Raw genomic sequence first — 230,686 nt, 5'->3', positions numbered from 1 at the left:
GCCAGCTCGCGCTCGGCCTTGCGTACATCCGGACGACGCTGGATCAGCGCACCGGCATCATCCACCGGCACGCGTGCAGGCAGCGGCGGCAGCGGCTGGTCTGCGGCCAGCCGTGCGTCCAGTGCGCCCGGCTCGCGACCGACCATCAGCGCCAGTACGTCACGCGCCTCATCCGCCTGTGCCTGCAGCGGTGGCAGCGCGGCCTGCTGCTGTTGCAGCTGGGCCTGTGCGCGTTCGACCTGCAGGTCCGAATCGGCGCCGCGCTGGCGGCGCTGGCGGGTCAGCTGCAGGCTGTCCTCGGCCGCGCGAAGGTTGTGTCCGGCCAGTGCGATGCGTTCGCGGCTGCTGCGGAAACCCAGGTACACCTGCGTGAGCTCGGCCGCCAGCTGTACCTGCGCATCGGCCAGCGCTGCCGCATTGGCCTCCGCTTCGGCAGCGGCCTGTTCGGCCGCACGGCGGCGGCGGCCGAACAGATCCAGTTCCCAGCTGGCGTCGAAGCCGGCGACGTACAGTTCGGTGTCCAGGTCGATATCGGCAAACTGCTGGCGCAGCTGCGCGGCTTCCTGCGGCCGGCCGTTGGCCTCGGCAACGCCTGCGATGTTCTCGCCCAGACCACGCACGCTGTTTTCGATGGAATCCGGCGCCTTGACGTTGGCATAGCCCGCGGCCGCGCCGACGCTGGGCAACTGCTCGGCACGGCGCTGGCGCTGCAGCGCGCGCGATGCCAGCAGCTTGGCCTGCGCGGCACGCAGGTTGGGGCTGTTGCGCAGGGCCTCGTCCACCAGTTCGTCCAGCAACGGATCGTTGAGCGCGCGCCACCACTGGCTCGGCGGTGCAGCCTGCTGCACATCGGCCTGCGCGGAACGCGGCAGCTGCGCCTGCGCGGTGGCGCCTGCGGCGACGTCCGGCTTCACGTAGTCCGGCCCCAGCATGCAGCCCGCCAGCAGCAGCGGCAGCGCCGCGGGCCACAGGCGGCACAGGCGGCACAGGCGAAGGGAGTGGTCCACGGAAAGGGGCAAGGTCGTCGAAGTCATCAGTGCATCGCCAATGGAACGCCCTTGGGCAGGGGCTTGAGCAGGAAGACCAGCGGCAGGGTCGCCGCCACGATCAGGCCGAAGATCCAGAACAGGTCGTTGTAGGCCATCACCATGGCCTGCAGCTGCACCGTCTGCGCCAGCACCGCCACCGCCTGCGTTGCGTCGCCCAGCTGCTGGCCGTAGGCATGCAGCGCGTCCTGGGCAAGGGTGGAATTGGCGGTGACGCTGCTGCCGATGGCATCGATGTGCAGCGTGGCGCGGCGTTCCTGGAAGGTGGAGATGATAGCCAGGCCGATCGAGCCGCCGAGGTTGCGCGCGGCATTGAACAGGCCCGAGGCATCACTGGTGTACTCACGCGGCACCGAGGTGATGGCGGCCTGGTTCAGCGCCATCATCGCCAGCGCCAGGCCGCAGCCCTGCAGCAGCTGGCCGATGACGAAGTGCGGGCCGATGCTGTCCGGCGTCAGCCCGAGGTTGACGAAGCAGGCGGCGGCGAAGCACAGCATGCCGCCGAACACCATGATGCGCACGTCCACCGTTTCCAGCATCTTCGGCATCAACGGCATCAGCAGGATGGTGGGAAGGCCGGCCAGCAGCAGCACGTAGCCTGCCTGTTCGGTGTTGTAGCCGGCGATGATCGCCAGGAACTGCGGGATCATGTACATGACCCCGAACAGGATCATGCCGACCGCCATCACCATCACGAACACCGCGCCGAAACTGCGCTGGAACAGGATGTTGAGGCGGATGACCGGCGCCTTGCTGGTGAACTGGGAGAGCGCCAGCAAGGCAAAACCCAGCACCGAGACAATGCTCAGCACCACGATCATCGTCGATTCAAACCAGCGCTCGCGCTGCCCGTCTTCCAGCACTACGGTCAGTGCGGACAGGCCGGCCGTCATGCCGACGATGCCCAGCCAGTCCGCGCGCAGCAGCCCGCCCCAGTTCGATTTTTCATGCGGCAGGCCCAGCAGCAGCAAGGCGACCAGACCCGCGCAGATCGGCACATTGATGAAGAAGGCGTAGTGCCAGCTGACGTTCTCGGTCAGCCAGCCGCCCAGCAATGGGCCGATCACCGGGCCGAGGATGACGGTCATGCCGAACAGTGCGGTGCCCAGCGGCTGCTGCTTCGGTGGCAGGCGCGTGCCGACGATGGTCAGCGCCGTGGGAATCAGCGCGCCGCCGGCAAAGCCCTGCCCGACCCGTCCGGCAATCATCATGGGCAGCGAATCGGCCAGCCCGCACATCACCGAGAATGCAGTGAACAGCGTGGCGCAGATCAGCAGGAAGGTGCGCAGGCCCAGCGTGCGCACGAACCAGCCGGTCAGCGGAATCATCACGATTTCCGAGACCAGGAACGCGGTGGAGATCCAGGTGCCCTCGGTGCCGCTGGCGCCGACCTCGCCCTGGATGGTGGGCAGCGCCGCGTTGACGATGGAGATGTCCAGCGTGGCCATGAACGAGCCGATGGTGCCGGCCGCGACGGCCAGCCACGCGCCCGCATCGGCCTTGCCACCGGTAGCGGGTGCTGCGGGGGCGGTGGTGGCGTTCATCGCGCCGGCGCGGCCGTGGCCTCGGCCTCGTCCTGGGTGCGCGCACGTGCATCCTTGGCGTTGCGGGTATCGACCGTCACTTCCACCGACATGCCCGGCACCAGTACCTTGCGCGCTTCGGCACCGGCATCCACGCGGATGCGCACCGGCACGCGCTGCACGACCTTGGTGAAGTTGCCGGTGGCGTTCTGCGGCGGCAGCAGCGCGAACTGCGAACCGGTGCCCGGCGAAATGCTTTCCACCGTGCCATGCAGGGTGGTGCCCGGCAGCGCATCGACCTTGATCTCGGCCGGCTGCCCGGCGCGCATCAGGCCCACCTGGGTTTCCTTGAAATTGGCGCTGAGGTACAGCGATTCGACCGGCACGATGGTCATGGTGCGGGTGCCGGCGGCAACGAACTGGCCAACCTGCACGGTCTTGTTGCCGACGCGGCCATCGATGCGCGCGCGCAGTTCGGTGTCCTCGAAGGCCACCCGGGCCTGCGCGGCATCGGCCTGCGCCTGCTTCAGGCCGGCCTGCGCCTGTTCCAGCTGCGCCTGGCTGGCTTCGATCTGGCTCTGCGCGCCCTGGATCTGCGCCTTGGCCGCTTCGTACTGGGCCTGCGCGCGTTCGACGTCATGGCGCAGGCTTTCCACGTGTTCATGGGTATCAGCGCCACTGGCGGCCAACGGGGTGAAACGGGCCAGCTCGGACCTGCCGAAGCGCAGCGAGGCGGTGGCGGCGGTGAGCTGGGTGCGCGCCTGCAGCAGGCTGGACTGCTGGCCCTGCACGCCGGCCGCAGCGGCGGCGATGTCCGCCTGGCGCACGGCGATGACGGCCTCGGCCTGGTCCAGGGTGGCGCGGTAGGTGCGCGGGTCGATGCGCAGCAGCGGTTCGCCGGCCTTGACCCACTGGTTGTCCTGCACAAGCACTTCGGTGACGTAGCCGTTGATGCGCGGGGCGACGGCCACGGCGTCGGCCTGCAGGTAGGCGTTGTTGGTGTCCTGCAGGTAGCGGCCGACCAGCAGGTGGTAGACGAGCCAGACGACCAGGGCGACGACCACGACGACGCCGATGATGGCCAGCGTCCAGCGGACCTTGGGGTTCTTCAGTGGCGAGGGCTTGTCCTCGCTCGTCGATGTGTCTTCGCCAGTGGGGGCGTCGGTGCGCTGGGGTTGGTCGGTCATCGTCTCGTCGCGGCGGTGGTCAGTGCCATACGGGACGGTAGGGGACGACGTGCGGACGCGGAGTGAAAGTGCCGCTCGACCGTTCCGGCCGCGGAAACGCATGCGACCTGTGTCGCGATCGTCCCGGTCCGGCAAGGCGCGCTGCGTGCCGTCCTGGCCATGCAACCCTTGCCACTGAAGCCGTCTGCACATCTGCAACTGTTTTCGGAACCGTAATCGTTGACCGCTGCCCCGCAGGCCGGGCGGAATCGGGGCGACCTGCCCAAGGATCTGCCATCGCCATGCCTGCATCTGCTGCCCACACTGCTGCGTCACCCTCGCGCCCTCTGGATGTCGTCATCATCGGCGCCGGCCACGCTGGACTGTCCTTGAGCGCCGTCCTGCAGGAGGCTGGCGTCGATCACCTTGTGTTTGAATCGGCGTACGTGGGCGCCAGTTGGCAACGACGCTGGGACGCCTTCCAGGTCAACACCGCCAACATGACGATGGCGCTGCATGGCTACGCCTATGACGGTGACGACCCGGAGGGCTTCATGACCGCACCCGAGGTCATCGACCTGCTTGCCGGCTACGCGCAGGCGCGCGCGTTGCCGGTGCAGGAAGGCTGCACGGTCCTGCGGGTCGCCCGCGCCGCGGATGGCTATGCGATCACCACCGACCAGGGCCGCCTCCACGCGCGGTCCGTGGTGGTGGCCACCGGGGAGTATCGCCGGGCACGCATGCCGCGCGTTCCCTTCGCACCCAGCGCAGCCCTCGCCGTGCTGCATTCGGGCCAGTACCGCAATGCCGGGCAGCTGGCCGACGGTGCGGTACTGGTGATCGGCGGTGGACAATCGGGCGCGCAGATCGCCCAGGACCTGCATGCCAATGGACGCCAGGTCTACTGGTCACTGGCCGACCGGCCATCACATACGCGCCGCCTGCGTGGCAAGGATTCCATGATCTGGTGGGACATGGCCGGGCGCATCCATCAGCACGTGAGCGAATCGGCTGGCGTGCTGGCTGGCGAACCCGATGCGCTGCGAAAGGCCAGGACGGCGGAATTCCCGTTGATTTCCGGCAAGGGGAGCGCTGGCCGCGGCAGTTCGATCAGCCTGATGAGCCTGCACCGCGACGGCATCACCCTGCTCGGGCGCCTGCAGGAGCTGAGCGGTCATGCGTGCCGCTTTGCCGACGTACAGCCGCAGCTGCGCCGGGCGATCGAGGCCACGCGGGCCGAGTTCGCCTATCTGGATGGACTGGCCAGTGCGTACTACGCCACGCGACCGGAACCGCGCACGGATGACGCCCGCTACATTCCCGAGGAGGTCTACCTGGACTGGGAGCTGCCATCCTCGCCCTCCTCCCTGGACCTGCAGCGTGCGGGCATCCGGTCGGTGGTGCTGGCCACCGGCTTCGTCGCCGAATGGCCATGGCTGGCCGTGGACGGCGCGCTTGATGCGCATGGCTATCCGCGGGGCGAGTTCGGGGTGTCACCCGAGCCGGGGCTGTTCTTCATCGGCATGCACAATCTGCAGCGGATGAGTTCGTCGTTCCTGTGCAACGGGGGCCGCGATGCGCGCGACCTGTTGCCGGGCATCCTGCGGCACCTTGAGCGGTGCCGCAGCGCTGCCTGAGTCGGGTTGCCGGCCGCTGGCCGGCACTACCTGGTTGCCGGCCAGCGGCCGGCCCTACCATGATTGGCTGGCTTACCGGCCGGTCTTCACCTCGGTCCACAGGCGGGTGTACAGCTTGTCGGTTTCCGGGGTGTTGATCGAGTAGGTGAACATCTTTTCGGCCACGTCGGCCGGCGGGTAGATGGTCGGGTCGGTGCGGATGGCTTCATCCACCAGCGGCGTGGCCGCGGTCACCGGGTTGGCGTAATGGATGAAATTGGTATTGGCCGCGGCGACCTTCGGTTCCAGCAGGTAGTTGATGAACGCGTAGGCTGCTTCCGGGTGCTTGGCATCCTTCGGAATGGCCAGCATGTCGAACCACTGCGGTGCGCCTTCCTTCGGAATCGAGTACGCCACGTGCACGCCGTTGCTGGCTTCCTCGGCACGGTCGCGGGCCTGGATGATGTCACCCGACCAGCCGACCACCAGGCAGGTGCCACCGTTGGCCAGCGAGCCGACGTACTGCGAGGAATGGAAGTTCTGCACGTACGGACGGATCGACTTCAGCAGATCGGCCGCCTTCTGCAGCTCGGCCGGGTCGCCACTGTGCGGGTCCAGGCCGAGGTAATGCAGGGCGATCGGGATCATGTCTGCCGGCGTGTCCAGGATGGTCACGCCGCAGTCCTTCATCTTGGCGATGTTTTCCGGCTTGAACACCAGGTCCCAGCTGTTGGCGATGTCGGCGCTGCCGCCGAAACGCTCCTTCAGCATGTCCACGTTGTAGCCGATGCCGGTGGTGCCGATCATGTACGGCACGCCGTACTTGTTGTCCGGGTCCTGGGTGGCGATGCGCTTCATCACCGACGGGTCCAGGTTGGCCAGGTTCGGGATCTTGCTCTTGTCCAGCGGCAGGAACACGCCGGCCTGGATCTGGCGGCCGAAGAAGTTCAGCGTCGGCACCACCACGTCGTAGCCGCTGTTGCCGGCCAGCAGCTTGGTCTCGACCATCTCATCGCTGTCGAACACATCGTAGGTCACCTTGATCCCGCTCTCCTTCTCGAAGGTCGGGATGGTGTCTTCGGCGATGTAATCGCTGTAGTTGTAGACGTTCAGGACCTGGCTGTCCTGTGCGCCGCCGTTGCCACCGCCGCAGGCGGCGAGCAAGGCGGAGGCCAGGCCGAGCGTGAGGATACGCAGCTTCATCGGGTGCTCCAGAATGCGGAATTGGGGGGAGGCCGGCGCGGCCGGCGACGGGTGCCAGCCTACCCCCCGGCGGCTCATTCATCAATTCCGGGCCTTCACACGTTCAACAGCAGGAACTCGCGCTCCCAGGAGCTGATGACGCGGAAGAAGGTCTCGTATTCCTTGCGCTTCACCGAGATGTAGGCCCGGCAGAAGCGTTCGCCCAGCAGGGCCTGCAGTTCGGCGCACTGTTCCAGGCCATCCAGCGCCTCACCCAGCGAGCGCGGCAGGTTGTAGCCCAGCTCCTTGGCGCTGCCAGTCACCGGCGCATCCGGGGCCAGCCGTTCGCGGATACCCAGCAGGCCGCACGCCAGGGTCGCGGCCATGGCCAGGTACGGATTGGCATCGGAGCCGGCAAAGCGGCTTTCCACCCGCATGTTCTCCGGGGTGTCCAGCGGTACCCGCAGGCCGCAGGTGCGGTTGTCGTAGCCCCAATGCACGTTGCTCGGCGAGACCTCGCCGAACACCAGGCGCCGGTAGGAATTGACGTTCGGGGCGAAGAAGGCCATCGCCTGCGGCACGTACTTCTGCAGGCCGCCCAGATAGTGGCCGAACACCGGGCTGAACTCCCCCTCGGCATGGGTGTCGCCGGCGAACACATTGCTGCCGTCGCTCACCCGCACCAGGCTCTGGTGGATGTGCATGGCGCTGCCCGGCTCGTTCTCCATCGGCTTGGCCAGGAAGGTGGCGTACACGCCGTGGCGCATCGCTGCCTCGCGCATGGTGCGCTTGAACAGGAACACCTGGTCGGCCAGGTCCATCGCATCGGCATGGGTGAAGTTCACTTCCAGCTGCGCCGCGCCGGATTCGTGGATCAGCGTGTCCACGTCCAGTTTCATCGCATCGGCGTAGTCGTACATCAGGTCGAGGATGGGGTCGAATTCGTTGACCGCATCGATCGAGTACGACTGCCGCGCCGTTTCCGGGCGCCCGGAACGGCCGGCGGGGGGAAGCAGCGGGAAGTCAGGATCGGTGTTCTTCTGCACCAGGAAGAATTCCAGCTCCGGCGCCACCACCGGGCGCAGGCCCAGTTCCGCGTAGGCCGCCAGTACCCGGCGCAGCACATTGCGCGGCGCCAGCTCGTGCGGCTCGCCGTTCTTGGTGTAACAGTCATGGATGATCTGCGCGGTGGCATCGGCCGCCCACGGCACCATGCGCACCGTGTCCGGATCGGGCCGCAGCATCATGTCCGAGTCCGACGGCGAGGTCAGATCGTAGTAATCGTCGGGAAACTCACCGGTGACGGTGGTAGCGAAGATGCCTTCCGGCAGGCGCGTGCCATAGTCATGCGAGAACTTGTCGGCAGGAATGATCTTGCCGCGCGCATTGCCGGTGATGTCAGGCACCAGGCACTCGACCTCGGTGATGCGCCGCTCCTTCAACCAGCGCAGCAGACTGCTTTCCTGCGGTGCGGGGGGCGTGGCCGTCTTGCGCGGGCGAGGTCGGGAACTCATCGGGAATCCAGTCGGTTCTGTTGGTACTGCCGGCAAGCTTGGCCGAAAGCACGGAAAATAGCGTGATAGAACGGCGCCTGCATGACACGCCACTCCGGATGCCACTGTACGCCGAGCACGAAGGAATGCCCGCTGCTGCGCGCCGCTTCGACCAGGCCATCATCGGCCCACGCCTCCACCTGCAGGCCATCGGCCAGGCGGGCGATGCCCTGCCCATGCACGGAATTGACCCAGGCCTGGTCGCTGCCGTGCCACTGCGCGAGCCAGCCATTGCCGGCCAGGGTGACCGCATGCGCGGGGCCATACTGCTCCTCGACCGGCGCCTGCGGGTCCTCGCGATGGTCGCTCATGCCCGGAACCGCATGCACCTGCGGATGCAGGCTGCCGCCCAGGGCCACGTTCAATTCCTGGAAACCGCGGCAGATCGCCAGCACCGGCAGGTCCAGCGCCAACGCGGCGTGCAGCAGGGCAAAGGCATTCGCATCACGCGCGGGGTCATGCAGGTTGCCCGGCCAGCTGCGGCCCCCTTCATAGTGCTGCGGTTCGATATTGCTGACCGCACCGGTCAACAGCAGGCCGTCCAGGCCCTGCAGCCAGTCGTCCGCCGGCAACGCCGGCTGCAGGCTGGGCAGCACCAGCGGGGTGACCCCTGCGGCATCGACCAACGCGCGCACGTACTTTTCGCCAGCCACCGCGAACCGGTGATGGCCCAGCACGGTGCTGTCGGTGGGCAGGCCCACCCAGGGCAGGCGGCGCATCGGGAAACTCCTTGGCGTGGCGACACGTTACCTGCCCGTGCGCGCAGGCGGCAAGTCGGCGCCGTCACACCCAGGCGCGCGTGCATCAGCCAGACTAGGCCGGTGAACAGTGATCGCCCTCCCGCGCCGCGCCCTTCCCTCCCCCGCCTGCGAGGCCGGCAGTGAGTGCGGAGTTTCCGCCCAGCTGGTATGCCAGCAGCCTGCCCGAACCGGCCGCGCTGCCGCCGTTGCAGGGCGATGTGCAGGCCGACGTGGCCGTGCTCGGCGCGGGCTATACCGGCCTGACCGCTGCACTCGAGCTGGCCCAGCGCGGCTATCGCGTGGTGCTGCTGGAAGCGCAGCGCATCGGCTGGGGGGCCTCCGGTCGCAATGGCGGCCAGGCGCTGGTGGGCTACGGCTGCGAGGTGGATGAGCTGGAACGGCAGCTCGGCCGCGACGACGCCCGCCATCTGTTCGACTGGTCGCGCGAGGCGGTGCAGTCGATGCGCCAGCGCATCGCGCGGCACGGTATCGACTGCCACTGGGTGGACGGCCATGCCAGCGTGGCGATCCGCGCGCGCCACGAGCGCGATCTGCATGCCAACTGCGAGCACCTGCAGCACCACTACGATTATCCCATGCAGTGGTGGGATCGCGATGCGCTGCGCGCACAGCTGGACAGCCCGCGCTACCGCGCTGCAATGTTCGACCCGCTCAGCGCGCACCTGCATCCGCTGGCCTATGCGCGCGGCCTGGCCGATGCCGCCCGTGCGGCAGGCGTGATCATCCACGAGCATTCTGCGGTCACGCGCGTTCAGCGCGGTGCGCCAGCCACCCTGCAGACCGCGCAGGGCAGCGTGCGTGCGGATCACCTTGTGGTGGCCGGCAATGCGTGGCTGCGCAACCTGCTGCCGGAACTGGAGCGCCGCATCATGCCGGTCGGCACCTATGTCGGCGCCAGCGCTCCGCTGGGAGCCGCGCGGGCCCGGCAGCTCATCCGCAACGACATGGCGGTCTCGGACACCGCCTGGGCGCTGGATTACTTCCGCCTCAGCCATGACCACCGCCTGCTGTTCGGTGGGCGTGCCAGCTATTCGGCACTGCCGCCGCCGGGGCTGCGCGGGGTGATGCAGCGGCGCATGCACCAGGTGTTTCCGCAGCTGGCCGACGTGGCGGTGGAACAGGTCTGGGGCGGCTATGTGGACATCACCCGCAACCGTGCGCCGCATTGGGGCCGGCTGGATGGAAATCTGTACTTCGCACAGGGTTTTTCCGGGCACGGCGTGGCCGCTGCCGGCCTGGCCGGCGAGGTGATCGCCGCCGCCATTGATGGCCAGAGCACGCGGCTGGATGTGTTCCAGCGCCTGCAGCATGCGCCCTTCCCCGGCGGCCCGGTCCTGCGCATGCCGCTGCTGGTGGCGGCGATGTCCTGGTACAAGCTGCGTGATGCACTGTGGTAGCGGCGCAGCCGATCCTTCGCACAGCGTGCCTTCCGACACCATGATCGACCCTGGGGCTTTTTCTGCATAATCGATGCAGGAGCAGCGGGAGCATGCGGGATGCAGTGGTGGAAGGATGGACTGCTGGTGAGGGTTCGGATCAGCCCCGAGGGGCTGGCCGTGGCACTGGTCTATGCCGTTGCGTGCTGGGCCCTGCGCATGCTCTCGCTGGACCAGTTCTACCTGCCTGCCGGTGCGCGCGTGGCCGCCCTGCTGCTGTGCCCGCCGCGCTTGTGGCCCTACCTGCTGCTCGGTGAGTACGCGTACTTCGCCCACCTGCGCCTTCCGCTGATCGACCGCTACGGGCTGGCCTGGGTCATCACCGCCTCGGCGCTGCTCATGCCGGCGGTGATGCTGATCGTGCGCTTGCACCGCCGGCTGCTGGCCCGCACCACCCTGGCCGGTGTCATTTCCATTGCCGTGTGTGCGGCCGCGGTCGTCAGCCTGCTGAACCTGGGCATCTCCTGGCTGCTGCTGTCGCCGCCGGGTGGCTCCATGTTCCTGACCCGCCTGCTGCGCTACACGCTGGGCGACTTCGTCGGCATATTGATCCTGGCGCCGCTGGCGCTGCTGTGGATCCGCCGCAACGAAGAAGCGTGGACGCGGACCTCCCTGGCGATGACCGCAGCGGCACTGCTGGCCATGCTGCTGATCGGCCTGCAGGCTACACCGGTGCCTGCATCGGTCGCCGCCGCCGGCTCGCTGCAACTGCTGCTGATCCTGCCCATTCCGGCCATCGCCCTCACCTGCCTGCTGGGCTGGCGCGGCGCCGCCATCGGCGTGGCGGCGCTGAACCTGATCGTCGGCCTGAGCACACCCGGCGACCAGCCCGAGTCCTTCGATGCGACGACGTTCGCCACCCAGCAGGCCATCGCCATTGCCAGCATCGCGCTGTTGCTGCTGGGCGCGCGCATCACCCATTTCCAGCACCAGCACCGATTGCACGAGGAGGATGGGCGCAACCGCTTGAAACTGGCCCGGCGTTCGCACCTGGCCAGCGAGATGGACCTGCGTGAGCGCGCCGCCCACCTGCAGCGTCTTGGCGACGGCATGGATCTTTCCCTGAACGAAATGGTCGGTTGGCTGCATGCGCAGGGCCACCATGGCGTGGCTGACAGCCTGCGCCACACCACCGAAGTGCATTCCCGGCTGTTCCGCGCCCAGGCCAGCATGATCTATCCGGCCGCGCTGGAGCGCCTTGGGCTGTACGTGGCACTGCAGGCGGGCGGCGTCCGCCAGGCATGGGGCGATACGCATCGGGTCAACCCGCTCCGGTTGAGGGGCGACCCCTGCCAGCTCAGCCCGGGCCTGCAGCTGGCCGCCTACCGGTCCATCGTCGAGGCGGTCTCGATCCTGCTGGCCAGCGAGGACGGGCAGCTGGTGGTGCGCGCCCGCAGCGGCCGCGGCACCCGCCAGCGCGGCATCGTGCTGGTGGCCGCGCTGCTGGCACCGGGCCAGGGCTTGGCACGGCAGACCATCGAGCTGGCCAACGACCAGCTGGGTGGCCGGGTCATGGCCTACAACGGCGTCCTGCGCTGCCGCCGCAACCGGATCCGGATGCTGCTGCTGGAGGCGAGCGACTAGCCTGGCGCGGGCAGTGGCAGGCCGGGGGCTTCACCCGGCCATAGAAATGAGACGGCAATCACATCTAGTGTCTCGAGCCTCATGCAGGCAGGCATCCGAAGCCGGAACGATGCGGCGTACCGCGGTTGAACTGCAGGATTGCGTCGTTCCGGCACACCCGATACTGTCGGGCGCAGGGAGTGCCGCATGTATCGACAGGACGCACGATAGCGTTTCGAGCAGGGGAGGCTTGGGTTTGAACTGGTTGAAGAATGGCGTCGAGCTGAGTTTCCGCATCCGGCCTGCCGGGCTTGCGCTGGCCGCGCTGTACGCGCTTGCCTGCTGGTCGGCCTGGCGGCTGTCGGTCGACCAGTTCTTCCTGCCTTCCGGCATCCGCATTGCGGCCCTGCTGCTCGTGCCGAAGCGGATGTGGCCGTATCTCGTCCTCGGCGAGTACGCGTACTTCGCACAGATGCGCTACCCGCTCATCGATGAGTACGGAATCGCCTGGGTGTTGATCGCTTCTGCCTGCCTGATGCCGGCGATGGCCCTGGTCGTGCATGTGCACCAGAAGCTCATGACCTCCACCACCGAAGCCTGGCTGCTGTCCGTGGCCGCCTCGGCAGCGCTGGTCGCCACCGCGCTCAAGGTCGGCCTGAACCATGCACTCTGGCCCGTACCGCCGAGCATCCCGTTCTACAGCAATGCCATGCTGTACGTGCTCAGCGATTACATCGCCATCCTCACCGTTGCCCCGCTGGCGCTGCTGTGGATTCGCCGTCGCAGCGCCTACGACTGGAGCACGTGGCGCCTGCGACCGACCGTCGGCGCACTGTCTGCGCTGGCGGTGCTCGGGACATTGCTGCTCCTGATCGGCAGGCACGACCACTCGGCACGCGCGACGCTGCAGTTGCTGCTGGTGCTGCCGGTCATTGCCCTCACCTGCATGCACGGGTGGCGCGGGGCGGCAGTGGGTGTGCCGGTGATGAACATCATCCTCAGCCAGACCATGCCGACGACCGGACTCCCCGGTTCATTCGACCAGACCACGTTCTTCACCCAGCAGATCATCGCCATCACCAGCACTGCGCTCATCGCGCTCGGGCCACGCATCACCCACCACTACCACCAGCATGCCCAGCCTGCGCTGGCCGCCTCACGGGCAAGCTCGCTTTCGCGCTCGGCCCACCTGGCCAACGAACAGGACCTGCGCGAGCGGGCGTTGGGCCTTCGTCGCCTCGCCGACGACATCGAGCAGATGCTGGACCAGACCGTGCAGCAACTGAAGGCGCATGGCCATGAAGCCCCGGCCGGTGATCTGCTTCATACCTTCACCCAGCGCTCCCGGCAGTTCCGCGAACTGACCAGCATGGTGTACCCCACTGAACTGGAACATGCCGGCCTGTACGTCGCCCTGCAGGCCGGTGGTCTGCGCGAAGCGTGGGATGCCACCCATCGCATGGCCCGGCCCCTGTTGGGAGGCGACCCATGCCAGCTCAGCATGGGCCTGCAGCTGGCCGCCTATCGGGTGACTGCCGAAGCCGTATCCCTGCTGTTGAAGGGGGAACGGGGTCAGATCCAGATCAGCGCCCGCTGCGGCCACTACCGGGAGGTCCACGGCATCGTGTTCACTGTCGCCCTGCTGGACCGGCACCGGCAGCTGTCCCCACGCACCGTGGAAAGGGCGATCGAACGCCTGTCGGCGCGCGCGCACGCGTACGCCGGTCACGTGCGTTGCCGCGGCAACCGCATCACGGTCGTGATGCGGGACGTGCCCACAGCCAGTGCCAGCAACCCCGTGCCGGACGATGCCGGCAGGACCTGCGAGGTCCCTGCGGGCCGCTAGCCGGTTGCGCGTTCAAAGCCCCGCAGCGGCCATATCGCCACTGCGGGGCAATCAACCCGCAACCGCGCCTTGACGGCGGTTACTGGCCGCTGGCAGCGGCTTCCACCGCCCAGACAACATCGCTTCCCGCGGCGTACTCCACCAGCGAGAACCCTTCCCCGCGGTAGACGATGCTGCGACGTGCATTCTTCGGCAGCGCCAACACCTTGGAAGGCAACGACACGCGTGCTTCACGCTTGCCGGCCGGCAGGGTCCAGAAGGTGCCGTCAATGCGGGCGATGATCAGCTTGACCTCACCGGCCAGATCGTTGACCTGGTAGTACGACACGCCCTCGCGCTCGAAGGTATAGACCTGCACGGCCGGGTCGGCGCTGAGATCCAGGGTGGCAGGCTGGCTTTCTCCCAGCCCCGTCCGCGCGGCCGCCACACCCTGCCCGCCACTGGGGCAGCACGCGAACGCCGCCACCGGTGCAGCCAGCAGCAAGGCACCAAACGCAAGAGTCGGGAATCGGCTGAATTTCACAGGCATCTCCTTGGATAGGGTTGGACAGCTTCCAGGCAACACGGGCCTGACGTGGATCGGATGGTGGAATGCCCCCCGCAGGATCGGCCCTGGGCCAGGTCGCTGCGCAAACCACGAGGCGCGGCCAGCATAGCGGCGCGGTCCATGCATCGCCATTCAGAGGCCTTCACCCGCCGGCCAGGCGGACGCGACAGCATCCCGCGCTCACACGTCCTGCTGTTGCGCGTACGCCGCCACGCCATTACGTTCAACAGAAGCCACCTGCTGTCGCGAGGGACCGTGAGCGCTGTTCGTTTGCCAGGGAAGTCGGGATGGAACAGCCTTCGGGACGGAGTGTTCAGTGGCAGCGCCGGTTTCCCGGCCGGGCTGGTACTGGCCGTGGTGTATGCGCTGGCGGATACCGCCGCCCGCCACCTGTCGCTGGATCAGTTCTTCCTGCCCGCCGCACTGCGTGTGTCGGCCCTGCTGGTGACGCCGGCCCGGCTGTGGCCGTATCTGCTGCTGGGCGAGTATGCGTACTTCGCGCACCTGCGCATTCCCCTGCTCGACCAGTACGGCCTGCAATGGGTCGTGCTGGCATCAGCGCTGCCGATGCCGGTGGCGATGCTGGTGGTTTACCTGCATCGCCGCAGGTCCGTCACTGAAACAACGGTCGGGCCGTGGCTGCTCTCGTTGTCTGCTTCAGCGGCGGTAGCGGTCACGGCGGTGAGCGTGGGCGTTTCCTGCCTGTTGCGCCTGGATCCGGCACCTGGCGCAACGCTGGAAGCCGCCCAGCGGTTTGCCTTCGGCCATTTCGCTGCGATCATCACACTGGCTCCCCTGGCCCTGCTGCTGCACCAGCAGTACCTGCCGGGCCAGAGCCGTCGCCGTCGCCGTCCCGGACCGGTCTTCCCAGCAGGTGTTGCTGCAATGCTGGCCTTGGGCCTGTGCATGCAGTTGACCTCCCCTGCCTCCCACGGCGCCCGCGCCGGACTGATGCTGCTGGCCGCGCTGCCGGCCATCGCACTGACCTTCAAGTACGGCTGGCGAGGGGCGGCCATCGCCCTTCCCTTCCTGAACCTGCCGCTTCACGCGGCAACCCCCAGCACGGGCCTGCCGGCCTCGTTTGATCCGGGTACCTTCCTCACCCAGCAGAACATGATGATGATGAGCGTGGCCCTGCTCGCGCTCGGATCCAGCATCAGCTACCACCAGCAGCATGCACGCGCGCGCCTGCTGCGGGAAAGAATCGCCCTGCGCCTGGCCCGCAGCTCACACGAGAGCCGCGAGCGCGAGCTTCGCGAACGTGCCAGCGACCTCAGGCAACTGGGGGAAGACATGGACAGTTCACTGGATGAACTTGCCGTCTGGCTGCACAGCCGGGGCCACCATGCGATCGCCAGCAGCCTGCAGCACGTCACCTGGGTGCATTCCCGGCAGTTCCGCGCGCAGGCCAGCCAGGTCTATCCCTCCGCGCTGGAACAGGTCGGGCTGTATGCCGCGCTGCAGGCCAGCGGCGTGCGCGATGCCTGGCGCGAGACGTGCCGGGTCGGTCCGCTGCGGCTGGCCGGCAATCCCTGCCTGCTGAGCGTGGAACTGCAACTTGCCAGCTATCGCAGCCTGGTCGAGGCGGTGGCGCTGCTGCTGGAACGGGAATCCGGACAGATCTGCATCCACGCCCGCTGCGGCCATCTGCACGGCCTGCGCGGCATCGTGTTCACCATCGCCCTGCTGGATCGTGATCGCCCGTTGTCGTCGGCGACCTGTGCGCAGGCCAGCGAACGCCTCGCTGGCCGCGTGCTGGCATACGGCGGCAGCGTGCAGTGCCAGCACCACCGGTTGCGCCTGGCCCTGCACGAAACGGCAACACCTGCGCGGGCGGTGGCATGAGCGTACGGCTGCCGGTCACCGACGCGCCCTAAAGTTTCGTCCGCAACCGCCGCTACCACTCCCGAGCGCCCCTCCCTCACGTGAGCCTCCGCACCATGCCCGTCCTCCCGCAGGTCGTTGTCGATGGCGACCTGGCCGACCCACTTCCGCAGCGGATCCTGCTGGTGGAAAACTCACGTGCATTCACCGGCATGCTGCGCGAGGCCATTGAACAGCGCCTGGAACTGCCCGTGGTGGTGGCCTCCACCCTTGCCGAGGCGGGGCGCCTGCTCAGCGACGAGGGCGGCTGGTTCCTGGTCCTGACCGGACTGGTGCTGGCCGACGGTGACCGCGATGCGGTCGTCGAGTTTTTCCTGAAACGCGACCTGCCCACCGTGGTGGTCAGCAGCGTTTACGACGAAGACCTGCGCAAGCGCGTGTTGCAGCAGCAGATCATCGACTACGTACTGAAGAATACCCCCGGCAGCATCGACTACCTGGTGTGGCTGGTACAGCGCCTGGAGCGCAATCGCCGCATTGCCGCGCTGGTGGTGGATGATTCCCCGTCGGCCCGTGGCTATGCCGCCGCACTGCTGCGCATGTACGGGCATGAAGTGTTCGAGGCCGCCGACGGCGCCGAAGGCCTCGCCGCCATCGAGGCGCACCCGGCCATCCGACTGGCCGTGGTCGACCAGGAAATGCCGGGCATGCAGGGTGTGGAGTTCACCCGCCGCCTGCGGACCCTCCGTTCGCGCGACAAGGTGGCGGTGATCGGCATTTCCGGCAACACCGATGCCTCGCTGATTCCGCGCTTCCTGAAGAACGGCGCCAACGACTTCCTGCGCAAGCCTTTCTCACGCGAAGAGTTCTTCTGCCGTGTCTCGCAGAACGTCGACCAGCTGGAGCTGATCGGCACCCTGCAGGACCTGGCCACCCGCGACTTCCTCACCGGGCTGCCCAACCGCCGCTGCTTCCTGGAACAGAGCCAGCGCCAGTTGCCGCAGCTGCAGCTGCATGGCCAATGCGTGGCGGTGGCGATGATCGACATCGACCACTTCAAGCACATCAACGACACCCATGGCCACGAAGCCGGCGACGATGCGCTGCGTGCGGTGGCACGTGCCGTGGGCGACCACGCACGCAGCCAGGACCTGATCGCACGTTTCGGTGGCGAGGAATTCTGCCTGCTGGTGCCGGAAATGGAGCAGGACGACGCCATCGTCTACTTCGAGGAACTGCGCCAGCGCATTGCAGCACTCGAAGTGGACATCGGCACGGCCACGCTGCGCATGACGGTCAGCATCGGCCTGTGCTGCCTGCGCCCTCAGCGCGATGCGCTGCACCGCCTGATCTCCGAGGCCGACCGCCAGCTGTACCTGGCCAAGGCCGCCGGCCGCAACCGGGTCAGCTGCACCACCGTCGCCAGCCCGCTGCGCCCTCGCGAAGCGGCCGTGGCCGCCGCGCTTTGATCCAGATCAACGCCGCCTGAGCGCGTCGATCCTACAGTCGGCCCCGACATAGGTACGAAGGGGAGCCGAGGATGGCACTGTTGGTCTGGCAGGATGATCTGAACATCGGCATCGATGTGATCGATCAGCAACATCGACGCATCGTGGACATGCTCAATCACCTGCACGTGGCCCAGGCCGGGCTGCAGACGGCCGTCGTGGCCGAGGTGATCGACGAAGTGGTGGACTACACCATGTCGCACTTCGCGTTCGAGGAAGAGCTGATGGAAGAAGCGGGCTATCCGTTCTGTGCGGCACACAAGCGCGTGCATGAAATCTTCATCAAGCGCGTGGCCGAGTACCGCCTGCGCTTCCAGGCCGGCGAGGACATCACCGACGAACTGCGCACGATGCTCTCGCGCTGGCTGTTCAACCACATCCGCAGCGATGACCAGGCGTACGCCGAACAGGTCAAGGCCCACCTGAACCAGTTCGCCCGCGAGCACCAGAGCGGCGGCTGGCTGGGCCGCACGCTCAAGCGCTTCTTTGGCTGAGCGGTGTGCGCCGCTGCAGCGCCAGCAGCGCGCACAGCGTGGCCACTGCCGTCAGGCAGAGGTAGTAGCCGACCGCGACCAGGCCGAAGCGCTCTGCCAGCCAGGTGGCGAGGTACGGCGCCGGTGCCGCACCGAGGATGCCCGCCAGGTTGAACGACAATGAGGCACCGGTATAACGCACTTCCACCGGGTAGATTTCGGCCAGGAAGGTGCCGCACGGGCCGTAGGTCAGCCCCATCAGGAACAGGCCCAGGCACAGGAAGGTGAGCACCAGCCACGGGCTGTGTGCCTGGAACAGCGGGGCGAACAGCACGCCGAAGGCGAGGATCAGCAGGCTGGCGAAGATCATCGTGCGGCGCGTGCCCCAGCGATCGCCGTAGCGTGCCGACAGCGGAATGCCCGCAGCGAAGAACAGCATCGCGCCCATCTGCATCAGCAGGAACTGCTCGCGGCTGTAGCCGAGCACTGCGGTGCCGTGGCCCAGGCTGAACACCGTCATCAGGTAGAACAGCACGAAGGTGGCGAATGCGCCCAACGTTCCCAGCAGCATGGGCAGCCAATGGTCGCGCAGCACCGTCCACATCGGCAGCCGCACCGGCGCCTTGCGTTCCAACGCCTGCTGGAAATCGGGTGTCTCATGGATGTTCAGCCGCACCCACAGGCCAAGGCCGACCAGCAGCGCGCTGGCCACGAACGGAATGCGCCAGCCCCATTGCAGGAAATCCTGCTGGCCCAGGCAGCGGCCCAGCAGCAGGAAGATGCCGGCTGACAGCAGGAAGCCCAAGGGGGCGCCCAGCTGCGGGAACATGCCGTACCAGGCACGCTTGCCCGGCGGCGCGTTCTCGGTGGCCAGCAGCACCGCCCCGCCCCATTCCCCGCCCAGCCCCAGGCCCTGGCCGAAACGGCACAGGGCCAGCAGCGCCGGTGCCCACAGGCCGATCTGTGCATGCGTGGGCAGCAGGCCGATGGCCACCGTCGACAGGCCCATGGTCAGCAGCGCTGCCACCAGCGTGGCCTTGCGGCCGATGCGGTCGCCGAAATGGCCGAACACCGCCGAGCCCACCGGGCGCGCAATGAAGGCCACGGCGAAGGTCGCCAGCGACTGAAGCAGGGCCGCCTGGTCGCTGCTTTCCGGGAAGAACAGGTGCGGGAACACCAGCACCGCCGCCGTGGCATAGATGTAGAAATCGAAGAACTCGATGGTGGTACCGATCAGGCTGGCCAGCAGGACACGGCTGGGGGAATTCACGGGCGGTGCGGCAGCGGTGATCGTCGACATCGGCAAGGCGTGGAAGGTGGGCCGACCGATTCTGCCACGCGCGGGCAGCCGGACGGGACGATGGTTTCAGACGACACCGATGCCAACGGAATTTTTCTGCATGACGGTTAGGCTGCGCCACCGGTCCCTGCATGGATGCTTCGCCGATGGCCCCTGTGGTTGCGTTGCGCTGGTCCGATTCCCCCCCGTTGCCGCGCGCGGTCGCCTGCGTGGTGGTGGTACTGCTGCATACCCTGCTGGGTGCATGGCTGTGGCAGACCGGCCGCCTCGGCGTGGTGCACGGGGACGCGGTTCGCACCAGCCTGCGCTGGCTGCCACCCGAGCCGCAGGCCCCACCTGAGCGCACGGCCCCGGCGCCTGCGGATGCGGTGCGGGCCGCCGCGCGGCCGTCGAGGCAACCTGCGCGTACAGCCTCGGCGCCCCCGCCGGTGGAGAGCGACAGCGCGCCACCGCCATCGCCCCTGATTCTGGGCCTGCCGGCCGACAGTATCGAAGGCGGTGACGGCATCACTGCTACGGGTGTGGCGCCACGCCTGATCGGACGCCGCGAGGTGCATCCGGCATTCGCGTCGCAGCGCAACTATTTCCGTATCCGCAGAACGATGACGCCCGAGCAGATCGTGCACGGCGTGGCGCAACTGCTGGGTTTGTGGCCGCCGGGATACATCGTCGACCCATGCCAGTTGGGGAAGCAGGACATGGCCTACTTCCAGGGAGCAGTGGATGAAATGGATCGACAGGCGCTGCGGGACGCCGTGCAGGTGGTCAGCGCACGCTGCCGGTAGCGTCGAGCCATGCTCGACTTCGCTCCTGTAGAGTCGAGCTTGCTCGACTGCCTTTCTCAAACGCCAAAGAGCGGTCGAGCAAGCTCGACTCTACATGAAGCGAAAATCAGTCGAGCAAGCTCGATTCTACGAGAAGCGAAATGCAGCCGAGCATGGCTCGGCTCTACAGCTGGATCCAGGTCGCTTTTGTCTCGCTGTACTTGTCGAACGCATGCAGCGATTTGTCGCGCCCATTGCCCGACTGCTTGTAGCCTCCAAACGGTGCGGTCATGTCGCCGCCATCCCAGCCGTTCACCCACACACTGCCCGCGCGCAGCTGCCGCGACACGCGATGTGCGCGGCCCAGGTCGCGCGTCCACAGCCCGGCGGCCAGGCCATAGCGGCTGTCATTGGCCAGGCGCACCGCTTCGGCTTCACTGTCGAATCCCAGCACGGCCAGCACCGGCCCGAACACTTCCTCGCGCGCCAGCGACTGCTCTGGCCGCACCTGGTCGAACACCGTGGGCTGCACGTAACAGCCGCCCGCTTCCACCTCGGCGCGTTGTCCACCCAGCAGCAGCCGGGCCCCCTCGCCTTCAGCGCGCGCGATATCCGCAAGCACTTTGTCCACGTGGGCGGCATCGACCAGCGCGCCCATCGGTGCACCCGGGTCCAGCGGATGGCCCGGCTGCATGCGCCGGCCATAGGCCACCACCTGGTGCACGAAATCGTCACGGATCGAACGCTCCACCAGCAGCCGCGAACCTGCGGTGCAGACCTCGCCCTGGTTGAAGAAGATTCCCTGCGCCACGCCCTTGGCTGCCGCATCCAGATCCGGCGCGTCGGCAAACACCAGGTGCGGACTCTTGCCGCCGCACTCCAGCCACACCCGTTTCAGGTTGGAACGGCCGGCGTACTGCAGCAGCTTCGCGCCGGTGGCAGTGGAACCAGTGAACGCCACGACATCCACCTCCATGTGCAGGGCCAGCGGCTCGCCCACGTGCAACCCCTCGCCCGGCAGCACGTTCAGCACACCGTCGGGCAACCCGGCCTCGGCGGCCAGTGCAGCCAACCGCAATGCGCTCAGCGGCGAGCGCTCGGACGGTTTGAGCACCACCGAATTGCCCATCGCCAATGCCGGCGCGATCTTCCAGCAGGCCATCAGCAAGGGGAAATTCCACGGCACGATGGCTGCCACCACGCCGGCCGGTTCGCGGCTGACCAGGCCCAGTTCGTGCGGGCCGGTCGGTGCAATACCGCCATACAGTTTGTCCACAGCCTCGGCGGTCCATCGCAGGCAGCGCACCGCGCCGGGCAGGTCGATGCGGCGGGCGTCGCGCACCGGCTTGCCCATGTCCAGGGTTTCCAGCAGGGCCAGTTCGTCGGCATGCGTTTCCACCAGCGCGGCCAGGGCCTGCAGCACCCGCTTGCGGTGCGCCGGGCTGGCCTGGGACCAGTGGCCAGCGTCGAACGCGCGCCGGGCGCCGGCTACCGCGCGCTCCACGTCCTGCGCATCGCAGTCGGCCACCTGGCCCAGCACACGGCCGTCGATGGGGCTGATGCAGTCGAAGCGGGCACCACTGGCTGCGTTCACGTAGCGACCATCGATGAAAGCCTGCGCAGGGATGGCCAGCTGGCCTGCAAGCGCCTGCCAGTGGGTGCGGTCGGGGACGTCAGCCATGTCCGGCTCCCAAGGGGAATCACCCGGGTTATAGCGGTGCAGCCGCGACCCCCACGTGATTGGCGCCGCTGCCTGTCCGGCGGGCACGGGCCGGCACTACCACCGCGCTGACAGGGCTGCGCTACAGTCGCTGCATCGGAACCGATGGAGGCGGCATGAAGCACCCCGCGATCGACCCGCATGCGCTGGCCACCCAGCGTCCCGATTCACTGGACGCGTACTGGATGCCGTTCACCGCCAACCGCCAGTACAAGGGCGCACCGCGCATGCTGGTGCGCGCCGAGGGCATGCACTACGAGGATATCGACGGGCGCAGCATCCTCGACGGCGCTGCGGGCCTTTGGTGCTGCAACGCCGGCCATGCACGCCCGCGCATCGTCCAGGCCATCGCCGAACAGGCCGCCACCCTGGATTACGCGCCCGCGTTCCAGATGGGCTCACCGCCTGCATTCGCCCTCGCGCAGCGCTTGGCCGCACTGGCGCCAGCCGGGCTGAACCACGTGTTCTTCACCAGCTCCGGCTCGGAAGCGGTGGATACCGCCATGAAGATCGTACTGGCCCATCATCGCCTGCGTGGCGAGGGCCAGCGCACCCGCTTCATCAGCCGCGAGAAGGCGTACCACGGGGTCGGCTTCGGCGGCATGGCGCTGGGCGGGCTGCCCAACAACCGCAGGCAGTTCGGCCTGCAGCTGGGCGGCGTCGACTACCTGCGGCACACCCTCGACCTGGAGCGCAACGCGTTCAGCAAGGGCCTGCCGCGCCATGGCGCTGAACTGGCCGACGACCTGGAGCGGCTGATCGCCCTGCACGATGCGTCGACGATCGCAGCGGTGTTCGTCGAACCGGTGGCAGGTTCGGCAGGGGTGATCCTGCCCGCCCCCGGCTACCTGCAGCGGCTGCGCGAGATCTGCGACCAGCACGGCATTCTGCTGGTGTTCGACGAGGTCATCACCGGTTTCGGCCGGGTCGGCATGCCCTTTGCCGCGCAGCGCTTCGGCGTTACCCCGGACCTGCTGACCTTCGCCAAGGGTGTCAGCAACGGCGCGGTGCCGCTGGGCGGTGTGCTGGTGAGCGATGCGGTGCACGCTGGTTTCATGCAGGGCCCGGCGCAGGCCATCGAACTGTTCCATGGCTATACCTATTCCGGCCACCCGCTGGCCTGCGCGGCCGCCCTGGCCACGCTGGACATCCACGCGGAAGAGCGCCTGTCCGAGCGCGCCATCGAACTGGGCGAGTACTGGCAGGAGCGCCTGCATGCCCTGCAGGGGCTGCCCAACGTGGTGGACATCCGCAATTTCGGCCTGGTCGGTGCGGTCGAGCTGGCGCCGCGAAGGGAGGCACCCGGCGCCCGTGGCTACGAGGTCTACCGGCGCTGCTTCCACGATGGCCGCCTGCTGGTGCGCTGTACGGGCGACATCATTGCGCTGTCGCCGCCGCTGATCGTGGACAAGGCACAGATCGACCAGATCACCGGCATCCTCGGCGAGATGATCCGGGCCACGGCCTGACGCCGGGCCGGCAGCGGCGAGCGGGTACAATGGTCGGTTCCGCTCCTGACTGTTGCCGTGCCCATGGACATCGTCGTCAAAGAAGAACTGAAGGCCTACATCGACCCGCTGACCGCGGACGAACATGACGCGCTGGAGCGCAGCATCCTGGCCGAAGGCTGCCGCGACGCGCTGGTGCTGTGGGGCGATGTGCTGGTGGATGGCCACAACCGCTTCGGCATCTGCCAGAAGCACGGCCTGCCGTTCAACACCGTGCAGAACACCCGCTTCCAGAGCATGGAAGACGTCCACCTGTGGATGATCGAGCAGCACCTGGGCCGCCGCAGCGTGTCCGATTTCCAGCGCGGCGTGCTGGCGCTGCGCAAGCGCGACATCCTGTCCGCGCGCAAGCAGGTCGAGCAGGCGCAGCTGCAGCGCGAGAGCGACGGCACCGCCGCACCGGCCGACGAGGCGGGCGAAGACAGCCCGCCGTGGGAACCGGCACCGAAGGTCAGCCGCGCCGACCTGGCCCGCGAAGCCAAGCTGAGCACCAGCCAGGTGGGCATGATCGAGCGCATCCACGCCCAGGCGGCCGCTGAGGTGGTGGAAGCGGTGAAGGCCGGCGTGATTTCCATCAGCGCGGCCGCGGCCGTGGCCGACCTGCCGGAAGAGGAACAGCGTGCTGCGGCCGCCGGTGGCAAGGACGAGCTGAAGCAGGCCGCCAAGCGCGTGCGCGAAGCCAAGCGCAAACCGCGCGCGCCGAAGCCTGAACCGGCCGAGATGGATTTCGAGGAGCCCAGCGAGGACGAGGTGGCCAGCCGCGATGCTGAAGTGCTGTCCGCACTGGAACAGCTGGGCGAGGACGCCCCGGCCCTGCGCCGCCGCGTGGTGGCCCTGACCCGCGAGAACGACACGCTGCGCGCACAGCTTGCGGCACTGCGCAGGCAGCTCGAAACGCTGTAACCGGTAGTGCCGGCCGCTGGCCGGCAACGCCGATACGGCTTCACCGCCCATGGAATGCCGGCCCATGGAATGCCGGCCAGCGCCCGGCATTACCGGGTGCTCATGCCGCAACGGGTAGACTCACGCGATGACGTCTGCCATCGATCCGCGTCGCGCGCAGCTGCGGCGCCTGAAAGCCCTTGCCCTCGGCCTTCTGCTGTTGATGCTGGCCGGGTTCGCGGTCAGCCACTGGCAGGGTGAGCGCGGCGCCTGGGCCTGGGTTTCGGCGTTCTGCGAAGCCGCCGCGGTGGGCGCGCTGGCCGACTGGTTCGCGGTGGTCGCGCTGTTCCGGCGGCCGATGGGCCTGCCCATTCCGCATACGGCGATCATTCCGCGCAGCAAGGAACGCATCGGCGACAGCCTGGCCCTCTTCGTGCGCGACCAGTTCCTGGAACCCGGTGTGCTGCTGGCCAAGCTGCAGGTGTTCGATCCGGCCAGCCGCCTGGGCAGCTGGCTGGCCGACCCGGCGCGTTCGCGGATGCTGGCCGACATGGCCCGCGGCTGGGCGCTGCAGGCGCTGGATTTCTTCGACGAAGGCGCGGTCCGGCGGCAGTTGCATGCGTTCGTGGTGCAGCAGCTGCGGCAGTGGAATGCCGCCGCCACCGCAGGGGAACTGCTGGCCCTGCTGACCGCCGATGGCCGCCACCAGCGCGTGCTGGACGAAGGCCTGCAGCGGCTGGGCCGCTGGCTGGAACAGCCGGAGGTGAAGGAACGCGCCTCGCAGCTGATCGTGCGCTATATCCAGCGCGAATGGCCGACGCTGTCTAGCACGGTGAACTGGGTGAAACCGATCGACGAGATCGGCGACAGCCTGGCCGAGCGCCTGGCGCGGGCGGTGCTGGAGGAACTGCAGCAGGTGCTGGCCGAACCGCAGCACCCGTTGCGGCAGGACTACGAGCTCTGGCTGGGCAACTACGTGCAACGCCTGCGCGAGGATCCGGCGCTGGCGCAGCGCATCGAGCAGCTGAAGCAGGAGATGATCGACCACCCTGCCCTGCAGGACTACGTGCAGGGCCTGTGGGCGCGCATCCACGCCAGCCTGCGCGCGGACCTGCAGCGCGAGGATTCGGCACTGGTGGGCCACCTGCAGCGCAGCCTGGCATCGCTGGGCGCGACCCTGCAGGCCGATCCTGCGCTGCGCGATGCGCTCAACCAGCACCTGCTGGAGGGCGCGCAACGGCTGACCGAGCGCCTGCGCGAGGGCGTCACCACGCATATCGCACAGACGGTGAAGGGGTGGGACGAACGACACCTGGTGGAGCAGCTTGAACTGAGCGTCGGGCGCGACCTGCAGTTCATCCGGTTCAACGGCACGCTGGTGGGCGGGTTGATCGGGGTGCTGCTGCACGCGGCGACGGTGCTGTTCCGCTTCTGAAGCCTGGGCAGTGGGGTCAGAGCCCGTGACTGTGCCCCGGGATCCGACCCCATTCCACGGGCTGTGCCCCCCCTCCGGGGCAGGGATATTGCGCGACCGGGGTCACACTCCTTATGCTTCCGCGCCATGCGGGCCAGGGTGGCCCGTGGGGGGATCCATGCGAAGGATGTGGGTGTTGCTTCCACTGCTGGTGGTGGCCGGTGATGCGTGCGCGCAGCGCGTCTACAAGTGCAATGACGGCGGTCGCACCGTCTACCAGACCCTGCCCTGCCCCAGCGGGCAGGACACCGGCGTGACACGGCCCATCGTGCGTGATCCCAAGCTGAGCTGGCAGGAAACCGAACGGGTGGACCGCCAGCTGCGCGATGCCCGCCGGCAACTGCAGACCAATGCTGGCCGCAGCGCGCTGCAGGGCACGGGCACGGTGATCGAGGCCGCCAGCAATGCCGAGGCCTGCGAGAAGGCGCGCACACGGCGCGAGATGGCCGAGTGGTTCGGCACGCGCACGCCGCAACGGCAACTCAACGACGACGTCACCCGCGCCTGCGCGTCGCGCTGAAAGACGCCCCAGCGCCCAGCCCGGCGCTCACTTGATTAACAAAATGCGAATGCCTATCATTTACTGATCGGTTGTACGCTCAGCCACCTGGCGCCCCCACTGCGCTTCCGCCCGTGTACATCCCCGGCTCCCCTTGTGCCCCCGGACGACCGGTGGGCATCTGGCGATGGGAAGATGCCACGGGTTGCGCGACACCGCGCAGGCGCCCGCACGCATGGATTCCATCGCACCTTCTTTCACCTGCATGGAATCGCACCGCATGTCCCGATTGACCGTACCCGCCTGTTCTCCCCTGGCCCTGGCCGTGGCCGCCCTGCTGTTCGCCCCCCTGGCCCACGCCGACGCAGCGTCGGCGGCGGATGCGCGCACGCTGGATACGGTCAAGGTGACCGCCGAGGGCGAGATCAAGAACAGCTATACGGTCAAGAACGCCCGCAGCGCGACCAAGCTGGACCTGTCGCTGCGTGAGACACCGCAGTCGGTCACGGTCATCACCCGCCAGCGCCTGGATGACATGGGGCTGTTTTCCCTGTCCGATGTGATGGGCCAGGTGACCGGCGTCAGCGTGTCGGTCACCGACAGCGAGCGCATCAACTACGTTTCGCGCGGCTACAACATCACCAATTTCCAGATCGACGGCATGCTCAACACGTTTGGTGGGTCGATCAAGACCAACACCGACAACGTGATCTACGAGCGCATCGAGGTCATCCGAGGTGCCACCGGCCTGACCACCGGTGCAGGCGATCCGTCCGGCACCATCAGCATGGTGCGCAAGCGCCCGACCGATACCTTCCAGATGGGCGCCAACCTGACCCTCGGCCGCTGGGGCAACCAGCGCCTGGAAGCCGACCTGGGCGGTCCGGTGGCCTGGGACGGCCGCGTGCGTGCGCGCGTCGTCGCCGCCAAGCAGCAGAGCGATTCCTTCCGCGATGTCTACGCGCTCGACAAGGACGTGTTCTACGGCATCGTCCAGGCCGATCTGACCGACAGCACCCTGTTCGAGGTGGGTTACGAGTACCAGTCGCCGCACACCACGGGCGTGACCTGGGGCGTGGTGCCGTACTGGGGCCCGGATGGCACCCCGGCCAACCTGCCGCGCTCGACCAATCTGTCCGCGTCGTGGAGCAGCTGGCCGATCGTTGAAAAGACCACGTTTGCGCGCCTGGAACAGCAGCTGGGCAGCCACTGGTCGGTGAAGGCCGCCGTCAGCCGCGCCAAGCGCAGTACCGATGGCGCGGTCTGGTACGGCGCACAAGGCTACCCGCGTGCGGATGGCACCGGCGTGGTCGCCTACATCGGCAACTTCGTTGAAAACAGCACGATGGATGTCGTGGACGTGAACGCCACGGGCAACTTCGAGCTGTTCGGCCATACCCAGGAAGTGGTGTTCGGCGCGGGCCAGTCGCTGCGCAAGGGTGAGTATCCGGCCGCGTCCATCGACCCGTACCCGACCAGCTACGCGGTCGTGCCGGACTGGCGCAACTGGACCGGCGATGTCAGCCCGCTGTCGGTCACCCGTCCGGGCTACCTCGGTTCGCAGGATGAACTGCGCCAGCAGGCCGCCTATGTGGCCACGCGCCTGCGCCTGGCCGACCCGCTGCTGCTGGTGGCCGGCGTGCGCTATGGCAGCTGGGAAACCAAGACCTGGCGTTACACCCATGACACACTCGGCAACCGTACCGGCACGACGCGCACCGGCTACAAGCCCAAGGACCAGACCACGCCCTATGCCGGCGTGGTGTACGACTTCAACCGCGTGCTCAGCGCCTATGCCAGCTACACCGACATCTTCGCACCGCAGAACTATCGCGACAGGAACGGCAGCTACCTGGAGCCGGTGGTCGGCAAGATGTACGAAGGCGGCCTGAAGGCGGAATTCTTCGACGGCCTGCTGAATGCCTCGGCGGCGATCTTCGAGGGCGAAAAGGACAACGTGGCCGAGGTGGACGACGCGGTGCCGCCGAACTCCCTGCCCGATGGCAGCCAGGCCTACCGCTCCACCGGCAAGGGCAACAAGGTGCACGGCTGGGAAGTGGAAGCGCAGGGCAGCCTGGGCGAAAGCTGGAACCTGTCGGCCGGCTTTGCCCACACCGTCAGCCGCAGCCAGGCCGGTGTGGTGCAGAACACCACCACCCCGCAGGATACGTTCCGCCTCAATGCGAGCTGGCGCCCGGGTGGTGCCGATGGCCGCATCTGGCTGGGCGGTGGCGCCACCTGGCAGAGCGGCATCTGGCGCGCCAGCGCCAAGCCGGCCGCCGACTACCTGACCACCGGCCGTACCGAGAGCGCACGCATCAAGCAGGACGCGTTCTACCTGCTGAACCTCGCCGGTGGCTACCGCTTCAACGAGAACTTCAGCGCCCAGCTGAACATCAACAACCTGCTGGACAAGAAGTATTACAACAACGTCGGTTTCTACAACGGCGTGTACTGGGGCGAACCGCGCAATGTCACCATGACCCTGCGCTGGAAGCTCTGATGACCTGATGGATGGCGCCGGTTCTGCGACCGGCGCCCGGCCAGGGATGGCCAACCCCGGCGCGCTTCGGCGCGCCGGCTTTTCTTCCAACGAACCTGCAGGACCGCCGTGGACCGCTCGCCCGAACTTGCCAGCTCCCGCCTCAGCACCTTCTTTGCCAGCGACCGCTGGGGAGTGCTGTCCCGTTCATTGGCCGCGATCTTCGGTGGCTACGCGCTGGCTTCGATGACCAGTGTGTTCTGCGCCGTCGCCCTGCCTGCCGCGCGTGGGCAGGCCGTGCTGACCGGCATGCTTCTGGCCATCGTGGTGGCCGCCTGCGCTGCACTGTGGGCCTTCGCTACGCGCAGCGCACTGCGTGCGTGGGTGGGCATCCTCGCCCCCACCCTGCTGCTGGCTGCGGCATCGCGCCTGCTGGGGGCCTGGGCATGAAGAACGGATTCCGCCAGTCAATGGCCTGGCTGCACACCTGGACCGGCCTGCTGGTCGGCTGGCTGCTGCTGCTGATCTTCATGGCCGGCACCGCCAGCTACTACCGCGAAGAGATCAGCCGCTGGATGCGCCCGGAACTGCCCAGCGCAAAGGTCAGCACCGATGTGGCCGCGCAGCGCGCCATCGATTTCCTGCAGGACAAGGCCGGCAACGCGGAGATGTGGTACGTCACGCTGCCACAACCACGCAACCCGGCGATGAGTACGTTCTGGCGCGTCCCGCCTGACCAGGCTGATCCATCCAAGGGCCGCCGCGGTGCCTTCGGTGATGCCACCCTGGACCCGAACACGGGCGGCGAACTGAAGGCCCGCGAGACCCGTGGCGGCGACTTCTTCTACCGCCTGCACTTCGACCTGCACTACATCCCGGTGTACTGGGCGCGCTACCTGGTGGGCTTCTGCGCGATGTTCATGCTGGTAGCGATCATCACCGGGGTCATCACCCACAAAAAAATCTTCAAGGACTTCTTCACCTTCCGCAAGGACAAGGGCCTGCGGTCGTGGCTGGATTTCCACAACGTCAGCGCGGTGATGGCCCTGCCTTACCACGCCATGATCACCTACACCGGCATCGTCACGCTGATGATCATGTACCTGCCGTGGGGGGTGAAGGTGGCCTACCCGCAGGATGAGGACAAGTTCTTCGCCGAGGCATTCGGTGGCATGCCTGAAGTAACCGCACCGGCCGAGGGCCGCGCCGCGCCGCTGCCGATCGCGCAGCTGCTGGACAGCGCGCGCGCGCACTGGGACGGTGTGGAGGTGGCCGGTTTCACCGTGTCCAATCCGGGCGCGGGCAATGCGGTCATCGACATCCGCCAGCGCGACGGCAAGCGGCTGTCGATCGATACCCCGTCGCTGCGCTACGACATGGTCAAGGGCACCCTGCTGGAAGAAAGCCCGCCCTCCGGCGGCGCCACCGCCACCCGCGGCGTGATGTATGGCCTGCACCTGGCACGGTTTGCGGACTGGGGCCTGCGCGCGTTGTTCTTCCTGTCCGGCCTGACCGGCTGCCTGATGGTGGCCAGCGGCGTGGTGCTGTGGGCAGTGAAGGAACGCCCCAAGCATGCCAAGAGTGGGCGCATCGGCTTCGGCCTGCGCCTGGTGGATGCGTTGAACATCGGCGCCGTGGCTGGCCTGCCCATCGCTTTTGCCGCGTATTTCTGGGGCAACCGCCTGCTGCCGCTGGACATGGCCGAGCGCTCGAATGCCGAGGCGAACGTGTTCTTCTACGCCTGGGGCGCTGCCCTGCTGGCCGCCTTCATCTGGCCCAAGCGGATGATGTGGGCCTGGCAGCTGTACCTGGGTGCCGCCCTGTTCGCACTGGTGCCGGTGGTGAATGCCTTGACCACCCACGCGCATCTGGGCGTGACCCTGCGCAGCGGCGACTGGGTGCTGGCCGGTTTTGATCTGGCGATGCTTGCCTTTGGCGCGATGCTGGCCCTGTGCGGCTGGCGCATGCAGCGCTGGACGCCACCGCTGAGCGCGGCCGAGAAGAAGAAGCGTGCCGCCGCTGCTGCCAAGGCATCGGTTGCCGCGACCGGAGCGGAGGCCGGCGCATGATGCTGCTGGCGCTCACGTTGTCGTTCTCCGCATTCACCGCGCTGTCGCTGGCGATGGAAAAGCACCAGCAGGACCTGCATGGCAAGGCCGCAGCCGCGCCGGCACGGCGCACCCAGTGGCGCGTGCTGGGCTGGGCGCTGCTGGTCGCGGCGTTCGCGCTGTGCGTGGTCGACCACGGCTGGGCGATGGGCCCGGTGCTGTGGCTGGGTGCACTGACCCTGGCCGGCGTGCCGTTGGCATTCGGGTTGTACCCGTACCGGCCACAGTGGATCGCACCGCTGGCCATCGCCCTTCCGCTGCTGGGCCTGCTGGTGGCGTTGCTGTAACCCGGTGAACGGGGTCGGATCCCTGGCGCGCAGCGCGAAGGCTCTGACCCGTGATGGGTTCCGCCCATCCACGCATGGCGTGGATCTACCGGGGCGAGCCGGGGTCGGATCCCTGGCGCGCAGCGCGAGGGCTCTGACCCGTGATGGGTTCCGCCCATCCACGCATGGCGTGGATCTACCGGGGCGAGCCGGGGTCGGATCCCTGGCGCGCAGCGCGAGGGCTCTGACCCGTGGTCGGTTCCGCCCATCCACGCATGGCGTGGATCTACCGGGGCGAGCCGGGGTCGGATCCCTGGCGCGCAGCGCGAGGGCTCTGACCCGTGGTTCCCTGGCGCGCAGCGCGAGGGCTCTGACCCGTGGTCGGTTCCGCCCATCCACGCATGGCGTGGATCTACCGGGGCGAGCCGGGGTCGGATCCCTGGCGCGCAGCGCGAGGGCTCTGACCCGTGATGGGTTCCGCCCATCCACGCGTGGCGTGGATCTACCGGGGCGAGCCGGGGTCGGATCCCTGGCGCGCAGCGCGAGGGCTCTGACCCGTGGTCGGTTCCGCCCATCCACGCGTGGCGTGGATCTACCGGGGCGAGCCGGGGTCGGATCCCCTGCGCTGCGCGCAGGGGATCCGACCCCGAACCTCTGATCAACCCAGGCGCTTGAGTTCCCACGCGCGGTGGATGCGCGCGTTGCGCTCGAAGTCCGGGCCGATGGTGCGGGGGGTGATCTCGCGGCACTGGGCGAACTCGGCAATCGCGTTCTCTTCCAGCTTGAAACGGCGGAAGTTGTTGGAGAAGTACAGCACGCCGCCCGGTGCCAGCCGCGCAACCGCCGCACGCAGCAGCTTCAGCTGTTCGCGCTGCACGTCGAAGTCATCGGCGCGCGCCGAGTTCGAGAACGTCGGCGGGTCGCAGAAGATCACGTCGTACTGGCCGCGGTCGCCTTCCAGCCAGGCCATCGCATCGGCCTGCACCAGCAGGTGCTGGTTGCCGCCCTGACCGTTCAGGGCCAGGTTGTCGTAGCACCACTGCAGGTAGGTAGCCGACAGATCGACACTGGTGGTGCTGGCCGCACCGGCCACCGCCGCCTGCACGCTGGCCACGCCCGTATAGCAGAACAGGTTGAGGAAGCGCTTGCCACGCACCTGCTCGGCCATCATCCGGCGCAGCGGGCGATGGTCCAGGAACAGGCCGGTGTCGAGGTAATCGAACAGGTTCACCTGCAGCAGCGCGTTGTTCTCGCGCACCACGATGAACTCATCGCGCTGCTCGAAACGGCCGTACTTGCTGCCGCCCTTGCCGCGTTCGCGCGACTTCATCGACACCTGTTCCGGCGGCACGCCGAACACTTCGCGCGCGGCCGCCAGCAGTTCATTGCGGCGGCGACGCACGTCGTTTTCCGGAATCGCGGCCGGTGCGGCGTATTCCTGCACGTGCAGGAAGGTACGGCGCTGGCCACCGTCTTCTTCGTAGACGTCAATGGCGGCGGCGTATTCCGGCAGGTCGGCATCGTAGGCACGGAAGCAGGTGATGTCCTCGCGCGCGCGCCAGCTCTTGAACTTCTTCAGGTTCTTGCGCAGGCGGTTGGCCACCATCTGCGCGCCTTCGCTCAGCTCGCGCGGCTGCGCCGGGTCGCGGCCGGGGACGGCGATCGGGTCGCAGACGATCAACGCGCATTCCAGCGCGCCGTTGAACATCTGGTACTTCTTGCCGGCACGCAGCCCGGTGGCGAAGGCCAGTTCGTCGTTGCCGCACAGCAGGCTGGCGCGCCATTGCGGCACGGCCTTCTGCAGGGCATTGCCCAGCGCGCGGTACAGGACCGGATCGGCGGCCAGGCGCTCGTCATAAGGCGGGTTGCAGACCACGGCACCGATCTCCTGCTCCGGCGCAGCCAGATCGGCCACGTCGGCGCGGGTGAAGCGGATGGCGTGGGCCACGCCGGCGACTTCGGCATTCTCGCGCGCAGCCTGGATGGCCACCGGGTCGATGTCGCTGCCGTGGATGACCGGCTTCAGTGCGGCCAGGCCAGCCGCCTCACGGTCACGCGCTTCGCTCTGGATCGCCTTCCAGGCGACCTTGTCGAAGCCCAGCCAGCGGCTCGGCGGCAGGCTGCCATGGCGCATCAGGCCGGGGGCGACGTCGGCGGCCATCAGCGCGCCCTCGATCAGCAGCGTACCGCTGCCGCACATCGGGTCCAGCAGGCCACCACCGGCAGCGTGCAGGCGCGGCCACTGCGCGCGCAGCAGCAGCGCGGCGGCCAGGTTTTCCTTCAGCGGCGCTTCGTGGGCGGCACCGCGCCAGCCACGGCGATGCAGTGGTCCACCGCCCAGATCGATCGACAGCGAGGCACGGCCCTTGCGCAGCGACAGGTTCACGCGCACGTCCGGCAGGTCGGTGTTGACCGAGGGGCGTTCCAGGCCTTCGTCACGCATGCGGTCGACGATGGCGTCCTTGATCCGCTGCGCCGCGAAGCGCGCATGGGTGATCTTGTCGCCAGACACATGCGCATCCACCGCCAGGGTCATCTCCGGCTTGATGTGCTCGTGCCAGGGCAGCGCACGCACGCCGTCGTACAGGGCCTGCTCGTCCGGGCACTCGAACTCGTCGATCGGCCACAGCACACGGCTGGCCAGGCGCGACCACATCACGATCCGCAGCGCCTGCTCCAGTTCGCCATCGGCGTTGACGCCGGCAATGGTGGCGGTGGCCTTGCCAAGGCCCAAGGCCGACAGTTCATCGGCAAGCAGGTATTCCAGGCCCTTGGCGCAGGAGACGAAGAATTTCACGGGATCGGTTCGCAGGTGGTCGGGCACGGCACAGGGGCCGGGCCAGTCGGAAAGGAGGGCCGTGGACACGGCCGGCAGGCCCGCGCCGGGGGCGGCGGGGCTGCCATTGTAGTCAAAGCGGGCGGGCGCGCCGTGCGCCCGGGCTTCACAGCTGGCGCAGCAGGCGCTCGAAGGCCTGCGCGGAGGCTTCCACGTGGCGTTCCAGGCGATGGCCGTCGTCGACCAGCAGCAGCTGGGCCGAGCGCGCCTGCGCCCAGGCGATGACCCCGGCGGCGGGCACCACGTCGTCGTGCCAGGCCTGGACCACGGTGATCGGCACCGCGGCGGCGTCCAGCGCCGGCATCGGTCCCATGGTGGTGGGCGGGACCATCAGGAACAGGCCTGCCACCGGTACCTGCAGCGAGGCGATGGCGGAAATGTAGGCGCCCAGGCTGGACCCGGCCAGCACCACCGGCCCCTGCGCGGCGGCCGCAGTGGCACGCTCGACCAGACGCTGCAGGCGGGTACGCACGTCGCCCACGCGGCTGACCTCGCTCATCGCGTCCAGATCGGTGTAGTCTGGGCGCTCGTGGGTCCAGCCCAGGCGCTCGGCGACTTCAGCCAGCGCGGTGACCTTGGTGGCCTCCGGGCCGCTCTCGAAGCCGTGGGACAGGATGCAGTGGCCGCGGCTCATGCATGCGCTCCCAGGGAGCGGTTCATCGTCGATCGGGAAGGCAGGTTCATCCTGCAATGCTAGCATCGCCAGCATGCCCACCCCGCTCCTGCCCGGCCTGCAGCTGCAGCCCCTGCCCTACCATGACCGCCTGCCCCTGCGTGATGCCGACAGCCTGCGGATGGTGGTGATCCACTGCACCGAACTGCCCGATCTGGCGATGGCCCGCGAATACGGCGAACGCGTGCTGTACGACAGCGGTGCCGGCAACAGCGGGCATTTCTACATCGACCGCGACGGCAGCGTGGTGCAGTACGTGGCGCCGGAGCGCATCGCCCATCACGTGCGCGGCATGAACGCCGACAGCGTGGGCATCGAACTGGTCAATACCGGGCGCTACCCGCAGTGGTTCGACAGCCGGCACCAGGCGATGGATGAGCCGTATACCGAGGCGCAGCTGGTGGCGCTGGAGGCGCTGCTGCTGGCGCTGGTGGCGCGCTACCCGTCGCTGCAGCGGATTGCCGGGCACGACCAGCTGGACCTGGAACAGGTACCGGCCAGCGATGATGCGACGCTGACGGTGGCGCGCAAGCGTGATCCGGGGCCGTTGTTCCCGTGGGCGCGGGTGCTGGCGAAGGTGCCGCTGCAGGGGTTGGGCTGAGGGTCTGCAGGGCTGCGCCCTGCACCTGCCGGATCAACGTCAACGTCAACTTCAACGTCAAAAGCCTGCTTGCCGTGGGATGGCGGGGTGGGTCCGGTTGCGGGGGACGCTGCAAGTACGTCCATGTAAGCTCGGTCGCCGCATCCATGCGGCTCACGCGCCCGCAACCGGACCCACCCCGCCTTCGACAGTTTTCCGCGGCTGTTGGAGCAGCAAGGGGTCGGATCCCGTTGCTGCGCAACCGGCTCTGACCCCAATCTGGAATTCGATATCGGATGGATTTCATCCACGCCATGCGTGGATATACCGCTAGGTGTCGACCTTGGTCGACAGTAGATCCACGCCATGCGTGGATGAGCACCCGACCCCTCGCGGCTTCAGGCGCCGGTGGCCACCGGCCGGCTGCTGTCGCTGACCCAGCCGCTCCACGAATCGGCGTAGATGCGGGCACCGCGCAGGCCGGCGCTTTCCATTGCCAGCAGCAGGTGGCAGGCGGTCACGCCTGAGCCGCACATCAGTACGACACGCTCAGGATCCTGGTTGCCGATCACGCCCTGCAGTTCGGCGCGCAGTTCCTGAGGGTCGCGCAGGTGGCCGTCGAGCACGTTCAGCGCGAACGGGCGGTTGACCGCACCGGGCACATGGCCGGCCACCGGATCCAACGGCTCCACCTCGCCGCGGAAGCGTTCACCCGCACGGGCATCAACCAGCCACCCGGGAGCGTGCTTGAGGCGCGCGGCGATTTCGTCGGCCGACGCCACCTGCGTGGTATCGAAGCGGCCTGGATACGGTGGTTGCGCGGGCACCTCGCTGCGGCCCGTGGCCAGCGGCTGGCCCGCCGCCAGCCACGCTGCGATACCGCCGTCGAGCACGGCCACGCGCGAATGGCCGAGCAGGCGCAGCAGCCACCACAGGCGGGCGGCGGCCATGCTGCCATCGCTGCCGTCGTAGACCACCACCTGTGTATCAGGACCGATGCCCCATTGCCCCACGCGCGCGGCGAAGGCATCGCTGTCCGGAAGTGGGTGGCGGCCATGGCCGGTGCGGTCGAGATCGGACAGGTCGCGGTTGAGATCGGCATGCGCCGCGCCGGGAATGTGCCCTGCGGCGTACTGCCCTGCCCCGGCCTGCGGGTCGGCGAGCGCGGCGCGCGCATCCACCACGCGCACGGCAGTGCTGGCGGTGGCACGGGCATCGACCACGCGCACGTCTTCGCCGAGAGCGGCGGCGAGCGTGGCGACATCGACCAGCGTGGTCCACGGCGGATCGATCAGCTTCATTGCACTTGCTCCAGACGGCGACGCAGGTTGTAGAGGATAGCTGCGGTCGCGCCCCAGATGCGCTGGCCGGGCCAGCCGTATTCCAAGACATGGCGCACGCGGCCACGATGGTTGATTTCGACCTGGCGCAGGTTGTCGGCCGCCATCAGGTAGTCCAGCGGCACCTCGAACACTTCGGCCACTTCACTGGGCTGCGGCACCGGTACGAATGCCGGATCAACCACGGCCACCACCGGGGTCACCCGATAGCCGGTGATGGTCACGAAAGGATCGAGATAACCCAGTGGCTGGACCTGCCCCGGTGCCAGGGCGATCTCTTCCTGGCTCTCGCGCAGCGCCGCAGCCAAGGCATCACGGTCATCGGGTTCGGTGCGTCCTCCCGGGAAACCGACCTGGCCGCCATGCGTGCGCAGGGTATCGGTACGGCGGGTGAGGATGACCTGGGCACCTCCGGCACGCGGCACGATGCCGGCAAGCACCGCGGCTTCCACCGGTGGGCCCGGCGGCAGCAGGTCGATGAGTTCGCTGCGGTTCCAGCCATCCCCCTGCGGCGGCTCGGCCAGTGGGTGCAGCGCGCGCAGCAGGCGTTCGTGGTCGGCCAGTGAACCGCGCAGCGACTGCTGCAGCTGTTCGCGCAGGGGCTGTACACGGTGCAGGATACGGCTGCGTTCGCGATCGCTCATGGACGACCACCCTGCGATTTCATCGATATGCCGCCCGCACCCGGCGCACAGCCGGTGGTGATCCAGCTTGCACACTCCAATGCAGGGGCTTGCGACAACACGCGCCGGTTCTTCCATAGTTTGCACCCTGCAACAGTAGCGCGAATGGCTGCGGTTGGGGACGATTGCGACAGGGGATGCGGCGGTAGCGTCGGCGGTAGAGTCGACTGTCAGTCGACTCGCGCGCACAGCGGGAGGAGCAGTCGACCAACGGTCGGCTCTACCTGGGTGGCGCACGTGGGCGCACGGCACGCAAACAGAAACGCGCCGGTGGAAACCACCGGCGCGTTGTTTTCACTGCTTCGATTTACTTGACGCTGACCAGCTTGACTTCAAACTGCACCGCCACGTTCGGCGGGAAGCCGGTGCGCGGGTCGGCACCATAGGCCTGATCCGGCGGCAGGGTGATTTCCCACTTCGAGCCAGCCGGCATCTGCAGCAGGGTCTCGCGCATGGCCTTCATTTCGACTTCGCTGACCTTGATCGACGGAATCTGCTGGGCCGGGCGGGCTTCGGTCGGACGCTGGCCGAACGGGTACGGGCCAGCCACTTCCAGCTGCACGGTGTTGGCCTGGGTCGGCTTGGCGCCCTTGCCGGCTTCGATCACGCGGTACTGGACGCCGCTCGGCAGGGTCTGCACGCCGGCCTTGGCCTTGTTGGCCGCCACGAACTGGTCGCTCTTGGTCTTGTTTTCAGCGGCAGCCTTTTCGTACTCGGCCTTGGCGGCCTGGGCACGACCCTGCTCACGCTTCTGGAACGCTTCAACGGCCGGCTTCAGCTGCTCGGCGGTAATGGCCGGCTGCTTCTTGGCGTAGGCGTCCTGCAGGCCCTTCACCACCGAGTTGATGTCCAGCTGCTCACCACGGCCGGTCAGCTCAGCCAGGTTGTTGCCGTAGTCGTAACCGAAGTAGTAGCTCAGCTTGCCCTTTTCGGACGAGACGTCCTGGGCGAAGGCATTGCCCGTCAGGGCCAGGGCCGCGACGGCGACCGCGATAGAACGCAACTTCATCAAACAGTTCTCCAGGGGTGGTAACTCAGGGACGTTCTGCGCCGCCCTGAGGCGACGGGTTAGGATACCGGCCGCAACGTGTAACCGCTACTGACCACGCAGGCTTTGACCCGCCTGCGTTTCAAGAGTTCAATCTCACTTTTTTTTAACGTTCCAGGAGCTTCCCGTGGCCTCAGCCCCCGCCGACCACCCCGTCGCCGTGACCGATGACGGGGCCATCCGCACCGTCACCGTGCAGCGCCCGGAAAAGCTCAATGCCCTGAACGCCGCGACCCTGCAGGCCCTGGCCGAGGCCTTCAGTGCCGCAGCGGCGGCCCCCGACGTGCGCGTGGTGGTACTGACCGGGGCCGGCCCCAAGGCATTCGTGGCCGGTGCCGACATCGCGGAAATGAACACCCTCAGCGCCGTTCAGGGACGTGACTTCTCTCTGCTGGGCCAGGCCCTGATGCGACAGATCGAACGCATGCCCAAGCCGGTCATCGCGCGGGTGAACGGTTTTGCCCTCGGCGGCGGCCTGGAACTGGCCATGGCCTGCCACCTGCGCATCGCCGCCGACAGCGCCAAGGTCGGCCAGCCGGAGATCAATCTGGGGCTCATTCCCGGCTTCGGCGGCAGCCAGCGCCTGCTGCGCCTGTGCGGCCGTGCGGCCACGCTGGAGCTGTGCCTGCTGGGCGCGCCGATCGACGCGGCGCGTGCCCTGGTCCTGGGCATCGTCAACCAGGTGGTGCCGGCGGACGAGCTGGACAACCGCGTGCACGACATCGCCCGGCAGCTGGCCCGTTCGGCGCCGCTGGCGCTGCGCGGCTTGCTGGACGCCGTGCACGTGGGCGGCGAATGCAGCCTGGACGCCGGCCTGGAATACGAAAGCGCGCAGTTCGGCCTGCTGTTCGCCACCGACGACATGCGCGAAGGTACCAGCGCATTCCTGCAGCGCCGCCCGCCGGCCTTCCAGAATCGCTGAGCCCATGGCATCCCGACCCAACCCCGTGCAGCTGTTCACCCGGGTCCAGGCAGACGATCTCGATGGCGCATTGCAGGCCGGCCTGATGGACTACGTCGTCGGCGAGGCTGACGCTGGCCTGGTACCCGGCCACCCGGAACTTCCGCAGCGTCTGCTGCAGGCCCAGCACCAGCTGCGTGATGCCTGGGCCGCGCGCGAACGCTATCGCGCGCGCGCGGTGCGCCTGGCACGCCGCGAAGCCGAACGTGACGCACGCCGCACGCCGCCACCTGCACCGGATGCGAAACCCGCCCTTCCCGCCGCGGCGGCGGCGATCCTCGCCCGGGCCAAGGCCCGCGCCGCAGGCAAGGAACAGTAATGGCAGCAGCGAAGAAGAGCACGCGCGCACCTGCGCGTCGTGGCAGCGTCATGCCGCGCGCCGATGTGGTGGAAATGTTCACCCGGCTGCGCGAACTCAACCCGCACCCGAAGACCGAACTGGAATGCAGCTCGCCGTTCGAGCTGCTGGTGGCGGTCGCACTGTCGGCGCAGGCCACGGACGTGGGCGTGAACAAGGCGACGCGACGGCTGTTCCCGGTCGCCAACACGCCGGCGAAGATCCTCGCACTGGGTGAGGAGGGCCTGAAGAAGTACATCGCGACCATCGGCCTGTTCAATGCCAAGGCGAAGAACGTGATCGCCACCTGCGCGATCCTGCTGCAGAAATACAACGGCGACGTGCCGCGCGACCGTGAGGCGCTGGAGTCACTGCCCGGTGTCGGCCGCAAGACGGCCAACGTGGTGCTCAACACGGCCTTCGGCGAACCGGTGATGGCCGTGGACACGCACATCTTCCGCGTGGCCAACCGCACCGGGCTGGCACCGGGAAAAAACGTGCGCGAAGTGGAGGACCGCCTGGTGAAGGCGATTCCGGCCGAGTTCCTGCTTGATGCGCACCACTGGCTGATCCTGCACGGGCGTTATGTGTGCAAGGCGCGCAAGCCGGATTGCCCGGGCTGCGTGATTGCGGACCTGTGCCGGTTCAAGGAAAAGACCGCCGCGTAGGCGAGCGTCACCCGGGGTCGGATCCGGGGTCGGATCCCTTTCGCAGACAGGGCTCTGACCCGACGGCAAAAAACATCCACGCATGGCGTGGAACTACTGCAATCCGTGCGCAACCGCAGCGTCACATGCAGCGGTTTACATCAGCAGCCCCTGACGCGATGGGGCCTGCGGCGGATGTGTGTCGCGCGTGAACTGTCACATTTACGCAATCTTTACCTTCTAGCCTGCGCGCATCTTCCCACCTGCCTGCAAGGCTCCTTCCCATGAAACTGCATCACCAACTCCTGACGGTGGCCGTGGCTGCTGCGCTGTACGTGCCGGCTGCACACGCTGAAGTCGCCATCGATGTGATCGGCGGTTCGGAAATCACCTTTGAAGGCCTGGTCCAGGCCGACGGCAACTGGTTCGACAATGACGTCGTGGACCTCAACGGCGGTGACGCCGGCAACGGCAAGGACAGCGAGTTTGAACTGCGTCGCGCCGAGCTGGTGCTGAAGGGCAAGGGCCCGGGCAACGTGGAATGGGTGGTCGGCTATGACGCCAAGGCCGACAAGTTCCTCGACACCAACGTGAAGTACAAGCTGCTGGGCAACGCCAACCACTTCATCCAGGCCGGCCAGTTCAAGCAGCCCAACAGCCTGGAAGAGCTGTCCAGCACCAAGAACAACGACTTCATTTCCAAGGCCGCGGTCACCAATACCTACGCCGTGGCCCGTCGCCTCGGCGGCGCCTACAGCTACGGCCAGGACAACTGGTCGGTCACCGCCAGCGCGTTCGGCCGCGAGCTGACCCGCAACCTGGCCCACGGCAGCGGCTATGGCGCCCGCGGCACCTTCGCGCCGATCAACGAGAAGGGCCAGGTCCTGCACTTCGGCCTGAGCTACGTCGACTACGACGCCGACGCCGACACTCTGCGCGTGCGTGCCCGTCCGAACGCCGACCTGGCCACCGCGCGCCTGGTCGACAGCGGCAACATGACCGACACCGACCGTGTCAGCACCCTCGGCGCCGAAGCCATGTACTTCCAGGGCCCGTTCAAGGCCCAGGCCGAGTACTACAGCAGCAAGGCCAAGCGCTACGACCACGACAACTACACCAGCGACGGCTATTACATCAGCGGCGTGTGGAACGTGACCGGCGAAACCTGGAGCTACAAGGGCGGCACGCCGGGCACCGGCCTGCCGAACAACCCGGCCGGCGGCCAGTGGCAGCTGGGCGTGCGCTATGACCACATGGATCTGAACGACGGCAATCTGTCGGCCAACCCGGTGGCCGGTCGCCCGCCGATCGTCGATGGCGTGCTGGGCGGCAAGATGGACATCTGGACCGTCGGCGCCAACTGGTACTGGCGCTCGAACTTCAAGTTCATGGTCAACTACGTGATGGTGGACAGCAAGAAGTACAGCTCCACCGCCCGCGGTTTCGTCAACGACGATCCGAACATCCTGGAAGCCCGCGCGCAGTTCTTCTGGTAATACCCGACGCACGCGCTGCAACGAAGGCACGGCTCCGGCCGTGCCTTTTCTGTTGCCTGCGCAAGGCCGCCAGCACTGTCACCGCAACGTCATATGACAGACGCAGGCGTGTCACGCAACCGTTATGGAATGTGCACCGAAACGTCGGGCAGCCGCCCTTCGACCACCCCAGGAGTCTCTCCCGTGATCCACGCCTTCAAGTCGCGCGCCGCTGTCGCCATTCTGGCTGCATCGTCCGTGTTTGCCGCCAACGCCGCCGATGTCACCGGCGCGGGCGCCTCGTTCATCTACCCGGTCATGTCCAAGTGGTCGGCGGACTACAGCACCGCGACCGGCAAGAAGGTCAACTACCAGTCGATCGGCTCCGGTGGTGGTATCGCCCAGATCAAGGCCGCTACCGTGGACTTCGGCTCCTCCGACGCCCCGCTGAAGCCGGAAGAACTGGCGGCTGCCGGCCTGGCCCAGTTCCCCTCGGTCATCGGCGGCGTGGTGCCGGTGATCAACGTGGCCGGCGTCGCCCCGGGCGCGCTGAAGCTGGACGGCCCGACCCTGGCCAACATCTTCCTGGGCAAGATCAAGACCTGGAACGACCCGGCCATCGCTGCCCTGAACAGCGGCCTGACCCTGCCGAACGCCAAGATCACCATCGTCCACCGCTCGGACGGCTCGGGCACCACCTTCAACTTCGTCAACTACCTGTCCAAGGTCAGCCCGGAGTGGAAGAGCAAGGTCGGTGAAGGCACCTCGGTCCAGTGGCCGGCCGGCATCGGCGGCAAGGGCAACGAAGGCGTGGCCGCCTACGTGAAGCAGATCAAGGGCGGCATCGGCTATGTCGAACTGTCCTACGCCCTGCAGAACAAGATGTCCTACGCGGCGATGAAGAATGCCGCCGGCAAGATCGTGCAGCCGTCGGATGCCTCGTTCTCGGCCGCGGCTGCCAGCGCTGACTGGGCCAATGCCAAGGACTTCTACCTCGTCATGACCAACGCCCCGGGCGACCAGGCGTGGCCGATCACCGCCACCAACTTCATCCTGGTGCGCAAGCAGCCGAAGAACGTGGCCGGCGCCAAGTCGACCCAGGAATTCTTCCGCTGGATCTACAAGAACGGCGATGCGCAGGCCAAGCAGCTGGACTACGTGCCGCTGCCGGACAGCCTGGTCAAGCAGATCGAGACCTACTGGACCCAGAACCTGAAGTACTGAGCAAGGCGTTCCCCCGCAGGAACGGGGGCGGCGGGTCCTCTCTCCCCCGCCGCCCCAACGGGCGCTGGACCTTCGGGTCCGGCGCCTTTCTTGTTTGGGGGGCCGGTCACGTAGCGTCGAGCTTGCTCGACTGCAGCGCGTTCAGTCGAGCAAGCTCGACTCTACAAGGGCGCGACGCCCTCAATCCGCGCATCTGCGGCGTTCCACGCCCGCGCCGGCAGGGTCGCAGACCCCGTGAAAGCCTTGTCAGAACGTGATGTCCGACACCTCTGTCATGGGCGTCATACGGCTGTAACAAAAACATCATTTCATAGCCGCATCCGCCGACGACGTCGGCTCTTCCCCGCTATGGAGTGACCATGAAACTGCACTCGGCCGGCCTCGCCGCCCTTTCCCTGGCCATCGCCCTGGGCCTGTCGGCCTGCGGTGGCGACAAGCAGGCCGCGCAGCAGCCGGCTGCCGACGCTGCTGCCCCGGCCGCTGCCGGCGACAAGGTGACCGCTGAGGTTTCCGGCGCAGGCGCGTCCTTCATCTTCCCGCTGGTGTCCAAGTGGTCGGCCGACTACAACACCGCCACCGGCGCCAAGATCAACTACCAGTCGATCGGTTCAGGCGGCGGTATCGCCCAGATCAAGGCCGGCACCGTTGATTTCGGTTCCTCGGACAAGCCCCTGAGCAGCGACGAGCTGGCCCAGGCCGGCCTGGCCCAGTTCCCGTCGGCCATCGGCGGCGTGGTCCCGGTCGTCAACATCGAAGGCCTGGAAGCCGGCAAGCTGCGCCTGACCGGCGCCCTGCTGGCCGACATCTTCCTGGGCAAGGTCAAGACCTGGAACGACCCGGCCATCGCTGCCGCCAACCCGGGCGTGACCCTGCCGGACGGCAAGATCACCATCGTCCACCGTTCGGACGGTTCGGGCACCACCTTCAACTTCTCCAACTACCTGTCCAAGGTCAGCCCGGAGTGGAAGACCAAGGTCGGCGAAGGCACCTCGGTGCAGTGGCCGGACGGCGTCGGTGGCAAGGGCAATGAAGGCGTTGCCTCCTACGTGAAGCAGATCAAGGGTTCCATCGGCTACGTCGAACTGGCCTACGCCCTGCAGAACGCCATGCCCTACACCGCCCTGCAGAACGCCGCCGGCACCTGGGTGCAGCCGAGCGCCGAGACCTTCGCCGCAGCGGCTGCCAGCGCCGACTGGGCCAGCGCCAAGGACTTCAACCTGGTCATCACCAATGCCCCGGGCGAGCAGGCGTGGCCGATCACCGCCACCAACTTCATGCTGATGCAGAAGCAGCCGAAGGACGCCAAGCGCAACCAGGACACCCTGGCCTTCTTCAAATGGGCCTTCGAGAACGGCCAGGCCCAGGCCAACGAGCTGCACTACGTGCCGCTGCCGGCCGAGCTGACCAAGCAGATCGAGGCCTACTGGGGCACCGAGCTGAAGTGATGGACCCGACGGTGCCCGCCCCGCGCGGGCACCGTCACTTCCACGTCGTGCCGCCCCCTTTCCTGGCCCTGCCGTCCCCATGAATGCCATCGCCCAGCCTGTAGCCGCCCCGTCCACGCGCGATGCGCGTGATGCCCGCAACGACAAACTGTTCCGATGGGTGCTGGTCGGCACCGTCATCTTCGTCCTGATCGCCCTGGCCTGCGCCGCGCTGTCCATGCTGTGGGGCGGCCGCCATGCCCTGCAGATGCAGGGCCTGAGCTTCTTCTTCTCCTCCGACTGGAATCCGGTCGAGAACAAGTTCGGCGCCTTGGCCCCGATCTACGGCACCCTGGTCACCGCGTTCATCGCGATGGTCATCGCCGTGCCGGTCAGCTTCGGCATCGCCTTCTTCCTCACCGAAGTCGCGCCGCGCTGGCTGCGTGGCCCGGTCGGTACCGCCATCGAACTGCTGGCCGGCATTCCCTCGATCATCTACGGCATGTGGGGCCTGTTCGTGCTGGTGCCGGTGATGACCGAGTACGTCACCCCGTTCCTCAACGAAACCCTGGGCGAATGGCCGATCATCGGGCCGATGTTCCAGGGCCCGCCGCTGGGCATCGGCATGCTCACCGCCGGCTTCGTGCTGGCCATCATGGTCATCCCGTTCATTTCCTCGGTGATGCGCGAAGTGTTCCTGACCGTGCCGACCCGCCTGAAGGAATCGGCCTACGCGCTGGGTTCCACCAAGTGGGAAGTGAGCTGGGACATCGTCCTTCCCTACACCCGCTCGGCCGTCATCGGCGGCGTCTTCCTCGGCCTCGGCCGTGCACTGGGCGAAACGATGGCCGTGGCCTTCGTGATCGGCAACAGCGTGCGCCTGTCGCCCTCGCTGCTGGAACCGGGCACCACCATCGCCGCGCTGATCGCCAACGATTTCGGCGAAGCCACTGAAACCTACCGCTCGGCGCTGCTGCTGCTTGGCTTCGTCCTGTTCATCGTCACCTTCGTCGTGCTGGCCATCGCCCGCCTGATGCTGATGCGCCTGTCCCGCAAGGAGGGCAACTGATGTCCACCACCGCTGACTCCCTGTACCTGCGCCGCCGCATCGGCAACGTCATCGCCATTGCGCTGTCCTGCGCCACCGCCCTGTTCGGTCTGTTCTTCCTGGGCTGGATCCTGTTCACCCTGGCCTCCAAGGGCCTGGCCGGCATCAACCTGGATCTCTTCACCAAGATGACGCCGCCGCCGATGCAGGAAGGTGGCCTGGCCAATGCCTTCTTCGGCAGCGCGGTGATGTGTGCGCTGGCAATCGGCATCGGCACCCCGCTGGGCGTGCTGGCCGGTACCTGGCTGGCCGAGTACGGCAACGCCCGCAAGGCCGGCACCGTGGTCCGCTTCGTCAACGACATCCTGCTGTCGGCACCGTCCATCGTGCTGGGCCTGTTCGTCTACACGCTGTACGTGATGCAGACCGGCGGCAACTTCTCCGCCTTCGCCGGTGCGCTGTCGCTGGCCTTCATCGTGCTGCCGGTGGTGGTACGCACCACTGACGAGATGCTGCGCCTGGTGCCTTCGCAGATGCGCGAAGCCGCCCTGTCGCTGGGCATACCGCAGTGGAAGGTGATCGTGCAGGTGCTGTACCGCAGCGCCTCGGCCGGCATCATCACCGGCATCCTGCTGGCCCTGGCCCGCATTTCCGGCGAGACCGCCCCGCTGCTGTTCACCGCGTTCGGCAACCAGTACTGGAACAACAACATCTTCCAGCCGATGGCTTCGGTGCCGGTGGTGATGAACCAGTTCGCCGGCAGCCCGTATGAATCCTGGCAGGTGCTGGCCTGGGCCGGTGCCCTGGTGCTGACTGTCTTCGTGTTGCTGGTCAGCCTTGCTGCCCGCGGCATCCTGCTGCGCAACCGTATCTCCCATGACTGACCTTTCCGTGGATAACGCCATGAACGACCTCTCCAACGCCGTGCCCATGCAGCGCATCGCGGTGCCGGCCTCGCACGAGAACCTGCACGCGCCGTCGCCGGTCAAGCTGGCCGCGCGTGGTCTGGACTTCTACTATGACAAGTTCCACGCCCTGAAGGGCATCAACCTGGAAATTCCGGAAAAGCGCGTGACCGCGCTGATCGGTCCCTCCGGTTGCGGCAAGTCGACCCTCCTGCGCATCTTCAACCGCATCTATGCGCTGTACCCGAAGCTGGAAGCGCGTGGTGAGGTGCTGCTGGATGGCGAGAACATCCTCTCGCCGAAGTACCCGATGAACCGCCTGCGCAGCAAGGTCGGCATGGTGTTCCAGAAGCCGGTGCCGTTCCCGATGACCATCTTCGAGAACGTGGCTTACGGCATCCGCCACCATGAAAAGCTGAGCAAGGCCGACATGGCCGACCGCGTCGAGCAGGCGCTGCGCCAGGGCGCGCTGTGGGACGAAGTGAAGGACAAGCTCAACCAGAGCGCGCTGGGCCTGTCCGGTGGCCAGCAGCAGCGTCTGTGCATCGCCCGTGCCGTGGCCCTGCGCCCGTCGGTGCTGCTGCTGGACGAGCCGACCTCGGCACTGGACCCGATCTCGACCAGCCGCATCGAGCAGCTGGTGGAAGAACTCAAGCACGAGTACACCATCGTCATCGTCACCCACAACATGCAGCAGGCCGCGCGCGTGTCCGACTACACCGCCTTCATGTACCTGGGCGACCTGATCGAACACGACCGTACCGAAGTGATCTTCTCGCAGCCCTCGCAGCGGCAGACCGAGGACTACATCACCGGTCGTTTCGGCTGATCGTTGTTGTCCCCTCGCCACATGTTCCAGCCAGGCGTGGCCTGGCTCTACCCGGATTGCAGACCATGAATCTTCCCAACGACCACATCGTCAAGAGCTACGACGAAGAGCAGCAGCGGCTGGTGGCTGAAATCGTGCGCATGGGCGAGATGGCCGTCGCCCAGCTGGAGGCGTCGATGGACGTCATCGAGAAGCGCGACGAGAACGCCGCCCACCGCATCATCGCCAACGATGAAGCCATCGACCAGCTGGAACAGCAGATCAGCCACGACGTGATGCGCCTGGCCCTGCGTGGCCCGATGGCCCGCGACCTGCGCGAGATCCTGGCCGGCCTGCGCATTCCGGCCGACATCGAACGCATCGGCGATTACGCCGCCAACGTGGCAAAGCGCTCCATCGCGCTGGGCAAGGTGCCGCCGCTGCCGCAGATCCAGGGCCTGCGCGCCCTCGGCCGCCTGGCCGCACAGCAGGTGCGCCGCGCCATCGCCGCCTACCGCGACAACGACGCCGAGGCCGCCATCGCCCTGCGCCAGGACGATGCCCGTCTGGACGCGCAGTACACCGCGCTGTTCCGCGAGCTGCTGACCTACATGATGGAAGACCCGCGCAACATCACCCCGTGCACCCATCTGCTGTTCATGGCCAAGAACCTGGAGCGCGTGGGTGACCACGCCACCAACATCGCCGAGAACGTGTGGTTCCTGGTGCACGGTGAGCAGCCGCTGCCGCCGCGCGAGAAGCGCGACGAGACGTCGAGCACCGATCACGTCTGATACTGCGCTGCAACAGCGGAAACGCCTCCGCAGGCCCCTGTCGGCATGAGAGGGGCCTTTTTTGTTTGCGCGTGACAGGCGCCGTCATCCACGCATGGCGTGGATCTACCGGGCCGGTTGTAGATCCACGCCACGCGTGGATGCCGGGCACCGGTCCCTTCCCCGCCGGCAACAATTCCCACCGCAATCCGATTCACCAGCGCACGGTTGTAGATCCATGCCATGCGTGGATGCCGGGCACATGCCCCTTCCCCGTCGGCAACCATTCCCAAGGGAATCCGATTCACCAGCGCACGGTTGTAGATCCACGCCATGCGTGGATGCCGGGCACATGCCCCTTCCCCGTCGGCAACCATTCCCAAGGGAATCCGATTCATCGGCGCACCGTTGTAGATCCACGCCATGCGTGGATGCCGGGCACTGGCCACCCCCTTCACGTCTGTAACAATTCTCACGGAAATTTGAGGTCTCGGCGAGGATTCCTTGAGTAGGATCACTGCACCATCGTTTCACCCCGGGCGCCCGCCCACCACCCAAGGAGTACGACCGATGAGCAGTTCCAACAAGTCCCTGTCCCTGCTGACCGCCACTGCATTGGCTGCAGGCCTGGGCGTCACGGCCAGTGCCTCCGCCCTGAGCATGACCGACCTTGCCCAGGGTTACCTGGTCGCCGGCCAGGCGGCCAAGGCGGGCGATGCCAAGGCCGCCGAGGGCAAGTGTGGTGGCGACAAGGGCAAGCATGCCGAAGGCAAATGCGGCGCCGACAAGGGCAAGGCCGAGGGCAAGTGCGGCGCTGACGGCAAGCATGCCGAGGGCAAGTGCGGCGCCGACAAGGGCAAGACCGGCGCCGCAGCCGGTGCCAAGGCCAAGGCGGCCGAAGGCAAGTGCGGCGAAGGCAAGTGCGGTGGCAAGCACTGACGTCCGCGCAAGCGCGGTCTCTCCACGGTCGCCGCTGCCTGCGGCGGCCGTGGGGCTGGGCCTGCGCCGGGCGCTGCTGCAGGACCTGCGCGATGCACCGGCCGGCGATTTCGACTTCCTCGAATGCGCGCCGGAAAACTGGATCGGCGTCGGCGGCCTGGCCGGCGAAGCGCTCGACGCGTTGGCCCACCGCCATCCTCTCAGCTGCCATGGGCTGTCCCTGTCGCTGGGCGGCAGTGCCCCGCTGGATACGCGGCTGCTGCAGCAGATCGGCCAGTTCCTCGATCGTCACCGCGTGCCGCTGTACAGCGAACACCTGAGCTACTGCAGCGACGAGGGGCAGCTGTACGACCTGCTGCCGATTCCCTTCACCGACGAGGCCGTGCGCCATACCGCCCTGCGCATCGCACGCGTGCAGGATCTGCTTGGCCGCCGCATCGCCGTGGAAAACGTGTCCTACTACCTGGCGCCGCAACCGGCGATGGACGAACTGGCGTTCACCAACGCGGTGCTGGCCGAAGCCGACTGCGATCTGCTGCTGGACGTCAACAACGTCTACGTCAACGCCTGCAACCACGGCTACGACGCCGACGCGTTCATTGCAGGCCTGCCGGCCCAGCGCATCGTCTGCCTGCACGTGGCCGGCCATCTGGACGAGGCCCCGGACCTGAAGATCGATACGCATGGCAGCCCCGTGATCGACCCGGTCTGGGCGCTGCTGGAACGTACCTATGCCCGCATGGGGCCGCGGCCGACGCTGCTGGAACGGGACTTCAACTTCCCGCCGTACCGCGAACTGCAGGGCGAACTGCAGACCATCCGCCGCCTGCAGGCCACCACGCCCGGGGTCGCCCATGGCTGACACACCCACGCACCTGCGCAGGCAGCAGCACGCCTTCACCGCGCACCTGCGCGACCCGCAGCAGGTCCCCGCCCCTGCCGATCTGGACCCGCGGCGGGTGGCGGTATACCAGCGCCTGTTGTTCAACAATCTGCTGGGGTTGCTGGGCAACGGTTTCCCGGTCTGCGTACGCCTGTTGGGTGAACCCGCCTGGACCGGGCTGGTGCGCGAGTACTTCGCCCGGCACCGCGCACGTACGCCGCTGTTCACGGAAGTGGCCGGCGAGTTCGTGCAGTGGCTGCAGGCACAGCCGGCGCTGCCCCATCCTGCGCTGGCCGAACTGGCCCACTACGAGTGGGTGGAAACCGAGCTTTACCAGCGCGTGGCCGAGCCGTTGCCAGCGGCACCCGGCACCGACCCGCTGCAGGCACCGCTGCGCGGCTCCCCCCTGGCCTGGCCGTTGCTGTACCGCTGGCCGGTCCACCGCCTGGGTGCCGACGACGGCCCTGCCGAACCGCCACCGGAGGCAACGGGCCTGCTGGTACGCCGCGACGCCGATGGCGTGGTCCGGTTTGCCCACCTCAGCCTGCTGGCCGTGCATCTGCTCACCCTGATCGACGAAACCCCCGGCGCCACCGGGCAGCACTACCTGCAGCAACTGGCCGCCCTGCATCACCTCGATGCCGGCGCATTGGCCGAACCCGGTGCCCAGCTGCTGCTGCAGTTCCTGCACGCCGGCGTGATAGGCCCGCAGACGGCAACGGACTGATACCCCTCCAAGGAGACGACCCTGATGATGAACACCCTGGCCACTGTGCGTGGCCAGCTGGACCGCTGCGGCCCATGGCTGGCCCCCCTCGGTCTGCGCGTGCTGCTGGCCTGGGAATACTTTGAGTCCGGCCGCGAAAAGCTGCTGGGGGAAAACTGGTTCAGCGACCTGCAGAGCGCCTTTCCGTTTCCGTTCGATGTACTGCCCGCCAGCGTGAACTGGCAGTTGGCGACCTGGTTCGAGCTGGTCGGCGCGGCCTGCCTGCTGTTTGGCCTGGGCACCCGGTTCGCTGCGGCCAGCCTGCTGGTGCTGACGGTGGTTGCCACCTACGCGGTGCACTGGCCCATGCACTGGCAATCGCTGGGCGACCTGGCCATGGGCTACGCGATCAGCGACCAGGGCTTCGGCAACTTCAAGCTGCCCGTGCTGTTCATGGCGATGCTGCTGCCCCTGCTGTTCACCGGGGCCGGGCGGCTGAGCATGGATGCCTGGTTCGCGCGCCGGACCGCCACGCATCCGTAGTCGCCAAGCTTGGTGGGCAGTTGCTGCGCATGCCAACCCAGGTTGGCATCCCCCTGGATCCGGGGCCATCGCACTGGCCCGTTACATGCTGATACGCACTGAAACCGGCAAGAAGGCCGATTTAATCGCCTATTCATGAAAAAAATCCGATGCTGGATCCGTGGCCCCGATGACCACGCCCTTCCCCCGGAGTTGCCTCATGAAGCGTCTGATTGCCGCCACCCTCTCGCTGACCCTGCTGGCCACCGCCGTCTCGCCGGCGATGGCCGCTCCCTACGGCGCCGCTGGGCGCGACGACCATCACCACCAGAAGGATCACCACGACGACCGTCGTGATCCGCCCCGCCGCGGCCACACGCTTGCCCGCGATCACCGCGGCGAACCTGTCCGCGACTACCGCCACCATGGCCTGCGTGCCCCGACCCGCGGCCAGGAATGGCGCAAGGTCGACAACCGCTATGTGCTGATTGCCGTGGCGACCGGCGTGATCGCCGACGTGGTGCTGGCACATCGCTGAGCCCCGCGTAGCATCCCGGCCATGCGCGGCGTGGCCGGGCGCTCAGGGTCGCTCTGCTAGAATCCGCGCATGAATGACGCCCCCCCCGCAGCTGACGCCGTTTCCGTTCCCGCAGTACCCCAGGCGCAGCGCGCGATGTCGCAACGCTTCCGTGGCTTCCTGCCCGTGGTGGTGGACGTGGAAACCGGCGGCTTCGACAGCCAGCGCAATGCGCTGCTGGAAATCGCCGCCGTGCCGATCGAGATGGACGAGAACGGCCTGCTCTACCCCGGCCAGACCGCCAGCGCCCACGTGGTCCCGGCCGAAGGGCTGGAGATCGACCCGAAGTCGCTGGAAGTCACCGGCATCATCCTCGATCACCCGTTCCGGCTGGCGAAGGAAGAGCGGGCGGCGCTGGACCACATCTTCACCCCGGTCCGCGCGGCGATGAAGAAGTACGGCTGCCAGCGCGCGATCCTGGTCGGGCACAACGCCCACTTCGATCTGGGCTTCGTCAATGCAGCGGTGGCCCGGACCGGCCACAAGCGCAACCCGTTCCATCCCTTCAGCGTGTTCGATACGGTGACCCTGGCCGGCATTGCCTACGGGCAGACGGTGCTGGCCCGCGCGGCCAATGCCGCCGGGCTGGGCTGGGATGCCAACGAGGCACACAGCGCGGTGTACGACACCGAGCAGACGGCCCGGCTGTTCTGCACGATTGCCAACGCCTGGCCGCGGTAAACGAACCATCGGCGCTACCGCATCCACGCATGGCGTGGATCTACTGCGGTGACTGCATCCACGCATGGCGTGGATCTACTGCGGTGACTGCATCCACGCATGGTGTGGCTCTACTGCGGTGACTGCATCCACGCATGGCGTGGCTCTACTGCGGTGACTGCATCCACGCATGGCGTGGATCTACTGCGGTGACTGCATCCACGCATGGTGTGGATCTACTGCGGTGACTGCATCCACGCATGGCGTGGATCTACTGCGGTGACTGCATCCACGCATGGCGTGGATCTACTGCGGTGACTGCATCCACGCATGGCGTGGATCTACTGCGGTGACTGCATCCACGCATGGTGTGGATCTACTGCGGTGACCGCATCCACGCATGGCGTGGCTCTACTGCGGTGACTGCATCCACGCATGGTGTGGATCTACTGCGGTGACTGCATCCACGCATGGCGTGGACCTACTGCGGTGACTGCATCCACGCATGGCGTGGATCTACTGCGGTGACTGCATCCACGCATGGTGTGGATCTACTGCGGTGACCGCATCCACGCATGGCGTGGCTCTACTACGGCAGTAGATCCACGCCATGCGTGGATGATGCCCGTCGCAGTGCGGACCCACGGTCCGCACCCACCAACCCACCGGGCATCACCCGATGCTGGTACGGTCGCGGCCGTCACTCTTGGCGCGGTACAGCGCACGGTCGGCGCGCTGGTACAGCAGCGCCGGGGTGCGATCATCAGCCGCCAGTTCCACCAGCCCCGCACTGAAGGTCACGCGCAGGCCCTTCACCCCGGCCCAGTCCGGATGGTCATGGAACAGGCCGCGCAGGCGCGCGCAGACCTGCGCCGCTTCTTCCAGGCGCGTGTCATTGAGCAGCAGCGCGAACTCTTCGCCGCCGGTACGCGCCGGCAGGTCGGAATCACGGCAGGCGGCAGCAATCACTTCGGCCACTTCCTTCAGTACTAGGTCGCCGATGCTGTGGCTGTAGGTATCGTTGACGTCCTTGAAGTGGTCGATGTCCAGCACCACCAGGCTCAACGGGTGACCACTGCGCTGTGAGCGGGCGAAGTCACGCGCCAGCGTTTCGTCGAAGCCACGGCGGTTGGCCAGGCCGGTGAGCGCATCTTCGCGGGCCTGCCGCTCGAAGGCTTCGGCCTGCCGCGCCAGGCGCTCGGCCAGCTCGGTCTTCTCCTGGTTCAGCGCCTGCAGGTGCACCGTCTGGGCCTGAAGGTCGAAGGTGGCTTCGTCCACGCGCCGCGCCAGGCGCAGGTTGCTTGCCTTGTACTGCTGCAGCAGGAAGCGGTACAGCGCCACCAGCGCGCCCAGCAGCAGCAGGCCGATCAGCGCCTGCACGCTGTGCCGCTGCCACCAGAACGGTTCGACGGTGAAGCTCCAGACCGCTTCCTGCTGGCCCCAGGCACCACCAGGGTGCGAGGCAGCCACGTGCAGGGTGTAATCGCCCGGCGGCAGCCCCACGAACTCGACGCTGCGCTGCGGGCCGCGTTCGACCCAGCCGGCGTCCAGCCCGTCCAGGCGCGTGCGGTAACGGATGCGGTCGGACATCAGGTAGCTGAGGCCGACAAAGCTCACCGCCAGCCGGCGCCCGCCGGGAATCAGGTTGCGCTCGGCCCCTTCCCAATGCACCTGTGCGCCATCGACCTGCACGTTCTCGATGGCCGCAGGCGGCGCGGGGCGTTCGCGGAAGCGCTGCAGGCGCTGCGGATCCACCATGCTCAGGCCGCCGGCGGTCACCACCCAGAAGGAGCCATCCTGGCGCAGGATCGCCGACGGCCCGGAACTGCCATTGGCCTGTGCGTTGGCCATGCCGTCGATCTCGTTGTAACGCTCCACCGTCACCCGCAGTGCGCGGCCGTCAGCCACGGCATTCAGGGTAGCCATGTCGGTACGCAGCACGCCCCGGTTGCTGCTGATCCAGACATTGCCCAAACGGTCGGGCACCAGCTGGAACACCGCGTCGACCGGCATGCCCTGCTCCAGGCCGACCCGTGACAGGCGATCGTGGTACCAGCGGTACAGGCCGCGGTCGCTGCTGATCCACATGGCGTCACCGATCTGGTGGAAGCCGAACACGCTGCGGCCGCCGCCCATCGGTGCAAGGTCGATGGACTGCACATGGTCGCCGCGCAGCACGCGGATGCCTTCGATGGTGCCGATCCACAGGTTGCCCTGGTGGTCGTGTTCCAGCGCGGTGATCAGGCCATCGGGCATCCCCGGCACGTTCGACACCCGGACCCGGTTGCCGTCGACCCGCACCACGCCCTTCTGCGTGCCGGCCCAGACCACGCCGGACGGGTCGATGCTGATGGCGCGGATGTTGCCGCCGGGCATGCCATCGGCCGCGTCGTAGTTGTGGCGCAGGCTGCCATCGGCACGCAGGCGGTAGACGCCGTCGCCGAAGGTGCCCACCCAGAGGTCGCCATCGGGGCCCTGGGCCAGGCTCAGCACCGACGCCGCCTTGCCACCGCGGTTGTGCAGTGGCATCGCGCGGAAGCGGCCGTCCGCGGTCTGCTGGTCCAGGCCACTGGCGCTGCCCACCCACAGCTTCCGGTCGCGGTCCTCGAATACGGTGCGCACGTAATCACCGCTCAGCCCATCGCGTTCGGTGTAGCTGCTGAACAGCGTTTCGCGCAGGCGGTACAGCCCGCCATTGGCGCCTACCCAGATGCTGCCCTCGGCGTCCTCGCGCAGGCTGACCACCCGGCCACCGGGCAGGTTCAGGCCGGCCGGAAGGCGCTCCAGTCCGTGGCTGGAAATGCGCAGCAGGCCCTGGTTCTCGGTACCCAGCCACAGATCACCATGGCGGTCCTGCAGCATCGCGGTCATGTGCAGCTGCCCGGGCAGGCTGTGGACCAGCACCAGGCGGTCATCCTCGACCCTATACAGGCGCTCGCCGGCGACGATCCACAACGCGCCATCGGGTGCGCGGTAAGGCCAGGTCAGGCCCTTGCCGACGCCCCATTCGGCTGGCGCGCGCTTGAGCTGGCCGTCGTTGTCGCGCAGGACCAGCCCGTCGAGGGTGCCGATCCAGACCCGGTCCTGGGCATCGACCATCAGCTTGGTGAAACTCATCGCCAGCGGCAGATCCGGCGGCGGTGGCTCGTAGACCACGCCGGTTTCAGGGGTCAGGTAGGCAATGCCCTTGCCTTCGTAGAGCAGCCACAGGCGGCCCTGGCTGTCCATCTGCATCGACTGGATCAGCACTTCCGGGGTGTTGGCCTGGTGTTCCCAGACCCGCCACTGGCCATCGGCGCTGCGGTAGGTCACGTTGCCGCGCGAATCACTGATCCACAGGCCACCCTGGCGATCGACCAGCAGTGCACCGATGCCGTTGTCGCGCAGCCCGGGACGCGTGCTGCGGTCGAACACGGTGAAATCCAGGCCGTTGTAGCGCACCAGGCCTTCCCAGGTGGCGAACCACAGGTGGCCCTCCGGGGTCTGGGCGATGTCGCGCAGCGAGTTGTGCGGCAGGCCGTTGCGCGAGGTCCACACGTCGATGGCGTAATCGCGCAGGGGAGGCGCGATGGTCTGCGCGGCCAGCGGCGCAGCCAGCAGCAGCCACAGCCACAGCACGCCGAGCCGCAGCAGGCGACCGATGCCGTGTTCCGGGTGGCGCCCCGCCAGGCGCCTGCCAGCCCCCTGCCCGCCCATTACTGCAACGGCGGCGGCCAGGTGCGGTTGCCGCGTACGGCAACAGGCAGGAACAGGAACAGCCGGGCGGCACGGGGCCTCGCGCCGGCGCGAACAGGCTGGCTCATCGCGGAAACTGTGGGGAGATGGGGCGAATGATAGGGCAAACACCCCTCCCCGCGTCACCGTGGCGTGAAAACCGGGGCGTGAAGCGGCGTCAGAGCCCTGCCGCCTGCGGCGGAAGGGATCTGACCCCGGGTCGGATCCCTCTGCGCACGCAGAGGGCTCTGACCCCCAGCCATCCGGACGCCCGACTCAGCGCGCGGCGACCGGGGTTCCGGCCGGCCACTGCACCACCGCTTCCAGTCCCCCCTCGGGGCGGTTGCGCAGCCACAGCCGCGCGCCGTCCTTCTCCGCTAGCGCGCGGGCGATGGTCAGGCCCAGGCCCGCACCGCCGGTCTGCCGCGAGCGTGACGTTTCAACCCGTACGAACGGGTCAAAGACCGCTTCAAGCTGGTCATCGGCCAGGCCCGGACCGTCGTCGGCCACGACCACGGTGATCGCGCCGCCGCTGCGGTCCACCCGAACCCGCACGCGCTCGGCGTACATCACGGCGTTGTCCACCAGGTTGGAGAACAGGCGATGCATGGCCAGGGGCCGCAGCATCAGCACCGCGCCACTGCCGCCTTCAAAGGCCACGTCGGCGCCGGCCTCGGCCGTGTCCTCCACGATGCTTTCCAGCAGCGAATCCAGATCCAGCGCGGCACGCTGTTCGGCGCTCTCGGCGCTGCGCGCCAGTTCCAGGCCTTCGCGCACCAGCGCCTGCATCGCCGCCAGATCACCGATCAGGCGCTCACGCAGCAGCTCGTCGGTGACGTTCTCCAGGCGCAGCCGCAGCCGGGTCAGCGGGGTCTGCAGATCGTGGGTGATGGCCGCCAGCATCTGCGTGCGTTCGGCAAGATGCCGCTGCAGCCGCTGCTGCATGGCGTTGAACGCTTCGGCCGCACGCTGCACTTCGCGCGGGCCACGCAGCGGCAACGGGGCACGCTGCAGGTCATCGCCCAGCTCCTCGGCCGCCGACGCGAGCTCCTGCAGCGGCGCGCTGGCTATGCGCGACACCGTGTAAGCCAGCACGGCAATGGCCAGCACCAGCATCGTCAGGAACAGGGGATCCACCGCAAGGATGCCGTTGTGCGCCACCGCGGGCGAATCCAGCGCCAGCTTCAGCGTCGTCCCATCACTGAGCACCACATCCACGGCCCGGCACTTGGGCGGGATGAAGGACGGATCGCGTTCGCGCGGAGGCCGTCGGTTGCCCGGCGGCGGTGGCGGCAGCAGTTCCTGAAGCTTGGGAATGCACGAGCGGAACGAGGTGAAGTGCACGTGGGCGCGCGATACCGGTCCCGGGCGGTCATCCAGCACTTCCATCAGCGCGGTGTCTTCACGGCCCAGGCGTGCGCCGGGCTGCAGCGCACGCACGCTGGGGCCGCCGGTTTCCAGCAACCGCTCACGCAGCTCCGGGTTGCCGTCCAGCATGTTGACGTAACCCTGCAGGCGATCGGCGACGCGGTTGAGGTTCTGCCGCTCGAAATCCTGCTGGCGCTTGGAGGTGGCCAGCAGGGTCGCACCGATCGCGGCCACCGACATGCCCAGCAGCAGGATCACGAACAGGCGCCCCACCATCGAGGACAGGAAGTGGCGCAGGCGCTTCATCACGGCTTATTCCAGGTTGACGGCCGAGGCCAGCACATAGCCTTCGTTGCGCACGGTCTTGATCAGGCCATCGGGCCCGCCATCGTCGGCCAGCTTGTTGCGCAGCCGGCTGACCTGCAGGTCGATCGCGCGGTCCTGCGCCTCGTAGTTGCGGCCGCTGCTGAGCGCGACCAGCTGCTCACGCGAGAGCACCTTGTTGGCATGGGCGATGAACACCCGCAGCAGGCGGAACTCGGCGCCGGACAGCACCACCACGCGGCCATCCGGATCCACCAGGTGGCGGTGCTCAAGGTCGAAGATCCAGCGCGAGAAGCGTGCGCGGCGCACCGCCAGCGGCTCCAGGTTGGCCGGCAGGGCTTCGGTCCGGCGCAGGACGTTGCGGATGCGCGCCAGCAGCTCGCGCGGCTCGAACGGCTTGGCCAGGTAGTCGTCGGCGCCCATTTCCAGGCCCAGCACGCGGTCGATCGGCTCGGCACGCGCGGTCAGCATGATCACCGGGGTGTTCGAGCGCGCGCGCAGGTCGCGGCACAGGGTCAGGCCATCTTCGCGCGGCAGGTTGAGGTCGAGCACGATCAGGTCCACGTGTTCGCGTTCCAGCAGCTGCCGCATGCTGGTGCCATCGGCCGCGGTGCTGACCAGATAGCCGGCGCGACCCAGCTGTTCGGCCAGCAGGGTGCGGATGTCATTGTCGTCATCGACGATCAACAGGCGATGCATCGGGTTTTCGGTCTCCATGTCGCGATTTTCCCGTGTCGGGAGCTGAACCGCATCCTGTCCAGTGCGTACCACTGTATCGGCGGCGGGGCCGGATACCTGGGGTTACGCGTTTTGGCCGACAGTGTTACATACAGACACACCCCGAGGATTGAGCCGCCCTGCGCCCGATCTTCACAATGCCTGCCAATGCCGCTGCGGCGGCCTGCCTGAGTGAAGCCACCACGTGATCTCCCGCCTGTTGCCCGCGTCCCGCCGGGGCCGCCTGATCCTGATCGTCCTGCTTGTCGTGATCGCTGCAGCCGTAGCCTGGTGGCTGCTGCGCAAGCCCGCCGCACCGGCCCTGGCCACCACCCCGGTCAGCCGCGGCGACATCGAACAGACGGTGGAAGCCACCGGCGTGATCGATGCCTACAAGCTGGTGAGCGTCGGTGCGCAGGCCTCCGGCCAGATCAAATCGCTGAAGGTGCAGCTGGGCGATACGGTGAAGGAAGGCGACCTGATCGCCGAGATCGACGCCACCACCCAGCAGAACCAGGTGCTCAACGCGCAGGCCTCGCTGGACCAGGTCATCGCCCAGCGGGCCGTGCAGCAGGCCAGCCTGCGCCAGGCCGAACTGGATTTCGCCCGGCAGAAGGAAATGCTGGCCGCCGAGGCCACCTCGCGCCAGGAATACGATGCCGCCGAGGCCACGCTGAAGACGGCCCGTGCCCAGCTGCAGTCGTACGAAGCGCAGATCAAGGGCCGCGAAACCGAACTCGGCACCGCCCGTGCCAACCTGGCCTACACCCGCATCACCGCGCCGATGGACGGCACCGTGGTGGCGGTGGTGGCCGAAGAAGGCCGTACGGTCAATGCCAACCAGACCGCGCCGACCATCGTCATGCTGGCGCGGCTGGACGTAGTGACCGTCAATGCCGAGGTGTCCGAGGCCGACGTGGTCAAGATCAAGGCCGGCATGCCGGTGTACTTCACCACCCTGGGCGACCCGGACCGCAAGTACCACGCCACGCTGCGCCAGATCAATCCGGCGCCGTCGTCCATCGCCAATGAAAGCTCGTCCAGCTCCAGCAGTTCCTCCAGCTCCAGCTCCAGCAGCGCGGTGTACTACAACGCCCTGTTCGACGTGGAAAACCCCGATGGCACCCTGCGCATCGACATGACCGCGCAGGTGTCGGTGCTCTTGCAGCAGGCCAAGGGCGTGCTGCTGGTGCCGGCGGTGGCGCTGGGCCCGAAGACCCGTGACGGCGAGCGCGTGGTGCGCGTGGTCGACGAACAGGGCCAGCCACAGCCGCGCAAGGTCAAGGTCGGCATCAACAACGGGGCCTCCGCGCAGATCGTGTCCGGGCTGAAGGAAGGCGACCGCGTGGTGGTCGGCGAAGGCGGCGCGGCAGCCGCCAGCAGCGGCACCGGCAACCGCGGCAGTGGCGCAATGCGGATGGGCCCGCCCGGTGGCATGGGCCCGCGCCGATGAGCACGAAGGCGCCCCTGCTGCGCCTGCGCGACCTGCGCCGCGAATTCCCGGCCGGCGACGATGTCATCGCCGTGCTGCGCGACGTCAACCTGGACATCCACGCCGGTGAAATGGTGGCCATCGTCGGCCAGTCCGGTTCGGGCAAGTCCACGCTGATGAACATCCTGGGCTGCCTGGACCGCCCGACGCGCGGCAGCTACCAGGTGGCCGGCCGCGAGACCGGGAAGATGGAGCCGGACGAGCTGGCCGAACTGCGCCGCGGACATTTCGGCTTCATCTTCCAGCGCTACCACCTGCTGGGCGACCTCGATGCGCGCGGCAACGTGGAAGTACCGGCGGTGTATGCCGGCAGCCCCGGCCCGACCCGCAACGCGCGCGCCGAGCAGCTGCTGCAGCGGCTGGGCCTGCACGACCGCATGCACCACAAGCCGGGCCAGCTCTCCGGCGGCCAGCAGCAGCGCGTGTCGATCGCCCGTGCCCTGATGAACGGCGGCGAGGTGATCCTGGCCGACGAACCGACCGGCGCGCTGGACACGAAATCCGGTGAGGAAGTGATGGCCATCCTCGGCGAGCTGCATGCCGAAGGCCACACCATCATCATCGTCACCCACGACATGAGCGTGGCCGAACACGCCCAGCGCATCATCGAGATCCGCGATGGCGAGATCATCGCCGACCGTGCCAATCCGAAGGCGCCGGACTACCGTGCGCAGCGCCAGCCCAGCACCGACGTCGCCCATGGCAGCAGCTGGCGGGCAGCCCGCGACCGCTTCACCGAAGCGTTCCGGATGGCCCTGCTGGCGATGAACGCGCACCGCCTGCGCACCTTCCTCACCATGCTCGGCATCATCATCGGCATCGCCTCGGTGGTGTCGGTGGTCGCCCTGGGCAATGGCTCGCAGCAGCAGATCCTGCAGAACATCAGCGCCCTGGGCACCAACACCATCGATGTCTATCCCGGCCGCGGTTTCGGTGACATGCGCTCGGCACGCGTGCAGACGCTCAAGGCCAGCGACGCCGATGCACTGGCGCTGCAGAGCTACGTGGACAGCGCCACGCCCAGCGTGTCGACCTCGGTCACCGCGCGCTACCGCAACCAGTCGGCCACCGCGCAGATCAGTGGCGTGGGCGAGCAGTATTTCCGGGTGAAAGGCGTGACCCTGCTCAGCGGCAGCTTCTTCGACAGCGATGCGATCCGTGGCCTGGCCCAGGAAGCGGTGATCGACGAGAACACGAAGACCCAGTTCTTCCCGGACAGTGATCCGATCGGCCAGGTGATCCTGCTCGGCAACGTGCCGGTGCGCGTGGTCGGCGTGGCCAAGAAACAGAGCTTCGGTTTCGGCGGCAGCACCAGCCTGGGCGTGTTCGTGCCCTACACCACGGTGATGTCGCGCATGCTCGGGCAGCGCTACGTGTCCAGCATCACAGTGCGCGTCAACGATGAAACGCCGATGGATGCGGCGCAGGAAGCGATCACCCGGCTGCTGACCCTGCGCCACGGCACCGAGGATTTCTTCCTCAGCAACAGCGCCGAGATCCGCGAGACCATCGAACAGACCACCCGCACGATGACCCTGCTGATCGGTGCCATCGCCGCCATTGCCCTGCTGGTCGGTGGCATCGGCGTGATGAACATCATGCTGGTGTCGGTGACCGAACGTACCCGTGAGATCGGCGTGCGCATGGCCGTGGGTGCGCGGCAGAGCGACATCCGCCAGCAGTTCCTGATCGAAGCGGTGCTGGTGTGCCTGATCGGCGGCGTTCTGGGCATCGGCCTGGCCCTGCTGCTGGGCGTGTTGATCGGCCATTTCTCCAGCAACTTCCAGGTGGTGTTCTCGACCGCTTCCATCATTGCCGCGTTCGCCTGCTCGACCCTGATCGGCGTGGCATTTGGTTTCCTCCCCGCACGCAATGCCGCCCAGCTCGACCCGGTGGAGGCCCTGGCCCGCGAATGAAGATCATGACCCGACTGACCTCCCCTGTTCCTTCCCGCCTGCTGCTGGCCGGCGCCGTTCTGCTTGCACTGTCCGGCTGCGCCTCGGTGGGGCGCTACCCGATCCAGGACCCCGCCGTGGCGGCCACCTATGGCCGTGGCGATGCGACGCTCAATGCGCCGGCCGACGACCCGCGCAGCGGCCTGGATACGCCGGGCCGCGACATCCGCCAGGACACCTGGTGGACCGGCTTCGGCGATGCGCGCCTGGACCGCCTGGTGGCACAGGCACTGTCCGCCAACAGCGACCTGGGTGCCGCCGGCCTGGCGGTGCAGCGCGCACGCCTGCAGGCCGGCCTGGCCAGCAATGCACTGTGGCCGCAGCCGTCGTCATCCGGCGTAAGTGCCAGCGGCAGCCGCCCGACCGACCAGGCGGCGGATTGGAGCCGCGGCTATTCCACCGGCGTGTCGCTGTCGTGGGAGATCGACCTGTGGGGCCGCCTGCGCACCGAGCGCGACATCGCCCGCTGGGAAGCACAGGCCAGCGAAGAAGACCGGCAGAACACCGCACTGCTGGTGATCGGCGACACGATCAACCAGTACTGGTCGCTGGCCTACCTCAACCAGTCCATCGCCAGTGGCGAGGCCAACCTGCAGCGGCTGGAACGCACCCGCGACCTGGTCCAGGCCCGCTTCGACGCCGGTGCGGTATCGCGGCTGGAAGTGCGCCAGGCCTTGCAGAATCTGGAATCGCAGCGCTCGGCACAGAGCGCGCTGGAGCAGCAGCGGGTGGAAGTGCGCAATGCGCTGACCGTGCTGCTGGATGGCACGCCCTGGCCACAGCAGGACGAACCGCAGGACCTGCAGGCGGCGCGCAGCCCCGGCATCGACGAAGGCCTGCCGGCCGACCTTCTGGGCCGCCGCCCCGACCTGCGCGCGGCCGAACTGCGCCTGCGCAACAGCCTGAAGACGATCAAGGTGACCGCCACCCAGTACTACCCGGCGCTGAGCCTGACCGGCAGCCTGGGTTCAAGTGCGACCTCGCTGGGCGATGTGCTGCGCAACCCGGTGGCCACCCTCGGCGCCGGCCTGTCGCTGCCCTTCCTCAACCTGCAGCGTGCACAGCTGGATACCGACATCGCCGGTACCGCCTACCAGATTGCCGCAACCAACTTCCGCAAGACGCTGTACACGGCACTTTCGGAGGTGGACAACGCGCTGTCCGCGCGTGAGCAGCTGGCGCGCCAGGTGGCGGCCTCGCAGGCGTCCTATGACCAGGCGGTGGAAGTGGAGCGCGCACAGGAGGTGCGTTACCGCGTGGGCGCCACCGACCTGCGCACCTGGCTGGAAGCGCAGCAGACCCGCCGCGATGCCGAGCTGTCTCTGGCACGCGTGCGGCAGAGCCAGCTGAGCAACGACGTGACCCTGTTCAAGGCCCTCGGCGGCAGCGCGGGGTAAGACGACTGGAGCGCCAACCAAGGTTGGCGACTACCGGGTAGGTGTCGACCTTGGTCGACACGGTAGATCCACGCCATGCGTGGATGGGAGCGCCGCAGCGAGGGATCCGACCCCGCGCTCAACCAGGAGCGCCAACCAAGGTTGGCGACTACCGGGTAGGTGTCGACCTTGGTCGACACGGTAGATCCACGCCATGCGTGGATGGGAGCGTCGCAGCGAGGGATCCGACCCCGCGCTCAACCAGAAGCGCCAACCAAGGTTGGCGACTACCGGGTAGGTGTCGACCTTGGTCGACACGGTAGATCCACGCCATGCGTGGATGGGAGCGTCGCAGCGAGGGATCCGACCCCGCGCTCAACCAGGAGCGCCAACCAAGGTTGGCGACTACCGGGTAGGTGTCGACCTTGGTCGACACGGTAGATCCACGCCATGCGTGGATGGGAGCGTCGCAGCGAGGGATCCGACCCCTGCGCCGGCGCTCCTTCCGCAATGGGGTCAGAGCCCTTTTCCAGGGAAAAGGGATCCGACCCCGCGCTCAACCGCGCTGGCGCACGGCCTCGAACAGGCTGACGCCGGCGGCGACGGACACGTTCAGGCTCTCGATCTCGCCCGGCATCGGGATCTTGACCAGGCCATCGCAGTTCTCGCGGGTCAGGCGGCGCAGGCCATCGGCTTCGCCGCCCAGCACCAGGGCGATGTTGCCCTTCAGGTCCAGCTGGTACAGCGAGGCGGTGGCTTCACCGGCCAGGCCATAGATCCATACACCCTGCTTCTGCAGATCCTTCAGGCAGCGCGACAGGTTGGTCACCGCCACCACCGGAATGAGGTCGGCAGCACCGGCCGAGGTCTTGCGCACGGTGGCATTGACCGTGGCCGACTTGTCCTTGGGAATGATCACCGCCGTGGCACCCGCCGCAGCGGCCGAACGCAGGCAGGCGCCCAGGTTGTGCGGATCCTGCACCTCGTCCAGCACCAGCAGCAGGGCCTTGCCCTCGGCCGCGGTGACCAGGCCTTCCAGCTCGTTCTCGCTGTAGGTGCGGGCCGCGGCATAGCGCGCCGCCACGCCCTGGTGGCGCACCGAACCGCCGACACCGTCCAGCGCCTGGGTGTTCACCTTGCGCACGTCGATGCCCTTGCGGCGGGCGTTTTCCTCGATTTCGACCAGGCGCGGGTTCTTTGCACCGGCCTCGACCAGCACTTCGCGGACGTTGTCGGCGTCGTTCTCGATGGAGGAGGCGACGGCGTTGACGCCGACGATCCACTGGCTGTTCTTGCTCATGCGGGGGGTCGAACCGGAAAGGGGGTGGCTATGGTAGAGCATCGGCGGCGGCCGCGCTTCAAGGCAGCCGGGCGTGGGCCCGGCTCTACACGACCCTCAACGGGTGCGCGGCGGCCAGTGGGGGGTGTCGTGGTCGGGGTGCTGGTGGGACACGAGGGTGGCCAGGAACTGCAGGAACGCCACATCCTCCTCGGTCCGGCTGCCGGGCAGCTGGCCCAGGGTGTCCACGAATGGCAGCTTGCGCTCCATGCCGTACTGCAGGGTGGGCGGCAGGCGCTCGGGTTCGTCGAATGCACCGGCCGCCACGGCCATGCCATCCGGAGCCTCGTAGGTCAGCGGGGTGCCGCAGTCGCCGCAGAAACCGCGGCGGACCACATTGGACGAGTGGAAGTGGCGCGGCTGGCCACGGGTCCAGGTGAACTGCGCACCACGCACGGAAACCAGGGGCGCGAAGTAGGCGCCGAAGGCCTTCTGGCACATCCGGCAGTGGCAGATCGAGCTTTCGTTGAGAGTGCCGCGCACCTCGAAGCGGATGGCACCGCACTGGCAGCCGCCGCGGTATTCGGGTTGGCCTTGCATGATCGGTTCCTCCATCGCGTCGTGCCACCTGCCGGGTGGGTGAACCGGTAGTGCCGGCCGCTGGCCGGCAACCACCGGGTACCGATGTCGCCGGGAATGCCGGCCAGCGGCCGGCACTACCGGGTCGGTCGATCAATATGGCTTCTTGGCCCGCTTGGCCGGCTTGCCGCGTTCGGGCAGCGGCGGCACGCCACCATCACCCTCGTCCTCGCCCTTGTGCTCGACCAGGCGGAAGTCGATCTTGCGCTCCTCCATGCTGGCTTTCAGCACCAGGATGCGGACGCGGTCGCCCAACCGGTAACTGGCGCCGCGGCGTTCGCCGGTCAGCGTCTTGCGGGTCGCGTCGAACTTGTAATAGTCCTGCGGCAGCTGGGTCACGTGGACCAGGCCCTGCACCTTGGAATCATCCAGCTCCACGAACAGGCCGAAGCTGGTGACGCCGCTGATGACGCCGTCGAACTGGCCGCCAACATGCTTTTCCATCCACGCCGCGCGGTAGCGCTCGTCCACCTCGCGCTCGGCCTCATCGGCACGACGCTCGCGCTCGGAACACTGCAGCGCCAGCGCCGCCATCTCGCGGGCGTTGTAGGTGAACTTGTCCAGCGGTTTGCCAGACAGCGCGTGCTTGATTGCCCGGTGCACCAGCAGATCGGGATAGCGGCGGATGGGCGAGGTGAAGTGCGCATACGCCTCCAACGCCAAGCCGAAGTGACCGTGGTTGTCGGGGCTGTAGATGGCCAGGCTCTGGCTGCGCAGCAGCACCGATTCCAGCAACGTGGCGTCGGGGCGGTCGCGGATCTTCTTCAGCAGTTTGGTGTAGTCGCCCGGGCGCACCTTCGACCACGGCGGCAGGCTGAGCTTGAATTCCTTGAGGAACTCCAGCAGATCCGCGTACTTGGTTTCCGGCGGCTTCTCATGGATGCGGTACGGCGCCGGCACGTGGCGCGACAGCAGGTACTTCGCCGCCTCCACGTTGGCCGCGATCATGCACTCCTCGATCAGCTTGTGGGCGTCGTTGCGCACCAGCATGCCGGCCTGGGTCACTTCACCCCGGTTGTCCAGCACGAAGCGCACTTCGCTGCTCTCGAACTCGATGGCACCACGCTTGGCGCGCGCCTTGGACAGCACCTTGTACAGCTGGTGCAGGCGCTGCACCTGCGGCAGCAGTTCGCCCATCCAGGCCTTGGTATCGGCATCGTCCTCGCCCACCGCCTTCCACACCTGCGTGTAGGTCAGGCGCGCGTGCGAGTTCATCACTGCTTCGTAGAAGCGCGAATGACTGACCACACCCTCCCGGTCGATCTGCATGTCGCACACGAAGCACATGCGGTCGACCTTCGGCATCAGCGAGCAGATGCCGTTGGACAGGGTCTCTGGCAGCATCGGCACCACGAAGCCCGGGAAGTACACCGACGTGGCGCGCTTCTGCGCTTCCTCGTCCAGCGGCGTGCCGGGGCGCACGTAGTTGGAGACATCGGCAATAGCCACCACCAGCCGGAAGCCATCAGCATTCGGCTCGCAGTACACGGCATCGTCGAAGTCCTTGGCATCCTCGCCGTCGATGGTGACCAGCGGCGTGCTGCGCAGGTCCACGCGGTCGCCGATCATCGCCGGTTCGACCACCATCGGCACCGACGCGGCTTCGTCCAGCACCTCCTGCGGGAACTCGAACGGCAGTTCGTGGCCGTGGATGGCGGTCTCCACCACCAGCGAGGCCGTGAGCTTGTCGCCGATCACGGCAATGATGCGGCCGATCGGCGGGCGGCGGCTGTCGGGCGCCTGGGTCAGTTCGCAGACCACCAGCTGGCCATCACGCGCGCCACCGGTCTGGTCCGGCGGCACCTGCACGTTGCGCTGGATGCGCTTGTCGTCGGGCACCACGTAATTGATGCCCATCTCGATGCTGAAGCGACCGATCAGGCGGGTCATGCCGCGCTCAAGCACGCGCGCGATGCTGCCTTCGCGGCGGCCACGGTTGTCGATGCCGGTCACGCGGGCCAGCACCTTGTCACCGTGCATCACCTTGCGCATTTCATAAGGCGGCAGGAACAGATCGTCGCCACCCTCGACCGGGCGCAGGAAGCCAAACCCTTCCGGGTTGGCGATCACCACACCGGTAACCAGGTTCAGTGTCTGGATCGGCGCGAAGCCTCCCCGGCGGTTCTGCACCAGCTGCCCATCACGCACCATCGCGCCCAGCCGGCGCGACAGCGCCTCGGCACGGTCGGCAGCGGTCAGGCCCAGGCGCGCGCCCAGCTCTTCGGCGGTCTGCGGCCCTTCGCAACGTTCCAGCAGGGCCAGGATGGCCTCACGGCTGGCGATGGGCTGTTCGTACTTCTCGGCTTCGCGGGCGGCATAGGGATCATCGATCACCTTGCCGGCGGGAGGCAGCTTGCGCCCCGGCGCCGGACCGGGTGCGGCAGCATCGGCGCTGCGGCCCTTGCGGCCACGCGGCGGTGCACCGCCTTCATTCAATTCGGGGAACCAGCCCGGCAACGGCTTGCCCGGCTTGGTGCTGCGGGCTTCGCCCGCCTTGGCGCCCTTCTTCGGGCCCTGGCTGCGGGACTTGCTCCCGCCCTTGCTTGGTTTTTTGGTAGTCATCGCCCTCCATGGTAGCCGTTGCAGGCGTGCAGAACGGGTCAGCGATCGCCGATGGAGGCATCGCGTGAAATATTTGTTGGAAGTCGTTGACAGCCTGCGGATTCATCTTCACAATTGCGCCTCTGGAACGCCCAGGTGGCGGAATTGGTAGACGCACTAGTTTCAGGTACTAGCGGGTAAAACCGTGGAGGTTCGAGTCCTCTCCTGGGCACCAACGAAAAAACTCCTCGCTTCGGCGGGGATTTTTTTTGCCTGCGATCCGGCGATGGGGTCAGAGCCCGTTCCGCAAGCGAAACGGGATCCGACCCCGGTGCTGGGGTCGGATCCTTTTCCACCGGAAAGGGCTCTGACCCGGGATCTGCAAAAGGTGTTGACACCCCCGTAACAACACCCCATAATCTCGCTCCTCGACGCCCAGGTGGCGGAATTGGTAGACGCACTAGCTTCAGGTGCTAGCGGGGGCAACTTCGTGGAGGTTCGAGTCCTCTCCTGGGCACCATGTCGAGAAAGAAAACAACCCGCGCAAGCGGGTTTTTTCTTGCCTGCAATCCGGGCCACGTAGCGTCGAGCTTGCTCGACTGATTCCGTGCAAAGCAGTCGAGCAAGCTCGACGCTACGAAAGCGCATCGCGGTAGCGCCGGGCCATGCCCGGCGAACGTAGTCAGAACAGCGGCCGCAGCACCAGCTCCAATCCGAGCAGCAGCAGGAAGCCCAGGAAACACGCACGGAACACCCGTGCGCTGATGCGCTGCCGGATCACCTGCCCCAGCCACATGCCCAGCAGTGCCGGCAGTACCGCCAACGCACTCAACCCCAGCTGCTGCACACCGAAGGCACCGTTGATCACCAATCCGGTGGTGAGCGAGATCGTCGACACGGTGAACGCCAGGCCCAACGCCTGCACCAGCTCCTCGCGCTGCATGCCCAGCGATTGCAGGTACGGCACCGCCGGCATCACGAACACACCGGTGGCCCCGGTCACCACGCCGGATACCGCACCGACCAGCGGCCCAAGCCAGCGCTCGCGCCGCTGCGGCACGCGGAACACCGGTGCCAGCAGCGCGTACAGCGCATACACCACCAGCGCCACACCCAACGCCACCCGCGACCAGGTGCGATCCACCCGTACCAGCAGCGCCGCCGAACCCAGCGTCACCACCACCACCGCCAGCATCATCGGCCACAGCCGCCGCACCGTATGGCCCAGCGATGGACCGGACAGCAGCTGCCAGGCATTGGTGACGAAGGTGGGAATGAACAGCATCGACGCCGCTGCCACCGGCGACAACGCGCCACCGAGCAGGCCCATCGCCACCGTCGGCAGGCCCATGCCTGTCACGCCCTTGACCACGCCGGCCAGCACGAACACCACCACCAGCAACCCATAGAAGTACATCGTTTCGTTCATGCCGCCATTGGAGCGGGCGCGACACGGGCGCACAATGCGGTCTTGCCGCCACAGCCTTCGGATCAACCGAAGGCAGGCCCCACTGGAGCGCCCCCATGCGGATGGACATTGCCGACCTGCGCCTGTTCCTGGCCGTGGCTGACGCTGGCAGCATCACTGCAGGCGCCGCCCAGGCCAACCTCGCACTGGGCTCGGCCAGCGAGCGCCTGCGCGCGATCGAAGCGGATGCGGGAACCGCCCTGCTCAGCCGGCACCCGCGCGGGGTCAGCCTGACCGAAGCCGGTGCCGCGCTCGCCCATCACGCGCGCCTGATCCTGCAGCAGCAGGCGCAGCTGCGTGGCGAGCTGGAAGCCTTTGCCCACGGCGCGCGCGGCACGCTGCATCTGTATGCCAACACCGCCGCGCTGACCAACTACCTGCCTTCGCGGCTTGCCCCTTGGCTGGCGCAGCGCCCGCGCCTGCATGTGGAACTGCACGAGCGCACCAGCACCGACGTCGTTCGTGCACTCACTGCCGGCCAGGCGGAAGCAGGCATCATCAGCGATGCCGTTCCCGCCGAGGGCCTGCAGCGGCATGTGGTCTCCGAGGATCCACTGGTGATGCTGCTGCCCGCCAGCCATCGCTTCGCTGCACGACGCTCGCTGGACTTCGTCGATGTGCTGGGCGAAACCTTCGTCGCCCTGGCCGATGGCAACGCCTTGCAGACCTATCTGGATGAACTCGCAGCCGAAGCCGGCCGCAGGCTGGATGTGCGCATCCGCATGAAGACCTTTGAAGGCCTGTGCACGATGGTCGGGCATGGCATTGGTGTCGGCATCGTGCCGCGCACGATCGCGCGGCAGCATCGGCGCAGCACGCACACCGTTGCGGTACCGCTTGCCGATGCCTGGGCGCAGCGTCGGCTGTGTGCCTGCTTTACCGACTGGACACGGTTGTCACCGGCGATGCGCAGCCTGCTGCAGCACCTCGGCGTACCGCCGCAGAAAAAAGCGTGAAATGTTGTTGACACATCCTCAGTCGTTCCCCATAATTCGTCTCCTGAGTCGCCCAGGTGGCGGAATTGGTAGACGCACTAGCTTCAGGTGCTAGCGGGGGCAACTTCGTGGAGGTTCGAGTCCTCTCCTGGGCACCATGACTCAGCAAATGATCAAACCCGCGAAAGCGGGTTTTTTCATGTCCAGCGTTCGGGAATGAGGCAGTAGATCCACGCCATGCGTGGATGCGCCACAGATGGATGCGCCACAAACAAAAACCCCGCCTTCCGGCGGGGTTCTGTTTTTTCATCAACACCGAGCGATCAATGCCCGCCGGCAGACGCCGCACCCGCACCTGCACCGAACGGCGGCTTGGCCAGCCACAGGAACGCGATGATCGCCAGGAACGTCCAGCCCAGCAGGTAAAAGATGTCGTTGAACGCCATCTGCGAGGCCTGGTGGTTGATCATGTTGTTGAGCACCGCCGCGCCATGCTGCAGGTCACCCTGCCCCATCGCGGTCACCTGGTCCTGCATGCCCGGCTGGTAGGCCGAGATGTGTTCGGTCAGGTCGGCATGGTGCACCTGGGTCCGTCGTGCCCACAGCCAGGTGGTCAGCGATGCGGCGAAGCTGCCGCCCAGCGTACGCAGGAACGTGGCCAGGCCCGAGCCGGCAGCGATTTCACGGCCATCCAGATCCGACAGCAGGATCTGCAGCACCGGCATGAAGAACAACGCCACGCCAATACCCATGATCAGCTGTACGCCAGCCACGTGCGCGTAGTCCACCTGAAGGTTGAAGTCCGACCGCATGAAGCTGGTGAATGACAGGAACACGAAGGCGAACGAGGCGATCATGCGCATGTCGAAGCGCGACGCATACTTGCCCACGAACGGCGTCATGATCACCGGCAGGATGCCGATCGGCGCCGTCGCCAGGCCCGCCCAGATGGCGGTGTAGCCCATGTCACGCTGCAGCCACTGCGGAATCAGCAGCGACACGCTGAAGAACGCCGCGTAGGCCACCACCATCGCCAGCGTACCGGCGCGGAAGTTGCGGTGGCGGAACAGCTTCAGGTCGACGATGGGGTCCTTGTCGGTCAGTTCCCAGATCAGGAACACCGCCAGGGCCACCACCGCGACACAGGCCAGCACCACGATCTTCGTCGAGGAGAACCAGTCTTCGTCGTTGCCCAGGTCGAGCACCAGCTGCAATGCGCCCACGCCGATCACCAGGGTGATCAGGCCGACGTAATCCATCTTCGGCTTTTCAATCTGCTCCGGGCGCCCCTTCAGCTGGTTACCCACCACCAGCGCGGCGAACACGCCGAGCGGCACGTTGATCAGGAAGATCCATTCCCAGCTGTAGTTGTCGGTGATCCAGCCACCGAGGATGGGCCCGCAGATGGGCGCCACCACGGTGATCATCGCCAGCAGCGCCAGCGCCTGCCCTCGTTTCTCGCGTGGGTAGATCGATACCAGCAGCGACTGGGTGATCGGGTACATCGGCCCGGCCACGAAACCCTGCAGCGCGCGCGACAGCACCAGCATGCCCATGCTCTGGGCCAGGCCGCACAGCAGCGAGGTGATGACGAAGGCCAGGGTGGCCCAGATGAACAGCTTGCGTTCGCCGAAGCGACGGCTGAGCCAGCCGGTCAGCGGCAGCGCGATGGCCGTGCTGACCGCGAACGAGGTGATGACCCAGGTCGCCTGCTGCGAACTGGCGCCGAGATTACCGGCGATGGTCGGCAGCGAGACGTTGGCGATGGTGGTGTCGAGCACCTGCATGAACGAGGCCATCGCCAGGCCGACGGTGCACAGGGCCACGCTGGGCGGCAGAAACCCGGAGGCCGCACCCGGCGCCGCCGGTGCGCCCGGAGTGCCGGGCGCAGCTGGAGCTTGTGCGGACATGGCGACCTCAGCCCACCTTCGCCGGCAGGTTGCCTTCGATGATCGTGTGGATCACCTCGTCGGCATCATGCAGCTGCTTGGCGTACACGTCGGTGTCGAACACCGTGCCCTTGGCGGCGGCGGTCGGCAGCACTTCGCCCTTCTGGTCGCGCAGGCTCACTTCGGCCTTCATCGACAGGCCGATGCGCAGCGGGTGTTCGGCCAGCTGCTTGGCATCGATGGCGATGCGCACCGGCACGCGCTGCACGATCTTGATCCAGTTGCCGCTGGCATTCTGCGCCGGCAGCAGCGAGAACGCCGAACCCGTGCCAAGGCCCAGGCTTTCGATGCGGCCCTTGAACTTCACGTCACCGGCGTAGAGGTCCGACTTCAGCTCGACTTCCTGGCCCAGGCGCATGTGGCGCAGCTGGGTTTCCTTGAAGTTGGCTTCCACCCACATCTGTTCGGTCGGCACCACGGCCATCAGGGCATTGCCCGGCTGCACGCGCTGGCCCACCTGCACCGAACGGCGGGCGACATACCCGGTGACCGGCGCGACGATGCCGGCGCGGGCGTTGTTGAGGAACGCCTGGCGCAGCTGCGCGGCGGCAGCCAGCACGTCCGGCTGGGTGGCGATGACGGTGTCATCGACCAGGGCGCGGTTGCGTTCGACGGTCTCGCGCGAACCGGCCACCGCCGCTTCGGCAGCCGCCAGTTCGTCGCGGGCGTGGGCCAGTTCTTCGTTGGAGATGGCGCCGGTGGCAGCCAGATCCTTGCGGCGGGCGAAATCGTCGCGCACGCGTTTCAGGGTCACCTGGCGGGCATTCAAGTCAGCCTGCGCACCCTCCACGCTGCGGTACAGGCCGCGGGTCTGGCGCACGGTCTTGGCCAGGTTTGCTTCGGCCTGCTGCAGGGCGACGGTGGTATCGGCCGGGTCCAGCTGCACCAGCAGCTGGCCGCGCTCGACGCGCATGCCGTCATCCACATTGATGGCGACCACGGTACCGGCCACCAGCGGGGTGATCTGCACCTGGTTGCCCTGCACGTAGGCATCGTCGGTTTCTTCAAACCAACGGCCGAACATGAAGTACCACAGCGCGAGTGCGGCAAGCAGCAGCACGACGATGACGAACAGGCCGCGCAGCAGGTTGCCGCGGCGGTTGGAGGCGGCCGGGGCCGCAGTGTCTTGGGTCTGGCTCATGGCGTGGGTCTTCAGGAATGCGAGGAATCGGAATGGGAGGCGAGCGGTGCGGCGTCGGCGTCAGTGGGCTGGAAGCCACCGCCGAGGGCCTTGCTCAGGCGCACCGAGGTCTGCACCTGCTGCGACTGCAGGCCGGCCAGCTGCTGTTGCGACTGCAGCAGGATGGACTGCGCACTGAGCACGTCCAGGTAACTGCCGATGCCGGCGCGGTAACGCTGCTGGGCCAGATCGAAGGCCGCGCGGGCGGTATCCACTGCCTGCTGCTGGGCCTGTGCCTGCTGCGCCAGCGAACGCACCGCGTTGACCTGGTCGGCCACGTCGCGCAGCGCGTCCAGCACGGCCTGGTTGTAGTTGGCCACCGCCAGGTCGTACTGCGCGTCGGTGTTGTCCAGATTGGCGCGCAGCTTGCCGCCCTCGAAGATCGGCAGGCTTAGGGCCGGACCGATGTAGGCGAAGGTGGAACTGCTCTTCAGCAGGTCGCCGACGTTCGGAGCGACCACGCCGGCCAGCGCGGTCAGGTTGAAGCTGGGGTAGAACTTCGTCTTGGCGACCTTGATCTGCTTCTCGGCCGCTTCAACACGCCAGCGCGCGGCAACGATGTCCGGGCGACGGCCAAGCAGTTCACTCGGCAGCACGCCCGGCAGCTGCAGGGCCAGCGGGTTCAGCGCCTGCGGGCGCTCGATCGACAGGCCACGGTCCGGGCCCTTGCCGACCAGCGCGGCCAATGCAGTGCGGGCAGCGTCGATACGCTGCTGTGCGGCCAGCAGCTGCTGCTGCGCGGCCGGCACGCGGGCCTCGGCCTGGCGCACCTGCAGGTCACTGTCGATGCCGGCGCTGCGGCGCTGGCGGGTCAGTTCCAGCGACTTCTGCGAACGCGCCAGTTCTTCCTCGGCCACGTCGTTGAGCTGCCAGGCATAGGCCAGGTCGGTGTAGGCCTGGGCAATACCCGTGGACAGGTTCAGGCGCGCGGCCTGCGCATCCACGGTGGCGGCATGGGCGCCATCCACCGCCGCTTCCCAGGCGGCACGCTTGCCGCCCCACAGGTCGATGCCGTAGCTGAAATCGAAGGCGACCTGGCTGCTGCCGGCGTAGTGCCCGCCCGTCTCGTCACCGAGCATGGATTCGGGCAGGCGCAGGCCGGTATAGCCGCCGGACACCGACAGGCTGGGCAGGCGGTCGGCGCGTGCGGTGCCCACCTGCGACTGGGCCTGGCGCAGGCGCGCATCGGCCGCGTCCAGGCTCGGGTGGCCGGCCAGGCCTTCGCTGATGAGGGCATCGAGCTGGGCATCGCCCAGCGCCTTCCACCAGTCCTGGGCCGGGAAGCCGGTGGCGCTCAGGTCGCTGTCGGCCAGGGTGCGTTCGCTGTGCAGGCTGTCCACGTCGAGCACGTGGCCCTGCGGGTTCAGGCCGCGGCTGCTGGCGCAGGCGGCCAGGGCCAGGGCCAGCGCTGAAACCAGCAGCGCGCGCCCGGACCGGCGGAGAGTGGGATACGGGATCGGGTTCATGGGGTCGTCAGGGAATCGCGGATTCGGGTCAGGAGGGACAGCAGCAGCGTGCGCTCGTCGGCGGACAGGTCGCGCAGGGCGAAATCCATCACCGCGTCGCCGCGCTTCTGCAGCCGCGCCCACAGGGCACGGCCTTCATCGGTCAGCACGATCTGCAGGGCCCGCCGGTCCTGGCTGTGCGGCTCGCGACGCACGCAGCCCAGCGCTTCCAGCTTGTCGAGCAGGCGGGTGACCGCGCTGGGCACCTGGTCGATGGCCTGGGCCAGTTCGTTGGCGGTGCACGGCGCCATGCGGGCCAGCAGCTTCAGGCCGATGTAATGGGTGAAGCCGATGCCGAGGTCTTCCTCGGCCATGGACGCATCGAGCTGGCGGACCAGGCCGTCGCGCACCTGGCGCAGCAGCAGGCCGAAGCTGGGGGGGTTGGAGGACGGACAGATCATGGGGGAGCATTTTCTTCCAAAAAAAATATTTCTCAATGGAAATATTCGATCTGGCATCGAATGCTGTGTTGCAGCAATGGGCTCGATCAGTGAGGACGCTACCTTAATGGCGCCCGGAACTGGCCCGGTAGTACAATTCAGCCAATGAATGTCACATTCAAGCCAGCCCCACCGATCGTAACGGCCGGTGAACCGGGGCCACCGACCCTGCTGCGTGAGGTCGCCATGGACTGGTTCGAGCGCAACGACGGCCCGCCGGTCATCGGATTCCGCTTCGACAGCCCGCAGGGCCTGGCCCGCGAGGTGGACTGGCACCACCACGCCCGCGCCCAGCTGATCTACGTCGAGCGCGGCCTGCTGACCACCCGCACATCGCACGGCACCTGGTCGCTGGCCCCGGGCTCGGCGGGCTGGATGCCGCCCCTGGAGCCGCACACCGTCAGCCTGGACGGGCCGATGCGCGGCTGGGGCATGGCGCTGGCCGGGCCGGCCTGTGCCGACCTGCCCGCCGACCCCTGCGTGCTGGGCCTGTCCAAGCTGGCCCAGGCCGTGGCCGAACGCATCTGCGAATGGCCGCTCGACGACGCCCTCAGCGAGGACCGCGCGCACATCATCAGCGTGATGTGCGATGAGATCCGCACCGCGCCACGCCAGCGCATGCACCTGCCGATGCCGCGCGACCGCCGCCTGCTGAAGATCGCCTCGCAGCTGCTGGCCGAGCCCGCCGACGAGCGCAGCCTGGCCGAATGGGCGCACTGGGCCGGGCTGTCGCCGCGCAGCCTTACCCGCCACTTCCGCGACGAGACCACCCTCAGCTTCGCCCAGTGGCGGCAGCAGGCCCGGCTGGCCGAGGCCCTGCGCCAGCTCAGCGAAGGCCGCAGCGTGGCCGACATCGCCCATGCGCTGGGCTTCAGCAGCGCCAGCGCCTTCGTCACCGTGTTCCGCCGCCACTTCGGCCTGCCGCCCGGGCGCTACCTGGCGCGGGTCGGCCATGGCCTGGAACCGGGGCTGGATCCGGCACGTGGCTTGGCATCCCCCGCCGCATCCGGATAATCAGTGCATTGAGAGCGCAGACCGCCGTCCTCGCCTCCCGACATAGGTAACAACGCCGCATGACCGAACCTGCCCGCCCCGTGTTCCACGGTTTTGAACAACTGCCGCTGCGCGAGTACGCCGAACGCGCCTACCTCGACTATTCGATGTACGTGGTGCTCGACCGCGCCCTGCCGTTCATCGGCGACGGTCTGAAGCCGGTGCAGCGCCGCATCATCTATTCGATGAGCGAGCTGGGCCTGAATGCCGCGTCCAAGCCGAAGAAGTCCGCGCGCACCGTCGGTGACGTGATCGGTAAGTACCACCCCCATGGCGACAGCGCGTGCTACGAGGCGCTGGTGCTGATGGCCCAGCCGTTCTCCTACCGCTACCCGCTGATCGAGGGCCAGGGCAACTTCGGCTCCAGTGACGACCCGAAGTCGTTCGCGGCGATGCGCTACACCGAATCCAAGCTGACCCCGATCGCCGAAGTGCTGCTGGGCGAACTGGGCCAGGGCACCACCGACTGGGCGCCGAACTTCGACGGCACCCTGCAGGAGCCCACCTGGATGCCGGCGCGCCTGCCGCATCTGCTGCTGAACGGCACCACCGGCATCGCCGTGGGCATGGCCACCGACGTGCCCCCGCACAACCTCAACGAGATCGTCAGCGCCCTGCTGCACCTGCTGGACGATCCCGATGCCAGCGTGCGCGACCTGTGCGAGCACGTGAAGGGTCCGGACTACCCGTCCACGGCCGAGATCATCACCTCGGCCAACGACCTGCGCACGATGTACGAGACCGGCAACGGCAGCGTGCGGGCGCGTGCCACCTTCACCAAGGAAGCGAACAACGTGGTGGTCACCGCGCTGCCGTTCCAGGTGTCGCCGTCCAAGGTGATCGAGCAGATCGCCGCGCAGATGCGCGCCAAGAAGCTGCCGTGGCTGGAAGACGTGCGCGATGAATCCGACCACGCCAACCCGGTGCGCGTGGTGCTGGTGCCGCGTTCCAACCGCGTCGACGCCGACCAGCTGATGGGCCACCTGTTCGCCACCACGGACATGGAGCGCAGCTACCGCGTCAACCTCAACGTGATCGGGCTGGATGGCCGTCCGCAGGTGAAGAACCTGAAGATGCTGCTCAGCGAATGGCTGGCGTTCCGCAGCAGCACCGTCACCCGCCGCCTGCAGCACCGCCTGCAGAAGGTCGAGCGCCGCCTGCACCTGTTGGAAGGCCTGCTGGTCGCGTTCCTCAACCTGGACGAGGTGATCCACATCATCCGTACCGAGGACGAACCGAAGGCGGCACTGATCGCGCGCTTCGGTCTGTCCGAAGACCAGGCTGACTACATCCTGGAAACCAAGCTGAAGCAGCTGGCCCGACTGGAAGAGATGAAGATCCGTGGCGAGCAGGACGAGCTGGCCAAGGAACGCGAGAAGATTCTCGGCATCCTCGACAGCAAGGCCAAGCTGAAAAAGCTGATCCGCGACGAACTGACCGCCGACGCGAAGAAGTTCGGCGACGCACGCCGCTCGCCGCTGGTGCAGCGCCAGGCGGCGCAGGCCATCGACGAGACCGAGCTGGTGCCGAGCGAGCCGATGACCGTCGTGCTGTCGGAGAAGGGCTGGATCCGCGCGGCCAAGGGCCACGACATCGATGCCTCCACCCTGTCCTACCGCGATGGTGATGCCCTGCAGGGTTCGGTGCGCGCACGCAGCACCCAGCAGGTCGCGTTCCTGGACAGCGAAGGCCGCGCCTACTCGACGCCCGTGCATACCCTGCCCTCCGCGCGCGGCAATGGCGAACCGCTGACCGGCCGCTTCTCGCCGGCACCGGGCACCAGCTTCGTGACCCTGGCCAGTGCCGAACCAGATGCCCGTTTCGTGCTGGCCTCCAGCCACGGCTACGGCTTCGTCACCCGCTTCGAGAACCTGATCGGCCGCAACAAGGCTGGCAAGGCGATGTTGAACCTGTCGTCCGGCTCCTCGGTGCTGACCCCGTCGGCGGTGGCCAACGTGGCGACCGACCGCATCGTGGCGGTAACCAGCTCGGGCAACCTGCTGGCCATTGCCGCCAATGACCTGCCGGAACTGGACAAGGGCAAGGGCAACAAGATCATCGAGATCCCCAAGGCCAAGCTGGCCACCGAGCGGGTTGTGGCGATCGTGGCCATCAGTCCGGGCCAGACCCTGCAGGTGCGCAGCGGCCAGCGCACCATGGGCCTGAAGTTCAACGAGCTCGACGCCTACCTCGGCGCCCGCGCCACCCGCGGCCACCTGCTGCCGCGTGGCTGGCAGAAGGTCGAAGGGTTGTCGGTGGAGTAACGCACGCGGGGTCGCCGCCTTGGTAGGTGTCAACCTTGGTTGACACGCTTTGGCGGACGCCAGACACGAAAAAGCCGGGGGATTCCCCGGCTTTTTCGTGTGTCGGCTGGCGGGCGGTGGAGCGGCTGGCTGGCGAAGGCTGGCGCGCGGTGCTCCGGTGCTGGCGGGCGACGTTGCTTGGTGCGTCTGGTGTTGCGCTTCTGGTGTTGCGCTTCTGGTAGAGCCGACCGCTGGTCGGCTGCTTTGCTTCTGGTAGAGCCGACCGTTGGTCGGCTGCTTTGCTTCTGGTAGAGCCGACCGTTGGTCGGCTGTTTTGCTTCTGGTAGAGCCGACCGCTGGTCGGCTGCTTCTTTCGGAGCAGCCGACCAGCGGTCGGCTCTACCGCATGGCAGCCGACCAACGGTCGGCTCTACCGCATGGCAGCCGACTGACAGTCGGCTCTACCGAATGACAGCCGACTGGCAGTCGGCTCTACCGGAAGGCAGCCGACCAACGGTCGGCTCTACCCAAGCGGGGCGTCGGCTCAGTGCGCCGGGGCGCCGTTGCCGTCGATCTTGCTCAGCTGGTACAGCTCCAGGCCGAGGCGCTTGATCAGGCCCAGCTGCTGCTCCAGCCACCAGGCGTGGTCTTCCTCGGTGTCCTTCAACTGCGCCAGCAGCATGTCGCGGCTCACGTAGTCGCCCTTCTCTTCGCACAGCTTCATGCCGGCGGCGAGATTGTTCCGGACGGCGTATTCAGTATCGAGATCCTTCTGCAGCATCTCTTCCACGGTCTTCCCCGGCTCGGTGGCATGCGGGCGCATGTCCGGGTCGCCGCCCAGGAACAGGATGCGGCGCAGCAGCGCGTCGGCGTGCTGGGTTTCCTCTTCCATCTCGTGGTTCAGGCGTTCGTACAGCGCGAACAGGCCCTGGTCCTCGTAGCGGCGGGAATGGATGAAGTACTGGTCACGGGCAGCAAGCTCGCCGCGCAGCAGTTCCTTCAGGCAGGCGATGACGTCCGGGTTGCCTTTCATGGGGGTGCTCCTGTGGATCGATGCGGCATAGGGTGCCGCATTTCAAAAGACGGTGATCTAATCGGAATCACTCGCAGTTGCGCCTGCGGCTACACTCCCCCCCACGACTCCCGGAAGGACCTGGAATGCGACGTACCTGGCGCTGGATACTGGCTCTGCTCATCGCCATGGTGCTGGCCATCGCACTGGTCCTGTGGCTGCTGCTGCGCGGCAGCCTGGCTGAACTGGACGGGGAACACGCCCTGCCCGGCCTGGCGGCGCCGGTCACCGTTGAACGTGATGCGCTGGGCGTGGTCACCGTGACCGCCAGCAGTGAAGCCGATGCCATGCGCGCACTCGGGCATGTGCACGCGCAGGAACGCTTCTTCGAGATGGACCTGATGCGCCGCAGCGCTTCCGGCGAACTCTCGGCGCTGTTCGGGCCGGTGGCCATCGACGCTGACAAGCGCATGCGCGTGCATCGGCTGCGCGCGCGTACCGAGGCGCACCTGGACGTTGCGCTGGGAGACAACCCGCAGGCCGTGCGCGCGTACGTGGAGGGCGTCAACGAAGGCCTCGCCGATCTGTCCGTACGACCCTGGGCCTATCTGCTGCTGAGGCAGTCGCCGACGGCCTGGCAGGCCAGCGACAGCGTGCTGGCCGGGCTCGCCATGTACGCCGACCTGCAGGATCCAGCCAACCAGAACGAGCTGGCCCTGAGCCGTATCCGCAATGGGGTGCCGCCAGCCCTGTATGCACTGCTGGCCCACGACGGCTCTCGCTGGGATGCCCCGCTGCAGGGCGCACCGCGCGGTGACGCGGTGCTGCCCGATGCCGCACAGCTTGACCTGCGCACACTGGCCGCCGCCCCGGTGACGCCTGCGGCTGACGCCGATGCGGTCGGCAGCAACAACTTCGCGGTGGCCGGTGCGCTGACCGCGGACGGCCGCGCCATCGTCGCCGACGACATGCACCTGGGCCTGCGTGCGCCCAGCCTCTGGTTCCGCGTGCGCCTGCGCTACCCGGACCCGAAGGCACCGGGTGGGCAGGTCGACGTCAGTGGCTTCTCGCTGCCAGGCGTTCCGGCGGTCATCGTCGGCAGCAACGGGCATGTGGCCTGGGGCTTCACCAACAGCTACATCGACACCGCCGATTTCCGCCGAGAACCGGCCAACGCCGCCGTGACCGTGCACGAAGAGCACATCGCGGTGGCCGGCCAGCCCGACGTCGTGTTCCCCGTGCGCGAAACCGCCTGGGGGCCGATCCTGCACGCCCATGCCGACGGCAGCGGCGACGCCCTGCGCTGGGTCGCGCACCTGCCCGGCGCCGTGCGCATGGACTTTGCCGACATGGCCCGTGCCGGTGACCTCGACCAGGCGCTGGCAACCGCCGACCACGCCGGCATACCCGCGCAGAATCTGGTGGTGGGCGACCGCAGCGGCCGCATTGCCTGGCGGCTGGTGGGTGCGCGACCGGACCGCGGCGCGGGCTGCGTGCCGCAGGGCTTCAACACGCTGCAGAACCAGACGGACTGCGCACCGTGGCCGATCCGCAGCGATGCCGCACCGGCCCTGATCGACCCGCCGGGCCAGCGCCTGTGGACCGCCAACAGCCGCGTCGTCGACGATGCCACCCTGACCGTGGTCGGCAATGCCGGCTACGATCTGGGCGCGCGTGGGCAGCAGATCCGCGACCTGCTGGCCACCCAGGACCGCTTCGATGAACACGACCTGCTGGCGATCCAGCTGGACGACCGCGCGGTGTTCCTGCAGCGCTGGTGGGTGCTGCTGCAGGAGACTGCCCGGCACAGCGACGCGCCCGCGCTGAAGCGTCTGGCAGCGGCCAGCGAACACTGGGATGGACGCGCATCTACCCAGTCCACCAGCTACCGGATCGTGCGCGGGTTCCGCGGCGAAGTACTTGATGCCATCGAGAGCGCGCTGCTGGCGCCGGCCCAGGCGCGCCTGGGGGCTGACTACCTGCCGCCCCGGCTTGCACAGCTGGAAGGCGTGGTCTGGCCGCTGCTGGAACAGCGCCCGGACAACCTGCTGCCGCCGGGCGTGGACAGCTGGGATGCGCTGCTGGCCGCTGCCGCACAGAAGCTGGACGCCGACCTTGGCACGCAGGGCCCGCTGCAGCAGCGCACCTGGGGCGAGCGCAACGTCGCCGACATCTGCCATCCCGTCGCCCGCGCCCTGCCCGCCTTCACTCGCCGCTGGCTGTGCATGCCGGCCGATCCATTGCCGGGTGACCGTGACATGCCGCGCGTGCAGGGGCCGAGCTTCGGCGCCTCGCAGCGCATGGTGGTTTCACCGGGCCACGAAGCCGACGGCATCGTGCACATGCCCGGCGGGCAGAGCGGCCACCCGCTCTCGCCGTACTGGGGCGCCGGCCATGAGGACTGGGTGCACGGCCGCCCGACACCGTTCCTGCCGGGCACGTCCCAGCACGTGATGACGCTGGTCCCAGCGCGCTGATGATCGGGGTCAGATCCCTTTCCCTTGGGAAAGGGATCTGACCCCATCACAAAGCATGCCGGCCAGCGGCCGGCACTACCGTTGGGCCCCGCGATGAATCCACGCGGCGCGCTCGACGGGCATGGCCCGGTCCCAGCAAGGTAGTGCCGACCGCTGGCCGGCACCTCATGATGCTCGACGCATCCGCGCGGCCTACCGGGTCACGCCCGGCGCCGCTCGATCAGGTTCAGCAGCGGCCCGGTCATCGCGGTGGTCACCAGCGCCATGATCACCAGCACCGCAAACAGGCGGTCACCCAGCAGGCCCAGTTCGTAGCCCAGATTGAGCACGATCAGCTCCATCAGGCCCCGGGTGTTCATCAACGCCCCCAGCCGCCAGGCCTCGCGGCTTGCCATCCCGCTGCTGCGCGCGGCACTCCAGGTGCCCAGCAGCTTGCCGGCCGTGGCTACCGCAATCACCACCACGCACAGCAGGAAGTCGCTGGCCTGCAATGCATCGGCGCGCATGCGCAGCCCGGTCATGGCAAAGAACAACGGCAGCAGCAGGGTCACGGCGAAGGGCTCGACCCTGGCCATCAGCAGGTGGCGCAGCTGCGCGTTCGATGACACCGCCACGCCTGCCGCGAACGCGCCGAACAGCGCGTGGATGCCCAGCACTTCGGTCACCAGTGCGCTGGCCAGCGACAGCAGCAGGATGCCCAGCAGCCAGCGGCCCTCCTGGCCCTCCGCGATCTGCTGCCGCGCGAACCATGGCTTGACCGCGCCCAGCATCAACGCAATGAACAGCACCACGCAGACCAGGTTGAGGCTGGCCGACAACCAGCCGGTGGCCTGCGCGGCGGCGACGATCAGCGCCAGCAGGCACCACGCCGTGGCATCGCCCAGCGCCGCGCAGGCGATGGAGGTCTGCCCCAGCGGCGTCTGGGTGATGCCGCGGTCGGCCAGGATGCGCAGCAGCACCGGGAACGCGGTGATGCTCATGGAAATGCCGACGAACAGCGCGAACGCCGTGAAGCCCACGCCCTGCGGCCCGTGCGCCGGGTACAACCAGACGGCCAGGCCGACACCCAGCACGAAGGGCACGGCGATGCCGGCATGGCTGACGGTGAAGGCGAATCTGCGGCGACCACGCAACGCGCCGAGATCGAGTTCGGCGCCGGCCACCAGCAGGAACATCAGTACGCCCAGCTGGCTGAGCATGCCCAGCGGCCCCAGCGAAGCGGCCGGGAACAACAGCCCGTGCAGGTGCGGCAGCAGGCCGCCCAGCACCAGCGGGCCCATCATCAGGCCAGCGGCCATTTCGCCGATCACCGCCGGCTGGCCGAATCGCTTCAGCAGTGCGCCTGCGCCCTTGGCCACCAGCAGCAGCACCAGCAACTGCAGCAGGAACAGGCCCAGCGGCGAGGACAGGTGGTGGGCCCAGTCACTGCCAACCGCCTTCTCTGCCCGCGCGGCGGCGGCGGACGGTACGCCCGGGCCGGCGTAGCGCGCCAGGGCCAGGCCGATCGCCAACGGAACCCCGGCCCAGGCCAGGTAACGCCATCCCCACTTCGTCGGCGCCACGCTGCCTCCGGTCTGTACGTCCATGAACATTCCCCAATGTGCAGGGGCCGATGATACAAAAAGGGGACGGAGGGGATCATGTCGTTTGTTCCTGAACGACTTGATCCCCTCCGCCCCCTTTTTTGGGCTCAGGCCAGGGCCTGCTCGTGAACACCGGCGATGGCGCGGCCCGACGGGTCGGCGGCGGCGGCGAAGCTGGCATCCCAGGCAATGGCGGCCGGCGAGGAACAGGCGATCGACTTGCCCCCCGGCACGGTTTCGGCCGCGGCACGGCTCGGGAAGAACTGCTCGAACAGATGGCGGTAGTAGTACGCCTCCTTGGTCTGCGGCGGGTTGTGCGGGAAGCGCTTGTCCGCTGCGGCCAGCACGCGGTCGTTCACCTGCGCTTCGGCATGCGCCTTCAGGCCATCGATCCAGCCGTAGCCGACGCCATCACTGAACTGCTCCTTCTGCCGCCACAGGATGCTGTCGGGCAGGTAGCCATCGAATGCCTCGCGCAGCACCGCTTTTTCGATGCGGCGGCCGCCGAAGCCGGCACCGACCATCTTGTGTGCGGCATCGAAACGCATGGCCACATCGAGGAACTCGCGGTCCAGGAACGGCACGCGCGGCTCTACGCCCCAGGCCATCATCGACTTGTTGGCGCGCAGGCAATCGTAGTTGTGCAGGGCGTCGAGCTTGCGCACCAGTTCCTGGTGGAATTCGCGCGCATCCGGCGCCTTGTGGAAGTACAGGTAGCCACCGAAGATCTCGTCGCTGCCCTCGCCGGACAGCACCATCTTCACGCCCATGGCCTTGATCCGGCGCGCCAGCAGGAACATGGGCGTGGACGCACGGATGGTGGTGACGTCGTAGGTCTCGATGTGGCGGATCACTTCCGGCAGCACATCCAGGCCTTCCTCGAAGCTGTACTCGAAGCCGTGGTGGACGGTTCCCAGTGCCTCTGCGGCAACGGCCGCGGCGGCCAGGTCCGGCGAGCCCTTCAGGCCGATTGCGAAGGAGTGCAGGCGCGGCCACCAGGCTTCGCTCTGCCCACCATCCTCGATGCGGCGACGGGCATAGCGCGCGGCCACCGCGGCCACCAGGGACGAATCGAGGCCACCGGAGAGGAGCACGCCGTAAGGCACGTCACTCATCAGCTGGCGTTCGACGGCCTGCTCGAACGCCTGCCGCAGTTCGGCCAGATCGGCCTGGCGCCCTTCCACGTCGGCGTACTCGCGCCACGGCTGCTGGTAGTAGCGCACCAGCTCACCGCTGGCGCTGTCGTAGTAGTGGCCCGGCGGGAACTGGGCGACGTCGGCGCAGGAATCGACCAGCGCCTTCATTTCCGAGGCGACGCGCAGGCGCCCCTGTGCATCGTGGCCCCAGTACAGCGGCACCACGCCGATCGGATCGCGGGCGACCAGCACGCGGCCGGCAGCGCGGTCCCACAGGGCGAAAGCGAAGATGCCGTTGAGCTGTTCAAGCCACTGCGAAGGTGCACCGCCCTGGCGGTACAGCGCGTTGATCACCTCGCAGTCCGAACCGGTCTGAAAGTCGTAGGCGGTGGTCAGCGCGGCCTTCAGCGCCTGGTGGTTGTAGATCTCACCGTTGACCGCCAGCGCCAGCTGGCCATCGGCCGACAGCAGCGGCTGAGAGCCACCGGCCGGGTCGACGATGGCCAGGCGCTCATGGACCAGCAGCGCGCCTTCGTCCAGGTACACGCCGCTCCAGTCCGGCCCGCGGTGACGCTGCCGCTGCGACAGTTCCAGCGCGTGGCGACGCAGGGCGGGAAGATCGTCACCGGCCTGAAGGCCGAAGATTCCGAAGATCGAACACATGGGTGGCGCTCCTGTTGTGGGGATTTACACGGGGGGAAGGTGTTCGACCGGCCAACCTGGCCCGGGAGGGCTGCGCCCGGGCACAAAAAAACCCGCATCGGCCGATGCGGGTTTTCTGGTGTCCGGGCGTATGGTGCTGTCTATCTACCCAGGGCGCAGTCCCGCATCGGCCGCGCACGATTATTCGCGCGCAGATTATTGCGGTTGGTGTTGTTGACGGCGGTGGCCAGGCGGATCGACATGGGATTGAAGCTAACCCGCTTTCTGCAGCCGTGCAACAGTTGCGTTGGCAACCAGCCAGAGGCGTGCCGACCAACGGTCGACACCTACCAGTCGGCACCTACCGTTACACCAGCAGGCGCTCCACCAGCCGCTGGTACAGCCCAGGCAGGGCTTCCAGCTCGTCCACGCGCACGTTCTCATCCACCTGGTGGATGCTGGCGTTGACCGGCCCCACTTCGATGCACTGCGCGCCCAGCGGTGCGATGAAGCGCGCATCGGAGGTACCGCCGCCGGTGCTTTCTTCCGGGGCGCGACCGATGTGCTCGGCCAGCACCGCGCGCGCCGCCGCACGCAGCGGACCTTCCGGGGTGTAGAACGGTTCGCCGCTGCGGTGCCACTTCAGCGTGTACTGCAGGCCGTGCCGCTCCAGCAGCGCGGTGATCTCCGCTTCCAGCTTCGGCGCATCCCAATGCGGGTTGTAGCGGATGTTGAAATCCACCTCCATCTCGCCGGGAATCACGTTGTTGGCACCCGTGCCGGCGTGGATGTTGGAGATCTGCAGGCTGGTCGGCGGGAAGCTCTCGAAGCCTTCGTCCCAGCGCCGTGCACTCAGTTCAGCCAAGGCCGGCGCCGCCTGATGGATCGGGTTGCGCGCCTTGTCCGGGTAGGCCACATGGCCCTGCACACCCTGCACGCGCAGCTTGGCCGACAGGCTGCCACGTCGGCCGACACGCAGCAGGTCACCCAGCGTCGCCGTCGAAGACGGCTCGCCGGTGATGCACCAGTCGATGCGCTGCCCGCGCTCGGCGAACAGGCGCGCGACATGGCGCACGCCGTCGATGGCATCGCCTTCCTCGTCGCTGGTCAACAGCACGGCCAGCGTGCCGGCATGGTCGGGATGCGCGGCCACGAACTGCTCGGCGGCGATGACGAACGCCGCCACGCTGCCCTTCATGTCCGCCGTGCCACGGCCATAGAGCACGCCGTCGCGGATCTGCGGGATGAACGGATCGCTCTGCCACGCCTCGCGCGGGCCCGGCGGTACCACGTCAGTGTGGCCCAGCAGCACCAGCACCGGTTCACCGCTGCCATGGGTGGCCCACAGGTTGTCGACCTCGCCCAGGCGCAGGTGGTCGCACTGGAACCCGGCCTGCTGCAGGCGCGCGGCCAGCAGCGCTTGGCAACCGGCATCGTCCGGCGTCACCGACGGCCGCGCGATCAGTTCGCAGGTCAGGTCGAGGACGGCGCTCACGCGCCGCCCACGCCGAAGCGCGCCTTGAAGCCGTTGTCACTGAATCCCTGGCTGACGGTGCCGTCGGCAGTCACCACCACCGGGCGCTTGATCAGCTGCGGGTACTCGCGCAGCAGCAGCTTCCACTCCGCATCCGAATCGGCGGCCTTGCGGTTGTCCGGCAACTGCCGCCAGGTGGTGGACGACCGGTTGACCATCGCACCCAGGCCACCCAGCTGCGCGGCCCACTCCAGCAGGGTTTCCGGGCTGGGCGTGTTGTCGCGGTAGTCAACGAAGGTGTACGCCACGCCGAAGCGGTCCAGCCACTTGGTCGCCTTCTTGCAGGTATCGCAGTTCTTCAGACCGTAGACAGTGGTGCTCATGCCGATGCCCCGCTCAATCCGCCAGGCCGCGCAGCAGGTCGTTCACGCTGGTCTTGCTGCGGGTTTTGGCGTCGACCTGCTTGACGATCACCGCGCAGTACAGCGAGTGGGTGCCATCCTTGCTCGGCAGCGAACCGGACACCACCACGCTGTACGGCGGGATGTAGCCATAGGTGATTTCGCCGGTGGCGCGGTTGTAGATGCGGGTGCTCTGGCTGAGGAACACGCCCATGCCGATCACGCTGTGGTGGCCGACGACCACGCCCTCCACCACTTCCGAACGGGCACCGATGAAGCAGTGGTCCTCGATGATGGTCGGGCTGGCCTGCAGCGGCTCAAGCACGCCGCCGATGCCGGCGCCGCCGGACAGATGGCAGTGCTGGCCGATCTGCGCGCAGGAACCGACGGTGGCCCAGGTGTCGACCATGGTGCCTTCGCCGACGTAGGCGCCGATGTTGGTGAAGCTCGGCATCAGCACCACGTCCTTGCCGAAGTAGGTGCCGCGACGGGCGATCGCACCCGGCACCACGCGCACGCCAGCGCGGCGGAACTTCGCTTCGTCATAGCCGGCAAAGCGCGATTCGACCTTGTCCCAGAACGGCGCCGGGCGCGCGTCGACCACCGCCATGTCGTTGACACGGAAGTACAGCAGCACGGCCTTCTTCAGCCATTCGTTGACCTTCCAGCCGCCATGGCCATCCGGCTCGGCAACACGGAATTCACCGGTTTCCAGGCCATCAATCACACGGTTGACCAGCGGCCGGGTGGAGCCTTCCAGCTCGTGCAGGGTCAGCGTCGCGCGGCGCTCGAAAGCGCTCTCGATGCCGAACTTCAGCTCCTCCACGCCCGGCACCGGCGGCTTGCGCAGCGACTTGCGGGCGATGGTTTCAGCACGTGCGGCTTCAGCACTCTTGGCCGGGGCCTTCTTCGCCACAGCCGGCTTTTTCACTGCCACCTTGGCGGCGGCCGGCGCCTTCGGCGCACTGGCTTTCTTGGCAGCGGGGGCAGCGGCAGCAGTCTTCTTGGCCGCTGCGCTCTTGGCGGTCGCAGCAGTCTTCTTCACAGGCTTGGTGGCCATCAGGTGGGGTCTCCGGCGTTTCGATCAGGGTCCAGGCAGGCCAGCATTGCGTCATGCAGCTGCTGCCGGGCGGGTTCGGTCAGGGGGAGGTCGTGTTCGTCACTGATCACGAAGGTGTCTTCGGCGCGTTCGCCGAACGTGGCAATGCGCGCGTCATGCACGCGCAGGCCCTGGTTGCGCAGCACGAACGCCACGTCGGCCAGCAGGCCGGGGCGGTCGGGAGCGACCAGGGCGAATCGGGTGGCACCGGGTTCATCGCGGAACTCGATGCGCGGAACGAAACGGAAGTGGCGCAGCTGACGGGGCACCACCCGCCGCGACGGACGCAGCCGGGTCAGATCACCGCTCAGCGCTTCGCGCAGCGCCGCTTCAAGGTTGGCGCTGCTGCCATCGGCAAAGGTATCGGCCGGGCTGACTTCAAACGTATCGAAAATGGTGTCCGAGGGGCCATCCAGCACGCGCGCGCGATGGATGCCGTAGCCCTTGCGGTCCAGGGTCATCACGATCGCAGCGAACAGGCCGTCGCGGTCAGGCGAGTGCACGAACACTTCCAGCGCGGGGTCGTCAACGCTGATCCGGCGCACCTTCACCAGGGTGTGGCCCTGCTTGACCGGCACCAGTGCCGAGGCCTGCCAGGCCAGCTGTTCCGGGCGCAGGCGCATGAACCCCTCGTCGGGCATCACCGCGAACTGGCGGTCGATGGTGGCATCGTCATAGCCCTGCTCGCGCACCAGCGCACGCACGCTGTCACGCGCCTCGGCCACCCGCTCGGCGGCCGGCATCGGGTGCTCCAGCCCATCGCGCAGCGCGCGCCGGGTGGCGAAGTACAGATCGGCCAGCAGCCGGTCCTTCCACGCATTCCAGAGTTTCGGGCTGGTGCCGGCGATATCGGCGCAGGTCAGCAGGTACAGGTAATCGAGGCGGTCACGGCTGCCGACCAGCGTGGCGAACCGATGGATCACCGCCGGATCGGCGATGTCCTGTTTCTGCGCGGTCACCGACATGCGCAGGTGCTGCTCCACCAGCCAGGCCACCAGCTCGGTATCGGTGCCGCTCAGTGCCTGGGCCTGGCAGAACGCCCGCGCGTCCACCGCACCCAGTTCGGAATGGTCGCCACCGCGGCCCTTGGCGATGTCATGGAACAGGCCCGCCAGCAGCAGCAGTTCCGGCTTGCGCAGGCGCGGCCAGACTTCATGGGCGATGGAGAAACGCTCGTCGGCACGGCTGCTGGCGAACAGGCCGATGTTGCGCAGGACCATCAGCGTGTGCTGATCGACCGTGTAGACATGAAACAGATCGAACTGCATGCGCCCGCTGACCTGGGCAAACGCAGGAATCCACTGTCCGAGCACACCCAGCCGCGCCATGCGCGAAAGCGTGTCGACCGGGCGCTGGCCACGCAGCAGCGCCATGAACTGTTCGCGTGCATTGGCGTCGGCGCGGTCGTAGGCCGGCAGCACCGGCAGCGCCTCGGCCAGCGCGCGCGCCGTGAGCGAGTGCAGGCCGCGCACCTGCGGGTTGTTGGCCCAGCTGGCGAACAGCGCGAACACCTGGCCGATATCGCCGCAGGGCCAGTCCGCATCATTGGCGGCCAGGTAGCCGCGGCGCAGCGAAAAGCCGACGGTCAGTGGTTCCGGCATTGCCTCGCCGTCGAACTGTTCCTCGAACCGCTGCAGCAGGCGGTCGCTGATCCGGCGCACCACCAGGGCGGCGCGGTAGAAGCCCTGCATCATTTTTTCGACGCCCAGGTTCTCGGCGTCGTCCTCGAAGCCCAGGCGCGCGGCCAGGGTCTTCTGGTAATCAAAACGCAGGCGCTCTTCCGGGCGCCGCGCCACCAGGTGCAGGCCGAAACGCAGGCGTGCCAGCACGGCCCGCTCGCGCTTCAGCGCGGCGGCTTCATCGGCGCCCAGGTGGCCCAGCCCGACCAGCGCTTCCAGATCGCGCACGCCGAACGCGCGCAGCGCCATCCAGCCCAGCGTGTTGAGGTCGCGCAGGCCACCGGGGCCATCCTTCAGGTCCGGCTCCAGGTTGTCGGCGGTGTCGCCGAAGCGCTCATGGCGGGTGCGCAGTTCCTCGAGCTTGGCCAGGAAGAACGCGCGTGCCGGCCACAGCTCGCGGTCATCAATCGCCCAGCGCAGCGCGCGCCGGGCAGCATCGTCGGCCACGATCGGGCGCGCTTCGATCAATGCCGTCAATACGGTCTGGTCCGCGGCCGCCTCGCGGCACTGCGCGGCCGAACGCACGGCATGGCTGACCGGCAGGCCGCAGTCCCACAACAGCGCGAACAGGCGCGACAGCGCAGCCTGGTGGGCCAGCTGCGCGGGCGCATCGCCGAACACCAGCAGATCGATGTCCGAGCGGGGGAACAGTTCACCCCGCCCGTAGCCGCCCACCGCGAACACTGACAAGCCACTGTCGGCCGGCAGGCAGCGCTGCCATGCCAGGCGGATCAGATGGTCGGCGGCACGTGCGCGCAGCGCGATCAGCCGCTCGATGTTGTCGCCCTGGTCGAAGCGGCGGTACAGGCGCGCATCGGCCTGCTGCAGCGCCTGCCGCGCGGCAGACGCCCATTCGGGATCGTCGAGCGAGTCGGCCGGCGCGTCCAGCAGTGAACCCGCCGGCAGCATCGTCAGGAGACCTGCGATTCGCCCGGCGACAGGGTCAGCACATCCACGCCGGTCTCGGTGACGGCGATCATGTGCTCCCACTGCGCGGACAGCTTGCGGTCCTTGGTCACCACGGTCCAGCCGTCGGGCAGCACCTTGTTGTAGCGGGTGCCCTCGTTGATCATCGGCTCGATGGTGAAGGTCATGCCCGGCTGCAGCACCAGGCCCTGGCCCGGGCGCCCGTAATGCACCACCTGCGGCTCATCGTGGTAGATCTTGCCGATGCCGTGGCCGCAGTACTCGCGCACCACGCTGAAACGCTCGCTTTCGGCATAGCTCTGGATGGCATGGCCGATGTCGCCCAGGGTCGCCCCCGGACGCACCGCGCGGATGCCCCGCCACATGGCTTCGTAGGTGGCTTCCACCAGGCGGCGGGCCATCACCGACGGCGTGCCGACGAAGTACATGCGGCTGGTATCGCCATGCCAGCCGTCCTTGATGACGGTGACGTCGATGTTGACGATGTCGCCGTCCTTCAGCACCTTCCCTTCGCTGGGGATGCCGTGGCAGATGACATTGTTGACCGAGGTGCACACGGTCTTGGGGAAGCCGCGGTAGCCGACGTTGGCCGGAGTGGCGCCCTGCACGTTCACGATGTGGTCGTGGCAGATGCGGTCCAGTTCCTCGGTGGTGACACCGGGCTTGACGTGGGGGGTGACGATGTCGAGCACTTCGCTGGCCAGGCGGCCGGCGATGCGCATCATCTCGATTTCCTGCGGGGTTTTCAGATTCACGCTCATGGCACCCATTATCGCCGATCCGGCCACAATCTGAACGAACGCCACCCAACTGGCCGCACGGACGATGCACGGATACGGCAAGGACTGTGAAAACGTGAACCAGCCGACGCTTTGTCCGCCGCAATTATCACTGAATACAGACACTTACCCGCTCTAGGCTGAACGCGAACGCCATCTGCTGCGGCGCCCAACCTGCCGCACCGTCCTGTTCAGCAGACCTTCGGGTCAGGGAGGTTGTCCATGCGATCCGCCGTTCGTTGCCCCTTGGCCTGGGCCCTGCTGCTGGCTGTTGCCGGCCCCGCCACCGCCGCCGATACCACCACGTTCAACGTCACCCTCATCGTCACCAAGGCGTGCACGATCACCGCCGCCGCCGCAACCAACGTCGACTTCGGCACGGCGGCCTCGACCACCGCCACGCCCACCCTGGCCCAGGGTTCGGTGACGGCGCAGTGCTCGGCACTGACCCCGTACACGATCTCGCTCAATGCCGGCGCCAATGCGGGCACCGCCAATGATGTGACTACCCGGCGGATGAAGAACACCAACGCCGCGGTGACCTCCAACAACTTCGTCGGCTACCAGCTCTACCAGGACGCCGCCCGCACCCTCGTGTGGGGTGCCACCTCCGGCACCAACACCCAGGCCGGCATCGGCACGGGCCTGGCGGTTCCCTATACCGTCTATGGCCAGATCACCAACCTGAGCACCAACAACGCCGCGGCCGGTAACTATCTGGACACGGTCACCGCCACGATCACCTATTGATGGGGGCACATCGGATGTCCCTGCCCCGCCCGTGGCGCAGCGCCGGGGTGGCGCTGCTGCTCGTCCTTGTGCCCGGCGCCAGCTCATGGGCCGCGACCAGCATGCAGGTCGCACCGACCAGCCTGCAGATGGACCCGCGCCAGCGCGCCGCCGAGCTGTGGCTGACCAACAGCGGTGCCGCGCCCGTGAAAGTGCAGGTACGGGTGTTCCGCTGGACCCAGCAGGCCGGCGAGGAACAACTGCTGCCCACCACCGACCTGATGGCCACGCCCCCCATGCAGGACATGGCCGCCGGGCAGCAGCAGCTGATACGGGTGATCCGCAGCGACCCGCAGGCCCCTTCCCAGCAGCAGTACTACCGCCTGATCGTCGACGAGGTGCCGGACCTGGCCACCCGCGCCGAAGGCATGCAGTTCGTGCTGCGCTATTCGATCCCGGTGTTCATCCAGCCCGGCGGCGGCATGAAACTGGCGCCGCAGCTGCAGGCGCAGCTGGTGCGCCTGGATGACGGACGCATGGGCGTGGAGATCCGCAACAGCGGCAACAGCCATGCGCAGATCGCCGATCTGGCGCTGGGCAGCGCCGAGCGGCCACGCATCGTCCACCCCGGGCTGCTCGGCTATGTCCTGCCCGGCCAGGTGATGCGCTGGCCGCTGGAACGCACGGCGATCGACCGCGACAACGACCAGATCACGGCCAAGCTCAATGGCGAGTCCGAGCAGACACCGCTATCGTCGCCACCGGCTCGCTGAGGCCCTGGTGAGCGCGCTGCTGGCTGCGGCCCTGGCTCCTGCGGCGACGCTCGCCGCCGATGTCTCCGGGGTATCGGCCGATGCAATCCTGCCGCCGCCCACCCCACTGACCGCGACGCAGACGCTCTATCTGGATGTGCTTCTGAACAGCACGCCGCGTGGGTTGCTGCCATTCACCGAAAGCGGCGGGCGCCTGCAGGCCAGCCCTGAGGTGCTGCGCCAGCTCGGCTTCAATGCGCGCGGCCCGGCGCCGGTGTTCCTGGACCAGATCGCGGGCGTGGTGGTGCGCTACGACGCCTCGCTGCAGACCCTGGCCCTGGACGTGCCGCTGGACCAGCTGACCCTTCCCACCACCGTGCTGAGCCGCCCGCAGGTGGCCGCGCCCGCCGGCAAGGCGTCGCCGGGCGTGCTGCTCAACTACGACCTTTACGGCAGCCAGGTGGACGATCTGGCCACCCTCAGCCTGGCATCGGAACTGCGCGTATTCGGGCTCGGCAGCGGCACGTTCGAGAACACCGCCATCAGCCGCCGCTTCCAGCAGGCCGAGGACCGCCGCTGGCGCGGCGACAGCGTGCGCCTGGACACGCGCTGGACCCTCGATTTCCCCGAGCAGGCGCTGACCCTTGAAGTGGGCGATTTCTACAGCGGCTTCGTCGACTGGTCACGGCCGGTCCGCATGGGCGGCATCCAGATCGGGCGCAACTATGGCCTGCAGCCCTACCGGGTGCTGACCCCGACGCCGTCCTTCCTCGGCCAGGCCGTGGTGCCCTCCACCGTGGAGCTGTACGTGGATGGGCTGCGCCAGTACAGCGGCCAGGTGCCGATCGGCCCGTTCCAGCTTGCGGCGCAACCGGGCATCAGTGGTACCGGCAACGCACAGGTGGTGGTGACCGATGCGTTTGGGCGCATGCAGACGCTGGATTTCAGCTTCTACGGCACCCAGCAGCTGCTGGCCAAGGGCCTGTCGGACTGGTCGCTGGGGGTGGGACGGCTGCGCGAGCAGTTCGGTGAGCGCTCGTTTGCCTATGACAACCGCACCGTGGCCAGCGCCAGTTGGCGCGGCGGCATCAGTGACCGCTTCACCGGCGAGGCCCACGCCGAAGGCGGCGGCGGCCTGGCCGAAGCCGGCGTGGGTGGCTGGTGGCAGCTGGGCGCTGCCGGCGTGGTCAACCTGGCGTACGCGCACAGCCGATACCAGGGCCTGCAGGGCGGCCAGTGGGCGGTGGGCTACAGCTGGAACAACCGGCGCTTCAACTTCAACCTGCGCAGCGTGCGCAGCCACGGCGAGTTCCGCGACCTCGGCGCGCTGCAGGACACCCTGCCGCCCAGCATCAGCGAACAAGCCACCGCCGGCCTGGACCTGCTGAAACTGGGCACGCTCAGTGCCAGCTACCTGCGCCTGCGCTACCCCGACGGCGAAGACAACCGCTATGCCAGCCTGTTCTGGTCGCGCAGCTGGAGCCCACGCTGGTCCGCCTATCTTTCGCTGAACCAGAACCTGGACACGCCCGACGACCGCAGCATCTACCTGTCGTTGACCGCCAGCCTGGGCAACAACCGCCAGGCCAGCCTGTCCAGCCAGCGCAACGGCGACGCGCAGAGCTGGGTGGCCGACATCACCCAGCCGGTGCCGGGTGATGGCAGCGCCGGCGGCATCGGCTGGCGCGCCCAGCTACGCCACGGCGACGATGGCATCGGTGGCCTGGCCGAGGTCGGCGTTCTCAACGAGGTGGGCCGCTATGCCTTCGGTGCCTCACGGCAGAGCCATCTGAACTTCGCCTACGCCAATGCCAGCGGCAGCCTCGTATGGATGGGCGGGCATGCGTTCGCCACGCGCGAGGTCTCCGATGCCTTCGCGGTGGTCAGTACCAGCGGCGTGGGTGGCGTGCCGGTACGGCTGGAAAACCGCCTGATCGGCGTGACCGACGAACGCGGGCTGCTGCTGGTCAGCCCGCTGATGTCGTGGCAGCGCAACCGGGTCTCGATCGACACGCTGGATCTGCCCGCGGACATGCGGGCCGACCGGATCGAGGACTGGGTGACCCCGCGCCAGCGCGCCGGTACCGGGGTGACGTTCCAGCTGCGCTCACGACCGTCGATCACCCTCACCCTGCAGGACCTGCAGGGCGAGCCGCTGGAGGCCGGCAGCGAGGTGCGGCTGCCCGACGGGCGCCAGGCCACGATCGGCTACGACGGCCTGCTGTACCTGGAGGAGGTGGCACCCGGTACCGCGCTGTACATCACCACCAGCCGTGGGCAGTGCCGCACCCGCGTACCGCCGCAGCCGCAGGTGGTGGCCACGGGTGCGCAGCCGCGCCCGGTCACGCTGCAGTGCATCCCGGAGACGGCACCATGACCGTCCGCCATGTCCTGCTGGTGCTGGTGCTGCTGGGTGGCCTGCTGGCGATGGCGCCGGCGCGGGCTGCGGCAACCTGCGTGGCCACGGCCAACCCCACGCTGCCGTTCGGCACCATCAGCAGCGCAGCCTCCGGCCCCACCACGGCCACGCTGAACATCACCGTGACCTGCACGACGGCCGCGCTGAGCCTGCTGGCCACGACCGGTGTGCGCGTCTGCGTGGGCATCGGCCCCGGCAGCGGTGGCGGCAGCGCCACGACGCTGCGGACGATGACCAACGGCAGCGGCGACACCCTGAACTTCCAGCTTTACAACACCGCCAGCTTCAGCCAGGCCACCGGCCTGCTGCCGCGCGGCACGCCACCGGCACAGGAACTGGCCATGACTTACAACGTGCCCCTGCTGACCGGCGGCAGCGGCGCGCAGAGCACACAGTTGTTCGCGCAGATCCCGGCCAGCCAGGTGCTGGCATCGGGCGCCTACAGCAGCACCTTCAGTGGCGCCAATGTGGTACTTACCTGGGCGTGGAATGAGGTGCTGCTGGGCAACGCCACGGTCCCGGCCACGTGCAACGGCGGCGCCACCGGCACCGCCACTGCCAGTGCCGCCTTCAGCTTCACCGCCACTGCCAACGTGCTGCCGCAGTGCGGCAGCTACGTGACCACGCAGATGGATTTCGGCAATGTCACCGGCGGCATCCCCGGCAACATCGACCGGACCGCCACCCTCACCCTGACCTGCCTGAAGAACACCGCCTACCAGGTCAGCCTCAACAACGGCCTGAACAATCCCAGCGCCACCCTCACCCGGCGCATGAGCACGGCCATCGGCGGCAGCAGCTACTACCTCAACTACGAACTGTACCGGGATGCTGGGCGCAGCCAGCGCTGGGGCAGCACCCTCAACGTGGACACTGCCAGCGGCACCGGTACCGGCAGCGCACAGCAGCTGACCATCTACGGCCGCGTGCCGCCGGTCAGCGGACAGCCCCCGGCCGGCACCTACAGCGATCGGATCACGGTGACCATCACCTATTAGCGTCGAGCGTGCTCGACTACCGTTCCCCGGCGCTACAGATCCGCGCCCTGCGGCCGATACCGCGCTCAGGGATTTCAACAGGGCGGACGGGCCGGTGGTACGCGCATTCACGGTGACAGCCTTGCTGGCGACAGCAATGACGGCGCGGGCCGAGCCCGTGGCCAGCCCGCTGCAGATCCGCCTGGTGGTGGTCGCAGGCTGCACCGATGCGCCCGGCACGGCTGCGCCCTGCCCGGCACCGGTGCAGTACAGTGACGCGGCGACCCTGCCCGCGCAGGTGCGCGAACTGGCCCCATCACCCCCGGACGACAGCCGCCCCGCGCTGCCCGAGCCGCCCACGGTCTATTACTGATGCGGTTGCGCTGGCTTCCGGCGCTGCTGGCCCTGCTGCTGGCCCTGCCAGCCGCCGCGCTGGAACTGTCGCCGACCACCCTGCAGTTGCCCACGGCCGGCGGGCGCACCGAACTGTGGCTGCACAACCCGGGCCCGACGCCCTGGCGCGGGCGCCTGCAGGTGTGGTCCTGGGACCAGCAGACCGGGGCCGAACGGCTGCAGCCCAGCGACCAGATCATCACCAGCCCGACCGTGATCGACCTGCCCGCCGGGGCCCGCCAGCGGGTCTGGCTGCTGCCACGCACACCCGCTGCGGTGGCCTCGGAGCAGGCCTTCCGGGTGCTGCTGACCCCGGACGACCGCCAGCAGCCCCGCTACTCCCTGCCCCTGTTCCGCGGCGGCGATACCGGCGGAGCGCAGCCACGGCTGTCGGTGGAAACCGGCCTGAGCGCATCGCAGCCCATTCTGAGACTGCATAATGAGGGCGCCCGGCATGCCCGCCTGAGCGATCTGGCGTACGAGGATGCCCAGGGGCAGACGCATCTGCTGCTGCCCGGCCTGGCCGGCTATGTCCTGGCCGCGCGGCATCGCCACTGGCGCCTGCCAGCCCGTGCCGACGGCTACCGCGGCGGTCACTTCAGCGCCCGTCTGCAGGATGGAAGGGTGCTCACCCTGCCGGGCCGGGAGCAGCCAATTGCAGTGAGCGCCACCAGCGGGCTATAATTGCCCGGATGTCCTGCCGCCCTGTGCGCGGAACACCGTCCACGCCGTACGTCATCGGCGAATCCACACCTGCTGCCCCCATCCGTGCCGGGGTGCTCCGCAAGGAGTTCGGCCACGGAGGCAACAGGGAAGCCCAACCCCGGAACCATCCGCGCTTCCACGCGTCCCGCATACCTATCCCGCGGGCGGAATCGCCGGTTCCCCATCAGGAGTTTTGCAATGCCCCAGGTCACCATGCGTCAGATGCTGGAAGCCGGCGTCCACTTCGGCCACCAGACCCGCTACTGGAACCCCAAGATGGCTCCGTACATCTTCGGCGCCCGCGGCAAGATCCACATCATCAACCTGGAAAAGACCGTCCCGCTGTTCAACGATGCGATGAACTTCATCTCGTCGGTTGCCCAGAAGCGCGGCACCGTCCTGTTCCTGGGCACCAAGCGCAGCGCCCGCGAAACCATCCGCGAAGAAGCCGAGCGTTGCGGCATGCCGTTCATGAACCAGCGTTGGCTGGGCGGCACCCTGACCAACTTCCGTACCGTCAAGCAGTCGGTTGCCCGCCTGAAGGAACTGGAAGCCGGTGAAACCGACGGCACCTTCGAGAAGCTGGTCAAGCACGAAGTGCTGGGCCTGCGTCGCGAGCGCGACAAGCTGGAAGCCTCGCTGGGCGGCATCAAGGACATGAACCGTCTGCCGGACGCCATCTTCGTGATCGACATCGGCCACGAAGACATCGCGATCAAGGAAGCCAAGAAGCTGGGCATCCCGGTCATCGCCGTGGTCGATACCAACTACAACCCGGAACTGGTCGACTACGCGATCCCGGGCAACGACGACGCCATCCGCGCTGTGCAGCTGTACGCCCGCGCCGCTGCCGACGCCGTGCTGGAAGGCAAGGCTGCTGCTCCGCACGCTGCTTCGGTGCGTGAAGAAGAGTTCGCCGACGCTGCTGCTGAAGGCGAAGACAAGGCTGCCCGCCGCGCTCCGGCGAAGAAGGCTGCCAAGAAGGGCGACGACGCCCAGGCCTGATCCAGGCCCCGGGGTGGACGCCCGGCGTCCACCCTCCCTGCGCGCAGCCTTCGGCGCGTGACAGGACCGTGTCACACGGGCCGGCCACCATGCCGGCCCTACCCCTTTCTTTCGTGAGGTAATCCCGTGGAAATCACTGCTTCCCTGGTCAAGGAACTGCGCGAGCGCACCGGCGCCGGCATGATGGAATGCAAGAAGGCGCTGACCGAAGCCGGCGGCGACATCAACGCCGCTGCTGAAGCCCTGCGCAAGTCGGGCGCCGCCAAGGCCGACAAGAAGGCTGACCGCGTGGCCGCCGAAGGCCGTCTGGGCCTGGCCCAGGACGGCGGCAAGGCCGTGCTGGTCGAGATCAACTCGGAAACCGACTTCGTTGCCAACGACGTCAACTTCAAGACCTTCGTCGACGCCGTCGCCGCTGCCGCCCTGGCATCGGGCGCCGCTGACGCCGAAGCCCTGAAGACCGCCAAGCTGGCCTCCGGCGAAACCGTCGAAGAAGCCCGCGCCACCGCGATCCAGAAGCTGGGTGAAAACATCCAGATCCGTCGCCTGGTCAAGGTTGACACCACCGGCAACGTCGGTGCCTACGTCCACACCAACGGCAAGGTCGGCGTGCTGGTCGACCTGATCGGCGGCGACGTCGAGCTGGCCCGCGGCCTGGCCATGCACGTGGCTGCGCTGAAGCCGCCGCACAACAAGGCTGCCGATGTGCCGGCCGAGTTCGTGGAAAAGGAAAAGGAAATCGAACTGGCCAAGATGTCCGAGAAGGACAAGTCCAAGCCGGCCGACATCCTGGAAAAGATCATCAGCGGCAAGATCAACAAGATCGTCAGCGAAGTGACCCTGTACGGCCAGACCTACGTGCTGGGCGACACCACCGTCGAGCAGGTGGTCAAGGCCGCCGGCGCCGACGTGGCTGGCTTCCAGCTGCTGGTCGTTGGCGAAGGCATCGAGAAGGTGGTGGAAGACTACGCCGCCGAAGTTGCCAAGGCGATGCAGGTCTGATTCCAGCCCCCCGGGCTGCGGAAACGACCAGAAGGAGCCGCGGGAAACCGCGGCTCTTTTTTTTTGCCTGCTTGCCCCGTGAGCCTGTGGGTGTGCACACCATCAATTCCTGTGGGTGCGCACCGCTGGTGCGCACACCGGAAACAAGGAACTTTGCGTTATCGGCCATTCAAGCCGATACTCGGCACAGGGGAATACGCAATCACATAACAGGAACAGAAGTCGCAGACTGTGATGCATTCCTAGGTATTCTTGTCCTAATGGAATTGAACGATCCGACATGCCTCCTGAGCTGACTGCTGCCCTGGCGCTGTGCCGCAACCTGCCCTCGCCTCCCGGTATTGCCCTGCGCATCATCGAACTGGCCCAGGACCCGGAAGCGGATATCGCCACCGCCGCCGACATCATCGCCATCGACATGGCGCTGAGTGCTCGCATGCTGCGCATCGCCAACTCGCCGCTGTACGCCAGCCGGCGCCGCATCGAGAACCTTGGCCAGGCCCTGACCATGCTCGGCCTCAACGCCACGATCAGCCTGGCGCTGGGCTTCACGGTTACCCAGGGCCTGACCGGCGGCAGTGGTGCCGACCACGACCTGCGCCAGCGCGCGTGGAAGCGCAGCATCCTCAGCGCCCTGGCCGCCAGCCAGCTGGGCCAGGCCCGCGGCCTGCGCCGGCTGGAAGAGCTGATGCTGGCCGGCCTGCTGCAGGACATGGGGGTGCTGTGCCTGGCACAGGCCGAATCCGACCGCTACCTGCCGCTGCTGCGCGAAGCCGGTGACAACCTGGACCTGGTCGCCCGCGAGCGCGAGGAGCTGGGCTGCACCCACGCAGAGGTCGGCGCCTGGGTGGCCGAGCAGTGGGGCCTGCCACGCTACCTGGTGGACAGCATCCGCCTGAGCGAGTCCGAGCCCGCCATCGACAACGCCTTCCAGGCCTGCGTGCAGCTCTCCGGCGCGGTCGCCGACATCTGGCTGGACGCCGATGCCGACGCCGCCCGCGAACGCGCCCTGCACGACGTACACGAGCGCCTGCAGCTGGACAGCGCCCGCTTCGACCAGGTGCTTGCACGGATCAGCGAAGCACTGCCGGACATCGCCAGCCTGTTCGAGACCGGCCTGAGCTCCCCCTCCCGCGTGCGCGAGTTGATCGACCATGCGCAGGAACTGACCACGCTGCGCAACCTGCGCGAGATGCAGGATGCCGAGCAGGCGCGCCGCCGTGCCGACGAGTTCGAGGCCCGGGCCAAGCGCCTGGCCGACCAGGCCCACCGCGACGCCCTGACCGGCGTGCTCAACCGCCGCCAGCTGGAAACCGTGCTCGACCAGGAGTTCCAGCGCGCCGGCCGCCATGGCTGGCCGCTGTCGGTGGCCTTCATCGACCTGGACGATTTCAAGAAGATCAACGACGCCCACGGCCACCTGACCGGTGACGAGGTGCTGCGCGCGTTCGCCAGCAAGCTGCAGGGCCAGCTGCGCAACAGCGACACGGTGGCCCGCTTCGGCGGCGAGGAGTTCGTTGCGCTGCTGCCCAATACCAGCGAAGCGGTCGCCCTGGACGTGATCCGCCGCGTGCTGGCCAACATCGTCTCCACGCCGATGGTTGAACTGGAAAGCGGCCCCCTGTTCGTGACCTTCTCGGCCGGCGTGGCCACGCAGGGCGGCTACGAGCGCTTTGCCGGCGTGCAGGACCTGCTGCGCGCCGCCGATGACGTGCTGTACCGCTCCAAGAACCTGGGCCGCAACCGCGTCATCGCACGCTCGCCCGGTGAACTGGGGCATGATGAGCTGTCTGCCACCGCAGGCGCGGAACTGGGCTGAACCGGCCGCCCCGGCTGAACGGGGCGGTGTGACCATCTGCGCCGCAGTGCACAAAATGCTTTGGCCGCGCGCCGCATGCGCGTAGAATCCCCCGCGATTTCCACGCTCACGAGGTCCATATGTCCAAGCTCGCCTATCGCCGCATCCTTCTGAAACTGTCCGGGGAGGCGCTGATGGGAGACGAGGACTACGGCATCGACCCGAAGATCATCAACCGCCTGGCCCGTGAAGTGATCGAGGCCCAGCAGGCGGGCGCCGAAGTGGCGCTGGTGATCGGCGGCGGCAACATCTTCCGCGGCGCCGGCCTGGCCGCAGGCGGCATGGACCGCGTCACCGGCGACCAGATGGGCATGCTGGCCACGGTCATCAACGCGCTGGCCATGCAGGACGCGCTGGAGAAGCTCGGCGCCAAGGCCCGCGTGATGAGCGCCATCAAGATCAATGACGTGTGCGAGGACTACATCCGCCGCCGCGCCATCCGCCACCTGGAAAAGGGCCGCCTGGTGATCTTCGCCGCCGGCGTCGGCAGCCCGTTCTTCACCACCGATTCGGGCGCCGCGCTGCGTGCGATCGAGATCGGCGCAGACCTGCTGCTGAAGGCCACCAAGGTCGATGGCGTGTACGACAAGGACCCCAACAAGCACAGCGATGCGGTCCGCTTCGACAGCCTGAGCTACGACGAAGTGATCCGTCGCGGCCTGGAAGTGATGGATACGGCCGCCTTCGCGCTGGCCCGTGACAGCGACCTGCCGATGCGCGTGTTCGACATGGGCCAGCCGGGCGAACTGCTGAAGATCCTGGGTGGCGCCAACATCGGCACCCTGGTCCAGGGCCGCGACCCGGCCTGAGCCTGAGCGCCAGGGGTGCTGCGGGCCGATTCAGGCCCGGCAGCGTCCCGTATTCGCCTATAATCGCCCGATTCCAGTTACATCCAGGACCCGGGCGATGCTCAACGACATCAAGAACAACGCGCAGACGCGCATGGCCAAGAGCATCGACGCTCTGAAGCACACCCTCACCTCGATCCGCACCGGGCGTGCCACTCCCGCCCTGCTGGACCGCGTCACGGTCAATGCCTACGGCAACGCCAGCACCCCGCTGAACCAGGTCGCGTCGATCTCCAACGCCGATGCCCACTCGCTGCTGGTCACGCCCTTCGACAAGAGCATGATCAAGGAAATCGAGAAGGGCCTGTACAACCACGAGTTCACCCCGAACACGCTGGGCGCTGCCATCCGCATCAACATGCCGCCGCCGACCGAAGAGCGCCGCAAGGAACTGGTCAAGCAGGTGCAGAAGGAAGGCGAAGGCGCCAAGATCGCCGTGCGCAACATCCGCCAGGATGCGAACAAGGAAATCGCCAAGCTGGTCAAGGACAAGGCCATCAGCGAAGACGAGAAGAAGCGCGGCGAAGACGACATCCAGAAGCTGACCGACACCAGCATCAAGGACGTCGACAAGGTCGTCGCCGACAAGGAAAAGGAACTGTTGTCGGTCTGAAGTCGATGCCTTCAGTCCCGCCTCCGTTGCCGGCCGCCCTGCCCCGCCACGTTGCCATCATCATGGATGGCAACGGACGCTGGGCACAGCAGCGCCGCCGCCCGCGCGTGATCGGCCACCGTGCCGGTGCGCGCGCGGTCAACCGTACCATCGACCGCTGCCTTGAACTGGGCATCCCGGCGCTGACCCTGTTCGCGTTCTCCAGCGAGAACTGGGGCCGCCCGCAGGAAGAAGTCGATGCCCTGATGAAGCTGTTCCTCGGCGCGCTCGACCGTGAAGTGGACGAGCTGCACCGCCGCGGCGTGCGCGTGCGCTTCATCGGCGACCGCGAGCGCTTCGGCGCCGGGCTGGTCAGCCGCATGCAGCTGGCCGAACAGCGCACCGCCGACAACACCACGCTGACCCTGTCGATCGCCGCCAGTTACGGTGGCCGCCAGGACATCGCCCGCGCCGCCCGTGCGCTGGCGGCGGAAGTAGCCGCCGGCCGCCTGCTGCCCGAGCAGATCGACGAATCGCTGCTGGGCCGCCAGGTCGCCCTGGCCGACCTGCCGCCGCCGGACCTGTTCATCCGTACCGGTGGCGATACCCGCATCAGCAACTTCCTGCTGTGGCAGCTGGCGTATACCGAACTGTGGTTCACCGAGGCACTGTGGCCGGACTTCGATGCCGGGCAACTGCAGCAGGCGCTGGACGCCTTTGCCAGCCGTGAGCGCCGCTTCGGCCTGACCAGCGCCCAGATCGCCGCCCTGGCCACCGAGACGCCCAGCCCATGACCAAGACCCGAGTTCTCGCCGCGCTGATCATGGCGCCGGTGGCCATCGCCGCGATCCTGCTGCTGCCCACCCAGTGGCTGGCTGCCGCCGCCGCCGCCGTGTTCCTGATCGGCCTGTGGGAATGGCTGAAGCTGGCCGGCATCGAAGATACCCTGGCCCGTACCGTGCTGCTGGTGCTGAACCTGCTGCTGATGGTGCTGATGGTGTGGGCCGACGGCAGTTCGCTGGTGCTGTTCCAGCTGGCCACCCTGGTCGGCGTGGGGTGGTGGCTGGCCGCCCTGGTCTGGCTGCGCTTCTTCACCTTCGGCGCGCAGCCGGGCAGCCCGGCACGCATCCTCAAGCTGCTTGCCGGCACCCTGGCCATCGTCCCGGCCTGGGCCTCGCTGGTGCTGATCCATGCCGGCGGTGATCCGCCCGGCCACCAGGGCCACCTGTGGCTGCTGGCCGCGCTGGCGCTGGTGTGGGCCGCCGATTCGGGCGCCTATTTCGCCGGCCGCCATTTCGGCAAGCACAAGCTGGCCCCGCGCATCAGCCCCAACAAGACCTGGGAAGGCCTGTTCGGCGGCCTGCTGGCCGGCGTTGCCGTCGCGGTGGGCCTGGGCTGGCTGGCCGGGGTGGATCTGGCGCACCTGCCGGGCCTGCTGGTCACCTCGGTGGTGGCCGTGTTCGCCTCGGTACTGGGCGACCTGTACGAAAGCCTGATCAAGCGCCATGCCGGCGCCAAGGACTCGGGCCACCTCATTCCTGGCCACGGCGGCGTGCTGGACCGCGTCGACGGTGTGCTGGCCGCCCTGCCGGTGTTCGCGCTGGGCAAGGAAATCTTCGGATTCTGACCATGGATGCTGTTGCAGACCTGCGCCGGGTCGCCGTGTTCGGCGCCACCGGCTCGATTGGCGCCTCCACGCTGGACGTGATCGCACGCCACCCGCAGCGCTACCAGGCGACCGTGCTTGCCGCCGGCCGCCAGGTGGAGGCCCTGCTGGAACTGTGCCGCCAGCACCGCCCCGCGCATGCGGTCATCGCCGATGACAGCCTGTACGCCACCCTGCGCGATGGGCTGCGCGACGCCGGCCTGGCCACCGAGGCCCATGCCGGTGCCGCGGCGCTGGACCAGCTGGCTGCCAGCGATGCCTGCGACACCGTGGTGGCCGCCATCGTCGGGGCAGCCGGGCTGTCCTCGACCCTGGCCGCCGCCGCCGCCGGCAAGCGCATCCTGCTGGCCAACAAGGAATCGCTGGTGCTGGCCGGCGAACTGCTGACCCGCACCGCCGAGCGTGCCGGCGCCGAGATCATCCCGATCGACAGCGAGCACAGCGCGATCTTCCAGTGCCTGCGCTCGCGCGATGCCAGCCTGGACGGAGCCGGCGTGCGCCGGATCCTGCTGACCGCCTCCGGCGGTCCGTTCCGGGGCCGCCGCCGCGCCGAGCTGGAACAGGTCACCCCGGCCCAGGCCGTTGCCCACCCGAAGTGGTCCATGGGCCCGAAGATCTCGGTCGATTCGGCGACGTTGATGAACAAGGGCCTGGAAGTCATCGAGGCCCACCACCTGTTCAAGGTGCCCGGCGAGCGCATCGAGGTGCTGGTGCATCCGCAGAGCCTGGTGCATTCGCTGGTCGAGTTCGTTGACGGCTCGACCCTGGCCCAGCTGGGCCTGCCGGACATGCGTACTACCCTGGCGGTCGGCCTGGGCTGGCCGCAGCGTATCGAGTCCGGCGTGTCCGGGCTGGACCTGCTGGCCCAGGGACGCCTCGATTTTGAAGCCCCGGATACTGAAGCGTTCCCCTGCCTGGCGCTGGCCTGGCAGGCCATGCAGGCCGGCGGTACCGCACCGGCGGTGCTGAATGCCGCCAATGAAGAGGCTGTTTCAGCGTTTCTTCAGGGCAGGATCGGTTTCCTGAGCATTCCCGCGCTGGTTGCTAACGCTCTTTCAACACTGCCGACCGAAGCAGCCGATACACTGGACGGCCTGTTGTCCGCCGACAAGCGGGCCCGCCAGTTGACCCTCAACGCCATCGACGCCGCCTGAACGCCACGCCCCTATCGCATGACGCCGCCGCCATCGCCTGCCACCGTGAGCCTGCATGACTGACTTCATCGGATCGGTCTGGTGGATGATCGTCAGCCTCGGGCTGCTGGTCACCTTCCACGAGTTCGGGCACTACGCGGTGGGCCGGCTCTGTGGGGTCAAGGTGCTGCGCTTCTCGGTGGGCTTCGGCCGCCCGCTGTGGTCGCGCCGCGACAGGCACGGCACCGAATTCGCCATCGCCGCCCTGCCTCTGGGCGGGTATGTGAAGTTCCTCGACGAGCGCGAGGTCGAGGTACACCCCCATGAGCGGGGGCAGGCCTTCAACCACAAGACGGTCTGGCAGCGCATCGCCATTGTTGCCGCCGGCCCGATCGCCAACCTGCTGCTGTGCATCCTGCTGCTGTGGGCGATGTTCGTCATCGGCAAGCAGGATTACTCGGCCACCATCGGCCGCACGACCGGCATCGCCGCCAGCGCCGGCCTGGCCGGTGGCGACCGCGTGCTGCGCGTGGACGACCGTGACGTCGTCACCCTGGGCGATGCCAGCATGGCGCTGACGGCGGCCGCGATGGACCGGCGCGACGTCACCCTGCGCGTGCTGGACAGCAGCGACCAGGTCCGCGATCGCACGTTGCCGCTGTCGCAGCTGCCTGCCGGCTTCGATGAACGGCGGGTGCCAAGCCTGGCGGGCCTGCAGTGGCAGGCATGGCTGCAGCCGGCGCAGGTGGACAGCCTGACCGCCGATTCGGCCGTGGCCGGCCTGCTGCAGCCTGGCGACCTGATCGTCGCCATCGACGGCCAGCGCATCGACGGCGCAGACCAGGTCAGCGCACAGATCCAGGAACTGGGCCGCCGCGGCGGTCCGGGCATGATTGAAGTGCTGCGCGGCGGCGAGCGCCTGGCGCTGGAAGTCACCCCGCGGCAGGGCAAGGACGGCCAGGGCAAGCCGGTCTGGCAGATCGGCGTCGGCTTCTCGGGCACCTTCAGCCCTGCCTACGACACCCTGATGCGCTACGGCCCGCTTGATGCGGTCACCGTCGCCGTGCGCGAAACCGGCCGCCTGGCCTCCGATTCGCTGGGCATGATGGCCCGCATCGTCACCGGCAAGGCCTCGCTGCAGAACGTTTCCGGCCCGGTCACCATCGCCCGCGTGGCCAATGTTTCAGCCAAACGCGGCCTCGACTGGTTCCTGCAGTTCCTCGCGCTGCTGTCGCTGAGCCTGTGCATCATCAACCTGCTGCCCATTCCCATCTTGGACGGCGGGCACCTGCTGTATTACCTTATCGAGTTGGTCAAGGGCAGCCCGCTGAGCGAGCGTGCCATCGCCGCAGGTCAATACATCGGCCTGGCGTTGCTGGCCGGGCTGATGGGGCTGGCGTTCTACAACGACATCCTCGGCCTGGTCCCGCGATGAACTTTTCCACGTTTTTGGCGTCTACAGCGCCGGCATCCCGTACCACTGAAATCGACCTTCCTACCGGACGTGACATGACGCGACTCCCCAATCGCCGCCTGCTGGCCCTCGCCCTCGCCGCCGTCACCGGCGCTCCCGCCCTGGCCCAGGCAGCCGAGCCCTTCACTGTCAGCGACATCCGCGTCGACGGCCTGCAGCGCATCAGTTCGGGTACGGTGTTCACCTACCTGCCGGTGGAACGTGGCGAAACGGTCACCGACAGCAAGGTCGGCGAGACCATCCGCGCCCTCTACAAGACCGGCTTCTTCGAGGACGTGCAGCTGGACCGCCAGGGCAGCATCCTGGTCGTGACCGTCAAGGAACGCCCGGCGATCAACAAGCTGACCGTGACCGGCAACAAGGACATCAAGTCCGACCAGCTGCTCAAGGGCCTGTCCGACATCGGCCTGACCGAAGGCGGCACCTTCGACCGCCTGAGCCTGGACCGCGTGACGCAGGAACTGCGCCGCCAGTACAACGACCGTGGCAAGTACAACGTCGACATCACCCCGACGGTGAGCCCGCTGGACCGCAACCGCGTGGACATCGCCATCGCGATCAAGGAAGGCAAGGCCGCCAAGATCCAGCACGTCAACCTGGTCGGTACCGAAAAGTACGACAGCAAGGACATCCTGGAGACCTGGGAATCCAAGGAGCACAACTGGGCGTCGTGGTACCGCCGCGATGACCAGTACTCCAAGGAAAAGCTGTCCGGTGACCTGGAAAAGCTGAACTCGTGGTACCTGGACCGTGGCTACGTCGATTTCAGCATCGACTCCACCCAGGTCTCGATCAGCCCGGACAAGCGCGACATGTTCTTGACCGCCGGCGTGACCGAGGGCAACCAGTACAAGATCTCCGAGATCAAGGTCAGCGGCGACACCATCCTTCCGCAGGAAGATGTCGAGCGCATGGTCATCCAGCGTTCCGGCGACACGTTCTCGCGTGCGCTGCTGGAATTCAGCTCCGATGCGATCACCAATTCGCTGTCGAACATCGGTTATGCGTTCGCCAAGGTGAACCCGATCCCGACAACCAACCGTGCCGAGCAGACCGTCGCGGTGAACATGCAGGTCGTCCCCGGCCCGCGCGTGTCGGTGCGCCGCATCATCTTCAAGGGCAACACCCGCACCTCCGACGAAGTGATGCGTCGCGAAATGCGCCAGTTCGAGAACAGCTGGTACTCGCAGGCCGCGATCGACCGTTCCAAGATCCGCCTGCAGCGCCTGGGCTACTTCGAGTCGGTGGAAGTGGAAACCCCGCCGGTCAGTGGCAGCAATGACCAGGTCGACGTGGTCTACAACGTGAAGGAAACCACGTCGGGCAGCTTCGTGTTCGGCCTGGGCTACTCGCAGTCGTACGGCATGACCACCTCGGTGCAGCTGTCGCAGAACAACTTCCTCGGCGGCGGCAACCGCGTGTCGGTCGAAGCCTCGCGCAGCAGCTACCTGCAGCGTTACGGCTTCAGCTACACCAACCCGTACTTCACCGATGACGGCGTGTCGCTGGGCTACAACCTGTCCTGGCGCGAACTGGATTACTCCGACTTCAACACCGCGCAGTACAACAGCACCAACGGTTCGGCGCAGGTGGTGTTCGGCGTGCCGCTCACCGAAACCGACAGCGTCTCGCTGATGTTCGGTATCGACAGCAACCAGATCACGACCTACCAGAACGCGACGCCGCAGTCGATCATCGACTACATCAATGCCCTGGGCACGAAGACGTTCCATGCATGGCGCACCGAGCTGGGCTGGGCGCGCGATTCGCGTAACGACTACTTCATGCCGACCCGTGGTACCTACCAGCGCGTCGGCCTGGAAACCACCCTGCCGGGTTCGACCGTCGAGTACTTCAAGCTGAACTACCAGATCAGCAAGTACTGGCCGATCATTCCGTCGCTGGTGATCAACACGCGTGCTGAAATCGGCTACGGCGACAGCTATGGCAAGGATTACATCCGCGACCTCTGCTACACCGCGCCTACCGACGCCAATCCGACCCCCACGCAGACCGTCGACTGCAACACCGGTTCCTCGGACTACGTGAAGACCGTCAAGGCTTCGGGCCTGCCGTTCTACGAGAACTTCTATGCCGGCGGTACCAACTCGGTGCGCGGCTTCGAGGACAACACCCTTGGCCCGCGTTCGGAAGCGATCAATGGTTACTCGAACGGCCAGCCGCTGGGTGGTTCGTTGAAGACCGTCGGGTCGGTGGAAGCCTATTTCCCGCGCCTGTTCGACAGCCCGTCGGCACGCGTGTCGGCCTTCCTCGACTTCGGCAACGTCTACAACGGCGTGGATAACTTCAAGGCCAACGAACTGCGCGTGTCCACCGGTGTGGCCCTGCTGTGGCGCGCCCCGGTCGGCCCGATCTCGATCAGCTATGCGTTCCCGCTGAAGAAGAAGGACGGCGACGAAATCGAACGCCTGCAGTTCACCTTCGGTGGGCAGTTCTGACGACCCGCGTGGCGGTTCGCCAGAACTGCCACCGCGCATTTCACCCATCACCTGAGCCGTTACGCATGCCATCCGTGGCATGCGCCCTTCGGGCCGTTGAAGAGCAACGTTGGGAATCGCTCCTGCGATTCCCAGCGGCGCGCGCGCCCCTTAACAAAGGGGGGCTCTCCACCAGACGGGTTACGAAAACGCCGGGCATTGCCCGGCGTTTTCGTTTTTATGGTGCCCGCCGTCACACCCTCGGAACAGAGCTTGGCTCGACTGTGCAGGAGTTTCGGACGCCTGCCGCCCGCACGAGCGTATCCAGAGTGCCAACCTGTCTCACCAAAGGAAGGGAATCTGGATTGCCTTTGCTCGACTAGCAACAGGAAAGGATAACAACCTAACTGACCGAACCTACTGACCAGCTCGTGCCAGAGAATTTACGCTTTCCACGGCGGCCAAAATAGATTTCACGACGTTCTTTCAAGGTGCGATACAAGCATTTCATACAAACAGAACGAGAATCCAGGGCATCAAGCACCACGCTTCAAAGGACAAAATCGCAACACTCACAATCAACGGGGATAATATTCACTTCGCCCCCAACAAGACCATTGCGTCGCGTTCGCCACTATTTTGTGCGGGATCGACCATCCCAAGGAGCAACCGCGAGACAGATATGCGTTGAAAGCGACACATCTGGACGGTTCTCGACCTACCTATGCACTTCTCCATCCAAAGCGGACCTGGCCTTAGATAGCCTTTCCCCGCGAGCAAGAAGCTCGCGCCTTTATAGATGGAGTTTTCCGTGAACGTGAACATTCTCGGTTTTTCGCTACTCCTCATGACTGGAAGTGCCTTAGCTACCCAAGCCAAAGAGCCAGATCCAGCAACACTGGCAAATTCGGCCGTCCAGATGGATCCAAGTTTCCATGTCCCCCCTGGGGTCACTTTGGCTGAGCTTCATCGACTTCACAACGCCAGATTGCACACTCACACTTCCCGCTTGAACATGGGACACGACTGGGAAAAAGACGGATGGCGCATAGAAGGGACGCTGGGCTTTGTTTCTGTAACGCCCTTTGAGAACAGCGCCCTCATCTGGGAATGCTGGGGACCAAGCCCTTACGACCTGTTCACTTCAAGGGACAGCAACTGTGAGGGGCAGAATGTTCCTCCCGGCCAAGGGCCCGTAGGCTACATTTCAACCGTGCAGACTGCTGGTACCGTGCCACTTTACCGCTGCGTATACGTTTGGCAGAAGAAACTCCGCCATTACGACAGTCCCCGCGCGGACTGCGAAGGAAATGCTGAGGCAAGGAATGACGGCCCGCTAGGCTACGTGTTCATGTAACCCCAGCGCCGCCCACCTCGTCACGGCGGAGGGCGGCGCTCCCCGAATGAACAGCTCTGCGCGCCCTGTTGCGGCGTGTCTACTACCCGACTGATATGTCCCTGCTGTCGTCGGTGATGCATTGATAAGAGCATCCGCGTTCCAGTTGGACAGAATCAGGCGGGGGTATCCTTTGGTGACCGCAACCAACCACGAGCCAATCGCGTGAGGTAAGCCAAGGATCCTGGGGCCGAGGCATGTCTCGGGACGGATGCCCGACAAAGGTCTTGACGCGCGAGCAGGACAGTTCATGCGAGCAGACAGCGATCAAGGCCCAACCGAGCCCGTGGCCCCGATCCCGCCAGCCGCGAGGGGCCCTGCCGTTGGCCGCAGAACCACCCCGCATGACCGGACTGGCGTCACACGTTAAACTCCCGCCGTGAATACTCCTACCTACACCGCCCAGCAACTCGCCGATCAGTTCGGCCTGCAGGTCCATGGCGACCCCACCACCACCATCGGTGGCGTGGCAACCCTCGCCCATGCCGGTGCCGGCCAGCTGACCTTCCTTGCCAACCCGCGCTACCGCGCCCAGCTGGCCGACAGCCAGGCCGGGATCGTGGTGCTGCGCGCTGAAGATGCCGAGGCCGCGCCCGGCACCGCCCTGGTCGCCAAGGACCCCTACACCACCTTTGCCAAGATCGGTGCGCTGTTCGACATCGCCCCGACCCGCCCGCCCGGCATCCACCCCAGCGCGGTCATCGACCCGCAGGCCCAGGTGGCCGCCAGCGCGCATATCGGCCCGTTCGTCACCATCGGTGCCCGCAGCGTGGTCGGCGAGAACTGCATCATCGGCGCCGGCAGCATCATCGGCGAAGACTGCACCCTCGATTCCGGCTGCGAGCTGATTGCCCGCGTCACCCTGGTGACCCGCGTGAAGCTCGGCAAGCGCGTGCGCATCCATCCCGGTGCCGTGCTCGGCGCCGATGGCTTCGGCCTGGCGATGGACGCCGGCAAGTGGATCAAGGTGCCGCAGCTGGGTGGCGTGCGCATCGGCGATGACTGCGAGATCGGCGCCAATACCTGCGTCGACCGCGGTGCGCTGGAAGACACCGTGCTGGCCGAAGACGTGCGCCTGGACAACCTGGTGCAGATCGCGCACAACGTGCAGATCGGCGCGCACTCGGCCATCGCCGGCTGCACCGGCATTGCCGGCAGCGCCAAGATCGGCCGTTACTGCCTGCTCGGCGGCGCCGTCGGCGTCGTCGGCCACCTGGAAATCTGCGACAAGGTCGTGATCACCGGCAAGTCGGTGGTCCGCAACTCCATTGCCGAGCCGGGCGAGTATTCGTCCGGAACACCCCTGACCGACAACCGCACGTGGCGCAAGAACGCCGCGCGCTTCAAGCAGCTTGATGCACTGGCCCGTCGCATCCTGTCTGTGAGCAAGGAGAAAGAATGAGCCAGCCCCAGACCCTGCCGGACATGGCACAGATCCAGACGCTGCTGCCGCACCGCTACCCGTTCCTGCTGGTCGACAAAGTGCTGTCGATCGACTACGAGAAGCGCACGATCGTCGCCACCAAGAACGTCAGCATCAACGAGCCGTTCTTCCAGGGCCATTTCCCCAACCAGCCGATCATGCCGGGTGTGCTGATCATCGAAGCCATGGCCCAGGCCGGCGGCGTGCTGACCCAGCTCACCCTGGGCCGCGATTCGCAGTCCAAGCTGTTCTACATGGTCAAGGTCGACAAGGCCCGCTTCACCAAGCAGGTGGTGCCGGGTGACGTGCTGGAAATGCACGTGGAGATCAAGCGTGTGATCCGCAACATGGCTGTGTATGACTGCGTGGCCAAGGTGGACGGCGAAGTCGTCGCCTGCGCCGAGGTGCTGTGCGCCGGCACCCGCGAATGACCCTGGCCGGAGGACCGAGATGAGCGACAACGCCCCCCTGATCCATCCCACCGCCGTGATCGATCCGTCGGCACGACTGGCCGACGACGTCCGCGTGGGCGCGTTCACCATCATCGGGCCCGACGTCGAGATCGGCGCCGGCACCGAGGTCGGTCCGCATTGCAGCATCCACGGCCCGACCCGCATCGGCCGCGACAACCGTTTCATCGGCCATGTCGCGGTCGGTGGTGAGCCGCAGGACAAGAAGTTTGCCGGTGAACGCACCGAACTGGTGATCGGCGACCGCAATGTGTTCCGCGAGTTCGTCACCCTGAACCGTGGCACTGGCGGTGGCGGTGGCATCACCACCATCGGCAACGACAACTGGATGCTGGCGTACACGCACGTGGCCCACGACTGCCACGTCGGCAACTTCTGCGTGTTCTCCAACAACACCACGCTGGCCGGGCATGTCACCGTCGGCGACTACGTGATCATCAGCGGCTTCGCCGGTGCCCACCAGTTCTGCCGCATCGGTGCGCACGCCTTCCTTGGCATGGGCGCGCTGACCAATGGCGACGTTCCGCCGTTCACCATGGTCGGTACCGATTCGCTGGGCCGCCCGCGCGGCATCAACAGCGAAGGCCTCAAGCGCCGTGGCTTCGATGCCGAACGCATCACCGCCATCAAGCGTGCCTACCGCACCCTGTACGTGGCGGGCCTGCCCCTGGCCGAGGCCAAGCAGCAGCTGGCCGAGCAGGCGCAGTCCAGCGATGACGTCCGCTCCATGCTGGACTTCATCGAGCATACCGAGAGGCACCTGCTGCGATGAGCAGCACGACCGGCCAGGCGCCGGCCGGCGCCGCCGTCATCCCGCTGGCCTCCATGGCCGGAAGCGTGCCGGCACAGCGCGTGCTCAGCGAGCGCCCGTTGCGGATCGCGCTGGTGGCCGGTGAAGCGTCCGGTGACCTGCTCGGCGCGGGCCTGGTGCGTGAACTGAAGGCGCGCTTCCCGCATGCCGAGTTCGCCGGCATCGGCGGCGATGCCATGCGCAGTGCCGGCTGCCAGACCTGGCACGATGCCAGCGAGCTGGCGGTGATGGGCCTGACCGAAGTGCTGCGCCACCTGCCGCGCCTGCTGAAACTGCGCTCTGCCTTCCGCGAGCGTGCGCTGGAATGGCAGCCGGACGTGTTCATCGGCATCGACGCCCCCGATTTCAATCTGGGCATCGAGCGCTGGCTGAAGCAGCGCGGCATCCCTACCGTGCATTACGTCAGCCCCTCGGTCTGGGCCTGGCGTGAAAAGCGCGCGGAGAAGATCGGCAGCAGTGCCGACCTGGTGCTGTGCCTGTTCCCGATGGAACCGCCCATCTATGCGAAGCACGGCATTGATGCGCGTTTTGTCGGCCACCCGATGGCCGATGACATTCCGCTGCACGGCGACCGCGACGCCGCCCGTGCCGCGCTCGGCCTGCCTGCCTCGGCGAAAGTTCTGGCGGTGCTGCCGGGCAGCCGCCTGGGTGAGATCTCGCGCCTGGGCGAACCCTTCTTCGAGGCCGCTTGGCAGGTCTCCGAGCGCATCCCCGGGCTGCACGTGGTGGTACCGGCGGCCAACGCCGCCTGCCGCCGCCTGATCGAGGAACAGCTGTCACGCTCGGCGCTGCCGGTGGCGTACTCGCATGTCCTCGACGGCCAGGCACGCACGGCGATGATCGCCGCCGACGTGGTGGTGCTGGCCTCCGGCACGGCGACCCTGGAGGCGATGCTGGTGAAGCGGCCGATGGTGGTCGGCTACCGGGTCAACGAACTGACCTACCGCCTGGTGAAGGCGCTGGGGCTGATCAAGGTCGATCGCTTCGCCCTGCCCAACATCCTCGCCGCGCAGGATCTTGCCCCGGAACTGATGCAGCACGACTGCACGCCGGACAAGCTGGCGGCGGCCATCCAGCAGTGGTTCGACCACCCGCAGCGCACCGCCGACCTGCAGGGCACCTACGAGCGCCTGCACGAACGTCTGCGCCGCAATGCCTCCGCGCGTGCCGCCGATGCGGTGGGCGAGCTGCTGGTGCGCAACCAGGAACCCGCATGAGCCGTCGCGCTGCCGCTGCGGCCAGCCTGGCCCTGTTCGACGGCGCGGCAGTGGTCGAGCCCGAACGCCTGGTGGCCGGCGTCGACGAGGCGGGTCGCGGCCCACTGGCCGGCCCGGTGGCCGTGGCCGCCGTGGTGTTCGACCCGGCGCGGCCGCGCATCAACGGCCTGGACGATTCCAAGCAGCTGACCGCGGCACGCCGCGAGCAGCTGCACGACCGCATCATCGAACGGGCCCTGGCCTGGAAAGTGGTGCTGGTGGACGTGAACGCCATCGACCGCCTGAACATCTACCAGGCCACCCTGCAGGGCATGCGCGATGTGGTGGCGGCCGTGGCCCACGTGGCCGGCTTCGCCCGCATCGATGGCAACGTGGTGCCCAAGGGCCTGGTGCTGCCGGCGCAGGCGCTGGTCGGCGGTGATGGCATCGACCGCGCGATCATGGCCGCCTCGATCCTGGCCAAGGTCTCGCGCGACCGCTACATGCAGGACCTGCATGTGCGGCACCCGCAGTACGGCTTCGACCAGCACAAGGGCTACGGCACCCCGGCCCACCTGGCGGCGTTGCGCGCGCACGGCCCGTGCGACGAGCACCGCCGCAGCTTCGCCCCGGTGCGTGAATGCCTGGACGTGCCGCAGGTGGCGGCCGCCGACATCGCGATTGCCTGAATCGCTGAACGCCCGCTGCAATCCGTCTGGGGAAGAGTCCCCCTGAGTCAGGGGGACGCGCCGAGGGCGCGGGGGTCTGGAAGCATGGTGAGACGGGGCCCGCGGTTCGCCTGCGAACCGTGGGAAGCGATAGCGCGAATGCGATATCGCGTGCCGTCAAGAGCTTGTCGCCACCCCCTGCCCTCGCTACCCTGACCGGGCATTCCAGCGCTTCCGACCCCGGCGACGATTCCCCCGTCAGCACCCGGGGCCCGCGCGCTCCAAACTGGTCCGGCATGTCCAATTCCCGCTTCGTACATCTCCACGTCCACACCGAGTTCTCGCTGGCGGACTCGACCATCCGCGTGCCGGCCAAGCCGGACCAGGCCGACCCGAAGAAGGCCAAGCAGGCCAACCTGCTGTCGCGCTCGGTCGAACTCGGCCTGCCTGCGCTGGCGGTGACCGATCTGAACAATCTGTTCGCCCTGGTCAAGTTCTACAAGGCCGCCGAGGGCGTGGGCATCAAGCCCATCGCCGGCGCCGACGTGATGATCGCCGAGGAAGGCCAGGATCCCTGGCGGATGACCCTGCTGTGCCGCGACCGCGAGGGCTACCTGAGCCTGTCGCGCCTGCTGACGCGTGCCTGGATGGAAGGCCACCGCCCGGAAGGCGGCGTGGCCATCCACCCCGACTGGCTGAAGGCCGGCAACGCCAACCTGTTCGCCCTGGCCGGCCGTGACAGCCTGGCCGGGCGCCTGGCGCTGGACGGCAAGCACGACCTGGCCGAGCAGCAGCTGGCTGACTGGCAGCGCGCGTTCGGCGACGGCCTGCACCTGGAACTGACCCGTACTGGCCGCGAAGGCGAGGAAACCTTCAACCGCTTCGCGCTGATGGCCGCAGGCCAGCGCGGCCTGCCGGTGGTGGCCAGCAACGATGTGCGCTTCCTGGCACCGACCGATTTCAGCGCGCACGAAGCGCGCGTGTGCATTTCCACCGGCCGCGTGCTGGACGACCCCAAGCGCCCGCGCGAGTACAGCGACCAGCAGTACCTGAAGTCGGCCGAGGAGATGTGCGCGCTCTTCGCGGACATCCCCGATGCGATCGACAACACGCTGGCGCTGGCCGAGCGCTGCAACATCGAGATGCGGCTGGGCACCTACTTCCTGCCCAACTACCCGGTGCCCGACGACGAAACCCTGGACACCTGGATCCAGAAGATGTCGCGCGATGGCCTGGAAGAGCGCCTGGAAAAGAATCCGCTGGCGCCGGGCAAGACCCGCGAGGAATACTTCGAGCGCCTGGAATTCGAGCTCAACACCATCATCAAGATGGGGTTCCCGGGCTACTTCCTGATCGTTGCCGACTTCATCCAGTGGGGCAAGAACCAGGGCATTCCGATCGGCCCCGGCCGTGGTTCCGGTGCCGGTTCGCTGGTGGCCTGGGCGCTGAAGATCACCGATCTGGACCCGCTGCCGTACAACCTGCTGTTCGAGCGCTTCCTGAACCCGGAACGCGTGTCGATGCCCGACTTCGACATCGACTTCTGCATGGACCGCCGTGACGAGGTGATCGACTACGTCGCGCGCAAGTACGGCCGCGAACGCGTCAGCCAGATCATCACCTACGGCACCATGGCGGCCAAGGCGGTGGTGCGCGACTCCGGCCGCGTGCTGGGCTTCCCGTATGGCCTGGTGGACGGCGTTTCCAAGCTGATCCCGAACATCCTGGGCATCCACCTGAAGGATGCACTGGGCAAGGGCAAGGAAGGCCCCGGCTCGGAAATGGCCTCGGCCGAACTGATCCAGCGCTACGAGACCGAGGACGATGTCCGCGACCTGATCGATCTGGCGCTGCAGCTGGAAGACCTGACCCGCAACGCCGGCAAGCATGCCGGTGGCGTGGTGATCGGGCCCGAGCCGTTGAGCGAGTTCTGCCCGCTGTATGCCGAACACGATGAGAACGGGCTGGGCAAGAACCCGGTCACCCAGTTCGACAAGAACGACGTGGAAGAAGTCGGCCTGGTGAAGTTCGACTTCCTTGGCCTGCGTACGCTGACCATCATCGACTGGGCGGTGAAGGCGATCAACAAGCGCCACGAGCGCGCCGGCATTCCGCCGGTGGATATCGCTGCCATTCCGCTGGACGATGCGCCCACCTACAAGGACATCTTCGCCAACGGCAATACCGGCGCGGTGTTCCAGTTTGAATCCTCGGGCATGCGCCGCCTGCTGAAGGACGCGCGTCCCGACCGCTTTGAAGACCTCATCGCGCTGGTGTCGCTGTACCGCCCCGGCCCGATGGACCTGATTCCCTCTTTCAACGCGCGAAAGCACGGCCAGGAAGAAATCATGTATCCCGATCCGCGCACCGAAGCGATCCTGAAAGACACCTACGGCATCATGGTGTACCAGGAGCAGGTGATGCAGATGGCGCAGATCGTCGGCGGCTACTCGCTGGGCGGCGCCGACCTGCTGCGCCGTGCGATGGGCAAGAAGGTGCCGGCGGAAATGGCCAAGCACCGCGAGATCTTCCGTGAGGGTGCGGCCAAGGACGGCGTGGACGAAGCCAAGGCCGACGCGATCTTCGACCTGATGGAGAAGTTCGCCGGCTACGGCTTCAACAAGTCGCACGCCGCCGCGTACGCACTGGTGAGCTACCAGACGGCCTGGCTCAAGCGCCATTACCCGGCCGAATTCATGGCTGCCACGCTGTCGTCGGACCTGGACAACACCGAGAAGGTGGTCGGCTTCCTGGACGAGGTGCGCAACCTCGGCCTGACCGTGCTGCCGCCGAAGGTCAACCACTCCGCCTTCATGTTCGAGGCGGTCACCCCGGACACGATCCAGTACGGCCTGGGCGCGATCAAGGGCGTCGGCCAGGGTGCCTGCGAAGCGGTGGTGGACGAGCGCCAGAAGGGCGGTGACTACAAGGACCTGCTCGACTTCTGCACGCGCGTGGGTTCGGCCAAGCTCAACCGGCGCACGCTGGAAGCGATGATCAACTGCGGCGCGCTGGACGAACTGGGCCACAACCGCGCCTCGCTGATGCTGCAGCTGCCGGAAGTGATCAAGGCCACCGACCAGATGGCACGCGAACGCGCGTCGGGCCAGAACTCGCTGTTCGGCGGCCCTGACCCGAGCGCGGTGACCATCCAGCTGGACCTGGTGGAAGCCGAAGAGTGGCCGCTGCTGCAGCGCCTGAACGGCGAGCGCGACACCCTCGGTTTCTACCTCAGTGGCCACCCGTTCGATCCCTGGCGCGACGATGTGCGCGACCTGGTCGGCAACGACCTGGGGTCGGTGGAAAAGATCTGGAGTTCCAGCAACAGCGGCGGTGGTGGTGGCGGCGGCGAAAAGCGCTGGCGCCCGGAAGTACCGACCGTGCTGGCCGGCCAGGTGGTCGGCGTGCGCCGCAAAGGCGAGAGCCAGATATTCATCCAGCTCGAAGACGGCCGCGGCCGCGTCGAGTGCAGCGCGTTCTCCGATGCCATGGCCGAGTTCGGCCACCTGATGACCAAGGACCGCATCCTGGTGGTCAAGGGCGGCCTGCGCGAGGACGAGTTCAATGGGGGCTATGCCCTGCGCATCCGCCAGTGCTGGGACTTCGATGAGGTCTGCGCCAACTACGCCACGCGCCTGTCGCTGCGCCTGGACCTGCGCCAGCAGCGCCCGGTCTGGGAGCGTGTCAATGCGGTGCTCGACCGCCATCGCCCCGGGCGCACGCCCTTGCGCCTGGACCTGCTGCTGAAGGGTCCGCAGGGCGGCGTGGCGGGCATGCTCGATGTATCCGGGCAGAGTGCGGTACGCATCGACTCCAAGCTGATGGAGGCGCTGCGCGCCGATCCGGCCGTACGCACGCTGAAGGTGCGCTACAGCCCGCCCTGGGCCAACTGACGCAGCGCTTCACAGCCCCGGCTGACTGGCGCCCCCTGGCCGGCTGGGGTACCGTCGCCTTCCAGACGAAGGCGTACGGGCCATTGCTGCGCATTCGGCTAGAATTCCCCTCTTCTTTACACGACGGCTTCCGATGAATCCGAACTACCTCGACTTCGAGCAACCCATCGCCGACCTGGAAGCCAAGATCCAGGAACTGCGCAACGCCAGTGCCGGACCGGCGGTCAATGTCGAGGCCGAGGTTCACGCCCTGCAGGACAAGCTGCGCCTGCGCACCGCGCAGATCTTCCGCAACCTGACCTCCTGGCAGGTGCTGCAGCTGGCCCGCCATCCGTCGCGCCCGTACACCGCCGATTACCTGCGCATCATCTTCGATGAGTTCCAGGAACTGGCCGGTGACCGTGCGTTCGCCGACGACAAGGCCATCATGGGCGGCCTGGCCCGCATCAACGGCCGTTCGGTGATGGTGATCGGCCACCAGAAGGGCCGCGATACCAAGGAAAAGATCAAGCGCAACTTCGGCATGCCCAAGCCGGAGGGCTACCGCAAGGCGCTGCGCCTGATGAAGATGGCTGAACGTTTCGGCCTGCCGGTGCTGACCCTGATCGACACGGCCGGTGCCTGGCCGGGCATCGACGCCGAATCGCGCGGCCAGTCCGAAGCCATCGCACGCAACCTGATGGAAATGGCCGAGCTGAAGGTGCCGGTGATCTGCACGGTGATCGGCGAAGGCGGTTCCGGCGGCGCACTGGCGCTGGGCGTGGGCGACCGCACTGTGATGCTGGAATACGCGGTGTATTCGACCATCACCCCGGAAGGCTGTGCCTCGATCCTGTGGAAGGACGCCGGCAAGGCCAAGGATGCCGCCGAGCAGCTGGGCCTGACCGCCCCGCGCCTGAAGAGCCTGGGCCTGGTGGACAAGGTGGTGCGCGAGCCGACCGGCGGTGCCCACCGCAACCCGACCCAGATGGGCAAGCGACTGAAGGCCGTGCTGCTGAACGAGCTGGAAGCGCTGGACGGCCTGTCCACCGAAGAGCTGCTGGAACGCCGCTACGCGCGCCTGCGCAGCTACGGCACCTACGAAGCCGCCTGATCCCGGTAGTGCCGGCCGCTGGCCGGCATCCAGAACGGTAGTGCCGGCCGCTGGCCGGCAACACCACGCATGGCGTGGATCCACCTCCTCAGAATGGCTTGGCCAGCACCAGCCACACGATCGGGATGAAGGCCAGCAGCGGGATCTCGTTGATCCAGCGCAGCGCGCGCGAGGACGGCAGCGCCCGGCCCTTGGCCACGCCCTTCAACAGGCGCCCGGTCCAGATGAAGTAGACCAGCAGCAGCACCACCAGGCCCAGCTTGGCATGCAGCCAGCCAGCACCTCCCGGCGCGACCATGGTCGGGAAATCCGGGATGACCTTGTAACCCAGCCACAGCACCAGGCCCAGCACGAAGGCCAGGCCGAACATCGAATGGCCGAAGCGGTACAGGCGCAGGCCCATCAGCTGCAGGCGCTCGCCCACGGCCGGCTGGCCTGCCGTCTCGGCCAGATTCACCAGAATGCGCGGCAGATAGAACACGGTCGCCATCCAGGCCACCACGAACACGATGTGGAAGGTCTTGACCCAGTAATAGCTCTGCATGCGCTCGCTCCAGCGGCTGGCGGGAAAGCGCCATTGTCGCAGTAGAGCCACCCCGTGGGTGGCTGCCGCGGCCAATCGACGCACCCATGCAGCCACGCATGGCGTGGCTCTACTGCCGCCACCCCACCCCACCCGGTGCCTGCAACGCCGTAGCATAGGCGCCGTTTTCACCTTCTACGTGCCCTGCCCCATGGACAAGACCTACGACGCCGCCTATTTCCAACGCTGGTACCGCCGTGCCGATATCGGCGGCAGCGCCCGGCTGGCGCGCAAGGTCGCCCTGGCCGTGGCCACCGCCGAGTACTACCTGGAGCGGCCGATCCGCAGCGTGCTTGATATCGGCTGCGGCGAAGGCGCCTGGCGTGCGCCGCTGCTGAAGCTGCGTCCGAAGGTCCAATACCTGGGCTTCGACAGCAGCGACTATGCTGTGCGCCGCTACGGCCGTACCCGCAACCTGCACATGGCCCGCTTTGGCGATTTTGCCTGGCTGCGGCCCTGCGCCCCGGTCGACCTGCTGGTGTGTTCGGACGTGATGCACTACGTACCCGACCGCGAGCTGCGTGCGGGTCTGGCCGGCGTGGCGGAGCTGGCCGGCGGCGTGGCCTTCCTGGAGACCTTCGCCGCCGAGGATGAATTCGACGGCGACCACGACGGCTTCCAGGCCCGCCCGGCGCGCTGGTACCGGCGCGAGCTGGCCCGCCACGGCCTGCAGCCGGCAGGCTCGCACTGCTGGCTCGGCCCCGCCCTGGCAGGCGATGCGGCCGCGCTGGAACGGATGTGAATCCGGATTCATTATTTTCAGCAGACTTAACCTGCGGGACACCCGGATGGGATATGCTGCGCGGCAACATATGACCATACATATTCGGTCGTCATGCTCTATCAACTACACGAACTGACCCGCAACCTGCTCGCCCCCTGGGTGCACCAGGCCCAGGCCAACGCCAAGTTCTTCGCCAACCAGGGCCACTGGTGGTCGCAGATGCCGGGCGCTGATCGCCTGGCGGCGGTCAATGAACTCTTCCATCGCATCGGCAAGGATTACGAGAAGCCCGAATGGGGCATCAACGAAATCGAGGTCGAAGGCGAGCGCGTGCCGATCGTCGTGCACGAGGAAGTGAGCAAGCCGTTCTGCAAGCTGCTGCGCTTCAAGCGCCACAGCAACGAAGCCGACCAGCTGCACACCATGCTCAACCAGCCGTTCGTGCTGGTGGTGGCACCGCTGTCGGGGCACCACGCCACGCTGCTGCGCGATACCGTGCGGACCCTGCTGCGCGACCACCGCGTGTATGTCACCGACTGGGTGGACGCACGCATGGTGCCGGCCAGCGAAGGTGAGTTCGGACTGGACGATTACATCGCCTACATCCAGGAATTCATCCGCCACCTCGGCGTGGAGCGCCTGCACGTGGTGAGCGTGTGCCAGCCGACGGTGCCGGTGCTGGCGGCGGTTTCGCTGATGGCCAGCCGTGGCGAGCCGACCCCGCGCACGCTGGTGATGATGGGCGGCCCGATCGATGCGCGCTGCAGCCCCACCGCAGTGAACAACCTGGCCACGCAGAACCCGCTGTCGTGGTTCGAGAACAACGTCATCCACACCGTGCCGGCCAGCTACCCCGGCGTGGGCCGTCGCGTGTACCCGGGCTTCCTGCAGCACGCCGGCTTCCTGTCGATGAACCCCAGCCGCCACTTCAGTTCGCACTGGGATTTCTATACCGACCTGGTCAAGGGCGATCTGGAAGACGCCGACGCGCACCGTCGTTTCTACGACGAGTACAACGCGGTGCTGGACATGCCGGCCAAGTACTACCTGGATACCATCTCGGTGGTGTTCCAGGACTTCCTGCTGCCGCGTGGCGAGTGGGTGGTCAACGGCGAGAAGGTCGACCCGTCCGCCATCCGCGATACCGCACTGCTGAGCATCGAAGGCGAACTGGACGACATCGCCGGCCTCGGCCAGACCGAAGCCGCACAGGCACTGTGCACCGGCATCGCGGCCGACCGTCGCGAGCACTTCATCGTTGAGGGCGCCGGCCATTACGGCATCTTCAGCGGCCGCCGCTGGCGTGAAGTGGTGTACCCGAAGGTGCGCGATTTCTTCGCCGCCCACGCCGAAGCCCCGGCTGCCAAGGCGACGAAGAAAAAGAGCAACGTCACCCCGCTGCGGCGCAAGGCCGGCTGAACCCCGTAGCGGGGTCGGATCCCTTTCCAACGGAAAGGGCTCTGACCCCACCGCGATCGGATCCGGGGTCAGAGCCCTGTTCTGCGAACAGGGATCCGACCCCAGAGCAGCCCCCTGCGCGGTTACAGCCGCACCAGCAGGTTCTTGGCCAGCAGGCCATGCAGCTTCCCAATGCCACGGGCCAGGTGCATCGTCACCAGCAGCAGCAGCGCGCCCACCACCGCCAGCACCGGCGTGAACGCCAGCGGCAGCACGTTGGTGCCATCGATGTAGATGCTCGGCGCGGTCGAGTCGAACAGCGCCGCCACCGGCGACCAGATGAAGGCCAGCGACACCGCCAGCAGGGTCACCGCGATGGTGAAGTAGACGATGCCCAGCGGCAGCATCAGCAGGAAGTACAGGAGCGTCAGCCAGGTGCGACCATCGGTGAACATGTCACCGATGCGCTGCAGCCAGGTGCGGCTGCGGTCGGTGTACTGGGGCCGGCGCGGCATGCGTTCGCCCAGCAGCGCTTCCACCAGCCGCCCTTCCAGCAGCGCCAGGCCTCGCACCGAGCCGAAGAACAGCACGGTGAGCGGCACGCCGATGATCAGGATCATCAGCCCCAGCGACAGCGACAGGCCGGTCACCACCCAGGTGAAGAAGAAGGTGCCCGTAGCCAGCGACAGCAGCATGTAGAACAGCGCACCGTAGGTATGCGGATCCATCACCACGCCGAAGAAGCGTGCCATCCAGGAACGCTGCGTCGGTGCGGGCGTCGGCGCGGCCGGTGCCACGCCGCTGGCCTCGGCGGCGGCGCGCAGGACCGGACCGGTGTCGGCACGCGGCGTGCGCAGCGCGCGGTTCACGGTCACTTCGGTTTCGCGGTAGATCTCGGCCACTTCATCCGGCGCGCCATAGCTGCCGGCCACGTCGGCGATCACCTCGGCCTCGCTGCGGCCCGGCTGTGCAGCCAGCTCCGAACGCAGGTACTCCTCGGCGTCGTACAGGGCGTCCTGCACCATCGCCGGATCGGCACCCTGCAGGGCCGCGCGCAGCTGCGCCAGGTACTGCGCGATGGTGGTGGGCAGGCCCGTGCCTGCCAGGTTCTGCTCGTTCATTGCGGTACCCCCTCCAACACGGAATCGACGGAATCGCGGGTGGCCTGCCAGGCCTGGCGCCACTGCGCCAGCACCTCATGGCCGCGTTCATTGATGCGGTAGTAGCGACGCGGTGGCCCGCTGCTGGAGGGCTCGACGTGGCTTTCCAGCAGGCCGGCGCCCTCCAGGTTGCGCAGTACCGGGTACAGCGCGCTCTGCTTGCCGCTCAGCACCCCCTCACCCACGCGCTCGAGCTCCTTGGCGATCAGGTAGCCGTACAGCGGCTCCCCGGCCCGGGCCAGCACCGCCAGCAGGGCCAGCGACACCGTTCCGGCACTGAGCTCCTTCTGGAACTTCTTCAGGTGGACATCGTCTTCGCCCATGGCCAGCCCTCCACTACGTTGAAGTCAACAGTAGTGCGAAGTCCGGTATAGCGGATGTGTCGTTAGTCACCCTGCCGTGCGGCGTGGAGGGTCAGGCGTTCCCCACGGCCGCCAGAACCTGGTGGGACACGACCTCGGGCAAGGCGTGCCTGCCCGCTTCCAGCCGGCTGACCAGGGCCTGCCGGCGGGCGGCCCCCAGCGGCGAGTACTGCCCGCTCACCCGCAGCCAGTCCTGTAGGAGCCGCAGGTGCCAGTCACGCTCATCCTCGCGCTGCGGCACCGCATCCAGCAGCAGTTCGAGGTGCTGCCACAGGGGCAGCCGGGTCAGCTGCGCGGCCAGACCTGTCTGTGCCACCGGTGAAGGACCGTCGTGGCAGAACGCCAGCAGGCGTGGCGAGTCCAGCTCTGCCGCCCATAGCGCGGTGGCCGTGGCCAGCAACGCATTCACGGTCCGCCCTGGCATCTCCAGCGCCTCGCGCAGCAGCGCCAGGCTGGCACCACCCTCGGCCCGTACCCAGCCGCGCAGGCAGTTGCGCTGGTGGCGCGCCGATACCTGGGGCAACAAGGCGCGTAGTGCAGGGATATCTTCCGCTTCGGCGTGATCGGCCAGCGCTTCCAGTGCTTCGCGCCATCGGCCACGCCGACGATGCTCGATCTCGTCACGCCACAACGTGACGGCCGGCGTGGCCTGCCGCTGCTGGATCAGCCACGCCGCCAACCGACGCACGCCACGCGAACGGTCGAATGCTGCGATCTCGATGTACGCATCCAGCCCGGCCACCTCGCGCTCGACCAGTGCACGCAACGCGGCACCACGCACCCGGCTTGATGGCGCGCCCAAGGCCAGCGGGCACAGCGCTTCAATCTCCGCGGGCGCCCCGTGGTGCAGAAGATCGTCAAGCGCCAGGTGCGAGACATGCGGATTGCCGTCCAACAACACGTGCTCGCGCAATGCCGCCCGCTCCGGATGAGTGCGCAGGGCAACGGCATAGGCCGCCAGCCGGGTGCGCGCGTCGGGATGGCCCAGCAGGCCCTCGAGCACCCCTCGACGGGCCGGCAATGACAACCAGGCAAACAGACTGCCCTTGAGCCACGCCCGATCAACGCGTTGTGCATCGCGCAGGCGGATGGCGATCGGCCAGGCCGCAAGTACATGATGTAGCGCGCACTGCGCGAGCAGGGCCATCACCACGTCCTGGGCTACCGCACGTACCTCGTCTACCCAGTCATTGCTGCGGAGCAAGGCACAGGACAGCGTGAGATGGCTGGGCATCGAACGCATCGTCCGCAGCGCGGCTTCACGCGTGTGGCCATTGCCATCCAGACCGATGAGGAAGACAGCCGCCACGCGCACGTCGATCAAAGCATCGGGACTGGCCTGGAGACGGGCAGGCAGTCCATCGCCCCGTTTCACCCAGCCTGTGCGCCAGCGCTCGTCAAGGTCGAACAAGCGGCGTGGCGGCAATGCCTGCAGCCATCGCACACCGTCCACGCCTTCATTGATGAAGCCCTTCAGGCTGTGATCGATCATGTCGCGCAACGCCATGGCAGGCGCGCCGGAAAAAACCTTGCTCATTGCATGCGTCCCTGCAGAAGTTACCAGAGTGCCGCACGCGCAGCGGCAAGGCCAGATGTCACCCATGGCGCGGCCGCCGCCGGTAGCGCAGAATCGGCCGATACCATCGAACCGGGGATTCCATGTCGCACCGCCGTCTCGCCCTGACCGCCCTTGCCCTCGCCTGCCTGCTGCCCGCCCTGGCCAGCGCCGCCACGCCGTACCGCAGCCCGCAGCAGATCCTCGAAGCGTCGGCGGCGAGCGATTGGCGTACCCCGGACCCGGCCAACCTGCTGTACATGGACCTGCCGGCCGGGCGGGTGATCATCGAGCTGGCGCCGCAGTTCGCGCCGCGCCATGTGGCCAACATCCAGACGTTCGCCCACGAGCATTTCTGGGACGGCACCAGCATCTACCGGTCGCAGGACAACTTCGTGGTGCAGTTTGGCGACGCCGACGCCGATGACGCGGCCAAGGCCAAGCCCTTCGGCAGTGCCGCGCGCAAGCTGCCTGCGGAATTCGAGCGCGCCAGCGCCGGCCTGAAGGTGAGCGTGCTGCCCGATCGCGATGGCTGGGCGGCGCAGACCGGGTTCGTTGATGGCTTCCCGGTGGGCCAGGACCCGCAGGCCGGCAAGGCTTGGCTGGCGCACTGCTACGGCATGCTCGGCGCGGGCCGCAGCAATGAGGAAGACAGCAGCATCGGTGCCGAGTTGTATGTGGTGACAGGCCAATCGCCGCGCCAGCTGGACCGCAACATCACGCTGGTCGGCCGCGTGTTGAAGGGCATGGAGCTGCTCAGCGCGATCCCGCGCGGGCCGGCACCGATGGGCTTCTACGAAGACCCGAAGCTGCGCACGCCGATCGTCTCGATCCGCCGCGCCAGTGATGTGCCGGCGGCCGAGCGCACGCCGATCCAGGTGCTGCGCACCGATTCAAAGACCTTCGCCGATACGGTGGAGGCGCGGCGCAACCGGGTGGATGATTTCTACAAGCGCCCGGCCGGGCATATCGACCTGTGCAATATTCCGGTGCCGGTGCGGTAGCGCATCGACTTTTCTCAGTTGACACGTGCTGAAGGCGATTCATCGTTCATGGGCGTCACTTTTCTTTGCCCGCGCAAAGAAAAGTAACCAAAAGAAACGCGCCGCCGTCCGCGAGCCGGCGCTGCGCGCCGGTTCCCTGCGCTCCTCGGTCCGTCGAGGGACGGCGCGGAACTCGCTGCGCTCAGACACCCGCGCCTCTTCGCCCTCGCCGGACCTGCGGTGCTCGGCTCGCTCCAAGGCGGACCCAGATCAAGATCCACAGCCGCGCGCGCAGGCATCGATGACGCCGCCGGGCAGCGCCCGGCACCACCCGTGCGCGGGCGCGCTCAACTCTTCTGGCTTACGGCCACGCTGCCAAGGATCAGGCCACCGGCAACCAGCATCTGCAGGGTCACCGGTTCGCCCAGGAACAACCACGCGAACGCCGCGCCGAACAGCGGAATCAGATAGGTCACCGTCGACGCGCGCGAGGGGCCGATGCGGCCGATCAGGCGGTAGAACATCAGGAACGCCAGGCCGGTGCAGGCCACGCCCAGCGCGATCGCTGCGCCCCAGGCCTTGCCCGGAATAGCCGCCTGCGGCCAGTGGGTCACCGCCATCGGCAGCATCCACAGCGAGGCGCAGCCCAGCGTTGCCGCCGCGGCAGCGGCCGATGGCAGGCCGGTCATGTGCCGCTTCACCAGGTTCACGCCCAGCCCGTACAGCAGCGAGGCCGCGGCGCCGGCCAGCACGGCCATGCCGATGCTCAGGCCCGACACCTTGGCCGTAGCCAGCACCACCACGCCGGCAAAGCCGACCAGCAGTGCACTGGCGCGACGCACGCCGATCTTCTCGCCGAAGAACAGGAAGGCGATCAGTGCAGCGAACAGCACGGTCATCGCGTTGCAGATCGCGCCGATGGCCGCCGGTGCCTGCTCTGCCGAATAGGCGAACAGCACGAACGGCAGCGCCGAGTTGATCAGGCCGATCGGGGCCAGCCACAGCCAGCGGCGCGGCGGGAACTGGGCACGGGCGCGCCACAGGAACGGCATCAGCACCAGCGCGCCCAGCACCAGACGGACTTCGACCAGCGCGAACGGGCCGAACGAGGGCACGGCCACGCGCATGAACAGGAACGAGCAGCCCCAGATCGCGCCCAGCAGGGTCAATTCCAAGGGGGTGCGCCAATCGCGTTCTGCCACCTGCGGTACCGCGTTCATGCCCTGCCTCCGTCCTGCGCCTGCACTGTGTCTGGGCTGACAGGATCATCCGCTGACGCCCGCCACACAAGCGCGTAGTATCGCTGCCAGCCACAAATATGGTTTGAGGCTCGAAATGCAGCTACGCCCTTCCCTGCTCCCCGCGCTCGCCGTGTTCGCCGTGGCCGCACGCCACCAGAACTTCGCCCAGGCCGCACAGGAGCTGCACCTGACCGCCAGCGCGGTCAGCCACCACGTGCGCCGCCTGGAAGAGGTGCTCGACGTACGCCTGTTCCTGCGCCATGCCCGCGGCGTACGCCTCACCGCCGAAGGCCGGCAGCTGGCCGACGCCGCCAGCGCCGCGTTCACCGATGTCGCCGCCGTGGCCCACCACCTGCAGCCGGACGCCGACAGCGTGCCGCTGCGGATCGCCACGCTGCGCTCGCTGTCCTACTGCTGGCTGCTGCCACGCCTGCCGCGCTTCACCCAGGCCCATCCGCACATCCGCATCGAACTGCACACCGGCAGCGGCCTGGACCGCTATGACGAGAACGGGCCGGAGGTCGGCATCCGCTATGGCATGGGCCAGTGGCCAGGCCTGCATGCACAGCACCTGATGGATGACAGCCTGTTCCCGGTGGCGTCGCCCGCCCTGCCCGGTGTGGAAACACTGCAGGACCCGGCGCGGATCGCCGATCTGCCGCTGCTGACCGATCTGTCGCCACAGGGATGGCGCGACTGGTTCCGCCACGCGGGCGTGCGGCCGCCGTCGCCGCTGCCGCCGATGCACACCTTCGCCGACAGCACCGATGCGATGCGCGCAGCGGTCTATGGCATGGGCGCGGTGCTCGCGCGTACGCACGTGGCCCAGCCCTACCTGCAACGCTATGAAGTCGTGCGCCTGCCCGGCCCGGCGTTGAAGGCGCGCTACGCGTACTACGTGGTGCACGCCGAGAGCCAGCCACCGAGCCCGGCCGCGCGCGTGTTCATCGACTGGCTGCTGGGCCAGGCACAGGATGATCGCACCCCGATTCCAGCCCTGCCCGACAGCCTTCTGGGCCGGCCGCCCACCGCTGGCTGACCGCACCCTCACCCGGTCTTTGCCTGCTGCTGGCTAGGCTGCACGCACCCCCACCACTACACGTGTATCTGCCATGGCCCTGCTGCGACTGCGCATCACTGGAACCGAAGACGACGCCCGCGCCATCAGCGACCTGCTGCTGGGCCTGGAAGGCATCGAGCATGTCGAGGAAACCGACGATCTGATGCCGCACATGGACGATGATGATTCCAGTTCCGCCGGCCTGTCCGATGACATCGGGCCGGGCAGCCACGAACTGGAAGTGGAAGTCGGCAACGAAAGCACGGCACAGAAGGTGCGCGATGCCGTGCAGGAACTGGCGTTGGAACTGGATGTGTTCGTCGAGTACGAGACCGACGAGGGCTGAGGGTTCGCCGGGCCGGGCCCGGCGTTACTCCCCACGCGCTGCCGATCACGTCTTGCGGCGGCGCCTGCGCAGCCATGCACGGATGCCCCACCCCACCAGCAGCGCCACGATGCCGACCGGCAACAAAGCAGCGGCCGCCCGGATGAGGAAGGCCACGCTGAGACTGAGAATGTTGCCGGACTCGCTCAGCGCCTCGCCGATTTCACTGCGGCTGCGCTGGCCGGAGGTGGTATCGAAGTGCAGCGTGACCCGCTGGGTATCGATGCGGCGCCGCTGTTGTGCGGCCTGCCTGTTGGCCTGTTCCACACCCGCCTCGATTTCCGACAGGCGGGTGGTGATCGCCATCAGGTCTTCGATCTTCAGGTCCTTGCGGTCCTGGTAGGACAACAGCCGGGCGTGCTCTTTTTCCAGCCGCGCCTTGGTCAACGCGGTGTCGGCCACCTGCTGGGCCAGATCCTCGGCACGGGTGTTGCGCCCCTGGGTCTGCCCGCCTTCGCCGGCGAGGCCGATCAGCGGCTCCACGCCCTTCGGCGCGATGCGCACCGTGACCTCACCGCTGGGCCGTTCGCCGCTGCGCTGGTCGACTTCTAGCACCGCGCAATCACCGAACGTCGCGCTCTGGCACGCCTGCGCGACCTGCTGGATGCGTGGGCTGATCTGCTCGGCCTGCAGCTGGATGCGCACATCGTGTTCGTAAGCCAGGAACGCACCCTCGGGCGACGCCACCGCTTCAGCTGCTGCGCCAGCGGCCGATGCCGCACGGTCGCCCTGCTGCGCACAGCCGGCAATGGCCAGCAGCACAGGCAGCAGCACCTGCACATGCGCCGCCCTCATGCAGCCGCTCCGTCATGGGACGTGACCGACAGGCCCGCCAGATCAAGCCCGGGCAGGCAACGCACGTTGATTGCCACCATCGGCATGCCGCTGCGCGGATCCACGGCTTCGCTGTAGGGCGCGATACCGCACTCGCGGCAATGATGGTGGTCGATGTGGTGCTTGTTGAACTGGTAGGTGGCCACATCGGCCGGATCGGTTGCCAGCACGAAGGCCTCGCGCGGTGCGAACCACAACAGACTGCCGCGGCGGCGACACATCGAACAATTGCAGTCGATGACCTCGGTGATCGGCGCCTGCGCCTCTACGCTGAATGCGATCCTGCCGCAATGGCAGCTTCCCTGGTAATGCATGTCCTGCGCTCCACTGGAGGGTCCTTGTGCCGCCCATGGTAATCCTATGGCAGGGGGACAAAGTGCCCTGCGCGCCCTATGCTCGGGGATTGATCCCAGTACAGGAACGCCGATGCGCCCGCATCTCCTTGCCCTTGCCCTGGTCGCCGCCCTGGCCGGCTGCCAGCCGGCTGACGCCCCGACCAACGGTTCCACCCCGGCCGCCAGCCAGCAGGCCGGCGATGCGGCGGTCGATGCCGCCTTCGCCGACCTGTCCAAGCGTGCGCTGGATACCTGGATGCAGCTGTCGCCGGTCAGCGCTACCCAGATCGGCGACCACCGCTACGACAGCGAGATCGACGACCTGAGCGCAGCCGGCCAGCAGAAGACCGTGGAGGCCTACAAGGGCCTGCTCGCCGAACTGGACAGGATCGACGTGGCCAAGCTGGGCCGCGAGAACCAGGTGGACGCCGCGATCCTGCGCAACCAGCTGCAGTCGGAAATCTGGAACACCGAGGTGCTGCAGTCCGGCAAGTGGGACCCGCAGGTCTACAACGGCCTGGCCGGCAGCGCCCTGTACGGCCTGATGGCCCGCGAATTCGCACCGCTGCCCGACCGCCTGAAGTCGGCCACCGCGCGCATGGAAAAGCTGCCGGCGATCTTCGCCCAGGCCCGCGAGAACCTGGACCCGGCACGCGTGCCGAAGATCCACGCCGAGACGGTGGCCAAGCAGAACAAGGGCATCCTCAGCATCGTCGATACCTTCATCACCCCGCACATCGGCGAACTGCCGCAGGCCGACCAGCAGCGCCTGCAGGCCGCCATCGACGGCCTGAAGAAGGCCGTGGACGAGCAGCAGACCTGGCTGGACAAGACCCTGGTGCCGAACGCCAAGGGTGACTTCCGCATCGGTGCGGAAAAATACGACCAGAAGCTGAAGTTCGCGCTGAACTCCTCGCTGTCGCGCCAGGAGATCGGTGAGCGCGCGCGTGCCGAACTCAAGCGCGTGCGTGAAGACATGTACGGCATCGCGCAGACCGTGCTGAAGGACAAGCCGGGCGCACCGGAGATGCCGGCGCAGCCGACCGACGAGCAGCAGCAGAAGGCCATCGAGGCCGCGCTGGAGCTGGCGTACGCCGACAAGCCGGCGCGCGACAAGGTGGTCGACGATGCCAAGGCCGCGCTGGAGCAGTCCACCGCGTTCGTGCGCGAACACGACCTGATGACCCTGCCCGATGCGCCGGTGGACATCATCCTGATGCCGGAATTCCAGCGCGGCGTGGCCGTGGCCTACTGCGATTCGCCAGGCCCACTGGACAAGAACCTGAAGACCTTCTACGCCGTCTCGCCGATTCCGGACGACTGGAGCGACAAGCAGGTCGATTCGTTCCTGCGTGAGTACAACTCGCGCATGATCCATCTGCTGAGCATCCACGAAGGTACGCCGGGCCACTATCTGGAAGGCTGGCACTCGGCCAAGTTCCCCTCGACCCTGCGCGCGGTGCTGCGTTCGGGCCTGTTCGCCGAAGGCTGGGCGGTCTACACCGAGCGGATGATGCAGGAGCAGGGTTACCTCAACAATGATCCGCTGTTCCACCTGGTGCAGCTGAAGTTCTACCTGCGCACCATCTCCAACGCGACCCTCGACCAGGGCGTGCACGTGGACAACTGGGATCGCGAGCAGGCGATGCACCTGATGACCCACGATGCGTTCCAGCAGGAAAGCGAAGCGGCCGGCAAGTGGGTGCGCGCGCAGCTGACCTCGGCGCAGCTGCCGACCTACTTCGTCGGTGCGCAGGAACACTTCGACACCCGCAAGGCCATGCAGGACAAGCTGGGCGACAAGTTCAACCTGAAGGCCTACCACGACCAGATGCTGTCCTACGGCGCGCCGCCGGTGCGTTTCGCACGGCAGCTGATGCTGGACCAGCCGATCGAGTGATCGATCAGGTGTGAGATGAAAGAGAACGGCCCGGGGAAACCCGGGCCGTTTTTGTTTGGTTTACCGGACGGGGTTCATCCACGCATGGCGTGGATCTACTGCGCGTGGCGTGGATCTGCTGCTTTCCATCCACGCATGGCGTGGATCTACTGCGCGTGGCGTGGATCTGCCGCTTTCCATCCACGCATGGCGTGGATCTACTGCGCGTGGCGTGGATCTGCGGATTTCCATCCACGCGTGGCGTGGATGATCTCCGGTTTGCCAGTAGATCCACGCCATGCGTGGATGCCGTTCAATTCGCCGCGCGATGCACCATGCGCTTGAACTGCGCTTCGCTGCACCCCGCCCGCGCACATCCCGGCAGCGCCAGTTCCACCCGCCCCGGCGGCTGCATGTCACTCAACGGCAGCGCATCACGCAACTGCGTCCGGGTGGGATAGACGTACGCCAGCCGGTAGCGCGCTTCGCCGTTGTGCACGCGCCAGCGCTCGAACTGCAGCAGGCCGCCGATCGGCGTCTTCTCAAGCTGGCCCGGCAGCGTGTAATCCGCTGCACCCAATGCCGCCAGCACGGCGCCGATGTTGGAATCGTGGCCCACCAGCAGGCTAACCCTTGGCGACCGCGGGTCGGCGAACAGGCCATCGATGTGCGAGAGCAGCGGCGCGGCCACCTCACGTGCCACCTCCGGGGTGCCGAACAGAACGTCCTGGTAGCCGTTGCGGACCCGCGCAAGCGCCTGCCACTGAGCGTCGCTCGGCAGCCGGCCCCAGCCTGCCGGTGGGCCAGCGTTCTGGTAATCCTCCATCAGCAGCGCATCAACCATGCCGTTGGCCAACGCCAGCGACCCGGACGCCCCTGGCTCCTTGCCCGCTTCGACACGGAAGCGGCTGTCAGTGTCCTGCAGTACGCAATGGCTGCGTCCGGCACAGGCTGGCGATCGTGCGTGTTCGACCACCGCTTCGACGACCTGCAGGTCCGGGCCCAGTCGCGCGCTTGTTTCGGCCCTCTGCATCGCGCGCAGGGCGCGGCGCTGGAAGCCTGCATCGTCCCGATGGATCACCGGATCGAACAGCGGATCCATCGTGCCCAGCGGCCTGCGCTGCTCCACCACGACGTGGCAGCCGGGAAACGCGCCGGCAATGAAGAACTGCGCGGTCGCCTGGGTGCGCTGCAGGCTGTTGGCCAGTGCATGGAACTCGCCCGCCTGCGGGCAGCCTTCGGCCGGGAGCAGCCGCTGATGGCGCAGCCATTGGCCGAAGTAGCGACCCAGGTAGACCTCAAGCACGCCGCCCTTGGTGGTCAGCTCTCCAGCGGCCACGTCCCACTTCGCCCAGGCATGCGGCGTGGCCTCGGCCAGCGTGCCCGAGGACACCAGCGGCGCCCGCAGGTTGTGGCGGCTGAGCAGGACGACCTGCTCGAGCGCTTCGCCCTCCATGGATGCCGGCGCAGCGGCGGCTACGGACGACCCGCTGACCAAAGCAAGCGCCAGCAGCAGCAAAGAGCGTAGAGGGCGGATCATTCGTGTCTCCGGAAAGAAGCTGGGGTCAGAGCCCTTTCCTCTGGAAAGGGATCCGACCCCACGGGCTGCATCGGCGGGGTCGGATTCCTCTCGCAGAGAGGGCTCCGACCCCGGAACCATCACTGATCGGCCGCAACAAACCCACCGGTCTGCCGGGCCCACAACCGCGCGTACAGGCCGCCGGCGGCGATCAGATCGGCATGGGTGCCGGTCTCGACGATGCGGCCCTGGTCCATCACCACCAGCCGGTCCATGCGCGCGATGGTGGACAGTCGGTGTGCAATGGCAATGACCGTCTTGCCGCCCATCAGCTCGTCCAGGCTGTCCTGGATGGCCGCTTCCACTTCCGAATCCAGCGCCGAGGTGGCTTCATCCAGCACCAGGATCGGTGCGTCCTTCAGCAGCACACGGGCGATGGCGATGCGCTGGCGCTGGCCACCGGACAGCTTCACGCCACGCTCGCCGACATGCGCGTCATAGCCGCGGCGCCCCTGCCCATCCACCAGCGTGCCGATGAACGCTTCGGCGCGTGCCTTGGCCACGGCCGCACGCAGCTGCTCCTCGCTGGCGTCGGGGCGGCCATACAGCAGGTTGTCGCGGATCGATCGATGCAGCAGTGACGTGTCCTGGGTGACCACGCCGATCTGCTGGCGCAGGCTTTCCTGGGTGACATGGGCAATGTCCTGCCCGTCGATCAGGATGCGGCCGCTTTCCAGGTCGTAGAGGCGCAGCAGGATGTTGACCAGCGTCGACTTGCCCGCACCGGACGGACCGACCAGGCCGATCTTCTCGCCCGGCTTCACCACCAGGTCCAGGCCGGCGATCACCCCACCCTTCTTGCCGTAGTGGAAATGGATGTCCTGGAAATGCACGCCACCGTGGGCCACCTGCAGCGGCACGGCGTCCTCGCGGTCCTGCACGGTCAGCGGCTGGGCGATGGTGGTGATGCCATCCTGCACCGTACCGATGTCCTCGAAGATGCCGTTGATGGTCCACATGATCCAGCCGGACATGTTGTGGATGCGGATGACCAGGCCGGTGGCCAGGGTGATCGCACCCACGGTGATATGCCCGCCGTTCCACAGCCACAGCGCCAGGCCACAGGTGCCGGCAATCAGGAAGCCGTTGACGATGGCGATGGTGAGGTCCATGCCGGTGGTGATGCGGGTCTGCGCGCGGTGCTTGACCGCCAGCTCCTGGATCGACTCGGCGACATACGCCTGCTCACGGCCGCCATGGGCGAACAGCTTCAGCGTAGGAATGTTGGTGTAGCCATCGACGATACGGCCCATCGCCTTGGAACGGGCCTCCGAAGCGATCCATGCGCGTTCCTTGGCGCGGGGCACGAAGTACGCCAGGATCACCGCATAGGCCAGCAGCCACAGGATCAGCGGCACCATCAGGCGCCAGTCAGCCTGTGCGAACAGGTACAGCGCGGTGCCGGTGTAGACCACGATGTACCAGAGCGAATCGACCATCTGCACGGCCGACTCGCGCAGCGAGGTGCCGGTCTGCATCACCCGGTTGGCGACGCTGCCGGCGAAATCGTTCTGGAAGAAGCTCAGGCTCTGCCGCACCACGTAGTTGTGCATCAGCCAGCGCGAACGGTTGCTCAGGCCCGGCACGATGGTCTGGTTGACCAGCAGGTTGTGCAGGCCGACCAGGATCGGCCGCGCGATGACCGTGATGAACAGCATCCAGCCCAGCTCGTTGGCGTGGCGCTGGAAGAAGCCGGCACCGGGCTGTTCGGCCACCATGTCCACGATGCGGCCGAGGTAATCGAACATCGCCACTTCCACCAGCGCCAGCAGCAGGCCGGCGATGAGGGTGGCCAGCAGCACCGGCCACACCGGGCGCAGGTAGTGCAGGTAGAACGGCAGCACCTTCTGTGGCGGCATGCGGCCGTCCACGGGCGGAAACACCGGTATCAGGGATTCAAACCAACGAAACATCACATTCCCTCGCCAGATCAGCCTGGCGATTATCCCATGGCCGGTGTGTGCCCTGTGTTCCGGATCGTGCGGGCCGCTGGCCGGGTACGCATCCGCCGGGACGGTAGTGCCGGCCCCCGGTGTACGGGGGCAGCGCCGCAGGCGCGGGGTTAGGGTGTTGGTGAGTGGGGACCACGGTTCGCGCAGCGAACTGTGGGAGCGTCAGCGCGAATGCGCGGACGCGTACCCGGCCAGCGGCCGGCACTACCGCTACGGGGTGACCGGGGTGAACAGCAGGTCCTGGAAATCGAAGCTGAAATCGGTCAGGTCCGAGATCGACTGCATGCGTACCTCACGCACCTTGCCATCCGGGTCCAGGCTGAAGTTCACGAACGCATCGGCGTTGAGCGAACGATCATCCCAGCGCACGATGAAGGTGTCGTGCTGCCAGTGCTCCAGCCGGCCGCTCAACTGCGCGGTCTTCGCAAAGCGCAGGCGCAGGCCCTTGCCTTCCACCGACACCACCATGTCGCCATACCAGCGGTCACGATAGGTGGCCGCATAACCGGCCAGCGGCAGCGACGGCGTGCTGCCCTTGGCGCGCGCGGCCTGGTGCTTGGCCCAGGCTTCATCGGCCTTGTCCTGGCCCTTGGCCACGCCCTTGGCATAGGCATCGACCCAGTCATGCTTTTCACCGCCCAGGTAGGCATCGAGCACGCTCAAGGTGATCGCGTTGAACGCGGCACCGGATTCCTGGTTGGTCAGCACGACCACGCCCAGCTGCTGCCCCGGCACCAGGGTCAGGCGCGAGACCATGCCCGGCCAGCCGCCGGTGTGCCAGACCAGCTTCTGCCCCCGGTAATCGCTCAGGCTCCAGCCTTCGCCATACCCGGCAAAGTTGGCACGCGCCGGCGCCAGCTCCGGCACGCTCGGCGCGGCGATGGCCTGCGGGGTGATCATCTGCCACATCTCTTTCTGGGTCTTGGCACTGAACAGCGGCGTGCCGTCGGCCAGCTTGCCCTCGGCCAGCTGCACCTGCATCCAGCGCGCCATGTCATGTGCGCTGGAATAGATGCCGCCGGCACCGGCATTGTTCGACCAGGTCAACGGCGCGACGGTGCGCAGATCCTTGAAATCGTACTTCGCGTGGCCGATGGCCGCGTTGTCCCCCGGCTGCAGGTGGTCGGCGTTGTAGCGCGTGCCGGCCATGCCCACCTTGTCGAAGATGCGCGTCTGCAGGAACTGCTGGTAGCTCAAGCCCGACACCTTTTCGATCACCTGTTGGGCGACCGCATAGAGAATGTTGTCGTACGCATAGCGCTCGCGGAAGCCACCCTTCAGCGGCACCTGGCCCAGCCGCTGCACCACCTCGGCGTTGCTGTAGGAGGTGGTCGGCCAGAACAGCAGGTCACCGGCGCCCAGGCTCAGGCCGCTGCGGTGCGACAGCAGGTCGCGGATCGTCATCTGCCCGGTCACGAACGGGTCGGACATGCGGAACGACGGCAGATGGTCGATCACCTTGTCGTCCATCTTCAGCTTGCCATCCTCGGCCAGCAGGTTCAGCGACGTGGCGGTAAACGCCTTGGTGTTGGAGGCGATGGCAAAGAGCGTGTCGGCCTGCACGGCGGCAGGCTTGCCCAGCTCGCGTACCCCCCAGCCCCGTTCCAGCACCACCTGGCCATCCTTGACCACGGCCACGGCGACGCCGGGCACGTCGAACTGCGCGCGGACGCGCTCGACGGTTGCATCCAGGTCCTGCAGCTGCGCCGGGGTCGGCGCGGTCTCGGCCGCATTCGCCATCGTCACGCAGGCCATCAGCACGGCGCCTCCAATCCAGTTGTTCATCCAGCACGATCTCCGAACGGGGGTTGCGGCCATGTGCAGGCCGTCACCGGGGTTTCGCGCGATGGTAACGGCCGCCGGCCGATGCTGGCCTGTGCCATAGGAGGGGTGTCATGGCCCACAGCGATCCATCCGCCACCGGTTCCACCATCATTCCGTGCCTGCGCTACCGCGATGCGCTGGCCGCCATCGACTGGCTGCAGCGCGCGTTCGGCTTCCATGCCCAGGCGGTATACGCCGAAGGCGAAACGGTCTTCCACGCGCAGCTGGTATTCGGCAGCGGCATGATCATGCTCGGCTCGGCCAGCAATGGAGGCGAATGGTCGGAGCTGGCCGTCATGCCTGACGAGGTCGACGGGCGGCAGACGCAGAGCGCCTGCGTCATCGTTGCCGACGCGGACGCGCACTACGCGCGGGCCAAGGCGGCCGGTGCGCGCATCGTCATCGACATCGCCGACCAGGACTACGGCGGGCGCGGCTATGCCTGCGCCGATCCGGAAGGTTACCTGTGGTGGTTCGGCAGCTACGATCCATGGCGCGCGGACCACGGCCAGTGACGCCCGCAGCGATCCGTTGCGGCATCGGCGGCTGGGTGTTCCCGGAATGGCGCGGCGGCATGTTCTACCCGCAGGGCCTGCCGCAGCGCGAGGAGTTGGCCCACGCCAGCCATGCGCTGCGCTGCATCGAAATCAATGGCACGTTCTATCGCACGCCTACGGAAGCGCAGTGCGCGCAATGGGCCGCACAGACACCGGACGGTTTCCGCTTTTCGATGAAAGCGCCGCGTTATCTCGTGCAGCGACGCGATCTATCGTCCACCGTCGAAGCGGCCGCGCCTTTCCTGCAGGCCGCGCTGGCGTTGGGTGACCGGCTGGGTCCGCTGCTGTGGCAGTTCGACCCCAGGCACCCGGCTGACGCGGTGGCATTGGAAGCGCTGATGGCCGCGCTGCCCAGGACACTGCAGGGCGTGCCGCTGCAGCATGCGCTGGAAGTGCGCAATGCCCTGGTGCATGGACCTGCGCTGGTCGCCGCCGCACGCCGCCATGGCGTGGCGCTGGTCATCGAGGACAGCGACGAAGCGCCGCTGCACGGCGATGTCAGCGCGGGCTTCGTCTACGCCCGCATCAAGCGCAGCAAGGCGCGCCTGCGCGACGGCCTGCCACGCCCGCAGCTGCTGCGCTGGGCCGAACGGGCGCGGCGCTGGTCGCAGGGCGAACCGGTGGACGACCTGCCCTGCCTGGCCGAACCGACCGCGCCGCAGCCGCGTGAGGTCTACCTGCTGTGCATCGGCGCGGGCAAGGCCCGCAACCCGGCGGCGGCGATGGCCCTGCAGCGGCTCAGCGACGGCGCCAGCGATCCAGCGCCCACAGCAGCGTCCAGCCCAGCACGAACACGCCGGCCACGCGCAGCACGTTGAGCGCGAACGCCATCGCGCCGATCCGCTGCCATTCCAGGAAAGGATACGGTGCCTGCCCGATCAGCGCGGCCACCAGCATCGCCCAGCCCAGGTAGGCCACCGGCACCAGCAGCACCCTGCCCAGCGCGCGCCAGCGCAGGCCCCCGTGCGGCAACAGCAGCAGCCAGCCGCCCAGATACAGCAGAGGCACAGCGTAGTGCAGGCCCATGTCGACCCACCACTGCAGGCCGGTGGGCCGCCACAGCCCCTGCAGGGCCACCGCATAGACCAGGCCGGTCACGCCGATGCACAGCGCCAGCACGGCCGCGGGCGTCGCGCGCATCGGCCGGCCGCTCATCAGCCACAGGCAGCCCAGGCTCACCGCCAGGTTGCTGAGGATGGTGAAGTAACCGAAGAAGCGCAGGGTTGCAGCGGCAATGCCCGCGCTGCCGCCGGGGCCATTGACCAGCAGTAGATACTGCAGCAGCAGTGACGCGGCGGCGACCAGCGCGGTCACCGCGGCCCAACCTCGCAGCAGCAGGCGGTCGGCAGGCATGCACAGGCTCCAGGGTCAGGATCGGGCAGGCAGCCCATCACCATCGCCGGCCGCCCGCGCTTGCCGCACAATACACCGATGACGACCCCCGATACCCGCAAAGCGCTCTGGCAGATCCATTTCTGTGTCCTGTTGTGGGGTGTCACCGCCATCCTCGGCAAGCTGATCACCCTGCCGGCGCTGCCGCTGGTGTGGTGGCGCATGCTGCTGGTGGTGGCCATGCTGGCCCTGCTGCCACGGGTCTGGCGGGGTCTGCGCACCCTGCCACTGCGGCACGTGGCCGGCTACGCCGGTATTGGTGCGCTGGTCGCCCTGCACTGGCTGACCTTCTATGGCGCGGTGAAACTGGCCAATGCCTCGGTGGCGGCCACCTGCATCGCACTGGCGCCGGTGTTCACTTCCATCATCGAACCCTGGGTGGCCAAGCGGCCGTTCCAGCTGCGCGAGCTGGCGTTTGGCCTGGCGGTACTGCCCGGTGTGGCCCTTGTCGTGGGCGGCGTGCCCGATGGGATGCGCCTGGGCGTGCTGGTCGGCGCGCTGTCGGCGCTGCTGGTCGCCGTGTTCGGCTCGCTCAACAAGCGCATGGTCAGCCATGCCGATCCGCTGACGGTCACCGCGCTGGAACTGGGCGCCGGCACGCTCACCCTGACCCTGCTGGCACCGCTGATGCCCTACCTGCTGCCGGCGCTGGCCAGCCCGTTGTGGGTGGTGCCCACCCTGCACGACGGCATCCTGCTGCTGGTACTGGCCGGCGTTTGCACGCTGCTGCCGTTCGCCCTGGCGCTGGTCGCCCTGCGCCACCTCAGCGCCTACACCGTGCAGCTGGTGACCAACCTGGAACCGGTCTACGCCGTGCTGCTGGCCGTGGTGCTGCTGCACGAGCAGCATGAAGTGACGCCGTGGTTCTACCTGGGCGTGGCGATCATTGTTGGCGCGGTGTTCCTGCACCCGCTGCTGAACCGCCGCAAGCCGGTGCAGCACCCGGAAATCCTGGGCACGGCCGAGGCACGCAACATCGCCGATTGATGGGCCGCGTTTGCCTCGTTCGGTAGAGTCGAGCTTGCTCGACTGCTCTTCCCGACGTTCTGTAGAGTGGAGCTTGCTCGACTGCTCTCTGCCTCATGCGAAAAGCAGTCGAGCAAGCTCGACTCTACGAAAAGCGAACGGCGAACAGCAGTCGAGCGAGCTCGACTCTACGGGCCGCTCAGCGGTTTACGGCGCCAGTTCCACCCGGTTGCGGCCGTTGCCCTTGGCCCGGTACAGCGCGGCGTCGGCACGGGCCAGGGTCTGGTCGGTGGTTTCGCCGGCCTGGTACTGGGCCACGCCGATGCTGACCGTCACCGGGAAGCCCAGCGGCAGGTCGGCCACGGCCATGCGCAGGAACTCGCACTGCAGTTCGGCGGTGCGCAGGTCCACGTCCGGCATCAGCGCCACGAATTCCTCGCCGCCATAGCGCGCGGCCATGCCGCGGCCGGAGAAATGCGAGCGCAGCAGCACGCCCAGCTCGGCCAGCACCCGGTCGCCGGTGGCATGGCCCTGGAAGTCGTTGATGTGCTTGAAATGGTCGATATCAACCAGGGCCACGCAGGTCTGCCGGGGCTGGCCATCGGCGCTGACCACGGCGTCCTGCAGCGCTGCGGCCATCGCGCGCCGGTTCGGCAGCCCGGTCAACGCATCGGTGCGGCTCTGTTCGGTCAGGTCGGCGTTCTGCGCCAGCAGCACGTCGTGATACTCGGCCAGCAGACGCTCGTAGTCATCGCGCTGCACCATGTGGCTCTGGATATCCAGCGCGAAGCGGCGCAGTTCCATCACCAGCATGACCTGGCGCGAGAGCGCGGCCAGCGCTTCGGCCTTGTCCGGCGCCAGGTGCTGCGGGTTCGGGTCGAACACACACAACGTGCCCAGCGGCAGGCCATCGCTGCTGATCAGCGGCGCACCGGCATAGAAGCGCACGTGGGGGTCGCCGGTCACCACCGGGTTGTCGTGGAAGCGGATGTCCTGCTGCGCATCCTCCACCACCATGATCTCGCGCGGCTGCAGAATGGCGTGGCCGCACATCGATTCACTGCGCAGGTTCTCGGCGGCATCGATGCCCTGGATCGACTTGAACCACTGCCGTTCAACGTCGATCAGGGTGACGGCGGCCATCGTCGTGCCGCATACCGCCTTGGCGATGACCACCAGGTCATCGAAGGATTTCTCGCGCTCCGAATCGAGGATGCGATAGCGGTACAGCGCCTCCAGGCGCAGCGCTTCGTTGGCGGGCTTGTCGGGCTTGATCATGCAGCGTCATGTTCCGGCAGGTCACTGCGGAGTCTAGCCGATCATGCCGTCCGCCAGCCGAGCGTGGGCTCGGCTCTACAGACGCGCGTTACCAATCCTGCTGTTTCGGCAGCAGCCCCTGCAGTTCCTGTTGGGTCAGGTTGCGCCACTGGCCCGGCTTCAGCGCACCGATCTTGATGTTGTCGATGCGCACGCGGCGCAGCTGGGTGACGCGGTACCCGAACTCCGCCGCCATCAGGCGGATCTGCCGGTTCAGGCCCTGCTCCAGGGTGATGCGGAAACCGAACTTGGCGATGCGCGACGTGCGGCACGGCAGGGTCATCTGGTCGTGGATGCGAACGCCACGGGCCATGCCGCGCAGGAACTCATCGGTGACCGGCTTGTTCACCGCCACCAGGTATTCCTTCTGGTGGCCGTTCTCGGCGCGCAGGATCTGGTTGACGATGTCGCCGTTGCTGGTCATCAGGATCAGCCCTTCCGACTCCTTGTCCAGGCGGCCGATCGGGAAGATGCGCTGCTCGTGGCCGACGAAGTCGACGATGTTGCCCTTCACCGAACTCTCGGTGGTGCAGGTCACGCCCACCGGCTTGTTCAGCGCGATGTAGACGTGGCGGCGGGCGCCAGGCTTGCGGGCCACGCGCACCTGCAGCGGCTGGCCATCGACCAGGACGGTGTCGCCCTCGCCGACCACGGCGCCGGTACCGCCAGGATGGCCGTTGACGGTGACCCGGCGGGCGGCGATCAGGCGATCGGCCTCGCGGCGGGAGCAGAAGCCGGTTTCGGCGATGTACTTGTTCAGTCGGATGGTCATGGCCCCATTATCGGCCATCCCCGCCCCGCCCGGGTCACGCCGGCAGCAATGGATCGACGGTTTCGCCGTCGAACACCCGGTTCCGGCCGCTGCGCTTGGCCACGTACATGGCATGGTCGGCCCGCCGCAGCAGCGCGGCCAGGTCGTCTTCGCCCGGGCGCCATTGCGCCAGGCCGATGCTGGCGGTCACTTCCAGGCCGGGCACCTGCAGGTCCTGGCAGATCTGGGTGATGCGCTGGCGCAGCTGGTCCAGGCGGGTGGCCGCAATGTCGCGCGGCATGCCCGGCAGCAGCAGCAGGAATTCCTCACCGCCCATGCGCACCACCTCATCCTGGTTGCGCACGGCGGCGCGCAGCGCCTGGGCCACGGCCACCAGCACCTGGTCCCCGACCGCATGGCCGTGGCGGTCGTTGATGTCCTTGAACAGGTCGATGTCGAGGAACCCGATCACCAGCGGGCCGCCGTCGCGCTGCACCCGCTCCAGCTGCTGGGCCAGCTGCTGCAGGCCGGCGCGGCGGTTGGGCAGGCCGGTCAGCATGTCGGTCTCGGCCAACTGGCGCATCTCGTCGCGCTGCTGGCGCAGGCGCCCCAGCCGCAGGTTGAGCGCGTAGGCGGCCATCATCAGCAGCCAGGTGACGGCCAGCTGCAGCGCCTCCACCCGGTATTCGTACAGCCAGCGCGCGCGGCCCAGATCGGCCAGCACCAGCACCAGCATCGGGGCCAGCGCCGCCAGTCCGGCCACGGACCAGGCATCACCCCGCAGCCGTGCCCACACACCCACGGCCAGCGACAGCAGGCAGCCGCCGACGAAACTGCCCTGCAGCACGATCGCCACCACCGCCAGGCCCGCCCGGTCCAGCGCCGGCACCAGCAGGGCCACGCCCAGCAGGCCCCACAGCACCAGCTGCTGGGCCAGACGCGAGCGCGGCAGCAGGCGATCCCCCCCGCACAGGCGCCACAGCGCGGGCAGCACCAGGGCCTGGGTGGCGGCGGTCAGCGACAGCAGCCACCACGCGCCACGGTCGCCCACCCGCAGCCATGGCTCGGGGTAGCCGCTGAGACCGCCGAGGATGGCCTGCCACAGGACCAGCACCAGGGTGGCGCCGATGTAGATGAGGAAGCTGCGGTCGCGCGTGGTCAGGTAGCCCATCAGCGCGGACAGGGCCAGCGCAATGGCCACGGCGATGCAGGCCGCGCGCACCAGCAGGCGTGCGGTGTCGTTCTGCTGCACGGGGCTGGGCGCGCCCAGCTTCAGGGTCGGTACCCAGCGCGCCTTCAGCGGTGTCTGCCAGGACACCACGAACGGCTCGTGGCTGCCGGCGGGCGGCACCGCCACCATGCCGATGCCAGCCCGGAAACGGGAATCGCGGGTGCGCGCGTCGTGCATGTTGCCGCAGATCTCGCGGTCGCCGTGCTTCAGGCGGACTTCACCGGCAAACACATTGAACACATCCAGCGCCTGCGGCTGTCCCGACCAGCCTTCCGGCGGGGCTTCGACGGTGATCTGCTGGCGATCACCGGACAGCATCTGCGCCGTGCAGGCCCGATGTGGCGTGGGTTCATCGGTGGCGGCGCCGACCAGCAGGTAGTCGCGGCCGTCCTCGACGGGACGCGCATGGCCGAGCCATGGCGCGGCCAGCACCATCAGCAGCACGATCAGCACTGTCCCCGTTCCGTAACGCCACTGCCTGCCGCCCACGCTACTTCCTGTATCTGCTTACGCCCGCGCACGCTGCGCGTCGCCCCTGGCGGGCATTATCGCAGCGGAACGGGCCGGGAATGTGTAGGCCAATGGTGGAAGGTGGGGGTGTGGGTCGGCAGGGCTTGCAGCCCTGCACCTGCTTCAAGACACGGCAACGTCAACTTCAAAAGCCGACTTTCCGTGGGTTGGCGGGGTGGGTCCGGTTGCGGGGGACGCCGTAAACCCGTCCATGGGGGCTTGGTCGCGCCATCCATGGCGCTCACACCCCCTCAACCGGACCCACCCCGCCTTCGACAGTTCTCCGCGATCTGTCGGCAAAGGGGTCGGATCCCGTTGCTACGCAATGCGCTCTGACCGCAGATGAATTTCGATATGTGACAGATGTGCCGACCAACGGTCGGCACCCACCGACAGCCGCCGGCCAACTGTCGAAGGCGGGGCGGTGTGGGTTGGCAGGACCGTTGGCGCCATGGATGGCGCCATCGAGCCCCCATGGATGGGTTTGCGGCGTGTCCTGCCAACCCACACCGCCCCGCCATCCCACGCAATGCCGCTCTGGCTTTGGCCCTTGCAGTGAGCAGGTGCAGGGCTGCAAGCCCTGCAGAAAAACCCCTACCCCGGCGGGCCCTGGGTGCCGACCAGCCGCACCGGCCGCTGGTTGGCCAGCGTCAATCGCTCCAGCGGCTGCGGCCGCTCGATCGCATAGCCCTGCAGCCCCTGCACCCCCATGTCGGCCAGCGTCTGTGCCACCTCGGCCGTCTCCACCCACTCGGCCACCACTTCCATCTGCAGCTCGCGCCCCAGTTCGCTGATCGCCCGCACCGTCGCGCGGCTCACCGCATCGGTATCCATGTCACGTACGAACGCACCGTCGATCTTCAGCATGTCCGCCGGCAACTGCCGCAGGTAGCCGAACGACGACAGGCCCGATCCGAAATCGTCCAGCGCCATCCGGCAGCCGCGCGCCTTCACCGCATCGATGAACGCCCGCGCCTGGGTGAGGTTGCTGATCGCCGCCGTCTCGGTCACCTCGAAGCAGAGCTTGGCCGCCAATGCCCGGTTGCGCTCCAGCAGGTCGCAGACAAACGCCAGGAAGCTCGGCTCGGCGATCGACTGCGCCGACACGTTGACGTTGCACAGGCCCAGCTGGCGCACGTGCGCCGGGCAGACCTGCAGGTGGCGGAACAGCAGGCCGAGCACGTGTCGGTCCAGCGCCACGGCCATGCCATAGCGCTCCACCGCCGGCATGAACTGCCCTGGAAGATGCAGTGCGCCGCCCGCGTCGCGCATGCGCACCAGCACCTCGTAATGCAGGTAGCCCGGGTCGCCGACCTTGGCGATGCGCTGGGCGTACAGCAGCATGCGGTTCTCGGCCATCGCCCGGCTCACCCGCTGCAGGCGTTCGGCCTCGTGGCGGCGTTCGTCCAGCGCCAGGCGGTCCTCGTTGAAGCAGTGCACGCGGTTGCGGCCCGCCTGCTTGGCGGCATAGCAGGCGCTGTCGGCCGCGCTCATCAGCCAGTTCACATCCGGCGCGTCGGCGGTGACTTCCACCACGCCGATGCTGCAGCTCAACTGCGGACTACCCTCACTGATCGGGAATGTGGCCTGCCCCAGGTTGCGGATGAGCCGCTGCAGCACGCGCTTGGCCTCGTCCTGGCTGGCCCGGCCGAGGAACACGGCGAATTCGTCCGCGCCCAGCCGGCCCACCCAGTCACCGTCGCGCACCGCCCCCACCAGGTACTCGGCGAAGCTGCGCAGCATCTGGTCACCGGCTGCATGGCCGAAGCTGTCGTTGACCAGCTTGAAATGATCCAGGTTGATGTAGCACAACGCATGCGTACCGCCTTCGGAACGCACCTGCAGCAGCGCCCTTTCCAGCAGGCGCTCGATCTCGCGGCGGTTGATCAGGCCGGTGAGTGGGTCGTGGGTGGCGTGGTGCTCGATCTCGCGCGCCAGTGCATGGTTCTGGCTGACATCTTCGATGATGGAAAACACCGACAAGCGGCCGCCGGCACTGCGCACGCCGGTGCCGCTCCAGCGGCCCCAGACCAGACTGCCGTCGCGGCGACGGAAGCGCAGTTCGCCCGGCCTCAGCTGGCGGTCCCAGTTGATCCGGCCGTCATCGTCCAGCACCAGCTCGCCTTCCATCAGCAGGTCTTCCAGGGTCATCTGCTGGAGGACATCGCGGCGGTAATCGAGGATATCGGCCATCGCCTGGTTGGCCTCCATCACCCGGCCGGCAACATCCAGCTTCAGCATGCCCACGTTGGCCTGGTAGAACGCCGCGCGGAAGCGGCTTTCATGTTCGGTCAGGTCCTTGCCCACGCGGCGCGCCAGCGCCACCGCCATCAGGGTGATGGCCAGCACCGAGAAACCACCGACGATGAGCGTGGCGATGCGCACCGTGCGTGCCATCCGCAGCAGCGCCTGGGAAAACGCCTCGGCCTGCGATTGCAGCTGCAGATCCACATCGTGCACGCGCTGCATGTAATGGTCGCGCACGCTGGGCTGGCGCAGCGATTCCGGCGGCACCGTTTCAAGTTCTTCGATCAACGCCTGCATGGCCAACAGGTGCGTGTCGGTCTGCCGCCACAACCGGGTGGCCTCGCGGAACTCGCCCACGTCGCGGGCGTGACGGAACGAGAAGATCAGCCGCGAGACATCCGAGCGCGCGTTGCCGCCGCGCAGGAAGCCCTCACGCGCCTGTGCCAGGTCAGGTTCCGGCTGTTCCAGCGCCAACCGCGCATGCAGATCGCCCAGCGGCACCTGCAGTGCACGCCGTGCATCCTCCAGGTCATGCGCCACACCGCGCGCCAGATAGCGGCTGACCGCCGCGGTGGCATCCTGCTGCCCACGCGACCAGTGCCCCTGGCCCGCAATCCAGGCGGTGGATGCCGCCTGCAGTTCCTGGATCAATGCGGACAGGCCGACCAACCCGATCGCCATGCCCGTCAACAATGCAAACCGCACCCCCAGCCCGCGGGTCATCGGTACCCGCTGCTGATGCGGCTCCATGCCACTTCTACCCATCCCGGATCCCCCCGAATGTGCCGTGACAGCCTCCATGTCCAACCATCCCAGCCTATGGGCGGGCATGTGTGGACCATGCGAAACCGGGCCGGCAAAAAGGGGACGGAGGGGATTGAACCGATTCAATCCCCTCCGTCCCCTTTTTTCCAGGCGTGAAACGAACAACGCCAGCCCGGAGGCTGGCGTTGTTCGGGCACATCGCGGGCGATCAGTAGCTGCGCGGGCCGCGCGGCTTGAAGCCATCACGACGCGGCGGACGGCTGTCGCGGTCACCGCCGCGGTCGCCACCGTGGCCACCCGGGCCGCCCGGACCACCACGGCGCGGACCACCCGGGCCGCCCGGACCACGCTTGTCGAAGCGCGGCTTGAACGGACGCGGTGCCGGGTTGGTGTCTTCACCCGGGGCCAGCGCACGCATCTGCAGCTGCTGGCCGGACACCCAGACCTTCTGCAGGTGCGAGAGCACGTCCGACGGCATCTGCGCCGGCAGGTCCAGCAGCGAGAAGTCATCGTGGATGTCGATGCGGCCGATGAAGCGGCTTTCCAGGCCCGCTTCGTTGGCGATGGCGCCGACGATGTTGGCCGGCTTCACGCCATGCTGGTGGCCCACCGAGATGCGGTAGGTTTCCATGCCCTGCTCCGGCGCACCGCGCGGCGGCACTTCACGGCGCGGACGCTGCTCGAAGCCGCCTTCGCCCTCTTCACGGCGCGGGCCACGCTCAAAGCGCGGGCCACGGTCGTTGCGGTCGAAGCGATCGCCACGTTCCGGGCGGTCACCACGGTCGAAACGCTCGCGCGGGGCACGCTCTTCACGCGGGGCACGCACCGGCGGCTGCAGCAGGAACGGGGTATCGCCCTGCAGCATCTTCGCCAGGGCAGCAGCCACTTCGATGGCCGGGACGTTCTGCTCGTTCTCGAAGCGTTCCAGCAGCTGGCGGTAGAAGTCCAGACCGCCGGCCGCCAGGGTTTCGGTGATGCGCGAGGTGAACTTGCTGATGCGGGTGTCGTTGACCGCTTCCACGCTCGGCAGCTGCATTTCTTCGATCGGCTGGCGGGTGGCGCGCTCGATCTGGCGCAGCATGCCCTTCTCGCGCGGGGTGGCGAACAGGATCGCCTCGCCGCTGCGGCCGGCACGACCGGTACGGCCGATGCGGTGCACGTAGCTTTCAGTGTCGTACGGGATGTCGTAGTTCAGCACGTGGCTGATGCGCTCCACGTCCAGGCCACGGGCGGCCACGTCGGTGGCGACCAGGATGTCCAGCTTGCCTTCCTTCAGCATGGCGATGGTGCGCTCACGCTGGGCCTGCTGCATGTCACCGTTGATGGCCGCAGCGGCCAGGCCACGGGCCTGCAGCTTGCTGGCCAGTTCTTCGGTGCCGGCCTTGGTGCGGGCGAAGATGATCATCGCGTCGAACGGCTCGACTTCCAGGATGCGGGTCAGCGCGTCCAGCTTGTGTATGCCGCTCACCCACCAGTAGCGCTGGCGAATGTTGGCCGACGTGGTGGTCTTGGCCGCGATGGTCACTTCCACCGGGTCCTGCAGGTAGGTCTGGGCGATGCGACGGATCTGCGGCGGCATGGTGGCCGAGAACAGGGCCACCTGGCGCTGTTCCGGCAGCTTCTTCAGCACCGCTTCGACGTCGTCGATGAAGCCCATGCGCAGCATTTCATCGGCTTCGTCCAGCACCAGGGTCTTCAGCTCGGACAGGTCCAGGGTGCTGCGGTCCAGGTGGTCGATCACGCGGCCGGGGGTACCGACCACGATGTGCACGCCGCGGCGCAGGGCCGACAGCTGCTGGCCGTAGGGCTGGCCGCCGTACACCGGCAGCACGCGGAAGCCGGGGATCTTCGACGAATAGGACTGGAACGCCTCGGCGACCTGGATGGCCAGTTCGCGGGTCGGCGCCAGGATCAGGGCCTGGGGCTTGATCTGCTGCAGGTCGATGTTGGACAGTACCGGCAGTGCGAACGCTGCGGTCTTGCCGGTACCGGTCTGCGCCTGGCCCAGCACGTCGCGGCCTTCCAGCATCGCCGGGATGGTGGCGGCCTGGATCGGCGACGGGGTTTCATAGCCGATGGCGCTGACGGCCTGCATGACAGGCTCGGACAGGCCGAGCTGCGCGAACTGCAGCGGCGCTTGGGAATCTTGGGACATGGGAAACTCCAAAGGCACGGCCATCTGCATGGCAGTGCGATAAAAAAGGGATGGTCCGCGCTTTGGGCGCCCTTCTTATCGCGTGCCCTGGCGCTGCTCGGTCGGAGGAGAATTCACTCACTCAGAGCGGAATGATACCGCACTATTCCTGAACCATGCGTACAGGTAACCATTCTCATCCCCTTCCGGGCCGCACTGGCGCACAATACGCGCCCTTCCCGACCGCTCCCCAGGACACCCCCGACCATGCAGATCCTCGAATTCGACCTTGACGGCGAGTACGTCGAGCTCAAGCAGCTGCTGAAGCTGGCCGACCTGGTCACCAGCGGTGGCGAGGCCAAGGTGGTCATCAGCGATGGCCAGGTGCGGGTGGACGGCCAGGTCGAGCTGCGCAAGGCCTGCAAGATCCGCGCAGGCCAGGTGGTGGAATTCGCCGACAGCCAGATCCGGGTGCTGGCTGCCGGCTGACCCGGTTCAGGCGACCCGCTGGGTCAGGTGCGAGGCGATCAGCTGCCGGAACGGCGCCACGCCCTGGGCCACCCGCAACCCGGCCGCGCGCAGCAGGCGTGCCGGTCGGCGGTCGTCGGTATACAGGCTGGCAATGGCATTGGTGGCCTCGTACAGCGGCCGCGACGCCAGCCGGTGCCCGCGCTGGTAGCGGGCCAGCATGGCGGCCGAGGCGATGTCCGCCCCGCGTCGCTGCTGTTCCGCGATGCCCTGCGCCAGCCGCTGGGCGCTGCCCAGGCCAAGGTTGAAGCCATGTGCGGTGACCGGGTGCATGCCCACGGCCGCATCGCCGATGAGTGCCGAGCGTTCGCCGACGAAGCGGTGCGCGTACACCCCCACCAGTGGGTAGGCCGTTGGCGTGGCGACGGCCTGCATCTGCCCCAGCCGGTGCTCGAAGCAACCGGTGATGGCCTCGCCGAAGGCCACCTCATCCATCGCCAGCAGTTCCTCGATCTGCCGCGGCGGCAGGGTGATGACCGCTGAGGCCTGGCCTGCATTGAGCGGCAGCAGCGCCATCGTGCGCCCGTAACCGAACCATTCCCACGCCGTGTGGTGATGATCGCGCTCGACCTGCATGCGGCAGACCAGCATGGATTTGCCGAAGTCACGCATCTGCGCACCGATGCCGAGCATGCGGCGCGTGGCCGAGAAGCGGCTGTCGGCGGCGACCAGCAGGCGCGCATGCAGTTCGCTGCCATCATCCAGTTTCACCACCTGGCCCTGTGCATCGGCACGCACCGCCAGCACCCTGCGCCCATCAAACAGTTCCAGCCCGTCCTGCCCCTGCACCGCCTCCCAGGCGGCACGGCGGATGAGGTGGTTGGGCACCAGCCAGCCCAGCGGCTGGCCATCCACCTGGCTGCTGGCAAAGGTCAGTGCGAACGGCGAACCGCCGTTCATCACCCGCGCATCGCGCAGCTCGGCAACCTCGGCTTCGGCCAGGCGCTGCCACAACCCAAGTTGTTCCAGGCTTTGCCGGGACGCATGGGTCAGGGCGATCTCGCGACCATCAAAAGCGGCCTGCGCAAGTGCCTGCCGTGGCTGCGCCTCGACCAGTGCAACCTGCAGGCCAGTGCCGGCCAGCGCGCGCGCAAAGCACAGGCCCGCCGGGCCCGCACCGACCACCACCACGTCCATCCTGCGCATCCGCGCCTCCTGCCGTTCATCGCGTCCCGCCCAGCATAGCGCCAGATGGCCGGCGGGCCTTGATCTGGATCACCCGCCCACGTGCTTCACAGCAGCGCGATCACCAGCGTGAGCACCGCCATGATCGAGGCCAGCCACACCAGGCTGCGCACGTAAGGCACGCCTGCCGCGTACAGCGGCAGGTAGATCACCCGCGCCCAGAAATAGACCTGCGCGGCCAACGCCGTGTGGTCCGTGGCGCGCCCGGCCACCACCACCGCGATCGCGGCGGCGGCGAAGAACGGGAACGTCTCGAAGAAGTTGGCCTGCGCACGCTTCAACCTTCCCGCCAGCGGGCTCAGGGGTACGTCGGGCGCATCGCGTGCGGAGGCATTCCACTTCAGCCCGCGCTCGCGGGTGACCACGGTGGACGCGGCGAAGATATGCACGAAGCCCAGCAGCATCGCCCAGGCCAGCATGGTCAGTTCAGTGGCCATCGGTGTTCTCCGTCAGGGAGCCGAGGCGCGCAGGCTGTAACCGGCCAGGCGCCAGGTCTGGTCTTCATCGAAACGGAACGACACCAGTTCTCGCACCGGCTGTGCGCTGTTGGCGAACCGGGTCGGGAAGCTGACGTTGATGTACAGCCCTTCGGGCACGGCGGCGCCGGCGGCGTACTTGACCCGGGTAATGGTGGGCTGGCCACGTCCGTTCATCGTGCCCAGGCGCGTGCGGTCGGCGGCGAGCTGGCTGACGAACGCCGCCTTGGGCACCGCCCGGCGGGCCACGGCCGAGGCGCCGTCCCACAACTCACCGGCACGGTTGCTGTCCACCAGTTGCGCAGCCATCAGCGCGGCAGCGCTCATGTCCGCATCCTGCTTCTGCACCTGCGCCTGCTGCGCAGCGGTGAGGACCGGCGCGGCGGCCGTGGCCGGCTTGGCCGCCGCGGCACTGGCCGGCACCGGGCGTGCCGGGGCGGGTGCGGGGGTGGCCGGTGCAGGCACCTGCGCCATCGCGGTCAAAGGCAGCAGGGACAACAGCAGGAACTTCGGCAAACGCGCGCGCTTCATGGACACCGCCGATTCAAGGGTAAGGCCCGCAGTCTACTGCAGCGCGGTGAGTACCCCGTCAGCGTGCAGGCGCACTGGCTTCCGCAGCGCCGTCGGCCTGCACGGCAGGTGCGGGGCCTTCGGCTGGCAGCTGTTCGGCCACCGGCGGCTTCTCCGGCGGCGCAGGCGGCAGAGTCGCCACATCGATTTCCGACAGCGGGCTCTCTTCCGGGCATACCTCATCGGGGAAGCCGAAGCGCTGCTTCAACGCCTGCCCGCAACTGTTGATGGACTCCATGTCCGCGCCTTCGCGCTTGCACTGCTGGTCGAAGGCCACCAGGAAGGCATCCTTGCGCTGCACGAAATCGTCGCCACAGGCACGCATCTGCTTGATCCGCTCCAGGTCGTCCTGCACCGCGTTGGTTCCATCCAGGCCGAACTGGCGCAGCTCGTCGGGCGTGAGCAGGCGCAGGCTGCGGTTGGGCACGGTCATCATCAGATCGGCCACGCCCACCGCCACGCCGTTGCGCTGCAGGTAATCCTTCACGTTGTCGTAGACCTCGTGCAGTTCGCGGTTGAGCTCGGCGCGCGAGGTGGCCTTGGAACTGATGCGCATCATCCGGTGGATGCCGACCTTGCCCGACAGCAGGCGGTTGTCACCGGCCGCCAGCACGAACACGCAGGCGCTGTGGCAGATGGAGCCTTCACGCACCCAGATGGTCCAGCCGGACTCACCGATACTGTCACCGGCCACGATTGCCGATTCGACCTGGCCGCCACTGGAATCCAGATCCAGAATGCGCTTGTGGATCTTCTGCGCGTCGGCCACCACCGCCAGCCGCCACATCATCTCGGCGAAACCGGGGTTGATCTTGCCCTGGTAGCGCACGCGCAGCAGCCCGCGCTCGGCGCAGGGCTGCAGGGCCTGCTCGATCTGCCCGCGCTGCAGCCCTTCCAGTTCGATGCCATCGCCCCCCTCGGCGGCGTAGTCGGTGCCACAGCTGACCCACGCCCGGCCGTTTTCCAGCTGCGCCTGCGGCCACGGCCGGTCGGCGCGGCTGCGCGGCGGCGCCACCGGCGGCGGCGGTGCATCGGCCGCATTGATGGACACCATGTTCTCGCCATCGCTGGCCGGCGCCCGCGTCGCCTTGTCGGCAGCGGTGACGTTGCCCGGGTTCTCCAGCTTGCTGCAGCCCGCCAGGGCCAGGCACAACAGGGGCAACCAGCGGAATCTGACGGACATCGGGCAACCGGTCTTCGCGGGAACAAGGCCCCCAGTCTACCCGCCCGCACCGCGCATTCAGCGCGCGCTACTGAACCCCTTCTGACCTGGGGAAGCGTGCCGACCAACGGTCGGCACCTACCAACGGCGGAACGACAGCGTGCCGACCAACGGTCGGCACCCACCAACGGCGGAACAACAGCGTGTCGACCAAGGTCGACACCTACCAGAGCGCAGCGCAATTCCCACAGAGCCGTTTTCCTGCAGAAAATGGATCCGACCCCGAGGGCTGTTCCGGCAGATGGCAGAGAACTGTCGAAGGCGGGGTGGGTCCGGTGGCAGGGGCGTGAGCGCCATGGATGGCGCGACCGAGCCTACAGGGACGTACTTGCGGCGTCGCCTGCCACCGGACCTACCCCGCCATCCCACGGAGTCCAGGCTTTTGACGTTGACGTTGCCTTTGCGGGTGCAGGGCTGCAGGCCCTGCCAGTACCCCCCAACCAACATCCATGTCCGAATCCGGCGAGTATCCCCGCACGCGCCGGCCTAGACTGGCGGCATGGATACCGCCCCCGCCCTCGACCACGCCGCCTGCGACCGCGCCCGCCTGGCCCGCGATGCCCGCTTCGATGGCGTGTTCTTCACCGCCGTGCGCAGTACCGGCATCTACTGCCGCCCGGTCTGCCCCGCACCACCGCCCAAGCCGCGCAACATCACCTATTACCCCTCCGCCGCCGCTGCCGCCGCCGCCGGCTACCGGCCCTGCCTGCGCTGTCGCCCGGAACTGGCGCCGCGGGCGCAACAGGCGCTGGCCGGGCAGACCGTGCAGCGCGCCCTCGCCCTCATCCATGCCGGCTTCCTGCAGGACCAGGCGATGGCCGACCTTGCCGGGAAACTGGGCGTGAGCGCACGCCAGCTGCAACGCCTGTTCGTCGAACACCTGGGCGCCACGCCCGGGCAGATCCACGCCACCCACCGCCTGCTGCTGGCCAAGCAACTGCTGACCGAAACCACACTGCCGGTGACCGATGTCGCCCTCGCGGCCGGCTACAACAGCCTGCGCCGCTTCAACACCGCGTTCCTTCAGGGGTGCGGCATGGCACCCACCGCGCTGCGCCGCCAGCACGCCCCGTCGGCCGCCGGCGATGGCAGCCTGGTACTGCGCCTGGGCTACCGCCCACCGCTGGATTTCCCGCGCATGCTGGCCTTCCTGCGCAAGCGCAGCCTGCCGGGCATCGAACGGATCGATGAGGACAGCTACCAGCGTGTGCTCGGCACGCCCGAGCGCCCTACCCTGCTGCGGGTGACCGCCGACCCGAAGCGGCCGGAACTGCGCCTGCAGCTGAGTGCCGTCGATCCCCGGATGATTCCGGACATCGTGCGCCGCGTGCGCCGGGTGTTCGACCTCGATGCAGATCTGCAGCAGGTACACGCCGCCCTGGCGGAGGAACCACTGCTGGCGCGCGGCATCGCCGAGCGCCCGGGCCTGCGGGTGCCGGGTGGATGGGATGGCTTTGAAGTTGCGGTGCGCGCAGTGCTGGGCCAGCAGGTCAGTGTGGCCGCCGCCACCACCTTCGCCCGCCGCCTGGTCGATGCGTGGGGCGCGCACCTGCCCGACATGCCGGCCGAATTCGATCGCCAGTTCCCAGCGCCGGACGTGCTGGCCGAAGCACCGCTGGAATCCATCGGCCTGCCACGCACGCGTGCTGCCACGGTGCGTGCGCTGGCGGCAGCATGTGCCAGTGGCGCGCTGGACTTCGGCCCCGGCCAGGCGCTGGAGGATTTCGTCGCACGGTGCGTGGCGCTGCCCGGCATCGGCCCGTGGACAGCGCAGTACATCGCCCTGCGTGGCCTGGGCCAACCCGACGCCTTCCCTGCCGGTGACCTGGTACTGCAACAGGTGCTGGGACACGCGCAGGGCCAGCGCCTGAGCGAACGCGCCACCGAGGCACGCTCGCAATCGTGGCGCCCGTGGCGCGCCTATGCCGTGCTGCACCTGTGGCACCTGTCCGGTACGTTTGTGGGAGAACCGACATGACCCTGTTGTTTGATCGTTTCGACAGCCCGATCGGCGAGCTGACCATCGCCGGCAACGCACAGGGCCTGGCCCATGTGTTGTTCCCCGAGAACCGCCACCCCGCACGTGGCCGCGGCGACTGGCAGTACGCGCCCGGTGCGTTGCCGGAAGCGCGCGAACAGCTGCTGCAGTACCTGCACGGCGAGCGCAGCACCTTCGATCTGGTGTTGGCGCCACAGGGGACGCCGTTCCAGTTGCGGGTGTGGCATGCGCTCGCGCTGATTCCCTTCGGGCAGACCTGGAGCTACCTGCAACTGGCGCAGCACCTGGGGCAGCCGACGGCCACCCGTGCGGTGGGCGCGGCCAACGGCCGTAATCCGCTGCCGATCGTGCTGCCCTGCCACCGCGTTATCGGCAGCAATGGCACGCTCACCGGCTTCGGCGGCGGCCTGGAAACCAAGGCGGCCCTGCTGCGGCTGGAGCAGCGGCACGCACCGTTGTTCGTGTAAGGGTTGGGGTTTGCCGGCAGGGCTGCGCCCTGCACCCGCGCTAGTGCCGGCCGCTGGCCGGCAACAGCAACAGCAACAGCGGGCTATCCGTGGGTTGGCGGGTTCCCGCGGCTGTTGGTAGGTGTCGACCTTGGTCGACACGCTGGATCGGGTTGCGGAGTGTCTCTGGTGAGGAGCCCCCTTCTTGTTGAAGGGGGCGCGCCGAGGGCGCAGGGATAAGGAAAAATGCGCGGACACGGCGTGCGACAGCACGCCGTGTCTTGGGCACGTCATTGCTGCGGCTTATGATGACGGGATGACTTCCGTACGCCTGACCTGTTCGCTGGCGTTGCTGCTGCCCCTGGTGGCCTGCACGACCACGCCTCCTTCGTCCGCGCCGGTTGCGCGCGCCGACGTGCCGCCACCGAAGCTGCTGCTGATCTCCATCGACGGCCTGCGCGCCGATGCACTGGATCGCGGCCTGACGCCGAACCTGCAGCGCATCATCGACGGTGGCGTGCGCGCGCGCTGGATGACCCCATCCTATCCCTCGCTCACTTTCCCCAACCACTACACCATCGTCACCGGCCTGCGCCCGGACCACCACGGCATCGTCAACAACAGCATGCAGGACCCGCAGCTGGGCCGCTTCAGCCTGGGCGACCGCGATGCGGTGACCCACAGTGCCTGGTGGGGCGGTGAACCGATCTGGGTCGGCGCCGAGAAAGTGGGCGTGCGCACCGCGACCACCTCGTGGCCGGGCAGCGAGGCCGAGATCGATGGCACCCGCCCCAGCCAGTGGCAGGTGTATGACAGCAAGGAACCGCTGCAGCAGCGCGCGCGCACCGTGCTGGAATGGCTGGCGCAGACCGATGCCGATGCGCCGCGGCTGACCACCCTGTACATGGAAAACGTGGACAAGGCCGGCCACAGCTACGGCCCGGATTCGAGCCAGTACCGCGATGCGATCGTGCAGGCCGACCAGATCATCGGCCAGGTGCTCGATGGCCTGGACGCAGGCGGGCTGGCGGCCACCACCAACGTCATCGTGGTGTCCGACCACGGCATGGCCGGTGTGGCCGAAGGCCAGGTGCTGTCCGTTGAGTCGATGGCAGACCCGTCCATCGCGCGCAACATCAGCCAGGGGCAGTCGGTCGGTTTCGCGCCGGTGGCCGGCCGCGAGGCACAGGCCGAGCGCGCCCTGCTCGGCCGCCACGCCCATTACGAATGCTGGAAGAAGGAATCGCTGCCGGCGCGCTGGCACTACGGCTCGCACCCGCGCGTACCGCCCATCGTCTGCCAGATGGATGAGGGCTGGGACGCGCTGCATGCCGAGCGCATCGCCAAGCGCGACCACCAGGAACGGGGCTCGCACGGTTACGACAACGCCCTGCCCTCGATGCGCGCCGTGTTCGTCGCGCGCGGCCCGTCGTTCCGGCAGGGGCTGGTGATCGATGGCTTCGACAACGTGGATGTGTATCCGCTGCTGGCGGAACTGCTTCAGGTGCCTGCCGCGCCGAATGACGGCAACGCCGAAACGCTGCAGAAGACGTTGCGTTGATCCCGCAACCGCCGCCGGGCATGGCCCGGCGAGCGCAGCGGCACGAAGGCCAGGCACAAAAAAACGCGGCGCCAGGCGCCGCGTTTTTTCTTGGACTCACTGCCCGGCCGGATCAGGCCTTGGCAGCAGCCTTCTTCGCCACGGCCTTCTTGGCCGGAGCCTTGGCCACGGTCTTCTTGGCAACCGGGGCACCGGCGCCTACAGCGACCTTGCTCGCGGTGTGCGAACGGGCGTTGCCGTAGCTGGCGTTGTAGCGCTTGCCCTTGGCGGTCTTGCGGTCACCCTTACCCATGTCTTCAACTCCTCAAATGTGAAATCTGGTTACCCCGTACTGACACGGGTTCGGCGGGGCCGCCTTGCTGGGCGCCCCCGCGCACGATCAGAAAGCCTATCACGACGTACCTAGTGCGCGCAGCTGGCGTCGTGGACGTGGACGTGGTTGAGGCGCAGGTTGACCAGGTGGGCCACGCCCACCAGCAGGCCGCCCAGCGTCATCACCACGGCATGCGGTACGGCATTGTGGTGCAGCGCGTCGACCAGCACGCCCGCCCAGAGCGCCACCAGGCCCGGCAGCAGGAAGGCCAGCGCGCGCAGGGCGCCATGGCGGCGGTAGCCCATGACCAGGCTGAACAGGCCGAGCAGGGTCACGAACACCACCAGGGTCATCTCCACCCCGTCACTCAGCCAGAACGACAGGCCCAGCGAGGGGGCGATCGCCAGCAGAACCGGAATGACCGCGCAGTGCACGGCGCACAGCATCGAACCGGTGGCGCCAAAGCGGTCGAGCAGGCGGCGGAAGGAGGAGGACGGGGACATGACTTCCAGCAGGGTCGGCGAATCGTTATGGAATAATATAACATCCATCCCCGACCCGCACGGTTTCCCTCCCCCTGTCCCACGACGGGATACGTGCGCCACCCGATTGATACAATGTAACAAAGGAAGCACCGGATGCCCTCTCACGCCCCTCGTTTCAAGCCACATTCGCTGGCCCTGGCCCTGGCCGCCCTGCTGCCGTCGGCCGCCTTTGCCGCCGCCGACCCGGACACCCATCGTGACCGCCACCTGACCGAGCTGTCGTCGGTGCAGGTCACCGCCTCGCCGCTGCAGGGCGATGCCGAGTCGCTGGCCCGCCCGGTGGACGTGCTGGCCGGCGAGCGCCTGGACGAGCAGAAGGCCGGCACCCTGGGCGATACCGTGGCCAAGCTGCCCGGCGTGCAGAGCACCTTCTTCGGCCCCGGCGTCGGCCGCCCGATCATCCGCGGCCAGGAAGGCCCGCGCGTGGCCGTGCTGTCCAACGGCATGGGCAACATGGATGCCTCCACCGTCAGCGCTGACCACGCCACCAGCATCGAGCCGTTCCTGGCCGACCAGATCGAAGTGCTGAAGGGCCCGGCCACCCTGCTGTTCGGCAGCGGCGCCATCGGCGGCGCGGTGAACGTAGTCGATGGCCGCATTGCCCGCGAACTGCCGGACCGTCCGCTCAGCGGCCGCGCCGAAGTGCGTGGCAACTCGGTCAACGACGAGCGCAGCGGCATGTTCCGCCTCGACGGCGTCAGCGGCAACGTCGTGCTGCACGTCGACGGCCTGGTGCGCAACGGCGATGACTACCGCATCCCCGGCTACGCAGTGATCGACAGCCTGGAAGACCACCACGAAGACCACGACCACGACCACGCGGGCGAGGAAGGTGATGAGCCGCGCCGTGGCCGCCTGGACAACAGTTCCATCCGCACCCGCGCCGGTGGTGTGGGTGCCACGTGGCTGGGCGAAGGTGGCTACTTCGGTGTATCGGCCAGCACTTACCGCACCAACTACGGCATTCCCAACGGCGCCCACGTGCATGCCGAAGGCGATGACCACGACCATGACCACGACCATGGCGATGAGGAGGAGGAAGGCGACGAGCATGACGTCCGCATCGACATGGTGCAGAACCGTTTCGAGACCAAGGCCGGCATCTACAACCCGGTGTCGTTCCTGAAGAACGTCAACGCGCGCGTGGCCTACACCGATTATGAGCACGTGGAGCTGGAAGCCGGCACGCCGTCCACCCGCTTCACCAACCGCGGCATCGAGACCCGCCTGGAAGCGGTGCAGCAGCAGATCGGCGGCTGGGACGGCGCCTTCGGCGTGCAGTTCGGCAACAGCGATTTCGGTGCCATCGGCGAGGAAGCGTTCGTGCCGAACACCAACACGAAGAACGCCGGCCTGTTCGTGCTGCAGGAAAAGCAGTTCGGCCCGTTCAAGCTGGAACTGGGCGGCCGCCACGACCAGGTCAAGCTGGACCCGACCGGCGATTACCGCCGCCGCAAGTTCGACGCCACCAACCTGTCCGCCGCCGGCATCTGGAAGCTCAACGACGCCGTCGACCTGCGCATCGGCGTGGACAGCTCCGAGCGCGCGCCGACCAATGAAGAGCTGTATGCCGCAGGCGCGCACATCGCCACCCGTTCGCTGGAAATCGGCGATGCCGACCTGAAGACCGAGCGCGGCCAGCGTGTCGAACTGGGCATCCACACCCACAGCGAGCGCCTGGACTTCTCGGCCGCGATCTACCAGACGAAGTTCAAGGACTTCATCTATCTGGCCGACACTGGCCTCACCGAAAGCCTGCCGGTGCGCACCTGGACGCAGCAGGACGCGGTGTTCAAGGGTGCCGAAGCCGAGGCGCTGGTGCACCTGTTCGAGGGCGGTGCCGGTGACTGGGATCTGCGCCTGTTCGGCGACTACGTGCAGGCCAAGCTGGATGGCAACGGCAGCCGTACGCTGGACATTGCCGTGCCGCACGGTGACCACAACCACAACTACAGCGTGGAACTGGCCAACACCGGCTACCTGCCGCGCATCGCCCCGGCGCGCGTCGGTGCCGACCTGCGCTGGGCGAAGGATGGCTGGCGCGCCTCGGTGGGTGCGGTGCGTTACAGCAGGCAGAAGGACGTGGCGCAGAACGAGGAAGCCAGCGACGGCTACACCCTGGTCGATGCGCACTTCGCGTACCGCTGGGACCGCAGCGACAGCAACAGCTACGAGGTCTTCCTGGATGGCAGCAACCTGACCAACCGCGAAGTGCGTCCGCACACCTCGCTGCTGCGTGACTACTCGCCGTTGCCGGGTCGTGGTGTCGCCTTCGGCATCCGCGCGTACTTCTGATCGGTCCTTGAGGGGTCAGAGCCCTTTCCTTCGGAAAGGGGGCTGACCCCGATCCGCCCGTGGGGTCGGATCCCTTTCCGCAGGAAAGGGCTCTGACCCCAGGCACCATTTCCTGGCGACGTTCATCGCCGTTCTCTCCCGGGGGCCTGATGGCCCCCGTTTTTTTGCGCACGCTCTCACGGGCGCATCTTCACGCCGCATTTACAAAGAGGTGCGTACAGCAACAAACGGACATTCCCGTCACTCAACGTCTCGCCAAACGGACACTTTTGTCCGACAATGAAGCCATGACCACCCAACGTGCCGATGCTGCTGCCCGCCGTGCCCTCATCCTCGATGCCGCCGACCATGTGTTCGGCCAACACGGCGTCACCGCGCCCCTGGACCTGGTGGTTGAACGCGCCCAGGTGGGCCGTGCGACGCTGTACCGCAATTTCCCAGACCGCACCGCGCTGATCCAGGCGCTGCTGCAGCGGACCGTCGACCGCATCCGCCGCCAGGTCGAACAGCTGGGCGACCGCGACGACGCCCTGTTCGAGGTCTTCGAGGGCATGGCCCAGCGCATCATCGATTCGCCGGCGCTGGCCGACTACTGGCGCGCGGTCGACTCGGACGTGCCCGCCATGCGCATCGCGCGCGAGACCGTGCGCGACCTGCTGGAAGCGCCGATCGCCCGCGCCAAGGCCGCCGGCCTGTGCCGGCCCGACCTGGAAAAGACGGATATTTCACTCATCTCGGGCATGCTGGGTGCGGCCCTGCGCGGCAAGACCCGCGAAGAGCGTGCCCAGCTCGCCGGGCGCGCCCTGCAGCTTCTGCGCGGCGGCCTCCAGGGAGCAGCCAACCAGGGGCGCTGATGGTCCAGCCGTATCTCAAGCCGATCCCGGATTGGGAGGAACACGAGAAGCCGACCATGCCGGGCTCGGCCTCGATGCCCTGGCACCCACCCCGTCGGCGCGTGGCCTACGCGCTGGTCTCGCTGCTGGTGGCCATCACCGGCGGCCTGGGCAATGCACTGGTCACCGCCAACCTGCCGTTCCTGCAGGGCCAGCTGGCGCTCACGCCCACCCAGGGCAGCTGGCTGGTGGCCGCCTACGCAATGGTGAATGTCACGGCCAACCTGCTGGCCTTCAAGTTCCGCCAGCAATACGGCATCCGCCTGTTCGCCGAGATCGGCCTGGGCCTGTACGCGGCACTGGCCGTGCTGCACCTGTTCGTCGGCAGTTTCGAGACCACCCTGCTGACCCGCGCCGCCAGCGGTTTTGCCGGCGCGGCGTGCTCGACGCTGGGCACGCTGTACATGCTGCAGGCCCTGCCGCGGCGCTTCACCGGCAATCTGCTGGTGGTCGGCGTCGGCCTTTCGCAGCTGGCGGTTCCCATCGCCTGGATCGTCTCACCGGCGCTGGTCGACACTGGCCAATGGCATCAGCTGTACTCATTCGAGGCGGGCCTGGCCCTGTGTGCCTTCGCTGCCGTGGTGGTGCTGAAGCTGCCGCCCGGCGTGCAGATCAAGGCCTTCGAGCCGCTGGATTTCCTCACCTTCGTCCTGCTTGCGCCCGCCGTGGCACTGCTGGTGGTGGTGCTGGCGCAGGGCTACACGCGCTGGTGGGTGAACACGCCGTGGCTGGGCTGGTCGCTGGTGGCTTCGATCGCACTAACCACCACCGCGCTCGTCATCGAACACTACCGGCGCAACCCGCTACTGCAGATCCGCTGGCTGTCGACGCTGCCGGTGCTGCACTTCATCGTCGGCGCCTTCCTGCTGCGCTTCCTGACCACCGAACAGTCCTACGGCGTGGTCAATCTGATGCGTACGCTGGGCATGGGCCCGGACCAGATGCGCCCGCTGTTCATGGTAATCCTGGCGGGGGTGATCGTCGGCATCGCCGGTGCCTCGCTCACCTTCGGGCCGAAGCGGCTGATCGCGCAGCTGCTGATGGCCATCCTGCTGCTGGGCACCGCCGCATTCTTCGACCAGAACCGCACCAGCCTGGACCGGCCGCACGATTTCTATCTCAGCCAGTTCCTGGCCTCGGTTGGCGCCGGCATGTTCATGGGCCCGCTGATCATGCTCGGCATTTCCGCTGCACTGAAACAGGGCGTGGACCACATGATCACCTTCCTGGTCACCCTGTCGATCACCCAGACCCTGGGCGGCCTGGCCGGATCGGCCGTGCTGGGCACCTTCCAGCTGCATCGCGAGCAGCTGTATTCCAGCGCCATCACCAGCCAGCTCGACCCGGCCGACCCGGTGGTCGCGCAGCGCCTGCGCATCCAGCAGCAGATCTATGCCGCGCAGATCACCGACCCGGTGCTGCGCAGCGCACAGGGCACCGCGCAGCTGGCACAGACCGCGCGCCGCGAAGCGAACGTGCGTGGCTTCAATGATGTGTTCACCCTGAGCGGCTGGCTGGCGATCGGCTTCCTGTGCTGGCTGCTGCTGCTTTCGCTGCGTACCGCCGTGCTCAAGCAGTGGCACAAGCGCCATCCTTCCCCACCGTATGCGGCCAGTGCCGCCCCGCCCCACTGAGTCTGCCGCCATGTCACCGCTTCCGCCCCGCACCGACAGCGATGCCCCCGACAACGTCAGCCCGCCGACGCCGACCGACGCAGCGCCCGCGGCCACGCCCAGCGCACCCGCGGCGGCACCGAAGTACCTCAGACCCAGTGCGCGCAGCGTGGTGGTGATGGTGGTGGTGGCACTGCTGGGCATCGCGTTGATCCTGCGTGCGTGGCATCTGTGGCCCTTCACCAGCAGCGTGATGGTGACCGACAACGCCTACGTGCGCGGGCAGATCACCGTGATGGCGCCGCAGGTGGCCGGCTATGTCACCGATGTGCTGGTGAAGGATTTCCAGCACGTGAAGAAGGGTGAGCCGTTGCTGCGCATCGACGACCGCATCTATGCGCAGAAGGTGGCCCAGGCCGAAGCAACGCTGGACAGCGCCCGCGCGGCACTGGCCAACTCGGACCAGTCACAGGCACAGAACCGCGCACAGATCGCTGCGGCACGCGCCACGCTGTCGTCGGGCCAAGCCGAGCTGCAGCGCTCGCGCAACGAAGCCAAGCGCTATGAAGCGTTGGCCGCGCAGCAGCTGGTCTCGGTGAACGACCGCGACAAGTTCCGCACGTCCCAGGCATCGGCACAGGCCAGCGTGCTGCAGTCGCAGGCGCAGATCCGCATTGCCGAGGAAACCCTGGTATCGACCCAGGTGGCACGCAAGAGCCTGGAGGCACAGGTGGAAAGCGCGGAGGCGCAGCTGGAGCTGGCACGGATCGACCTGGCCAATACGGTCATCCATGCGCCGAGCGATGGGCAGATCAGCGAAGCCAGCGTGCGCGTGGGCCAGTACGTGGCGGCCGGCTCGCAGCTGCTGTTCCTGGTGCCGGAGGCGCTGTGGGTGGTGGCCAATTTCAAGGAGGGCCAGACCTGGCAGATGCGCATCGGGCAACCGGCCACGTTCGCGGTGGATGCGTTCCGCGGCCAGGTGCTGCACGGCCATGTGGAACAGATCGCCCCGGCCACCGGTTCGGAATTCAGCGTGCTGCGCCCGGACAATGCCAGCGGCAACTTCACCAAGGTCGTGCAGCGGTTGCCGATCCGGATCTCGATCGACCCCGGGCAGGAACTGGCCGCCCGGCTGCGGCCGGGCATGTCGGTGATCGCGCGGGTGGATACGGCGGCGGAGCCGAAACGGGAATCCGGACCGGAAACGGGAACGGGAACGGAAACGGAAACGGAAACGGAACGGTAGAGTCGACTGTTAGTCGACTGCTCTCCAGGCCGGGAAAACGCCGCGCTTCGCGCGACAGTCGACCAACGGTCGACTCTACCAGGCCGGGAAAACGCCGCGCTTCGCGCGGCAGTCGACCAACGGTCGACTCTACCCGGCCGGGAAAACGCCGCGCTTCGCGCGACAGTCGACCAACGGTCGACTCTACCCCGCCGTCAACCGGTCCGGATCTCTGTGAGTCGGGGTCAGATTCCTTACCCGGCGCAGCGCGCGCAGAGGCCGTGCACTTCCAGGGTCTGTGCCTGCGGCTGGAAACCCAGCTCCTTGGCACGCTTTTCCAGCTGGGTGACGATTTCGCGGTCTTCCAGTTCCACCGCACTGTGGCAGCTGTTGCAGATCAGGAACGGCACCGAGTGCGCCGCGCTGCTGGGATGGTGGCAGGCCACGAAGGCATTCACCGATTCCAGCTTGTGCACGAAGCCATTGGCCATCAGGAAGTCCAGCGCCCGGTACACGGTGGGCGGGGCATCAGCACCCACGCCCTTGCCGCTGCGCACCCACTCCAGCAGCTCATAGGCCTTGACCGGCTTGCCGGCCTCGGCGATCAGCTTCAGCACGTTTGCGCGGATCGGGGTCAGGCGCAGCCCGCGCTCGCGCGAGACACGCTCGACCACCGCCACGAAATCCGATGCGTCATGGACGTGGTGGTGCGGGGCGGTACAGGCAGAAGCTGGTTTGGCGGGCATGCGCGTTTCTCCGGTTCAGGTCTGGGCGGCAGGGCTCAGGCCGTTGCTACCTTGGTGATGGCCACATCGATGCGTTTCAAGGCCTGTTCGCGGCCGGCCAGGTACACGGTATGGGAAATGTCAGGACTGACCTGGGTGCCGGTGATGGCCACGCGCAGCGGCTGGGCGACCTTGCCCATGCCCATTTCCAGGGCCGCAGCGGTGTCGTGCAGGGCCACGCCGACGGCCTCGGCGGTCCATTCCGGCAGGGCCGCCAGCAGTTCGCGGGCCTTGCCCAGCGGCAGCTCGGCGCCCGCCTTGAAGTGCTTGGCCACGGCCGCCTCGTCGTACTCGGTCAGCGGCTGGTACCAGACCACGGCCTTCTCGGCCATTTCCTTCAGGGTCTGCACGCGCTCACGCAGGGCCAGCACCACATCCACCGGGGCCGGGCCGGCGGCCACGTCCAGGCCCAGCTTTTCCAGCTGGTAGACCAGATGCGGCACGATGCTGGCCGGGTCCTCGGTCTTCAGGAAGTGCTGGTTGACCCAGCCCAGCTTGGCCATGTCCAGGCGCGAGGCCTTGGAATTGCAGTTCGTCACGTCGAACAGGTCGATCAGTTCCTGGCGGCTGAACAGCTCCTGGTCACCGTGCGACCAGCCCAGGCGGGCCAAGTAGCTCAGCAGCGCGTCGGGCAGGTAGCCGGCATCCTTGTACTGCATCACGTCGGCCGCACCGGTCCGCTTGGACAGCTTGGCGCCCTGCTCGTCCAGGATCATCGGCATGTGGCCGAACTTCGGCACGGGGGCACCGATGCCCTCGTACAGGTTGATCTGGCGCGGGGTGTTGTTGATGTGGTCGTCGCCGCGGATGACTTCGGTGATGCCCATGTCCCAGTCGTCCACCACCACCGCGAAGTTGTAGGTGGGGTAGCCGTCCGGGCGGAAGATCACCATGTCATCCAGCTCGCTGTTGGCGATCTCGATGCGGCCCTTGATCAGGTCCTCGAACACCACGGTGCCGTCCAGCGGGTTCTTGAAGCGGATGACGCGGTTCGGGTCATCCTTGCGCGGCAGGCCCAGCTCGCGCGCGGCGCCGTTGTAGCGCGGCTTTTCCTGCTTGGCCATGGCGGCCTCGCGCATGGCGTCCAGCTCTTCGCGGGTTTCGTAGGCGTAGTACGCCTTGCCGTCGGCCACCAGCTGCTCGGCCACTTCCAGGTACCGGGCGACGCGGTCGGTCTGGTAGATCGGGCCGACGTCGTAGTCCAGGCCCAGCCAGTCCATCGCCTCCAGGATGGCGTCGATCGCGCCCTGGGTGCTGCGTTCACGGTCGGTGTCCTCGATGCGCAGCACGAACTCGCCGCCGCGGTGGCGGGCTTCCAGCCAGCAGTACAGCGCGGTGCGGGCACCGCCGATGTGCAGGTAACCGGTGGGGCTGGGGGCGAAGCGGGTGCGGCAGATCATGGAGGGCTCGGGGAACGGGAATCGGCACGATTTTACCGGATTCCCTGCCGCTGAAATTGCAACTTCCCTCATAGCCAGCCCCGTCACCCGAACGAAACCTGAACATCCTTCAAGAAAGCAAGGAAGTCTCCACGTGATCCATTCAGTCACCGCACCAGGCGCCACCTCTCAGCCGCGTACAACCAAAGTGCAGGACAAGGGATTAATTGATCGATTCTCTCTGAAAGCTGGCCCAATCAGAGCGATGTGCGTTAGTGCAGCATTGGTCATAGCTGGACTATTTGGTCTTTCTGAGTCCAAGGCATCAACGACAATCAAAATCAACAGCTATTACTACACCTGCGAGAACTCGTGCATTGTATCCACGCGACCGGGGGAGGGTTCTGCGTATGGGACAGCCAAGGCGGCCATGTATCCAAAACGGCCGCCAAGGGCGAAGCAATTGTTGAAACCGGGCCAGCAACCTGAGTATTTCATATGACGGCAAAAACAGCGGCTCTCTGGCTCCTCGCGGCTTCAATATTGGTTGGCACGCTGGCATGGTACTTCTCGATTGCCAGCCCTTTCCACAGTTCAATCACGCAGAACTCCCACCGCTCTCCAACGAATGCGCCAGCCAATCGTAATCGCGAGTTCGCCAGCGCAGCCCCTCGCTTGGGCACAAAAGCTGGCCTCTCGCATCGTCTTCCGGCTTACGCATCCATTGAAGCGAATTTGGTTTCTGGGAATGCATTGGACGAATCCCGAATTGATCGACTGATTGAGAACGCCAGTGACTTCACTGCCATGGTCAATGCCATGCACATGGCAGCGTCCACTGACAGGGAACTCACAGAAACGGCGTCTCTCTTTTCCAGCCACCTCCGGAGTGGCCTGGCGGAGGAAGGCCACGCGCGGACGGTGCTGGACTTCAGCTGCGGCCGACAGCTGTGCCTGGCACAACTGTCGGACGCGCAGAGGGCGCCGTTGAACATCCGGCCCCTGATGCAGCATGACGGAGCGACCGTCTTCCAGGCGGCAATCGTGTCCGATCAGGTGAAGACCCTCGACGGCACGCCCTCGCTCCGCGCGGTGTTCGCCATCGATCCGGCCATCAACCAGATCGTCTCGATACCGGACTGACCAGGCCTGCGGCGACGGAGGGGAGCGAACTGCTCCCCTCCGTCGGCTGTGCCTCAGGGCTGCGGTTCCGCCTTGCGGGGGAACGACTGCTCGCGCATCGCGGCGTTGTAGGCGAACGAGGCGACGATGGCGGCGGCCTGCTTCAGATCATCCGGCTCGGCATGGTCCCAGGTGTCCAGATGGCTGTGGTGGACGTTGGTGAAGTAGTCCAGCCGGTCCTGGATGAACTGGAAGCCCGGCAGGCCGATGCGATCAAAGCTGATGTGGTCGGTGCTGCCGGTGTTGCGGGTGGCCACGGTGGTGGCGCCCACATCGTGGAAGGGCGCCAGCCAAGCCTCGAAGATCGGCATCGCCGCCAGGTTTTCCTGAGCGTAGATGCCACGGAAGCGACCGGAGCCGTTGTCCATGTTGAAGTAGACCTGGAACTTGCCGTAGTCGCGGGTCTTCTGCAGCGCGCCGGTCGGGTCGCGCAGCGAGGCCGGCAGCGCCTTCTGCGCCGGGTCGGTCGGTTCCGGGAAACGACCGAAGTGCTTGGCCACATAAGCCTGGGAGCCGATCAGGCCCTGCTCCTCGCCGCTCCACAGCGCCACCCGGATGGTGCGCTTGGGCTTGGCGCCAGTGGCCTTGAGGATGCGCATGGCCTCCATCATCACCGCCACGCCCGCAGCATTGTCGGCCGCCCCGGTGCCGCTGTGCCACGAATCCAGATGCGCGCCGATCATCACCACTTCATCGGGCTTGCTGCTGCCGCGGATCTCGGCCAGCGTGTTGTAGCCGGGCTGGTCGACCTCGTCGGTGAAGCGCGCAGCAACGTCCACCCGCAGGCGTACCGGCTGCTTGGCATCCAGCGCACGCACCAGCGGATTGAAGTGCTCGGCGATCATGGCCAGTTCCGGAATGCCCACCGATTCGCCCGCCTTGCGCGAGCCACCGCCGGCAACGCGGATGATGCCGTTGTCCCAGCCACTGATGCTGATCGACGCCAGCGCGCCCTCTTCCACGAAGAAGGCGTTGACCTTGGCGGCCAGCTCCTGGCGTTCCTTGTATTCCTTCACCCGTTTGGCCCGCTCGGCCGCCACGTCCTTGGGCAGGGTGAATTCCTGCAGGCCTTCCAGCGAGGTGGCGTCGTGGCGATGCGAATCGGGCTCGTTGCCGCGCTTGTACTCGCGCGCCTCGCCCAGCAGCAGGATCTTGCCGCGCAGCTTGCCGCGGTACTTCTCGATATCCTCCAGCTTCTTGATCTCCACGTGCACCAGTTCGCCCTCGACCGGGCCGCGGGTGCCGGGCGTCCATGCCTTGGGCAGGGCATGCAGCGGCTGCACACGGTCGCCCAGCATTTCCACGCTGGCCGAGGTGAATTCCCAGCCACGGCCGAACTCATCGAAGGCTTCGTCGTGCACGTTGTCCAGCTTCCAATCGCTGAACCGGCTGCGGGTCCAGGCATTGGCGCGCCCCATTGCCGGCGAGTTGGTCAGGCGCGGGCCGATGCGCTCAGTGAGGTAGCTGAAGGTGTCCATCACCTGCGAGCGGTGGAAGGCCTCCTGGCGGATGCGGCTGACCATGTCCAGGTCCACCGGTTCGCGCTGCTGTGCCATTGCATTGCCACCTGTCGCCAGCGCTGCGGCCAGCACACCCCACTTCAGCCCACTCCACTTCAACACGCCACACCCCTGCCCTTCGGCTCGATCGTCAACCCATCGAGTCTAGCCAGCGGGGGCACCTCCCCCCCGTCCCATCGGTCATGGTAGATCCACGCCATGCGTGGATGCTCTGGCTCGCCATGCGTGGATGAAACGTGCGAACCAAGGTTCGCACCCACCAGATTCCGGCCGTTCGTACCCACCCGATTGCGGTGGATCACCCGCGCCAGCCCAGCCACAGCTGTGCACGTTCGGGCAGCAGCAGCAACCAGTGCTGCTGGTCGATGCTGCTGCAGCCGTACACCGCAGCGTGTGCCGGCCAATCGTCCGGCAGCCCTTCGATGCCGATGGCCTGCAGCCCGGCCGCACCGGCCTGCCAAGGCCGGTAGCGCGGCACCCGCCCGGCCAGCGCACCGCGTCCCTGCCGCGCGCCGACCAGCCATTCCAGCCCCCGCCGCCGCAGCCCCTCGCAGGTTGCCGCGGCCAGCTGGAAGCGGACCAGGCCGGGGGCAATCCGTGCCCCCGGCAAGGCCGCCAGCACACCATGTGCCTGCAGCAGGGCATCCACTTCCAGCAGGGCCGGAATGCCCTGTGCGGCCCGTTGTCGCAATCCCTGGCGCCAGCCCATGGCCTGCTCCTTACTTCTGTTCACTGCCCAGCGCGTACCAGTCCACGCGACGGGTCACCCACATCGCCACGGCCAGGATCGCGAACAGCAGCAGCGAGCCCATCAGCAGCGCGTTGTTTTCCGATACCAGCAGCCCGTACAGCGCGCCGTACAAAACCGTCAGCATTGCGGCAAACCCCAGCCCGCGCTTCCAGTGCCCCAGCACGTTGGCCAGGTACACCGCCTGCAGCCCGATGCAGGCCAGCGCCGAAACCAGGTACGCCTGCCAGAACGCGATGTGTTCGGAAAGGCTGATCAGCAGCAGGAAGAAGATCGCCAGCGCCAGGCCCACCATCAGGTACTGCAGGGGATGGATGCGCAGCGCCTTGATCAGCTCGAACAGAATGAAGCCGACAAACGTGAGCACGATGAACAGCACCCCGTATTTGGATGCACGATCGGCCTGGGTATAGGTGTCCACCGGGTCCACCAGCGAAACCGATACGGCCTGCGCGTCCAGGTCGCCGCCCCTGCGCAACTGGTGCTGTGCATCGGACGCCAGCGACGACACCGCCCAGCGTGCATCGAAGCCCTGTGCATCAACGCGGCGTTCGTTGGGCAGGAACGCGCCCGTGAACGAGGGGTGCGGCCAGCTCGAGCGCAGGGCGATCTGGTTGTCATCGCCCAGCGGCACCACGGCCAGCGCGCGGCTGCCATCCAGGCGCAGTTCCAGTTCAACGCTGCTGGCGGCCAGGGTGCCACCGTTGGGATCGGCAAAACCGGTGACCGGCGCATGCAACCCGCGGCCCAGCCCATCGGCGGCGCCCACCCCCGGCAGCAGCCGCACCTGCTTGCCATCCACACGCAGGTTCGGCGTGCCGACCAGGCCGCGCGCATCGGACACACCCAGTGCCACGTAAGGCTGGCCGTAGCTGCGGCCCGGCTTGATCGGGTAGTCGTCCTCCGCGAACGTCGCCTTGATCTGGCCGTTCCAGCTGTAGACCGGCACCTTGAACAAGCCCACCGACCGCTGGCTGGGCAGCAGTTCACCGCTCACCTCAAGCGCTGAGGGCACCTGCAGCCACTGGCCTTCGGTGGTCTGCACCTCGGTCTTCTTGGCACCCTTGGCGTCCACCACTTCCACCTGCTGGCGTTCCACCCACGGCACCACCCGCACCGGGCCGATCAGCTGCTGGGTACCGGCGCGGCTTTCAGCCACGCGCGAAAACGCTTCATCGCGATAGGCGCTGCGCTCGTTGATGACGCTGCGGATCATCATCAGCGGCACGAGCAGCAGCAGGATCAGGCCGCCGACAATGGCGAACCGCAACAGCATCTTAAGGGATTTCATGGTCCATCCTCGTTGGAGAGGGCTGCAGGATGGACCCCGGCGGTGAGCGCGGTTTGTGGCGAATTTGAAGTGAGTGTGAAGTCAGCGCCGTGCGCGCTTGCCGGTCCCGCCAGCAGGCAGCCACAGTTCGGCCACGGTACCGCCGTCCGCCCTGGCGGCCAGGGACGCGTGCCCGTCATGCAGGCGGGCCACTTCCTGCACGAACGGCAGGCCCAGCCCCGAACTGCGGCGGCCACTACCCGGCCGCGCCAGCGAATAGAAGCGCTCGAACACGCGGGCCTGGGCGTAGTCCGGAATGCCCGCGCCACGGTCGGCCACCTGCAAGCACACGCCCTGGCCCTCGGCCCGCGCCGACAGCTCAACCACCGAACCGGGCGGCGAGAAGGCAATGGCGTTGTCGATCAGGTTGTGCAGGGCCTGGCGCAGCAGATAGGCATCGCCCTGCACCGGCAGATCCGCCACGGCGCCGGCACGAACCTGCACGCCGGCTGCCTGCGCGCGCACCTGTGCTGCACTCGCCGCTTCGTCCAGCAACGCAGCCACTTCGATCGGCTCACGGGTCTGCAGCCAACCATGCTGTTCCACTTCGGCCAGCGCCAGCAGCTTGTCGATGGTTTCGGTCAGCCGCTCCTGCTGCTCGACGATGCTGCGCGCGAAGTGTGCCCGGTCAGCATCGGCCATCGGCTCCTGCAGCAGCTCGGCCGCGCCACGGATCGCGGCCAGCGGGCTCTTCATTTCATGGGTGAGCGACTGCACGTACTGCTCGACGTAGGCTTTGCCTTCCAGCTTGCGGCGCATGGTTTCCAGCGCTTGCCCAAGCTCGCCGATCTCGTCGCGGCGGCGCCGGGGCGGCGGCACGGGTTCGCCGTTAGTCACCGCCCGCGCGTAGCGGCTCAGCTGGCCCAGGCCGCGGGTGAGCCACACGGTGACCAGGATGCCCACCAGCGCCGACAGACCGATCAACCACGCGCCGCGCTCGATGATGGCGCGCTGGCTGGCGGCGATGAACGGGTCGATGCTGCGGTTGGGCTGGGCCAGGCTGAGTACGCCGATCAGCGTACGGCCGTCGGCCGGGTCGTAGACCGGCGCGGCCACGTGCATCACCGTGTTGCCTTCCTCACCGGGGATTTCCGGGCTGGACCGCGCGCCATACTCGCCGCGCAGGGTGCGGTAGACATCGTTCCAGCGCGAATTGTCGCGGCCCACGTCGCGCCCCAGCGAATCGTAGATCACGATGCCCTGGGCATCGGTGATCGTCACCCGGTAATCCAGCGCGCGCTTGGGGAAGCGCCAGACCATCGCCTTCAGGTCGCGCTGGCGCGCCTTGGCCAGGTTGCGGGTGAAGCTGCCGCTGCCGATGGTGCCGGCCTTGACGTCGGCGGCAGCCATTTCGGCCAGAACATTCGCCGCGTCCACCAGGGTCGATTCCATGGCCTGGCGCACACCAGGCTTCACTTCGTTGACGAACACGCGCATCACGAAGAACGCGGCGATGCCCACGATCAGGAAGAAGCCCAGGAACAGTTTCAGCATCAGGCGCATGGCTACACCTGCAGCGCGTAGCCCAGCCCGCGATGGGTGCGGATCGGGTCATCGCTGGCGCCGGCCGCGCGCAGCTTGGCGCGCAGCGTCTTGACGTGGGTATCCACCGTGCGGTCGGCGCTGTCGGCGGCACTGTCCCAGCCACGGTCCATCAGCTGGGCGCGGCTGAGGATGGCGCCGGGGCGCTGCAGCAGGGCTTCCAGCAAGGCGTATTCGTACCGGGTCAGATCCAGCGTGTGCCCCAGGTAGCGGATGCGCCGGCCCTCGCGATCGATGGCGAAGGCGCCGTGTTCGCGCCAGCCGGGTTCGGCCGCCACCACCGCTGGGCCGGCCGGCTGCACGCGACGCAGGCGCGCGCGCACCCGAGCCACCAGTTCGCGCGGCGAGAACGGCTTGGTCATGTAATCGTCCGCCCCCAGTTCCAGGCCCAGCACCCGGTCCAGCTCGTCATTGCGGGCCGTCAGGAAGATCACCGGCAGCTGCGCCACCGCGCCCGGCAGCGCGCGCAGGCGCCGGCAGACCTCGAAGCCGCCCAGGTCCGGCAGGCCCACATCCAGCACCAGCAGATCGAAGCCGCCGTCCTGCAGGCGCTGCAGCGCCTCCCCGCCCAGCAGGCAATGGCTGGCCGCGTAGCCTTCGCTGCGCAGGGCATACAACACGGTCTCGGCGATGGCCGCTTCGTCCTCGACCACCAGGACCTGGGCAACGGGGGCTGTCATGGCGCGCAGCATAGCCGCTGCGGCCGCCGCCCCGTACACTGCCGCCCATGAACTATCGCCACGCCTACCATGCCGGCAACCATGCCGATGTCCTCAAGCACATCGTGCAGCTGGCCCTGATCGACAGCTTCAAGCGCAAGGACAGCCCGTTCTTCGTGCTCGACACCCATGGCGGTGCCGGCCGCTACCTGCTGGCCAGCGAAGAGGGGCGCAAGACCCTGGAAGCCGAGGCGGGAATCATGCGCCTGATGGCGCAGCCCAAGCTGCCGGAGGTGGTCGAGCGCTACCTGAAGGCCGTGCAGGCCGACAACCCGGTGGGGGCGATGATCACCTACCCCGGCTCGCCGCTGCTGAGCGCCCAGGCCATGCGCGCGCAGGACCGGATGGCGGTCTGCGAGCTGCAGGAAGACGAAGCGGCATCGCTGAAGGCGCTGTTTGCCCACGACAACCGCGTCGGCGTGCACCCCGGCGATGGCTACGCCCTGCTGCGTTCGCAGCTGCCGCCGAAGGTCAACGGCACCAAGATCGGCCGTGGCCTGGTCCTGATCGACCCGCCCTACGAGGCACAGGACGCCGAATACCAGGCGATTCTCGCGGCCTTGGCCGAGACCCTGGCGCGCTGGCCGCAGGCCACCTGCGCGGTCTGGTTCCCGATCAAGCAGCGCCGCACCATCCTGCATTTCCTGCGCAAGGCCGCCGCCCTGCCGGTGAAATCGGCCATGACCATCGAGTTCCTGGTGCGTCCGGACGATTCCCCGCTGCGCCTCAACGGCAGTGGCATGCTGCTGCTCAATGCCCCCTGGCAGTTCGACCGCGTGGTCGGCCCGGCCCTGCCGGCGCTGCGCCAGCACCTGGGCGAACCGGGTGCCACCACTCGCCTGGATTGGCTCAAGGCACCGGAATAAAGCGACGATCTGCCGTCTTCACGAGGCTGTACGCACGTGAGCCTTTCGTTCACGGAATACAGCCCCGGTGATGCCACAATCGATGGACCACCAAGGAATCACCCGGTATGGCCACTCGCAACCGCATGCCGCCCTGGCATGAGATCTTCAAGGCTCCCAGCGGCCACGAGCTGCTGATCCGCCCCATCCGTCCGGAAGACGGCGCGCCGCTGCAGGCCGCTTTCAGCCTGTTCGGGCCGGAAGAAATCCGTGACCGTTTCCTGCAGTCGGTGACCGAGCTTTCGCCGGACACCACCCAGCGCCTGACCCACCCCAACCCCAAGACCGAAATCACCCTGGTGGCCGCCGAGTCGCTGCCGGCCGGTGAAGCGGTGGTGGGCGCGGTCGCCCGCGCGTCCATCATCCCCGGCACCCGTGAAGCCGAGTACGCCATCCTCATCAGCCGCTTCCTGATCGGCCAGGGCCTTGGCCGGCAGCTGATGCGCAAGCTGGTGAAGTGGGGGCGCGGCAAGTACCTGGACCGCCTCTACGGCGACGTGGCCGCGGAAAACGAGCCGATGAAGCAGCTGGCCGCCTCGCTGGGCTTCAAGCCCGTGCCGCACCCCAACGGCGCCGAAGGTCTGGTGCGCATGGTGCTGGAACTGGACAATTAAGGTAGCGCCGGCCGCTGGCCGGCATACATCCCGGTAGTGCTGGCCGCTGGCCGGCAAACATTCCGGTAGTGCCGGCCGCTGGCCGGCATCCCCACGTCGCCCACACGGTAGCGACAAAGCCATCTGCTAAGATCGGCGGTCCATGTCGCGTACTTCCTACCCCGCCCCGCCGCTGCCGCGTGCCGGCCAGCTCCGCGCCTGGTGGCGCGCTCCCGCCTCGCCGACCGCCCTGGCCTGGTATCTGGCCCAGGCGGCGCGCGCGCACGACGCACCGCTGCTGGTGATCGCCCGTGACAACCACGGCGCCAACCAGCTCGAAGCCGACCTGCAGACCCTGATCGGCACCGATCCGGACCTGCCGGTGGTGGCTTTCCCGGACTGGGAAACCCTGCCCTACGACCGCTTCAGCCCGCACCCGGACATCATTTCCCAGCGCTTGGCGGCCCTGCACCGGCTGCCCTCACTCAAGCGCGGCCTGGTGGTGGTGCCGGTGCAGACGGTGCTGCAGCAGCTGGCCCCGCGCAGCTACGTCATCGGTGGCAGCTTCGACCTGAAGGTCGGCCAGCGCCTGGATCTGGAAGCCGAGAAGCGCCGCCTGGAAAGCGCCGGCTACCGCAACGTGCCGCAGGTCATGGACCCGGGCGATTTCGCCGTGCGCGGTGGCCTGCTGGACGTGTTCCCGATGGGCGCCGACGAGCCGCTGCGGGTGGAACTGCTGGACGAGGACATCGATTCGATCCGCGCCTTCGACCCGGAAAGCCAGCGCTCGCTGGACAAGGTCGAGGCGGTGCACATGCTTCCCGGCCGCGAAGTGCCGATGGACGATGCCAGCATCGCCCGTGTGCTGGGCGCGCTGCGCGAGCGCTTCGATGTCGATACCCGGCGCAGTTCGCTGTACCAGGATCTGAAATCCGGACTGGCACCGGCCGGCATCGAGTACTACCTGCCGCTGTTCTTCGACCGCACCGCCACGCTGTTCGACTACCTGCCCGCCGGCAGCCTGCCGGTGGTGTGCACGGGTGCGGACGAAGCGGCGGTTGCCTTCTGGGCGCAGACCGGTGACCGCTACGAACAGCGCCGCCACGATGTGGAACGGCCGCTGCTGCCGCCATCGTCGCTGTACCTGTCACCGGAACTGCTGCGCGAGCGGCTGAACGATGCCGCACGCATCGAAGTCTGGGCACCCGAGCATGCACGCATCGCCGATGCACACGCGCTGGGCGACCAGCCGCTGCCGCCGCTGCCGGTGGCCGCACGCGAAGCACCCGCAGGCGATGCGCTGAAGTCGTTCCTTGGCCATTACCCGGGCCGGGTACTGATCGCCGCCGATTCACCGGGCCGCCGCGAAGCCCTGCTGGAAGTGCTGCAGGCCGCCGAGCTGAAGCCGCCGGTGGTGGCCGACCTGCCCAGCTTCCTCGCCGGCGATACGCGCTTCGCCATCACGGTGGCGCCGCTGGAAGACGGCTTCGCGCTGGATGAACCGCGCATCGCGGTACTCACCGAGCGCCAGCTGTTCCCCGAGCGCGCCGGCAGCACCCGCCGCACTCGCCGTGCCGGCCGCGAACCGGAAGCGATCATCCGCGATCTGGGCGAGCTGACCGAAGGCGCGCCCATCGTGCACGAAGACCATGGTGTCGGCCGCTACCGCGGCCTGATCGCGATGGACGTGGGCGGCATGCCCGGCGAGTTCCTGGAAATCGAATACGCCAAGGGCGACCGCCTGTACGTGCCGGTGGCCCAGCTGCATCTGATCAGCCGTTACTCCGGCGCATCGGCGGAAACCGCGCCGCTGCATTCGCTGGGCGGCGAGCAGTGGACCAAGGCCAAGCGCAAAGCGGCCGAAAAGGTACGCGACGTCGCCGCCGAACTGCTGGAAATCCAGGCCCGCCGCCAGGCGCGTGCCGGCCTGGCGCTGCAGGTGGACCGTGCGATGTACGAGCCCTTCGCGGCCGGCTTTCCGTTCGAGGAAACCCCGGACCAGCTGGCCGCCATCGACGCCACCCTGCGCGATCTGGCCAGCAGCCAGCCGATGGACCGCGTGGTCTGCGGCGATGTCGGCTTTGGCAAGACCGAAGTGGCCGTGCGCGCGGCGTTTGCCGCCGCCAGCGCCGGCAAGCAGGTGGCGGTGTTGGTACCGACCACGCTGCTGGCCGAGCAGCACTACCGCAACTTCCGCGACCGTTTCGCCGATTACCCCCTCAAGGTCGAAGTGCTGTCGCGCTTCAAGAGCACCAAGGAAATCAAGGCCGAACTGGAGAAAGTCGCCGCCGGCACCATCGACGTCATCGTCGGTACCCACCGCCTGCTGCAGCCGGACGTGAAGTTCAAGGACCTGGGCATGGTCATCGTCGATGAGGAACAGCGCTTCGGTGTGCGCCAGAAGGAAGCCCTGAAGGCGCTGCGCGCCAACGTGCACCTGCTGACGCTGACCGCCACGCCGATCCCGCGCACCTTGAACATGGCCATGGCCGGCCTGCGCGATCTGTCGATCATCGCCACCCCGCCGCCGAACCGGCTGGCGGTGCAGACCTTCATCACCCAGTGGGACAACGCGCTGCTGCGCGAAGCCTTCCAGCGCGAGCTGGCACGTGGTGGCCAGCTGTACTTCCTGCACAACGATGTGGAAAGCATCGGCCGCATGCAGCGCGAGCTGTCCGAGCTGGTGCCCGAGGCCCGCATCGGCATCGCCCACGGGCAGATGCCCGAGCGCGAACTGGAAAAGGTGATGCTGGATTTCCAGAAGCAGCGCTTCAACGTGCTGCTGTCGACCACGATCATCGAATCGGGTATCGACATCCCCAACGCCAACACCATCATCATCAACCGCGCCGACCGCTTCGGCCTGGCCCAGCTGCACCAGCTGCGCGGCCGCGTGGGTCGTTCGCACCACCGCGCCTATGCCTACCTGGTGGCACCGGACCGCCGTTCGATCACCCCGGACGCGGAAAAGCGCCTGGAAGCGATCGCCTCGATGGACGAACTGGGCGCCGGCTTCACCCTGGCCACGCACGATCTGGAAATCCGCGGTGCCGGTGAGCTGCTGGGCGAGGACCAGAGCGGACAGATGGCCGAGGTGGGCTTCAGCCTCTACACCGAACTGCTGGAGCGCGCGGTACGCAGCATCAAGCAGGGGAAGCTGCCCGACCTGGATGCCGGCGAAGAAGTGCGCGGTGCGGAAGTGGAGCTGCACGTGCCCGCGCTGATCCCGGAAGACTATCTGCCCGACGTGCACACCCGCCTGACCCTGTACAAGCGCATTTCCAGCGCGCGTGACAGCGATGCGCTGCGCGAGCTGCAGGTGGAGATGATCGACCGCTTCGGCCTGCTGCCGGATGCGGCCAAGCATCTGTTCGCGATTGCCGAACTGAAGCTGCAGGCCAACACCCTGGGCATCCGCAAGCTGGACCTGGGTGAAAACGGTGGTCGCATCGTGTTCGAGTCCAAGCCGAACATCGACCCGATGGCCGTGATCCAGCTGATCCAGAAGCAGCCCAACCTGTATGCCATGGAGGGGCCGGACAAGCTGCGCATCAAGCACCCGCTGCCGCTGCCGGAAGACCGCTTCAATGCTGCCCGTGCGCTGCTGCTGACCCTGGCAGTACGCTGAGGCGGCAGCGCGCGTTACCCTATACGCCCCCAACCCAACCGGGCCCGCTGATGCGGGCCTTGTTGTTTCTGCGTGCCAAGGTGGCGCCCTCCCCGACCATGCTCCATTCCAATGCTCCCGATCTGCTGCACGCCGAAGCCTGCCTGATCGATGCCCTCGCGATGTCGCTGCAGATGCGCGACGCCTACACCCGCCACCACTGCGACCGCGTCGGCCTGCTCGCGCAGCGCCTGGCACTGTATTGCGACCTCGACCGCGAAGGCTGCGCGCAGGTCAGCCTGGCCGCGCGCTTCCACGATATTGGCAAGATCGGCATTCCCGATGACGTGCTGTTGAGTCCGCGCCGGCACACCGAAGAAGACCGGGCGATCATGCGCGAACACCCGGTACGGGGCGAGCACATCTTCCTGGCCACCGGCCGCAGCGATGCAGTGCCGGTCGCGCGCCTGATCCGCGCCCACCATGAAGCGCACGACGGCAACGGCTACCCGGACGGCCTGCGTGGCGAATCCATTCCCCTGGGCGCACGCATCCTCACCGTGGTCGACGCCTACGATGCGATGACCAGCACGCGCCCTTACCGCGAGGCGATGGAGCACGACGCGGCGCTGCGCATCCTGGACGACCAGGCCGGCGGCCTGATCGACCCCTACGTGCTGGGCCGTTTCCAGAGCATGCTGGCCGGGTAGAGTCGACCGTTGGTCGACTGTTCTTCATAGTCGACCAACGGTCGACTCTACCGGTTCGCCGCTCCGCCAGACAAAAGGCCCCGCTTTCGCGGGGCCTTCTGCATCACGCATCACGTGTGATCGGTTGCCAGATCACCCCGCGCTGGTCGGCCGCGCTGCGACGGCCTGATCGACCCCTACGTGCTGGGCCGCTTCCAGGGCATGCTGGCCGGGTAGAGTCGACCGTTGGTCGACTGCTCTTCATAGTCGACCAACGGTCGACTCTACCGGTTCGCCGCTCCGCCAGACAAAAGGCCCCGCTTTCGCGGGGCCTTCTGCAATCAAACAACCGCAGCAGCGATTACCAGATCACCACGCGCTTGTCGTCGGCGCGCACCATCGCATCGCCTGCCTTGCACTGGAACGCGGCGGCGAAGGACGGCATGTTCGACGGGGCACCATTGGCGCGGAAGTTGGCCGGTGCGTGCGGGTCGGTGTTCAGGCGCACGCGCAGCTCACCATCGGTGAAGTTGCGGCGCCACACGGTGGCCCAGTTCATGAAGAAGCGCTGGTCCTGGCTGTAACCATCGACATCGACATTCGCCTTCGGGTTTTCCTTCAGCGCCATCTGCAGCGCGTCGTAGGCCACGGTCAGGCCACCGAGGTCGCCGATGTTCTCGCCCAGGGTCAGCTTGCCCTTCACGAACACGCCCGGCACCGATTCGTAGCCATCGAACTGCGCGACCAGCTTGTCGGTACGCTCAGTGAAGGCCTTGCGGTCGCCGTCGGTCCACCAGTTGTCGAAGTTGCCGTTGGCGGCGAACTGGCTGCCCGAGTCGTCGTAGCCGTGCATCATCTCGTGGCCGATGACCGCACCGATACCACCGTAGTTCAGCGCCGGATCGGCCTTGGCGTCGAAGAACGGCGCCTGCAGGATGGCCGCCGGGAACACGATCTCGTTCTTGGTCGCGTTGTAGTAGGCATTGACGGTCTGCGGGGTCATGCCCCACTCGGTCTTGTCCACCGGCTTGCCGATCTTGTTGAGCATGTAGCGGTAGTTGAACGCGCGCGCCGCCTGCATGTTGCCCAGGTAGCTGTCGCCGTTGGTCTGCAGGCCCGCCCAGTCACGCCACTTGTCCGGGTAACCGATCTTCGGGGTGAAGCTGGCCCACTTTTCCAGTGCCTTCTTCTTCGTTTCCTCGCCCATCCACGGCAGCTGTTCCAGACGCGCCTTCAGCGCCTCGGACAGGTTTTCCACCAGGTGCTGCATGGCGACCTTCGATTCGGCCGGGAACACCGCATCGACGTACAGCTGGCCCAGGGCTTCGCCCATGCCGCCATTCACCGATTCCAGCACGCGCTTCCAGCGCGGCTGCATTTCCTTCTGGCCGCGCAGGGTGGTGCCGTAGAAATCGAAGTTGGCTTTCTCGAACGCGCTGCTCAGGTACGGCGAAGCATCATCGACCGTGTGGAAGCGCAGGTAGGCCTGCCAGGTGCTGGCCGGCACGTCGGCCAGCATCTTGTCCATTTCAGCGAAGAAGCCCGGCTGGGCCAGCGAGAACTTCTGCGCGGCCGGCACCTGCAGGGTGTCGAACAGTGCCGTCCAGCTGAAGTTCGGGGTCTGCTTGTCGGCGTCGGCGGCGCTGAGCGGGTTGTAGCGCTTGGCCGGGTCACGCATTTCGATCCGCGACATCGATGCCTTGGCCAGGCGGGTCTCGAAGGCCATCACGGCCTTGGCCTGCTCGGCGGCCTGCGCTGCGTCCACACCCGACAGGGTCAGAACCTGGGCGATGTAGGCCACGTAAGCGTCACGGATCTTGGCCTGCGATTCGTCGAAGTAGTAACCCTTCTCCGGCAGGCCCAGGCCGCCCTGGCCAACGTAGGCGATGACGTTGGCCGAGTCTTTGTAATCGGCATTGGCGAACAGCGAGAACAGCACGCCCTTGCCTTCGGCCTGGCTGTCACGCAGGTACTGGGTGATGGCAGCGGTGTCGTTCAGCGCAGCGATCTTGTCCAGCTGCGGCTGCAGCGGCGCCAGGCCGGCGGCCTCGATCTTCGCTTCGTCGTTGCCGGTCTTCCAGATGTCACCGATCTTGGCTTCCACCGAACCGGCCTTGGCCTGACTGGCGGCCGCCTGCTGCACCAGCGCGTGCTGCACTTCCAGCGAACGCTCGCGCAGGATCTCGAAGCTGCCCCACGTGGTCTGGTCGCCCGGCACCGGGTTGGCCTGCAGCCACTTGCTGTTGACGAAGCCGTTGAGGTCGGTACAGGCGGCGATGGACGGATCCAGGTCGGCACTGTTGAGCGAGATCAGCGGGGTCTTGATCTGCGACTGATCGAAGGCCGGCTTGGCATCGGCGGTGGCGGCCGGCGCGGTTTCGTTCTTGCCACAGGCAGCCAGCGACGCAGCGATGGCGATGGTCAGGCCCAGCGGGACCAGGTTGCGGACGTTCATGGAGTCTCTCTCCGACGGCGAATCGTCCAGCGTAACGGGCACGACGGTGCCGGGGACCGGCCAAAGGTCACAGGGCGCTGCGCGGCCGTTACCATGGCTGGCAATGAATACCCTCACGCTTGCCACCTCCCTGCACGGTCCGCTGCGGCTTCATCACAGTCCGCACCTGGTGGGCCCCGAGCACCTGCCCGCCGTGGTTGCCGCACAGATCGCCAATGTACCGCGCGGGCGCCTGCTCGCGTGGTCCGCACCGGAGATCGGAAGCACGGGGTTCAGCCAGGACGGCCGCAGCCTGGTGCTGACAGGCCCGGTGCTGAGCGCCGGCATCGGCAGCATGAAGCGGGCCAAGGGCAGCGGGTTCGTCACCCTGTACGTGCGTACGGACGAAGCCAGGATGATCGATGTTCTGGGTAGCGATACCTTCCAGCAGGCTGCGCTGGACGGATTGCTGGCCCAGCGGGACGCGCTGGGCGAGCTGTTGGGGTGTGCGCTGAGCGTGGAAGATTGGGGGTTTGATTGTTGAGAGGGAGCAGCCACCCATGGGGTGGCTCTACCCGGTTTTCTACTTATTTCGCCTTGCCCTGGTTGGCCACGGCTTCGGCGGCCTTGCGGGCGGCTTCCGGGTCGCCCAGGTAGCGGAACGACTTCACGGTCAGATCGTCGTTCAATTCAAACAGCAGCGGGATGCCGGTCGGGATGTTCAGCTCGAGGATTTCCTCGCGCGAGACGTTGTTGAGGTACTTGTACAGCGCGCGCAGCGAGTTGCCGTGGGCGGTGACCAGCACGGTCTTGCCGTCCTTCAGCTGCGGCGCGATGGCGTCGTGCCAGTACGGCAGCACGCGGTCGAGCGTGGTGGCCAGCGATTCGGTGCCCGGCAGTGCGTTGCGGTCCAGGCCGGCGTAACGACGGTCGTGGATCGGGTGGCCCGGATCTTCCAGGTCCATCGGCGGCGGCGGGATGTCGTAGGAACGACGCCACACCTTGACCTGGTCCTCGCCGTGCTTGGCAGCGGTCTCGGCCTTGTCCAGGCCCTGCAGGCCGCCGTAATGGCGTTCATTGAGGCGCCAGGACTTGTTGACCGGCAGCCAGTCCTGGCCCAGTTCGGCCAGCGCACCCTGCAGGGTGTGGATGGCGCGCTTGAGCACCGAGGTGTGGGCGACGTCGAACTGCAGGCCTTCTTCGCGCATCAGGCGGCCGGCGTTGGTTGCCTCGCTGCGGCCCTGGTCGGTCAGATCGACATCCACCCAGCCGGTGAAGCGGTTATCCAGGTTCCACTGGCTCTGGCCGTGGCGCAACAGTACGAGTTTACGGGTCACTGCAGGATCTCCAACGCGAGGGTGGGCAGGCGGCCATTGTAGCTGCTGCCGCGCGCTCCGGACCCGCGGTAGGCCGTTGGTCGACTGCCGCGCACTCCGGATCTGCGGTGGACCGCTGGTCGACTGCCGCGCGCTCCGGACCTGCGGTGGACCGCTGGTAGAGTCGACCGTTGGTCGACTGTCGCGCGATCTGAATCAGGAGCCGTCGACCAACGGTCGACGCTACCCGGTCGCCTCGGCGGTTACCGGTGCACGTGACCGTGATGGCCCTGGGCATCATGGTCATGGTCATGGTCATGCTTCGCCGGTTGCCCGCAGGCTTCCCCGCAATGGTCGGCCTCGATCTGCAGGGTCACGTGGTCAATGCCGAATTCGTCGTGCAGGCGGCCACTCAGCTCGCGGCGCAGTGCATCGGCGTCGGTGCCGTCGCGCATCACTACGTGCGCCGTCAGCGCCGGCGTGCTGGAAGCCAGTGCCCACACATGCAGATCGTGCACATCCAGCACGGCGGCGTGCGCACCCAGTCCGGCGCGCACCTTGGCCACGTCGGTGCCCTTGGGCACGCCTTCCAGCAGCACATTGATCGCTTCGCGCATCAGCACCCAGGTGCGCGGCAGCACCCACAGGCCGATCAGCACGGCCAGGATCGGGTCGATCGGCTTCCAGCCGGTCCAGCGGATCAGCAGTGCGCCCACGATCACCGCCACCGACCCCAGCATGTCGGCCCACACTTCCAGGTAGGCACCTTTCACGTTGAGGCTTTCGCCGCTGCCGGCCTGCAGCAGCCGCATCGATATGAGGTTGATGGCCAGGCCGATCGCCGCGATCACCAGCATGCCGGTGGACGCGATCTCCTGCGGCTGGCGGAAGCGCGCGATGGCCTCCCACAGAATGTAGCCGGCCACCACGAACAGCATCGCGCCGTTGATCATCGCGCCAAGCGCCTCAAGCCGCGCATAGCCATACGTGCGCCGCGCATCCGGTGGGCGGCGGCTCAAGCGCACCGCAACCAGCGCGATCATCAGTGCAAGGGTGTCGGTGGCCATGTGCGCGGCATCGGACAGCAGCGCCAGGCTGTTGGTCCAGAACGCGCCCACCACTTCCACCACCAGAAACGTGGTGGTCAGCCCCAGCGCCCACCACAACGGCTTCTCGTGGCGGATTTCCGATGGCAGGTGGTCGTGGTCGTGGCCCATGGCAAAGCTCCTGTGCAAGGCGGTCAGGCTACGCGCACGGGCCGCGGGAGACTATTACGGTGTTTATAACATTGCAACGGCAGCCCCCAGGCCACGCCCCGCCGTCGTTTTGCCCGTCACGCCACGCCCCTTATGATGGCCGGCAGCCCCGCAACCGCGGGGCGTGGCCGCAGGATGTCGCGGCCCACGAATGGACTTTCCAGCACAAGGAACCGGCAACATGTGGAATAAAAGGACGCTGCCCATCACCTTCGCCGTGGCCTGCGCACTGGGCGCAGCCGCCAGCGCGACCGCCGCCACCTGCGAGCAGAACTTCAAGTCGGTTGGCGATCCGCGCAACGGCCAGACCTTCCTTACCGAGGTCACCCTTCCCGGCCTGAAGCCTGCCAGTGGCCTGGGCCAGCTGCGCAAGCTGGCGCTGGATGAGGGCAACAACTTCGTCAGCGGTGATGTCTTCACCGAAACCGAAGGCCAGATGTATGTCATGCAGACCAATCTGAAGGTGCCGCTGGTGACGGCGGTGTCCGTCAGCAACAAGGGCACCGTGCTGATCGGCACCAAACTGGCCCGCGGCCAGACGGTCAAGGACGAGGATGCCCGCAGCGCGTTCTGCGGCTGGCTGAACCAGCTCAAGACCGGCAAGGAAGGCGAGGCCATCGCCGAGGCCGTGCGCATTTCCAGCGGCTTTGACAAGCCCACCCAGGCCACCGCAGTGGGCATGTCCACCGTGCTGGGCAAGGAATCGAAGAAACTGCAGCGCAACATCAATACGATGCCGCTGAAGAACCTGTTCTCCGACGGTCCGCTGCCGGACAACGATTCGCTGTACCGGCCCATGTTCGTGAAGTATTTCGGGCGCCGCTTCGTGATTGATGGGCAGGTCTACACCGCCCAGGAAAGCCGGATGAACAAGACCTTCGAGGTCGGCTATCTGGTCACCAAGATGAAGGGCCTCGGTGGCATCGGCGGGCGCCAGGACAGCGACTTCAACAACAGCAACTTCACCGTGCACTGCGCACTGGCCAACGATCAGCGCGCACTGGGTGCCACCCTGCGCCTGGAAGACTGGGTAAAGCTGGAAGGCGTGGTCGACAACATCGACACCGGCGGCATCCACCTGCGCGATTGCCGCCAGGTGAAGTAAGCAACCACGGCGTCAGCGGCGCTCTCGACAGAGCGCCCACCACAACAGCGCCAGCACCGCGATGCCGGCCCCCAGCAGGCACACCGCGTTCCAACCGTGGCGTGCCTGCATCCAGGTGCCGGTCGCTGCGCCGGCGCCACTGCCCACCGCGTAGAACAGCATGTACAGCGCCACCAGCCGTCCATGCTGTTCGACCGGGGCACGCAGCAGCAGCGCCTGGTTGGCGACGTGCAGGGCCTGCCCGCCCAGGTCCAGCAGCACCACGCCCAGCAACAGCAGCGCCAGTGAGCGCGGCAGCCCCAGCAGCGGCCACCAGGCCGTCAGCATCAGCAGCAGCGCGGCAAGGCTGACGCGCACGGCAAAACCGCGATCCATCCAATGGCCCACCCGGGCCGCCAGCAGCGCGCCGGCAATGCCGGCCAGCCCCAGCGCCCCGATCGCCGCGGTGGACCAGTGCAGCGGGGGCGCCGACAACGGCAGGGGCGCCGCCGCCCAGAACACGTTGAGCCCCGCGAACAGCAGCAGCGCCAGCGGCGCACGTGCCCGCAGCATGCGGTCATCGCGCAGCAACGTGGCCATCGACGCCAGCAGCGTCCGCCACGACGGCACCACCGCGGGCGCCGGCAGGGCCGGCAGCCGCCGCCACAACAACAGCGCCAGCACCGCCATCAGCACCGCCGACAGCAGGTACACCGCGCGCCAGCCGGCCATCGCCGCCACGCTGCCCGACAGCGCGCGCGCCGACAGCAGGCCGATGAACACCCCACCCTGCACCGTGCCGACCATGCGGCCGCGCTGCGCCGCCGGCGCCAGCGTGGCTGTGTAGGCGATCAATCCCTGGGTGAGCGCCGTCCCCAGCATGCCGGCCAGCACCATCCCAGCCAGCAGCCAGGCCACAGCGCGTGCGCTCGCCAGCAGCAGCAGGGCCGCCAGCAGCGCCAGCAGCTGCACCCGCAGCAGGCGCCGCCGGTCGCCTCGGTCGGCCAACGGCAACAGGCCAAGCAGGGCCAGCACGCTGCCGGCCTGGGTGGCGGCCAGCACCGTGCCTGCCACCGCAGCATCCAGCGCGAAGGCCCCGGCCAGGCGCTCCAGCAGCGGCTGCGCGTAGTAGACATTGGCAACGCTGGCGCCCGCCGCGATGGCCAGCAGAATCAGCAAGGGACGGGGTACGGACGCGCTCATGAATGCAGTTGCAATTTGAAACCAGATGCACAGTAACGCCAGTGGTTTTAAACTGCAACCAGATGCCCCGCCTGGACCCTGCCATGACTGCCGACAGCCCCTGCCCCGTCGCCCGCAGCGTCGATCTGCTGGGTGACCGCTGGTCCCTGCTGGTCATCCGTGATGCGTTCGATGGCATCACCCGCTTCGGCGACTTCCAGCGCAGCCTTGGCGCGGCCCGCAACATCCTCAGCGATCGCCTGCGGCGGCTGGTCGAGGCGGGCCTGCTGGCCCAGCAGCCGGCGGCCGATGGCAGCGCCTACCAGGACTACGTGCTGACCGCAGCCGGGCGCGATCTGTTCCCGCTGCTGGTGGCCCTGCGCCAATGGGGCGAACGCCATTGTTTCGCTCCCGGCGAGGCGCATTCCACGCTGGTCGAGCGCGGCAACGGCCGCACCCTGCCCTACATGCAGCCACTGGACCCGGCAGGCCACGCCATCGCGCCCGCGCAGACGGTGGTCCGCAAGCTCTGACGAAGAGGGGACGGAGGGGATCAAGTCGCTTGTGCACAAGCGACTTGATCCCCTCCGTCCCCTTTTCTCGTGGGCGCCTCCCCCGAATGGGGGACTCGACAGCGCCACCGGTGTCAAATAGCATTCGCTCGCAATTGCATTCGATTCCTATTGACATCGGCGATGGCCGCTCCCTCCTCTTCTACTGCCGCCGGCACCCCGGCCGCCAAGCGCGTGCCGCGCGGTAACGGCCATGCCCTGTTGTGGGCACGTGGCCTGCTCGGCCTGCTCGGCGGCTACGCCGTGGCCGCGTGCTGGGCCGCCGCGCTGGCGCGCCTGCTGCCCGGTGCCAAAGCCGACGCCACCCTGGTGGCTACGATGTCCGCCTTCGTGGTGTATGTGCTGGCCGCCATCTGGGCGTACGCCGCACGCAGCACCCTGCGCGCCACGCTGGGCCTGGTGATTGCCGGCGGTCTGGGCGCCTTGCTGGCCTGGCTGCTGCGCGGGGGCGCCGCATGAGCAATCTCGGGGGCATCCGCCAATCGCAATCGGTGCTGCACACCTGGTCCGGCCTGGTGGTCGGCTGGGTCCTTTTCCTCATCTTCATCGCCGGTACCGCCGCGTACTGGAAGGAAGAACTGACCCGCTGGATGCAGCCGGAAATCGGCCTGCCTGCCGACAGCGCTGCCGCGGTCACCCAGGCGCAGGCCTTCCTCGCCCGCACCGCACCCGATGCACAGCGCTGGAGCATCGAACTTCCCGATGCGCGCAGCAGCGCCACGGCCGTCAGCTGGCAGCCACAGGGCGAGAAGGAACGCCGCCGCGGCCAGCGCAATCCGAACCAGGCGACGCTGGATGCAGACGGCAACCCGGTACAGGTGCGCGAGACGCGGGGCGGCAACTTCTTCTACCGCCTGCACTTCGATCTGCATTACGTGCCTGTACTGTGGGCGCGCTGGTTCATCAGTGCGTGTTCGATGCTGATGCTGATCGCGCTCATCAGCGGGGTCATCACCCACAAGAAGATCTTCACCGACTTCTTCACCTTCCGCCGTGGCAAGGGCCAGCGCAGCTGGCTGGACGGTCACAACGCGCTGGCCGTGCTGTCGCTGCCGTTCCATCTGATGATCACCTACACCGGCCTGATCACCCTGATGACGCTGTACATGCCGTGGGCGGTGGATGCCAATTACCCCGGCGGCCGCGATGCCTTCTTCGCCGAACTGTTCCCACGCGCGGAAAAAGCCGAGGCCAGCGGCGTGGCCGCCACGCCGCCTGCGCTGGCGGGCATACTGCGCCGCGCCGAGCTGCAATGGGGCGGCGGCCATGCGGCATCGCTGCAGATCGAACATCCTGGCGATGCGGCGATGCGCATCAGTGTGCGCCGCCAACAGGGTGACCAGATTGCCGGTAGCGCCGATGCGCTCAGCTTCGATGCCCACGGCAATCTGCTGGATGCCGCCGCGCCGCGCTCGGCCGCGGTCATCACCCGCGACGGCATGATCGGCCTGCACGCGGCACGCTTCGCACCCACCACCATGCGCTGGCTGTTCTTCCTTTCCGGTGTGGCCGGTACGCTGATGGTGGCCACCGGGCTGGTGCTGTGGACCGTGAAGCGGCGCGCACAGCTGCCCGATCCGGAGCGCCCGCACCTGGGCTTCCGCATCGTCGAGCGGCTCAACATCGGCTTCGTCACCGGCCTGCCCGTGGCCATGCTCGCCTTCCTGTGGGGCAACCGGCTGCTGCCGCTGGACGTGGCCAACCGCAGCGATGCCGAAGTGAAGGTGTTCTTCTACGCCTGGGCTGCCTGCGTGGTGCATGCAATGCTGCGCACGCCGCGCCGCGGCTGGGTCGAGCAGCTGGCGCTGGCCGGCGTGCTGGCACTGGGCCTGCCGCTCTACAACCTGGTGTCCTGGCACGGTGGCGCGATATCCGCACTTGCTGCCGGCGATGGCGCCAAGGCCGGCATCGATATCGGCCTGCTGCTGATCGGCGCTGGCCTGCTGTGGGCTGCGCGCAAGGTGCATCGCTTCGTGCCGGCACAGCGCCGGGTACGCCCCGCGCGCACCGCCTCTGTGGCGGAGGCCGGCACATGAGCGTGCTCGCCCTGCTGCTGGCTGCCACCGCCTTCGCCTGCCTGGCCATGGCGATGGAACGCCACCACCGCGATGTCGCCGGCCACGCGCCCCCCGCGCCGCGCAGGCGCCTGCTGCAGGTCCTGGGCGTGGTCGGCCTGGCCGCCAGCCTGCTGGCCAGCATCGCGGCATGGGGCGCGGCACAAGGTTTCGTTGGTTGGTGCGGCGTGCTCGCCGCCGGTGCCGGGGCGATGGTGCTCTGGCTCAGTTTCCGCAGCCCGGCCAAGCCGGCGCCACGCCCGTCTTCCCGTTCCTGATACAGAAACAGAGGTTTCCACCATGTACATGACATCCTCTGGCGCACTGCGCCGGAATGCCTTGGCTTTGTCGATCGCCTGCGCCGCCGCGCCGGCCTTCGCCCAGGACAGCGCGCCGACCGCCACCGAACTGGACCGGGTGATGGTGACCCAGCGCACCGAGGGCTACCAGGTCTATGGCACCAACACCGCCACCAAGCTGCCGCTGACCCTGCGCGAAACTCCGCAGTCGCTCACCGTGTTCACCCGCCAGCGCATCGAGGATTTCAACCTCATCACCATTTCCGAGGTGCTGCAGCAGACCCCGGGCGTGACCATCCAGTCCTATGACAGCAACCGCACGCTGTTCAACGCACGCGGCTTTGCCATCAACAACTTCATGTTCGATGGCATCCCCACCAACTACACCACCGGTGCGGGCGGCAACTCCATCCTCAGCGACACCTCCATCTACGAGCGCATCGAAGTGGTGCGCGGCGCCAGCGGCCTGGTCACCGGCTCGGGCAACCCCTCGGCCACGGTGAACATGGTGCGCAAGCGCCCGACCGAAACCTTCCAGGCCAGCACCAGCCTCAGCGCCGGTTCGTGGGATTACAAGCGCGCCGAAGTGGATGTATCCGGCCCGCTCAGCAAGGGCGGCCGCGTGCGTGGGCGCTTCGTCGGCGCTTACACCGACAAGGAAAGCTGGGTGCGCTTCCAGCACGACAAGTCGCCCAGCCTGTACGGCGTGATCGAAGCCGACCTGACCGACAGCACCCGTCTGCGCGCCGGTATCGATTACCTGAAGACCGGCTCCGATGGTGGCGCCTGGAGCGCCTCGCCGCTGTACTTCCGCGATGGCACGCGCGCGCACATGCCGCGTTCCTACAGCGCTGCCGCACGCTGGAACGAATGGAACCGCGAGAGCACCAACTACTTCGCCACCCTGGAACAGCAGTTCGGTGCCGGCTGGAGCGGCCGCCTGGCCTACAACCACCGCGCCACCGACACTGACTCGCTGCTGCTGGCCGGTTCCAACACCGGCAACTGGGCCGATGCGACCACCGGCCTGGGCCTGCGCATTGCCGATACCTATTCGGTGTCCGAAACCCGCGAGGATGCGTTCGACCTGTACGCCTCCGGCCCGTTCCAGCTGTTCGGCCGTTCGCATGAACTGGTGGTGGGCATCAACCACTACGACCGCGACCTGGACACCATCCGCGCCGGCATCACCTCGCGCCCGTACAACGTGGCCGCCTTCCCCAGCATCTTCAGCTGGGATGGCAACATCGGCAAGCCGACCACCTACAACTACGGCATTCCGTCCAGCACGGTCAACACCACCGAGACCGGCTACTACGCCGCGGTGCGCCTGAACCCGATCGATCCGCTGAAGATCATCGCGGGCGCACGCTACTCCGACTACCGCACCACCACCGACAACTACAACACCGACGGGGTGTTCACCAGCCGCAGCGCGCGCACCACCGCGCACGAGCTGACCCCCTACGTGGGCGTGCTGTATGACCTGAGCAGCAGCATTACCGCCTTCGCCAGCTACTCGGACGTGTTCCAGGCCACCGCGCGCCGTGACATCAACAACCAGCTGCTCGACCCGACCACCGGCGGCAACTACGAGTACGGCCTGAAGAGTGAATTCTTCGGCGGCCGCCTCTACGCCTCGTTGAACGGCTTCTACATGAAGCAGGACAACGTGGCCGAACTGGACCCCAACGGCGGCGAGATCAAGCTGCCCGATGGCAGCTCGCCCTACATCGCCAGCCAGGGCATCACCACCCAGGGCGGTGAGTTCGAGGTGTCCGGCTCGATCACCGACCACTGGAGCATGACCGGCGGCTACACCTACAGCTACAGCAGCAACCCCGATGGCAGCCGCTTCGCCAGCACCAGCCCCATGCACCTGGCGCGCTTCAACACCACTTACAGCCACGGCCCGTGGACGGTCGGCGGTGGGTTCAGCGTGCAGAGCGAGATCTACCAGATGCAGCCCATCCCCACCGGCCGCTTCAACGCCAACGGGACCCCGGTCACCGCCACCGGCAAGATGAGCCAGGGCGGGTATGTGCTGTTCGACCTGATGGGACGCTACGGCATCAACGACAACCTGAGCGTGGGCGTGACGGTCACCAACCTGTTCGACAAGGTCTATTACCGCAACGTCGGCTTCTTCAACTCGGGCTACTGGGGCGAACCGCGCCGCGTGCTGTTCAACCTGCGCGCGAAGTTCTGATGTCACCGCGCGGGGTCGGCCACCCGATTCCGCACAGTGACCCCCACCTTCGGCGCATGCTGCCAGGGTAGGCAACGGCGTAGCATCACGGGCGGGCCTGCGGGCCCGCCTTTTCGTTGCCCGTCGAGGAACCGCCCATGCTGCGCCGCCCCCTGCTCCGATCTGCCCTGCTGCTGCCGCTGGCCCTGCTGCTGGCTGCTCCCCCGCTGCAGGCACGCGACGTGGCCGCACCGGCCGAGCACGTGGACGCCGACGGTCCCTACATCTTCCGTGTGGGCGACCGGCTGCGCGCCACGTGGATCTGCGGCGACCAGGTGCAGAGGCGCACCCTGCCTGCCGATGCCAGCGGCACGGAATTCACCCCGCAGTGCGGCTACGGCCACAGCGTGCACGTGCTGCCGCCGGCCGCGCCGTCGGTGTCGGTGCTGCCGGCCACGCCGCGCATCGTCGCGCTGTCCGACATCCACGGCCAGTACGACCTGCTGGTGCGGCTGCTGCGCGCCAACAAGGTGATCGACGCACAGGACCAGTGGGCGCTGGGCAAGGACACCCTGGTGATTGCCGGCGATGTGTTCGACCGTGGCCCACAGGTAACCGAGGCCTTCTGGCTGCTGTACGGGCTGCAGCAGCAGGCCGCGGCGGCCGGCGGCGCGGTGCACTTCGTGCTGGGCAACCACGAAACCATGGTGCTGTACGACGACCTGCGCTACGTCAATGCCAAGTACCTGCGCAGCGCGCAGTTGATCGGCCGCAGCTACCCGCAGTTGTACGCGGCCGATTCGGTCATCGGCCAGTGGCTGCGCACCCGTCCGGTGCTGCTGAAGATCGGTGACACCCTGTTCCTGCATGGTGGCATTTCACCCGACGCGGTGCAGATGGCACTGGACCCGGCCGCCACCAATGCCGCCTACCAGGCCTCGCTGGGCACCCCCAAGGCCGAGGTGAAGGCGAACCCGGCCACCGCGCCGCTGTACGACGGCAAGACCAGCCCGATCTGGTATCGCGGCTACTTCGACGGGCAGCTGGACAGCGACGGCGTACAGGCGGTGCTGGATCAACTGCACCTCAAGCGCATCGTCGTCGGCCACACCTCGATGCCGCACGTGAGCACGTTCCACGGCGGGCGCGTGATCGCCATCGACAGCAGCATCAAGAAAGGCGAGAACGGCGAACTGCTGTTCATCGAGAACGGCAGGCTGAGCCGCGGCCTGCTGGACGGCACCCGCGTGCCACTGGCCGAAGGCGAACCCGGCCTGGAAGACCGGTAAAGTCGAGCGTGCTCGACTGCCCTTGGTAGAGTCGAGCTTGCTCGACTCTACGAAGAGCGCAATCGAGCAGGCTCGACGCAACCCACCCGGAACCCACTCATGCCCCAGACCGTCATTCCGCAGCTGCGCATGCTGCGCGCCGACACCACCCTGCCCTTCTACGTGCAGGGCCTGGGGTTCTCCATCGACTGGGAACATCGCTTCGGCCCGGGCATGCCGCTGTTCGCCCAGCTCACCCGCGACGGCCAGACCCTGTTCCTCAGCGAACATGCCGGCGACTGTCAGCCCGGCGGCGCGGTGTACTTCAAGGTGGATGACGTGGACGCGCTGTTCCGCGCGTTGAGCGCCGCCGGCGTGCCCATCCCGCAGCCGCCGCACGACACCGAATGGGGCACCCGCGAAATGCTGCTGGTGGACCCGGACGACAACCGCCTGCGCTTTGCCACCCATCGCGACTGAACGGCGCGGGCTTGAGCTGTATATATGAAACATATACGCTTCATATATTCACTATCGAGAACCCGCCATGGGCATCGTCAACATCGATGACACCCTGCACGACCAGCTGCGTCGTGCCTGCACCGTCTCCAGCCGCTCGATCAACGCCCAGGCCAACTTCTGGATCCGCGTGGGCATGCTGTGCGAACTGAATCCCACGCTGAGCTTCCAGGACATCGTGGCCAGCGAACTGCGCGCGGCCGGCGTGCAGCCGCCGCTGCTGGCACCAGGGCAGGCCTGAGCCCATGGCCATCATCAAGCGTCCCGACGAGATCGCCCTCATGGCCGAGTCCGGGCGCCTGCTCGCTCAGGTGTTCGCCGCACTCGACGCGCTGCCGCTGGAAGGCCGCAGCACCATGGATATCAATGACTTCGTCGAACGCATGATCGTCGATGAACTGCACGCACGGCCGGCCAGCAAGGGCCAGTACGGTTTTCCCTTCGTGCTCAACGCGTCCATCGACAATGTCATCTGCCACGGCGTGCCCAGCCACGAGGACGTGCTGCGCAGCGGGCAGATCGTCAACCTCGACATCACTCTGGAAAAGAACGGCTACATCGCCGATTCCAGCACCACCTACCTGGTGGGCGAGGTCGACTACCCCGCGCGCAAGCTGGTCAAAGTGGCCTACCAGGCACTCTGGAAGGGCATTGCCGAAGTGCGTCCGGGCGCGCGCCTGGGCGACATCGGCCATGCCATCGCGCGGCACGCGCGCAGCCACGGCTACAGCGTGGTGAAAGAGTACTGCGGCCACGGCATCGGCCAGGAAATGCACGAGGACCCGCAGATCCTCCATTACGGCCACGCCGGCACCGGCATGGAGCTGCAGGAAGGCATGGTGTTCACCATCGAACCCATGCTCAACCAGGGCAAGCCGGCCATCCGCCAGCTGCCCGACGAATGGCCGGTGTACACCCGCGACGGCAAGCTCTCGGCGCAGTTTGAACACACCGTGGCAGTCACCGCACAGGGCGTGCGCGTGCTGACCCTGCGCCCGGACGAAACGCCGCTGTGCGCGGTGGACGCAGCCTAGTGCAGCGGCTGCATCGCGTGGGCCGGGGCGCGCTTGGCCACCCGCGGCTCGCGCACCCGCTGCGCCACGTAGCCCACGCTGGCCGCAAGGATGAAGGTGTAACCCAGCAGCTCGGTGGTTTCCTCGATGGCGTTCTTGAACACGCGGATGTACTGATCGCCAAGCAGCCCTGACCACAGCGAGGTCATGCCGATCAAGCGCGAATAGACCAGCAGCAGCACCAGGCCGATGGTCATCACCGTGCCGGCACGCGATGCCAGGAACCGCACCAGCCCCTGCAGGGTGCCACGCCAGTCACGGCTGGCCCACGCCAGCGAACCGGCCACCAGCGCTGCCACCGGATACTTCCAGAACCCGTGCGCGATGAGGTCCAGCGCTTCGTCCATTTCCCGCAGGAACATGCACGCAAACAGCGCCGCGGCCAGCACCGCAAAGCGGCGATCATCCGCACGGCGCACGGCCAACCGCACGAACGCGGCGACGCTCGCGGCAAGGAAGCCTTCCTGGGTCAGCTCGACCAGCGACCACTCACCGACCGCATCGCCCAGCCAGTGGATGTCCAGCCAGGCCAGTGCCGGCGCGATGGCCATCATCAGGCCGAACAGGAACGTGCGCCCCACGTGGGCAAGAAGAATCTGAAGATTGTCTTTCATGAAACACCGATGCCGCCCCGTGGGCGGACGTACTGCGAAAACGAAGGCGACCCGGGGGCTGCCGGATGACGGCATGCGCGGCGGGGTCGCAGCGGGGCGGCATTATCGGTGCTGTGGCAGCGGCCGGGAACCGCATCAGTGGAACAAAGACACGACATGCGCGGCACGCATGCAGGACGACGCTCAGGGCGCCAACGGACGCAGCACCAGCAGCAGCGCCAGGCTGGCCATGAACAGCGCAATGCCCGCATCCAGCACACGCCAGGCGTTCGGGTTGCGGAACAGCGGCTGCAGAGCCCGCGCGCCATAGCCCAGCGCGCAGAACCACGCCACGCTGGCCACACAGGCCCCGGCCGCGAACACCCAGCGCAGGTCGCCGGGGTAGCGCGTGGACAGGCTGCCCAGCAGCACCACCGTATCCAGGTACACGTGCGGGTTGAGCAACGTGAAGGCCAGGCAGGCCAGCAGCACCTGGCGCCGGTTGCCACCTTCGCTGCCGGCCGCTGCCAACGCGCTGCCACCGCGCCACGCGCGCAACCCCGCCTGCAGGCCGTAGCAGGCCAGGAAGGCCGCGCCGCCGAAGCGCAGCACCTGCAGCAGCAGCGGCCACTGCAGCACCAGCGCGCCCATGCCGCCGGCCCCGGCCAGTATCAGCGTGATGTCCGCGCCCATGCAGGCCAGCACCACCGTGCCCACGTAGCGCCGCTGCAACCCCTGCCGCAGCACGAAGGCATTCTGCGCGCCGATGGCGATGATCAGGCCAGCGCCTGCGAACAGGCCGGACAGGGCCGCAGTGATCCACATGAGTCGTGCCGCTGTGTGCAGAGAGGACGCGCAGGGTGCGGTGTGCCACCGGTTAAGGCCAGCTGGTTTTTCTTTATCCTGTGCAGAAAAACTGAAGAGGCCCGACATGGACCTGATACATCCGCAACTGGCCGCATTCGCCGCGGTGCTGGAAGAAGGCAGTTTCGAGGCCGCCGCACGCCGGCTGGCGATCAGCCCCTCGGCGCTGTCGCAGCGGATCAAGGCGTTGGAGGACCGCCTGGGCCAGGTGCTGGTGGTGCGCCAGGCACCGTGCCACCCCACGGCAGCCGGCGAGATCCTGCTGCGCAGCGTGCGTCCGATGCAGGTGCTGCAGAGCGAAGCACTGGCCGAACTGCTGCCCGAGCGTGGCAATGATGCCACCCGCACGCCCATTCCCCTGGCGGTCAACGATGATTCGCTGGATACCTGGTTCGTCGCCGCCATCGCCGACCTGCACCAGCGCCATGGCTACCTGTTCGACCTGCGCATGGATGACCAGGACCACACCCTGGAACTGCTGCGCGATGGCAGTGTGCTGGGCGCGGTGACCGCCGAAGGACGTGCGCTGAAGGGCTGCAACGTGCACCCGCTGGGCGCGATGCGCTACCACGCCATCGCCTCGCCGGCCTTCGCACGCCGCTACTTCCGCAACGGCATGCAGGCCGACGCGCTGGCCGTGGCACCGATGATCGTGTTCAACCGCAAGGACGAACTGCAGGCGCGCTTCGTGCGCCGATTGACCCGCGCACGGCTGCAGCCGCCGATGCACTACCTGCCCTCCTCCACCGGCTTCGTCGAAGCTGCCGCGCGTGGGCTGGGCTGGTGCCTGGCGCCGGAAACCCTCATCGCACCCGCACTGGCCGCCAACCAAGTGGTGATCGTGGAGCCGCGCCGCTGGCTGGACGTACCGCTCTACTGGCAGCACGCGGCCGTGCGTTCGCACACGCTGCAGCAGATCACCCAGGCGTTGCGCAGCGCTGCGGCGGGCTCACTGCGCTGACCCGTCCACCCTGCCCCACCTACAACGGCTTCACGGCACATCCACTAGTTTTTGCCGGACCCTTTACGGATGACGGCCCCGACGTGCACCTGCATCGTCCCCTCCCACGATGGCACCGGACAGGCTGTTCGCTGCTGTTCTGCACCGCGCTGCTGTCGGCGCCCAGCTTTGCCCAGGCACCTCCCGGTAGCGTGGTCGCGCCTGCACTGCAGTGGGAACAGGCGCGGCAGCGGCTGGAACAGGTTTCCGACGCACTGGCCGCAGCCGATGCCAGCGTGCGCAACAAGGAAGAACTGCAGGAAGCCACGCGCTTGCTGCGCCTGCCCGAGATAACCGGCGAAGTGCGGCGCCTGCAGTTCCAGAAAACGCTCACCCTGCCCCTGGGCTCGCTGGCGCCGGTGGCCGAGGCCTACGGCATCGATTCGCCGCTCACCTTTACCGAACGCGATTGGCGCACCCGCCCGGTGGTGACCGCCGTGCTGCCGCTGTACACCGGCGGCGTCATTCCTGCGGCACAGCGCGCGGCCAGCGCCGCCAGTGAACAGGCCAGCGCCGAACGCGAAGCGCAGCGCCAGTCACTCACCGTGCAACTGGCCCAGGCCTATTTCGGGCAGCGCCTGGCCGAACAGGCCGTGGAGGTGCGCCGTGACGTGCGCGATGGCCTCAACCGCCATCTGTCCGATGCGGAAAAGCTGGAACGCGAGGGCTTTGCCACCCGCGCCCAGCGCCTGCAGGTCACCGTGGCCCGCGACAAGGCCGAACGGGAGTACCAGAAGACCGTCAGCGACCTGGCCACCCTGAAGGCCGCCCTGGCCACCCTGCTGCGCAGCGGCGGCGACGTCCAGCCGCTCTCGCCGCTGTTCGTGCAGCGCGCACCGCTGGAACCGGTCGCCAGCTTCCAGCGCACCGCGCAGGCGCGGCAGCCGCAGATCCGGCGCCTGCAGGCGATGGTCGCCCAGGCCGAACAGGGCGTGCGCGTGCAGCAGGCCAAACTGAAACCACAGATCTTCGCTTTCGGTCAATACGATTTCCGCCGCCGCGACGAAATGCTGACCGACCCGGACTGGGCCTTCGGCATCGGCCTGAAGTACACGTTCCTTTCGCCCAGCTCCCGGCCGGCGCAGATCAGCGCAGCACGCGCACAGCAGGAACAGGCCGAAGCCGGCCTGCGCGAAGCCGAAAACCAGGTGGCGCTGGGCGTGCAGAAGGCATGGAACGAACTGGAGAGCGCGCGCCAGCAGTTCGTACTGCTGGACAGCAGCATTGCGCAGGCACAGGAAAACCTGCGCCTGCAGGAACTGGCCTTCCGCGAAGGCCAGGCCACCTCGCTGGATGTGATCGATGCGCGGCTGGGCGTGGGCGGCGCCCGCGTCGAGCGCGCACAGGCGGCTTACCAGTACGACATCGCGCTGGCGCAGTTGTTGGAGATCAGTGGACAGATGGACCGTTTCGAGGATTATCGGCACCGTGCGGACGAGGTGATCGACCATGAGTGATGTATTGCACGACGAATCCACCACCCCGCCGGGCAAGCGCCGCATCGGCGTGATCCTGCTGGTGGTGCTGCTGCTTGTGGTGATACTGGGCCTGTGGCTGGCCTGGCGTCGCCCGGCCGACCAGCTGCAGGGCATGGCGGATGCCGATACGCTCAACGTTGCCGCCAAGATCACCGCGCGCGTGGCCGAACTGAAGGTGCGCGAAGGCGACCGCGTGCAGGCCGGGCAGATCGTGTTCCTGCTCGACAGCCCGGAAGTGGCCGCCAAGGAACAGCAGGCACAGGGCGCCCTGGCTGCCGCAAAGGCGCTGGCCGACAAAGCCGACGCAGGCGCACGCAGCGAGGACATCCGCGCCGCCGAGGCCAACTGGAAGCGTGCCGAGGCCGGTGCCGGCCTGGCCGAGGCCACCGCCCGCCGCGTGCAGAACCTGTTCAACGAAGGGGTGATGACCCGGCAGAAGCGCGACGAAGCCCAGGCCCAGGCCAGCAGTTCACGCGAACTGGCACGCGCCGCGCGCGCCCAGTACGACATGGCGTTGGCCGGTGCCCGCGAACAGGACAAGCGTGCTGCGCAGGGGCAGGTGCAGCAGGCCCAGGGGGCCGTGGCCGAGGTCGACGCCGCGCGCGCCGAAGTAGAGGGCCGCGCGCCGGTGGCCGGCGAGATCAACAAGCGCATGGCCGACCCCGGCGAACTGGTGCCGGCCGGCTACCCGGTGTTCACCCTGGTCGATATCGACCGCATGTGGGTGTCGGTGAACCTGCGCGAATCGCAGATGCAGGGCCTGCAGGTGGGCAGCACCTTGCGCGGGAACATCCCGGCGCTCGACCAGGACGCCGAATTCAAGGTGTATTTCATCAACCCCGCGGGCGACTACGCCACCTGGCGCACCACCCGCCAGTCCTCCGGCTACGACGTCCGCAGCTTCGAGGTGCGGGTGCGCCCGGTACGCCGCATCGAGGGCTTCCGCCCCGGCATGAGCGTGCTGTTCGCATGGCCCCAGCACTGACCACGGGCAACGGCGGCTTCGCTGCCTCCTGGCGGCGTGAACTGCGCACGCTGCGTGGCAACCGTGCCGATCTGCTGCTGGTCACCGTGCTGCCGCTGCTGATGCTGGTGCTGATGGCCTGGATGTTGAGCCCCTCGGTCATGCGCGATGTGCCCATTGCCGTGGTCGACCTGGACCACAGCAGCGACAGCCGCCTGCTGCTGCGCATGCTCGATGCCAGCCCCGGCGTGCGCGTGGCCAGCCAGCCGGTGGATCTCGACGCCGCCCGCGCGCAGCTGCGGCAGCTGGAGGTGTATGCCATCGTGCTGGTACCGCGCGACCTCACCCGGCAGGCGCTGCGCGGCCAGCAAGGCACGGTGTTCGCCTATTACAACGCCACCTACATGACCACCGGCCAATCCGCCGCGCGCGACATCGCCGATGCGGTGGCCGCCTGGAACGCACGCCTGCTGCGCGAGCGCATCGCGCTGCAGGTCGGCCCCGGCAAACTGCGGGCCGCCCCCATCGCCGTGCAGTCCGACATCCTCTACAACCCCGCGCGCAGCTATGAGCTGTTCCTGCTGCCGCTGATCTTCCCGGCCGTGCTGTCGCTGGTGCTGGCGCTTGCCGTGGCAGGCAGCCTGGGCCGCGAAATCCGCGATGGCACCCTGCCCGGCTGGCTGGGCCATACGCCGTGGGCGGCGATGGCCGGCAAGATCGCGCCCTACGTCCTGCTGTTTTCGCTGTACGGCGCCCTCGGCGTGGCCTACCTGGCCTGGCTGCGCGGCGACGGCATTGCCGGCAGCGTCGGCCTGCTGCTGCTCGCCCAGCCGCTGTTCTACCTGGCCACGGCCACCTATGCGCTGTTCTTCGTCGGCGTCACCCGTGACATGGGCACGGCGCTGTCCGCGGTCGGCCTCAGCATCGGTACCGCGCTGGCCTTTTCCAGCGCCACCTTCCCGGTCATCGATGCACCGTTGTTCACCCGCGTCTGGCATCTGCTGCTGCCGCTCAGCGCGTACATCAAGCTGCAGACCCAGCAGCAGTTCGTCGGCGCGCCGCTGGCGGTGTCACTGTGGCCACTGGGCACGCTGCTGCTGATGATCGTCGTTGCCGGTGGCCTGGGCGGCTGGCGCCTGCTCGCCTTCGCCCGCAGCCCACAGGCAGCACAGTCGGCGGCCAGCACATGAGCGCGGTCTGGGCCAGCCTGCGGCAGACGCTGCTGGCGGTACTGCTGGACCGCTACGCCATCGTGGTGATGGTGGGCGCGGTCATCCTGTACTCGTTCTTCTACCCGGCTGCCTATCGGCACCAGGTGGCAGGTAACCTGCCGGTGCTGGTGGTGGACGAAGACCACAGTGCCACCAGCCGCGAACTGCTGCGCACGCTCGATGCCCTGCGCGTGGCCCATGTGGTCGGCCAACCCACCGATATCGACAGCGCGCGCCGACAGCTGGAAGCCGGCCAGGCCGAAGGCATCGTGCTGATTCCGGCCCATCTGGAACGCGACATCCTGCGTGGGCATCCGGCAAAGCTCGTGCTGCTCGGCAATGGCGCCTATCTCGGCCGCGCCAGCTGGGTGCTGGGCAGCGTGGCCGATGCACTGGGCGCGCTCGCGCGCTCGGCAGCGGTCACCCAGGCCGCCTTCATGGGCGTGCCACAGGCACCGCCGGTCACCCTGGTGCAGCGCCCGCTGTACAACACCCAGGAAGGCTACGGCAGCGCCATCGTGCCTGGCGTGGCCGAACTGATCGTGCACCAGACCCTGCTGATGGGCATCGGCGTACTGCTCGGCGGGCGCCGCCTGCTGCTGGGGCGGCGGCTGCGTTTCGATCTTCCCACGCTGCTCGGCATGGCCCTGGGCTTCGGCCTCATTGGTCTGTTCGGGCTGTTCTACTACGCCGGGTTCACCGCCTGGGTGCAGGACTATCCGCGCGGCGGCAATCCGCTCGGCCAGCTGTTCGGCGGTGCGCTGTTCATCGCCGCCACCGTAGCGTTCGGCCTGTTCGTCGGCAGCTTCTTCCGCACGCGCGAGCGCGCCTTCCAATACATCATCGCCACGTCCATCCCGCTGTTCTTCCTGGCCAACCTGTCATGGCCTTCGATGATGACGCCGCAGCCGCTGGTCTGGCTGTCGCAGCTGCTGCCCACCACCTCGGGCATCAACGTGATGGTGCGCCTGACCCAGATGGATGCGCGCCTGGCCGACGTCAGCCACGAACTGGTCACTCTCGGCGTGCTGCTGGTGCTCTACGGCACGCTCGCCGTCTGGCGCCTGCACGGCTCCCCGGTCAGGGATCGGGCGCGTACCAGAATGGGATGAAGTATTCGCGGCGTCGGCTGGCGCCGCGCTCCGGGCCGTCGCCGTTCCACAGCAGGTGCAGATCATGCCGGCCCGGCGACAGCCCGGCCATCGGCAGGTAGCCGGCCAGCCCACGCATGTCGAGGTCACGTCGTTCCATCGGCACGAAGGTGCGCACGTCCACCGGCTTGCCGTCCAACTGCACGACCCAGAGCTGGGCCAGGCAGTCCACCGCTGCCGTGGCGGCCACCGCACCGCTGGCCTCGTTGCGTCCCTGCGGCAACTGCGGGCAGCGCGTGCGCGCCACCTCGTTGTCGCGCTGCGGGCGGTGCGGAATGAACAGCCGCAGCTGCGAACCGCTGACGACGTCCGAGGGAATCATCGGGAAGATCAGCAGCTGGTCGTGGGCAGAGCGCATCGATTCGTAGTGCGCGCTCAGCATGCCGTGGTCAACCGCGTCCTCGGTGACGATCTGGTAGCGGTTGAACAGCGAGAAGCTCACCGAATCCGCCACCTGCAGGCCGCCCAGCATCATCGCGACCATGATCGCCCCCATGTAGGCCAGCATGAAGAAGCGCGAGCGCAGGTTGCTCTGCATCGTCAGCTGCATGGTCTGGATCAGGCGCATCAGCGGCACCCGCTGCAGGGTGGCCAGCACCCATTGCAGCACGCGTTGCTGTCGTTCAGTCGACCGACCGCGCGCCTGCCGGCGTGCGATGGATTTCTCCAACAGTGCCGGCAACACGCCCACCACCAGCAGGCCCGCCAGCACCACGCAGACGAAGACCACCGCTGCGGTTTCCGAACCGCCGAACGCCGCACCGACCAGCATGGCCACGCCGAGAATGATGATCGCCATCACCAGCGTGCCGGCCAGGGTCTGCACGCACATCAACGTGGTGGAAAACAGCATGGTGGCCAACCGGTCGGCACGCTGGATGCTGCCGTCCAGCCCGCTGTCGCGCGCGCGCATGAAGGCCCGTGTCACCGGTCCCATCTTCGGCAGGTGGTCCCAGTCGATGCCCTTGGGGAAGTGCGATTTCAGGCCGACCAGGCCGATCCAGTAGCCGCGCACGGTGAGGTGCGCGATCAGCGCCACGGCCAGCACATAGCACATGCCCACGCTGATGCTGAAGGCGAACCACAGCACCTGGAAGTAGAGCCCCTCGGTATGCAGGCTGCTGCGCGCCCAGGCGTCGAACAGATAGCCCGGCACCGCCAGCAGCGCAAAGGCCAACAGACCGGAAATGAACAGTTCCAGCTCATCCGTGCGCTCGCGCAGCCGGCCAAAGCGCGTGCCCGCCTCCTGCGCCGCTTCAGTTTCACGCACGGCCATCGCAGCTTCGGCAGGAGGTGATTCGTTCACTGGGCATTCATCCGTGGAGTTTGGCGCAGTATAGGGGCCACGGCGCCCCTGGCGATACGCCCGCCCACAACGACAAACGCCGGCCCTGGGGGCCGGCGTTCGAGGTACCGCATCGTGGAAGGGAGCGGGTATCGGGTAGTGCGGTGGCCTAGCGGTAGACGCGCTCGCAGCGGCGCTCGACCACGCGGTCACCGGTCTTGCTCTGGTGGTTGCCCTGGATCTGGCGGCCCGCCGCGCCACCGGCTACGGCACCGGCCACGGTGGCAATCTTCTTGCCGTTGCCGCCGCCTACCTGGTTGCCCAGCAGGCCACCTACCACCGCACCGGTTGCCGTACCGGCAATGCGGTTCGGGTCACGCGAGTTGCGCTGCACTTCCACGTTCTTGCAGACCACGCGGCTGCCATCGTTGAACTTGCGGCCTTCATCGCGCGGGCCATAACTCTGTGCGCCCGCCACCGACGAAGCCGCCAACAGGCTGCCCAGCAGCAGTACGCGAAGGGAAGTATTCATGGCGATCTCCTGTGTTCCGGGTATGGGCCCAGTCTCCCGCTGGCCACGGCAACCGAAGGTGAAATACAGGTCACTGCCGCCTGAACGTGCATGCGCGGTTCAGCGTTGCGAGGCGTGCGTGTGCACCGCGCATGCCCTGCATTAGAGTGAACGCATGAGCCTGCATCTCCAGATCGAAGGACACGCCATCACCGGCATCGACAGCCTGTATGCCGAGATCAACCGTGTATTCATGGCTGGCGAAGACTGGCAGCTCGGGCCAAGCCTGGATGCGCTGGACGACCTGCTGTACGGCGGCTACGGCGCGCTGGCCGGGCACACCACCGCCACCGTGGTCTGGCGCGATATGGACCACAGCCGCACGGCGCTGGGCGTGGACGCCACCCGCGCGTGGCTGCAGGCAAAGCTGCAGCAGCCCGGCACATTCAACACCGATGCGATCGGTCAGCAGCTTGAGGCACTGCAGCGAGGCGAAGGCCAGACCTACTTCGAGATCGTGATGGAAGTTTTCGCCGGCCACCCGAACATCACGCTGCGGCCGGAACAAGCGGATGCAGAGAGAGCTGGCAAAAGGTAGTGCCGGCCGCTGGCCGGCAACCCGCCGCGAGCCCACGGTAGTGCCGGCCGCTGGCCGGCAACCCACAATCCCCGGCAGCCCGCCAGCGCGTCGATCAACATGGAATCAGCCATGACGCGATCAGACGATTCACGTAGACACGCGATGTGCGTCCAATCGCATTTGAAACTGAAATTTCCTGCGAGTCGTGTAATCCATTGCGCCACCGCCGTGCAGCGCAATGGTCAGCATGCAGCCACGCAACAGGCGTCAATACCTACAGTCGCTTAGGGCTTCAGCTTATTGGCATGCCGCATTCGTGCGAGTACACCTTGGCATGCCAGCTGACACGCGATGGCACGGGCATCGGAAGCCCATATCCGGCGCAAGCCTCATTTGGCGTCGGCTGACAGCACGTTCGCGTTGTTCAATGGCGGACGTTGCGTGGGGGGCTTCGGTCCCGCCGGTTTGGGTGTTGTCCGGTTTTCGAGCCACGCATCGTCCGCCACCTTTCCGTTGGTAATCCGTTCGCGCTCCATGGCGGGCGGTGCGTGGGGGTCCCTTGACCCGCCGGCTTGATCGTTCACCGGTTTTCGAGACACGCACCGTCCGCCACCTTCATCGGTGGCTCTGTCGTTTCCCTGCACGGAGCACTGCCATGAGCGCAACGAAACTCCCCGGTTTGAAGATCCAGCACGATCCGGCCAACACGGATCACGATGATGAGCACACGCCTGATTCCAATGGGTTTGTCGCCACACTGAAGCGCATCAGCGCGGGTGCGGCCTCCAATGGGCAACCGTGGCCGGAGCACAACCTCCGTCCCGGCCGCCGCCTGCAGTTGGCCGATGCCGATTGCGCGATCATCGGCCTACGTACCGTGGCGGAGATGGCGTTGGCCTGCGAGCGCTCGCGGCAGAATGGCGCACCGCACGAGTACCTCGGCGAGCGGCATATGGAAGGCTTGTTGCAGGCCGTGTTGTCGCTGACGCTGATGGCGGGCGAGCGGGTGCAAGGGCAGCCGTAAGCCCTGCATTCCAACGCGGGCGTTCGGCCCGCTACAGCATCTCGGTCCAGCAAGGATATTGGGTATGAGCAGCGCACCGCTTTACCGGTACGCCCGCGTGGCGATGGTGGCCGTGTTGGCCGCCACCGCCTGCACGCGGGCGCCATTCAAGGGCAAGGATGAAGACATCGGCCCCATATTGAAGGGCCACACCCGCCCTCGCACGGTGGAAGGCCGCACGTACACAGTGGAGCCGGTGGAAGCCAGTGTAGGCCCCTACCGGTTCGCGTTCCCGGCCAATCTCTACTACAACCAGATTGCCCCGTTTGCCGATGGCGCGGTGGTGCTTACGGTGATGTGGCCGGACTTCGACGCGCCGCCACCGGGTGATTACCCGTTCCGCACGCCGGAGGACGGCTACCGGCAGGTGTCGGTTGAGTTCCGGTATGTGGGGCAGGCGCGAACTGCGGAGTATCTGGCGCAGCACATTGGAAGCGGTTCGGCACAGAGCCTGGCGGAACGCGTGGCGCTGGCACCGCGCCAGGGCCTGACGCAATACGCGGTTGACCGGTCGCGCGTGGCCGCCGAGATGCGCCAGGTAGAGCCCGATTGGTATGTGGCCCGCGCTGGCGATGGACAGTTGAGGACGTTCATCAGCTGCGACCCTTCCGAGTACCTGCCGGATGGGCTGCTGATGGAGCGGCGGGTGCTGGTGCGGTCAAACGGAGACCGTGTGGCGATGTGCCGCCATTCCTGGGTGGATGTGGAGCGAGGGATTGCCGTGGAGATGCACTACGCGCGCGTGATGCGGGTGGATTGGCAGCGGTTGGAGAAGGCGGTGCGTGGGGTGATGGGCCGTTACCAGATGGAGCGGTGAGCGGGCTCTGCCCTTCCCTTGCATGAGCCCTGCAGGAATCACACTCCGTCAAACTGCCACTGGCGCGAAGGCCCGACCGTCGACCTACACATCCCAGCGGAAGCCCACGCTGTAGATGGACTTGATCCAGTCACTGCCGCCACCCTCCATCAGCTTGCGCCGCAGATTCCTCACATGGCTGTCCACGGTGCGGTCAGCCACCACGCGATGGTCGGAATACAGATGGTCCATCAACTGGTCACGCGACCAGATGCGGCCCGGCGATGCCGTCAGCGTCCGCAGCAGGCGGAACTCCACGGGCGTCAGGTCCAGCCACTGGCCATGCAGCGACGCGCGGCCACCGGGCTCGTCCAGCTGCAGCCCGGGCGCCGGCCCGGCGGCCACGGCACCTCGCGTACCGGCACGACGCAGCACGGCACCGACCCGCGCCACCATCTCGCGCGGGCTGAACGGCTTGCAGATGTAATCATCGGCGCCCACCTCCAGGCCCAGCAGGCGGTCTACCTCTTCCACCCGCGCAGTGACCATGATGACCGGCACCTCGCCCACCGCACGCAGATCCCTGCACAGGGCGATGCCATCACGATTGGGCAGCATCAGATCCAGCAGCACCAGCGCCGGCTGTACGCGCGCGTAGGCGGCCATCACGTTGGCGCCATCGGCAACCCATTCGCTGCGGTAACCGCTGGCATGCAGGTAGTCCTGCACCAGGCGCGCCAGTTCCGGCTCATCCTCCACCACCAGGATGCATTGGCCATTGCCCACTCCGGTACTCATGCGCGCACCGGCAGGGTCAGCACCACGCGCAGGCCGCCCAGCGCAGAGGCTTCGGCATGCAGCGTGCCACCATGGGCCTGGGCAATGTTGCGGCAGATCGCCAGGCCCAGGCCGCTGCCGCCGCTGGCGCGGTTGCGCGATTCCTCGGCACGGTAGAAGCGTTCAAACAGGCGCCCGCGCTTGTCCTCGTCCACGCCCGGTGCACTGTCTTCAATGATGGCGCGCACCGTATCCCCCTCGCGCTGCACGGCCACCACCACCTGCCCGCCCGCGTCGGTGTAGCGCAAGCTGTTTTCCAGCAGGTTGGCGAACAGCTGCTGCAGGCGGCGCTCGTCACCGTTCACCGGGCACGGCTGCGCCGCCGGCATCGCCCGCAGTTGCAGGCCGGCATCGGCCAGGCGGACACGCATGCTGTCCACGGCAAGCTGCAGCACCGCATCAAGGTCCAGCGGCGTGGAGCGGTACGCCAGCGCACCGGCCTGTGTCAGCGCCAGATCGTGCAGGTCGTCAATCAGCTTGCCCAGCTGCTGCACCTGCCGTTGCAGCGTGGCCAGCGTTTCCGGGGTCATCGGCCGGATGCCATCCTGGATGGCTTCCAGCTGGGCACGCATCACGGTCAGCGGCGTGCGCAGTTCGTGCGAAATATCGGCCATGTAACTGCGCCGGTTGCGTTCGGTGTCTTCCAGCGTGTCGGCCAGGCGGTTGATGTCCTGCCCCAGCCGGCCCAGTTCATCGTTGCCGGTGCGTGCGGCACGCGCACTGAAATCACCGGCAGCCAGGCGGTGGATGGCACCGGTAAGTCCGCCCACCTGGCGCAGCAGCGCGCGTGACAGCAGCCACGCCAGCAGTGCGGCAATCAACACCGAGGTAATGCCGTTCACCCAGCGCCCGCGCGACTGCTCACGGGAAAAGCGCACGTCGCCCGCAGCGATGGCCTTCTCGAAGGGGATCATCACCAGCCAGGCCACCTGCCCTCCGTCGCGTCGGGCAACGGGCAGCTTGATGGCGTCCAGCGTGGCCTGCGGGTTACCGGCCAGGAACTGCCCCTGCAGATCCAGCAGGGCAAAGCGCGGCACCGCGCCGGTCTGGTCCGATACCGGCGGCGCCCGCAGGTTGCCCGCAACCGGCACCCACGTGGGCCGCATCAGCTCGAACCACACCTCGTTGTGGCCGCGCACGAATTCCCAGCTGCCTTCGCGGTCGTAGGCGGATTCCACCTGCGGCAGCACCTCGCGCATGCGCGATTCGCCCTGCTCGTTCAGGTACCCCAGGAACCCGCGCTCGAACAGGTAGCGACCGACGACGCCGTTCACCGCCAGCACCACGGCGCACGCGGTCAGCACGAGCAGGAACAGTTTGGCGGGCGTACCCAGTTTCATCGGCACAGCAGCATCGGCATCGGTGGACACTACTTAGCCGCATCGGCCCGGCCCATTGCAAGGGAAAAGGGCTTTGTTCAGGCGATCTCCTAAATTGCTGCGAATTTCGCACCGACCATGGCAAGCCTCAGAAATAGCCGTGGGTTAGCCCGATGCCTGTGTTCGATCGCCGTCGTCCGTTCCACCTGCCCTGGCAGCTGCTGCCGGCCTCTGCGCTGGCCGTGGCGCTGGCAGCCTGCTCACCCGCACAGGCACCGCAGCAGCACACCGCTGAAGTGGTCACCACGCCCGTGGCCACCCAGTCGCTGGCAGTGGAACAGTCACTGGCCGGGCGCACCGTGGCAGCGATGGTGTCCGATGTCCGCCCGCAGGTGGGCGGCATCATCCGCTCGCGGGCGTTTACCGAGGGCACGCAGGTCGAGGCCGGGCAGCTGCTGTACCAGATCGATCCGCGCACCTACCAGGCCGCCTATGACAGCGCCAAGGGCACGCTGGCGCAGGCCGAAGCGGCCGTTCTGTCTTCGCGGCCCAAGGCCGAGCGCTACCGCAACCTGGTCGATGCCGATGCCGTGAGCCGGCAGGATGCCGACGATGCGCAGGCCACGCTGCGCGCCAACGAGGCCGCCGTGGAGGCCGCACGTGCTGCGCTGCAGACCGCGAAGATCAATCTGGACTACACCCGGGTCACCGCACCGATCTCCGGCCGCATCGGCACCTCCACCTACACGCCGGGCGCGCTGGTCAGCGCCGGCCAGGACACCGCGCTGGCAACCATCCAGCAGCTGGACCCGATCCACGTGGATGTCAGCCAGACCAGCGCGCAGCTGCTGGCCCTGCGCAAGCAGCTGGACAGCGGCGCGCTGCAGGCGGTGGATGGCAAGGCGCAGGTGCGCATCGTGCTGGAGGACGGCAGCACCTATGCCCACACCGGCAGCCTGGAGGTGGTCGGCACCGCCGTTGATACCGGCACCGGCAACGTCACCCTGCGCGCCACCGTGCCCAACCCGGAAGGCCTGCTGCTGCCGGGCACCTATGTGCGCGCCGTGCTGCCGATGGCGGTGGACCCCAACGCGATCCTGGTGCCGCAGACCGCAGTGACCCGCAACACCAAGGGCGAGGCGCAGGTGAAGCTGGTCGGCACCGACGGCAAGGTGGTCGAGCGGGTGATCCAGACCAGCGCCGCGCGCGGCGATCAATGGGTGGTCAGCAGCGGCCTGAAGGCCGGCGAGCAGCTGATCACCGAAGGCGGCAGCAAAGTCGGTGCAGGCCAGGCGGTGAAGGTGGCAGTCGCTGCACCAGCCGCCGCGGGCACCGCCAGCACCGCTGCGGCGAAGGACTGAGCCATGTCGCGCTTCTTCATCGACCGCCCCATCTTCGCCTGGGTGATCGCCATCGTGATCACCCTGGCCGGCATGCTGGCCGTGTATACGCTGCCGGTGGAACAGTACCCGGACATCGCCCCGCCCAGCGTGTCCATCCGCGCCACCTACACCGGTGCGTCGGCGGAAACCACCGAGAACTCGGTCACCCAGGTCATCGAACAGAACATGACCGGGCTGGACAACCTGATGTACATGTCGTCCAGCAGCAGCTCGTCGGGTAGCGCCAACGTTACCCTCACCTTCGCCTCGGGTACCGATCCGGACACCGCCCAGGTGCAGGTGCAGAACAAGCTGCAGCAGGCGCAGTCGCTGCTGCCCGATGCGGTGCAGAGCACCGGCGTCACGGTCAGCAAATCCTCGGGCAACCTGTTCATGGTGCTCGCCTTCACCTCCGATGACGGCAGCATGGACGGCACCGACATTGCCGATTACATGGTGTCTTCGCTGCAGGATCCGCTGAGCCGGGTCAGCGGCGTCGGCAACGTGCAGGTGATGGGCTCCGAGTACGCCATGCGCATCTGGCTGGACCCGGAGAAGCTGCGCACCTATTCGCTGATGCCCTCGGACGTGACCGCCGCCATCCAGGCACAGAACAGCGATGTCACCGCCGGTTCGCTGGGCGCGTTGCCTGCCGTCGAAGGTCAGTCGCTGAGCGCCACGGTCACCGCGCGCTCGCGGCTGAAGACCGTCGAGCAGTTCCAGGCCATCGTGGTGAAGTCCAGCGCCAACGGCGCCGACGTGCGCCTGTCCGACGTGGCCACCGTCACCCTGGGCAGCGAAAGCTATTCCGCAGTCAGCCAGTTCAACGGCAAGGCCGCCGCCGGCCTCGGCATCGAGCTGGCCTCCGGCGCCAACGCGCTGGACGTGTCCAAGGCGGTGGACGCCAAGCTGGCCGAACTGCAGCCCTACTTCCCCACCGGGCTGGGCTACCACGTGGCCTACAGCACCACGCCGTTCGTGCAGATCTCCATCGAGGAAGTGGTCAAGACCCTGATCGAGGCCATCGTGCTGGTGGTGGCGATCATGTACCTGTTCCTGCAGAACTGGCGGGTCACGCTGATTCCCGCCATCGCCGTGCCGGTGGTGCTGATGGGCACCTTCGGTGTGCTGTCGCTGCTGGGCTACTCGATCAACACGCTGTCGATGTTCGCCATGGTGCTGGCCATCGGCCTGCTGGTGGACGATGCCATCGTGGTGGTGGAGAACGTCGAACGCTTGATGAGCGAGCAAGGGCTGTCGCCGCGCGCGGCGACCCGCGCATCGATGGGACAGATCACCGGGGCGCTGGTGGGCATCGCTCTGGTGCTGACCGCGGTGTTCCTGCCGATGGCGTTCTTCGGCGGCTCCACCGGCGCCATCTACCGCCAGTTCTCCGTCACGATTGCTTCCGCCATGATCCTGTCGGTGCTGGTGGCGATGACCCTCACCCCGGCGCTGTGCGCGACCATCCTGCTGCCGATCGGCAAGGGCGGCCACACCTCATCGCCCGGTCTGCTGGCGCGCTTCTTCGGCCGCTTCAACCGCTTCTTCGACCGCAATGCGGAACGCTACGAGCACGGCGTAGGCCGCGTGCTGAAGCACCGCCGCATCGGCATTGCCGCTTACGTGCTGGTGCTGGCCTTGATGGGCGCGCTGTTCTACACCCTGCCCAGTTCGTTCCTGCCCGAGGAGGACCAGGGCATGTTGATGGTGCAGGTGAAGCTGCCGTCCGGCGCCACCCAGCAGCAGACGTTGAAGGTCATCGAGCAGATGTCCGACTACGTGCGACAGCAGCCGGAAGTGGACACGGTGATGGCCGTGGCCGGCTTCAGCATGGGCGGCAGCGGCCAGAACTCGGGCATGGGCTTCGTCAAGCTGAAGGACTGGGACGAGCGCGATGCCGACGCCAACAGCATCGGCCAGCGCATCACGATGGCCATGGCCCAGCGCTTCCGCGATGCACAGATCTTCGCCATGGCGCCGTCCGGCATTCCTGGCCTGGGCCAGAGCGCGGGCTTCTCGCTGGAACTGCAGGACGTGGGCGGTGCCGGACACGATGCACTGGTGAAGGCCCGCGAGCAGCTGCTGGCACTGGCCGCCAAAAGCGATGTGGTGCAGTCGGTGCGCTATGACAACCTGGAAGATGCACCGACGTTCGACGTGAAGATAGACGATGCCAAGGCCGGTGCGCTGGATCTGGCGCAGAGCGATATCAACGCCACCCTGTCCACCGCACTGGGCAGCACCTACGTCAACGACTTCGTCAACCGCGGCCGCATCAAGAAGGTTTATGTGCAGGGCGAGGCCACCGCGCGCATGCTGCCGCAGGACATCGAACGCTGGTCGGTGCGCAACAGCAACAACCAGATGGTGCCCTTCGGAGCGTTCTCCAGCAGCGGCTGGAGCTACGCGCCGTCCGCGCTCACCCGCTTCAACGGCACCGCATCGATGGCGATCAGTGGCCAGGCCGCCGATGGCGTGAGCTCGGGCACAGCAATGGCCGAGATGGAAACCCTGGTCGGCCAGCTCGACGGCCAGTTCGGCGCAGCGTGGTCGGGCCTGTCCTACCAGGAACGCCAGGCCGGTGCGCAGGCACCGCTGCTGTACGCGGTATCGCTGCTGTTCGTGTTCCTGTGCCTGGCCGCGCTGTACGAAAGCTGGTCTATTCCGTTCTCGGTGATGCTGGCCGTGCCGATCGGCATCGTCGGCGCGCTGCTGTTCACCAGCGTGCGCGGCCTGTCCAACGATGTGTACTTCCAGGTGGGCCTGCTGGCCACGGTGGGACTGGCCGCGAAGAACGGCATCCTCATCGTGGAGTTCGCCAAGGAACTGGAAGACAAGGGCATGAGCCTGGTGCAGGCCACCCTGCAGGCGGCACGACTGCGCCTGCGGCCGATCCTGATGACCTCGCTGGCCTTCATGCTGGGCGTACTGCCGCTGGTGATCAGCAGCGGTGCCGGCTCCGGTGGCCGCCATTCGCTGGGCACTGGTGTGTTCGGCGGCACCCTGGCCTCCACCGCGTTGGGCATCTTCTTCGTACCGCTGTTCTACGTGGTGGTGCGCACCCTGTTCCCGTCCAGGCCACGCCCGGCCGAGGGCGAGCCCCACGATGATGCCGATGCGGAGGTGAAAGCATGAACCGTTCGATCTTCAACAGCGCTGCACTGGCATTGGCCTGTGCCGCCGCATTGAGTGGATGCGTGAGCATGGCACCGGCCTACCAGCGCCCGGGTGCCCCGGTGCGTGAAAGCTTCGGCAGCACTCCCAGTGTGGCGGTAGCCGACGATGCAGTGCCGGTGGCGCGGCTGGAATGGCGCTCGGTGTTCGTTGACCCGCAGCTGCAGCAGGTCATCGCGCTGGCGCTGGACAACAACCGCGACCTGCGCGTGGCCATGCTCAACATCGAAGCCGCGCGCGCCAAGTACCGCGTCCAGCGCGCCGATCTGTTGCCCAGCGTGGATGCCACGGCCAGCCACAGCGCCGCGCGCAGCAACACCACAGGCACCGGCAGCGAGGTCAGCCGCAGCGCCACCGCGCAGGTGGGCTTCAGCAGCTGGGAGCTGGACCTGTTCGGGCGCATCCGCAGCCTGAAGGACGAGGCCCTGCAGACCTGGCTGGCCACCGAGCAGACCCAGCGCAGCACGCGCATGAGCCTGGTGGCCGAGGTGGCCGGCGACTGGCTGACCGTGGGGGCCTACCAGCAACGGCTGGCGCTGGCCGAACAGACCCTGGCCAGCCAGCGCGAAAGCCTGGCGCTGACCGAACGCCGCCATGCACAGGGCCTGCTGTCCGGCGTGGACCTGGCCTCGCTGCAGGCCAGCGTGGAAAGCGCCCGTGCCGACGTGGCCGCCTACACCACCTCGCTGGCGCAGGCGCGCAATGCGCTGGATCTGGTGGTGGGCACGTCGGTGCGCGATGACCTGCTGCCCTCCGCCACCGCCCGGAATGCCGATGCGGTGGCGCTGGCACCGCTGCCGGCCGAGCTGTCTTCTGCGGTACTGCTGCAGCGACCGGACGTGCTGTACGCCGAGCACACGCTGAAGGCCGCCAACGCCGATATCGGTGCCGCGCGCGCCGCGTTCTTCCCCACCATCTCACTGACCGCCTCGACCGGCAGCGGCAGCGACGCGCTGTCCAGCCTGTTCGACAGTGGCACGAAGCAATGGAGCTTCGCACCGAGCATTTCCCTGCCGATTTTCCACGCAGGCGCACTGAAGGCCTCGCTGGACCAGGCGAAGATCAGCAAGGACGTCAGCGTGGCGCAGTACGAAAAGGCCATCCAGAGCGCCTTCAGCGAGGTGGCCGATGCACTGGCCACGCGTGCCACCGTGGATGAGCAGCGCGATGCGCAGCAGGCCCGCGTGAAGGCCACCACCCGCGCCCGTGACCTGGCCGAAGTGCGCTACCGCAATGGCATCGACAGCCGGCTGGAACTGCTGGATGCACAGCGCACTGATGACGCGGCCCAGCAGGATCTGGTGACCCTGCGGTTGGCAGAGGCGACCAACCGGGTGACGCTTTACAAGGTGCTGGGCGGGGGGGCGGATGCGGTGGCGGGTAGTGGAGGGACGTGGGCGACGGGGGAATAGCCAGCGCCGGAGCCCGCTGTGAGGGCGCGCCCAGCCATCCGGCCGCCCATGCGGGTGCCGCGCGCCCCACCCTACCCGTTACCATAGCCACTCCATTTCCGCAGCTGCCTGCCGCCGCCCCGGCGCGGGCGCCTGCCCCGATTTTCGAGTCCCATGTCCAAAGACAAGTCCGCCGAACACACCCCGCTGATGAAGCAGTTCTTCGCAGCCAAGTCCGACTACCCGGACCTGCTGCTGTTCTTCCGCATGGGCGACTTCTACGAGCTGTTCTACGACGACGCCCGCAAGGCGGCGCGGCTGCTGGACATCACCCTCACCCAGCGCGGCAGCTCCGGCGGCGCGCCCATCCCCATGGCCGGCGTGCCGGTGCATGCCTACGAGGGCTACCTGGCCCGGCTGGTGGCGTTGGGCGAATCGGTGGCCATCTGTGAACAGATCGGCGACCCCGCCCTGGCCAAGGGCCTGGTCGAGCGCAAGGTCGTTCGCATCGTCACCCCCGGCACGGTCACCGACGAGGCGCTGCTGGACGAGCGCCGCGACACCCTGCTGATGGCGCTTTCCCGCACGAAGCAGGGTTACGGCCTGGCCTGGGCCGACCTGGCCGGTGGCCGCTTCCTGGTCAATGAAGTGGAGACCGATGACGCGCTGGAAGCGGAACTGGCGCGGCTGGAGCCGGCCGAGCTGCTGGTGCCCGACGAAGAAAACTGGCCCGACTTCCTGCGCCAGCGCAGTGGTGTGCGCCGCCGTGCGCCGTGGCTGTTCGATGCGGACAGTGGCCGCCGCCAGCTGCTGGCCTTCTTCAAGCTGCATGACCTGAGCGGTTTCGGCATCGACGACAAGCCGCGTGCCACCGCTGCCGCGGGCGCCCTGCTCGGCTATGTGGAAGAAACCCAGAAGCAGCGCCTGCCGCATCTGACCTCCATTGCAATGGAAACGGCCGGCGAAGCAATCGCGATGAACGCGGCCACCCGCCGCCATCTGGAACTGGATACGCGCGTGGACGGCGACACCCGCAACACGCTGCTGGGCGTGCTGGACAGCACGGTGACGCCGATGGGCGGCCGCCTGCTGCGCCGCTGGCTGCACCGTCCGCTGCGCCTGCGTGAGGTGCTGGTGCAGCGCCACCACGCGGTGGAAACGCTGATCGACCGCGGCAGCGATGCCGACATCCGCGAGCAGTTCCGTCGCCTGGGTGATCTGGAACGCATCCTCACCCGCGTCGCGTTGCGTTCGGCGCGCCCGCGCGATTTTTCCACGCTGCGCGATGGCCTGGGCCTGCTGCCGGCCGTGCGCGAGGTGCTGGCACCGCTGGATTCGCCGCGCCTGCAGGCCCTGCACGCCGCACTGGGCGAGCACGACGAGTGCGCACACCTGCTGGCCAGTGCGATTGCCGAGATGCCACCGCTGAAGCTGAGCGATGGCGGCGTGCTGGCCGATGGCTTCGATGCCGAACTGGACGAGCTGCGCCGCCTGTCGACCCACGCCGACCAGTTCCTGGTCGACCTGGAACAGCGCGAGCGCGAGAGCAGCGGCATCGCCACCCTCAAGGTGGGCTACAACCGCGTGCACGGCTATTACATCGAGATCAGCAAGGGCCAGTCCGACCGCGCGCCCGTGCATTACACCCGCCGGCAGACACTGACCAATGCCGAGCGCTACATCACCGAAGAACTGAAAGCCTTCGAGGACAAGGTGCTGTCAGCACGCGACCGGTCGCTGTCGCGCGAGAAGTTCCTGTACGAGCAGCTGCTGGACACCCTTGGCGGCCAGCTGGAACCGCTGAAGCAGTGCGCCGCCGCGCTGAGCGAACTGGACGTGCTGGCCGCCTTTGCCGAGCGCGCGCAGGCACTGGACTGGGCGCGCCCGGAGCTGCAGGCCGAGCCGTGCCTGAAGATCGAACGCGGCCGCCATCCGGTGGTCGAGGCCGTGCGCGAACAGCCCTTCGAGCCCAATGATCTGGACCTGCATCCGGACCGTCGCATGCTGGTCATCACCGGCCCGAACATGGGCGGTAAATCGACCTACATGCGGCAGAACGCGCTGATCGTGCTGCTGGCCCACATCGGCAGCTTCGTGCCGGCCAGCCGTGCGCTGATCGGCCCGATCGACCGCATCCTCACCCGCATCGGCGCTGGCGATGACCTGGCGCGCGGGCAGTCGACCTTCATGGTCGAAATGGCTGAGACCAGCTACATCCTGCACCACGCCACCGCGCACTCGCTGGTGCTGATGGACGAGATCGGTCGCGGCACGTCCACCTACGATGGCCTGGCGCTGGCCGATGCAGTTGCCCGCCACCTGGCCTACCAGAACCACTGCTACACCCTGTTCGCCACCCATTACTTTGAGCTGACCGCACTGGCCGACGAGCAGCACGAAGGCGGCCGCAGCGGCATCGCAAACGTGCACCTGGATGCGGTCGAGCATGGCGACGCGCTGGTGTTCATGCACGCAGTGAAGGATGGCCCGGCCAACCGCAGTTTCGGCCTGCAGGTCGCGGCCCTGGCCGGCCTGCCGCGCGCGACCGTGGCCCAGGCCCGTCGTCGCCTGGCCGAGCTGGAACAGCGTGGTGGCGAAAGTCATGCCGCCGAGGTTTCGCCGCAGGCGCTGGATGCACCGCAGCAGTTCGGCCTGTTCAGCGCACCGGCCAGCAAGGCGCAGGAAGCACTGGCCGCGATCGACCCTGACGAGCTGACGCCGAAGCAGGCGTTGGAGGCGCTGTACCGGTTGAAGACGTTGTTGTAACGACGTCGGCGGGCCAGGTAGAGCCGAGCCCACGCTCGGCTGCTTTCGCATTCCCGTAGTGCACACAGCGTTATGCTCGGGCGGTCCTTCCTTCACTGAACGGAGACCGCCATGAATACGCAATCGCTCGCCGCGTCCCTCTTCCAGCAACTGCAGCAGGGGCAAGGCCTGCAGCAGGTATCTCAGCAGCTTGGCCTGGACAGCGCACAGACCAGCCAGGCCGTGGGCAGTGCCCTGCCCCTGCTGCTGGGCGCCATGGGCCAGAACGCCAGCGAACCGCAGGGCGCGCAATCCCTGCTCAATGCCCTGCAACGCGACCACCTTGGCGGCAGCGCCGGCGGCGGTTTCGATCTGGGCGGCATCCTGGGCGCGGTGATGGGCGGCGGTGGCAGCGGCGCGACCGACGGCGCCGGCATTCTCGGCCACGTTTTTGGCGGCCAGCAGCCGCAGGCCGCGCAGCTGCTCGGCCAGAAGACCGGTCTGGACAGCGGCACCACCGGCAAGCTGCTGGCCATCCTCGCCCCCATCGTCATGTCGTTCCTGGCCCAGCGTTTTGCCCAGCAAGGCAACGCCAGCGAACTGAGCTCCGCCCTCGGCCAGGAAACCCAGCAGGCCGGTGGCGGCCTCGGCAGCCTGCTCGGCGGAGCGCTCGACCAGGACGGCGACGGCCAGTTCGGCGCCAGCGATCTGCTCAAACTCGGCGCCGGTCTGCTGAAGCGTTGATCGCGCACATCGGTCCAAGCCCTGCACCTGATAGGTCGCCACTATCGCATCGGTTGAATCAATCAAATTTACGCATCGGTAGGCGCCGCCTATGGTGGTCAGGCCTCCCCCGATTCCACCTTTCGCCAGTCCACAGGTAGACACCCATGAAAAGCGAAGCCAAGTGCCCGTTCAACCACGCCGTCGTCGGTGACGCGACGACTAACCGCGACTGGTGGCCGAACCAGTTGCGCGTGGATCTGCTCAACCAGCACTCCAGCCGCTCCAATCCGCTCGATGCGGGCTTCGATTACGCCAAGGCCTTCAAGGGCCTGGACTATGCCGCCCTGAAGGCCGACCTGAAGGCGCTGATGACCGATTCGCAGGATTGGTGGCCGGCCGACTTCGGCCATTACGGCGGCCTGTTCATCCGCATGGCCTGGCACAGCGCCGGCACCTACCGCATCGGCGATGGCCGTGGCGGCGGCGGTCGCGGCCAGCAGCGCTTCGCCCCGCTCAACAGCTGGCCGGACAACGTCAGCCTGGACAAGGCGCGCCGCCTGCTGTGGCCGATCAAGCAGAAGTACGGCCAGGCCATTTCGTGGTCCGACCTGCTGATCCTGACCGGCAACGTCGCCCTCGAATCGATGGGCTTCAAGACGCTGGGCTTTGCCGGCGGCCGCCCGGATACCTGGGAACCGGACCAGGACGTGTACTGGGGCCGCGAAACCACCTGGCTGGGTGGCGACGTGCGCTACGCACATGGCTCCGAAGGCGTGCAGGAAGACCACGGCGTGCTGGTGTCCGATGACGACGCCGACGGCGAGGTGCATTCGCGCAAGCTGGAAAACCCGCTGGCCGCCGTGCAGATGGGCCTGATCTACGTGAACCCGGAAGGCCCCGACGGCAACCCCGACCCAGTGCTGGCCGCGCATGACATCCGCGATACCTTCGCCCGCATGGCCATGGACGACGAGGAAACCGTCGCCCTGATCGCCGGTGGCCACAGCTTCGGCAAGACCCATGGTGCCGGCCCGGCGGACAACGTCGGCAAGGAACCGGAAGCGGCCGACCTGGAAAACCAGGGCCTGGGCTGGGCCAGCAGCTTCCGCAGCGGCAAGGGCGGCGACACCATCACCAGCGGCCTGGAAGTGACTTGGACCCGCACCCCGGCACAGTGGAGCCACGACTTCTTCGAGATCCTGTTCGGCAACGAATGGGAACTGACCAAGAGCCCGGCCGGTGCCCACCAGTGGGTGGCCAAGAACGCGGACGCGGTGATTCCCGACGCACACGATCCGTCGAAGAAGCATCGCCCCACCATGCTGACCACCGACCTGTCGCTGCGCATGGATCCGGCGTATGAAAAGATCTCGCGCAACTTCCTGGAAAACCCGCAGGCCTTCGCCGATGCCTTCGCCCGCGCCTGGTTCAAGCTGACCCACCGCGACATGGGCCCGCGCGCGCGCTACCTGGGTCCGGAAATTCCGGCCGAGCAGTTCATCTGGCAGGACCCGCTGCCGGAAGCCGCCCATCCGCTGATCGACGCCAAGGACATCGCTGCACTGAAGCAGCAGATCGCCGCCAGCGGCCTGAGCGTTGCCGAACTGGTGTCCACCGCCTGGGCATCGGCCTCGACCTTCCGCGGCTCGGACAAGCGCGGTGGTGCCAATGGCGCGCGCATCCGCCTGGCCCCGCAGAAGGACTGGGCGGTGAACCAGCCGCAGCAGCTGGCCAAGGTGCTGGCCGCTCTGGAAAAGGTGCAGGCCGATTTCAACGGTGGCGGCAGCAAGCAGGTGTCGCTGGCCGATCTGATCGTGCTGGCCGGTGGCGTGGGCGTCGAACAGGCGGCCAAGGCCGGTGGCCATGAGGTGAGCGTGCCGTTCACCCCGGGCCGTACCGATGCCAGCCAGGAAGAGACCGATGTGGAATCGTTCGCGGTGCTGGAACCGGCGGCCGATGGCTTCCGCAACTACCTCAAGGGCGCCTACAGCGTGCCGGGCGAGGCGCTGCTGATCGACAAGGCACAGCTGCTGACCCTGACCGCGCCGGAGATGACCGCGCTGGTAGGCGGCCTGCGCGTGCTCGGTGCCAATGCCGATGGTGGCAAGCACGGCGTGTTCACCGCGCGCCCGGGCACGCTCAGCAACGACTTCTTCGTGAACCTGCTGGACATGGGCACGCAGTGGAAGGCCACCGGCCGCGAAAGCTACGAAGGCCGCGGCCGTAGCGATGGCAGCGCACGCTGGACCGGCACGCGTGCCGACCTGGTGTTCGGTTCCAATGCCGTGCTGCGGGCACTGGCCGAGGTGTATGCCAGCGCCGATGGCGAGAAGAAGTTCGTGCAGGATTTCATCGCCGCCTGGACGCGGGTGATGGAACTGGACCGCTACGACCTGCACGGTTGAGGTGTTTTGTAGGTGCCAACCTTGGTTGGCATACAACACATCGCCCACCAAGGTGGGCGACTACCAGAGCAGCCCCACGGTAGATGCCAACCTTGGTTGGCACGCGGCACAGCCGCGGTGATTTCAACGCGCGCCGTCCTGCAGCCGCTGCAGGATCGGCGCAAACAACGGCGCCTGCATCGACCGCGGTAGCTGCACCGCCTCGCCCTTCTCCACCGCCTGCCAGTACGACTCCGGCAGCGCCTTGTCACCCAGCTCGTAATCCATGCCATCCCAGCCATCCTCGCGGAAGGCGTAGAACGCCCAGTGCACCCGCGCCTCCTCGAGCACGGTCAGCACGTCACGCAGATAGGCACCGCAATCCGGCCAGCGGCGCATGCAGCCGAACTCGCCGATCACGATTCGATTGGCGCCGACGCCCTGGATCTTCGCCCAGTCCATCGGCAGGTGCAGGTAGGTGCGCACACGGTACTTGTCCCACCGTTCGCTGCCCGCGCCGGACGGCACCGTGGCGGGATAGCGGAAGGGCGTCGCGCGCTTCAGGTTGGGCGCACTGGTGGCGGCATACGGCTCGTACATATGCACGCTGTACAGCAGCTTCGTGTCGTCCAGCGGCGCCGGCCAGTAAGTGAGTGCATCGGCTGCGGCGTACCAGCCGGCATCCAGCATCAATGGGATGTCCGCATCCACCGCTCGCACGCTGGCAATCAGCCCGCGGTACAGCACGCGCAGATCACGTGGGCCGCCCTGCACACCGGCATACCACTGCTGCATTGCCCCATACGACGCATGCTCGGCCAGCGTCGTGCCGTACTCGGGCGCCGGTTCGTTGATGAGGTTGTAGGCAGCCAGCGCCGGGTGGCCCTTCAATGCAGCCGCCAGGTCGCGCCAGAAGCGCTGCGCCGGCAGGTGGTTGTCCATCGACTGCCAGAGACGCTGGTCGACCACGCCATGGTTCTTCTGCTTCCAGCGCAGCAGCGGCAGCGACAGCGGTACCAGCACCACCTTCAGGCCCGAGGCATCTGCGTCATCCAGCGCACGCCGCAGGGTGGCCACGTCGGCCTGCACCAGCCCCTGGTAGTGGTCGGCATCACCCATCAGGAAATCGCGGCCGCCGGCACTTTTCCACTTGTCCGGGCTCAAGCGGACCCAGGTCGCGCCGGTGGCCCGCAGTGCCTGGAAATAAGCACGGTCGGGCGGGTTCTCGTTGAAGCTGTTGCCACCGCGCTGCTGCGTATCCCAGAAGGTGATGTCGGCGGCGAACGCCGGGGCGGCGGTGGCGAGGGCCAGACACAGCAGGCTGCGGCAGAGGTACATGGTGATCGTCCATGAAAAGGAAGATCCAACGTGCAGGGCGCAAACCGAACGCCACCTGAGTACGCGCCTGTCTGCGCGCGCTCTGGTAGGTGCGAACCGTTGGTTCGCACGCTTTCCGCCGGGCCATGCCCGACTACCCTCAAAGCGCGTCCAGATCACCCAGCGCGCGGATCAACCGACGCGCGCGCTTGTCCGGCTTATGCTCCGGCGGCTGGAATCCATCGCGTGCGGCAATGCGCAGCGCACGCAGTTCGGCGCGGCGCGCCTTGGACGCCTCGCTTTCGGCATACAACTGCTGCGCCACGGGCGCCGGCCCGCGCTGGTCGCTCACGCCCAGCACCTGGATCTCGAAATGCTCTTCGCCGCGGTCCACCTGCAGCTGCTCACCCACACGCACCGCGCGCGAGGATTTCGGGCGCTGCCCGGCAACACTCACCTTGCCGGTCTCGATGGCCTGCTTGGCCAGGCTTCGGGTCTTGAAGAAACGGGCCGCCCACAACCAGATATCCAGGCGGACACTGGGCGGCAGCGGGGAAAGCGCATGCATCTGCGGACACTACTCCGGGCGGTTCAAGGGACGCGGGTTATCCGGGTCGACCCGGCAGCCGGTGCCGCCGATCAACGGCTTCACACCAGAGGCCAGATCCTGGCGCTGGCTTCCCACCAGGCATTCGGGTCGGTCGGTCGGCCGTATCTGGGTATCGCCCAGACGGTCGTCCATGGAACATGCGGGCAGCATCGCCACGATCAAGGCCAGCGCCACGCCCCACACCACCTGCTGTTGCTGATGCACTGCCACACCCCGCAAACCGGCTTGATGCTAGTGTGCGCCTCCCGGGAATCGATCACCAGCCCATGGCCAAAGCGCCGCTTGACCTGACCTCCGGCCCCATTGGCCGCAACCTGCTGCTGTTCGCGCTGCCGATCCTGGCCGGCAACATCGCCCAGTCCCTGAACGGCTCGGTGAATGCGGTCTGGGTCGGGCGCTTCCTCGGCGAGGCGGCGCTGACCGCCACGGCCAACGCCAACAACATCATGTTCTTCCTGATCGGCTCGGTGTTCGGCTTCGGCATGGCCTCGACCATCCTGATCGGCCAGGCCATCGGCGCACGCGACATCGCCCAGGCGCGGCGCGTGGTCGGTACCAGTGCCTCCTTCTTCATCGGCCTGTCGGTGATCATCGCCGTCGCCGGCTGGTTCCTGGCCCACCCGCTGCTGGCCGCCATGGGCACCCCGGCCGCCTCGCTGCCGCTGGCCGAGGCCTACCTGCGCATCATCTTCCTGGCCATGCCCACGCTGTACGCGTTCGCCTTCCTCAGCGCCGCCCTGCGCGGTGCCGGTGATTCGCGCACGCCATTCCGCTTCCTGCTGGTGTCGGTCCTGCTGGATATCGCACTGAACCCGGTACTCATCTTCGGCCTGGGCCCGTTCCCGGAACTGGGCATCGCCGGCTCGGCCTGGGCAACCCTGGTCTCGCAGACGCTCTCGCTCACCGGCCTGCTGCTGTACATGCGGCACAAGCGGCATACGCTGTGGCTGGGCCGCGCCGACATGCACCTGTTCAAGCTCGACTTCACCATCCTGCGCGCGCTGGTGGTGAAGGGCGTGCCGATGGGCCTGCAGATGGTGCTGATCTCGCTGTCGGTCATCCTGCTGATGACCATGGTCAACCAGTACGGCACGGCGACCGGCGCCGCGTACGGCGCTTCGCTGCAGCTGTGGAACTACGTGCAGATGCCGGCCATGGCCATTGGCGCAGCGTGTTCGTCGATGGCCGCACAGAACGTCGGCGCCCAGCGCTGGGACCGCGTGCGCGGCACCGCGCGGCAAGGCGTGCTGTTCAACTTCCTGCTGACCGGCGCGCTGATCCTGCCGCTGGTGCTGCTGGACCAGTACTCGCTGGCACTTTTCCTGCCGCAGGGCAGTGAATCGCTGCAGATCGCCCGCCATCTCAACCACATCGTGATTGGTTCGTTCCTGTTCTTCGGCGTCAGCTTCGTCATTTCCGGCGTGGTGCGCTCGACCGGCGCGGTCATTCCGCCACTGCTGATCCTGGCGGCCTCGCTGTGGGGCGTACGCGTACCCTTCGCCGAGTTCCTGCAGCCGTACTGGGGGGCCGATGCCATCTGGTGGAGCTTCCCGGCCGGTTCGCTGGTGTCGATGCTGTTGTCGCTGGCGTATTACCGCTGGGGCGGCTGGCGCAAGGCGAAGATGATCGCCACGCCGGCCCATGCCGAAGAACTGGCAACGCCGTCGGAAATTCCAGCGTGCCCGCCGTCACCGGTGGCCGACCCGGATGCCGCGACCCGGTAGTGCCGGCCGCTGGCCGGCAACCTCATGATCCATGCGCGCCCGAGACGGATGCCGGCCAGCGGCCGGCACTACCGTTTCTTCTTTTCTGCGTTGTGCCTGGCTGCCGCACGCATCAAGGCTTTGAACGCCGTTGCATCGGGCATCGTCCCTTCATGGATGTCGATGGCGCGACGCGTGTTGCCTTCCAGGCTGGCGTTGAACAGCCTCTTTGGATCCGGCAGTGCCGCGCCGTGGGCGAAGGTCAGCTTCACCGCCTGTTTGTAGCTTTCCCCCGTGCAGAGAATGCCGTTGTGCTCCCACACCGGCGTGCCACGCCACTTCCAGGTTTCCTCCACATCCGGCAGTGCCTCGTGGATCAATGCGCGCACACGCGCCAGCGTCTGCCCGCGCCAGTCGCCGAGTTCAGCGATGCGCGCGTCGATCAGTTCAGAGGCAGGCCGTGCTTCTTCGATGGTTACCGCAGCTTTTCTCGGCATGTCAGCACTCGCACGGTACGGCGGGAAAGGGAACTACATGCGCGCGCCGGGAAGGGCACGGGCCTGGCGCAGCCAGTCCACCAGTTGCGCCCTGTCCAGCACGCTGTCTTCATGAAGGTGCAGATACCGCGTGGTGGCCTGCCGCGAAGGCTCGGGCGGCTGCGGCTGCGGCAGCGTGCCGTGGAACAGCGCTACCTTGATGTAGCGGGTGCAGCAGTGAAAGCTGAGGAACCAGCCCTGCCCTTCAGCAACGCCATACATGGGTGAGTTCCAGCGCACCGCCTTGTGCACGCCGGGCACGGCCTCGCTGATCAGGGCGTCCAGCTGCTCGCCGAACGCGCGCTTCCAGCCGGGCATCGCCGCGATATAGGCCTGGACCGGGCCGTCGCCATCACCCTTGGCGATCTGCGGGTTGCCGCCAGACAACAGCTTCGGCGCAGCGGGGGCGGAGTGCGTGGCGGACATCGCGCGGGGTTGGTGGGGACAAGCCCGCAGCCTAGCGCGGCCTGCATCGGCTGGTCACGGCGCAGTGCGCCATGGGCTCAGTCCGCCAGCGTCGCCACGAACCGGTTCCATTCCAGCAGCTTGCGGCTGTTGCGCAGCGACAGCATCAGCGCGGCCATCACCAGCCCGAACAGGGCGCCGGCCAGCAACCCTGCCGCCAGCAGCAGCGGCCAGGGGCGATCACTGCCCTGCCACAGCACCACCCACATCAGGCCGGTCCAGAACAGGCCAAACAGCAGGCCCTGCATCAGCGCATTGGTGCCGAAGCCCGCCATGATCGGCGGCGGCAGTGCAATGCCCAGACGCCACAACGTGCGATGCAGCAGCGGGGCCGCCTGCGCACGGGGCAGGCGCTGTTGGTCCAGGTAGCGCAGCGCCGCCTGGATGCGGGCCGGGTATCGCGTGTCGATCGGATTCATGCCCCGATCGTGGACGATCCGGAACCCCAAACGCAAACGGCCACCCGAAGGTGGCCGTCGCGGCAACAACCGAAGTTGTTTATCAGGCCTTGTCGGCCAGACGGGCAGCCTTGGCGGCAGCAGCGGCAGCCAGGTCTTCCTTGATGCGGGCAGCCTTGCCTTCCAGGCCACGCAGGTAGTACAGCTTGCCGGCGCGGACCTTACCACGACGCTTCACTTCGACCGAGTCGATGATGGCGCTGTGGGTCTGGAAAACGCGCTCGACGCCGTAGCCGTGCGAGATCTTGCGGACGGTGAACGAGGAGTTCAGGCCGGCATTCTTGGTGGCGATCACAACGCCTTCGTAGGCCTGCACGCGCTCGCGGCTGCCTTCCTTCACCTTCACGTTGACGACAACGGTGTCGCCCTGGCTGAACTTCGGCAGTTCGCGGGTGATCTGGGCGGATTCAAATTCCGCGACGATGGACTTGTTCAGCTTGCTCATGGGTTACACCGATTCTTGTTCGGGTGGGTGTGTCGTGTCGACAACGTAGGCTCATGCAGTCACGGAACTGTGCTGCACGTTTGTTGTGGGTACTGCGCGCGCGCCAACCGGGGCTGGCGGGAATTGGCCATGATAGCCGATAAAACCAGCCCTGCGCTAGGGGCTGGCCTTCTTTTCACGGGTCTGGCGGGCCTGGTCCAGCAGTTTGCGGTCGGCCTTGCCCAGCGCCTGTTCATCCAGCAGGTCCGGGCGCCGCTCGGCGGTACGCAGCAGCGACTGCTGGCGGCGCCAGGCAGCGATGGCCGCGTGGTTGCCCGAACGCAGCACGTCCGGCACGTCACCCAGCGGGTGCTGGGCCGGCTGGCTGTAATGCGGGCAGTCCAGCAGGCCGAGTTCACCCTCGAAGCTGTCCTGCGCCGCCGATTCGGCATCGTTCAGGGCACCTTCCTGCAGGCGGGCCACGGCGTCGATGATCACCGCCGCGCCCAGTTCGCCCCCGGACAGCACGTAATCGCCGAGGGAAATCTCCTCGTCGACGTTCGCCTCCAGGAACCGCTCGTCGATGCCTTCGTAGCGGCCACAGAGCAGGACCATGCGCGGCAGCGCCGCCAGTTCACGCACTTTGGCCTGGGTGAGCGGCGCGCCCTGCGGGCTGAGGTAGATCACCCGCGCCGGGTTCGGATCGGCATCACGGATCGCCTGCAGGCAGGCCTGCAGCGGCTCGATCAGCATCACCATGCCCGGGCCGCCACCGAACGGACGATCGTCCACCCGGCGGTAGTTGCCCTCGGCGTAATCACGGGGATTCCAGCCATGCAGGCTGAAAAGGCCCTTCTCCTGCGCGCGCCCGACCACGCCCAGCCCAGCGGACTGGGCGAGGAACTCGGGGAACAGGGTGATGACGTCGAACCGCATGCTCACACTCAGAACTCGGGATCCCAGTCGACCACGACCAGGTTGGCCTCGAAGTCGACCGACTTGACGAAGTCCGGCTGCACGAACGGGATCATCCGCTCGCGATCACCGCGGACCACCACCACATCGTTGGCGCCGGTGCTGAACAGGTGCGAGACCTGGCCCAGGGCAACGCCCTCGGTGGTCTTCACATCCAGGCCTTCCAGATCGACCCAGTAGTACTCATCGGGCTTCGGCGGCGGCAGCGCACTGCGGGCCACGTAGATCTCGGTGCCGTGCATGGCTTCGACGACATCGCGGTCATCGACGCCGGGGAACCGGGCGACCAGGTGCTTGCCGCTGTCACGGCCACGCACGCCTTCGATCGTGGTTTCCACGCCGGACGGGCTGCGCACGATCCACGGCTGGTAACGGAAAATGGCGGAACGAGGCTCGGTCCAGGACTCGAGCTTGATTTCGCCGCGCACACCAAAAGCGCCGACAACCCTGCCCAGCAGGATGCGGCGCTCGATATCTTTCATCTGCGTCAACCAAGAGGGCCACGCCGAAGCGTGGCCCTTCAGACTCAGGCCGCAGCGGCCTGGGACTTGGCCGCTTCCTTGATCAGGTTGCGGACCTTTTCGGTCGGCTGGGCGCCGTTCTTGACCCAATGGTCAACGCGGGCCAGGTCCAGCTCGATGCGCTTCTCGCCGCCCTGGGCGACCGGGTTGTAGAAACCAACGCGCTCGATGTTGCGGCCGTCGCGCGCGCTGCGCACGTCGGTCACGATGATGTGGTAGAACGGACGCTTCTTGGCGCCGCCGCGGGTCAGTCGAATCTTGACCATGGTGTTTTTCCTATTGCCCAGTCGCCAGGATGGCGAGGTAAGCGGGCGATTATAGCGGCAGAGTGCGGCCGAGCCAACCCCAGGAGCCGTTTCAGGGGGCAGAGCCCTTTTGCCCCGGCAAAAGGGATCCGACCCCAAGACCCCGCTGCGGCCGGATTGCCGGGGTCAGATCCCTTTTGCGGCGCAAAAGGGTTCTGACCCCAGATCGTCCCAAGCCACCCCCGCCAGCACCGCCCTGCCCTGTTCAGCAAGGGCCTGAGAATCCGGCAGGGCCTGCCCGTCGATGGCGTCCAGCGCCCACACGCCGCTGGCATTGCAGGCAAAGGCCGCCTTCATCCGGGCCAGGTCGGCCAGCCGCAGCGGCTGGGTCACCTGCGTGCCGGGCCAGTGCTGCTGCAGCAGGGCCTCGGCCGTACCGCGCAGGGCTGGCGCCTGCGGCCAGAGCAGCCGTTCACCATCGTGCACGGCCAGATTCCAGGTAGTGCCCTCGCTGATCGCGCCTTCGGCGGATACGAACAGGGCATCGTCAACGCCTGCGGCAAGCGCGGCACGGCGCTCGGCAAACAGGCCAAACGTACCCACATGCTTGAGGTGCGGCAGTTCGCGCTGCCAGACCACGCTGCGCACCCGCTTCGGCGCAACCAGCGCCACCGGCGCGGAAACTGCCACCAGCACATCCACCGGCACCGTCGCCAGCGGATGGCGGAAATCGAACTTACGCGAGTACACCGTCACCCGCAGCGACGCATCGCCCTGCCCCGCCTGCAGCAGCGCCTGCGCCATCCAGTCCTGCACCTGCGCGACGTCGAGCTCGCTGCCGAACAGTTCACGCGTGGCCTGCGACAACCGCGCCAGATGCAGGTCCACCCCCTGCACTGCGTGTCCACGCACCTGCATCGAGGTGAAGTGACCGTAGTTGACCAGCGCCGGCAGCACATCCTCCAGCTGCGCCGGCTGGCCATTGCAGAACACGGTCATCGCAGCAGGGCCTGCGCCTGTTGCCACATGCCGTGCAGCACCTCGGCAGCGGGCTGTGCGGGCGCCATCCACGCCGACTGCCCGGCCCAGGCCTGCATCGCGGCCAGGCGGTTTTCCTGGGATGCCTGCTTGCGCATGGGCGCGGTCAGGCCGCGCTGCACCGGGTACGGGCGCGGCGCGGGGGCACCGTCTGCGGCAGCGGCGCGCACGTAGGGTGTGGCCAGGCCACGGCCCAGACGGCCGCTGAAAGCGCGGGTCGGCCAGGTGTCTTCGGGCTCACTGGCAGCCAGCCCGTCGGCCCAGGCCGAGGCGATCGCTGCTTCCGGCGTGCGCAGGAACGCGGTGCCGATCTGCACCGCACTGGCGCCCAGGGTAAGTGCGGCCGCGATGCCACGACCATCGGCGATGCCACCGGCAGCGATCACCGGAATCTGCAGGTGGTCGGCCAGCCGTGGCAGCAGCGCGAACAGGCCCACCAGTTGGCGCTCGGCCAGGCGCGGATCAAACGCACCGCGATGGCCACCGGCTTCGGCCCCCTGCGCCACCACCGCATCGGCGCCCGCATCCTGCGCGGCACGCGCTTCGGCCAGCGTGGTCGCACAGGCAATCCAGGCAATGCCGGCGTCTTTCAACTGCTGCACGTGGCGCGGGGAAAGCACGCCCATGATGGTCGACGCCACGGCCGGACGCGCGGCCAGCAGGGCGGCGAACTGTTCGTCGAAATCGGCAGGCGTGGCATCGGCGGCACTGGCAGGCACCTCCGGCCCCCACTGCGCGAGGAAGGCACGGCTGTCCGCTTCGGCAGTGACATCACGGGCAGGCGCCGGATCGGGCAGCCACAGGTTCACCTGTGCGGGGCCTGCGGAGGCGGCACGGAAGGCATCCATCCACACACCGATATCGGCTGCCGAGGACAACACCGCCCCCATCGCGCCCATGCTGCCGGCATTAACCAGCGCCGCAGAGAGTGGCACCGGGCAGGCGCCAGCCATGGGGGCCAGCAGGATCGGAACGGAAATGCCAAAGCGCTGGCAGAACGCCTCGGCGCGGGAAGTGACAGCAGACATCTGCGTGGAAGCCTATCGTTTCGGACAGGCCTCCATGGTGCGCGCAGGAGGGCGGTAGAGTCGAGCTTGCTCGACTGGATCCTGCATTCCGTAGAGTCGAGATCCTATGCTCGCAGTCAAGCCTGCTGGAAGCGGGCTTGGCCCACCTTCAACAGGGCTGGATCGAAATCCTTGCCGCTCTTGAATACACCCCACGCAATCCTGGCCAGCTTTCTGGCCAGAATGTTGAATACGGCTGTGCTGGGGTGTCCGCGCCCTGATAGATCGTCGTAAAGCGGCTGCCCGCCGCGGCAACGCTTGAGACCCATAACCGCCATGTACAGCATCTGGCGCAGTACGGGCGCGCCTTGTTTGGACAGCCGACGCCGCCCCGTTCTGCCGCCGGATTCGTTGGGCCGAGGGTCCAAGCCGGTGCAGGCGATCCATGCGTTGGCGTTGGCCAGCGGCCAGCGCGTCATGTAGTAGACCAGATGCGCCGCCACGGCCGGACCGATCCCCGGAATGGTCAGCAGACGCTTGTAGAGCGCTTCGTGCTCTCCATCTCGGCACAACTGCTGCAGTTGGCTTTCCAGTTCCGACAGCGTGCTGGCCATTGCCTGAAGGATATCTGCCAGTTCGCCTGGGGCGCTCTTGGTGACCTCGAAGG

194 protein-coding genes, 3 tRNA genes and 2 pseudogenes (1 of these 199 running past the window's edge) are annotated in these 230,686 nt (G+C 67.4%); 114 read left to right on the top strand and 85 right to left on the bottom strand.

The window, feature by feature from the left end:
• From C1924_RS06945 to C1924_RS06935, 3 genes and pseudogenes are all read right to left on the bottom strand, one after another.
• Window positions 1-932, bottom strand: the 5' portion of a protein-coding gene (locus C1924_RS06945; protein ID WP_254051265.1) for an efflux transporter outer membrane subunit. The gene continues 529 nt to the left of window position 1, outside the view; the window shows 932 of its 1,461 coding nt (coding positions 1-932); its start codon is at window positions 930-932; the stop codon falls past the left edge of the window.
• Between the two features lie 101 nt (window positions 933-1,033).
• Window positions 1,034-2,590, bottom strand: coding sequence for a DHA2 family efflux MFS transporter permease subunit (locus tag C1924_RS06940; protein WP_108764636.1), 1,557 nt, complete (start codon window positions 2,588-2,590; stop codon window positions 1,034-1,036).
• Window positions 2,587-3,693: pseudogene (locus C1924_RS06935) on the bottom strand (HlyD family secretion protein); the annotation flags it as partial. The pseudogene C1924_RS06935 and the gene C1924_RS06940, both read right to left, overlap by 4 nt.
• A gap of 344 nt (window positions 3,694-4,037) precedes the next feature.
• On the opposite strand from C1924_RS06935, the gene C1924_RS06930 reads away from it, so the two are divergent.
• Window positions 4,038-5,372: an NAD(P)/FAD-dependent oxidoreductase gene (locus C1924_RS06930; RefSeq protein ID WP_108764634.1), complete on the top strand. Its 1,335-nt coding sequence runs from the start codon at window positions 4,038-4,040 to the stop codon at window positions 5,370-5,372.
• A gap of 72 nt (window positions 5,373-5,444) precedes the next feature.
• Here C1924_RS06930 and C1924_RS06925 read toward each other — a convergent pair whose 3' ends face one another.
• The 3 genes from C1924_RS06925 to C1924_RS06915 form a co-directional block, all read right to left on the bottom strand.
• Window positions 5,445-6,554 (bottom strand): polyamine ABC transporter substrate-binding protein, encoded by a 1,110-nt coding sequence (locus C1924_RS06925; RefSeq protein WP_108764633.1) that lies wholly within the window; start codon window positions 6,552-6,554, stop codon window positions 5,445-5,447.
• Window positions 6,555-6,649: 95 nt separating this feature from the next.
• Window positions 6,650-8,047, bottom strand: a complete 1,398-nt coding sequence (locus C1924_RS06920) for a glutamine synthetase family protein (RefSeq protein WP_108764632.1) — start codon at window positions 8,045-8,047, stop codon at window positions 6,650-6,652.
• A complete protein-coding gene (locus C1924_RS06915) occupies window positions 8,044-8,805 on the bottom strand; it encodes a gamma-glutamyl-gamma-aminobutyrate hydrolase family protein (RefSeq protein WP_108764631.1) in 762 nt (253 codons plus the stop codon). Before C1924_RS06915 ends, C1924_RS06920 begins: the two co-directional genes overlap by 4 nt.
• A 161-nt stretch (window positions 8,806-8,966) precedes the next feature.
• Between C1924_RS06915 and C1924_RS06910 the strand changes: the two genes are divergently transcribed.
• The 3 genes from C1924_RS06910 (at window position 8,967) to C1924_RS06900 (ending at window position 13,692) form a co-directional block, all read left to right on the top strand.
• Complete coding sequence (locus tag C1924_RS06910; RefSeq protein ID WP_108764630.1) at window positions 8,967-10,244, top strand: FAD-binding oxidoreductase; 1,278 nt, start codon at window positions 8,967-8,969, stop codon at window positions 10,242-10,244.
• Between the two features lie 99 nt (window positions 10,245-10,343).
• Window positions 10,344-11,867, top strand: a complete 1,524-nt coding sequence (locus C1924_RS06905; RefSeq protein ID WP_108764629.1) for an MASE1 domain-containing protein — start codon at window positions 10,344-10,346, stop codon at window positions 11,865-11,867.
• Window positions 11,868-11,976: 109 nt separating this feature from the next.
• Window positions 11,977-13,692 carry an MASE1 domain-containing protein gene (locus C1924_RS06900; protein ID WP_254051226.1) on the top strand — a complete coding sequence of 572 codons (1,716 nt, stop codon included), beginning with the start codon at window positions 11,977-11,979 and terminating at the stop codon, window positions 13,690-13,692.
• A gap of 79 nt (window positions 13,693-13,771) precedes the next feature.
• On the opposite strand, the gene C1924_RS06895 is transcribed toward C1924_RS06900, so the two are convergent.
• Window positions 13,772-14,221 carry a hypothetical protein gene (locus C1924_RS06895; RefSeq protein ID WP_108764627.1) on the bottom strand — a complete coding sequence of 150 codons (450 nt, stop codon included), beginning with the start codon at window positions 14,219-14,221 and terminating at the stop codon, window positions 13,772-13,774.
• 327 nt (window positions 14,222-14,548) lie between these two features.
• Here C1924_RS06895 and C1924_RS06890 point away from each other — a divergent pair, with 327 nt between their 5' ends.
• The 3 genes from C1924_RS06890 (at window position 14,549) to C1924_RS06880 (ending at window position 18,065) form a co-directional block, all read left to right on the top strand.
• A complete protein-coding gene (locus C1924_RS06890) occupies window positions 14,549-16,084 on the top strand; it encodes an MASE1 domain-containing protein (protein ID WP_254051225.1) in 1,536 nt (511 codons plus the stop codon).
• 95 nt (window positions 16,085-16,179) lie between these two features.
• Window positions 16,180-17,532, top strand: coding sequence for a diguanylate cyclase (locus tag C1924_RS06885; protein WP_108764625.1), 1,353 nt, complete (start codon window positions 16,180-16,182; stop codon window positions 17,530-17,532).
• Window positions 17,533-17,603: 71 nt separating this feature from the next.
• Window positions 17,604-18,065, top strand: coding sequence for a bacteriohemerythrin (locus C1924_RS06880; RefSeq protein ID WP_108764624.1), 462 nt, complete (start codon window positions 17,604-17,606; stop codon window positions 18,063-18,065).
• On the opposite strand, the gene C1924_RS06875 is transcribed toward C1924_RS06880, so the two are convergent.
• Window positions 18,046-19,344, bottom strand: coding sequence for an MFS transporter (locus tag C1924_RS06875; protein ID WP_108764623.1), 1,299 nt, complete (start codon window positions 19,342-19,344; stop codon window positions 18,046-18,048). The two genes, C1924_RS06880 and C1924_RS06875, sit on opposite strands and share 20 nt — an antisense overlap.
• Before the next feature lie 131 nt (window positions 19,345-19,475).
• Between C1924_RS06875 and C1924_RS06870 the strand changes: the two genes are divergently transcribed.
• A complete protein-coding gene (locus C1924_RS06870) occupies window positions 19,476-20,129 on the top strand; it encodes a hypothetical protein (RefSeq protein WP_108764622.1) in 654 nt (217 codons plus the stop codon).
• Between the two features lie 163 nt (window positions 20,130-20,292).
• On the opposite strand, the gene C1924_RS06865 is transcribed toward C1924_RS06870, so the two are convergent.
• Complete coding sequence (locus C1924_RS06865; protein WP_108764621.1) at window positions 20,293-21,789, bottom strand: aldehyde dehydrogenase; 1,497 nt, start codon at window positions 21,787-21,789, stop codon at window positions 20,293-20,295.
• 155 nt (window positions 21,790-21,944) lie between these two features.
• Between C1924_RS06865 and C1924_RS06860 the strand changes: the two genes are divergently transcribed.
• The 8 genes from C1924_RS06860 (at window position 21,945) to C1924_RS06825 (ending at window position 31,068) form a co-directional block, all read left to right on the top strand.
• Window positions 21,945-23,297: an aspartate aminotransferase family protein gene (locus C1924_RS06860; protein WP_108764620.1), complete on the top strand. Its 1,353-nt coding sequence runs from the start codon at window positions 21,945-21,947 to the stop codon at window positions 23,295-23,297.
• A 63-nt stretch (window positions 23,298-23,360) separates the two neighbouring features.
• Window positions 23,361-24,239, top strand: a complete 879-nt coding sequence (locus C1924_RS06855) for a plasmid replication/partition related protein (protein ID WP_108764619.1) — start codon at window positions 23,361-23,363, stop codon at window positions 24,237-24,239.
• Between the two features lie 127 nt (window positions 24,240-24,366).
• A complete protein-coding gene (locus tag C1924_RS06850; protein ID WP_108764618.1) occupies window positions 24,367-25,653 on the top strand; it encodes a DUF445 family protein in 1,287 nt (428 codons plus the stop codon).
• Between the two features lie 175 nt (window positions 25,654-25,828).
• The gene (locus C1924_RS06845) at window positions 25,829-26,212 is read left to right on the top strand and encodes a DUF4124 domain-containing protein (protein WP_159094762.1); all 384 of its coding nucleotides are present in this window, start codon (window positions 25,829-25,831) and stop codon (window positions 26,210-26,212) included.
• 259 nt (window positions 26,213-26,471) lie between these two features.
• Window positions 26,472-28,694, top strand: coding sequence for a TonB-dependent siderophore receptor (locus C1924_RS06840; RefSeq protein ID WP_108766994.1), 2,223 nt, complete (start codon window positions 26,472-26,474; stop codon window positions 28,692-28,694).
• A 108-nt stretch (window positions 28,695-28,802) separates the two neighbouring features.
• The gene (locus C1924_RS06835; RefSeq protein ID WP_108764616.1) at window positions 28,803-29,123 is read left to right on the top strand and encodes a DUF3649 domain-containing protein; all 321 of its coding nucleotides are present in this window, start codon (window positions 28,803-28,805) and stop codon (window positions 29,121-29,123) included.
• On the top strand, window positions 29,120-30,742 hold the full coding sequence (locus C1924_RS06830) for a PepSY-associated TM helix domain-containing protein (protein ID WP_108764615.1): 1,623 nt from the start codon (window positions 29,120-29,122) through the stop codon (window positions 30,740-30,742). The genes C1924_RS06835 and C1924_RS06830 overlap by 4 nt, the downstream gene beginning before the upstream one ends.
• On the top strand, window positions 30,739-31,068 hold the full coding sequence (locus tag C1924_RS06825) for a DUF3325 domain-containing protein (RefSeq protein ID WP_108764614.1): 330 nt from the start codon (window positions 30,739-30,741) through the stop codon (window positions 31,066-31,068). The genes C1924_RS06830 and C1924_RS06825 overlap by 4 nt, the downstream gene beginning before the upstream one ends.
• A 637-nt stretch (window positions 31,069-31,705) precedes the next feature.
• Here C1924_RS06825 and rlmKL read toward each other — a convergent pair.
• Together rlmKL and C1924_RS06815 are read right to left on the bottom strand one after the other, a co-directional pair.
• Window positions 31,706-33,844, bottom strand: coding sequence for a bifunctional 23S rRNA (guanine(2069)-N(7))-methyltransferase RlmK/23S rRNA (guanine(2445)-N(2))-methyltransferase RlmL (gene rlmKL, locus C1924_RS06820; RefSeq protein WP_108766993.1), 2,139 nt, complete (start codon window positions 33,842-33,844; stop codon window positions 31,706-31,708).
• Between the two features lie 145 nt (window positions 33,845-33,989).
• Window positions 33,990-34,517 (bottom strand): hypothetical protein, encoded by a 528-nt coding sequence (locus C1924_RS06815; protein ID WP_108766992.1) that lies wholly within the window; start codon window positions 34,515-34,517, stop codon window positions 33,990-33,992.
• Between the two features lie 73 nt (window positions 34,518-34,590).
• On the opposite strand from C1924_RS06815, the gene C1924_RS06810 reads away from it, so the two are divergent.
• Window positions 34,591-35,157, top strand: coding sequence for an N-acetylmuramoyl-L-alanine amidase (locus tag C1924_RS06810; protein WP_108764613.1), 567 nt, complete (start codon window positions 34,591-34,593; stop codon window positions 35,155-35,157).
• A gap of 377 nt (window positions 35,158-35,534) precedes the next feature.
• On the opposite strand, the gene C1924_RS06805 is transcribed toward C1924_RS06810, so the two are convergent.
• The 3 genes from C1924_RS06805 to C1924_RS06795 all read right to left on the bottom strand — a co-directional run bounded on the left by C1924_RS06805 (window position 35,535) and on the right by C1924_RS06795 (window position 38,168).
• A complete protein-coding gene (locus C1924_RS06805; RefSeq protein ID WP_108764612.1) occupies window positions 35,535-36,437 on the bottom strand; it encodes a sulfurtransferase in 903 nt (300 codons plus the stop codon).
• Window positions 36,434-37,237 (bottom strand): CoA pyrophosphatase, encoded by an 804-nt coding sequence (locus tag C1924_RS06800; protein ID WP_108764611.1) that lies wholly within the window; start codon window positions 37,235-37,237, stop codon window positions 36,434-36,436. Before C1924_RS06800 ends, C1924_RS06805 begins: the two co-directional genes overlap by 4 nt.
• Before the next feature lie 229 nt (window positions 37,238-37,466).
• Entirely contained in the window at window positions 37,467-38,168 is a 702-nt protein-coding gene (locus tag C1924_RS06795; protein WP_108764610.1) for an FKBP-type peptidyl-prolyl cis-trans isomerase N-terminal domain-containing protein, read from the bottom strand.
• Window positions 38,169-38,334: 166 nt separating this feature from the next.
• Between C1924_RS06795 and C1924_RS06790 the strand changes: the two genes are divergently transcribed.
• The 16 genes from C1924_RS06790 (at window position 38,335) to rnt (ending at window position 52,117) form a co-directional block, all read left to right on the top strand.
• Complete coding sequence (locus C1924_RS06790; protein WP_108764609.1) at window positions 38,335-39,129, top strand: enoyl-CoA hydratase-related protein; 795 nt, start codon at window positions 38,335-38,337, stop codon at window positions 39,127-39,129.
• Window positions 39,130-39,133: 4 nt separating this feature from the next.
• Window positions 39,134-39,487 (top strand): hypothetical protein, encoded by a 354-nt coding sequence (locus C1924_RS06785; RefSeq protein ID WP_108764608.1) that lies wholly within the window; start codon window positions 39,134-39,136, stop codon window positions 39,485-39,487.
• Window positions 39,487-40,173, top strand: a complete 687-nt coding sequence (gene nth, locus C1924_RS06780; protein ID WP_108764607.1) for an endonuclease III — start codon at window positions 39,487-39,489, stop codon at window positions 40,171-40,173. Before C1924_RS06785 ends, nth begins: the two co-directional genes overlap by 1 nt.
• A 263-nt stretch (window positions 40,174-40,436) precedes the next feature.
• On the top strand, window positions 40,437-41,648 hold the full coding sequence (locus C1924_RS06775) for an OprO/OprP family phosphate-selective porin (RefSeq protein WP_108764606.1): 1,212 nt from the start codon (window positions 40,437-40,439) through the stop codon (window positions 41,646-41,648).
• Between the two features lie 183 nt (window positions 41,649-41,831).
• Window positions 41,832-42,851: a phosphate ABC transporter substrate-binding protein PstS gene (pstS, locus tag C1924_RS06770; protein WP_108764605.1), complete on the top strand. Its 1,020-nt coding sequence runs from the start codon at window positions 41,832-41,834 to the stop codon at window positions 42,849-42,851.
• 359 nt (window positions 42,852-43,210) lie between these two features.
• Complete coding sequence (gene pstS, locus C1924_RS06765) at window positions 43,211-44,296, top strand: phosphate ABC transporter substrate-binding protein PstS (RefSeq protein ID WP_108764604.1); 1,086 nt, start codon at window positions 43,211-43,213, stop codon at window positions 44,294-44,296.
• 79 nt (window positions 44,297-44,375) lie between these two features.
• A complete protein-coding gene (gene pstC / locus C1924_RS06760) occupies window positions 44,376-45,344 on the top strand; it encodes a phosphate ABC transporter permease subunit PstC (protein WP_079221293.1) in 969 nt (322 codons plus the stop codon).
• Entirely contained in the window at window positions 45,344-46,207 is an 864-nt protein-coding gene (gene pstA, locus C1924_RS06755; protein WP_108764603.1) for a phosphate ABC transporter permease PstA, read from the top strand. The genes pstC and pstA overlap by 1 nt, the downstream gene beginning before the upstream one ends.
• Before the next feature lie 19 nt (window positions 46,208-46,226).
• Window positions 46,227-47,057, top strand: a complete 831-nt coding sequence (gene pstB, locus C1924_RS06750; RefSeq protein WP_108764602.1) for a phosphate ABC transporter ATP-binding protein PstB — start codon at window positions 46,227-46,229, stop codon at window positions 47,055-47,057.
• 65 nt (window positions 47,058-47,122) lie between these two features.
• Window positions 47,123-47,830 carry a phosphate signaling complex protein PhoU gene (phoU, locus tag C1924_RS06745; protein ID WP_079221290.1) on the top strand — a complete coding sequence of 236 codons (708 nt, stop codon included), beginning with the start codon at window positions 47,123-47,125 and terminating at the stop codon, window positions 47,828-47,830.
• Between the two features lie 549 nt (window positions 47,831-48,379).
• Window positions 48,380-48,748 (top strand): hypothetical protein, encoded by a 369-nt coding sequence (locus C1924_RS06740; protein WP_108764601.1) that lies wholly within the window; start codon window positions 48,380-48,382, stop codon window positions 48,746-48,748.
• Complete coding sequence (locus tag C1924_RS06735) at window positions 48,735-49,610, top strand: DUF692 domain-containing protein (RefSeq protein WP_108764600.1); 876 nt, start codon at window positions 48,735-48,737, stop codon at window positions 49,608-49,610. The genes C1924_RS06740 and C1924_RS06735 overlap by 14 nt, the downstream gene beginning before the upstream one ends.
• Window positions 49,603-50,358, top strand: coding sequence for a putative DNA-binding domain-containing protein (locus C1924_RS06730; protein WP_108764599.1), 756 nt, complete (start codon window positions 49,603-49,605; stop codon window positions 50,356-50,358). The genes C1924_RS06735 and C1924_RS06730 overlap by 8 nt, the downstream gene beginning before the upstream one ends.
• A 21-nt stretch (window positions 50,359-50,379) precedes the next feature.
• Window positions 50,380-50,880: a DoxX family protein gene (locus C1924_RS06725; RefSeq protein ID WP_108764598.1), complete on the top strand. Its 501-nt coding sequence runs from the start codon at window positions 50,380-50,382 to the stop codon at window positions 50,878-50,880.
• 199 nt (window positions 50,881-51,079) lie between these two features.
• On the top strand, window positions 51,080-51,397 hold the full coding sequence (locus C1924_RS06720; protein ID WP_108764597.1) for an RcnB family protein: 318 nt from the start codon (window positions 51,080-51,082) through the stop codon (window positions 51,395-51,397).
• 135 nt (window positions 51,398-51,532) lie between these two features.
• Window positions 51,533-52,117: a ribonuclease T gene (gene rnt / locus C1924_RS06715; protein ID WP_108764596.1), complete on the top strand. Its 585-nt coding sequence runs from the start codon at window positions 51,533-51,535 to the stop codon at window positions 52,115-52,117.
• A 651-nt stretch (window positions 52,118-52,768) separates the two neighbouring features.
• On the opposite strand, the gene C1924_RS06710 is transcribed toward rnt, so the two are convergent.
• The 3 genes from C1924_RS06710 to C1924_RS06700 all read right to left on the bottom strand — a co-directional run bounded on the left by C1924_RS06710 (window position 52,769) and on the right by C1924_RS06700 (window position 58,219).
• A complete protein-coding gene (locus C1924_RS06710; RefSeq protein ID WP_254051223.1) occupies window positions 52,769-55,792 on the bottom strand; it encodes a ligand-binding sensor domain-containing diguanylate cyclase in 3,024 nt (1,007 codons plus the stop codon).
• Window positions 55,793-56,086: 294 nt separating this feature from the next.
• Window positions 56,087-57,484 (bottom strand): ATP-binding protein, encoded by a 1,398-nt coding sequence (locus C1924_RS06705; RefSeq protein ID WP_108764595.1) that lies wholly within the window; start codon window positions 57,482-57,484, stop codon window positions 56,087-56,089.
• Between the two features lie 6 nt (window positions 57,485-57,490).
• Window positions 57,491-58,219: a response regulator gene (locus C1924_RS06700; protein ID WP_079221281.1), complete on the bottom strand. Its 729-nt coding sequence runs from the start codon at window positions 58,217-58,219 to the stop codon at window positions 57,491-57,493.
• A gap of 205 nt (window positions 58,220-58,424) precedes the next feature.
• Here C1924_RS06700 and C1924_RS06695 point away from each other — a divergent pair, with 205 nt between their 5' ends.
• From C1924_RS06695 to C1924_RS06685, 3 genes are read left to right on the top strand one after another with little or no spacing between them, the layout of a single operon-like run.
• On the top strand, window positions 58,425-59,672 hold the full coding sequence (locus C1924_RS06695; RefSeq protein WP_108764594.1) for an efflux RND transporter periplasmic adaptor subunit: 1,248 nt from the start codon (window positions 58,425-58,427) through the stop codon (window positions 59,670-59,672).
• On the top strand, window positions 59,669-61,627 hold the full coding sequence (locus C1924_RS06690) for a MacB family efflux pump subunit (RefSeq protein WP_108764593.1): 1,959 nt from the start codon (window positions 59,669-59,671) through the stop codon (window positions 61,625-61,627). Before C1924_RS06695 ends, C1924_RS06690 begins: the two co-directional genes overlap by 4 nt.
• Window positions 61,624-63,063, top strand: coding sequence for an efflux transporter outer membrane subunit (locus C1924_RS06685; protein WP_108764592.1), 1,440 nt, complete (start codon window positions 61,624-61,626; stop codon window positions 63,061-63,063). Before C1924_RS06690 ends, C1924_RS06685 begins: the two co-directional genes overlap by 4 nt.
• 535 nt (window positions 63,064-63,598) lie before the next feature.
• Here the strand turns inward: C1924_RS06685 and rlmB are convergent.
• The 3 genes from rlmB to rnr all read right to left on the bottom strand — a co-directional run bounded on the left by rlmB (window position 63,599) and on the right by rnr (window position 67,522).
• Complete coding sequence (rlmB, locus tag C1924_RS06680; protein WP_108764591.1) at window positions 63,599-64,342, bottom strand: 23S rRNA (guanosine(2251)-2'-O)-methyltransferase RlmB; 744 nt, start codon at window positions 64,340-64,342, stop codon at window positions 63,599-63,601.
• A 96-nt stretch (window positions 64,343-64,438) separates the two neighbouring features.
• The gene (locus C1924_RS06675; protein WP_108766990.1) at window positions 64,439-64,921 is read right to left on the bottom strand and encodes a GFA family protein; all 483 of its coding nucleotides are present in this window, start codon (window positions 64,919-64,921) and stop codon (window positions 64,439-64,441) included.
• Window positions 64,922-65,053: 132 nt separating this feature from the next.
• Entirely contained in the window at window positions 65,054-67,522 is a 2,469-nt protein-coding gene (gene rnr / locus C1924_RS06670) for a ribonuclease R (RefSeq protein WP_108764590.1), read from the bottom strand.
• Window positions 67,523-67,651: 129 nt separating this feature from the next.
• On the opposite strand from rnr, the gene C1924_RS06665 reads away from it, so the two are divergent.
• Both C1924_RS06665 and C1924_RS06660 read left to right on the top strand, forming a co-directional pair.
• Window positions 67,652-67,736 (top strand) — tRNA-Leu (locus C1924_RS06665).
• 198 nt (window positions 67,737-67,934) lie between these two features.
• A tRNA-Leu gene (locus C1924_RS06660) sits at window positions 67,935-68,021 on the top strand.
• A gap of 162 nt (window positions 68,022-68,183) precedes the next feature.
• Here C1924_RS06660 and C1924_RS06655 read toward each other — a convergent pair.
• Window positions 68,184-68,930 (bottom strand): sulfite exporter TauE/SafE family protein, encoded by a 747-nt coding sequence (locus C1924_RS06655; protein ID WP_108764589.1) that lies wholly within the window; start codon window positions 68,928-68,930, stop codon window positions 68,184-68,186.
• Between the two features lie 95 nt (window positions 68,931-69,025).
• Here C1924_RS06655 and C1924_RS06650 point away from each other — a divergent pair, with 95 nt between their 5' ends.
• Together C1924_RS06650 and C1924_RS06645 are read left to right on the top strand one after the other, a co-directional pair.
• Complete coding sequence (locus C1924_RS06650; RefSeq protein WP_108764588.1) at window positions 69,026-69,925, top strand: LysR family transcriptional regulator; 900 nt, start codon at window positions 69,026-69,028, stop codon at window positions 69,923-69,925.
• 50 nt (window positions 69,926-69,975) lie between these two features.
• Window positions 69,976-70,062 (top strand) — tRNA-Leu (locus C1924_RS06645).
• Between the two features lie 165 nt (window positions 70,063-70,227).
• Here the strand turns inward: C1924_RS06645 and emrB are convergent.
• The 4 genes from emrB to C1924_RS06625 are packed head-to-tail and all read right to left on the bottom strand — an operon-like array spanning window position 70,228 to window position 74,939.
• Window positions 70,228-71,814: a multidrug efflux MFS transporter permease subunit EmrB gene (emrB, locus tag C1924_RS06640; protein ID WP_108764587.1), complete on the bottom strand. Its 1,587-nt coding sequence runs from the start codon at window positions 71,812-71,814 to the stop codon at window positions 70,228-70,230.
• A gap of 7 nt (window positions 71,815-71,821) precedes the next feature.
• Complete coding sequence (gene emrA / locus C1924_RS06635) at window positions 71,822-72,994, bottom strand: multidrug efflux MFS transporter periplasmic adaptor subunit EmrA (RefSeq protein ID WP_108764586.1); 1,173 nt, start codon at window positions 72,992-72,994, stop codon at window positions 71,822-71,824.
• Between the two features lie 11 nt (window positions 72,995-73,005).
• A complete protein-coding gene (gene emrC / locus C1924_RS06630) occupies window positions 73,006-74,499 on the bottom strand; it encodes a multidrug efflux transporter outer membrane subunit EmrC (RefSeq protein WP_108764585.1) in 1,494 nt (497 codons plus the stop codon).
• Window positions 74,496-74,939 (bottom strand): MarR family transcriptional regulator, encoded by a 444-nt coding sequence (locus tag C1924_RS06625; protein ID WP_108746304.1) that lies wholly within the window; start codon window positions 74,937-74,939, stop codon window positions 74,496-74,498. The genes emrC and C1924_RS06625 overlap by 4 nt, the downstream gene beginning before the upstream one ends.
• 144 nt (window positions 74,940-75,083) lie before the next feature.
• On the opposite strand from C1924_RS06625, the gene C1924_RS06620 reads away from it, so the two are divergent.
• Together C1924_RS06620 and parC are read left to right on the top strand one after the other, a co-directional pair.
• Window positions 75,084-75,992, top strand: a complete 909-nt coding sequence (locus tag C1924_RS06620; protein ID WP_108764584.1) for a helix-turn-helix transcriptional regulator — start codon at window positions 75,084-75,086, stop codon at window positions 75,990-75,992.
• Between the two features lie 59 nt (window positions 75,993-76,051).
• Entirely contained in the window at window positions 76,052-78,295 is a 2,244-nt protein-coding gene (gene parC, locus C1924_RS06615) for a DNA topoisomerase IV subunit A (RefSeq protein WP_108764583.1), read from the top strand.
• 523 nt (window positions 78,296-78,818) lie between these two features.
• Here the strand turns inward: parC and bfr are convergent.
• Window positions 78,819-79,307: a bacterioferritin gene (gene bfr, locus C1924_RS06610; protein ID WP_108764582.1), complete on the bottom strand. Its 489-nt coding sequence runs from the start codon at window positions 79,305-79,307 to the stop codon at window positions 78,819-78,821.
• A gap of 125 nt (window positions 79,308-79,432) precedes the next feature.
• Here bfr and C1924_RS06605 point away from each other — a divergent pair, with 125 nt between their 5' ends.
• Window positions 79,433-81,763 (top strand): penicillin acylase family protein, encoded by a 2,331-nt coding sequence (locus C1924_RS06605; RefSeq protein WP_108764581.1) that lies wholly within the window; start codon window positions 79,433-79,435, stop codon window positions 81,761-81,763.
• Window positions 81,764-81,963: 200 nt separating this feature from the next.
• Here the strand turns inward: C1924_RS06605 and C1924_RS06600 are convergent, their stop codons facing one another.
• From C1924_RS06600 to map (C1924_RS06570), 7 genes are all read right to left on the bottom strand, one after another.
• A complete protein-coding gene (locus C1924_RS06600; protein WP_108764580.1) occupies window positions 81,964-83,355 on the bottom strand; it encodes a cation:proton antiporter in 1,392 nt (463 codons plus the stop codon).
• A gap of 98 nt (window positions 83,356-83,453) precedes the next feature.
• Window positions 83,454-85,145, bottom strand: coding sequence for an asparagine synthase B (gene asnB / locus C1924_RS06595; protein WP_108764579.1), 1,692 nt, complete (start codon window positions 85,143-85,145; stop codon window positions 83,454-83,456).
• Window positions 85,146-85,491: 346 nt separating this feature from the next.
• Window positions 85,492-86,619: a succinyl-diaminopimelate desuccinylase gene (gene dapE, locus C1924_RS06590; protein ID WP_108764578.1), complete on the bottom strand. Its 1,128-nt coding sequence runs from the start codon at window positions 86,617-86,619 to the stop codon at window positions 85,492-85,494.
• Window positions 86,616-86,981 (bottom strand): arsenate reductase, encoded by a 366-nt coding sequence (locus C1924_RS06585; RefSeq protein ID WP_108764577.1) that lies wholly within the window; start codon window positions 86,979-86,981, stop codon window positions 86,616-86,618. The genes dapE and C1924_RS06585 overlap by 4 nt, the downstream gene beginning before the upstream one ends.
• Before the next feature lie 13 nt (window positions 86,982-86,994).
• Window positions 86,995-88,059, bottom strand: coding sequence for a 2,3,4,5-tetrahydropyridine-2,6-dicarboxylate N-succinyltransferase (gene dapD, locus C1924_RS06580; protein WP_108764576.1), 1,065 nt, complete (start codon window positions 88,057-88,059; stop codon window positions 86,995-86,997).
• A complete protein-coding gene (locus C1924_RS06575) occupies window positions 88,059-90,686 on the bottom strand; it encodes a [protein-PII] uridylyltransferase (protein WP_108764575.1) in 2,628 nt (875 codons plus the stop codon). The genes dapD and C1924_RS06575 overlap by 1 nt, the downstream gene beginning before the upstream one ends.
• Window positions 90,687-90,688: 2 nt before the next feature.
• On the bottom strand, window positions 90,689-91,465 hold the full coding sequence (gene map, locus C1924_RS06570) for a type I methionyl aminopeptidase (protein ID WP_216821580.1): 777 nt from the start codon (window positions 91,463-91,465) through the stop codon (window positions 90,689-90,691).
• A 240-nt stretch (window positions 91,466-91,705) separates the two neighbouring features.
• Between map (C1924_RS06570) and C1924_RS06565 the strand changes: the two genes are divergently transcribed.
• The 23 genes and pseudogenes from C1924_RS06565 (at window position 91,706) to C1924_RS06450 (ending at window position 120,424) form a co-directional block, all read left to right on the top strand.
• Complete coding sequence (locus tag C1924_RS06565; RefSeq protein WP_108764574.1) at window positions 91,706-92,233, top strand: spore coat U domain-containing protein; 528 nt, start codon at window positions 91,706-91,708, stop codon at window positions 92,231-92,233.
• Window positions 92,233-92,985 (top strand): molecular chaperone, encoded by a 753-nt coding sequence (locus C1924_RS06560; RefSeq protein ID WP_108764573.1) that lies wholly within the window; start codon window positions 92,233-92,235, stop codon window positions 92,983-92,985. Before C1924_RS06565 ends, C1924_RS06560 begins: the two co-directional genes overlap by 1 nt.
• Before the next feature lie 7 nt (window positions 92,986-92,992).
• Window positions 92,993-95,341, top strand: a complete 2,349-nt coding sequence (locus tag C1924_RS06555; RefSeq protein WP_254051221.1) for a fimbria/pilus outer membrane usher protein — start codon at window positions 92,993-92,995, stop codon at window positions 95,339-95,341.
• Complete coding sequence (locus C1924_RS06550) at window positions 95,338-96,381, top strand: spore coat U domain-containing protein (protein ID WP_108764571.1); 1,044 nt, start codon at window positions 95,338-95,340, stop codon at window positions 96,379-96,381. The genes C1924_RS06555 and C1924_RS06550 overlap by 4 nt, the downstream gene beginning before the upstream one ends.
• A 136-nt stretch (window positions 96,382-96,517) precedes the next feature.
• Window positions 96,518-96,733 (top strand): hypothetical protein, encoded by a 216-nt coding sequence (locus C1924_RS06545; protein WP_174208948.1) that lies wholly within the window; start codon window positions 96,518-96,520, stop codon window positions 96,731-96,733.
• 5 nt (window positions 96,734-96,738) lie between these two features.
• Complete coding sequence (locus C1924_RS06540; protein WP_108764569.1) at window positions 96,739-97,437, top strand: fimbria/pilus periplasmic chaperone; 699 nt, start codon at window positions 96,739-96,741, stop codon at window positions 97,435-97,437.
• A 219-nt stretch (window positions 97,438-97,656) separates the two neighbouring features.
• Window positions 97,657-98,463, top strand: a complete 807-nt coding sequence (gene rpsB, locus C1924_RS06535; protein WP_108764568.1) for a 30S ribosomal protein S2 — start codon at window positions 97,657-97,659, stop codon at window positions 98,461-98,463.
• A gap of 126 nt (window positions 98,464-98,589) precedes the next feature.
• Window positions 98,590-99,465: a translation elongation factor Ts gene (gene tsf, locus C1924_RS06530; RefSeq protein WP_108764567.1), complete on the top strand. Its 876-nt coding sequence runs from the start codon at window positions 98,590-98,592 to the stop codon at window positions 99,463-99,465.
• A 280-nt stretch (window positions 99,466-99,745) separates the two neighbouring features.
• Window positions 99,746-101,284: a GGDEF domain-containing protein gene (locus C1924_RS06525; RefSeq protein WP_108764566.1), complete on the top strand. Its 1,539-nt coding sequence runs from the start codon at window positions 99,746-99,748 to the stop codon at window positions 101,282-101,284.
• 119 nt (window positions 101,285-101,403) lie between these two features.
• Window positions 101,404-102,132 carry a UMP kinase gene (gene pyrH / locus C1924_RS06520; protein WP_079221256.1) on the top strand — a complete coding sequence of 243 codons (729 nt, stop codon included), beginning with the start codon at window positions 101,404-101,406 and terminating at the stop codon, window positions 102,130-102,132.
• 97 nt (window positions 102,133-102,229) lie between these two features.
• Entirely contained in the window at window positions 102,230-102,784 is a 555-nt protein-coding gene (frr, locus tag C1924_RS06515; protein WP_108764565.1) for a ribosome recycling factor, read from the top strand.
• Window positions 102,785-102,789: 5 nt separating this feature from the next.
• On the top strand, window positions 102,790-103,557 hold the full coding sequence (uppS, locus tag C1924_RS06510) for a polyprenyl diphosphate synthase (RefSeq protein ID WP_108764564.1): 768 nt from the start codon (window positions 102,790-102,792) through the stop codon (window positions 103,555-103,557).
• Window positions 103,554-104,390, top strand: a complete 837-nt coding sequence (locus C1924_RS06505) for a phosphatidate cytidylyltransferase (protein ID WP_108764563.1) — start codon at window positions 103,554-103,556, stop codon at window positions 104,388-104,390. Before uppS ends, C1924_RS06505 begins: the two co-directional genes overlap by 4 nt.
• 2 nt (window positions 104,391-104,392) lie before the next feature.
• Window positions 104,393-105,583 carry a 1-deoxy-D-xylulose-5-phosphate reductoisomerase gene (locus tag C1924_RS06500; protein WP_108764562.1) on the top strand — a complete coding sequence of 397 codons (1,191 nt, stop codon included), beginning with the start codon at window positions 104,393-104,395 and terminating at the stop codon, window positions 105,581-105,583.
• A gap of 55 nt (window positions 105,584-105,638) precedes the next feature.
• A complete protein-coding gene (gene rseP / locus C1924_RS06495; RefSeq protein ID WP_108764561.1) occupies window positions 105,639-106,997 on the top strand; it encodes an RIP metalloprotease RseP in 1,359 nt (452 codons plus the stop codon).
• Window positions 106,998-107,071: 74 nt separating this feature from the next.
• Window positions 107,072-109,495: an outer membrane protein assembly factor BamA gene (bamA, locus tag C1924_RS06490; RefSeq protein ID WP_108764560.1), complete on the top strand. Its 2,424-nt coding sequence runs from the start codon at window positions 107,072-107,074 to the stop codon at window positions 109,493-109,495.
• 1,754 nt (window positions 109,496-111,249) lie between these two features.
• Complete coding sequence (gene lpxD / locus C1924_RS06480) at window positions 111,250-112,272, top strand: UDP-3-O-(3-hydroxymyristoyl)glucosamine N-acyltransferase (protein ID WP_108764558.1); 1,023 nt, start codon at window positions 111,250-111,252, stop codon at window positions 112,270-112,272.
• Window positions 112,269-112,724 carry a 3-hydroxyacyl-ACP dehydratase FabZ gene (gene fabZ / locus C1924_RS06475; RefSeq protein ID WP_108764557.1) on the top strand — a complete coding sequence of 152 codons (456 nt, stop codon included), beginning with the start codon at window positions 112,269-112,271 and terminating at the stop codon, window positions 112,722-112,724. Before lpxD ends, fabZ begins: the two co-directional genes overlap by 4 nt.
• Window positions 112,725-112,743: 19 nt before the next feature.
• On the top strand, window positions 112,744-113,535 hold the full coding sequence (gene lpxA / locus C1924_RS06470) for an acyl-ACP--UDP-N-acetylglucosamine O-acyltransferase (protein ID WP_108764556.1): 792 nt from the start codon (window positions 112,744-112,746) through the stop codon (window positions 113,533-113,535).
• A gap of 92 nt (window positions 113,536-113,627) precedes the next feature.
• Window positions 113,628-114,791 (top strand): annotated as a pseudogene (lpxB, locus tag C1924_RS06465) (lipid-A-disaccharide synthase); the annotation flags it as partial.
• The gene (locus C1924_RS06460) at window positions 114,788-115,459 is read left to right on the top strand and encodes a ribonuclease HII (RefSeq protein WP_108764554.1); all 672 of its coding nucleotides are present in this window, start codon (window positions 114,788-114,790) and stop codon (window positions 115,457-115,459) included. The pseudogene lpxB and the gene C1924_RS06460, both read left to right, overlap by 4 nt.
• 275 nt (window positions 115,460-115,734) lie before the next feature.
• Window positions 115,735-119,331, top strand: coding sequence for a DNA polymerase III subunit alpha (dnaE, locus tag C1924_RS06455; protein ID WP_108764553.1), 3,597 nt, complete (start codon window positions 115,735-115,737; stop codon window positions 119,329-119,331).
• Window positions 119,332-119,464: 133 nt separating this feature from the next.
• Complete coding sequence (locus C1924_RS06450; RefSeq protein WP_108764552.1) at window positions 119,465-120,424, top strand: acetyl-CoA carboxylase carboxyltransferase subunit alpha; 960 nt, start codon at window positions 119,465-119,467, stop codon at window positions 120,422-120,424.
• 88 nt (window positions 120,425-120,512) lie between these two features.
• On the opposite strand, the gene C1924_RS06445 is transcribed toward C1924_RS06450, so the two are convergent.
• Window positions 120,513-120,968: a CopD family protein gene (locus tag C1924_RS06445; RefSeq protein WP_108764551.1), complete on the bottom strand. Its 456-nt coding sequence runs from the start codon at window positions 120,966-120,968 to the stop codon at window positions 120,513-120,515.
• Window positions 120,969-121,158: 190 nt separating this feature from the next.
• Between C1924_RS06445 and C1924_RS06440 the strand changes: the two genes are divergently transcribed.
• Complete coding sequence (locus C1924_RS06440) at window positions 121,159-121,749, top strand: class I SAM-dependent methyltransferase (protein WP_108764550.1); 591 nt, start codon at window positions 121,159-121,161, stop codon at window positions 121,747-121,749.
• Between the two features lie 93 nt (window positions 121,750-121,842).
• Entirely contained in the window at window positions 121,843-123,150 is a 1,308-nt protein-coding gene (phaZ, locus tag C1924_RS06435) for a polyhydroxyalkanoate depolymerase (RefSeq protein ID WP_108764549.1), read from the top strand.
• A 122-nt stretch (window positions 123,151-123,272) separates the two neighbouring features.
• On the opposite strand, the gene C1924_RS06430 is transcribed toward phaZ, so the two are convergent.
• The 3 genes from C1924_RS06430 to C1924_RS06420 form a co-directional block, all read right to left on the bottom strand.
• Entirely contained in the window at window positions 123,273-124,250 is a 978-nt protein-coding gene (locus C1924_RS06430) for a sensor domain-containing protein (protein ID WP_108764548.1), read from the bottom strand.
• Entirely contained in the window at window positions 124,247-124,612 is a 366-nt protein-coding gene (locus C1924_RS06425; RefSeq protein ID WP_174208947.1) for a PadR family transcriptional regulator, read from the bottom strand. Before C1924_RS06425 ends, C1924_RS06430 begins: the two co-directional genes overlap by 4 nt.
• Before the next feature lie 91 nt (window positions 124,613-124,703).
• A complete protein-coding gene (locus tag C1924_RS06420; protein ID WP_159094761.1) occupies window positions 124,704-126,254 on the bottom strand; it encodes a hypothetical protein in 1,551 nt (516 codons plus the stop codon).
• A gap of 56 nt (window positions 126,255-126,310) precedes the next feature.
• Here C1924_RS06420 and C1924_RS06415 point away from each other — a divergent pair, with 56 nt between their 5' ends.
• Window positions 126,311-127,210 (top strand): peptidylprolyl isomerase, encoded by a 900-nt coding sequence (locus tag C1924_RS06415; protein WP_108764545.1) that lies wholly within the window; start codon window positions 126,311-126,313, stop codon window positions 127,208-127,210.
• A gap of 326 nt (window positions 127,211-127,536) precedes the next feature.
• Here the strand turns inward: C1924_RS06415 and C1924_RS06410 are convergent, their stop codons facing one another.
• The gene (locus C1924_RS06410) at window positions 127,537-128,409 is read right to left on the bottom strand and encodes a DMT family transporter (RefSeq protein WP_108764544.1); all 873 of its coding nucleotides are present in this window, start codon (window positions 128,407-128,409) and stop codon (window positions 127,537-127,539) included.
• A gap of 115 nt (window positions 128,410-128,524) precedes the next feature.
• On the opposite strand from C1924_RS06410, the gene C1924_RS06405 reads away from it, so the two are divergent.
• Together C1924_RS06405 and C1924_RS06400 are read left to right on the top strand one after the other, a co-directional pair.
• Window positions 128,525-129,469, top strand: coding sequence for a LysR substrate-binding domain-containing protein (locus tag C1924_RS06405; protein ID WP_108764543.1), 945 nt, complete (start codon window positions 128,525-128,527; stop codon window positions 129,467-129,469).
• Window positions 129,470-129,542: 73 nt separating this feature from the next.
• Entirely contained in the window at window positions 129,543-129,836 is a 294-nt protein-coding gene (locus C1924_RS06400) for a hypothetical protein (protein ID WP_108764542.1), read from the top strand.
• Window positions 129,837-129,881: 45 nt separating this feature from the next.
• On the opposite strand, the gene C1924_RS06395 is transcribed toward C1924_RS06400, so the two are convergent.
• Together C1924_RS06395 and C1924_RS06390 are read right to left on the bottom strand one after the other, a co-directional pair.
• Complete coding sequence (locus C1924_RS06395) at window positions 129,882-130,670, bottom strand: DUF4349 domain-containing protein (protein WP_108764541.1); 789 nt, start codon at window positions 130,668-130,670, stop codon at window positions 129,882-129,884.
• Entirely contained in the window at window positions 130,667-131,023 is a 357-nt protein-coding gene (locus C1924_RS06390; protein WP_108764540.1) for a GFA family protein, read from the bottom strand. Before C1924_RS06390 ends, C1924_RS06395 begins: the two co-directional genes overlap by 4 nt.
• A gap of 112 nt (window positions 131,024-131,135) precedes the next feature.
• On the opposite strand from C1924_RS06390, the gene C1924_RS06385 reads away from it, so the two are divergent.
• The gene (locus C1924_RS06385; protein ID WP_108764539.1) at window positions 131,136-132,944 is read left to right on the top strand and encodes a DUF885 domain-containing protein; all 1,809 of its coding nucleotides are present in this window, start codon (window positions 131,136-131,138) and stop codon (window positions 132,942-132,944) included.
• 292 nt (window positions 132,945-133,236) lie between these two features.
• On the opposite strand, the gene agp is transcribed toward C1924_RS06385, so the two are convergent.
• From agp to C1924_RS06370, 3 genes are all read right to left on the bottom strand, one after another.
• Complete coding sequence (agp, locus tag C1924_RS06380) at window positions 133,237-134,463, bottom strand: bifunctional glucose-1-phosphatase/inositol phosphatase (protein WP_108764538.1); 1,227 nt, start codon at window positions 134,461-134,463, stop codon at window positions 133,237-133,239.
• A 119-nt stretch (window positions 134,464-134,582) separates the two neighbouring features.
• Window positions 134,583-136,415 (bottom strand): multidrug efflux ABC transporter SmrA, encoded by a 1,833-nt coding sequence (smrA, locus tag C1924_RS06375; RefSeq protein ID WP_108764537.1) that lies wholly within the window; start codon window positions 136,413-136,415, stop codon window positions 134,583-134,585.
• A 249-nt stretch (window positions 136,416-136,664) separates the two neighbouring features.
• Complete coding sequence (locus C1924_RS06370; protein WP_108764536.1) at window positions 136,665-138,239, bottom strand: serine hydrolase; 1,575 nt, start codon at window positions 138,237-138,239, stop codon at window positions 136,665-136,667.
• Between the two features lie 110 nt (window positions 138,240-138,349).
• Between C1924_RS06370 and C1924_RS06365 the strand changes: the two genes are divergently transcribed.
• Window positions 138,350-138,793 carry a VOC family protein gene (locus tag C1924_RS06365; protein WP_108764535.1) on the top strand — a complete coding sequence of 148 codons (444 nt, stop codon included), beginning with the start codon at window positions 138,350-138,352 and terminating at the stop codon, window positions 138,791-138,793.
• On the top strand, window positions 138,790-139,653 hold the full coding sequence (locus tag C1924_RS06360) for a DUF72 domain-containing protein (protein WP_108764534.1): 864 nt from the start codon (window positions 138,790-138,792) through the stop codon (window positions 139,651-139,653). Before C1924_RS06365 ends, C1924_RS06360 begins: the two co-directional genes overlap by 4 nt.
• On the opposite strand, the gene C1924_RS06355 is transcribed toward C1924_RS06360, so the two are convergent.
• Complete coding sequence (locus C1924_RS06355) at window positions 139,574-140,188, bottom strand: Pr6Pr family membrane protein (protein WP_108764533.1); 615 nt, start codon at window positions 140,186-140,188, stop codon at window positions 139,574-139,576. The two genes, C1924_RS06360 and C1924_RS06355, sit on opposite strands and share 80 nt — an antisense overlap.
• Before the next feature lie 78 nt (window positions 140,189-140,266).
• Between C1924_RS06355 and C1924_RS06350 the strand changes: the two genes are divergently transcribed.
• Entirely contained in the window at window positions 140,267-141,214 is a 948-nt protein-coding gene (locus tag C1924_RS06350) for a DMT family transporter (RefSeq protein ID WP_108764532.1), read from the top strand.
• Between the two features lie 186 nt (window positions 141,215-141,400).
• On the opposite strand, the gene C1924_RS06345 is transcribed toward C1924_RS06350, so the two are convergent.
• From C1924_RS06345 to C1924_RS06320, 5 genes are all read right to left on the bottom strand, one after another.
• Complete coding sequence (locus C1924_RS06345) at window positions 141,401-142,471, bottom strand: sensor domain-containing diguanylate cyclase (RefSeq protein ID WP_108764531.1); 1,071 nt, start codon at window positions 142,469-142,471, stop codon at window positions 141,401-141,403.
• An 88-nt stretch (window positions 142,472-142,559) separates the two neighbouring features.
• Window positions 142,560-143,282, bottom strand: a complete 723-nt coding sequence (locus C1924_RS06340) for a pseudouridine synthase (RefSeq protein WP_108764530.1) — start codon at window positions 143,280-143,282, stop codon at window positions 142,560-142,562.
• A gap of 34 nt (window positions 143,283-143,316) precedes the next feature.
• Complete coding sequence (locus tag C1924_RS06335; RefSeq protein WP_108764529.1) at window positions 143,317-144,981, bottom strand: diguanylate cyclase; 1,665 nt, start codon at window positions 144,979-144,981, stop codon at window positions 143,317-143,319.
• Between the two features lie 615 nt (window positions 144,982-145,596).
• Entirely contained in the window at window positions 145,597-148,014 is a 2,418-nt protein-coding gene (locus C1924_RS06325) for an EAL domain-containing protein (RefSeq protein WP_108764528.1), read from the bottom strand.
• A gap of 208 nt (window positions 148,015-148,222) precedes the next feature.
• Window positions 148,223-150,169, bottom strand: coding sequence for a DEAD/DEAH box helicase (locus C1924_RS06320; protein WP_108764527.1), 1,947 nt, complete (start codon window positions 150,167-150,169; stop codon window positions 148,223-148,225).
• Between the two features lie 246 nt (window positions 150,170-150,415).
• Here C1924_RS06320 and C1924_RS06315 point away from each other — a divergent pair, with 246 nt between their 5' ends.
• The gene (locus C1924_RS06315; RefSeq protein WP_108764526.1) at window positions 150,416-150,637 is read left to right on the top strand and encodes an RNA-binding S4 domain-containing protein; all 222 of its coding nucleotides are present in this window, start codon (window positions 150,416-150,418) and stop codon (window positions 150,635-150,637) included.
• A 6-nt stretch (window positions 150,638-150,643) separates the two neighbouring features.
• Here the strand turns inward: C1924_RS06315 and ubiM are convergent, their stop codons facing one another.
• The 4 genes from ubiM to C1924_RS06295 form a co-directional block, all read right to left on the bottom strand.
• The gene (gene ubiM, locus C1924_RS06310; protein WP_108764525.1) at window positions 150,644-151,822 is read right to left on the bottom strand and encodes a 5-demethoxyubiquinol-8 5-hydroxylase UbiM; all 1,179 of its coding nucleotides are present in this window, start codon (window positions 151,820-151,822) and stop codon (window positions 150,644-150,646) included.
• A gap of 86 nt (window positions 151,823-151,908) precedes the next feature.
• Window positions 151,909-152,298 carry an MAPEG family protein gene (locus tag C1924_RS06305; RefSeq protein ID WP_108764524.1) on the bottom strand — a complete coding sequence of 130 codons (390 nt, stop codon included), beginning with the start codon at window positions 152,296-152,298 and terminating at the stop codon, window positions 151,909-151,911.
• 12 nt (window positions 152,299-152,310) lie between these two features.
• The gene (locus tag C1924_RS06300) at window positions 152,311-152,868 is read right to left on the bottom strand and encodes a DUF4019 domain-containing protein (protein ID WP_108764523.1); all 558 of its coding nucleotides are present in this window, start codon (window positions 152,866-152,868) and stop codon (window positions 152,311-152,313) included.
• 58 nt (window positions 152,869-152,926) lie between these two features.
• Window positions 152,927-154,090, bottom strand: coding sequence for a hypothetical protein (locus C1924_RS06295; protein WP_108764522.1), 1,164 nt, complete (start codon window positions 154,088-154,090; stop codon window positions 152,927-152,929).
• A gap of 538 nt (window positions 154,091-154,628) precedes the next feature.
• On the opposite strand from C1924_RS06295, the gene C1924_RS06290 reads away from it, so the two are divergent.
• From C1924_RS06290 to C1924_RS06275, 3 genes are all read left to right on the top strand, one after another.
• On the top strand, window positions 154,629-156,107 hold the full coding sequence (locus C1924_RS06290) for an AlkA N-terminal domain-containing protein (protein ID WP_108764521.1): 1,479 nt from the start codon (window positions 154,629-154,631) through the stop codon (window positions 156,105-156,107).
• The gene (locus C1924_RS06285; RefSeq protein ID WP_108764520.1) at window positions 156,104-156,595 is read left to right on the top strand and encodes a methylated-DNA--[protein]-cysteine S-methyltransferase; all 492 of its coding nucleotides are present in this window, start codon (window positions 156,104-156,106) and stop codon (window positions 156,593-156,595) included. The genes C1924_RS06290 and C1924_RS06285 overlap by 4 nt, the downstream gene beginning before the upstream one ends.
• A 295-nt stretch (window positions 156,596-156,890) precedes the next feature.
• Entirely contained in the window at window positions 156,891-158,135 is a 1,245-nt protein-coding gene (locus tag C1924_RS06275; protein WP_108764518.1) for an ectonucleotide pyrophosphatase/phosphodiesterase, read from the top strand.
• Between the two features lie 112 nt (window positions 158,136-158,247).
• Here the strand turns inward: C1924_RS06275 and C1924_RS06270 are convergent, their stop codons facing one another.
• Window positions 158,248-158,427 (bottom strand): 30S ribosomal protein THX, encoded by a 180-nt coding sequence (locus C1924_RS06270; RefSeq protein ID WP_079221211.1) that lies wholly within the window; start codon window positions 158,425-158,427, stop codon window positions 158,248-158,250.
• A 110-nt stretch (window positions 158,428-158,537) separates the two neighbouring features.
• Window positions 158,538-158,951 (bottom strand): MerC domain-containing protein, encoded by a 414-nt coding sequence (locus tag C1924_RS06265; RefSeq protein WP_108764517.1) that lies wholly within the window; start codon window positions 158,949-158,951, stop codon window positions 158,538-158,540.
• Between the two features lie 135 nt (window positions 158,952-159,086).
• Between C1924_RS06265 and C1924_RS06260 the strand changes: the two genes are divergently transcribed.
• The 4 genes from C1924_RS06260 to C1924_RS06245 all read left to right on the top strand — a co-directional run bounded on the left by C1924_RS06260 (window position 159,087) and on the right by C1924_RS06245 (window position 165,040).
• Window positions 159,087-161,288 carry a TonB-dependent receptor gene (locus tag C1924_RS06260; RefSeq protein WP_108764516.1) on the top strand — a complete coding sequence of 734 codons (2,202 nt, stop codon included), beginning with the start codon at window positions 159,087-159,089 and terminating at the stop codon, window positions 161,286-161,288.
• A 287-nt stretch (window positions 161,289-161,575) separates the two neighbouring features.
• Complete coding sequence (locus C1924_RS06255) at window positions 161,576-162,142, top strand: TetR/AcrR family transcriptional regulator (protein WP_108764515.1); 567 nt, start codon at window positions 161,576-161,578, stop codon at window positions 162,140-162,142.
• Window positions 162,142-163,815, top strand: coding sequence for an MFS transporter (locus tag C1924_RS06250; protein WP_108764514.1), 1,674 nt, complete (start codon window positions 162,142-162,144; stop codon window positions 163,813-163,815). Before C1924_RS06255 ends, C1924_RS06250 begins: the two co-directional genes overlap by 1 nt.
• Before the next feature lie 10 nt (window positions 163,816-163,825).
• Window positions 163,826-165,040: an HlyD family secretion protein gene (locus C1924_RS06245; protein ID WP_108764513.1), complete on the top strand. Its 1,215-nt coding sequence runs from the start codon at window positions 163,826-163,828 to the stop codon at window positions 165,038-165,040.
• A gap of 233 nt (window positions 165,041-165,273) precedes the next feature.
• On the opposite strand, the gene C1924_RS06240 is transcribed toward C1924_RS06245, so the two are convergent.
• On the bottom strand, window positions 165,274-165,765 hold the full coding sequence (locus C1924_RS06240; RefSeq protein WP_108749015.1) for a Fur family transcriptional regulator: 492 nt from the start codon (window positions 165,763-165,765) through the stop codon (window positions 165,274-165,276).
• A gap of 35 nt (window positions 165,766-165,800) precedes the next feature.
• The gene (gene gltX, locus C1924_RS06235) at window positions 165,801-167,204 is read right to left on the bottom strand and encodes a glutamate--tRNA ligase (protein WP_108764512.1); all 1,404 of its coding nucleotides are present in this window, start codon (window positions 167,202-167,204) and stop codon (window positions 165,801-165,803) included.
• Between the two features lie 477 nt (window positions 167,205-167,681).
• Between gltX and C1924_RS20270 the strand changes: the two genes are divergently transcribed.
• Window positions 167,682-168,326 (top strand): hypothetical protein, encoded by a 645-nt coding sequence (locus C1924_RS20270; protein ID WP_159094760.1) that lies wholly within the window; start codon window positions 167,682-167,684, stop codon window positions 168,324-168,326.
• Between the two features lie 53 nt (window positions 168,327-168,379).
• Here C1924_RS20270 and C1924_RS06225 read toward each other — a convergent pair whose 3' ends face one another.
• The 5 genes from C1924_RS06225 to creB all read right to left on the bottom strand — a co-directional run bounded on the left by C1924_RS06225 (window position 168,380) and on the right by creB (window position 174,197).
• Window positions 168,380-169,921 carry a M28 family metallopeptidase gene (locus tag C1924_RS06225; RefSeq protein WP_108764510.1) on the bottom strand — a complete coding sequence of 514 codons (1,542 nt, stop codon included), beginning with the start codon at window positions 169,919-169,921 and terminating at the stop codon, window positions 168,380-168,382.
• Window positions 169,922-170,183: 262 nt separating this feature from the next.
• The gene (locus tag C1924_RS06220) at window positions 170,184-170,594 is read right to left on the bottom strand and encodes a hypothetical protein (protein WP_108764509.1); all 411 of its coding nucleotides are present in this window, start codon (window positions 170,592-170,594) and stop codon (window positions 170,184-170,186) included.
• A gap of 10 nt (window positions 170,595-170,604) precedes the next feature.
• Window positions 170,605-171,924 (bottom strand): cell envelope integrity protein CreD, encoded by a 1,320-nt coding sequence (creD, locus tag C1924_RS06215; protein ID WP_108764508.1) that lies wholly within the window; start codon window positions 171,922-171,924, stop codon window positions 170,605-170,607.
• A gap of 81 nt (window positions 171,925-172,005) precedes the next feature.
• The gene (gene creC / locus C1924_RS06210; RefSeq protein WP_108764507.1) at window positions 172,006-173,466 is read right to left on the bottom strand and encodes a two-component system sensor histidine kinase CreC; all 1,461 of its coding nucleotides are present in this window, start codon (window positions 173,464-173,466) and stop codon (window positions 172,006-172,008) included.
• Window positions 173,467-173,468: 2 nt separating this feature from the next.
• On the bottom strand, window positions 173,469-174,197 hold the full coding sequence (gene creB / locus C1924_RS06205) for a two-component system response regulator CreB (protein ID WP_108764506.1): 729 nt from the start codon (window positions 174,195-174,197) through the stop codon (window positions 173,469-173,471).
• A 35-nt stretch (window positions 174,198-174,232) separates the two neighbouring features.
• Here creB and rlmJ point away from each other — a divergent pair, with 35 nt between their 5' ends.
• The 4 genes from rlmJ (at window position 174,233) to C1924_RS06185 (ending at window position 180,039) form a co-directional block, all read left to right on the top strand.
• On the top strand, window positions 174,233-175,090 hold the full coding sequence (rlmJ, locus tag C1924_RS06200; RefSeq protein ID WP_108764505.1) for a 23S rRNA (adenine(2030)-N(6))-methyltransferase RlmJ: 858 nt from the start codon (window positions 174,233-174,235) through the stop codon (window positions 175,088-175,090).
• Between the two features lie 107 nt (window positions 175,091-175,197).
• Window positions 175,198-175,743 carry a GNAT family N-acetyltransferase gene (locus C1924_RS06195; RefSeq protein ID WP_108764504.1) on the top strand — a complete coding sequence of 182 codons (546 nt, stop codon included), beginning with the start codon at window positions 175,198-175,200 and terminating at the stop codon, window positions 175,741-175,743.
• 142 nt (window positions 175,744-175,885) lie between these two features.
• The gene (mfd, locus tag C1924_RS06190; RefSeq protein ID WP_108764503.1) at window positions 175,886-179,350 is read left to right on the top strand and encodes a transcription-repair coupling factor; all 3,465 of its coding nucleotides are present in this window, start codon (window positions 175,886-175,888) and stop codon (window positions 179,348-179,350) included.
• 98 nt (window positions 179,351-179,448) lie between these two features.
• On the top strand, window positions 179,449-180,039 hold the full coding sequence (locus C1924_RS06185) for an HD domain-containing phosphohydrolase (protein WP_108766988.1): 591 nt from the start codon (window positions 179,449-179,451) through the stop codon (window positions 180,037-180,039).
• A gap of 340 nt (window positions 180,040-180,379) precedes the next feature.
• Here C1924_RS06185 and C1924_RS06180 read toward each other — a convergent pair whose 3' ends face one another.
• The gene (locus C1924_RS06180; protein ID WP_108764502.1) at window positions 180,380-182,473 is read right to left on the bottom strand and encodes a M13 family metallopeptidase; all 2,094 of its coding nucleotides are present in this window, start codon (window positions 182,471-182,473) and stop codon (window positions 180,380-180,382) included.
• Window positions 182,474-182,576: 103 nt separating this feature from the next.
• Here C1924_RS06180 and C1924_RS06175 point away from each other — a divergent pair, with 103 nt between their 5' ends.
• Window positions 182,577-182,996: a hypothetical protein gene (locus C1924_RS06175; RefSeq protein ID WP_108764501.1), complete on the top strand. Its 420-nt coding sequence runs from the start codon at window positions 182,577-182,579 to the stop codon at window positions 182,994-182,996.
• Between the two features lie 43 nt (window positions 182,997-183,039).
• On the opposite strand, the gene gpmA is transcribed toward C1924_RS06175, so the two are convergent.
• Both gpmA and C1924_RS06165 read right to left on the bottom strand, forming a co-directional pair.
• Complete coding sequence (gene gpmA, locus C1924_RS06170; protein ID WP_108764500.1) at window positions 183,040-183,789, bottom strand: 2,3-diphosphoglycerate-dependent phosphoglycerate mutase; 750 nt, start codon at window positions 183,787-183,789, stop codon at window positions 183,040-183,042.
• 242 nt (window positions 183,790-184,031) lie between these two features.
• Complete coding sequence (locus C1924_RS06165; protein ID WP_108764499.1) at window positions 184,032-184,985, bottom strand: cation diffusion facilitator family transporter; 954 nt, start codon at window positions 184,983-184,985, stop codon at window positions 184,032-184,034.
• A 220-nt stretch (window positions 184,986-185,205) separates the two neighbouring features.
• Here C1924_RS06165 and C1924_RS06160 point away from each other — a divergent pair, with 220 nt between their 5' ends.
• Window positions 185,206-186,129: a hypothetical protein gene (locus C1924_RS06160; RefSeq protein ID WP_108764498.1), complete on the top strand. Its 924-nt coding sequence runs from the start codon at window positions 185,206-185,208 to the stop codon at window positions 186,127-186,129.
• Window positions 186,130-186,141: 12 nt separating this feature from the next.
• Here C1924_RS06160 and C1924_RS06155 read toward each other — a convergent pair whose 3' ends face one another.
• Entirely contained in the window at window positions 186,142-187,311 is a 1,170-nt protein-coding gene (locus tag C1924_RS06155; RefSeq protein ID WP_108764497.1) for an MFS transporter, read from the bottom strand.
• An 83-nt stretch (window positions 187,312-187,394) separates the two neighbouring features.
• Here C1924_RS06155 and C1924_RS06150 point away from each other — a divergent pair, with 83 nt between their 5' ends.
• From C1924_RS06150 to map (C1924_RS06110), 9 genes are all read left to right on the top strand, one after another.
• Window positions 187,395-187,823: a helix-turn-helix domain-containing protein gene (locus C1924_RS06150; protein WP_108764496.1), complete on the top strand. Its 429-nt coding sequence runs from the start codon at window positions 187,395-187,397 to the stop codon at window positions 187,821-187,823.
• A 162-nt stretch (window positions 187,824-187,985) separates the two neighbouring features.
• Window positions 187,986-188,321 (top strand): hypothetical protein, encoded by a 336-nt coding sequence (locus C1924_RS06145; protein ID WP_216821579.1) that lies wholly within the window; start codon window positions 187,986-187,988, stop codon window positions 188,319-188,321.
• On the top strand, window positions 188,318-189,898 hold the full coding sequence (locus C1924_RS06140; RefSeq protein ID WP_108764495.1) for a PepSY-associated TM helix domain-containing protein: 1,581 nt from the start codon (window positions 188,318-188,320) through the stop codon (window positions 189,896-189,898). The genes C1924_RS06145 and C1924_RS06140 overlap by 4 nt, the downstream gene beginning before the upstream one ends.
• Entirely contained in the window at window positions 189,895-190,194 is a 300-nt protein-coding gene (locus tag C1924_RS06135; protein WP_108764494.1) for a DUF3325 domain-containing protein, read from the top strand. The genes C1924_RS06140 and C1924_RS06135 overlap by 4 nt, the downstream gene beginning before the upstream one ends.
• A gap of 61 nt (window positions 190,195-190,255) precedes the next feature.
• Entirely contained in the window at window positions 190,256-192,424 is a 2,169-nt protein-coding gene (locus C1924_RS06130; protein ID WP_254051219.1) for a TonB-dependent siderophore receptor, read from the top strand.
• 137 nt (window positions 192,425-192,561) lie between these two features.
• Entirely contained in the window at window positions 192,562-193,692 is a 1,131-nt protein-coding gene (locus C1924_RS06125; RefSeq protein ID WP_108764492.1) for a metallophosphoesterase, read from the top strand.
• Window positions 193,693-193,791: 99 nt separating this feature from the next.
• On the top strand, window positions 193,792-194,151 hold the full coding sequence (locus tag C1924_RS06120; RefSeq protein ID WP_108764491.1) for a VOC family protein: 360 nt from the start codon (window positions 193,792-193,794) through the stop codon (window positions 194,149-194,151).
• A gap of 67 nt (window positions 194,152-194,218) precedes the next feature.
• Complete coding sequence (locus C1924_RS06115) at window positions 194,219-194,431, top strand: ParD-like family protein (RefSeq protein ID WP_043396626.1); 213 nt, start codon at window positions 194,219-194,221, stop codon at window positions 194,429-194,431.
• A gap of 10 nt (window positions 194,432-194,441) precedes the next feature.
• A complete protein-coding gene (gene map / locus C1924_RS06110; RefSeq protein WP_174208986.1) occupies window positions 194,442-195,224 on the top strand; it encodes a type I methionyl aminopeptidase in 783 nt (260 codons plus the stop codon).
• Here the strand turns inward: map (C1924_RS06110) and C1924_RS06105 are convergent.
• Window positions 195,221-195,877 carry a hypothetical protein gene (locus tag C1924_RS06105; protein WP_108764489.1) on the bottom strand — a complete coding sequence of 219 codons (657 nt, stop codon included), beginning with the start codon at window positions 195,875-195,877 and terminating at the stop codon, window positions 195,221-195,223. The genes map (C1924_RS06110) and C1924_RS06105 overlap by 4 nt on opposite strands.
• Before the next feature lie 183 nt (window positions 195,878-196,060).
• Window positions 196,061-196,681 (bottom strand): LysE/ArgO family amino acid transporter, encoded by a 621-nt coding sequence (locus C1924_RS06100; protein WP_108764488.1) that lies wholly within the window; start codon window positions 196,679-196,681, stop codon window positions 196,061-196,063.
• A gap of 106 nt (window positions 196,682-196,787) precedes the next feature.
• Here C1924_RS06100 and C1924_RS06095 point away from each other — a divergent pair, with 106 nt between their 5' ends.
• From C1924_RS06095 to C1924_RS06075, 5 genes are all read left to right on the top strand, one after another.
• Window positions 196,788-197,681 carry a LysR family transcriptional regulator ArgP gene (locus C1924_RS06095; RefSeq protein WP_108764487.1) on the top strand — a complete coding sequence of 298 codons (894 nt, stop codon included), beginning with the start codon at window positions 196,788-196,790 and terminating at the stop codon, window positions 197,679-197,681.
• A gap of 149 nt (window positions 197,682-197,830) precedes the next feature.
• Window positions 197,831-199,177 carry a TolC family protein gene (locus C1924_RS06090; protein ID WP_254051262.1) on the top strand — a complete coding sequence of 449 codons (1,347 nt, stop codon included), beginning with the start codon at window positions 197,831-197,833 and terminating at the stop codon, window positions 199,175-199,177.
• On the top strand, window positions 199,170-200,183 hold the full coding sequence (locus C1924_RS06085) for an efflux RND transporter periplasmic adaptor subunit (RefSeq protein WP_108764485.1): 1,014 nt from the start codon (window positions 199,170-199,172) through the stop codon (window positions 200,181-200,183). The genes C1924_RS06090 and C1924_RS06085 overlap by 8 nt, the downstream gene beginning before the upstream one ends.
• Window positions 200,168-201,352, top strand: a complete 1,185-nt coding sequence (locus C1924_RS06080; protein ID WP_108764484.1) for an ABC transporter permease — start codon at window positions 200,168-200,170, stop codon at window positions 201,350-201,352. Before C1924_RS06085 ends, C1924_RS06080 begins: the two co-directional genes overlap by 16 nt.
• Window positions 201,349-202,485 carry an ABC transporter permease gene (locus tag C1924_RS06075; protein ID WP_108764483.1) on the top strand — a complete coding sequence of 379 codons (1,137 nt, stop codon included), beginning with the start codon at window positions 201,349-201,351 and terminating at the stop codon, window positions 202,483-202,485. The genes C1924_RS06080 and C1924_RS06075 overlap by 4 nt, the downstream gene beginning before the upstream one ends.
• Here C1924_RS06075 and C1924_RS06070 read toward each other — a convergent pair.
• Both C1924_RS06070 and C1924_RS06065 read right to left on the bottom strand, forming a co-directional pair.
• Entirely contained in the window at window positions 202,454-203,830 is a 1,377-nt protein-coding gene (locus C1924_RS06070; RefSeq protein ID WP_108764482.1) for a hypothetical protein, read from the bottom strand. The genes C1924_RS06075 and C1924_RS06070 overlap by 32 nt on opposite strands.
• Before the next feature lie 148 nt (window positions 203,831-203,978).
• Window positions 203,979-204,341 carry a glycine zipper 2TM domain-containing protein gene (locus C1924_RS06065; protein ID WP_108764481.1) on the bottom strand — a complete coding sequence of 121 codons (363 nt, stop codon included), beginning with the start codon at window positions 204,339-204,341 and terminating at the stop codon, window positions 203,979-203,981.
• A gap of 154 nt (window positions 204,342-204,495) precedes the next feature.
• Between C1924_RS06065 and C1924_RS06060 the strand changes: the two genes are divergently transcribed.
• The 3 genes from C1924_RS06060 (at window position 204,496) to C1924_RS06050 (ending at window position 206,780) form a co-directional block, all read left to right on the top strand.
• Complete coding sequence (locus C1924_RS06060; protein WP_108764480.1) at window positions 204,496-204,918, top strand: barstar family protein; 423 nt, start codon at window positions 204,496-204,498, stop codon at window positions 204,916-204,918.
• Window positions 204,919-205,555: 637 nt separating this feature from the next.
• Window positions 205,556-205,924, top strand: coding sequence for a hypothetical protein (locus tag C1924_RS06055; protein ID WP_108764479.1), 369 nt, complete (start codon window positions 205,556-205,558; stop codon window positions 205,922-205,924).
• 64 nt (window positions 205,925-205,988) lie between these two features.
• A complete protein-coding gene (locus C1924_RS06050) occupies window positions 205,989-206,780 on the top strand; it encodes a hypothetical protein (protein ID WP_108764478.1) in 792 nt (263 codons plus the stop codon).
• A gap of 84 nt (window positions 206,781-206,864) precedes the next feature.
• On the opposite strand, the gene C1924_RS06045 is transcribed toward C1924_RS06050, so the two are convergent.
• Together C1924_RS06045 and baeS are read right to left on the bottom strand one after the other, a co-directional pair.
• Window positions 206,865-207,557 (bottom strand): response regulator, encoded by a 693-nt coding sequence (locus C1924_RS06045; RefSeq protein ID WP_108764477.1) that lies wholly within the window; start codon window positions 207,555-207,557, stop codon window positions 206,865-206,867.
• Window positions 207,554-208,936, bottom strand: a complete 1,383-nt coding sequence (baeS, locus tag C1924_RS06040) for a sensor histidine kinase efflux regulator BaeS (RefSeq protein WP_108766986.1) — start codon at window positions 208,934-208,936, stop codon at window positions 207,554-207,556. Before baeS ends, C1924_RS06045 begins: the two co-directional genes overlap by 4 nt.
• 152 nt (window positions 208,937-209,088) lie before the next feature.
• On the opposite strand from baeS, the gene C1924_RS06035 reads away from it, so the two are divergent.
• The 6 genes from C1924_RS06035 to katG all read left to right on the top strand — a co-directional run bounded on the left by C1924_RS06035 (window position 209,089) and on the right by katG (window position 220,741).
• On the top strand, window positions 209,089-210,276 hold the full coding sequence (locus C1924_RS06035) for an efflux RND transporter periplasmic adaptor subunit (protein WP_108764476.1): 1,188 nt from the start codon (window positions 209,089-209,091) through the stop codon (window positions 210,274-210,276).
• Between the two features lie 3 nt (window positions 210,277-210,279).
• Entirely contained in the window at window positions 210,280-213,435 is a 3,156-nt protein-coding gene (locus C1924_RS06030) for an efflux RND transporter permease subunit (RefSeq protein ID WP_108764475.1), read from the top strand.
• Entirely contained in the window at window positions 213,432-214,886 is a 1,455-nt protein-coding gene (locus C1924_RS06025; RefSeq protein ID WP_108764474.1) for an efflux transporter outer membrane subunit, read from the top strand. Before C1924_RS06030 ends, C1924_RS06025 begins: the two co-directional genes overlap by 4 nt.
• A 153-nt stretch (window positions 214,887-215,039) precedes the next feature.
• On the top strand, window positions 215,040-217,631 hold the full coding sequence (gene mutS, locus C1924_RS06020; RefSeq protein ID WP_108764473.1) for a DNA mismatch repair protein MutS: 2,592 nt from the start codon (window positions 215,040-215,042) through the stop codon (window positions 217,629-217,631).
• Window positions 217,632-217,742: 111 nt separating this feature from the next.
• Window positions 217,743-218,354: a DUF937 domain-containing protein gene (locus tag C1924_RS06015; protein ID WP_108764472.1), complete on the top strand. Its 612-nt coding sequence runs from the start codon at window positions 217,743-217,745 to the stop codon at window positions 218,352-218,354.
• Window positions 218,355-218,500: 146 nt separating this feature from the next.
• Window positions 218,501-220,741 carry a catalase/peroxidase HPI gene (katG, locus tag C1924_RS06010; protein WP_108764471.1) on the top strand — a complete coding sequence of 747 codons (2,241 nt, stop codon included), beginning with the start codon at window positions 218,501-218,503 and terminating at the stop codon, window positions 220,739-220,741.
• 123 nt (window positions 220,742-220,864) lie between these two features.
• Here katG and C1924_RS06005 read toward each other — a convergent pair whose 3' ends face one another.
• The 3 genes from C1924_RS06005 to C1924_RS05995 form a co-directional block, all read right to left on the bottom strand.
• On the bottom strand, window positions 220,865-222,058 hold the full coding sequence (locus tag C1924_RS06005) for a cellulase family glycosylhydrolase (protein ID WP_108764470.1): 1,194 nt from the start codon (window positions 222,056-222,058) through the stop codon (window positions 220,865-220,867).
• A gap of 139 nt (window positions 222,059-222,197) precedes the next feature.
• Window positions 222,198-222,605, bottom strand: a complete 408-nt coding sequence (locus C1924_RS06000) for an RNA-binding S4 domain-containing protein (RefSeq protein WP_108764469.1) — start codon at window positions 222,603-222,605, stop codon at window positions 222,198-222,200.
• Between the two features lie 9 nt (window positions 222,606-222,614).
• Complete coding sequence (locus C1924_RS05995; RefSeq protein ID WP_108766985.1) at window positions 222,615-222,851, bottom strand: hypothetical protein; 237 nt, start codon at window positions 222,849-222,851, stop codon at window positions 222,615-222,617.
• 62 nt (window positions 222,852-222,913) lie between these two features.
• Between C1924_RS05995 and C1924_RS05990 the strand changes: the two genes are divergently transcribed.
• A complete protein-coding gene (locus C1924_RS05990) occupies window positions 222,914-224,371 on the top strand; it encodes an MATE family efflux transporter (protein ID WP_108764468.1) in 1,458 nt (485 codons plus the stop codon).
• A 68-nt stretch (window positions 224,372-224,439) separates the two neighbouring features.
• On the opposite strand, the gene C1924_RS05985 is transcribed toward C1924_RS05990, so the two are convergent.
• The 10 genes from C1924_RS05985 to C1924_RS20535 all read right to left on the bottom strand — a co-directional run.
• Entirely contained in the window at window positions 224,440-224,847 is a 408-nt protein-coding gene (locus C1924_RS05985; protein WP_108764467.1) for a DUF1801 domain-containing protein, read from the bottom strand.
• Window positions 224,848-224,880: 33 nt separating this feature from the next.
• Window positions 224,881-225,312 (bottom strand): DUF1801 domain-containing protein, encoded by a 432-nt coding sequence (locus C1924_RS05980; RefSeq protein ID WP_108764466.1) that lies wholly within the window; start codon window positions 225,310-225,312, stop codon window positions 224,881-224,883.
• A gap of 77 nt (window positions 225,313-225,389) precedes the next feature.
• Window positions 225,390-225,770, bottom strand: coding sequence for a DUF6404 family protein (locus C1924_RS05975; protein ID WP_108764465.1), 381 nt, complete (start codon window positions 225,768-225,770; stop codon window positions 225,390-225,392).
• 82 nt (window positions 225,771-225,852) lie between these two features.
• Window positions 225,853-226,254, bottom strand: coding sequence for a 50S ribosomal protein L19 (gene rplS / locus C1924_RS05970; RefSeq protein WP_005415736.1), 402 nt, complete (start codon window positions 226,252-226,254; stop codon window positions 225,853-225,855).
• A gap of 156 nt (window positions 226,255-226,410) precedes the next feature.
• The gene (gene trmD, locus C1924_RS05965; protein WP_108764464.1) at window positions 226,411-227,169 is read right to left on the bottom strand and encodes a tRNA (guanosine(37)-N1)-methyltransferase TrmD; all 759 of its coding nucleotides are present in this window, start codon (window positions 227,167-227,169) and stop codon (window positions 226,411-226,413) included.
• Between the two features lie 8 nt (window positions 227,170-227,177).
• On the bottom strand, window positions 227,178-227,690 hold the full coding sequence (rimM, locus tag C1924_RS05960; RefSeq protein WP_108764463.1) for a ribosome maturation factor RimM: 513 nt from the start codon (window positions 227,688-227,690) through the stop codon (window positions 227,178-227,180).
• Window positions 227,691-227,734: 44 nt separating this feature from the next.
• Complete coding sequence (gene rpsP / locus C1924_RS05955) at window positions 227,735-227,995, bottom strand: 30S ribosomal protein S16 (RefSeq protein ID WP_004149033.1); 261 nt, start codon at window positions 227,993-227,995, stop codon at window positions 227,735-227,737.
• A 165-nt stretch (window positions 227,996-228,160) separates the two neighbouring features.
• Window positions 228,161-228,973: an aminotransferase class IV family protein gene (locus C1924_RS05950; RefSeq protein ID WP_108764462.1), complete on the bottom strand. Its 813-nt coding sequence runs from the start codon at window positions 228,971-228,973 to the stop codon at window positions 228,161-228,163.
• Complete coding sequence (locus tag C1924_RS05945; RefSeq protein ID WP_108764461.1) at window positions 228,970-230,040, bottom strand: nitronate monooxygenase; 1,071 nt, start codon at window positions 230,038-230,040, stop codon at window positions 228,970-228,972. Before C1924_RS05945 ends, C1924_RS05950 begins: the two co-directional genes overlap by 4 nt.
• Window positions 230,041-230,156: 116 nt before the next feature.
• Window positions 230,157-230,686: transposase (locus C1924_RS20535; protein WP_254051218.1), on the bottom strand; the 530-nt coding region annotated here is incomplete at its 5' end.

The organism is Stenotrophomonas sp. ESTM1D_MKCIP4_1, from assembly GCF_003086895.1.
Lineage (GTDB): Bacteria > Pseudomonadota > Gammaproteobacteria > Xanthomonadales > Xanthomonadaceae > Stenotrophomonas.
Note: the sequence above shows the minus strand (reverse complement) of the source record. Positions and strands in the feature narration are given on the sequence as shown.

Excerpts from the sequence above, each read along its gene's own strand:
- C1924_RS06940 (WP_108764636.1), bottom strand. The coding sequence starts at position 2,590 with ATGAACGCCACCACCGCCCCCGCAGCACCCGCTACCGGTGGCAAGGCC.
- C1924_RS06930 (WP_108764634.1), top strand. The coding sequence starts at position 4,038 with ATGCCTGCATCTGCTGCCCACACTGCTGCGTCACCCTCGCGCCCTCTG.
- C1924_RS06925 (WP_108764633.1), bottom strand. The coding sequence starts at position 6,554 with ATGAAGCTGCGTATCCTCACGCTCGGCCTGGCCTCCGCCTTGCTCGCC.
- C1924_RS06920 (WP_108764632.1), bottom strand. The coding sequence starts at position 8,047 with ATGAGTTCCCGACCTCGCCCGCGCAAGACGGCCACGCCCCCCGCACCG.
- C1924_RS06915 (WP_108764631.1), bottom strand. The coding sequence starts at position 8,805 with ATGCGCCGCCTGCCCTGGGTGGGCCTGCCCACCGACAGCACCGTGCTG.
- C1924_RS06905 (WP_108764629.1), top strand. The coding sequence starts at position 10,344 with ATGCAGTGGTGGAAGGATGGACTGCTGGTGAGGGTTCGGATCAGCCCC.
- C1924_RS06900 (WP_254051226.1), top strand. The coding sequence starts at position 11,977 with ATGCGGCGTACCGCGGTTGAACTGCAGGATTGCGTCGTTCCGGCACAC.
- C1924_RS06895 (WP_108764627.1), bottom strand. The coding sequence starts at position 14,221 with ATGCCTGTGAAATTCAGCCGATTCCCGACTCTTGCGTTTGGTGCCTTG.
- C1924_RS06885 (WP_108764625.1), top strand. The coding sequence starts at position 16,180 with ATGCCCGTCCTCCCGCAGGTCGTTGTCGATGGCGACCTGGCCGACCCA.
- C1924_RS06880 (WP_108764624.1), top strand. The coding sequence starts at position 17,604 with ATGGCACTGTTGGTCTGGCAGGATGATCTGAACATCGGCATCGATGTG.
- C1924_RS06875 (WP_108764623.1), bottom strand. The coding sequence starts at position 19,344 with ATGTCGACGATCACCGCTGCCGCACCGCCCGTGAATTCCCCCAGCCGT.
- C1924_RS06870 (WP_108764622.1), top strand. The coding sequence starts at position 19,476 with ATGGATGCTTCGCCGATGGCCCCTGTGGTTGCGTTGCGCTGGTCCGAT.
- C1924_RS06865 (WP_108764621.1), bottom strand. The coding sequence starts at position 21,789 with ATGGCTGACGTCCCCGACCGCACCCACTGGCAGGCGCTTGCAGGCCAG.
- C1924_RS06860 (WP_108764620.1), top strand. The coding sequence starts at position 21,945 with ATGAAGCACCCCGCGATCGACCCGCATGCGCTGGCCACCCAGCGTCCC.
- C1924_RS06855 (WP_108764619.1), top strand. The coding sequence starts at position 23,361 with ATGGACATCGTCGTCAAAGAAGAACTGAAGGCCTACATCGACCCGCTG.
- C1924_RS06850 (WP_108764618.1), top strand. The coding sequence starts at position 24,367 with ATGACGTCTGCCATCGATCCGCGTCGCGCGCAGCTGCGGCGCCTGAAA.
- C1924_RS06840 (WP_108766994.1), top strand. The coding sequence starts at position 26,472 with ATGTCCCGATTGACCGTACCCGCCTGTTCTCCCCTGGCCCTGGCCGTG.
- C1924_RS06830 (WP_108764615.1), top strand. The coding sequence starts at position 29,120 with ATGAAGAACGGATTCCGCCAGTCAATGGCCTGGCTGCACACCTGGACC.
- C1924_RS06825 (WP_108764614.1), top strand. The coding sequence starts at position 30,739 with ATGATGCTGCTGGCGCTCACGTTGTCGTTCTCCGCATTCACCGCGCTG.
- C1924_RS06815 (WP_108766992.1), bottom strand. The coding sequence starts at position 34,517 with ATGAGCCGCGGCCACTGCATCCTGTCCCACGGCTTCGAGAGCGGCCCG.
- C1924_RS06810 (WP_108764613.1), top strand. The coding sequence starts at position 34,591 with ATGCCCACCCCGCTCCTGCCCGGCCTGCAGCTGCAGCCCCTGCCCTAC.
- C1924_RS06805 (WP_108764612.1), bottom strand. The coding sequence starts at position 36,437 with ATGAAGCTGATCGATCCGCCGTGGACCACGCTGGTCGATGTCGCCACG.
- C1924_RS06800 (WP_108764611.1), bottom strand. The coding sequence starts at position 37,237 with ATGGAAGAACCGGCGCGTGTTGTCGCAAGCCCCTGCATTGGAGTGTGC.
- C1924_RS06795 (WP_108764610.1), bottom strand. The coding sequence starts at position 38,168 with ATGAAGTTGCGTTCTATCGCGGTCGCCGTCGCGGCCCTGGCCCTGACG.
- C1924_RS06785 (WP_108764608.1), top strand. The coding sequence starts at position 39,134 with ATGGCATCCCGACCCAACCCCGTGCAGCTGTTCACCCGGGTCCAGGCA.
- nth (WP_108764607.1), top strand. The coding sequence starts at position 39,487 with ATGGCAGCAGCGAAGAAGAGCACGCGCGCACCTGCGCGTCGTGGCAGC.
- C1924_RS06775 (WP_108764606.1), top strand. The coding sequence starts at position 40,437 with ATGAAACTGCATCACCAACTCCTGACGGTGGCCGTGGCTGCTGCGCTG.
- pstS (WP_108764604.1), top strand. The coding sequence starts at position 43,211 with ATGAAACTGCACTCGGCCGGCCTCGCCGCCCTTTCCCTGGCCATCGCC.
- pstC (WP_079221293.1), top strand. The coding sequence starts at position 44,376 with ATGAATGCCATCGCCCAGCCTGTAGCCGCCCCGTCCACGCGCGATGCG.
- pstA (WP_108764603.1), top strand. The coding sequence starts at position 45,344 with ATGTCCACCACCGCTGACTCCCTGTACCTGCGCCGCCGCATCGGCAAC.
- pstB (WP_108764602.1), top strand. The coding sequence starts at position 46,227 with ATGAACGACCTCTCCAACGCCGTGCCCATGCAGCGCATCGCGGTGCCG.
- phoU (WP_079221290.1), top strand. The coding sequence starts at position 47,123 with ATGAATCTTCCCAACGACCACATCGTCAAGAGCTACGACGAAGAGCAG.
- C1924_RS06740 (WP_108764601.1), top strand. The coding sequence starts at position 48,380 with ATGAGCAGTTCCAACAAGTCCCTGTCCCTGCTGACCGCCACTGCATTG.
- C1924_RS06730 (WP_108764599.1), top strand. The coding sequence starts at position 49,603 with ATGGCTGACACACCCACGCACCTGCGCAGGCAGCAGCACGCCTTCACC.
- C1924_RS06720 (WP_108764597.1), top strand. The coding sequence starts at position 51,080 with ATGAAGCGTCTGATTGCCGCCACCCTCTCGCTGACCCTGCTGGCCACC.
- rnt (WP_108764596.1), top strand. The coding sequence starts at position 51,533 with ATGTCGCAACGCTTCCGTGGCTTCCTGCCCGTGGTGGTGGACGTGGAA.
- C1924_RS06710 (WP_254051223.1), bottom strand. The coding sequence starts at position 55,792 with ATGGGCGGGCAGGGGGCTGGCAGGCGCCTGGCGGGGCGCCACCCGGAA.
- C1924_RS06705 (WP_108764595.1), bottom strand. The coding sequence starts at position 57,484 with ATGAAGCGCCTGCGCCACTTCCTGTCCTCGATGGTGGGGCGCCTGTTC.
- C1924_RS06700 (WP_079221281.1), bottom strand. The coding sequence starts at position 58,219 with ATGGAGACCGAAAACCCGATGCATCGCCTGTTGATCGTCGATGACGAC.
- C1924_RS06690 (WP_108764593.1), top strand. The coding sequence starts at position 59,669 with ATGAGCACGAAGGCGCCCCTGCTGCGCCTGCGCGACCTGCGCCGCGAA.
- C1924_RS06685 (WP_108764592.1), top strand. The coding sequence starts at position 61,624 with ATGAAGATCATGACCCGACTGACCTCCCCTGTTCCTTCCCGCCTGCTG.
- rlmB (WP_108764591.1), bottom strand. The coding sequence starts at position 64,342 with ATGAGCAAGAACAGCCAGTGGATCGTCGGCGTCAACGCCGTCGCCTCC.
- C1924_RS06675 (WP_108766990.1), bottom strand. The coding sequence starts at position 64,921 with ATGCAAGGCCAACCCGAATACCGCGGCGGCTGCCAGTGCGGTGCCATC.
- rnr (WP_108764590.1), bottom strand. The coding sequence starts at position 67,522 with ATGACTACCAAAAAACCAAGCAAGGGCGGGAGCAAGTCCCGCAGCCAG.
- C1924_RS06655 (WP_108764589.1), bottom strand. The coding sequence starts at position 68,930 with ATGAACGAAACGATGTACTTCTATGGGTTGCTGGTGGTGGTGTTCGTG.
- C1924_RS06650 (WP_108764588.1), top strand. The coding sequence starts at position 69,026 with ATGCGGATGGACATTGCCGACCTGCGCCTGTTCCTGGCCGTGGCTGAC.
- emrB (WP_108764587.1), bottom strand. The coding sequence starts at position 71,814 with ATGTCCGCACAAGCTCCAGCTGCGCCCGGCACTCCGGGCGCACCGGCG.
- emrA (WP_108764586.1), bottom strand. The coding sequence starts at position 72,994 with ATGAGCCAGACCCAAGACACTGCGGCCCCGGCCGCCTCCAACCGCCGC.
- emrC (WP_108764585.1), bottom strand. The coding sequence starts at position 74,499 with ATGAACCCGATCCCGTATCCCACTCTCCGCCGGTCCGGGCGCGCGCTG.
- C1924_RS06625 (WP_108746304.1), bottom strand. The coding sequence starts at position 74,939 with ATGATCTGTCCGTCCTCCAACCCCCCCAGCTTCGGCCTGCTGCTGCGC.
- C1924_RS06620 (WP_108764584.1), top strand. The coding sequence starts at position 75,084 with ATGAATGTCACATTCAAGCCAGCCCCACCGATCGTAACGGCCGGTGAA.
- parC (WP_108764583.1), top strand. The coding sequence starts at position 76,052 with ATGACCGAACCTGCCCGCCCCGTGTTCCACGGTTTTGAACAACTGCCG.
- bfr (WP_108764582.1), bottom strand. The coding sequence starts at position 79,307 with ATGAAAGGCAACCCGGACGTCATCGCCTGCCTGAAGGAACTGCTGCGC.
- C1924_RS06605 (WP_108764581.1), top strand. The coding sequence starts at position 79,433 with ATGCGACGTACCTGGCGCTGGATACTGGCTCTGCTCATCGCCATGGTG.
- C1924_RS06600 (WP_108764580.1), bottom strand. The coding sequence starts at position 83,355 with ATGTTCATGGACGTACAGACCGGAGGCAGCGTGGCGCCGACGAAGTGG.
- asnB (WP_108764579.1), bottom strand. The coding sequence starts at position 85,145 with ATGTGTTCGATCTTCGGAATCTTCGGCCTTCAGGCCGGTGACGATCTT.
- C1924_RS06585 (WP_108764577.1), bottom strand. The coding sequence starts at position 86,981 with ATGAGCACCACTGTCTACGGTCTGAAGAACTGCGATACCTGCAAGAAG.
- dapD (WP_108764576.1), bottom strand. The coding sequence starts at position 88,059 with ATGGCCACCAAGCCTGTGAAGAAGACTGCTGCGACCGCCAAGAGCGCA.
- C1924_RS06575 (WP_108764575.1), bottom strand. The coding sequence starts at position 90,686 with ATGCTGCCGGCGGGTTCACTGCTGGACGCGCCGGCCGACTCGCTCGAC.
- map (WP_216821580.1), bottom strand. The coding sequence starts at position 91,465 with ATGAGCGTGAATCTGAAAACCCCGCAGGAAATCGAGATGATGCGCATC.
- C1924_RS06565 (WP_108764574.1), top strand. The coding sequence starts at position 91,706 with ATGCGATCCGCCGTTCGTTGCCCCTTGGCCTGGGCCCTGCTGCTGGCT.
- C1924_RS06560 (WP_108764573.1), top strand. The coding sequence starts at position 92,233 with ATGGGGGCACATCGGATGTCCCTGCCCCGCCCGTGGCGCAGCGCCGGG.
- C1924_RS06550 (WP_108764571.1), top strand. The coding sequence starts at position 95,338 with ATGACCGTCCGCCATGTCCTGCTGGTGCTGGTGCTGCTGGGTGGCCTG.
- C1924_RS06545 (WP_174208948.1), top strand. The coding sequence starts at position 96,518 with ATGACGGCGCGGGCCGAGCCCGTGGCCAGCCCGCTGCAGATCCGCCTG.
- rpsB (WP_108764568.1), top strand. The coding sequence starts at position 97,657 with ATGCCCCAGGTCACCATGCGTCAGATGCTGGAAGCCGGCGTCCACTTC.
- C1924_RS06525 (WP_108764566.1), top strand. The coding sequence starts at position 99,746 with ATGCCTCCTGAGCTGACTGCTGCCCTGGCGCTGTGCCGCAACCTGCCC.
- pyrH (WP_079221256.1), top strand. The coding sequence starts at position 101,404 with ATGTCCAAGCTCGCCTATCGCCGCATCCTTCTGAAACTGTCCGGGGAG.
- frr (WP_108764565.1), top strand. The coding sequence starts at position 102,230 with ATGCTCAACGACATCAAGAACAACGCGCAGACGCGCATGGCCAAGAGC.
- uppS (WP_108764564.1), top strand. The coding sequence starts at position 102,790 with ATGCCTTCAGTCCCGCCTCCGTTGCCGGCCGCCCTGCCCCGCCACGTT.
- C1924_RS06505 (WP_108764563.1), top strand. The coding sequence starts at position 103,554 with ATGACCAAGACCCGAGTTCTCGCCGCGCTGATCATGGCGCCGGTGGCC.
- C1924_RS06500 (WP_108764562.1), top strand. The coding sequence starts at position 104,393 with ATGGATGCTGTTGCAGACCTGCGCCGGGTCGCCGTGTTCGGCGCCACC.
- rseP (WP_108764561.1), top strand. The coding sequence starts at position 105,639 with ATGACTGACTTCATCGGATCGGTCTGGTGGATGATCGTCAGCCTCGGG.
- bamA (WP_108764560.1), top strand. The coding sequence starts at position 107,072 with ATGACGCGACTCCCCAATCGCCGCCTGCTGGCCCTCGCCCTCGCCGCC.
- fabZ (WP_108764557.1), top strand. The coding sequence starts at position 112,269 with ATGAGCCAGCCCCAGACCCTGCCGGACATGGCACAGATCCAGACGCTG.
- lpxA (WP_108764556.1), top strand. The coding sequence starts at position 112,744 with ATGAGCGACAACGCCCCCCTGATCCATCCCACCGCCGTGATCGATCCG.
- C1924_RS06460 (WP_108764554.1), top strand. The coding sequence starts at position 114,788 with ATGAGCCGTCGCGCTGCCGCTGCGGCCAGCCTGGCCCTGTTCGACGGC.
- dnaE (WP_108764553.1), top strand. The coding sequence starts at position 115,735 with ATGTCCAATTCCCGCTTCGTACATCTCCACGTCCACACCGAGTTCTCG.
- C1924_RS06450 (WP_108764552.1), top strand. The coding sequence starts at position 119,465 with ATGAATCCGAACTACCTCGACTTCGAGCAACCCATCGCCGACCTGGAA.
- C1924_RS06445 (WP_108764551.1), bottom strand. The coding sequence starts at position 120,968 with ATGCAGAGCTATTACTGGGTCAAGACCTTCCACATCGTGTTCGTGGTG.
- C1924_RS06440 (WP_108764550.1), top strand. The coding sequence starts at position 121,159 with ATGGACAAGACCTACGACGCCGCCTATTTCCAACGCTGGTACCGCCGT.
- phaZ (WP_108764549.1), top strand. The coding sequence starts at position 121,843 with ATGCTCTATCAACTACACGAACTGACCCGCAACCTGCTCGCCCCCTGG.
- C1924_RS06430 (WP_108764548.1), bottom strand. The coding sequence starts at position 124,250 with ATGAACGAGCAGAACCTGGCAGGCACGGGCCTGCCCACCACCATCGCG.
- C1924_RS06425 (WP_174208947.1), bottom strand. The coding sequence starts at position 124,612 with ATGGGCGAAGACGATGTCCACCTGAAGAAGTTCCAGAAGGAGCTCAGT.
- C1924_RS06420 (WP_159094761.1), bottom strand. The coding sequence starts at position 126,254 with ATGGGTGACATCTGGCCTTGCCGCTGCGCGTGCGGCACTCTGGTAACT.
- C1924_RS06415 (WP_108764545.1), top strand. The coding sequence starts at position 126,311 with ATGTCGCACCGCCGTCTCGCCCTGACCGCCCTTGCCCTCGCCTGCCTG.
- C1924_RS06410 (WP_108764544.1), bottom strand. The coding sequence starts at position 128,409 with ATGAACGCGGTACCGCAGGTGGCAGAACGCGATTGGCGCACCCCCTTG.
- C1924_RS06405 (WP_108764543.1), top strand. The coding sequence starts at position 128,525 with ATGCAGCTACGCCCTTCCCTGCTCCCCGCGCTCGCCGTGTTCGCCGTG.
- C1924_RS06400 (WP_108764542.1), top strand. The coding sequence starts at position 129,543 with ATGGCCCTGCTGCGACTGCGCATCACTGGAACCGAAGACGACGCCCGC.
- C1924_RS06395 (WP_108764541.1), bottom strand. The coding sequence starts at position 130,670 with ATGAGGGCGGCGCATGTGCAGGTGCTGCTGCCTGTGCTGCTGGCCATT.
- C1924_RS06390 (WP_108764540.1), bottom strand. The coding sequence starts at position 131,023 with ATGCATTACCAGGGAAGCTGCCATTGCGGCAGGATCGCATTCAGCGTA.
- C1924_RS06385 (WP_108764539.1), top strand. The coding sequence starts at position 131,136 with ATGCGCCCGCATCTCCTTGCCCTTGCCCTGGTCGCCGCCCTGGCCGGC.
- agp (WP_108764538.1), bottom strand. The coding sequence starts at position 134,463 with ATGATCCGCCCTCTACGCTCTTTGCTGCTGCTGGCGCTTGCTTTGGTC.
- smrA (WP_108764537.1), bottom strand. The coding sequence starts at position 136,415 with ATGTTTCGTTGGTTTGAATCCCTGATACCGGTGTTTCCGCCCGTGGAC.
- C1924_RS06370 (WP_108764536.1), bottom strand. The coding sequence starts at position 138,239 with ATGAACAACTGGATTGGAGGCGCCGTGCTGATGGCCTGCGTGACGATG.
- C1924_RS06365 (WP_108764535.1), top strand. The coding sequence starts at position 138,350 with ATGGCCCACAGCGATCCATCCGCCACCGGTTCCACCATCATTCCGTGC.
- C1924_RS06355 (WP_108764533.1), bottom strand. The coding sequence starts at position 140,188 with ATGCCTGCCGACCGCCTGCTGCTGCGAGGTTGGGCCGCGGTGACCGCG.
- C1924_RS06350 (WP_108764532.1), top strand. The coding sequence starts at position 140,267 with ATGACGACCCCCGATACCCGCAAAGCGCTCTGGCAGATCCATTTCTGT.
- C1924_RS06345 (WP_108764531.1), bottom strand. The coding sequence starts at position 142,471 with ATGATCAAGCCCGACAAGCCCGCCAACGAAGCGCTGCGCCTGGAGGCG.
- C1924_RS06340 (WP_108764530.1), bottom strand. The coding sequence starts at position 143,282 with ATGACCATCCGACTGAACAAGTACATCGCCGAAACCGGCTTCTGCTCC.
- C1924_RS06325 (WP_108764528.1), bottom strand. The coding sequence starts at position 148,014 with ATGGGTAGAAGTGGCATGGAGCCGCATCAGCAGCGGGTACCGATGACC.
- C1924_RS06320 (WP_108764527.1), bottom strand. The coding sequence starts at position 150,169 with ATGTCCCAAGATTCCCAAGCGCCGCTGCAGTTCGCGCAGCTCGGCCTG.
- C1924_RS06315 (WP_108764526.1), top strand. The coding sequence starts at position 150,416 with ATGCAGATCCTCGAATTCGACCTTGACGGCGAGTACGTCGAGCTCAAG.
- ubiM (WP_108764525.1), bottom strand. The coding sequence starts at position 151,822 with ATGCGCAGGATGGACGTGGTGGTGGTCGGTGCGGGCCCGGCGGGCCTG.
- C1924_RS06305 (WP_108764524.1), bottom strand. The coding sequence starts at position 152,298 with ATGGCCACTGAACTGACCATGCTGGCCTGGGCGATGCTGCTGGGCTTC.
- C1924_RS06300 (WP_108764523.1), bottom strand. The coding sequence starts at position 152,868 with ATGAAGCGCGCGCGTTTGCCGAAGTTCCTGCTGTTGTCCCTGCTGCCT.
- C1924_RS06295 (WP_108764522.1), bottom strand. The coding sequence starts at position 154,090 with ATGTCCGTCAGATTCCGCTGGTTGCCCCTGTTGTGCCTGGCCCTGGCG.
- C1924_RS06290 (WP_108764521.1), top strand. The coding sequence starts at position 154,629 with ATGGATACCGCCCCCGCCCTCGACCACGCCGCCTGCGACCGCGCCCGC.
- C1924_RS06285 (WP_108764520.1), top strand. The coding sequence starts at position 156,104 with ATGACCCTGTTGTTTGATCGTTTCGACAGCCCGATCGGCGAGCTGACC.
- C1924_RS06275 (WP_108764518.1), top strand. The coding sequence starts at position 156,891 with ATGACTTCCGTACGCCTGACCTGTTCGCTGGCGTTGCTGCTGCCCCTG.
- C1924_RS06270 (WP_079221211.1), bottom strand. The coding sequence starts at position 158,427 with ATGGGTAAGGGTGACCGCAAGACCGCCAAGGGCAAGCGCTACAACGCC.
- C1924_RS06265 (WP_108764517.1), bottom strand. The coding sequence starts at position 158,951 with ATGTCCCCGTCCTCCTCCTTCCGCCGCCTGCTCGACCGCTTTGGCGCC.
- C1924_RS06260 (WP_108764516.1), top strand. The coding sequence starts at position 159,087 with ATGCCCTCTCACGCCCCTCGTTTCAAGCCACATTCGCTGGCCCTGGCC.
- C1924_RS06255 (WP_108764515.1), top strand. The coding sequence starts at position 161,576 with ATGACCACCCAACGTGCCGATGCTGCTGCCCGCCGTGCCCTCATCCTC.
- C1924_RS06250 (WP_108764514.1), top strand. The coding sequence starts at position 162,142 with ATGGTCCAGCCGTATCTCAAGCCGATCCCGGATTGGGAGGAACACGAG.
- C1924_RS06245 (WP_108764513.1), top strand. The coding sequence starts at position 163,826 with ATGTCACCGCTTCCGCCCCGCACCGACAGCGATGCCCCCGACAACGTC.
- C1924_RS06240 (WP_108749015.1), bottom strand. The coding sequence starts at position 165,765 with ATGCCCGCCAAACCAGCTTCTGCCTGTACCGCCCCGCACCACCACGTC.
- gltX (WP_108764512.1), bottom strand. The coding sequence starts at position 167,204 with ATGATCTGCCGCACCCGCTTCGCCCCCAGCCCCACCGGTTACCTGCAC.
- C1924_RS20270 (WP_159094760.1), top strand. The coding sequence starts at position 167,682 with ATGACGGCAAAAACAGCGGCTCTCTGGCTCCTCGCGGCTTCAATATTG.
- C1924_RS06225 (WP_108764510.1), bottom strand. The coding sequence starts at position 169,921 with ATGGCACAGCAGCGCGAACCGGTGGACCTGGACATGGTCAGCCGCATC.
- C1924_RS06220 (WP_108764509.1), bottom strand. The coding sequence starts at position 170,594 with ATGGGCTGGCGCCAGGGATTGCGACAACGGGCCGCACAGGGCATTCCG.
- creD (WP_108764508.1), bottom strand. The coding sequence starts at position 171,924 with ATGAAATCCCTTAAGATGCTGTTGCGGTTCGCCATTGTCGGCGGCCTG.
- creC (WP_108764507.1), bottom strand. The coding sequence starts at position 173,466 with ATGCGCCTGATGCTGAAACTGTTCCTGGGCTTCTTCCTGATCGTGGGC.
- creB (WP_108764506.1), bottom strand. The coding sequence starts at position 174,197 with ATGCTGCGCGCCATGACAGCCCCCGTTGCCCAGGTCCTGGTGGTCGAG.
- rlmJ (WP_108764505.1), top strand. The coding sequence starts at position 174,233 with ATGAACTATCGCCACGCCTACCATGCCGGCAACCATGCCGATGTCCTC.
- C1924_RS06195 (WP_108764504.1), top strand. The coding sequence starts at position 175,198 with ATGGCCACTCGCAACCGCATGCCGCCCTGGCATGAGATCTTCAAGGCT.
- mfd (WP_108764503.1), top strand. The coding sequence starts at position 175,886 with ATGTCGCGTACTTCCTACCCCGCCCCGCCGCTGCCGCGTGCCGGCCAG.
- C1924_RS06185 (WP_108766988.1), top strand. The coding sequence starts at position 179,449 with ATGCTCCATTCCAATGCTCCCGATCTGCTGCACGCCGAAGCCTGCCTG.
- C1924_RS06180 (WP_108764502.1), bottom strand. The coding sequence starts at position 182,473 with ATGAACGTCCGCAACCTGGTCCCGCTGGGCCTGACCATCGCCATCGCT.
- C1924_RS06175 (WP_108764501.1), top strand. The coding sequence starts at position 182,577 with ATGAATACCCTCACGCTTGCCACCTCCCTGCACGGTCCGCTGCGGCTT.
- C1924_RS06165 (WP_108764499.1), bottom strand. The coding sequence starts at position 184,985 with ATGGGCCACGACCACGACCACCTGCCATCGGAAATCCGCCACGAGAAG.
- C1924_RS06160 (WP_108764498.1), top strand. The coding sequence starts at position 185,206 with ATGTGGAATAAAAGGACGCTGCCCATCACCTTCGCCGTGGCCTGCGCA.
- C1924_RS06155 (WP_108764497.1), bottom strand. The coding sequence starts at position 187,311 with ATGAGCGCGTCCGTACCCCGTCCCTTGCTGATTCTGCTGGCCATCGCG.
- C1924_RS06150 (WP_108764496.1), top strand. The coding sequence starts at position 187,395 with ATGACTGCCGACAGCCCCTGCCCCGTCGCCCGCAGCGTCGATCTGCTG.
- C1924_RS06145 (WP_216821579.1), top strand. The coding sequence starts at position 187,986 with ATGGCCGCTCCCTCCTCTTCTACTGCCGCCGGCACCCCGGCCGCCAAG.
- C1924_RS06140 (WP_108764495.1), top strand. The coding sequence starts at position 188,318 with ATGAGCAATCTCGGGGGCATCCGCCAATCGCAATCGGTGCTGCACACC.
- C1924_RS06135 (WP_108764494.1), top strand. The coding sequence starts at position 189,895 with ATGAGCGTGCTCGCCCTGCTGCTGGCTGCCACCGCCTTCGCCTGCCTG.
- C1924_RS06125 (WP_108764492.1), top strand. The coding sequence starts at position 192,562 with ATGCTGCGCCGCCCCCTGCTCCGATCTGCCCTGCTGCTGCCGCTGGCC.
- C1924_RS06120 (WP_108764491.1), top strand. The coding sequence starts at position 193,792 with ATGCCCCAGACCGTCATTCCGCAGCTGCGCATGCTGCGCGCCGACACC.
- C1924_RS06115 (WP_043396626.1), top strand. The coding sequence starts at position 194,219 with ATGGGCATCGTCAACATCGATGACACCCTGCACGACCAGCTGCGTCGT.
- C1924_RS06105 (WP_108764489.1), bottom strand. The coding sequence starts at position 195,877 with ATGAAAGACAATCTTCAGATTCTTCTTGCCCACGTGGGGCGCACGTTC.
- C1924_RS06100 (WP_108764488.1), bottom strand. The coding sequence starts at position 196,681 with ATGTGGATCACTGCGGCCCTGTCCGGCCTGTTCGCAGGCGCTGGCCTG.
- C1924_RS06095 (WP_108764487.1), top strand. The coding sequence starts at position 196,788 with ATGGACCTGATACATCCGCAACTGGCCGCATTCGCCGCGGTGCTGGAA.
- C1924_RS06085 (WP_108764485.1), top strand. The coding sequence starts at position 199,170 with ATGAGTGATGTATTGCACGACGAATCCACCACCCCGCCGGGCAAGCGC.
- C1924_RS06080 (WP_108764484.1), top strand. The coding sequence starts at position 200,168 with ATGGCCCCAGCACTGACCACGGGCAACGGCGGCTTCGCTGCCTCCTGG.
- C1924_RS06075 (WP_108764483.1), top strand. The coding sequence starts at position 201,349 with ATGAGCGCGGTCTGGGCCAGCCTGCGGCAGACGCTGCTGGCGGTACTG.
- C1924_RS06065 (WP_108764481.1), bottom strand. The coding sequence starts at position 204,341 with ATGAATACTTCCCTTCGCGTACTGCTGCTGGGCAGCCTGTTGGCGGCT.
- C1924_RS06060 (WP_108764480.1), top strand. The coding sequence starts at position 204,496 with ATGAGCCTGCATCTCCAGATCGAAGGACACGCCATCACCGGCATCGAC.
- C1924_RS06055 (WP_108764479.1), top strand. The coding sequence starts at position 205,556 with ATGAGCGCAACGAAACTCCCCGGTTTGAAGATCCAGCACGATCCGGCC.
- C1924_RS06050 (WP_108764478.1), top strand. The coding sequence starts at position 205,989 with ATGAGCAGCGCACCGCTTTACCGGTACGCCCGCGTGGCGATGGTGGCC.
- C1924_RS06045 (WP_108764477.1), bottom strand. The coding sequence starts at position 207,557 with ATGAGTACCGGAGTGGGCAATGGCCAATGCATCCTGGTGGTGGAGGAT.
- baeS (WP_108766986.1), bottom strand. The coding sequence starts at position 208,936 with ATGAAACTGGGTACGCCCGCCAAACTGTTCCTGCTCGTGCTGACCGCG.
- C1924_RS06035 (WP_108764476.1), top strand. The coding sequence starts at position 209,089 with ATGCCTGTGTTCGATCGCCGTCGTCCGTTCCACCTGCCCTGGCAGCTG.
- C1924_RS06030 (WP_108764475.1), top strand. The coding sequence starts at position 210,280 with ATGTCGCGCTTCTTCATCGACCGCCCCATCTTCGCCTGGGTGATCGCC.
- C1924_RS06025 (WP_108764474.1), top strand. The coding sequence starts at position 213,432 with ATGAACCGTTCGATCTTCAACAGCGCTGCACTGGCATTGGCCTGTGCC.
- mutS (WP_108764473.1), top strand. The coding sequence starts at position 215,040 with ATGTCCAAAGACAAGTCCGCCGAACACACCCCGCTGATGAAGCAGTTC.
- C1924_RS06015 (WP_108764472.1), top strand. The coding sequence starts at position 217,743 with ATGAATACGCAATCGCTCGCCGCGTCCCTCTTCCAGCAACTGCAGCAG.
- katG (WP_108764471.1), top strand. The coding sequence starts at position 218,501 with ATGAAAAGCGAAGCCAAGTGCCCGTTCAACCACGCCGTCGTCGGTGAC.
- C1924_RS06005 (WP_108764470.1), bottom strand. The coding sequence starts at position 222,058 with ATGTACCTCTGCCGCAGCCTGCTGTGTCTGGCCCTCGCCACCGCCGCC.
- C1924_RS06000 (WP_108764469.1), bottom strand. The coding sequence starts at position 222,605 with ATGCATGCGCTTTCCCCGCTGCCGCCCAGTGTCCGCCTGGATATCTGG.
- C1924_RS05990 (WP_108764468.1), top strand. The coding sequence starts at position 222,914 with ATGGCCAAAGCGCCGCTTGACCTGACCTCCGGCCCCATTGGCCGCAAC.
- C1924_RS05985 (WP_108764467.1), bottom strand. The coding sequence starts at position 224,847 with ATGCCGAGAAAAGCTGCGGTAACCATCGAAGAAGCACGGCCTGCCTCT.
- C1924_RS05980 (WP_108764466.1), bottom strand. The coding sequence starts at position 225,312 with ATGTCCGCCACGCACTCCGCCCCCGCTGCGCCGAAGCTGTTGTCTGGC.
- C1924_RS05975 (WP_108764465.1), bottom strand. The coding sequence starts at position 225,770 with ATGAATCCGATCGACACGCGATACCCGGCCCGCATCCAGGCGGCGCTG.
- rplS (WP_005415736.1), bottom strand. The coding sequence starts at position 226,254 with ATGAGCAAGCTGAACAAGTCCATCGTCGCGGAATTTGAATCCGCCCAG.
- trmD (WP_108764464.1), bottom strand. The coding sequence starts at position 227,169 with ATGCGGTTCGACGTCATCACCCTGTTCCCCGAGTTCCTCGCCCAGTCC.
- rimM (WP_108764463.1), bottom strand. The coding sequence starts at position 227,690 with ATGAAAGATATCGAGCGCCGCATCCTGCTGGGCAGGGTTGTCGGCGCT.
- rpsP (WP_004149033.1), bottom strand. The coding sequence starts at position 227,995 with ATGGTCAAGATTCGACTGACCCGCGGCGGCGCCAAGAAGCGTCCGTTC.
- C1924_RS05950 (WP_108764462.1), bottom strand. The coding sequence starts at position 228,973 with ATGACCGTGTTCTGCAATGGCCAGCCGGCGCAGCTGGAGGATGTGCTG.
- C1924_RS05945 (WP_108764461.1), bottom strand. The coding sequence starts at position 230,040 with ATGTCTGCTGTCACTTCCCGCGCCGAGGCGTTCTGCCAGCGCTTTGGC.